General features: G+C 59.7%; 160 protein-coding genes, 2 tRNA genes and 2 pseudogenes. 71 read left to right on the forward strand and 93 right to left on the reverse strand.

Translation table 11 applies throughout. From position 1 onward, the window contains the following. Positions 1-92: 92 nt before the first annotated feature. The gene (locus AB7M22_RS29745) at positions 93-2,027 is read left to right on the forward strand and encodes a methyl-accepting chemotaxis protein (RefSeq protein WP_454188637.1); all 1,935 of its coding nucleotides are present in this window, start codon (positions 93-95) and stop codon (positions 2,025-2,027) included. A 120-nt stretch (positions 2,028-2,147) separates the two neighbouring features. Here the strand turns inward: AB7M22_RS29745 and AB7M22_RS29750 are convergent. The 4 genes and pseudogenes from AB7M22_RS29750 to AB7M22_RS29765 all read right to left on the reverse strand — a co-directional run bounded on the left by AB7M22_RS29750 (position 2,148) and on the right by AB7M22_RS29765 (position 5,366). After that, positions 2,148-3,714: pseudogene (locus AB7M22_RS29750) on the reverse strand (ABC transporter permease). After that, the gene (locus tag AB7M22_RS29755) at positions 3,714-4,724 is read right to left on the reverse strand and encodes an iron ABC transporter substrate-binding protein (protein WP_454188638.1); all 1,011 of its coding nucleotides are present in this window, start codon (positions 4,722-4,724) and stop codon (positions 3,714-3,716) included. Before AB7M22_RS29755 ends, AB7M22_RS29750 begins: the two are co-directional and overlap by 1 nt. A gap of 303 nt (positions 4,725-5,027) precedes the next feature. Continuing rightward, positions 5,028-5,114 (reverse strand) — tRNA-Leu (locus AB7M22_RS29760). 165 nt (positions 5,115-5,279) lie between these two features. Continuing rightward, positions 5,280-5,366 (reverse strand) — tRNA-Leu (locus tag AB7M22_RS29765). Positions 5,367-5,592: 226 nt separating this feature from the next. On the opposite strand from AB7M22_RS29765, the gene rnr reads away from it, so the two are divergent. From rnr to AB7M22_RS29835, 14 genes are all read left to right on the forward strand, one after another. After that, positions 5,593-8,223 (forward strand): ribonuclease R, encoded by a 2,631-nt coding sequence (gene rnr / locus AB7M22_RS29770; protein ID WP_008009816.1) that lies wholly within the window; start codon positions 5,593-5,595, stop codon positions 8,221-8,223. Continuing rightward, positions 8,220-8,987: a 23S rRNA (guanosine(2251)-2'-O)-methyltransferase RlmB gene (rlmB, locus tag AB7M22_RS29775; RefSeq protein ID WP_008009813.1), complete on the forward strand. Its 768-nt coding sequence runs from the start codon at positions 8,220-8,222 to the stop codon at positions 8,985-8,987. Before rnr ends, rlmB begins: the two co-directional genes overlap by 4 nt. A 317-nt stretch (positions 8,988-9,304) precedes the next feature. After that, positions 9,305-9,727 (forward strand): 30S ribosomal protein S6, encoded by a 423-nt coding sequence (gene rpsF / locus AB7M22_RS29780; protein ID WP_007902678.1) that lies wholly within the window; start codon positions 9,305-9,307, stop codon positions 9,725-9,727. Positions 9,728-9,755: 28 nt separating this feature from the next. Then, positions 9,756-9,986, forward strand: a complete 231-nt coding sequence (rpsR, locus tag AB7M22_RS29785; RefSeq protein ID WP_002551829.1) for a 30S ribosomal protein S18 — start codon at positions 9,756-9,758, stop codon at positions 9,984-9,986. A gap of 36 nt (positions 9,987-10,022) precedes the next feature. Next, complete coding sequence (locus AB7M22_RS29790) at positions 10,023-10,916, forward strand: YybS family protein (RefSeq protein ID WP_008009810.1); 894 nt, start codon at positions 10,023-10,025, stop codon at positions 10,914-10,916. 19 nt (positions 10,917-10,935) lie between these two features. Next, positions 10,936-11,382: a 50S ribosomal protein L9 gene (gene rplI, locus AB7M22_RS29795; RefSeq protein WP_003197251.1), complete on the forward strand. Its 447-nt coding sequence runs from the start codon at positions 10,936-10,938 to the stop codon at positions 11,380-11,382. Positions 11,383-11,505: 123 nt separating this feature from the next. After that, positions 11,506-12,900: a replicative DNA helicase gene (gene dnaB / locus AB7M22_RS29800; RefSeq protein ID WP_007902695.1), complete on the forward strand. Its 1,395-nt coding sequence runs from the start codon at positions 11,506-11,508 to the stop codon at positions 12,898-12,900. 218 nt (positions 12,901-13,118) lie between these two features. Continuing rightward, complete coding sequence (locus AB7M22_RS29805) at positions 13,119-15,422, forward strand: YgiQ family radical SAM protein (protein WP_008009808.1); 2,304 nt, start codon at positions 13,119-13,121, stop codon at positions 15,420-15,422. A gap of 215 nt (positions 15,423-15,637) precedes the next feature. After that, positions 15,638-16,555 (forward strand): NAD synthetase, encoded by a 918-nt coding sequence (locus AB7M22_RS29810; RefSeq protein WP_454188639.1) that lies wholly within the window; start codon positions 15,638-15,640, stop codon positions 16,553-16,555. Continuing rightward, positions 16,555-17,016: a hypothetical protein gene (locus tag AB7M22_RS29815; protein WP_454188640.1), complete on the forward strand. Its 462-nt coding sequence runs from the start codon at positions 16,555-16,557 to the stop codon at positions 17,014-17,016. Before AB7M22_RS29810 ends, AB7M22_RS29815 begins: the two co-directional genes overlap by 1 nt. Next, the gene (locus AB7M22_RS29820) at positions 17,017-17,475 is read left to right on the forward strand and encodes a hypothetical protein (RefSeq protein ID WP_454188641.1); all 459 of its coding nucleotides are present in this window, start codon (positions 17,017-17,019) and stop codon (positions 17,473-17,475) included. Positions 17,476-17,650: 175 nt separating this feature from the next. Next, positions 17,651-20,926, forward strand: a complete 3,276-nt coding sequence (locus AB7M22_RS29825; RefSeq protein WP_454188642.1) for a transglutaminase family protein — start codon at positions 17,651-17,653, stop codon at positions 20,924-20,926. Positions 20,927-21,014: 88 nt separating this feature from the next. Continuing rightward, a complete protein-coding gene (locus AB7M22_RS29830; RefSeq protein WP_454188643.1) occupies positions 21,015-23,501 on the forward strand; it encodes a circularly permuted type 2 ATP-grasp protein in 2,487 nt (828 codons plus the stop codon). Further along, complete coding sequence (locus AB7M22_RS29835; protein WP_454188644.1) at positions 23,501-24,391, forward strand: transglutaminase family protein; 891 nt, start codon at positions 23,501-23,503, stop codon at positions 24,389-24,391. Before AB7M22_RS29830 ends, AB7M22_RS29835 begins: the two co-directional genes overlap by 1 nt. Before the next feature lie 224 nt (positions 24,392-24,615). Here the strand turns inward: AB7M22_RS29835 and AB7M22_RS29840 are convergent, their stop codons facing one another. Further along, positions 24,616-24,804: a hypothetical protein gene (locus tag AB7M22_RS29840; protein WP_454188645.1), complete on the reverse strand. Its 189-nt coding sequence runs from the start codon at positions 24,802-24,804 to the stop codon at positions 24,616-24,618. 68 nt (positions 24,805-24,872) lie between these two features. Continuing rightward, positions 24,873-25,460 carry an LOG family protein gene (locus tag AB7M22_RS29845; protein WP_008009795.1) on the reverse strand — a complete coding sequence of 196 codons (588 nt, stop codon included), beginning with the start codon at positions 25,458-25,460 and terminating at the stop codon, positions 24,873-24,875. Positions 25,461-25,804: 344 nt separating this feature from the next. Between AB7M22_RS29845 and azu the strand changes: the two genes are divergently transcribed. Then, positions 25,805-26,251 carry an azurin gene (azu, locus tag AB7M22_RS29850; RefSeq protein WP_052965931.1) on the forward strand — a complete coding sequence of 149 codons (447 nt, stop codon included), beginning with the start codon at positions 25,805-25,807 and terminating at the stop codon, positions 26,249-26,251. Positions 26,252-26,443: 192 nt separating this feature from the next. On the opposite strand, the gene nadE is transcribed toward azu, so the two are convergent. From nadE to AB7M22_RS29875, 5 genes are all read right to left on the reverse strand, one after another. Next, positions 26,444-27,271 carry an ammonia-dependent NAD(+) synthetase gene (nadE, locus tag AB7M22_RS29855; RefSeq protein WP_454188646.1) on the reverse strand — a complete coding sequence of 276 codons (828 nt, stop codon included), beginning with the start codon at positions 27,269-27,271 and terminating at the stop codon, positions 26,444-26,446. Positions 27,272-27,275: 4 nt separating this feature from the next. After that, positions 27,276-28,502: a nicotinate phosphoribosyltransferase gene (pncB, locus tag AB7M22_RS29860; protein WP_008009787.1), complete on the reverse strand. Its 1,227-nt coding sequence runs from the start codon at positions 28,500-28,502 to the stop codon at positions 27,276-27,278. 185 nt (positions 28,503-28,687) lie between these two features. Beyond that, positions 28,688-28,831 (reverse strand): hypothetical protein, encoded by a 144-nt coding sequence (locus AB7M22_RS29865; protein WP_454188647.1) that lies wholly within the window; start codon positions 28,829-28,831, stop codon positions 28,688-28,690. Between the two features lie 3 nt (positions 28,832-28,834). Beyond that, the gene (locus tag AB7M22_RS29870; RefSeq protein WP_454188648.1) at positions 28,835-29,092 is read right to left on the reverse strand and encodes a hypothetical protein; all 258 of its coding nucleotides are present in this window, start codon (positions 29,090-29,092) and stop codon (positions 28,835-28,837) included. A 129-nt stretch (positions 29,093-29,221) separates the two neighbouring features. Continuing rightward, positions 29,222-30,679 (reverse strand): alanine/glycine:cation symporter family protein, encoded by a 1,458-nt coding sequence (locus AB7M22_RS29875; protein WP_454188649.1) that lies wholly within the window; start codon positions 30,677-30,679, stop codon positions 29,222-29,224. Positions 30,680-30,853: 174 nt separating this feature from the next. Here AB7M22_RS29875 and AB7M22_RS29880 point away from each other — a divergent pair, with 174 nt between their 5' ends. Further along, positions 30,854-31,663 carry a helix-turn-helix domain-containing protein gene (locus AB7M22_RS29880; protein ID WP_454188650.1) on the forward strand — a complete coding sequence of 270 codons (810 nt, stop codon included), beginning with the start codon at positions 30,854-30,856 and terminating at the stop codon, positions 31,661-31,663. Positions 31,664-31,773: 110 nt separating this feature from the next. On the opposite strand, the gene AB7M22_RS29885 is transcribed toward AB7M22_RS29880, so the two are convergent. Then, the gene (locus tag AB7M22_RS29885) at positions 31,774-32,685 is read right to left on the reverse strand and encodes a LysR family transcriptional regulator (RefSeq protein ID WP_454188651.1); all 912 of its coding nucleotides are present in this window, start codon (positions 32,683-32,685) and stop codon (positions 31,774-31,776) included. Between the two features lie 184 nt (positions 32,686-32,869). Here AB7M22_RS29885 and amaB point away from each other — a divergent pair, with 184 nt between their 5' ends. The 8 genes from amaB to AB7M22_RS29925 all read left to right on the forward strand — a co-directional run bounded on the left by amaB (position 32,870) and on the right by AB7M22_RS29925 (position 42,835). Then, positions 32,870-34,360, forward strand: a complete 1,491-nt coding sequence (gene amaB, locus AB7M22_RS29890; RefSeq protein ID WP_008009780.1) for an L-piperidine-6-carboxylate dehydrogenase — start codon at positions 32,870-32,872, stop codon at positions 34,358-34,360. A 140-nt stretch (positions 34,361-34,500) separates the two neighbouring features. Continuing rightward, positions 34,501-35,784, forward strand: a complete 1,284-nt coding sequence (gene amaA / locus AB7M22_RS29895; protein ID WP_454188652.1) for an L-pipecolate oxidase — start codon at positions 34,501-34,503, stop codon at positions 35,782-35,784. Between the two features lie 364 nt (positions 35,785-36,148). Continuing rightward, positions 36,149-37,282, forward strand: a complete 1,134-nt coding sequence (locus AB7M22_RS29900) for an ABC transporter substrate-binding protein (RefSeq protein WP_454188653.1) — start codon at positions 36,149-36,151, stop codon at positions 37,280-37,282. A 167-nt stretch (positions 37,283-37,449) separates the two neighbouring features. Continuing rightward, positions 37,450-38,364 carry an ABC transporter permease subunit gene (locus AB7M22_RS29905; protein WP_111449241.1) on the forward strand — a complete coding sequence of 305 codons (915 nt, stop codon included), beginning with the start codon at positions 37,450-37,452 and terminating at the stop codon, positions 38,362-38,364. A 3-nt stretch (positions 38,365-38,367) separates the two neighbouring features. Continuing rightward, a complete protein-coding gene (livM, locus tag AB7M22_RS29910) occupies positions 38,368-39,651 on the forward strand; it encodes a high-affinity branched-chain amino acid ABC transporter permease LivM (RefSeq protein ID WP_454188654.1) in 1,284 nt (427 codons plus the stop codon). Beyond that, positions 39,648-40,520, forward strand: coding sequence for an ABC transporter ATP-binding protein (locus tag AB7M22_RS29915; protein WP_454188655.1), 873 nt, complete (start codon positions 39,648-39,650; stop codon positions 40,518-40,520). The genes livM and AB7M22_RS29915 overlap by 4 nt, the downstream gene beginning before the upstream one ends. Continuing rightward, entirely contained in the window at positions 40,517-41,233 is a 717-nt protein-coding gene (locus AB7M22_RS29920) for an ABC transporter ATP-binding protein (RefSeq protein WP_429431935.1), read from the forward strand. Before AB7M22_RS29915 ends, AB7M22_RS29920 begins: the two co-directional genes overlap by 4 nt. Before the next feature lie 840 nt (positions 41,234-42,073). Beyond that, positions 42,074-42,835 carry an SDR family oxidoreductase gene (locus tag AB7M22_RS29925; protein WP_095634036.1) on the forward strand — a complete coding sequence of 254 codons (762 nt, stop codon included), beginning with the start codon at positions 42,074-42,076 and terminating at the stop codon, positions 42,833-42,835. A 120-nt stretch (positions 42,836-42,955) separates the two neighbouring features. Here the strand turns inward: AB7M22_RS29925 and AB7M22_RS29930 are convergent, their stop codons facing one another. From AB7M22_RS29930 to AB7M22_RS29960, 7 genes are all read right to left on the reverse strand, one after another. Beyond that, the gene (locus tag AB7M22_RS29930; protein ID WP_454188656.1) at positions 42,956-44,083 is read right to left on the reverse strand and encodes an AGE family epimerase/isomerase; all 1,128 of its coding nucleotides are present in this window, start codon (positions 44,081-44,083) and stop codon (positions 42,956-42,958) included. Between the two features lie 216 nt (positions 44,084-44,299). Continuing rightward, positions 44,300-44,872 carry a HupE/UreJ family protein gene (locus tag AB7M22_RS29935; RefSeq protein ID WP_454188657.1) on the reverse strand — a complete coding sequence of 191 codons (573 nt, stop codon included), beginning with the start codon at positions 44,870-44,872 and terminating at the stop codon, positions 44,300-44,302. 28 nt (positions 44,873-44,900) lie between these two features. Then, positions 44,901-45,515, reverse strand: coding sequence for an urease accessory protein UreG (gene ureG, locus AB7M22_RS29940; protein ID WP_038360437.1), 615 nt, complete (start codon positions 45,513-45,515; stop codon positions 44,901-44,903). A gap of 37 nt (positions 45,516-45,552) precedes the next feature. Next, positions 45,553-46,227: an urease accessory protein UreF gene (locus AB7M22_RS29945; RefSeq protein WP_454188658.1), complete on the reverse strand. Its 675-nt coding sequence runs from the start codon at positions 46,225-46,227 to the stop codon at positions 45,553-45,555. Continuing rightward, positions 46,224-46,724: an urease accessory protein UreE gene (gene ureE / locus AB7M22_RS29950; protein ID WP_007902732.1), complete on the reverse strand. Its 501-nt coding sequence runs from the start codon at positions 46,722-46,724 to the stop codon at positions 46,224-46,226. Before ureE ends, AB7M22_RS29945 begins: the two co-directional genes overlap by 4 nt. Positions 46,725-46,970: 246 nt before the next feature. Then, positions 46,971-47,603, reverse strand: a complete 633-nt coding sequence (locus AB7M22_RS29955) for a TetR family transcriptional regulator (RefSeq protein ID WP_008009759.1) — start codon at positions 47,601-47,603, stop codon at positions 46,971-46,973. Positions 47,604-47,759: 156 nt separating this feature from the next. After that, entirely contained in the window at positions 47,760-48,230 is a 471-nt protein-coding gene (locus tag AB7M22_RS29960) for a hypothetical protein (protein WP_454188659.1), read from the reverse strand. Between the two features lie 386 nt (positions 48,231-48,616). Between AB7M22_RS29960 and AB7M22_RS29965 the strand changes: the two genes are divergently transcribed. Continuing rightward, a complete protein-coding gene (locus AB7M22_RS29965) occupies positions 48,617-50,692 on the forward strand; it encodes an AsmA family protein (protein ID WP_454188660.1) in 2,076 nt (691 codons plus the stop codon). Positions 50,693-50,896: 204 nt separating this feature from the next. On the opposite strand, the gene AB7M22_RS29970 is transcribed toward AB7M22_RS29965, so the two are convergent. Then, on the reverse strand, positions 50,897-51,838 hold the full coding sequence (locus AB7M22_RS29970; protein ID WP_454188661.1) for a LysR substrate-binding domain-containing protein: 942 nt from the start codon (positions 51,836-51,838) through the stop codon (positions 50,897-50,899). 121 nt (positions 51,839-51,959) lie between these two features. Here AB7M22_RS29970 and AB7M22_RS29975 point away from each other — a divergent pair, with 121 nt between their 5' ends. From AB7M22_RS29975 to AB7M22_RS29985, 3 genes are all read left to right on the forward strand, one after another. After that, on the forward strand, positions 51,960-52,598 hold the full coding sequence (locus AB7M22_RS29975; protein WP_454188662.1) for an FMN-dependent NADH-azoreductase: 639 nt from the start codon (positions 51,960-51,962) through the stop codon (positions 52,596-52,598). Next, positions 52,599-52,904: a DMT family transporter gene (locus AB7M22_RS29980; protein WP_007903452.1), complete on the forward strand. Its 306-nt coding sequence runs from the start codon at positions 52,599-52,601 to the stop codon at positions 52,902-52,904. It abuts the gene before it with no gap. Positions 52,905-53,010: 106 nt separating this feature from the next. Next, entirely contained in the window at positions 53,011-53,901 is an 891-nt protein-coding gene (locus AB7M22_RS29985; RefSeq protein ID WP_454188663.1) for an esterase/lipase family protein, read from the forward strand. Positions 53,902-54,167: 266 nt separating this feature from the next. Here AB7M22_RS29985 and AB7M22_RS29990 read toward each other — a convergent pair whose 3' ends face one another. Next, complete coding sequence (locus AB7M22_RS29990; protein ID WP_454188664.1) at positions 54,168-55,055, reverse strand: DMT family transporter; 888 nt, start codon at positions 55,053-55,055, stop codon at positions 54,168-54,170. 97 nt (positions 55,056-55,152) lie between these two features. Here AB7M22_RS29990 and AB7M22_RS29995 point away from each other — a divergent pair, with 97 nt between their 5' ends. The 3 genes from AB7M22_RS29995 to AB7M22_RS30005 all read left to right on the forward strand — a co-directional run bounded on the left by AB7M22_RS29995 (position 55,153) and on the right by AB7M22_RS30005 (position 57,571). Continuing rightward, positions 55,153-55,941, forward strand: a complete 789-nt coding sequence (locus tag AB7M22_RS29995; RefSeq protein ID WP_454188665.1) for an AraC family transcriptional regulator — start codon at positions 55,153-55,155, stop codon at positions 55,939-55,941. A 72-nt stretch (positions 55,942-56,013) separates the two neighbouring features. Further along, complete coding sequence (locus AB7M22_RS30000) at positions 56,014-56,319, forward strand: PsiF family protein (protein ID WP_454188666.1); 306 nt, start codon at positions 56,014-56,016, stop codon at positions 56,317-56,319. A 238-nt stretch (positions 56,320-56,557) separates the two neighbouring features. Continuing rightward, positions 56,558-57,571 carry an AI-2E family transporter gene (locus tag AB7M22_RS30005; RefSeq protein ID WP_008011163.1) on the forward strand — a complete coding sequence of 338 codons (1,014 nt, stop codon included), beginning with the start codon at positions 56,558-56,560 and terminating at the stop codon, positions 57,569-57,571. A gap of 135 nt (positions 57,572-57,706) precedes the next feature. Here AB7M22_RS30005 and AB7M22_RS30010 read toward each other — a convergent pair whose 3' ends face one another. After that, positions 57,707-58,981, reverse strand: a complete 1,275-nt coding sequence (locus tag AB7M22_RS30010) for an Hsp70 family protein (RefSeq protein WP_223570430.1) — start codon at positions 58,979-58,981, stop codon at positions 57,707-57,709. A 296-nt stretch (positions 58,982-59,277) separates the two neighbouring features. Here AB7M22_RS30010 and AB7M22_RS30015 point away from each other — a divergent pair, with 296 nt between their 5' ends. Together AB7M22_RS30015 and AB7M22_RS30020 are read left to right on the forward strand one after the other, a co-directional pair. Then, positions 59,278-60,225, forward strand: a complete 948-nt coding sequence (locus tag AB7M22_RS30015) for a DnaJ C-terminal domain-containing protein (protein WP_007907355.1) — start codon at positions 59,278-59,280, stop codon at positions 60,223-60,225. 24 nt (positions 60,226-60,249) lie between these two features. Further along, positions 60,250-60,555 carry a chaperone modulator CbpM gene (locus AB7M22_RS30020; RefSeq protein ID WP_007907357.1) on the forward strand — a complete coding sequence of 102 codons (306 nt, stop codon included), beginning with the start codon at positions 60,250-60,252 and terminating at the stop codon, positions 60,553-60,555. A 166-nt stretch (positions 60,556-60,721) separates the two neighbouring features. Here the strand turns inward: AB7M22_RS30020 and ureC are convergent, their stop codons facing one another. From ureC to cbiE, 24 genes are all read right to left on the reverse strand, one after another. Continuing rightward, a complete protein-coding gene (gene ureC, locus AB7M22_RS30025; protein ID WP_007907359.1) occupies positions 60,722-62,422 on the reverse strand; it encodes an urease subunit alpha in 1,701 nt (566 codons plus the stop codon). Positions 62,423-62,554: 132 nt separating this feature from the next. Further along, complete coding sequence (locus AB7M22_RS30030) at positions 62,555-62,863, reverse strand: urease subunit beta (protein WP_008011171.1); 309 nt, start codon at positions 62,861-62,863, stop codon at positions 62,555-62,557. After that, positions 62,863-63,396, reverse strand: a complete 534-nt coding sequence (locus AB7M22_RS30035) for a GNAT family N-acetyltransferase (protein ID WP_454188667.1) — start codon at positions 63,394-63,396, stop codon at positions 62,863-62,865. Before AB7M22_RS30035 ends, AB7M22_RS30030 begins: the two co-directional genes overlap by 1 nt. Positions 63,397-63,401: 5 nt before the next feature. After that, positions 63,402-63,935: an N-acetyltransferase family protein gene (locus AB7M22_RS30040; RefSeq protein ID WP_454188668.1), complete on the reverse strand. Its 534-nt coding sequence runs from the start codon at positions 63,933-63,935 to the stop codon at positions 63,402-63,404. A gap of 9 nt (positions 63,936-63,944) precedes the next feature. After that, positions 63,945-64,247: an urease subunit gamma gene (ureA, locus tag AB7M22_RS30045; RefSeq protein ID WP_007907366.1), complete on the reverse strand. Its 303-nt coding sequence runs from the start codon at positions 64,245-64,247 to the stop codon at positions 63,945-63,947. 136 nt (positions 64,248-64,383) lie between these two features. Beyond that, positions 64,384-65,223, reverse strand: a complete 840-nt coding sequence (locus AB7M22_RS30050; RefSeq protein ID WP_454188669.1) for an urease accessory protein UreD — start codon at positions 65,221-65,223, stop codon at positions 64,384-64,386. Positions 65,224-65,253: 30 nt separating this feature from the next. Continuing rightward, positions 65,254-65,952: an urea ABC transporter ATP-binding subunit UrtE gene (gene urtE, locus AB7M22_RS30055; RefSeq protein WP_007907370.1), complete on the reverse strand. Its 699-nt coding sequence runs from the start codon at positions 65,950-65,952 to the stop codon at positions 65,254-65,256. 155 nt (positions 65,953-66,107) lie between these two features. Then, positions 66,108-66,977 carry an urea ABC transporter ATP-binding protein UrtD gene (gene urtD, locus AB7M22_RS30060; RefSeq protein WP_007907372.1) on the reverse strand — a complete coding sequence of 290 codons (870 nt, stop codon included), beginning with the start codon at positions 66,975-66,977 and terminating at the stop codon, positions 66,108-66,110. Beyond that, a complete protein-coding gene (gene urtC, locus AB7M22_RS30065; protein WP_454188670.1) occupies positions 66,974-68,053 on the reverse strand; it encodes an urea ABC transporter permease subunit UrtC in 1,080 nt (359 codons plus the stop codon). The genes urtD and urtC overlap by 4 nt, the downstream gene beginning before the upstream one ends. Beyond that, entirely contained in the window at positions 68,053-69,555 is a 1,503-nt protein-coding gene (urtB, locus tag AB7M22_RS30070) for an urea ABC transporter permease subunit UrtB (RefSeq protein WP_454188671.1), read from the reverse strand. The genes urtC and urtB overlap by 1 nt, the downstream gene beginning before the upstream one ends. Before the next feature lie 161 nt (positions 69,556-69,716). Continuing rightward, the gene (gene urtA / locus AB7M22_RS30075) at positions 69,717-70,982 is read right to left on the reverse strand and encodes an urea ABC transporter substrate-binding protein (protein ID WP_030128277.1); all 1,266 of its coding nucleotides are present in this window, start codon (positions 70,980-70,982) and stop codon (positions 69,717-69,719) included. Between the two features lie 343 nt (positions 70,983-71,325). Further along, positions 71,326-72,336 (reverse strand): FecCD family ABC transporter permease, encoded by a 1,011-nt coding sequence (locus tag AB7M22_RS30080; protein ID WP_454188672.1) that lies wholly within the window; start codon positions 72,334-72,336, stop codon positions 71,326-71,328. Next, positions 72,333-73,280, reverse strand: coding sequence for an ABC transporter substrate-binding protein (locus AB7M22_RS30085; protein ID WP_454188673.1), 948 nt, complete (start codon positions 73,278-73,280; stop codon positions 72,333-72,335). Before AB7M22_RS30085 ends, AB7M22_RS30080 begins: the two co-directional genes overlap by 4 nt. After that, the gene (locus AB7M22_RS30090) at positions 73,277-74,065 is read right to left on the reverse strand and encodes an ABC transporter ATP-binding protein (RefSeq protein WP_454188674.1); all 789 of its coding nucleotides are present in this window, start codon (positions 74,063-74,065) and stop codon (positions 73,277-73,279) included. The genes AB7M22_RS30085 and AB7M22_RS30090 overlap by 4 nt, the downstream gene beginning before the upstream one ends. Before the next feature lie 142 nt (positions 74,066-74,207). Then, positions 74,208-76,328 (reverse strand): TonB-dependent receptor, encoded by a 2,121-nt coding sequence (locus AB7M22_RS30095; RefSeq protein WP_454188675.1) that lies wholly within the window; start codon positions 76,326-76,328, stop codon positions 74,208-74,210. A gap of 150 nt (positions 76,329-76,478) precedes the next feature. Continuing rightward, a complete protein-coding gene (locus tag AB7M22_RS30100) occupies positions 76,479-77,858 on the reverse strand; it encodes a PepSY-associated TM helix domain-containing protein (RefSeq protein WP_454188676.1) in 1,380 nt (459 codons plus the stop codon). Positions 77,859-78,004: 146 nt separating this feature from the next. After that, positions 78,005-80,122 carry a TonB-dependent copper receptor gene (locus AB7M22_RS30105; RefSeq protein WP_454188677.1) on the reverse strand — a complete coding sequence of 706 codons (2,118 nt, stop codon included), beginning with the start codon at positions 80,120-80,122 and terminating at the stop codon, positions 78,005-78,007. Positions 80,123-80,386: 264 nt separating this feature from the next. Beyond that, a complete protein-coding gene (locus AB7M22_RS30110) occupies positions 80,387-80,836 on the reverse strand; it encodes a DUF2946 domain-containing protein (protein WP_454188678.1) in 450 nt (149 codons plus the stop codon). Between the two features lie 21 nt (positions 80,837-80,857). Further along, positions 80,858-81,337: a copper chaperone PCu(A)C gene (locus AB7M22_RS30115; protein WP_454188679.1), complete on the reverse strand. Its 480-nt coding sequence runs from the start codon at positions 81,335-81,337 to the stop codon at positions 80,858-80,860. A 48-nt stretch (positions 81,338-81,385) separates the two neighbouring features. After that, positions 81,386-81,784, reverse strand: a complete 399-nt coding sequence (locus AB7M22_RS30120; RefSeq protein WP_454188680.1) for a DUF2946 domain-containing protein — start codon at positions 81,782-81,784, stop codon at positions 81,386-81,388. A 49-nt stretch (positions 81,785-81,833) separates the two neighbouring features. After that, a complete protein-coding gene (locus AB7M22_RS30125) occupies positions 81,834-82,145 on the reverse strand; it encodes a hypothetical protein (protein ID WP_454188681.1) in 312 nt (103 codons plus the stop codon). Positions 82,146-82,396: 251 nt separating this feature from the next. Then, entirely contained in the window at positions 82,397-83,110 is a 714-nt protein-coding gene (locus tag AB7M22_RS30130; protein WP_454188682.1) for a cobalt-precorrin-6A reductase, read from the reverse strand. Next, positions 83,107-84,204 (reverse strand): cobalt-precorrin-5B (C(1))-methyltransferase, encoded by a 1,098-nt coding sequence (locus AB7M22_RS30135; protein WP_454188683.1) that lies wholly within the window; start codon positions 84,202-84,204, stop codon positions 83,107-83,109. The genes AB7M22_RS30130 and AB7M22_RS30135 overlap by 4 nt, the downstream gene beginning before the upstream one ends. Continuing rightward, the gene (cbiE, locus tag AB7M22_RS30140) at positions 84,197-85,408 is read right to left on the reverse strand and encodes a precorrin-6y C5,15-methyltransferase (decarboxylating) subunit CbiE (RefSeq protein ID WP_454188684.1); all 1,212 of its coding nucleotides are present in this window, start codon (positions 85,406-85,408) and stop codon (positions 84,197-84,199) included. The genes AB7M22_RS30135 and cbiE overlap by 8 nt, the downstream gene beginning before the upstream one ends. 144 nt (positions 85,409-85,552) lie before the next feature. On the opposite strand from cbiE, the gene cobG reads away from it, so the two are divergent. From cobG to AB7M22_RS30170, 6 genes are all read left to right on the forward strand, one after another. After that, entirely contained in the window at positions 85,553-86,875 is a 1,323-nt protein-coding gene (cobG, locus tag AB7M22_RS30145; protein WP_454188685.1) for a precorrin-3B synthase, read from the forward strand. Further along, a complete protein-coding gene (locus tag AB7M22_RS30150; RefSeq protein WP_454188686.1) occupies positions 86,868-87,494 on the forward strand; it encodes a precorrin-8X methylmutase in 627 nt (208 codons plus the stop codon). The genes cobG and AB7M22_RS30150 overlap by 8 nt, the downstream gene beginning before the upstream one ends. After that, positions 87,494-88,225 (forward strand): precorrin-2 C(20)-methyltransferase, encoded by a 732-nt coding sequence (locus AB7M22_RS30155; RefSeq protein ID WP_030128260.1) that lies wholly within the window; start codon positions 87,494-87,496, stop codon positions 88,223-88,225. The genes AB7M22_RS30150 and AB7M22_RS30155 overlap by 1 nt, the downstream gene beginning before the upstream one ends. Next, positions 88,225-89,928, forward strand: coding sequence for a precorrin-3B C(17)-methyltransferase (cobJ, locus tag AB7M22_RS30160; protein WP_454188687.1), 1,704 nt, complete (start codon positions 88,225-88,227; stop codon positions 89,926-89,928). Before AB7M22_RS30155 ends, cobJ begins: the two co-directional genes overlap by 1 nt. Positions 89,929-90,505: 577 nt before the next feature. Next, positions 90,506-97,591, forward strand: coding sequence for a TcdA/TcdB pore-forming domain-containing protein (locus tag AB7M22_RS30165; RefSeq protein WP_454188688.1), 7,086 nt, complete (start codon positions 90,506-90,508; stop codon positions 97,589-97,591). Positions 97,592-97,725: 134 nt separating this feature from the next. Beyond that, positions 97,726-104,742 (forward strand): TcdA/TcdB pore-forming domain-containing protein, encoded by a 7,017-nt coding sequence (locus AB7M22_RS30170; RefSeq protein WP_454188689.1) that lies wholly within the window; start codon positions 97,726-97,728, stop codon positions 104,740-104,742. Between the two features lie 69 nt (positions 104,743-104,811). On the opposite strand, the gene AB7M22_RS30175 is transcribed toward AB7M22_RS30170, so the two are convergent. Then, positions 104,812-105,423 (reverse strand): MarC family protein, encoded by a 612-nt coding sequence (locus tag AB7M22_RS30175; RefSeq protein ID WP_008011223.1) that lies wholly within the window; start codon positions 105,421-105,423, stop codon positions 104,812-104,814. 291 nt (positions 105,424-105,714) lie between these two features. On the opposite strand from AB7M22_RS30175, the gene AB7M22_RS30180 reads away from it, so the two are divergent. The 3 genes from AB7M22_RS30180 (at position 105,715) to AB7M22_RS30190 (ending at position 108,118) form a co-directional block, all read left to right on the forward strand. Then, positions 105,715-106,386 (forward strand): hypothetical protein, encoded by a 672-nt coding sequence (locus AB7M22_RS30180; RefSeq protein ID WP_454188690.1) that lies wholly within the window; start codon positions 105,715-105,717, stop codon positions 106,384-106,386. A 173-nt stretch (positions 106,387-106,559) separates the two neighbouring features. After that, positions 106,560-107,366 (forward strand): hypothetical protein, encoded by an 807-nt coding sequence (locus tag AB7M22_RS30185; protein WP_454188691.1) that lies wholly within the window; start codon positions 106,560-106,562, stop codon positions 107,364-107,366. 56 nt (positions 107,367-107,422) lie between these two features. Then, the gene (locus tag AB7M22_RS30190) at positions 107,423-108,118 is read left to right on the forward strand and encodes a hypothetical protein (RefSeq protein WP_454188692.1); all 696 of its coding nucleotides are present in this window, start codon (positions 107,423-107,425) and stop codon (positions 108,116-108,118) included. Between the two features lie 79 nt (positions 108,119-108,197). On the opposite strand, the gene AB7M22_RS30195 is transcribed toward AB7M22_RS30190, so the two are convergent. From AB7M22_RS30195 to gcbA, 15 genes are all read right to left on the reverse strand, one after another. Beyond that, entirely contained in the window at positions 108,198-110,975 is a 2,778-nt protein-coding gene (locus tag AB7M22_RS30195; protein ID WP_454188693.1) for a response regulator, read from the reverse strand. Between the two features lie 99 nt (positions 110,976-111,074). After that, positions 111,075-112,370 (reverse strand): phosphoribosylamine--glycine ligase, encoded by a 1,296-nt coding sequence (gene purD, locus AB7M22_RS30200; RefSeq protein WP_454188694.1) that lies wholly within the window; start codon positions 112,368-112,370, stop codon positions 111,075-111,077. A gap of 187 nt (positions 112,371-112,557) precedes the next feature. Next, positions 112,558-114,165 carry a bifunctional phosphoribosylaminoimidazolecarboxamide formyltransferase/IMP cyclohydrolase gene (gene purH / locus AB7M22_RS30205; RefSeq protein WP_454188695.1) on the reverse strand — a complete coding sequence of 536 codons (1,608 nt, stop codon included), beginning with the start codon at positions 114,163-114,165 and terminating at the stop codon, positions 112,558-112,560. 82 nt (positions 114,166-114,247) lie between these two features. Beyond that, positions 114,248-114,568 (reverse strand): DNA-binding transcriptional regulator Fis, encoded by a 321-nt coding sequence (gene fis / locus AB7M22_RS30210; RefSeq protein WP_007907419.1) that lies wholly within the window; start codon positions 114,566-114,568, stop codon positions 114,248-114,250. Then, positions 114,565-115,575: a tRNA dihydrouridine synthase DusB gene (gene dusB / locus AB7M22_RS30215; protein WP_007907421.1), complete on the reverse strand. Its 1,011-nt coding sequence runs from the start codon at positions 115,573-115,575 to the stop codon at positions 114,565-114,567. Before dusB ends, fis begins: the two co-directional genes overlap by 4 nt. 185 nt (positions 115,576-115,760) lie before the next feature. Further along, positions 115,761-116,981, reverse strand: coding sequence for a DUF3426 domain-containing protein (locus tag AB7M22_RS30220; RefSeq protein ID WP_454188696.1), 1,221 nt, complete (start codon positions 116,979-116,981; stop codon positions 115,761-115,763). 30 nt (positions 116,982-117,011) lie between these two features. Continuing rightward, positions 117,012-117,890 (reverse strand): 50S ribosomal protein L11 methyltransferase, encoded by an 879-nt coding sequence (gene prmA / locus AB7M22_RS30225; protein ID WP_007907426.1) that lies wholly within the window; start codon positions 117,888-117,890, stop codon positions 117,012-117,014. A 326-nt stretch (positions 117,891-118,216) separates the two neighbouring features. Further along, a complete protein-coding gene (gene accC / locus AB7M22_RS30230; protein WP_008011241.1) occupies positions 118,217-119,575 on the reverse strand; it encodes an acetyl-CoA carboxylase biotin carboxylase subunit in 1,359 nt (452 codons plus the stop codon). A 17-nt stretch (positions 119,576-119,592) separates the two neighbouring features. Continuing rightward, the gene (accB, locus tag AB7M22_RS30235) at positions 119,593-120,054 is read right to left on the reverse strand and encodes an acetyl-CoA carboxylase biotin carboxyl carrier protein (RefSeq protein ID WP_038978781.1); all 462 of its coding nucleotides are present in this window, start codon (positions 120,052-120,054) and stop codon (positions 119,593-119,595) included. Between the two features lie 49 nt (positions 120,055-120,103). Continuing rightward, positions 120,104-120,556 carry a type II 3-dehydroquinate dehydratase gene (gene aroQ / locus AB7M22_RS30240; protein WP_007907431.1) on the reverse strand — a complete coding sequence of 151 codons (453 nt, stop codon included), beginning with the start codon at positions 120,554-120,556 and terminating at the stop codon, positions 120,104-120,106. Between the two features lie 132 nt (positions 120,557-120,688). Then, complete coding sequence (locus AB7M22_RS30245) at positions 120,689-122,428, reverse strand: protein-disulfide reductase DsbD (protein ID WP_454188697.1); 1,740 nt, start codon at positions 122,426-122,428, stop codon at positions 120,689-120,691. Positions 122,429-122,584: 156 nt separating this feature from the next. Then, positions 122,585-122,947: a hypothetical protein gene (locus AB7M22_RS30250; protein ID WP_454188698.1), complete on the reverse strand. Its 363-nt coding sequence runs from the start codon at positions 122,945-122,947 to the stop codon at positions 122,585-122,587. Between the two features lie 73 nt (positions 122,948-123,020). Next, positions 123,021-123,359, reverse strand: a complete 339-nt coding sequence (locus AB7M22_RS30255) for a polymorphic toxin type 44 domain-containing protein (protein ID WP_454188699.1) — start codon at positions 123,357-123,359, stop codon at positions 123,021-123,023. Positions 123,360-123,557: 198 nt separating this feature from the next. Continuing rightward, a complete protein-coding gene (locus AB7M22_RS30260) occupies positions 123,558-125,504 on the reverse strand; it encodes a methyl-accepting chemotaxis protein (RefSeq protein WP_454188700.1) in 1,947 nt (648 codons plus the stop codon). A gap of 51 nt (positions 125,505-125,555) precedes the next feature. Continuing rightward, positions 125,556-127,226, reverse strand: coding sequence for a diguanylate cyclase GcbA (gene gcbA / locus AB7M22_RS30265; RefSeq protein ID WP_454188701.1), 1,671 nt, complete (start codon positions 127,224-127,226; stop codon positions 125,556-125,558). A gap of 289 nt (positions 127,227-127,515) precedes the next feature. Here gcbA and AB7M22_RS30270 point away from each other — a divergent pair, with 289 nt between their 5' ends. From AB7M22_RS30270 to AB7M22_RS30295, 6 genes are all read left to right on the forward strand, one after another. Further along, complete coding sequence (locus tag AB7M22_RS30270) at positions 127,516-128,583, forward strand: DUF2333 family protein (protein ID WP_008011254.1); 1,068 nt, start codon at positions 127,516-127,518, stop codon at positions 128,581-128,583. A gap of 3 nt (positions 128,584-128,586) precedes the next feature. Then, entirely contained in the window at positions 128,587-129,156 is a 570-nt protein-coding gene (locus tag AB7M22_RS30275; protein ID WP_007907443.1) for an NUDIX hydrolase, read from the forward strand. Between the two features lie 283 nt (positions 129,157-129,439). Then, entirely contained in the window at positions 129,440-129,811 is a 372-nt protein-coding gene (locus AB7M22_RS30280; protein ID WP_007907444.1) for a translation initiation factor Sui1, read from the forward strand. Between the two features lie 217 nt (positions 129,812-130,028). Then, positions 130,029-131,942: an arginine decarboxylase gene (speA, locus tag AB7M22_RS30285; protein ID WP_007907445.1), complete on the forward strand. Its 1,914-nt coding sequence runs from the start codon at positions 130,029-130,031 to the stop codon at positions 131,940-131,942. Positions 131,943-132,175: 233 nt separating this feature from the next. Further along, a complete protein-coding gene (locus AB7M22_RS30290; RefSeq protein ID WP_454188702.1) occupies positions 132,176-133,498 on the forward strand; it encodes a contractile injection system protein, VgrG/Pvc8 family in 1,323 nt (440 codons plus the stop codon). Further along, the gene (locus AB7M22_RS30295; RefSeq protein WP_454188703.1) at positions 133,495-134,292 is read left to right on the forward strand and encodes a DUF4123 domain-containing protein; all 798 of its coding nucleotides are present in this window, start codon (positions 133,495-133,497) and stop codon (positions 134,290-134,292) included. Before AB7M22_RS30290 ends, AB7M22_RS30295 begins: the two co-directional genes overlap by 4 nt. 24 nt (positions 134,293-134,316) lie before the next feature. Here AB7M22_RS30295 and AB7M22_RS30300 read toward each other — a convergent pair whose 3' ends face one another. Both AB7M22_RS30300 and AB7M22_RS30305 read right to left on the reverse strand, forming a co-directional pair. Next, positions 134,317-135,657, reverse strand: coding sequence for an MATE family efflux transporter (locus AB7M22_RS30300; protein WP_454188704.1), 1,341 nt, complete (start codon positions 135,655-135,657; stop codon positions 134,317-134,319). Between the two features lie 161 nt (positions 135,658-135,818). Further along, positions 135,819-136,112 carry a hypothetical protein gene (locus AB7M22_RS30305; RefSeq protein WP_007907451.1) on the reverse strand — a complete coding sequence of 98 codons (294 nt, stop codon included), beginning with the start codon at positions 136,110-136,112 and terminating at the stop codon, positions 135,819-135,821. Between the two features lie 193 nt (positions 136,113-136,305). Here AB7M22_RS30305 and AB7M22_RS30310 point away from each other — a divergent pair, with 193 nt between their 5' ends. From AB7M22_RS30310 to AB7M22_RS30330, 5 genes are all read left to right on the forward strand, one after another. Then, entirely contained in the window at positions 136,306-136,608 is a 303-nt protein-coding gene (locus tag AB7M22_RS30310) for a MazG-like family protein (protein WP_454188705.1), read from the forward strand. Then, the gene (locus AB7M22_RS30315) at positions 136,608-137,357 is read left to right on the forward strand and encodes a methyltransferase domain-containing protein (protein WP_008011271.1); all 750 of its coding nucleotides are present in this window, start codon (positions 136,608-136,610) and stop codon (positions 137,355-137,357) included. The genes AB7M22_RS30310 and AB7M22_RS30315 overlap by 1 nt, the downstream gene beginning before the upstream one ends. A gap of 12 nt (positions 137,358-137,369) precedes the next feature. Then, positions 137,370-137,987 (forward strand): DUF4136 domain-containing protein, encoded by a 618-nt coding sequence (locus AB7M22_RS30320; protein WP_454188706.1) that lies wholly within the window; start codon positions 137,370-137,372, stop codon positions 137,985-137,987. 53 nt (positions 137,988-138,040) lie between these two features. Then, positions 138,041-138,610 (forward strand): DUF4136 domain-containing protein, encoded by a 570-nt coding sequence (locus tag AB7M22_RS30325; RefSeq protein WP_454188707.1) that lies wholly within the window; start codon positions 138,041-138,043, stop codon positions 138,608-138,610. Between the two features lie 264 nt (positions 138,611-138,874). Then, on the forward strand, positions 138,875-140,857 hold the full coding sequence (locus AB7M22_RS30330) for a TadG family pilus assembly protein (RefSeq protein ID WP_454188708.1): 1,983 nt from the start codon (positions 138,875-138,877) through the stop codon (positions 140,855-140,857). Here AB7M22_RS30330 and AB7M22_RS30335 read toward each other — a convergent pair. Continuing rightward, positions 140,827-143,595, reverse strand: coding sequence for an ATP-binding protein (locus AB7M22_RS30335; protein WP_454188709.1), 2,769 nt, complete (start codon positions 143,593-143,595; stop codon positions 140,827-140,829). The two genes, AB7M22_RS30330 and AB7M22_RS30335, sit on opposite strands and share 31 nt — an antisense overlap. Then, positions 143,592-144,032 (reverse strand): TadE/TadG family type IV pilus assembly protein, encoded by a 441-nt coding sequence (locus tag AB7M22_RS30340; protein WP_454188710.1) that lies wholly within the window; start codon positions 144,030-144,032, stop codon positions 143,592-143,594. The genes AB7M22_RS30335 and AB7M22_RS30340 overlap by 4 nt, the downstream gene beginning before the upstream one ends. A 75-nt stretch (positions 144,033-144,107) precedes the next feature. Between AB7M22_RS30340 and AB7M22_RS30345 the strand changes: the two genes are divergently transcribed. From AB7M22_RS30345 to AB7M22_RS30355, 3 genes are all read left to right on the forward strand, one after another. Next, a complete protein-coding gene (locus tag AB7M22_RS30345; protein ID WP_454188711.1) occupies positions 144,108-144,578 on the forward strand; it encodes a prepilin peptidase in 471 nt (156 codons plus the stop codon). A gap of 124 nt (positions 144,579-144,702) precedes the next feature. Further along, positions 144,703-145,491 carry a response regulator gene (locus tag AB7M22_RS30350; protein ID WP_454188712.1) on the forward strand — a complete coding sequence of 263 codons (789 nt, stop codon included), beginning with the start codon at positions 144,703-144,705 and terminating at the stop codon, positions 145,489-145,491. Positions 145,492-146,315: 824 nt separating this feature from the next. Continuing rightward, entirely contained in the window at positions 146,316-146,693 is a 378-nt protein-coding gene (locus tag AB7M22_RS30355) for a DUF6124 family protein (protein ID WP_454188713.1), read from the forward strand. A gap of 169 nt (positions 146,694-146,862) precedes the next feature. Here the strand turns inward: AB7M22_RS30355 and AB7M22_RS30360 are convergent, their stop codons facing one another. The 5 genes from AB7M22_RS30360 to cpaB all read right to left on the reverse strand — a co-directional run bounded on the left by AB7M22_RS30360 (position 146,863) and on the right by cpaB (position 152,147). Continuing rightward, on the reverse strand, positions 146,863-147,753 hold the full coding sequence (locus AB7M22_RS30360) for a type II secretion system F family protein (RefSeq protein ID WP_454188714.1): 891 nt from the start codon (positions 147,751-147,753) through the stop codon (positions 146,863-146,865). Then, on the reverse strand, positions 147,750-148,634 hold the full coding sequence (locus AB7M22_RS30365) for a type II secretion system F family protein (RefSeq protein ID WP_454188715.1): 885 nt from the start codon (positions 148,632-148,634) through the stop codon (positions 147,750-147,752). Before AB7M22_RS30365 ends, AB7M22_RS30360 begins: the two co-directional genes overlap by 4 nt. 11 nt (positions 148,635-148,645) lie before the next feature. Continuing rightward, complete coding sequence (locus AB7M22_RS30370; protein WP_454188716.1) at positions 148,646-149,926, reverse strand: CpaF family protein; 1,281 nt, start codon at positions 149,924-149,926, stop codon at positions 148,646-148,648. Continuing rightward, positions 149,923-151,128 carry an AAA family ATPase gene (locus AB7M22_RS30375; protein WP_454188717.1) on the reverse strand — a complete coding sequence of 402 codons (1,206 nt, stop codon included), beginning with the start codon at positions 151,126-151,128 and terminating at the stop codon, positions 149,923-149,925. The genes AB7M22_RS30370 and AB7M22_RS30375 overlap by 4 nt, the downstream gene beginning before the upstream one ends. A gap of 89 nt (positions 151,129-151,217) precedes the next feature. Next, positions 151,218-152,147 (reverse strand): Flp pilus assembly protein CpaB, encoded by a 930-nt coding sequence (gene cpaB, locus AB7M22_RS30380; RefSeq protein WP_454188718.1) that lies wholly within the window; start codon positions 152,145-152,147, stop codon positions 151,218-151,220. A gap of 324 nt (positions 152,148-152,471) precedes the next feature. Between cpaB and AB7M22_RS30385 the strand changes: the two genes are divergently transcribed. Both AB7M22_RS30385 and AB7M22_RS30390 read left to right on the forward strand, forming a co-directional pair. After that, positions 152,472-152,669, forward strand: coding sequence for a Flp family type IVb pilin (locus AB7M22_RS30385; RefSeq protein WP_080370534.1), 198 nt, complete (start codon positions 152,472-152,474; stop codon positions 152,667-152,669). Positions 152,670-152,753: 84 nt separating this feature from the next. Continuing rightward, positions 152,754-153,155 carry a response regulator gene (locus tag AB7M22_RS30390; protein WP_007907484.1) on the forward strand — a complete coding sequence of 134 codons (402 nt, stop codon included), beginning with the start codon at positions 152,754-152,756 and terminating at the stop codon, positions 153,153-153,155. 569 nt (positions 153,156-153,724) lie between these two features. On the opposite strand, the gene AB7M22_RS30395 is transcribed toward AB7M22_RS30390, so the two are convergent. Next, complete coding sequence (locus AB7M22_RS30395) at positions 153,725-154,579, reverse strand: MaoC family dehydratase (protein ID WP_454188719.1); 855 nt, start codon at positions 154,577-154,579, stop codon at positions 153,725-153,727. Positions 154,580-154,581: 2 nt separating this feature from the next. After that, positions 154,582-155,934, reverse strand: a complete 1,353-nt coding sequence (locus tag AB7M22_RS30400) for a 3-oxoacyl-ACP reductase (protein WP_454188720.1) — start codon at positions 155,932-155,934, stop codon at positions 154,582-154,584. A gap of 177 nt (positions 155,935-156,111) precedes the next feature. On the opposite strand from AB7M22_RS30400, the gene AB7M22_RS30405 reads away from it, so the two are divergent. Continuing rightward, the gene (locus tag AB7M22_RS30405; RefSeq protein ID WP_454188721.1) at positions 156,112-157,389 is read left to right on the forward strand and encodes an acetyl-CoA C-acetyltransferase; all 1,278 of its coding nucleotides are present in this window, start codon (positions 156,112-156,114) and stop codon (positions 157,387-157,389) included. A 14-nt stretch (positions 157,390-157,403) separates the two neighbouring features. Here AB7M22_RS30405 and AB7M22_RS30410 read toward each other — a convergent pair whose 3' ends face one another. Next, entirely contained in the window at positions 157,404-158,432 is a 1,029-nt protein-coding gene (locus tag AB7M22_RS30410) for a bile acid:sodium symporter family protein (protein ID WP_454188722.1), read from the reverse strand. 83 nt (positions 158,433-158,515) lie between these two features. Here AB7M22_RS30410 and AB7M22_RS30415 point away from each other — a divergent pair, with 83 nt between their 5' ends. Then, positions 158,516-159,307: an AraC family transcriptional regulator gene (locus tag AB7M22_RS30415; RefSeq protein ID WP_454188723.1), complete on the forward strand. Its 792-nt coding sequence runs from the start codon at positions 158,516-158,518 to the stop codon at positions 159,305-159,307. Between the two features lie 203 nt (positions 159,308-159,510). Here the strand turns inward: AB7M22_RS30415 and AB7M22_RS30420 are convergent, their stop codons facing one another. After that, on the reverse strand, positions 159,511-160,278 hold the full coding sequence (locus AB7M22_RS30420) for a methyl-accepting chemotaxis protein (RefSeq protein WP_370694472.1): 768 nt from the start codon (positions 160,276-160,278) through the stop codon (positions 159,511-159,513). Positions 160,279-160,368: 90 nt separating this feature from the next. Continuing rightward, positions 160,369-161,457: pseudogene (locus AB7M22_RS30425) on the reverse strand (cache domain-containing protein); the annotation flags it as partial. Positions 161,458-161,901: 444 nt separating this feature from the next. Between AB7M22_RS30425 and AB7M22_RS30430 the strand changes: the two are divergent. Together AB7M22_RS30430 and AB7M22_RS30435 are read left to right on the forward strand one after the other, a co-directional pair. Next, a complete protein-coding gene (locus tag AB7M22_RS30430; protein WP_007907116.1) occupies positions 161,902-162,795 on the forward strand; it encodes a PA4780 family RIO1-like protein kinase in 894 nt (297 codons plus the stop codon). A gap of 215 nt (positions 162,796-163,010) precedes the next feature. Further along, positions 163,011-164,225: an MFS transporter gene (locus AB7M22_RS30435; RefSeq protein WP_454188724.1), complete on the forward strand. Its 1,215-nt coding sequence runs from the start codon at positions 163,011-163,013 to the stop codon at positions 164,223-164,225. Here the strand turns inward: AB7M22_RS30435 and cueR are convergent. The 3 genes from cueR to AB7M22_RS30450 form a co-directional block, all read right to left on the reverse strand. Then, positions 164,179-164,592 (reverse strand): Cu(I)-responsive transcriptional regulator, encoded by a 414-nt coding sequence (gene cueR, locus AB7M22_RS30440; protein WP_007907120.1) that lies wholly within the window; start codon positions 164,590-164,592, stop codon positions 164,179-164,181. The two genes, AB7M22_RS30435 and cueR, sit on opposite strands and share 47 nt — an antisense overlap. Further along, a complete protein-coding gene (locus AB7M22_RS30445; protein WP_454188725.1) occupies positions 164,589-166,982 on the reverse strand; it encodes a heavy metal translocating P-type ATPase in 2,394 nt (797 codons plus the stop codon). Before AB7M22_RS30445 ends, cueR begins: the two co-directional genes overlap by 4 nt. A gap of 200 nt (positions 166,983-167,182) precedes the next feature. After that, complete coding sequence (locus AB7M22_RS30450; protein ID WP_008006330.1) at positions 167,183-167,566, reverse strand: hypothetical protein; 384 nt, start codon at positions 167,564-167,566, stop codon at positions 167,183-167,185. Between the two features lie 159 nt (positions 167,567-167,725). Between AB7M22_RS30450 and AB7M22_RS30455 the strand changes: the two genes are divergently transcribed. After that, complete coding sequence (locus AB7M22_RS30455; protein WP_008006328.1) at positions 167,726-167,923, forward strand: heavy-metal-associated domain-containing protein; 198 nt, start codon at positions 167,726-167,728, stop codon at positions 167,921-167,923. 93 nt (positions 167,924-168,016) lie between these two features. Continuing rightward, positions 168,017-169,213, forward strand: coding sequence for a multidrug effflux MFS transporter (locus tag AB7M22_RS30460; protein ID WP_454188726.1), 1,197 nt, complete (start codon positions 168,017-168,019; stop codon positions 169,211-169,213). A 9-nt stretch (positions 169,214-169,222) separates the two neighbouring features. Here the strand turns inward: AB7M22_RS30460 and AB7M22_RS30465 are convergent, their stop codons facing one another. Both AB7M22_RS30465 and AB7M22_RS30470 read right to left on the reverse strand, forming a co-directional pair. Next, positions 169,223-169,393: a hypothetical protein gene (locus tag AB7M22_RS30465; RefSeq protein ID WP_007907130.1), complete on the reverse strand. Its 171-nt coding sequence runs from the start codon at positions 169,391-169,393 to the stop codon at positions 169,223-169,225. A 254-nt stretch (positions 169,394-169,647) separates the two neighbouring features. Further along, positions 169,648-170,661 carry a zinc-binding alcohol dehydrogenase family protein gene (locus AB7M22_RS30470; protein ID WP_454188727.1) on the reverse strand — a complete coding sequence of 338 codons (1,014 nt, stop codon included), beginning with the start codon at positions 170,659-170,661 and terminating at the stop codon, positions 169,648-169,650. 117 nt (positions 170,662-170,778) lie between these two features. Between AB7M22_RS30470 and AB7M22_RS30475 the strand changes: the two genes are divergently transcribed. From AB7M22_RS30475 to AB7M22_RS30485, 3 genes are all read left to right on the forward strand, one after another. Further along, positions 170,779-171,708, forward strand: coding sequence for a LysR family transcriptional regulator (locus AB7M22_RS30475; protein ID WP_454188728.1), 930 nt, complete (start codon positions 170,779-170,781; stop codon positions 171,706-171,708). Between the two features lie 315 nt (positions 171,709-172,023). Next, positions 172,024-172,758 carry an ArsR/SmtB family transcription factor gene (locus tag AB7M22_RS30480; RefSeq protein WP_048396202.1) on the forward strand — a complete coding sequence of 245 codons (735 nt, stop codon included), beginning with the start codon at positions 172,024-172,026 and terminating at the stop codon, positions 172,756-172,758. A 135-nt stretch (positions 172,759-172,893) separates the two neighbouring features. Continuing rightward, a complete protein-coding gene (locus tag AB7M22_RS30485) occupies positions 172,894-174,276 on the forward strand; it encodes an MFS transporter (RefSeq protein ID WP_454188729.1) in 1,383 nt (460 codons plus the stop codon). A gap of 116 nt (positions 174,277-174,392) precedes the next feature. Here the strand turns inward: AB7M22_RS30485 and AB7M22_RS30490 are convergent, their stop codons facing one another. The 6 genes from AB7M22_RS30490 to AB7M22_RS30515 all read right to left on the reverse strand — a co-directional run bounded on the left by AB7M22_RS30490 (position 174,393) and on the right by AB7M22_RS30515 (position 180,639). Continuing rightward, entirely contained in the window at positions 174,393-175,346 is a 954-nt protein-coding gene (locus AB7M22_RS30490; RefSeq protein WP_007907140.1) for an adenosine deaminase, read from the reverse strand. A gap of 81 nt (positions 175,347-175,427) precedes the next feature. After that, a complete protein-coding gene (locus AB7M22_RS30495) occupies positions 175,428-176,393 on the reverse strand; it encodes an isopenicillin N synthase family dioxygenase (RefSeq protein ID WP_454188730.1) in 966 nt (321 codons plus the stop codon). 142 nt (positions 176,394-176,535) lie between these two features. Beyond that, the gene (locus tag AB7M22_RS30500) at positions 176,536-177,618 is read right to left on the reverse strand and encodes a BMP family ABC transporter substrate-binding protein (RefSeq protein ID WP_454188731.1); all 1,083 of its coding nucleotides are present in this window, start codon (positions 177,616-177,618) and stop codon (positions 176,536-176,538) included. 348 nt (positions 177,619-177,966) lie between these two features. Then, positions 177,967-179,325 (reverse strand): 8-oxoguanine deaminase, encoded by a 1,359-nt coding sequence (locus AB7M22_RS30505; protein ID WP_454188732.1) that lies wholly within the window; start codon positions 179,323-179,325, stop codon positions 177,967-177,969. Positions 179,326-179,576: 251 nt separating this feature from the next. Beyond that, on the reverse strand, positions 179,577-180,263 hold the full coding sequence (locus AB7M22_RS30510) for an SDR family oxidoreductase (RefSeq protein ID WP_305448086.1): 687 nt from the start codon (positions 180,261-180,263) through the stop codon (positions 179,577-179,579). A gap of 25 nt (positions 180,264-180,288) precedes the next feature. Then, a complete protein-coding gene (locus AB7M22_RS30515) occupies positions 180,289-180,639 on the reverse strand; it encodes a MerR family transcriptional regulator (RefSeq protein ID WP_007906796.1) in 351 nt (116 codons plus the stop codon). A gap of 82 nt (positions 180,640-180,721) precedes the next feature. Between AB7M22_RS30515 and AB7M22_RS30520 the strand changes: the two genes are divergently transcribed. Further along, positions 180,722-181,153, forward strand: a complete 432-nt coding sequence (locus tag AB7M22_RS30520) for a hypothetical protein (RefSeq protein WP_454188733.1) — start codon at positions 180,722-180,724, stop codon at positions 181,151-181,153. Between the two features lie 73 nt (positions 181,154-181,226). On the opposite strand, the gene AB7M22_RS30525 is transcribed toward AB7M22_RS30520, so the two are convergent. From AB7M22_RS30525 to AB7M22_RS30550, 6 genes are all read right to left on the reverse strand, one after another. Further along, on the reverse strand, positions 181,227-182,153 hold the full coding sequence (locus AB7M22_RS30525) for an ABC transporter permease (RefSeq protein WP_038978830.1): 927 nt from the start codon (positions 182,151-182,153) through the stop codon (positions 181,227-181,229). Next, positions 182,153-183,259 carry an ABC transporter permease gene (locus AB7M22_RS30530; protein ID WP_454188734.1) on the reverse strand — a complete coding sequence of 369 codons (1,107 nt, stop codon included), beginning with the start codon at positions 183,257-183,259 and terminating at the stop codon, positions 182,153-182,155. The genes AB7M22_RS30525 and AB7M22_RS30530 overlap by 1 nt, the downstream gene beginning before the upstream one ends. Positions 183,260-183,270: 11 nt before the next feature. After that, positions 183,271-184,836: an ABC transporter ATP-binding protein gene (locus AB7M22_RS30535; RefSeq protein ID WP_454188735.1), complete on the reverse strand. Its 1,566-nt coding sequence runs from the start codon at positions 184,834-184,836 to the stop codon at positions 183,271-183,273. Positions 184,837-185,416: 580 nt separating this feature from the next. Further along, a complete protein-coding gene (locus AB7M22_RS30540; RefSeq protein ID WP_454188736.1) occupies positions 185,417-185,998 on the reverse strand; it encodes an IMPACT family protein in 582 nt (193 codons plus the stop codon). Between the two features lie 7 nt (positions 185,999-186,005). Beyond that, complete coding sequence (locus AB7M22_RS30545; protein ID WP_454188737.1) at positions 186,006-186,656, reverse strand: TetR/AcrR family transcriptional regulator; 651 nt, start codon at positions 186,654-186,656, stop codon at positions 186,006-186,008. 190 nt (positions 186,657-186,846) lie between these two features. After that, entirely contained in the window at positions 186,847-187,767 is a 921-nt protein-coding gene (locus AB7M22_RS30550) for a LysR family transcriptional regulator (protein WP_008006295.1), read from the reverse strand. Between the two features lie 139 nt (positions 187,768-187,906). Here AB7M22_RS30550 and AB7M22_RS30555 point away from each other — a divergent pair, with 139 nt between their 5' ends. Beyond that, entirely contained in the window at positions 187,907-189,256 is a 1,350-nt protein-coding gene (locus AB7M22_RS30555; protein WP_007906809.1) for an aspartate aminotransferase family protein, read from the forward strand. Between the two features lie 66 nt (positions 189,257-189,322). After that, complete coding sequence (locus tag AB7M22_RS30560; RefSeq protein ID WP_454188738.1) at positions 189,323-190,816, forward strand: CoA-acylating methylmalonate-semialdehyde dehydrogenase; 1,494 nt, start codon at positions 189,323-189,325, stop codon at positions 190,814-190,816. Positions 190,817-191,196: the final 380 nt, after the last annotated feature.

Raw genomic sequence — 191,196 nt, forward strand, 5'->3', positions numbered from 1 at the left:
CGTCGAACGGCATGACCTTTGCTGCGAACATCTAAAAAGCATCGTTTCTGACGTGCTATCAATTTGATGGCGTCAAAGCAGAGGGATTTTCAGTGTCGGCCGTTCTCTCACTGTTACAAAGCCGTCTCTTGCGGCCCGTGTTCGTTACCCTTGGTATCGCCCTTTTGGTGCAGGTGCTGGTGGCTGTCGCTCTGACCCGGAGCACAGTGACTGCGCTGGAAGCTGATTTGGGTGTGCGACTGGACGCCGACAGCCAAAAGCTCTCTGGTGAACTTGAGCAGGCAGGGCGTGAAGTCACGTCGAGCCTGGATAGCCTGTCCACCAGTACCCGTCAGCGCCTGACAGCCGGGCTGTCTTCGCGTCTGAAGGATGAGCAGGCACAACTGCGTACGACGCTGGAAAAGGACCTGAAGGATTCGGCCAACGACATGGCGCAGCTTCTGGCTTCGGTCGCACCCCGCGCCATGTGGGATAGCGACATCCCCACCCTGTCCGAATTCGCTCGCCGTGCCCAGCGCAATCCCAATGTGTTGTTCGTGGTCTACGACGACGCCACGGGTCAGCACCTGACGCGCTACCTCAACCGGGAGAACCCGATCAACAAGGCGCTTCTGGAAAAAGGCCAGGGCGAGCGGGCGCTGGACAAGGTACTGGATGCGGCGAAGAACGATCCGTCGGTCTACTACCTTGAAGCCTCGATCAACCCCAATGGGGTGGAGATCGGCAAGGTTTTGATGGGTGTCTCGACCGCCTCCGTAGAAACCGATCTGGCGGCGCTGGACAAGCGCTTCTCGGCGCTGATCGCCAGCAGCGATCAACTGGTGGGCGACAGCCTCAAAGGTGCGGCAGCTGACAGCGCAGCGGCGATGCGCGGGCGTCTGCAATCGGCGCAGTCCACCGCCACTGAAATGAAAGCCAATACCACCACTGCTGTGCAGGACGCTGCGGGGACTTTGCGCTGGCGCATTGGCATGGGCCTCTCGGTGGTGGGTTTCGGTGTTTTGCTGTTGCTGGCAGTGGTACTGGGCCGTCGAGTGGTCAACCGCTTGAAAATGCTGATCACCGCCATGGATGACCTGGCGGCAGGTGAGGGTGATCTGACCAAGCGTGTGCAGATCAACAGCCAGGACGAGATTGGCGACATGGCCTCGGCGGTCAATCGCTTTGTGGATAAGTTGCAGCCGATTGTGCGGGAGGCGGGCGATGTGGCCCAACGTACCGGCGTGGAAATCGGCGCCATGACCCTGCGCAATGCCGGCGCCGATGCGGCGGCGGGCATGCAGCGCGATGAAGTGGCCGAAAGCTTGCGCGCGTTGTCGCAAATGGCTGATGAGGCCCAGTCTGAAAGCCACGCCATGCAGGCCGCTTTGCGGCAGGTGGTGGATATTCGTCAGGCTACGGATGAGAACACCCGGACTTCGGCGAAAGTCGGCAGTCTCATTGAAGCGTTGGCCGGACAAGTCGATACGGGGGCGAAAGTCATTGAGCGCCTGGCGCAGCAGAGTGAGCAGATTGAAGTGGTGTTGACGGTGATTCACGGGATCGCTGAACAAACCAACTTGCTGGCGTTGAACGCGGCTATTGAAGCGGCGCGTGCCGGCGAGACCGGTCGCGGGTTTGCCGTGGTGGCGGATGAGGTGCGGGCACTGGCGAGCAAGACTCAGAGCTCAACCGGCGACATTCAGGCGCACATCGTTGCGTTGCAGCAGGGGGCGCGGGAGGCTGTTGCAGCGATTGGCCAGGCCGGACGTCAGGCCAGCGAAGGGTTGCTGGTGTTGCGCGACAGTGCGCGGTTGCAGCAGTCGGTGCAGGCGTCGGTCGAGCAGGTGCATGCCGCGATCGGTCTGGCGACCCAGGCCGCGGCGCATCAGGCGCAAGGTGCGCAGGCTGTGCGTGGACGGGTTGAGACCATTCATGCTCAGGCTGAGAAGGCTGCTCAGGCGGTGGTGGAAACCACTGCCAGCGGCAAGGTGCTGGATGGATTGGCGGCGCAATTGAAGGCGAGCCTGGGGCAGTTCAGGGCTTAAGTTTTTCGTCCGCAAGTCTGACGCCTTCGCGGGCAAGCCTCGCTCCTACAGGAATTGCGTCGTGCGCACATTTCGCGAACGACACGGCACCGTAGGAGCGAGGCTTGCCCGCGAAGCTGTTCAGCGGCTCAGATACATCCGCGTTGTCAGCAGATAAACCGGCAACCCCGACACCAGTATCAACAGCGCCGCATAAGGCGCCGCCGCCGCAAATTCCACATTCGCGGTATGCGCCCAGATTTCCGTCGCCAACGTATTCAGCCCGGTCGGACTCAGCAACAGCGTCGCCGTCAGCTCCTTCATCGCATCCAGAAACACCAGCGCAAACGCGGCCCCCAAGGCAGGGAAGATAATCGGCAGGGTTACCCGACAAAACGCGCTGAAGGACGACGCCCCCAGCGTGCGTGCGGCCTCTTCCAGTTGTGGCGCTGCCTTGTTCAGCGCGGTGCGAATCGGTGCCTGTGCCAGCGGCAGAAACAACAGCGCATAAGCAATCAGCAACAGCGCCGAGGTCTGGTACAGCACCGGCACATAATGCAGGGCGAAATACACCAGGGTCAGCGCAATCACCAATCCTGGCAGTGCATGCAGCAGATACGGCAGGCGCTCGGCCCAGATTGCCAGTCGGCCTTTATGGCGCACCACCAGCAACCCCACCGGCACCGCCAGCACCAGGCAAAGTGCTGCGCCACCGATGGACAGCGCCAGAGACGACAACAAGGCCTCGCTGATCGCCGCTACCGGGAACGCCGCCGACGAACCCACCATCAGCCAGTACGCCAACATCCCCAGCGGAATGCCGCTGCCGATGATCGCCAGTAGCAGGCAGTAGAGTTGTCCGACAGTCGCCCAAGGCCCCAGGTGAACCTGCTGCGCATGGCGCGCCGCGCCTTGACCGGTACGCACATGTCGGCCCTTGCCGCGCACTCGCAACTCCAGCCATAGAAGCGCCAGGCACAGCGCCAACAGCACCGCCGAAAGCATCGCTGCGTTAGCGTTGCTGAATTCCAGCTCGAACTGTTGGTAGATCGCTGTCGTGAAAGTTTGCAGGCCGATGATCGACAGCGCGCCGAACTCCACCAGCATGTGCAGCGCAATCAGCAGCGAGCCGGCCAGCAGCGACGGCCAGAGCAGGGGCAGGGTGATTTTGAAGAACACGCCCCAGCGATTCTGCCCCAGGGTCCGTGCGGACTCCTCCAGGGATGGATCGAGATTGCGCAGGGTTGCCGCCACCGGCAGAAAAATCAGCGGGTACTTGGACAGGGTCATCACCAGGATCGCGCCGCCTAGCCCTTCGAAGTGAGCGCTCAGGGAGACCCAGGTGAAGCTGCTGACAAACGCCGGCACCGCGAACGGCAGACACAGGATCACGCCCCATAGCCGTCGCCCCCGGCAGATTGCTGCGTTCCAGCAACCAGGCGAGCGACAGGCCAATCACGCCGCAGGCCAGGGTGACGCCCATCATCAGCGCCAGCGTATTACGCAGCAGGCCAAGCACATAAGGTCGCCACAGCAGATGCAGCGCCTCGGCCCAGCCGGCCTGCCAAGTCTTGAGGCCGACATAAGCCAGTGGCAACAGGCTGAGCACCACCAGTAGCAAAACCGGCAGCAATAACCAGATCGACGGCCGCTTGCGCCGTGGCACGTAGCTCCCACGCAAGGCGGGGGCAGATAACGATGCGCTCATCAGTTCAAGCCAACGTCACGTTCCAGATCCAGGGCTTCTTCGGCGTTGCCGAGATCGGCTGGCGTGACTTTTGGTGCTTGCAGTTCGCTGAACGGCTTGAGGCCACGATCCGATTCCATGCCTTTGTGCAGCGGGTATTCGGCGGTGGTCTGGGTGATCACGCGTTGGCCTTCTTCGCTGGCCATGTAGGCGAGGAATTGCTGGGCTTCTTTTGGATGTTTGCTGGATTTCAGCACCGCAGCGCTGGAAACGGTGATCAACCCGCCGACGTCGCCGCCGGTGAAGTAATGCAGTTTCGAATCGAGCTGGCCTTTTTCACGCTGCAACGCGAACCAGTAGTAATTGTTCACCAGTACGGTGGCGACTTCGCCGTTTTCCACAGCCTTCAGCGCGACCATGTTGTTGCTGTAGGTTTTGCCGAAAGCGCGCAGGCCGGTCAGCCATTCTTCGGCCGCATCCATGCCGTGTACTTTGATAATTGCTACAGCCTGTTCCTGGAATGCGCCGCTGGTGGGCACGAAGCCCACCTTGCCTTGCCATTTCGGATCGGAGAACTCCATTACCGACTTGGGCAGGTCCTTTTCATCGATCAACTTGGGATTGAACGCAACCACGCGGACTCGCGCAGTGATACCGATCCAGGTGCCGTTGCCGGCAACATAGTCTTTTGGCAGAACGGCGAGGGTAGCGGCGTCGGTTTTCGCCAGCAGGCCTTGTTCGCCAAGTTTGTTCAGCGGTGGGGATTCTTCGGTGTAGATCACGTCGGCGGGGGAGCGATCGCCTTCTTCGACGATCTGGCTGGCGAGCTGGTTGCTGCTGCCCTTGCGCACATTGACGTGAATCCCGGTCTTGGCCTCGAAGGCTTTGGCGACGGCGTCGCCGACTTCCTTGTGTTGGCCGTTATAGAGTGTCAGGGAAACCGGATCGGCGGCTTGGGTGAGGGGAGTGGCGAGTGTCAGGCCGAGCAGGGTGATGGTCAGGCTGCGGCGCAGGGTATTTCGAAACATCATTCGCAGGGTTCCTCACTGTCGCGTTGCAAAATCTTGCAACAATGATAAACGATATTGTTTCTCATGTGCGTCTTGCGGGGGAGGGTGAGGGGTTTGCTAAGGGGATAACGCTGGACTCTGTGGCGAGGGGGCTTGCCCCCGTTCGGCTGCGGAGCAGTCGCAAACCTGACAATAGGGTGTGGCTGGAAGAATGGAGAGGGCCGCTTCGCGACCCAACGGGGGCAAGCTCCCTCACCACAGAAACGCAAAAACCCGCTTTCGCGGGTTTCTGTGAAATTCAAGATCGTGACCTTGAATTTGAATTGGTGCCCAGAAGAAGACTCGAACTTCCACGACCTTGCGGTCACCAGCACCTGAAGCTGGCGTGTCTACCAATTTCACCATCTGGGCATAATCGCAAGCGTTGCCGCTGTTGATGTGGCGCACTATACGGAGAGCATTTTGATCTGTAAACCCCTGATTTAATTTTAATAAACCGGAAGCCTGAAATGCAAAAACCCGCTTTCGCGGGTTTTTGTGTGAGCCTTGAAATTGTTCTAATCTCAAGCTCGAAATTGGTGCCCAGAAGAAGACTCGAACTTCCACGACCTTGCGGTCACCAGCACCTGAAGCTGGCGTGTCTACCAATTTCACCATCTGGGCAGTATCGGCAGCGCGTGTGCGTCGTCGATGGCGCGCACTATACGGAGCGTCTTTTTAACTGTAAACCCCCGACATCGAAAAAACCTGGAAAATTTCTCCAGTGGTATTCAAATCAGCTTTGCGATGTCGATAAAGGGCTTTAGATGGGCTGTCATAGCCTGAAATTTCCCGTTTCATTACGCCTATGCCAAACTAACCCGCATATAGACAAGGTGAAAACTCTCTAATGGCCGATTGGCAGTCCCTCGATCCCGAGGCCGCTCGTGAAGCGGAAAAATATGAAAACCCTATTCCTAGCCGCGAACTGATCCTTCAGCACCTTGCTGATCGAGGTTCGCCTGCTAACCGCGAGCAGCTGGTCGAAGAGTTTGGTCTGACCACAGAAGACCAGATCGAAGCCCTGCGTCGCCGCCTGCGCGCCATGGAGCGCGACGCTCAACTCATCTATACCCGTCGCGGCACTTATGCGCCGGTGGACAAGCTCGACCTGATCCTGGGCCGCATCAGCGGTCACCGTGACGGCTTCGGCTTCCTGGTCCCGGATGACGGTAGTGACGACCTGTTCATGAGCCCGGGGCAAATGCGCCTGGTGTTCGATGGTGACCGTGCCCTGGCTCGTGTTTCCGGTCTCGACCGTCGCGGTCGCCGTGAGGGCATGATCGTCGAAGTGGTGTCCCGCGCTCACGAGACCATCGTCGGTCGTTACTTCGAAGAGGGCGGTATCGGTTTCGTCGTCGCGGACAATCCGAAGATCCAGCAAGAAGTGCTGGTGACTCCGGGCCGCAACGCCAATGCCCAGATCGGCCAGTTCGTCGAAGTGAAGATCACCCACTGGCCGACGCCACGCTTCCAGCCGCAAGGCGACGTGGTCGAAGTTGTGGGTAACTACATGGCGCCGGGCATGGAAATCGATGTCGCCCTGCGCACCTACGATATTCCTCACGTCTGGCCTGAAGCGGTGCTCAAAGAAGCCGCCAAGCTCAAGCCGGAAGTCGAAGAGAAAGACAAAGAGAAGCGCATCGACCTGCGCCATCTGCCGTTCGTGACCATCGACGGTGAAGATGCGCGCGACTTCGATGACGCGGTCTACTGCGAAGCCAAACCGGGCAAGCTGCGCCTGTTCTCCGGTGGCTGGAAGTTGTACGTGGCGATTGCCGACGTTTCCAGCTACGTGAAAATCGGTTCGGCGCTGGATAACGAATCCCAGGTTCGTGGCAACTCGGTGTACTTCCCCGAGCGTGTCGTGCCGATGTTGCCTGAGCAATTGTCCAACGGCCTGTGCTCGCTGAACCCGCACGTCGATCGCCTGGCCATGGTCTGCGAGATGACCATCTCCAAATCCGGCGAAATGACCGACTACTGCTTCTACGAAGCGGTGATTCACTCCCACGCTCGCCTGACCTACAACAAGGTCAGCGCCATGCTGGAAACGCCGAAAGCTACCGAAGCGCGTCAGCTTCGTGGTGAGTACACCGACGTCCTGCCGCACCTCAAGCAGTTGTACGCGCTGTACAAGGTTCTGCTGGCGGCCCGTCACGTGCGCGGCGCGATCGATTTCGAAACGCAGGAAACCCGGATCATCTTCGGTTCCGAGCGCAAGATTGCCGAAATCCGTCCGACCGTTCGCAACGACGCCCACAAGCTGATCGAGGAATGCATGCTGGCGGCCAACGTGGCCACTGCCGAATTCCTGAAAAAGCACGAAATTCCTGCGCTGTATCGCGTCCACGACGGCCCGCCACCGGAGCGTCTGGAAAAACTGCGCGCCTTCCTTGGCGAGCTCGGCCTGTCCCTGCACAAAGGCAAGGATGGTCCGTCGCCGAAGGATTACCAGGCTTTGCTGGCAGGCATCAAGGACCGTCCGGATTTCCACCTGATCCAGACCGTCATGCTGCGTTCGTTGAGCCAAGCGGTGTACAGCGCCGATAACCAAGGCCACTTCGGCCTGAATTACGAAGCCTATACCCACTTCACTTCGCCGATTCGCCGCTACCCGGACTTGCTCACGCACCGGGCGATCCGCAGCGTCATCCATTCGAAAATGGACACCCCGCACGTTCGCCGTGCCGGCGCGATGACCATTCCGAAAGCACGCATCTACCCGTACGACGAAGCGATCCTGGAGCAGCTCGGCGAGCAATGCTCGATGAGCGAACGCCGTGCCGACGAAGCGACCCGCGACGTAGTGAACTGGCTCAAGTGCGAGTTCATGAAAGACCGTGTGGGCGAATCGTTCCCGGGTGTGATCACCGCCGTGACCGGTTTCGGCCTGTTCGTCGAACTGACCGATATTTACGTCGAAGGCCTGGTGCACGTCACCGCGCTGCCGGGTGATTACTACCACTTCGATCCTGTACACCACCGCCTCGCCGGTGAGCGTACCGGTCGCAGCTTCCGCCTTGGCGACACCGTTGAAGTTCGCGTTATGCGTGTCGACCTCGACGAGCGCAAGATCGACTTCGAGATGGCTGAAAAAACCATCAGCGCGCCAATCGGCCGCAAAAAGCGCGGCACTGAAACTGCAGCACCTGCTGCCAAGACAGCTGCCGAGCCGGCACCGGCAAAAACCGGCCGTCGTCCTGCCAAGGAAAAGGCTGTCGAAGCCTATCGCCCGAGCGATGCCGCGGCAAAAAATGCCGAGTTGCGCAAAAGTCGTGAACTGAAACAGGCGTTGTTGTCTGAAGCGAAAAGCGGCGGTAAAGCGGCGTCTGGGGGAAAGACCGGGCGGTCGGCGCCTGACAAGGCCTCCGGCGGCAAGCCAGCAAAACCGAGCAAACACCGTAAAGGCCCGCCAAAAGCGGGTTCCGCTCCAGCCGCCAGAAGCGGCGGGGCGCGTAAACCTAAGGCCAAGTCATGAGTCAGTTGGAAAAGATCTATGGCGTGCACGCGGTAGAAGCGTTGCTGCGTCACCACCCAAAACGCGTCAAGCAGATCTGGCTGGCTGAAGGCCGCAGTGATCCGCGGGTTCAGGCGCTGATCGAGTTGGCGAACGAAAATCGCGTGGCCGTCGGCAACGCCGAGCGTCGTGAGCTGGATGCCTGGGTTGAAGGCGTGCACCAGGGCGTGGTGGCGGAGGTGAGTCCGAGCCAGGTCTGGGGCGAGGCGATGCTCGACGAACTGCTCGATCGCACCGAAGGCGCGCCGCTGTTGCTGGTGCTCGACGGCGTGACCGATCCGCACAACCTCGGCGCTTGCCTGCGTTCGGCCGATGCGGCCGGTGCGCTGGCGGTGATCGTTCCAAAGGACAAGTCGGCGACGTTGACCCCAACGGTGCGTAAAGTGGCCTGCGGCGCGGCGGAAGTGATTCCGCTGGTTGCGGTGACCAATCTGGCGCGCACCCTGGAAAAGCTCAAGCAGCGTGGCTTGTGGGTTGTCGGTACGGCTGGCGAGGCTGAACAGAGTCTGTATCAGCAAGACATGACCGGCCCGACCATCCTGATCATGGGCGCGGAAGGCAGTGGCATGCGTCGCCTGACCCGCGATCTTTGCGACTACCTGGTGCACCTGCCGATGGCTGGTAGCGTCAGCAGTCTCAACGTTTCCGTGGCGACCGGCGTCTGCCTGTTTGAAGCCCGGCGCCAGCGCAGTGTCAAGGCTGCCGGAACCGCCAAGAAGTCCTGATCTGCTGCAAAACCCCATGTGGGAGCGAGCCTGCTCGCGATGGCGGTGTGACATTCAACATAAGTGTTGAATTGTTGCGCCCTCATCGCGAGCAGGCTCGCTCCCACAGTGGTTTGTGGTGCAGCAAGAATTGGTGTGCGAACGAACTGTTCAAATAATCACCAATTGCCTTGCACCTCTTCTGTCCCTTCTCTACAATTGCGCCCCTTGCTGTGACGGCAGGCACGCATGTGTCTATCGCAAGCAAGTCCATAAGTGTCATTCACTCCTTGTCTGACCGCTTTTGAGCGGCAGGCTACAACCCGTAAGGAGCATTCATGCGTCATTACGAAATCATCTTTTTGGTCCACCCGGATCAAAGCGAGCAAGTCGGCGGCATGGTTGAGCGTTACACCAAGCTGATCGAAGAAGACGGCGGCAAAATCCACCGTCTGGAAGATTGGGGCCGTCGTCAACTGGCCTACGCAATCAACAATGTTCACAAGGCTCACTACGTGATGCTGAACGTTGAGTGCACTGGCAAGGCCCTGGCCGAGCTGGAAGACAACTTCCGCTACAACGATGCAGTGATCCGTAACCTGGTCATCCGTCGCGAAGAAGCCGTTACCGGCCAATCCGAGATGCTCAAGGCTGAAGAAAACCGCAGTGAGCGCCGTGAGCGTCGCGACCGTCCTGAGCACTCCGACGCCGAAGGCGTTGATGGTGATGACAGCGACGCCAGCGATAACGCTGACGAGTAATCCACGGACCTTTTGAGGAGCCTATTACATGGCACGTTTCTTCCGTCGTCGTAAATTCTGCCGCTTCACCGCTGAAGACGTGAAAGAGATCGATTACAAAGATCTCAACACTCTGAAAGCTTACGTATCCGAGACCGGCAAAATCGTTCCAAGCCGCATCACCGGTACCAAAGCTCGTTATCAGCGTCAGCTGGCCACCGCTATCAAGCGCGCCCGCTTCCTGGCCCTGCTGGCCTACACCGACAGCCACGGCCGCTGAGACCGGGCAGTCGACACGTAGCAAAGGATTGAATGCATGCGCGCCTTAGCTGAGTTCATCATGCGCGGCCGTATGCAGGCCACTCTGGTAGTGGCCGGATGCGCAACATTGCCGTTGTTGTATTGGTTGGGTGCTGCCGCCGGATGCCTTGTGCTCCTGCGGCGCGGATTGAAGGACGCCTTGGGCGTTCTTGCTCTGGGACTGCTGCCGGCGTTGATCTGGTGGCTCTACTCCGACGACCCACGGGCACTTCTGGTGCTGCTGGGGTCTTCGAGCCTTGCGTTGGTTTTGCGCGCAAGCGAGTCCTGGAACCGCGTGCTGCTGGTCAGCATAGCGATGGGGTTGGTGTTTTCGGTGGTGCTGGGGGTGGCTTTTGCGCCCCAGATCGAGATGCTGGCGCAGGCTTTGATAAAAGTCATGCCGTCGCTACTCGGTGATGTCTACCAGCAATTGTCGGTAGACGAGCAAGCGCGTTTCGCGTCCCTGATTGCACCGGTCCTGACCGGCCTGATTGCGGCTTTGTTGCAAATCGTCAGTGTGCTGAGCCTGATTGTCGGGCGCTACTGGCAGGCGTTGTTGTACAACCCGGGTGGTTTTGGTCGCGAGTTTCGCGCCATCCGAATCCCGCTTTTACCGGCGATGTTGCTGCTGGTGTTGATGCTTCTGGGGCCTAACTTAGGCTCGCAGATGGCCATGTTGACACCGTTGTGCAGCGTACCGCTGGTGTTCGCCGGGCTGGCCCTGATTCACGGGCTGGTGGCGCAAAAGCGACTGGCCAAATTCTGGCTGGTGGGGTTGTACGTCACGCTGTTGCTGTTCATGCAGCTGATCTATCCGTTGCTGGTGGTCTTGGCCATCGTCGACAGCCTGATTGATTTTCGCGGTCGTTCGGCACCGAAAGATGCCGATAACGCGAACGGTGAAGGTTAAAAGTTAAGAGGATTTTCACATGCAACTGATCCTTCTGGAAAAAGTCACCAACCTGGGCAACCTGGGTGACAAAGTGAACGTTAAGGCTGGTTACGGTCGTAACTACCTGCTGCCTTACGGCAAAGCTACCGCTGCGACCGCTGCCAACCTGGCTGCGTTCGAAGAGCGTCGCGCTGAGCTGGAAAAAGCCGCAGCAGACCGTAAAACTTCGGCTGAAAGCCGTGCCGCCCAACTGGCTGAGCTGGAAGTGACTATCACTGCCACCGCTGGTGACGAAGGCAAGCTGTTCGGTTCGATCGGCACCCACGACATCGCTGATGCACTGACCGCCTCTGGCGTTGAAGTTGCAAAAAGCGAAGTTCGTCTGCCGAACGGCACCATCCGCAACGTAGGCGAATTCGACGTAGCCGTGCACCTGCACGCCGAAGTTGAAGCCACCGTACGCGTTGTCGTGGTAGCAGCTTAAGCAGCACTTGTCGGCTGGCACCCTCGGGTGCTTGCCGGTAACATCGGGCACGATCCTGTTTACAGGTCGTGCCCTTTGTCTTTCTGCGGTTCCTGATTTTCTACAAACTAATTCCAAGTGGCCATGAACGATATTTCCGCTCCCGAGCAATACGATCTGCAAACCGCTGCCCTGAAGGTGCCGCCGCATTCCATCGAGGCCGAACAGGCCGTGCTCGGTGGTCTGATGCTGGACAACAACGCCTGGGAACGTGTGCTGGATCAGGTTTCGGACGGCGATTTCTATCGGCATGACCACCGCCTGATCTTCCGTGCGATCGCCAAACTGGCCGATCAGAACTCCCCGATCGACGTCGTGACCCTTGCCGAGCAATTGGACAAGGAAGGTCAGACGTCCCAGGTCGGTGGTCTCGGCTACCTGGGTGAGCTGGCGAAAAACACGCCGTCCGTCGCCAACATCAAGGCCTATGCGCAAATCGTTCGTGCGCGGGCGACGTTGCGGCAGTTGATTGGCATCGCCACCGAGATTGCCGACAGCGCTTTCAACCCGGAAGGCCGCACGGCTGAAGAGATTCTCGACGAAGCTGAGCGGCAGATCTTCCAGATCGCCGAGGCCCGGCCCAAAACCGGCGGCCCGGTGAGCGTGAATGACCTGCTGACCAAGGCTATCGACCGCATCGACACGTTGTTCAACACCGACAACGCCATCACCGGCCTGTCCACCGGTTACACCGACCTCGACGAGAAGACCAGCGGCTTGCAGCCTTCCGACCTGATCATCGTCGCCGGCCGTCCGTCCATGGGTAAAACCACCTTCGCGATGAACCTGGTGGAAAACGCCGTGTTGCGCAGCGACAAGTGCGTACTGGTTTACTCGCTGGAGATGCCAGGCGAATCGCTGATCATGCGTATGCTGTCGTCCCTTGGGCGTATTGACCAGACCAAGGTCCGGGCCGGTCGCCTGGATGACGACGATTGGCCGCGCCTGACCTCGGCGGTCAACCTGCTGAACGATCGCAAGCTGTTCATTGACGACACGGCCGGTATCAGCCCCTCGGAGATGCGCGCGCGGACCCGGCGTCTGGTGCGTGAACACGGCGACATCGCCCTGATCATGATCGACTACCTGCAGTTGATGCAGATTCCAGGTTCCGGCGGCGACAACCGGACCAACGAGATTTCCGAGATCTCCCGTTCCTTGAAAGCCCTCGCCAAGGAATTCAACTGCCCGGTCGTGGCGCTGTCCCAGCTCAACCGCTCCCTGGAGCAACGACCGAACAAACGCCCGATCAACTCCGACCTCCGGGAATCCGGAGCGATCGAGCAGGATGCTGACGTGATCATGTTCGTGTACCGGGATGAGGTCTATCACCCGGAAACCGAGCATAAAGGCATCGCCGAGATCATCATCGGCAAGCAGCGGAACGGCCCGATCGGCACGTCACGACTGGCGTTCATCGGCAAGTACACCCGCTTCGAAAACCTGGCGCCGGGCAGCTACAATTTCGACGACGAGTAAGTTGTGTAGTGCCTGACAGGGCCTCTTCGCGGGCAAGCCTCGCTCCTACAGGTTTTGTGTTGGATCACGATTGCGCGAACGACACATGACCTGTAGGAGCGAGGCTTGCCCGCGAAGGGGGCGACACTAATTTCCGACCATAGTCGTCGGAATTGGTCAAATTTTGTGCTATATTCCGCGCCCGCGAAATTCAATGAAAGCCAACACCGGTTATCGACATGCAAGCAGCCAAGCCGTTATTTGACTATCCCAAGTACTGGGCCGAATGTTTCGGGCCAGCGCCATTCCTGCCGATGAGCAGGGAGGAGATGGATCAGCTCGGCTGGGATTCCTGCGACATCATCATCGTCACCGGTGATGCCTACGTCGACCACCCGTCTTTCGGCATGGCAATCATTGGCCGGCTGCTGGAGTCCCAGGGCTTCCGCGTCGGGATCATTGCCCAGCCTAACTGGCAGTCCAAAGACGACTTCATGAAGCTCGGCGAGCCGAACCTGTTCTTCGGTGTCGCGGCCGGCAACATGGACTCGATGATCAACCGCTACACCGCCGACAAAAAAATCCGTTCCGACGACGCCTACACCCCCGGTGGCCTGGCGGGCAAACGTCCGGATCGCGCGAGCCTGGTTTACAGCCAGCGCTGCAAGGAAGCCTACAAGCACGTGCCGATCGTTCTCGGTGGCATCGAAGCCTCCCTGCGCCGCATCGCCCACTACGATTACTGGCAGGACCGGGTGCGCAACTCGATCCTGATCGACGCCTGCGCCGACATCCTGCTCTACGGCAACGCCGAGCGTGCGATCGTCGAAGTCGCCCAGCGTCTGTCGTTCGGTCACAAGATCGAAGACATCACCGATGTGCGCGGCACCGCGTTCATTCGTCGTGACACGCCAAAAGACTGGTTCGAGATCGACTCCACGCGTATCGATCGTCCGGGCAAGGTCGACAAGATCATCAACCCGTACGTGAACACCCAAGACACCCAGGCTTGCGCCATCGAGCAGGAAAAGGGGCCAGCTGAGGATCCGAACGAAGCGAAGGTCGTGCAATTGCTGCCGAACCCGCGCCTCACCCGTGAGAAAACGGTCATCCGCCTGCCGTCGATGGAAAAAGTCCGTGGCGACTCGGTGCTCTACGCCCACGCCAACCGCGTGCTTCACCTGGAAACCAACCCGGGCAACGCCCGTGCGCTGGTGCAGAAGCATGGCGAAGTGGACGTCTGGTTCAACCCGCCTCCGATTCCGATGACCACCGAAGAAATGGACTACGTGTTCGGCATGCCTTACGCACGGGTTCCGCACCCGGCGTACGGCAAGGAAAAGATTCCTGCCTACGACATGATCCGCTTCTCGGTAAACATCATGCGCGGCTGCTTCGGTGGCTGTACGTTCTGCTCGATCACCGAGCACGAAGGCCGGATCATCCAGAACCGTTCCGAAGAATCGATCATTCGCGAAATCGAAGAGATCCGCGACAAGGTGCCAGGCTTCACCGGGGTGATCTCCGACCTCGGTGGCCCGACCGCGAACATGTATCGCATTGCCTGCAAGAGCCCCGTCATCGAGTCCGCGTGCCGCAAGCCGTCCTGCGTGTTCCCGGGCATCTGTGAAAACCTCAACACCGATCACTCGTCGCTGATCCAGCTCTATCGCAGCGCCCGTGCCTTGCCGGGTGTGAAGAAGATCCTGATCGCGTCTGGCCTGCGTTACGACCTCGCGGTCGAGTCGCCGGAATACGTCAAGGAGCTGGTGACTCACCACGTCGGTGGTTACCTGAAGATCGCCCCGGAACACACCGAGGAAGGTCCGCTCAACCAGATGATGAAACCGGGCATCGGCAGCTATGACAAGTTCAAGCGCATGTTCGAGAAGTACACCAAGGAAGCCGGGAAAGAGCAGTACCTGATTCCGTACTTCATCGCCGCTCACCCAGGCACCACCGACGAAGACATGATGAACTTGGCCCTGTGGCTCAAGGGCAATGGTTTTCGTGCCGACCAGGTGCAGGCGTTCTACCCGTCGCCGATGGCCACCGCCACCGCGATGTACCACTCGGGCAAGAACCCGCTGCGCAAGGTCACTTACAAGAGTGACGGCGTGACCATCGTCAAGAGCGAAGAGCAGCGTCGTCTGCACAAGGCGTTCTTGCGTTATCACGACCCCAAAGGCTGGCCGATGCTGCGTGAAGCGCTGACCCGCATGGGCCGCGCCGACCTGATCGGGCCGGGCAAGAACCAGTTGATCCCGCTGCATCAGCCGGCGACCGACAGCTACCAGAGCGCCCGTCGCAAGAACTCGACACCGGCCGGCAGCCACAAAGTGGCAGGGGAAAAGACCACCAAGATCCTGACCCAGCACACCGGCCTGCCACCGCGTGCCAGCGATGGCGGTAACCCGTGGGACAAGCGTGAACAGGCCAAGGCGGCGGCATTTGCCCGCAACCAGCAGGCGGCCAAGGAACGCAAGGACGCGGCCAAAGGCAAGGGACCCAAACCGGCCCGCAAGCCAGTCGTGCCGCGTTAATCTGCGCGCCAAATCGCAAAACGCCAGCCTCAGTGCTGGCGTTTTGTTTTCTAGCGAGTGTGCGGCCTGTTTGCTAAGGTGACGCGCACTTCAATGGCTGCTTGGGAAACTGATTTCCCTATACGACGCCAAACCCTGTGGGAACCGGGCTCGCTCGCGATGATGGCGGCACAGGCAATAAAGATCTCTCCCCACGATCTTCAAGGACGATTCACATGAGCAACCCCTTACCGGGCATCGGCATGGATTACAGCCCTTCCCAGTTCATGGCTCGCCAACGCATCGAAAGCCAGATCAACCTGCCACGCCTGTTTGCCGCCATCGACGCCGACCCCGGAATCGTCGGCGCGGGCGTGGTGTACATCGACGCCGAGTTCAACGTAGTGACCCTGCGCGAGTTCAAGCCGATTTGCAGCATCAAGCCCAAGCGAATCATTTTGCGCGAGGCGCAGAAGTACATTGCGCCGGCTCAATTCGCTGATCAGGTAAAGAACAACCCGCGTGAGTCTCGTTTAGTAGGGGAGGCGGTCAATACGACGTTATCTTGTGCCGGTGCCATTCTGGGCTGGATCGTGGTTTTCAGTGGCACGATTGCAGTTCCATTTACAGCAGGTGCCAGTTTGGTTGTAACAGCAATTGGAGCAACAGCTGCTGCCGCGAGTACTGCGCAGTGTGTGGTGGGAGGCATGAGGGCGTACAACGAACTCAACGACCCATCAGCCAATGATGATATGGACAGCGAGGACTGGTATCGCTATGCAATGCCGGTACTGGATGCCGCATCATTGCTGGGAGCCGGTGCGTCTACTCTAACCACCCTGAGGCTCTTGCAGGCCAGGAAGGTCTCGACCGGCAGGAGTTGGTACGAGCTTTCTAAAGGTCTGACACGCCAGCAAAGAAAGGCGTTGACTAAAGAATTGTTAACATTAAAAGACCCGAGCCTGACAAATAAATTATTGAAATTTCGCCAGCGTTCGGGGACGCTTGCAAAGCGTTATACGGCCACTCAAATCAATCACGCGACTGTCACTCAGATTCGCGACTCTCTGGGGGCGGCCATAGGTTTAACAGGAAGTAGCTTGGCTGGGAACCTCCGAACAATTGCTGTTGGTCTGTATGAGGAGATTGAGTAATGGATCGCAAGTATTCACTGAACGCTTTCCTTGCTCACTATTTTCCAATCTTTATCTGCGCCTTTTTTCTAGCTTGTTTTGCTCTTTCTGCTTCGATTTCATTAGTCTCAAGTACTTACTTTCGAGGCGATCCTGAGCGGGGCAAGTATTCTTTTCTTCTGGCGCTGGTGTTGTCTTTGCTCTTGGCATTGAGCCACTTTGTCATGATCAGGGGACGGTCCTGGGGGGGGCGGGCCATCGTCGTGTTCTATTTGGTGTGTTTCTTCACAGTCCTTCCCACCTATGGTTACAAGCCGCATCCCATCGCCTATGTGACTGGGTTGTTATTTCCGATGCTGGGTTTGCTACTGCTTAATAGCAAACGCCATCGAGAAATGCGCCAGAAGTTGCTTGAGTTACGACATGAGCGTATCGCAGCAAAATCTGCCGTCGGGCTTCAGAAAAACAAGAAGGGGCGTTAGATGGAAAACTATCCGTTTTTTCTCAATTTTATGAAGCGCTATTTCCCAACCTTTATCGCCGCGATCTTCGTGGCGAAAATATCGTGTTTGCTTGCTCTCTTTGCTCTTGTTGATAGCTTCTTTGTGAACGCTCCGCTGGCGGACGAAGCGAAATTTTTCGCCTTATGCACTGTGATTTGCACTGCGGTTCTGGTCCATAGCAACTTTATGGTCGTGCGCGGCAGACCTGGTTGGGTCTGGGTGTTCGCCGGGCTTTTTGTGGTCTGTCTGTTGTCTGTATTACCGACGATTGCCTATCGCCCAAATCGATTCGTTTACGCGGCAGGCCTCCTCTTTCCATTGCTAGGCCTGTTGCTACTCAACAGCAAACGCCACCGCGAAATGCGCACCCAACTGGTTGAAATCCGCCGCCAGCGAGAGTTGATCAGGCAAGCCTTCAAGGCATCGCGCCGCCGTTAAGTCGACTCGCCCATCGATCCGCCACATTTATGTGCGCCCCTGTGCACACGAAAGCGAGCAATGCGCGCTTTTAGTGCTCTACTGCCTTGAGTAACCGAAGAAAGGGTCCGACCTGCCGGTATGGCATAAGTCTTGCGCCGCTTTCGATAACGTCCAGGCTCGCAGGAGGCACGCCGTGTCGATCCATGTCGCATTGCACCACGTCACGCATTACCGCTACGACCGCGCTGTCGAGCTCGGTCCGCAGATCGTTCGCCTGCGCCCGGCTGCCCACAGCCGCACGCGGATACTGTCCTATGCGCTGAAAGTCTCCCCCGAGCAGCATTTCATCAACTGGCAGCAGGACCCCCAAGGCAACTACCTGGCGCGGTTGGTGTTCCCGGAGAAAACCGACGAGCTGCGGATCGAGGTCGACTTGCTGGCGGAGATGGCGGTCTTCAATCCGTTCGACTTCTTCCTCGAGCCTTACGCCGAAAAGATCCCTTTCGCCTACGCCGCGGATGAGCGCAAAGAGCTGGCGCCGTACCTGGAAACATTGCCCCTGACGCCGAAATTCAAGGCCTATCTGGATGGCATCGATCGCACGCCGCTACCGAGTGTGGATTTCCTGGTTGCGCTCAACCAGCGCCTCAGCGAAGACATCGGCTACCTGATTCGCATGGAGCCAGGCGTACAGACCCCGGAATACACTATCGAGCATGCCTCCGGCTCCTGTCGCGACTCCGCGTGGTTGCTGGTGCAATTGCTGCGCAACCTCGGCCTGGCGGCGCGTTTCGTGTCCGGTTATCTGATTCAGTTGACCGCTGATGTCAAAAGCCTCGACGGCCCCTCGGGCACCGAAGTGGACTTCACTGACCTGCACGCCTGGTGCGAGGTCTATTTGCCCGGTGCTGGCTGGATCGGCCTGGACGCGACCTCTGGGCTGTTTGCCGGTGAAGGGCACATTCCGTTGGCGTGTAGTCCTGATCCGTCCTCTGCGGCACCAATAAGTGGCTTGGTGGAACCGTGCGAGTGCGAATTTACCCACGAGATGTCCGTGGAACGGATTTGGGAAGCACCGCGGGTAACAAAACCCTACACCGAAGATCAATGGCTGGCGATTCAGGCATTGGGCCGGCAGATCGATGCCGACCTGCTCGAGGGCGATGTGCGCCTGACCATGGGCGGCGAGCCGACGTTCGTTTCCATCGATGATCCGGACGGTGCCGAATGGAATACCGCCGCGCTCGGCCCGAATAAACGTCGCCTGTCCGCCGAACTGTTCCAGCGCATGCGCAAGCATTACGCGCCCAAGGGGCTGGTGCATTTCGGTCAGGGCAAGTGGTACCCGGGCGAGCAACTGCCACGCTGGTCGCTGAACTGCTACTGGCGCCGCGACGGCGTGCCGATCTGGCACAACAGCGCGCTGATCGCCGATGAGCAGGAAGGCTACGGCGCCGATGGTGAACTGGCCGGGCGTTTTCTGGCGAGTGTCGCCGAACGCTTGAAAATTCCGACACGCTTTGTGTTCCCGGCCTACGAAGACAATTTCTATTACCTCTGGCGCGAAGGCGCTTTGCCGCAGAACGTCAGCGCCGAAGACTCACGGCTGGAAGAACCTTTGGAGCGGGCGCGCCTGCGCAAAGTCTTCAGTCAGGGCCTGGACAAGGTTATCGGCCAGGTCCTGCCGCTGGCGCGCACCGCCAAGGGCGATCAATGGCAGAGCGGTCGCTGGTATCTGCGGGAAGAACATTGCCGATTAGTGCCGGGGGATTCGCCACTGGGGTATCGCTTGCCACTCGGTTCGCAGCCCTGGGTGAAGGCAGCGGAGTATCCGTTCATTCATCCCGTCGACCCGAATCAGGATTTTCCTGAGCTGCCGGACACCGCCCAACTGCAGAGTCATGGCGAACCTGCTGTCACTGAAGAGCGTGCGCCAAGGATCGACGAGTCCGCCGACTGGCTGACCCGCACCGCATTCTGCGCCGAAGCGCGCGAAGGCCGGTTGTACCTGTTCATGCCGCCACTGGAGCGGGTCGAGGACTATCTGGAGCTGGTCGCGGCCATCGAAGCCACCGCCGAGGAGCTGCATTGCCCAGTGTTGCTGGAAGGCTATGAACCGCCGAGTGACCCGCGTCTGAGCAACTTTCGGATTACTCCGGATCCGGGCGTGATCGAGGTTAACGTCCAGCCGTCCGCCACCTGGGATGAGTTGGTGGAGCGCACCGAATTTCTTTACGAAGAGGCGCGCCAGACTCGACTGACCACCGAGAAGTTCATGATCGACGGCCGGCACACCGGCACTGGTGGCGGCAACCATTTCGTCTTGGGCGGCGCGACCCCGGCTGACTCACCGTTTCTGCGCCGTCCGGATTTGCTGCGCAGCCTGATCAGTTACTGGCACAATCATCCGTCCTTGTCCTACCTGTTTTCCGGATTGTTCATCGGCCCGACGTCCCAGGCGCCGCGCGTCGATGAGGCACGCAACGATTCGCTGTATGAGCTGGAAATCGCCTTCGCACAAATGCCGAAGCCGGGCGAGGAATGTCCACCCTGGCTGGTGGATCGCTTGCTGCGCAATTTGCTGATCGACGTGACCGGCAACACCCACCGCGCTGAGTTCTGTATCGACAAACTCTATTCGCCGGACGGCGCCACCGGGCGCCTCGGATTACTGGAACTGCGAGCCTTTGAAATGCCGCCCCATGCGCGCATGAGCCTGGCTCAGCAATTGTTGCTGCGGGCGCTGGTGGCACGGTTCTGGCGCGAGCCTTATGCACCGCCGAAACTGGCGCGCTGGGGTACAGAGCTGCATGACCGATTCCTGTTGCCGCACTTTATCGAGCAGGATTTCGCTGATGTGATCGTCGACCTCAATACCGCCGGTTATCCCGTACGGGCCGAGTGGTTCGCGGCGCATCTGGAATTCCGTTTCCCCAAGGTCGGCGACTACGCCGTCAGCGGCATCCAGCTGGAATTGCGTCAGGCGCTGGAGCCTTGGCATGTACTGGGCGAGGAAGGCGCGGCGGGTGGCACGGTGCGTTACGTGGATTCGTCGCTGGAGCGTTTGCAGGTCAAACTCAGCGGCCTGCCGCCTCAGCGATATCTGCTGACCTGCAACGGCATTCCGGTGCCGTTGCAACCCACGGGGCGGGTCGGTGAGTTCGTCGCCGGCGTACGCTTTCGCGCCTGGCAACCGGCCAACTGCCTGCAACCGACCATCCCGGTCCACGCGCCGCTGGTGTTCGACGTGCTCGACACCTGGATGGGGCGGTCGCTGGGCGGTTGTCAGTACCACGTCGCCCATCCGGGCGGGCGTAACTACGACAGCCTGCCGGTGAACGCCAATGAGGCCGAGAGCCGGCGGATGGCGCGATTCTTCCGTCTCGGACACACGCCGGGGAAACTTCCTATACCGAATCTGGAAATTAACGACGAGCTGCCGATGACTCTCGATTTGCGACGTTTCTAAACCGTACGCGACGCTCGGATTTTTCGTATATCCGGGCGTCATGAGCCTGCGTTAGTCTGACCGTTCTTTGCTGTCTGCCGAGCTTTCCATGCCTGACCTGCTTGACCGTTACCCGCTGACCGCGGGCACTTATCACGAACTGCTCGACGACAGCGGCGTCGTGCGCCCGCACTGGCGGCGGCTGTTCGATCAATTGCAACGCAGCACGCCAATGCAACTGGCGCAGCGTCAGGCGCTGCTGACCCGGCAGATCCAGGAAAACGGCGTGACCTATAACGTCTACGCCGACCCCAAGGGCGCCGACCGGCCTTGGGAGCTGGACCTGCTGCCTCATGTGATTGCCGCTGATGAGTGGGAACAGTTATCGGCCGGGATCGCTCAACGGGCGCGGTTGCTCAATGCTGTGCTGGCGGACCTGTACGGCCCTCAGCGCTTGATCGCCGAAGGTCTGCTGCCGCCTGAGCTGGTGTTCGGCCACAACAACTTTCTCTGGCCCTGTCAGGGCATTTCGCCGCCCGACGGGGCCTTCCTGCATCTGTACGCCGTGGATCTGGCGCGCACGCCTGACGGTCGCTGGTGGGTGACGGCGGACCGGACTCAAGCGCCATCCGGTGCCGGTTACGCGCTGGAAAACCGCACCATCGTGTCCCGAGCCTTTCCCGAGTTGTACCGCGATTTGAAGGTGCAGCACCTGGCCGGATTCTTCCGCACACTTCAGGAAACCCTCGCTCGTCAGGCGCCGAGCGATGACGAAGCGCCACTGGTGGTGGTGCTGACGCCGGGGCGTTTCAACGAAAGCTATTTCGAACACTTATACCTGGCTCGCCAGCTCGGTTATCCGTTGGTGGAGGGCGGCGACCTGACCGTCCGGGATGCCACGGTCTACCTGAAAACCTTGAGCGGCCTGCGTCGGGTCCACGCGATCATGCGCAGGCTCGATGATGATTTCTGCGACCCGCTGGAGCTGCGCACCGACTCGGCCCTCGGCGTGCCGGGGCTACTCGAAGCCGTTCGCCAGGGCCGGGTGCTGGTGGCCAACGCACTCGGCAGCGGCGTGCTGGAGTCGCCGGGTTTACTGGGCTTCCTGCCGAAGATTAATCAGTATCTGTTCGGTGAAGAGCTGATCCTGCCGTCCATCGCGACCTGGTGGTGCGGTGAAGCGCCGGTGTTGGCCCAGGCCTTGGAGAAGCTGCCGGAGCTGCTGATCAAACCAGCGTTTCCATCCCAGAGCTTCGCCCCGGTGTTTGGTCGTGATTTGAGTGAAAAGCAGCGTCAAACCTTGGCTGAGCGCATGCGGGCTCGGCCTTACGCCTATGTTGCGCAAGAATTGGCGCAGCTGTCCCAAGCGCCGATCTGGCAGGCCGAAGGTGGCCAGTTGCAGCCGCGAGCCATCGGCATGCGCGTGTATGCAGTCGCCAGTCGGGACGGCTATCGAGTGCTGCCCGGCGGGCTGACCCGGGTTGCCGGCGAGGCCGATGCCGAGGTGGTGTCGATGCAGCGCGGCGGCGCAAGCAAGGACACTTGGGTATTGGGCGATCGCCCACCCAGCGGTGAACAATGGAAAGCCCAGCGCAACATTGGCGTTCACGATCTGGTGCGACGCGATCCGTATCTGCCGTCGCGGGTGGTCGAGAACCTGTTCTGGTTCGGCCGTTACTGCGAGCGCTGCGATGACAGTGCACGACTACTGCGGATCATGCTGGCGCGCTATGTCGATGGCGATGACCCGCAAGCCCTGGAGGCGGCGGTTGATCTCGGTGAACGCTTGAATCTGTTGCCGGAGGAGGGCGAATTGCCAGAGCGATTGTTGGCGGCGCTGCTCGGCGATGACTGGCCGTTCAGCCTGCGCTCCAACCTGCAACGCTTGCAGTGGGCGGCTTCGCAAGTACGCGGCAAGCTTTCGCGGGAAAACTGGCAGGCGTTGGTGGAATTGCAGCGTGAAGCCATGGCGCTGGAAACCGAAGAGCCGGATTTCGGCGAGTTACTGGATTTCCTCAACCGGTTAGTGATGTCGCTGGCGGCGCTGTCCGGCTTTGCCCTCGACGACATGACCCGGGACGAAGGCTGGCGTTTCCTGATGATCGGTCGACGGATCGAGCGGCTGCAATTTCTCAGTGGCAGTCTGGCGGCGTTTCTGCGTGGAGCCGGGACTTTCGATCAAGCCGGGCTGGAATGGCTGCTGGAACTGGGCAACAGCAGCATCACTTACCGCTCGCGGTATTTGGCGGTGGCGCAATTGATCCCGGTGCTGGACCTGTTGCTGCTCGACGAGCAGAACCCTCACGCGGTGCTGTTTCAGTTGAAATTGGTGACCCGCACGTTGAAGCGCTTGAACGACGACTTTGGCGCGCCGCGCGAAACAGGTCTGCCGCAGTTGGTGGAGCGGTTGGCGCGCTTCGATCTGGGTTGCCTGGAAAACTCACTGTTTGGCGAGGCCAGTGTTCGCGCCGCCATAGAGGGGTTGGCCGATCTGTTGCAGGAGATCGCCGATTCCAGCGGACAAGTATCGGATCGCCTGGCCCTGCGCCATTTCGCCCATGTCGATGATGTCAGCCAACGCACGGTGTCCGTCTGATGAATGCCCGTTACCAGATTTTCCACGACACCCATTATCACTATGACAGCCCGGTGTCCCTGGCCCAGCAACTGGCGCACCTGTGGCCGCGGGCTTGCGTTTGGCAGCGCTGCACCGATCAGCAATTGCAGATCAGTCCAGATCCGACCTCGCGCCGGGATGAGCTGGATGTGTTTGGTAATCCGCTGACCCGGTTGGCATTCGAGCGGCCGCACGATGAGTTGCTGGTCAATGCCAGCCTGACGGTCGAAGTGCTGGCCCGACCATCGTTGGACTTCAATCAATCGCCAGCCTGGGAAGCGACCTGCAACGCACTGACCTACAGCAGTCAGCCGCTCTCTCCTGAACTGCTGGAAGCCTGCCGTTACCGGTTCGAATCGCCTTATGTGCATTTGAAGCGCAGCTTCGTCGAATTCTCCGAAAGTTGTTTTCCTCCTGGCCAGCCATTGTTGCTGGGGGTTCAGGTGTTGATGGAGAAGATTTTCAGCGAATTCACCTTCGACGCCGAAGCGACCCAAGTGGCGACGCCGTTGGTGGAAGTGCTGGAGAGGCGGCGCGGGGTTTGTCAGGACTTTGCGCATCTGATGCTCGCTTGTGTGCGCTCCCGGGGATTGGCGGCGCGGTACATCAGCGGTTACCTGCTGACCCAGCCACCCCCAGGTCAGCCACGGCTGATCGGCGCCGATGCGTCTCATGCCTGGGTGTCGGTGTTTTGCCCGGTGCTGGGGTGGGTGGATTTCGACCCGACCAACAATGTGCAGCCGGCGCTGGAGCACATCACCCTGGCCTGGGGCCGGGATTTTTCCGATGTGTCGCCGTTGCGTGGGGTGATCCTGGGCGGTGGTAGCCACGACCCGGAGGTTCGGGTGACGGTAATGCCATTGGAATAGTGGAGATCCAGTGTGGGAGCGAGCCTGCTCGCGATAGCGGTGTATCAGTCAAATAATTGCTAAGTGTGCCGCCGTCATCGCGAGCAGGCTCGCTCCCACATGGGGATGTGCAAGTCAGTTCTGGACGGGGAATTTTCAGACTGGACTGTGAGGGTCAGCAACATCGTTGCTGACCCTGGACACAGATCCGGTGGGCCTGATCAGATCATCGGGCCCTGAGGGTCTCAGGCGTCGGGCGCCTGATCTTTCGGTGTTTCAGTTTCGTCTGTAGCCACTTCGCCTTCGGTATCCGGGTTCAGTGCTGCTGCTTCTTCTTCAGCTGTAGCTTTCTTGCGCTGAAGCTTTTCCTCTTTCTTCTGCTCCTTGGCCAAGTCTCTCTGACGTTTGGCGAAGGAATAATTAGGTTTAGCCATGGGCGATCCTCTGGGGTCGAAGGTGAGGTTGAGCGGCGCATATTCTGCCCTGTATCGGCACCGAGCCGTTAGCTGGGTTTTTGCTCGGTCCATTTTGGCGGTACCGAGGGTTGCCAGGCGTCCAGTGCATCGAGCAGGGTTTGCGGCGATTCGCTCATTTGCAGCATGTCACGGTGCGCTTCGCGAACGAAGCCTTCGCCGACGATATGATCAAGAAAAGACGTCAACTTGCTGTAGAAACCGTTCACTTCCAGCAAACCCAGCGGTTTTCCGTGATAGCCGAGCTGGCCCCAGGTCCAGACTTCGAACAGCTCTTCCAGCGTGCCCAGGCCGCCGGGCAGAGCGATGAAGGCATCGCTGAGCTCGGCCATCCGCGCCTTGCGCGCATGCATGCCGTCCACCACTTCCAGGCGGGTCAGGCCGCTGTGGCCGATTTCCTTGTCTTTTAGGCTCTGCGGAATGATCCCGATCACTTCACCGCCGGCCGCCAGCGCGGCGTCGGCCACAATCCCCATCAGCCCGACGGCGCCGCCGCCATAGACCAGGGTCAGCTTGCGTTCGGCCAATGCTCGCCCCAGGGCGACAGCCGCTTCACGATAAGCCGGGTTAGTGCCAGTGCTGGCACCGCAAAATACACAAACGGACGATAAAGACATGCCTTACTCCATGGTCATCAGGGCCACAGAGTAAAGGCAGGCTTGCCCCGTTCCAAGGGTTAAACCTCGCGTTTTGGCGTTTCACAGGTGCCACTGGCGCCGCAGGCGTAGGCGGCGAGCAAACTGCACAACAAGCTGTTGAAAGACATGACAGACGCTCCAGATGAGAGATGACGACCCTGATGATAGGGCCGTGCCAGACGTCCGGCTGGTAGATTGTTTCGATGAGTGTCATAGCCCGAAAGTTGTATACAATTTTTGATTCAGGTCATAGGAACTTGCGAAGATTTCAGGCAGTCTTCTGTCCATTAGCACTTTTGTTAACCCTGCCTTGGAGATTCACCATGTTTGCCAAACTTGTTGCGGTATCCCTGCTGACACTGGCCAGCAGCCAATTGATGGCCGCGGAATGCAAGGTCACTGTCGACTCCACTGACCAGATGTCCTTCGATACCAAGGACATCACCATCGACAAGAGCTGCAAGACGTTCACCGTGGAATTGAAACATTCTGGCAGCCTGCCGAAAAACGTCATGGGCCATAACTGGGTGCTGAGCAAAGAAGCCGACATGCAGCCGATCGCCACTGACGGCCTGTCGGCTGGCATCGACAAGAACTATCTGAAAGAAGGTGATGCTCGCGTCATTGCTCACACCAAAGTCATCGGCGCGAAGGAAACCGACTCGGTGACATTCGACGTGTCGAAGCTCAATGCTGCTGAAAAGTACGGTTTCTTCTGCTCGTTCCCAGGCCACATCTCGATGATGAAAGGCACTGTTACCCTGAAGTGATTAAATTGCGTTCATAAAAAAAGCGTCCTGCGAGGGACGCTTTTTTTGTGCCTGACGATAGACCGAGTCATCGTTTTTCGCGGGCAAGCCTCGCTCCTACAGGATTTGTGTCGTGCCCATTACCGGCGTCCGACACAAAATCCGTGGGAGCGTGGTTTGCCCGCGAAGGCGTCTGTACAGACGCCGACGTCCTTAAGGCGCGAACGGCATCACGCGCTTGTGGTGAGTCTTCTTGTACGTGTCGCAGATGATCTTGAACGCTTCCTCACGCACCGACTCACCATGCAGGAAGGCGTCGATCTCGGCATAAGTCACGCCGTGGGAGGCTTCGTCCGGTTTGCCCGGCGACAGGTCTTCGAGGTCGGCGGTCGGGATTTTTTCCACCAGCGACTCCGGCGCGCCGAAGCTGCGGGCAATCGCCCGGACCTGATTTTTCACCAGGCCGCTCAGCGGTGCGAGGTCGCAGGCGCCGTCACCGAATTTGGTGAAGAAGCCCATCACCGCTTCTGCCGCGTGATCGGTGCCGATCACCAGGCCATGAGCCGCGCCAGCGATGGTGTATTGCGCGACCATGCGCATCCGCGCCTTAGTGTTGCCCAACACGAAATCCACCGAAACCGCGTGCTTGCCTTCAAAAGCCGCCACTTCGCCGGCCAGGGATTTGACTGCAGGGCCGATGTTCACGGTATGGCGCTCATCCGGTGCGATGAAGTCCACTGAAGCCTGGGCGTCGTGCTCATCGAACTGCGTTTGGTATGGCAGGCGCACGGCGATGAATTTGTAGCTGCTGTCCCCGGTGCGCTCGCGCAGTTCACGCATGGCACGCTGGGCCAGCAGGCCGGCGGTCAGGGAATCGACGCCACCGCTGATGCCGAGCACCAGGGTCTTGAGCCCGGAATCGACCAGGCAATCCTGGATGAAGGTGATCCGCCGGGCGACTTCGGCCTCGAGGGCGGCCTGGTCGGCGAACGGCGGCTGGACCTTGAGCTGTTCAGCAATCTCACGCTGTACGGCTTGCATGAATTCACTCCTTGCTTGATGTACTGGAAAGGGCGGCAGGTACTTGGAAAACATGTCGCAAGTAGGCGACGAAATTCGGGTCTTTGCAGTGAGTCTTGCCAGGCTCATCAGAAATCTTGGCCACTGGCTGGCCGTTGCAGGCCGTCATTTTAAGCACGATGCTCATGGGTTCGACACCCGGAATATCGCAGGTCAGGTTAGTGCCGATACCGAAGCTGACATTGATCCGACCGCGCAATGCCCGAAAAATCTCCAGGGACTTGGGCAGCGTCAGGCTGTCGGAAAACACCAGGGTCTTGCTCATTGGGTCGATGCCAAGCTTGTGGTAGTGAGCGATAGCTTTTTCCGCCCACTGCACCGGGTCACCGGAATCGTGGCGCAAGCCGTCGAAGAGCTTGGCGAAGAACAAGTCGAAATCGTTGAGGAAGGCATCGGAGGTGATGCAATCTGTCAAGGCGATTCCCAGCAAACCCCGATACTCGCGGACCCAGCAGTCGAGGGCGGCAATCTGGCTGTCGATCAGCCGCGGGCCGAGTTGTTGGTGGGCCATGATCCATTCGTGGGCCATGGTACCCAGCGGCTTCATGTCCAGTTCCCGAGACAGGTGCACGTTGCTGGTACCGACGAAACGACCGGGGAAATCATGCTTGAGCACGTTCACCACTTCTTCCTGTACACGGTACGAGAAGCGACGGCGGGTGCCGAAATCGGCTACCTGCAACTCGGACAATTCGTCCGCGCTGGCGTTGGCGGTCAGCCAGTCGAACTTGCGATAGAGCTGTTCGCGGGCCTGTTCCAGAACGATTTCCCGGTAGCGATAGCGGTTGCGTACTTCGCTGACCATGGCCAGCAGCGGTACTTCGAACAGAATCACGTGCAGCCACGGCCCGCGCAGACGGATGAACAACTCGCCGTTTTCAATGCCGGTGTGGATATAGCGCAGGTTAAAGCGGAACAATCCGAGAAAGCGCAGGAAATCCGGTTTCAGAAAGCTGATGCGCTCCAGGAAACTCAACTGATCGGCACTCAGGCTCAACTCGGCCAGGCGCTCGATCTGGAAACGGATCTCCGCCAGGTACGGGCGCAGATCCTCACTGTTACGGCAACGAAACTCCCATTCGACTTCCACGTTCGGGTAGTTGTGCAGCACCGCCTGCATCATCGTCAGTTTGTAGAAGTCGGTGTCGAGCAGGTTCTGCACGATGCGATCGGCAAACACACTCTCGCTCATAACGGGGTTCTCCAGGCTGGCCGCGGCCCGTGGCAGCGACGTTGCAGCTGTTTCAATGAATGGGGCTAGTGGCGCATATCAGCGGTGAGGATTGCCAGCTTTTTTTGTGTTCATGATGGAATAATCACATGTTGCTGGCACCTTCAAATGCAAACACCTGTGGTTCCTCAATTATCTGCTGTTGCCTAAAGCGCTGCCTGAATGACGAGCGCCAGGCTTTCCCAACTTCTTAAATAGCCATCAAGGTGTGAGTGACGAGGAACAAGCCCTGTTTCAACTGCCTTGATCATTGCTGCTTTTATCATTTCATGGGTCACTGATTTGGCCATGATTTACAATCCTTTAAATGTTATTTGGTCCAGCGCGTCGACGCCGTCCTGTAGCAATAAATAGGCTGGAAGTATCAGGCGGAAAAAATCAGCATCATTAGTATGCTTGACGGTTACAGAGGTCGGCGCCTCTAAAAGGCTCGTGGCAGCGCGTATTCTGAAGCAGGCATCTTCAAATAACAGATGGGGTGCGACGTGCGAGTCTATATAGAAAGTTGGAATGTTAGATGCGTTGGATTTAAGAGGTTGATAGCGATTCACAGACGAACTCCTTGAGCGCTCTTGGGGTGTGAGGGCGCGAGTGATTGTTTTTTAATGAGTATTGTTGCCTGGGCATTGCTTATTTGCTGAACCATCGCATAAGTGCAATGGCTCAGCGTTCATTGGGATTTATGTGATCTGAGCTTTAGCTGCGGGCCGATTCGCACAAACAGTGCTCTTCGACGAGAGAGGATTTGTTACCGCCGGCCAAGCTATCAAATCGAGATCCAGATCGCTAAATTTGCTTGAGTCAAAAACCGGGTTTTTTGTTCCTGCACGACGTTGTTCATCATAGTCGCCCAGGATTCGCATGCAGACTTTGAATAGCAGTGTCATCGCAATAAGGTTGACCAAGGCCAAAAATGTCATGGTGATGTCGGCAAACGCGAGCACCGTGGTAAGGTCTTCAACCGAGCCCCAAAAAACCAGCAACAATACGGCTATGCGGTACGCAATTAATGATTTATGGGGCGTTGTGAAGATGAATCGTAAACTGTTTTCTCCTAGATAGTAGTTGTAGAGCATTGCCGTGAACACAAACAGGGCAAGCACTACGCTGATAAATATACGGCCCCAATCGCCTACTACCTCAGCCAGCGAGTTTTGTGCCAACGCAATGCCGTCGCCTTCGAAACCGGGAGCATAAAAACCGGAAAGTAAAATGATCAACGCGGTACACGTGCAAATAACGATGGTATCGATGAAGACACTGAACGCTTGCACCACGCCTTGAGCTATCGGATGGGCGATTTTTGCCGCAGAGGCGACGTTGGGTGCACTGCCCAGTCCTGCTTCATTGGAGAACACTCCGCGCCTCACCCCCATAATGATTGCACTGCCCACCAGCCCGCCAAAAGCCTGATCCAGTCCGAACGCACTTTTGACAATGCTGAGCAGCACTCCTGGGACCTGGTCGATTTGCAACACGATCACATAGAGCGTTACACCGATATAGGCAACGACTTTAAGGGGAACCAATAAATCGGCGACCGCCGCGATGCGCTTTATACCGCCCACGAACACTATGCCCAGCAACAAAGACAGTGTGAGTCCGGACCATGTCGTCGATAAACCAAAGGCATTGTTGAGAGAATGCGATACGGCATGAGACTCCAGGCCGTTAATAGCAAAGCCGAAGGTGACCAGAAGCAGGAGCGCGGCAATCGTTCCGAGCCAGCGTTTGCCCAGGCCATGCTGGATGTACCAGGACGGGCCCCCACGATATTGACCGTTTGCATCGCAGCGCTTGTAGAGTTGACCCAGTGTGCATTCGAAAAAGCTACTCGACATCCCCAATAGAGCGGTCATCCACATCCAGAACACTGCACCGGGGCCGCCCATGCTCACGGCAATGCCGACGCCAACGATATTGCCGGTTCCGACCCGTCCGGCCAGGCTGAGCGTCAATGCCTGCAATGAGCTCAAATGGTTGTTGCCGGTATGCGAGCTGCCTCGTAATACAGAAAACATGTGTACGAAGTAGCGAAGCTGCACAAATCGCGACCGGATGGTGAAGTAGGTTCCAAGTCCAAGAACTAAAGGTATCAAAACCTTTCCAGAGAGAAAGTCATTGATGACGTCAAGCATTCAAAGCTCCTTGCTGTTTAGAGTGCTGGCGGATTGATGGTGTGGCGAGTCCTGAAAGCTTTCAGGTCCCGTAATATCCAGTCATCTATCGTTCTGCGCAATTTCGCAAGTTGGTTAAAAGTGATGCGAATTGCTGCTATGTTTGAGTCTTCTGGCACTATTGTGAAGGCTTGTATGCGTGATTTTCTTCCGGCTAACTTAAGACTGCTATGTAGTCACTACCGATCCGTCGCGGAAGTCTGTAGGAAGCTTCGAATTAATCGTGGGCAATTTAATAAATATCTGTGCGGAAATAGCCTTCCGACACCTTTTAACCTTAAACGGATCTGTGATTTTTTCGGAGTCGAAGAATACGAAATAGGTCTGCCGACAGAGCAGTTCATCATTCTTATTGGTGTTAAAGCGAGACGAATTAGTCCTTCCAGCGAGGTAACGGCGCCGCAGCGGATGCTTGATCACCTTCGTCAACAGTCTTCGTCACAGCTAAAAGCTCATACGGGTTATTACTACGAGTACTACCACGCAATGACAGAGCCGGGTTCCATTCTGTGTTCCTTGGTGCACATATACGAAGAGGGGCAGCATTTTGTATACGAGCGAAATGAACGCTTACAGATAGCTGGGCCGGATGGGGAGTTTGAGCAATATCGATACGTGGGAGTTGCCTACTACCTACAGGATCGCTTGTTCCTCATTGATTATGAATCGCTGACGTCCAACGAGATTAGCCAAACCATTCTTATCCCGAGCTTCAAAAGCTGTATTACTCGACTCAATGGCTTGAAGATGGGCGTTTCCGCAGCTGACCATCGTGCTCCTGCGTGTTCGAGGGTTGTTTGGGAGTATCTCGGACAGGAGATCAATCGAACAAATGCCAATCGCAGGGTACGGCTGTACAGCATGGATGATCCCGCCATCGATGATGACCTGCGCGGACGTCTCGCTCAAACCAAAGTCGTAGATGGCCTCTTTGTTATTGCGTGACGACATGATGAGTCTGATAACCGTGTTGCCGGTTTTAGGGCCGCTACGCGACCCAACGGGGCGATGCGGCGTTCCGACAAGCCCCCTCGCCACAGAAGTCATGTGATATCTCAATTGTGCGGCGCATCCGGATTATCGATCTGCTCCAGCATCCATTTCACAAAATCCCGCACCTTGGGCACTTCCGCCGAATGCTCCGGATACGCCAGGTAATAGGCGTCGGTGCTGGGCATCGCATGCTTCCAGGGAATGACCAGTTTGCCGTCGGCCAATTCTTCTTCCACCAGAAACCGTGGCAACAGCGCCACGCCGCAGCCGACCTGGGCGGCGCGGATGCACATGTAGAAGGTTTCGAAACGCGGGCCGTGGTAGCTGTGTTCGGTGTGGTAGCCCTGGCTGTCGAACCAGTCGTGCCAGGCCTGAGGCCGGGAAGCATTTTGCAGCAGGACCAGGTCGGTGAGTTGCGTAGGGTCGGTGAACGGTGTGTCCGGCAGACTGCCCGGCGCGCAGACCGGTACCAGTTCCTCGCCAAACAATTTCAGGCATTCGGTGCCGGGCCGTGAGCCCTGGCCAAAGTAGAACGCCAGGTCACTGCGACCTTGCAGCAGATCATCCGCTTCCTGCTCGCTGCACAGATCCAGATGGATCGAGGGGTGGCGCAGACGCCAGCCTTTCAAGCGCGGCACCAGCCAGCGCGCACCGAAGGTCGGAGGCGTCGAGACGCGCAAGACTTCGGTATCGCCACCGTAGGAGCGCAGGTAATGGGTGGACATTTCGACTTGGGTGAGGATTTTTCGCACTTCCACCAAGTACAAATCGCCGGCGGGGGTCATTTGCAGACGTCGGCGCACCCGGCGGAACAGCAGGTGCTGCAACAGTTCTTCGAGTTGCGCGACCTGTTTGCTCACAGCGCTTTGCGTCAGGTTCAGCTCTTCGGCGGCACGGGTGAAGCTCAAGTGCCGGGTCACGGCCTCGAAGCACTGCAATGCGGTGATCGACGGCAAGTAGCGTTTATTCAGCATGGGTGGTCCTTTTTCTTGTTTCTCTATGCTCTTTTTTACCGGCAGATTCGCAGCATGAATAAACGGAATGATATCTCTCTTAAAGGTCGTTTGTTGGGTAACCTCCGGGGAGCTAAAACTACAGGTCTGATCAGCCGAGTTAATCCGGCTGCACGTTTTCTGTTTTTTGCTTGAGGAGTGACCCATGGTTGCCGCATTGCTTGATCGTCTTGGTGTGAACCCGGCCCTGTACCAGAACGGCAAAGTGCCGGTGCATTCGCCTGTCGATGGCAGCCGTATCGCTGCCGTGAACTGGGAAGGCGCCGCTGAAGTCGAGCAGCACATCAGTCGCGCAGATCATGCGTTCGAACTGTGGCGCAAGGTTCCGGCGCCGCGCCGTGGCGAATTGGTGCGCCAATTGGGCGACATCTTGCGCGAGTACAAGGCCGACCTCGGTGAGCTGGTTTCCTGGGAAGCCGGCAAGATCACTCAGGAAGGTTTGGGTGAAGTTCAGGAAATGATCGACATCTGCGACTTCGCGGTCGGTCTGTCCCGTCAGCTGTACGGTTTGACCATCGCCTCCGAGCGTCCAGGCCACCACATGCGCGAAACCTGGCATCCGCTGGGCATCGTTGGCGTGATCAGTGCGTTCAACTTCCCGGTCGCCGTTTGGGCCTGGAATGCCACGCTGGCGCTGGTCTGCGGTAACCCGGTGATCTGGAAACCGTCGGAGAAAACCCCGCTCACCGCGTTGGCTTGCCAAGCGCTGTTCGACCGCGTCCTGAAGAATTTCAGCGATGCCCCGCCGCACCTGAGCCAAGTGATCATCGGTGGTCGCGATGCTGGCGAAGCCTTGGTCGATGACCCGCGTGTCGCGCTGGTCAGTGCCACCGGCAGCACCCGCATGGGCCGTGAAGTGGCGCCGAAAATCGCTGCGCGTTTCGCCCGCAGTATTCTGGAGCTGGGCGGTAACAACGCGATGATCCTCGGCCCGAGCGCCGATCTGGATATGGCCGTACGGGCGATTCTATTCAGCGCCGTCGGCACCGCCGGTCAGCGTTGCACCACGTTGCGTCGCCTGATCGCCCATGAGTCGGTGAAGGAAGAAATCATCACCCGCCTCAAAGCCGCTTACTCCAAGGTGCGCATCGGCCATCCGCTGGAAGGAAATCTGGTCGGTCCGCTGATCGACAAACACAGCTTCGAAAACATGCAGGACGCGCTGGAGCAGGCCTTGAGCGAAGGCGGCCGGGTGTTCGGCGGCGAGCGTCAGCTCGAAGACAAATTCCCCAACGCTTACTACGTTTCGCCGGCCATCGTCGAAATGCCGGAGCAGAGCGATGTGGTGTGCAGCGAAACCTTCGCGCCAATTCTGTACGTGATCGGTTACAACGATTTCGAAGAGGCATTGCGCCTGAACAACGCCGTGCCACAAGGCCTGTCGTCGTGCATCTTCACCACCGACGTGCGTGAAGCCGAGCGGTTCATGTCGGCGGTGGGCAGTGATTGCGGCATCGCCAACGTCAACATCGGCCCGAGCGGCGCGGAGATTGGCGGTGCGTTTGGCGGCGAGAAGGAGACGGGCGGTGGTCGTGAGTCCGGTTCGGATGCATGGCGCGGGTACATGCGTCGTCAGACCAATACCGTGAACTATTCGCTGGAGTTGCCGTTGGCTCAGGGGATTACGTTCGACTGACGGCCCCTTCGCGGGCAAGCCTCGCTCCTACAGGTTTTGTGTTGTCTCGCAAATCGCGGACAACACAAAACCTGTAGGAGCGAGGCTTGCCCGCGAAGCTTTTGCTTGTTGTTTGTTAGGTTTCGGATTGGAGTCTGGCAATGCCGTTACGCGAAGAGTGTCTGTGGGAAAAACTGACGCCGCAAAGGCCCGACAACGCGGCCCTCAAGGGCGAGGTGACGGTGGATGTCTGCGTCATCGGTGCCGGTTTCACCGGCCTGTCGGCGGCGGTGCATCTGCTGGAACAAGGTAAAAGTGTCTGTGTGCTGGAAGCCCATCGCGCCGGTCATGGCGGTTCGGGGCGTAACGTCGGGCTGGTCAACGCCGGGATGTGGATTCCACCGGACGAGATCGAAGCCGGTTTTGGCGAGGCGGTCGGCAGTCAGCTCAATCGCATGCTCGGTGCGGCACCGTCCCTGGTGTTCAGCCTTGTGGATAAGTACAACATCGACTGCCAGTTACGCCGCGAAGGCACGCTGCACATGGCGCACAACGCACGTGGCGAGGCGGATCTGCGCAGTCGCGAAGAACAATGGAAACGTCGCGGCGCACCGGTGGAACTGTTGACCGGTCAAGCCTGCGAACAAGCCACGGGCACAAAAAAGATCGCCGCCGCTTTGCTCGATCGGCGTGCCGGTACGATCAACCCGATGGCCTACACCACGGGGCTGGCCAACGCGGCAATCAGCCTCGGCGGTCAGCTGTTCGATCATTCCCCGGTCACCCGACTCGAACGTCAGGGTCAGCGCTGGTCGGTGCAAACCGCTCAGGGTTCGGTGCTGGCCGAGCAGGTGGTCATCGCCTCCAACGCCTATACCGAAGGCGACTGGACGGAACTGCGGCGCAACTTTTTCCCCGGTTATTACTATCAAGTGGCCTCGGTGCCGCTGACCGAAGACGCCGCGCAACGGATTCTGCCCGGAGGGCAGGGTTCCTGGGACACCCGGCAGGTGCTCAGCAGTATCCGTCGCGATGCCGAAGGGCGTTTGTTACTCGGCAGTCTCGGTAATGGCAACCAGAAACCGACCTGGTTCCTTAAAGCCTGGGCCGACCGGGTTCAGCAGCATTACTTCCCGTACCTCAAACCGGTGGAGTGGGAGTGCACCTGGACCGGTTGCATCGCTTTCACCCCCGATCATTTGATGCGCCTGTTCGAGCCGGCGCCGGGTCTGGTGGCCGTCACCGGTTACAACGGTCGAGGGGTGACCACCGGCACAGTCGTCGGCAAAGCCTTTGCCGACTATTTGTGTAACGGAAATCCTCAGGCCTTGCCGATTCCCTTCGCGCCCATGCAGCCATTGGCGGGTGTCGGGCTGAGAAGCTGCTTGTATGAGGCCGGATTTTCGCTGTATCACGCGGGCCAGTGCCTGCGGATCGTGATCTGATTGTTGAAATATGTTGCTGGAAGCGGCGCTTTTCAGCGAAGCGGCTAGCCTGTAATGGTGCGGGTTGTAGCAGTTTGCGCACCAGCAGTGTGCAGTTCGGTGACGCGGGCTGTTACAGGCTGGTTGCACATCGTTTGGCGCTGCGGTTGCAATGATGGCGCGTGCGGGTTGCGCCTTTAAAGATAAATGGTTTCACCTACCGCGGTTTAGACGGTTGCACGCCCAATGAAAATGGGCCCGAAACAGTCGAAATACCAACAAGGCAGCGACTTTTTCAAGAATAAAAAACCAATGGCACGGCCCTTGCTCTGAGCATTCAGTGAAGTCGCAGTGCCAACTAAAAAAAACCTTGGAGCACCACCTCATGTCCCAGACGTTTTACAAGAAAGGCTTTCTGGCCCTCGCAGTGGCAACTGCGTTGGGTGTTTCTGCGTTTGCTCAGGCTGACATCAAGATCGGCGTAGCGGGTCCAATGACGGGCGCCAACGCGGCATTTGGCGAGCAGTACATGAAGGGTGCACAGGCAGCCGCTGATGCGGTCAACGCCGCTGGCGGTGTAAACGGGGAAAAAATCGTACTGGTCAAAGGCGATGACGCCTGCGAACCGAAACAGGCTGTGACGGTCGCCAAGGACCTGACCAACCAGAAAGTCGCTGGCGTAGTTGGTCACTTCTGCTCCTCGTCGACCATTCCGGCCTCCGAGATCTACGACGAAGCGGGCATCATCGCGATCACCCCGGGTTCCACTAACCCGGCTGTTACCGAGCGCGGCCTGAGTGCCATGTTCCGTATGTGCGGGCGTGACGACCAGCAAGGCATCGTGGCCGGCGACTACATCGTCGACGTGCTCAAGGGCAAGAAAGTGGTGGTCCTGCACGACAAGGACACCTACGGTCAAGGTCTGGCGGATGCTACCAAGGCTCAACTGGTCAAGCGCGGCGTGACGCCAGTGCTGTATGAAGGCCTGACCCGTGGCGAGAAAGACTTCAGCGCCGTGGTAACCAAGATCCGTGCGGCCGGTGCCGATGTGGTCTATTTCGGCGGCCTGCACCCGGAAGCCGGTCCACTGGTTCGTCAACTGCGTGAGCAGGGCCTCAAAGACGTCAAGTTCATGTCCGATGACGGCATCGTGACCGACGAACTGGTGACCACCGCCGGTGGCCCGCAGAACGTTGATGGCGTGTACATGACCTTCGGCGCCGACCCACGCCTGCTGCCAGACAGCAAGACGGTAGTGGACGAGTTCCGCAAAAAAGGCACCGAGCCTGAAGGCTACACCTTGTATGCCTACGCTTCGGTTCAGACCCTGGCTGCAGCTTTCAACGGCGCCAAGTCCAACAAGGGCGAAGACGCAGCTGCCTGGTTGAAGAAAAACCCGGTCAAGACCGTCATGGGCGAGAAGACCTGGGACGCCAAGGGCGACCTGAAAGTCTCCGACTACGTGGTTTACCAATGGGACAAGGACGGCAAGTACCACCAACTGGAAAAACAGAAGTGATATGACCTGATCAGCCCGACGCCTTGTGTGTCGGGCAATCAAGAACATGTCCGTGCAGTACCTGTCTTTTCTCGTAGAGCTGCACACAACCGTGTTGCGTCGGCGGCTGAACCCCGGTCCGTCGCACCCGGCTTCTGTGCAGTCTCTCAAATGCGTGAGATTGCGTTATGGATGGTATTTTCCTGCAGCAACTGGTCAACGGCCTGACCCTCGGGTCGGTCTACGGCCTGATCGCCATCGGCTACACAATGGTCTATGGCATCATCGGCATGATCAACTTCGCCCATGGCGAGGTTTACATGATCTCTGCTTACCTCGCGGCGATCAGTCTGGCTCTGCTGGCATACTTCGGTATTGAATCCTTCCCCCTGCTGATGCTTGGCACACTGGTCTTCACCATCATCGTCACGGCGGTGTATGGCTGGGTCATCGAGCGCGTCGCCTACAAACCGCTGCGCAACTCCACCCGACTGGCACCGCTGATCAGCGCCATCGGTATTTCTCTGATCCTGCAAAACTATGCACAGATTGCCCAAGGCGCCCGTCAACAGGGCGTGCCGACACTGCTGACTGGTGCATGGCGAGTTGAAGTCGGGAGCGGCTTCGTCCAGCTCACCTACACCAAGATCTTCATTCTGGTTGCCGCGTTCGTCGGGATGGGCCTGCTGACCTATGTCATCAAGTACACCAAGCTCGGCCGCATGTGCCGCGCCACCCAGCAAGACCGCAAGATGGCCTCGATCCTCGGGATCAACACCGACCGGGTGATTTCCTACGTGTTCATCATCGGTGCAGCGATGGCGGCCCTGGCCGGCGTGCTGATCACCATGAACTACGGCACATTCGACTTCTACGCCGGCTTCGTCATCGGGATCAAAGCGTTCACCGCAGCGGTACTCGGCGGCATCGGCTCGCTGCCTGGCGCCATGCTCGGCGGGATCATTCTCGGGATCTCCGAGTCACTGTTCTCGGGTCTGGTGAACTCGGATTACAAAGACGTTTTCAGCTTCTCGCTGCTCGTTCTCGTTCTGGTCTTTCGGCCCCAAGGCCTGCTCGGCCGTCCTCTTGTGTCGAAGGTGTAAGCGATGTCTTCAACCACTAAAAAAACCATTGATATCAAAAGAAGCCTGGTTGACGCGATTCTTGCCGGCCTTGTCGCCCTGATTGTGTTCGGCCCGATTGTTGGCATAGTCCTCGATGGCTACGGCTTTGACTTGCAACCGACCCGTGTGGCGTGGATTGTCGCCATCGTAATGGCGGGCCGTTTTGCCCTGAGCCTGTTCCTGCAAACCTCCAAGGGCCTGAGAATTCTCGAAGGCTTTGAAAGCACCGGCTCCGGGGTTCATGTACTGCCGCCTGATTACAAGTCCCGGTTGCGCTGGATCGTGCCGCTGGTGATTGTCATCGCCGTGGTGTTCCCGTTTTTCTCCAACTCTTATCTGTTGGGCGTGGTCATTCTCGGGCTGATCTATGTGTTGCTGGGTCTGGGCCTGAACATCGTGGTCGGTCTGGCCGGGCTGCTCGACCTGGGTTACGTGGCGTTCTACGCCATCGGTGCCTACGGCCTGGCGCTCGGTTATCAATACCTCGGTCTGGGTTTCTGGACGGTGTTGCCACTGGCGGCGATCACCGCTGGCCTCGCCGGTTGCATCCTCGGTTTCCCGGTACTGCGCCTGCACGGTGACTACCTGGCGATCGTGACCCTGGGTTTTGGTGAAATCATCCGGTTGATCCTCAATAACTGGCTGTCCCTGACCGGCGGCCCGAATGGTATGGCGGCTCCGTTGCCAACCTTCTTCGGCCTTGAGTTCGGCAAACGGGCGAAAGAGGGCGGGGTGCCGTTCCATGAGTTTTTCGGCATCGCCTATAACCCGGACGTGAAGTATTACTTCATCTACGCGGTGTTGTTCCTGGTGGTACTGGCCGTGCTGCATATCAAGCACCGCTTGACCCGCATGCCGGTCGGTCGCGCCTGGGAAGCCTTGCGTGAAGACGAAATCGCCTGTCGTTCCATGGGCCTGAACCACGTACTGGTCAAGCTCTCGGCGTTCACCATCGGTGCGTCGACGGCCGGGCTGGCCGGTGTGTTTTTCGCCACCTATCAAGGCTTCGTCAACCCGACCTCGTTCACTTTCTTCGAATCGGCCCTGATCCTCGCCATCGTCGTCCTTGGCGGCATGGGCTCGACCATCGGCGTAGTGATTGCGGCCTTCGTGCTGACCGTCGCCCCGGAACTGCTGCGCGGCTTCGCTGAATACCGCGTGCTGTTGTTCGGCGTACTGATGGTGTTGATGATGATTTGGCGACCGCGCGGCCTGATTCGGATCAGCCGTACCGGTGTGACCCCGCGTAAAGGAGTAGCGCCATGAGCGAAGTCGTACTCTCGGTAGACAAACTGATGATGCACTTTGGCGGCATCAAGGCGCTGAACGATGTCAGCCTGAAGGTCAAGCGCAACTCGATCTTCGCCCTGATCGGCCCCAACGGCGCCGGCAAGACCACCGTGTTCAACTGCTTGACCGGGTTCTACAAGGCGTCCGGCGGGCATATCGAACTCAACACCCGCGGTGTGAAAACCGACGTCATCAAAATGCTCGGGGAACCGTTCAAGGCTGTCGATTTCGTTTCGCCCAAAAGCTTTATCAGCCGACTCCGCTACAAGATGTTCGGCGGCACGCACCTGATCAACCGTGCCGGTCTGGCGCGGACTTTCCAGAACATTCGCCTGTTCAGGGAAATGTCGGTGCTGGAAAACCTGCTGGTGGCCCAGCATATGTGGGTCAACCGCGGCATGCTGGCCGGCATCCTCAACACCAAGGGTTACCGCAAGGCCGAAAGCGATGCGCTGGACCATGCGTTCTACTGGCTGGAAGTGGTGGATCTGGTGGACTGCGCCAACCGCCTGGCCGGTGAGCTGTCCTACGGTCAGCAACGCCGTCTGGAGATCGCCCGGGCCATGTGTACCCGGCCGCAGATCATCTGCCTCGACGAACCGGCCGCCGGCCTCAACCCTCAGGAAACCGAAGCGCTGAGCGCGATGATCCGGCTGCTGCGCGACGAGCATGATCTGACCGTGGTGCTGATCGAACACGACATGGGCATGGTAATGAGCATTTCCGACCACATCGTGGTGCTGGACCACGGCGTTGTCATCGCCGAGGGTGGGCCTGAAGCGATTCGACACGATCCGAAAGTGATTGCTGCCTACCTGGGCGCCGAAGAAGAGGAAGTGGTATGAGTAAACCCATCCTCGAGCTCAAGGATCTGGACGTGTTCTACGGGCCGATCCAGGCCCTGAAGAAAGTCTCGTTGCACATCAATGAAGGTGAAACCGTCAGCCTGATCGGCTCCAACGGCGCCGGCAAATCGACCCTGCTGATGTCGATCTTCGGCCAGCCGCGGGCAGCTGACGGGCAAATCATCTATCAGGGTGTGGATATCACCCACAAGTCGTCCCACTACATCGCGTCCAACGGTATTGCTCAATCGCCGGAAGGCCGGCGGGTGTTCCCTGACATGACCGTCGAGGAAAACCTGTTGATGGGTACGATTCCAATCGGTGACAAGTACGCCAAGGAAGACATGCAGCGTATGTTCGAGTTGTTTCCACGGCTCGAAGAGCGGCGTACCCAACGCGCCATGACCATGTCCGGCGGCGAGCAACAAATGCTCGCCATCGCCCGGGCGCTCATGAGTCGGCCGAAGCTGTTGCTGCTCGATGAACCGAGCCTGGGTCTGGCGCCGATTGTGGTGAAACAGATCTTCGCGACCCTGCGGGAACTGGCCAGCACCGGTATGACCATCTTCCTGGTGGAGCAGAACGCTAACCACGCCCTCAAGCTGTCGGACCGGGCCTACGTGATGGTCAACGGCGAGATCCGCCTCAGCGGCACCGGCAAGGAGCTGCTGGTGAACGATGAGGTGCGTAACGCCTACCTCGGCGGCCACTGAGTTCTGCGTTGCAACAACGAGCCCCGACGAGCAATCGCCGGGGCTTTTTTACATATCTAAAGTGCCAACAATCCCTTGTGGGAGCGAGCCTGCTCGCGATAGCGGAGTGTCAGTCGATATGCTTTTCATTGACCCACCGCTATCGCGAGCAGGCTCGCTCCCACATGGGCGGTGTGTGCTTTTGGGAAATTGTGGAAAACAATATTCACGACCTCTCAAAGCGCGACATAAAGCCGCTGCAAACTACTGTTTTGTCACGGTTTTGACTTGTCCCCGTTTGCTGTGGAGCTGGCTGTGAATAACGTGGGAGTAGCTGGCTGCAAGCCTTTGAATTCGTGGCTTGCAGCGATGTGGTTGTTTTTTGATCAGGAGTTTTTGCTGGACCTCGAGCCGTCTTTGTCAACCTTTTTGTTAGGGGCAACCCAGGTATGAATCGAGGTGGACAAGCCTGTGGATAAGTCTGTGGTTAAACTCTGGAAAGAGTCGGCTGAGGGCCGTAGTTACTGGCTTGGAGCCATCGTCGGTTTGACAGCCCGGTCGTGCAAATTGCCCGGGGGTACACAGCAGGCACCTGAGGGTCAAGCAAAAAACTTTCTAATCTGCCCGCAAAGCCTTGTGGGCAGCGGCTTGCAGCTTTTGCACTTGCCCCCGGAAACTGTGGACCGGCCTGTGGATAAGGTGCGCGTACATGGCTGCAAGCCACAGCGCATATGGCGTTGCCGGTGTTGATCGTTTTTTGTACGGTTTCTGCGATGGTTGCCGCTGTGGACAAGGCCGGGCATGCTGGCAACTGATTTTCTATTCCAAGGGCTGTCGATCAGCCGAAGCAAGGAGAACACGATGTCCAACACCCTGTTTATTACCGGCGCGACCTCCGGTTTTGGTGAAGCCTGTGCCCGTCGTTTTGCGGAAGCCGGCTGGAAACTGGTGCTGACAGGTCGTCGTGAAGAGCGCCTCAATGCCCTGTGCGCCGAGTTGTCGAAGCAGACCGAGGTCCATGGCCTGGTGCTCGACGTACGGGATCGCAAGGCCATGGAGGAGGCGATTGCCAACCTGCCGCCGTCCTTCGCCAAACTGCGCGGGCTGATCAACAACGCCGGCCTGGCCTTGGGCGTGGACCCGGCTCCCAAGTGCGATCTTGATGATTGGGACACCATGGTCGACACCAACATCAAAGGCCTGATGTACAGCACTCGCCTGTTGTTGCCGCGTTTGATCGCTCACGGTCGTGGCGCCAGCATCGTCAACCTCGGTTCCATCGCCGGCAACTACCCGTACCCGGGCAGCCACGTGTATGGCGCGAGCAAGGCGTTCGTCAAACAGTTCTCCCTGAACCTGCGCTGTGACCTGCAAGGGACTGGCGTGCGGGTCAGCAATATCGAGCCGGGCCTGTGCGAGAGCGAGTTCTCGCTGGTGCGTTTCGCTGGTGACCAAGAGCGTTACAACGCCACTTACGCCGGCGCTGAGCCGATCCAGCCACAAGACATCGCCGAGACCATTTTCTGGGTGCTCAACGCACCGGCCCACATCAACATCAACAGCCTTGAGCTGATGCCGGTGAGCCAGACCTGGAGCGGGTTTGCGATTGAGCGTAAGGCGTAAGGCCAAGTAACGGCTGTTCGCGGGCAAGCCTCGCTCCTACAGGTTTTGTGTTGAATCACGATTCTACGAACGACACATAACCTGTAGGAGCGAGGCTTGCCCGCGATGGCTATCTCTCAGTCAGCGAAGATACTCGGCCAACCCGCGATAGCAGGTCGCCAAGTGATAAGGCGTAGTCGAAGGCATGTCCTTGCGGCTCACTTCGCCCTGCTCATCGCGACACTCATACCAGCCGCCCGCATGCAAAAAGCGCTGTTGCAGCGCCTGCAACTGGCGCTGCACAGAGGCTTCGCTGCCCGGGCGCAAAGTCAGGGCGCGCAGGTATTCAGCCTGGGCCCAGATGCGTTGGGTTGCATCACGAGGATGGTCGTCCAGTTCCAGCATCGCGCGCACAGCACCTGTGTGCTGATCCACACCCATTTGCTCAGTCAGCGTAAAGGCGTGGTCCAGCGACGCATGCAGTCTGGAGCCGCGCAGCAACGGTGAGGACTCCAGCAGGAAATACCATTCGAACTGATGGCCTGGCTCGAACCAGTTATCCACAGCCCCAAGCGGCTTTTCCATCAGCACCGCGTGTTGCGGGTCGATGAAGCGCTTTTGCATGGCTGTGCATAACTCGACAAGCGCACTCTGCACAGCAACGTCCTCGCGCACCGAAAGGATGGCGAGGAAGGCTTCGGCCAAATGCATCAATGGATTTTGCAGCGGCCCGGAGTTGAGCGAGGACCAATCACGGTCCAGGCTCGCTTCGTACAGGCCGTCGCCTGTGGCGAAGCGCTGCGCCAACACTTCCAGCGTGGCGTTGAGCACCGACTCCACCAGCGGTTCGCGAACCTTGTCCCAGTAATGGGCGCAGGCGAACAGGATGAAGGCGTGGGTGTAGAGGTCTTTGCGCTGATCCAGCGGCGCACCTTGCGGGTCGATGCTGTAGAACCAGCCGCCATGCTCGGCATCGTGGAAATGCTGTTGCAAGGAGCGGAACAGCGCCGCCGCCCGTTCTTCGGCCTGAGGCACTTGGCCGATCAGGCTGGAAAACAGGTACAGCTGCCGCGCGCAAGCCATGGCCCGATAGCGCTGCGGTGGCAGCGGCTGATGCTCGGCGTCCAGCGCTTCATACGGCAATGCCATGTCGGCATTCCAGCCGGGGCCTTGCCAGAGCGGCACGATCACGTCCTGGAAGTGCTGTTGCACCGAGGCGAACAGAGCGGTCAATTCAGGCTGGGAAGCAGAGCGGGAAACATGCGGCATTGGCTGGCGTCGTCACGGCAGGGGCGATTGCGCGACATGGTAGCAGAGAGGCAGGCTTGAGAGAGGCGGTGTCTGATCGGACGCTATCGCGGGCAAGCCCGCTCCCACAGGGATCATCGGTATTCACACGATCTGTGCTGGCGGCGAACATCCTGTGGGAGCGGCGGTGCGGCGATCCGACTTGCCCGCGATGAGGCCGGTTCAGGCGCTAGAGAATCAACCCGCCAGCAACCACACCCCAGTCGCCGCCGAAGCCGCACCCGCCAATCGAACCAATGGTGCGGCGGCCTGAGGCAAGATGCGAACCACCGCATAACCCACTGCATGCAAAGCTGCCGTCGCCACCACAAACCCAGCCGCATACGCCCAAGGGCTCGACATCTCCGGCAATTCCAGCCCATGCGCCACGCCATGAAACAGCGCGAACAACGCAGTCGCAACCACCGCCAGGCTCAACGGCGGACGCACCGCCAAAGCCACCGCCAGGCCCAACGCCAATACCGATGCGGCAATCCCGCTTTCCAGCGCAGGCAGGTTCAGCCCTTCAAAACCCAGCAGGCCGCCGATCAGCATAGTGCCCACGAACGTACACGGCAGCGCCCAGCGTGCAGGACCTTTCTGCTGCGCAGCCCACAACCCCACGGCAACCATTGCCAGCAAGTGATCGAGGCCACCGATCGGGTGGCTGATGCCGGCCATCAAGCCATTATCGCCGTGGCCCGGATGTGCAAAGGCGATGGCCGGGGTCAGCAGCAGGGCCATGGCGCCCAGAATGCGTTTCAGTGTCATGGATAAGCTTCCTTGTTGATAAGTGTGATCAGGCCGCAGTCAGCAAGCCCTGGCGTTCGATGAAGGCAATGATTGCTTCCAGACCCTGGCCGGTTTTCTGGTTGCTGAAGACGAACGGTTTGCCGTTGCGCATGCGTTGGGTGTCGCTGTCCATCATCTCTAGCGAGGCGCCTACCAGCGGCGCGAGGTCGATCTTGTTGATCACCAGCAAATCGGATTTGCAGATCCCCGGCCCGCCCTTGCGCGGCAGCTTGTCGCCGGCCGAGACGTCGATCACGTAAATGGTCAGGTCGGACAGTTCCGGGCTGAAGGTTGCCGAAAGGTTGTCACCGCCGGACTCCACCAGGATCAGGTCCAGCCCCGGGAAGCGCCGGTTCAACTGATCCACGGCTTCGAGGTTGATCGAGGCGTCTTCGCGGATCGCGGTGTGCGGGCAGCCGCCGGTTTCCACGCCGATGATCCGTTCGGGCGCCAGGGCTTCGTTGCGCACCAGGAAGTCGGCGTCTTCGCGGGTGTAGATGTCGTTGGTCACGACAGCCAGGTTGTAGCGGTCACGCAGGGCCAGGCACAGGGCCAGGGTCAGGGCGGTTTTGCCGGAACCGACCGGGCCGCCAATGCCGACGCGCAGAGGTTGTGTGTTCATGTGGTTCTCCAAAATAAAAGGCCCAAAATAACAGGCCCTAGGAACGGAACAGACGGCTGTACTGGCGCTCATGGGCCATGCACGCCAGGGACAGGCCGAAAGCGGCGCTGCCAGAGTGCTCGGGGTTGATTCGGGTGGCGTCTTGCTGCGCCTGTTGCAGCAGCGGCAGCAGTTCACTGGTCAGGCGCTGTGCGGTTTGCTGGCCCAGAGGCAGGGTTTTCATCAGTACTGCCAATTGGTTTTCGAGCCAGCTCCAGAGCCAGGCGGCCAGCGCATCTTGCGGGCTGATTTGCCACGCGCGGGCCGCCAGCGCCCAGCCAAGGGCCAGGTGTGGTTCAGGGCATTGGTCGAGAAAGGCCCGGGCCGGCGCATCCAGTTCCGGTAAACCGTTGAGCAGTTGCTTCAACGAATAGCCCATCTGCCGGCTTTCCTGATGCAGCTCACGGGTTTCCCGGCTGGCGCGATGTTCTTCGCAGCGTTGCAGCAGTTCGGCCCAGTTTTCTTCGGCCGCAGCCGTGCAATGGGCGAGCAGTAGCGGCGCTTCGAAACGCGCCAGGTTCAGCAGCAACTGATCGCTGATCCAGTGCCGCGCGCTGTCGGGATCGTCCACGCGGCCGTTATCCACAGCCATCTCCAAACCCTGGGAATAGCTGTAGCCGCCAATCGGCAGCTGTGGGCTGGCCAGACGCAGCAGCGCCCAGGCCGGGTTCATAAGCGCACGCCGAACTGGTGCAGTTTCGGCGGGTAGTTGAAATCCTCGTCCCCATGCCGCGAATGGTGATGGCCGCCGCCGTAGGCACCATGTTCCGGCTGGAACGGCGCTTCGATGTTCTCGGCGTTGGCGCCCAGTTGCTCGAGCATGGCCTTGAGCACGTAATCGTCGAGCAGGCGCAACCAGCCATCGCCGACCTGCAGGGCCACATGGCGGTTGCCCAGGTGATAGGCGGCGCGGGTCAGTTCGAAAGCGTTGGCGCAGGTGACGTGTAGCAGTTGTTCGGGGCGAGCACAGACGCGAACCACGCGCCCGTCTTCGGCTTGCAGGCATTCGCCGTCATACAGGGGCGGCTGGCCGCGCTCCAAAAACAACCCGACGTCTTCGCCCTCGGCACTGAAACAGCGCAAGCGGCTTTTGCTCCGGGCTTCGAAGGTCAGGTGCAACTCGGCGGCCCAGACGGGTTGAGGGTCGATTCTGCGATGAATCACCAGCATCGGAAGGCTTCCAGCAATGGACAATGCTCAGGGATAGAGCAAGGGGCTTGCCAATCGGGTGATGCGTAGGAAATGCCTGTCGGAGCGGAGTGGATGTTTCAGAATTTTGGATCATGTTGGTGCATGTGGAGTTTTCGCGCACCAATGTGGGAGCGAGCCTGCTCGCGATGGCGGAGTATCAGTCACATCAAGTGTTGACTGTGGCGAAGCTATCGCGAGCAGGCTCGCTCCCACAGGGGTGTGTATTTACTCGGTGCTGCCGAGGCCTTGCCAGTGTTTCAGGCCGATGAAGATGAAGCGCAACTGCTGCGTGATTTTCGCCTGCGGTGTCAAATGCTCGGGTAGCGCCTCGGCCGGAGGATCAATAATGTCGGGCAGTGTCGCGAACACGCTTTTGACGATCAGATCAGCCATGACGCTCAACCCAGCAATGTCCAGATGCTGCAGTTTCGGCATCAGCGACAAGTCCGCCGCCAGGTCCGAGCTGATGTCTTCGCGCAAGCGGCCAATGGCCTGGCGCACTGGTAGTGAGCCGCCGTACTGCTCGCGGGCAAGAAACAGGAACTGCGAGCGATTGGCGGTAACCACGTCGAGAAAGATCCGCACCGAGGCGTCGATGATGCCACCCATGACGAACTCGTTATGGCGCACCAGGCGGATGGTTTCACGGAAGGTCTGACCGACTTCGCTCACCAGCACCAGGCCCAGCTCATCCATGTCGGCGAAATGCCGGTAGAAACCGGTGGGTACGATCCCGGCGGTTCTGGTCACTTCGCGCAGGCTCAGGCTGCCGAATCCTCGGCCGCTTTCCATCAAGTGGCGGGCAGCGTCCATCAGGGCGTTGCGGGTCTGTTGTTTCTGTTCGGCGCGGGGCAGCATCGCAAGGGTGTTTTCTGGACAGGACAGCGGCGCACTCTAGCAAATCGGCTTCGCTGGCGTCGAACGACTATCGGGAGATCACGCGGGGAAATGCAGCTTCTATAAAGTCAAAAGCCCAATCCGGGGATTGGGCTTTTTTTCGGGGCCGCCATGGGCTTAGCTCACAGCGCTGTTGCGTTCGATCACACGGTCACCACCACCTTCAGCCAGGGTTTGACCTTGTGGAGTGCGATCGGAACCGTCAGCAGCCAGGGTTTGGCCTTGTGGAGTGCGGTCGGAACCGTCAGCAGCCAGGGTTTGGCCTTGTGGAGTGCGGCTGGAACCGTCAGCGGCCAGGGTTTGACCTTGTGGAGTGCGGTCGGAACCGTCAGCAGCCAGGGTTTGACCTTGTGGAGTGCGATCCGAGCCATCTTGAGTGATCAGGCCTTTTTCTTTCAGGCGATCATTACCACCTTCGGCCAGGGTCTGACCTTGTGGAGTGCGGTCGGAACCATCAGCGGCAACGGTCTGGCTGAACACCGAGTGGCTGTCTTTGACTTGTGGAGTGGCCTGATCAGCAGCCGGCAAAGCAAAAGCGGTGCTGGCTAACATCGAGAGGGTCAGGCTAAGCAGTAATTCGCGTTTCATGATGGGTTGCTCCTTGGGAGGGCGATAAAGTGGGTACGAGGGCAATGCTACTCTCGATAAGTCGATACAAAAGTTCATAAACGCAATGGTAATAATCAACAGAATTGATTGTTCGGCCGCGGCGCTCTAGAACGGGCGTTTCCGGCGATCGTTTTTGCACTGAGGTGGGTATTTTCAACCCACTCTCGCCTCGCAAAAGTGCGGGTGCGGTAACGCCGGATGAGCAGCAGGGTGTCCCCGGCCGATTATTTGAGTGTTAAGTGCCTATTGGGTTAAACCTGCGCGCCATTTTCCAGTCCTAGATGTCATGGCAGGCCGGTTCTGGCCTAACGTTTCATCAGTGCGTCGCAGTCAGGGCGCTCAGTCGTATTCAGGAGCCCTGTGCAATGACGCGCACTCGTAAAATTCTTGCCTGGACCTTCGCCAGCCTCGTTGTCCTGCTGGCCGTCCTGGTGCTGATCATCGCGTTCTTCGATTGGAACCGGATCAAACCGCCCCTGAACGCCAAAGTGTCCGAAGAGCTGCATCGTCCGTTCGCCATCAATGGCAACCTTGCGGTGGTCTGGCAGCGCGAGTCTGATGAGGGCGGTTGGCGGGCCTGGGTGCCGTGGCCACATGTGGTGGCTGAGGACCTGAGCCTGGGCAACCCGGACTGGTCGAAGCAACCGCAGATGGCCACCCTCAAACGCGTTGAACTGCGCATTTCGCCGCTGGCCTTGCTGGCGCAGCGGGTGGTGATCCCGCGTATCGACTTGAGCGAACCCAATGCCGACCTGCAGCGTCTGGCCGACGGTCGCGCCAACTGGACGTTCAAGTTCGACCCCAAAGACCCGAGCGCCGAGCCTTCGAACTGGGTGCTGGACATCGGTGCCATCGGCTTCGACAAGGGCCACGTCACGCTCGACGACCAGAAGCTGAAGACTCAGCTTGATCTGCTCATCGATCCGTTGGGAAAACCGATTCCGTTCAGCGACATTGTCGGAGACAAAGCGGCCAAAAAAGCGGTTGAAAAGGGCGGTTCGCCCCAGGATTACGCATTCGCACTGAAGGTCAAAGGCCAATACCACGGCCAGAATCTCGCGGGTCAAGGCAAGACCGGCGGCTTGCTGGCATTGCAGGACGCCACCAGGCCGTTCCCGCTTCAGGCCCAGGTGAAGATCGCCGACACCAGCGTCGAGCTGGCCGGCACGCTCACTGATCCATTGAACCTCGGCGCCCTGGATTTGCGCCTGAAACTGGCCGGTGCCAGCCTGGGCAATCTGTATCCACTGATCGGCGTAACGCTCCCGGATACCCCGCCGTACGCCACCGACGGGCATTTGATCGCCAAGCTGCATGAGTCGGGCGGGGCGGTGTACCGCTATGAGGCGTTCAACGGCAAGATCGGCGAGAGCGACATCCATGGCAACCTGACCTACGTGGCGAGCCAGCCGAGGCCCAAACTCAGCGGAGCGCTGGAGTCCAATCAATTGCTGTTTACCGACCTGGCCCCATTGATCGGTGCCGATTCCAACGCCAAGCAAGAGGCCCGCGGCGGTGAAAGCAAACAGCCGGCAGACAAGCTGCTACCGGTCGAGGAGTTCAGGACTGAACGTTGGCGCGACATGGACGCTGATGTGGAATTCACCGGCAAACGCATTGTCCACAGCGCAAAACTGCCATTCAACGATCTCTACACCCATGTGGTACTGACTGATGGCGTGCTCAGCCTCGAGCCCCTGCGTTTCGGCGTGGCTGGCGGAAATCTGGATGCGCAGATTCGTCTGAACGGGCGCGCCGAGCCTTTGGAAGGCCGGGCCAAACTGACCGCGCGCAAGTTCAAGCTCAAACAGCTGTTCCCCACCCTGGAGCGGATGAAAACCAGTTTCGGTGAGCTCAATGGCGACGCCGACCTTACTGGGCGGGGCAACTCGGTGGCCAAACTGCTGGGCACTGCCGACGGCAATTTGAAGCTGCTGATCAATGACGGCGCTATTAGTCGTGAGTTGATGGAGTTGGCGGGGCTCAACGTCGGCAACTATGTGGTGGGCAAGATCTTTGGCGACAAGGAAGTGAAGATCAATTGCGCGGCGGCCGATTTCGATATCAAGAGCGGTTTGGCGACCACGCGGCTGTTCGTCTTCGATACCGAAAATGCGATCGTCTACGTCGACGGCACGGCGAACATGGCGACTGAGCAACTGGACCTGACCATCTCCCCGGAATCCAAGGGCTGGCGCTTGATTTCGTTGCGTTCGCCGCTGTATGTGCGGGGCAAGTTCATCAAGCCGGATGCCGGCGTGAAGCCGGTGCCGTTAATGCTGCGCGGGGCCGGGATGGTTGCGCTGGGTGTGATTGCCGCACCGGCGGCGGGCTTGCTGGCGCTGATAGCGCCCAGCGCTGGCGAGCCGAATCAGTGTGCGCCGTTGCTGGAGCAGATGAAGGCGGGCAAGGCGCCGGTGACGGTCAAGCCCACCCGGTAATCCGTTGGCGTCTGTTATGACGCCTTCGCGGGCAAGCCTCGCTCCTACGGGTTTTGCGTCGTGCCCATTGTCGGCATGCGACACAAAACCTGTAGGAGCGAGGCTTGCCCGCGAAGGCGGTTCAATAGTCGCTACAGATCTTTCAGAATATCGGCCATGTCATCGGCATGCTCTACGTCCCAGGCCAGGATGTCTTCGATGCGCCTACATTGGAATGCGTTCTGCCGGAGCCGCCGCAGGCTGCGATCTTGGCAATAGACCAGACAACCGGGCTTCCTCCTGCAACCACGCAAAAAACGCCCGCACCGGCGGATGCCGTTCACGGCCCGGTACGCACAGCGCGCTGTATCCGGCCCCGTCGACCTGAATGTCCCCCCGATAAGGCAGCAGCAAGCCGCTGGCCACACTCTCCGACACCAGGATATTGCTCGCCAGCACCAGGCCTTGCCCGGCAATGGCAGCTTGCAGGGCGTAATGCTCTTCGTCGTATTCGCGCACCGCAGGTTGTTCGGTCAGCCAGGTTTCGCCGGACTGCGCACACCAGGCCTCCCAGCCATGGGCGTACAGCTTGGAGTTGTGCCAGTGCACGCTGATCAGGGTCGGTACCCGACTGGCCGCCAGGGCCACTTGTTCAGGCGAGCCATAGACCCCGAAGGATTCGTCGAACAGGCACAAACCATAAAGGTTCGGGTAATCGTCGAGGCTGTAACGCACCGCCAGATCGACGCTGGCGTCCTGATGTAAATCGATGACTTCGCAGTGAGTGTCCAGGCGCAGGCTGATGTTCGGATGTCGGGCGTAAAAGCGTCCCAGCCGAGGTACCAGCCAGAGGGCCGCGAAGGCGGCGGTGGTGGAAATCGTCAGGTTCGTGCCGCTGCGTTGCGGGCGCAAGGTATCGACGCTTTGCGCCACTTCGAGCAGGGCGCCGTGCAGGCTGCGGAACAGTCGTTCGCCACACTCGGTAAGGCGCACCTGCCGTGGCAGTCGTTCGAACAACGGCACGCCGAGCCAGTTTTCCAGGGAGCGGATCTGATGGGAAACCGCCGTCGGCGTCACGGAGAGTTCTTCGGCGGCGGCCTTGAAACTCAACAGGCGCGAGGCGGATTCGAAGGCACGCAGGGCGGTCAGCGGCAACGAGGCAAACATTTACAACTCCATGGATGAAATGGATTCATCCAAACTGATTTTTGTTCATTTGAAGAGGCACGGCGGCCAGCTTCAAGCTGCAAGCCACAAGCAGTTTGAGTTTAGCCTTCAGGAGATTCAGATGAACAGAATTCTTGCCATTCACGCCAGCCCCCGTGGCGACCGTTCTCATTCGCGGCGTTTGGCCGAGGTGTTTCTTTCCGCCTGGCAGGGTCGCAACCCGCAGTCGCAGCTGACTCGCCGTGAAGTCGGTCGGACGTTGATTCCTCCCGTCAACGAAGCCTTTGTGGCGGCCGCTTTTCATCCCGAACCTGACGCGCGACCGCTGTCGATGCAGGCCGACCTGGCACTCAGCGATGAATTGGTGGGGGAGTTGCTCGGCCATGAGCTGTTGGTGATTTCCACCCCGATGTACAACTTCAGCGTGCCCAGCGGACTCAAGGCCTGGATCGACCAGATTGTGCGGCTCGGGCTGACGTTCAATCACACCCTGGACAACGGCGTCGCTCAGTACGAACCGCTGGTGCGGGGCAAGAAGGCGTTGATCGTCACCAGTCGCGGCGGGTTTGGCTTCGGCCCCGGTGGTGAACTTGAGGCGATGAACCATGCAGACCCGTTTTTGCGCACGGCACTGGGGTTCATTGGCATCACCGACGTCACGGTCGTTGCCGCCGAGGGCGAAGAGTCTGCCGAACGCACTTTCCAGGTGTCCGTGGCCGAGGCCGAGCAGCGTTTGCTGACGCTGGCCAGGGAGTTCTAGATGGCCTGGCTGTTCTTGCTGATCGCCGCCGGGTTCGAGGTCACCTTCGCCATGGGCATGAAGTACGCCGAAGGCTTCACCCGGCTCTGGCCCTCGGTGATTACGGTGGTGGCCGCGGTGGGCGGGATTTACTTCCTGACCCTGGCCATGCGCGAATTGCCGGTGAGCATCGCCTACCCGATCTGGACCGCCATCGGTTCACTGGGCACGGTGTTTCTCGGCTTTGCGCTGCTGGGCGAAAGCCTGACCGCGCTCAAGCTGGTGTCGGTCGGGCTGATTGTGGCCGGCGTGGTGGGGTTGAAGTAAGCGATGTCATAGACTGGTCGTTGAGTTGTCATCTTGGGTGGCGATGCTTGGCTGATGCCTTGCATCCGGCCTTGCTTCATCTCACCGATCACAAGGATGTTCATCCATGTCGCAAGGTTCCGCCACGCGTTACCCCTTGGTGCTGGTCCCGGGAATGCTCGGTTTTATCCGTCTGCTGCTCTATCCCTATTGGTACGGAATCATTTCGGCGTTGCGCCGTGATGGGGCGACCGTGATCGCGGTGCAGGTCTCGCCGCTCGATTCCACCGAGGTGCGCGGTGAGCAATTGCTGGCGCGGATCGACGAGATTCTGCGCGACACCGGGGCCGAGAAGGTCAACCTGATCGGTCACAGCCAGGGCTCGTTGACCGCCCGTTACGCCGCGGCAAAACGCCCGGACCAGGTGGCTTCAGTCACTTCAGTGGCCGGGCCGAATCACGGTTCGGAGCTGGCGGACTATCTGCATACTCATTATCCGGCAGACAGCGCCAAGGGCCGGCTGCTGAGCTTTTTACTGTGGCTGATCAGCGCGGTGATGTGCCTGCTGGAAACCGGCTATCGCGGGCCGAAACTGCCGGTGGATATCCCGGCTTCGCATCATTCGCTGACCACGGCGGGCGTGGCGCTGTTCAATCAGCGTTATCCACAGGGCCTGCCTGACACCTGGGGTGGGCATGGCCCGGAAGTGGTCAATGGCGTGCGTTATTACTCCTGGTCCGGAACATTGCAGCCGGGCAAGACCGATCGCGGCTGCAACCTGTTCGACGGGACCAATCGCAGTTGCCGGTTGTTTGCCAGGACCTTCGTGCGCGAGGCGGGGCATTGCGACGGGATGGTCGGGCGTTACAGCTCGCATCTGGGGACGGTGATTGGCGATGAGTACCCGATGGATCACTTCGATATCGTCAACCAATCGCTGGGGTTGGTGGGCAAGGGCGCAGAGCCAGTTCGGTTGTTTGTCGAGCATGCGGCGCGGTTGAAGGCAGCCGGGGTTTAGCAGTCAAACCGCGTTATCGTTCATCGCGGGCAAGCCACGCTCCCACAGGTTTTGTGTCGGACGCCAGCAATGAGCACGACGCCAAACCTGTGGAAGGTTTTGTGTCGGACGCCAGCAATGAGCACGACGCCAAACCTGTGGAAGGTTTTGTGTCGGACGCCAGCAATGAGCACGACGCCAAACCTGTGGAAGGTTTTGTGTCGGACGCCGGCAATGAGCATGACGCCAAACCTGTGGGAGCGTGGCTTGCCCGCGAAGGCGTCCGGTCAGGCAACACTGACCTTTCGGCCCAGCACCGTGGTCCAACGCTCCGACAAAATCACCCCACCCAACGTCAACACCCCACCCACCAGGTGATACAGCGCCAACTGCTCATGCAGCACCACCGCCGCAATCAGCGCGGTGATCAACGGCAGCAGATTGAAAAACAGCGTGGTCCGGCTCGGCCCCAGGCGCACCACGGCCTGCATCCATGCCAGCGGCGCAAGCATCGAGGCCAGCAGGCAGGCGTAGAGCACCAGCGGAATGTTGTGCAGGGTCGGGCCGATTTTCGGTGAGGCGAGGAACAGCGGAAACAGCACCACCACCGCGACCAACACCTGCAAATACAACAACACCAGCGGCGGCAAACGCAGCTGCCATTTTTTCAGCAAGGTGCTGTAAATCGCATACGCCAGCGTGGCGATCAGCATCATCGCGTCACCCAGGTTCACCCCATGTTCCAGCAACGCGCCAAGGCTGCCGGACGACACCACCACCAAAACACCCGCGAACGACAACACCGCGCCGGCCAGTGCTCCGGCGGTCAGGCGTTGGCCGAGGCTGACAATCGCCATGGCCAGCGACATCAACGGCATCAGCGACAGAATGATCCCCATGTTGGTGGCTGAGGTCAGCGTCGCGGCGAAGTAGGCCAGGCTTTGATAAACCGCCATGCCGAGTACGCCGAGGATGAAAATCCTGCCCAGATTCGGGCGGATCAACGGCCAGTGAGCGATCACCGGTTTAAGCATGAAAGGCGTGAACAGCATTGCGGCCAGCAACCAGCGGTAGAAGCCGATTTCGGCGGGAAAGATCGCGCCGACCGCGAGTTTATTGATCACGGTGTTGCCGGCCCAAATGAAAATGGCCAGCAGGGGATAAGCGTATTGCATCGGGAAAAACCAGAACGTTAATGAAGGGTGATTATCCGCTCGTCTGAATCAATGCCTATACTTCGATCCAGACAACCTGCCTCTGATTCCGGACAGCATGAACAGCAAACACATCGACCTGCTGGATTTCAGCGAATTGCCGGCCCCGGTCTATTTCCGTTATGCCGACTTCAACACCCATGAATACGCTTCGGCCCACCATCACCCTTGGGGCACTCTCGAGTACTCGGCCAATGGGGTCTTGCACATGGAAATCGGCAGCCGCCGCTTCATGTCGCCACCGCAATACGCGGTGTGGGTGCCGCCCGGGGCCGAGCACAGTTTCTATAGCAATCAGCCGATCAACTATCGCGCGGTCTGCCTTGCGCCGGCGCTGTGCCGTGATCTGCCACAGCAGGCTTGCACCCTGGCGATCAGCGACATCCTCAAGGCGATCCTGAAAGACTTCGCCGCCCGCGATGTGAAAATCCCCGAGCACGACGCTGACAAGCGTCTGGCTCAAGTGTTGGTGGACCAACTGCAACAGGCGCCGATGCATGAGTGTTACTTGCCCTACGCCAGCAGTCCCGGGTTGCTTGGAATTCTTGAGGCCTTGCAGGCCGAGCCTGGGGATAACCGGCCATTGGCGGATTGGGCTGCGAGCATTCATGTCAGTGAGCGCACGTTGGCCCGGCAGTTTGTCCGCGAGTTGGGCATGAGTTTCGGGGAGTGGCGGCAACGGTTGCGGTTTCTGGCGGCGATCGAAGCGCTCGATAGCCAGCGCAGCATTCAGGAAATCGCCTTCGACATGGGCTACAGCACCGGCTCGGCATTCATCGCGATGTTTCAGCGTCAGGCCGGGTGCACGCCTGAGCAATATCGACGCAGCCACCTCGATAGCAGGTGAACGTGTAACAGGCTTTGTCTACACTCCGAAACAAGGCCGCATCCATCGGTGCGGTAACAAGGAGAACACTCCATGAAGATGTTGCGTGCCCCGTTGTTGATGATCGGTTTGCTGCTCTGCTCGCAGGGTTTCGCCGCCACCGCCCAGCAGAACAAAATGACCACCTGCAATGCCGACGCTACCGCAAAAAGCCTCAAGGGCGACGAGCGCAAAGCCTTCATGAGCACCTGCCTCAAAGCCGCGCCGGCTGCCGATGCCGCCAAGCCCATGACCCCTCAGCAAGAGAAGATGAAAACCTGCAACGCCGACGCCGCGACCCAGGCGCTCAAGGGCGATGCGCGCAAAGCCTTCATGAGCGATTGCCTGAAGAAAAAATAAGTCATCCGTAGGGGCGTAATCTTGCGGTGATCGTTCTGACCTCATCGCGGGCAAGCCCGCTCCCACAGGGATCTCGGATGCCTGCACATTTTTTGTTCAGCGCACATACCGTGTGGGAGCGGGCTTGCCCGCGATGAGGCCTGAAAGTCCCACTAAGGTCGACCTACACAATCCCTAGTGCTCGCCCCGGAACGCTGGCAGACTGCCAATCCTTTTACGTCGTTCGTTTTGAGGCTGTATGTCAGCGTTTTCTCAGCGTCAGGTCTTGTTGTTCATCAGCTGGGTCATCATTTTTGGTGGTTTGCTGCTGGTGCTCCCTCTGCGATTGCTGCCCAGCCTGCTGGCCGGGTTGTTGGTGTTCGAACTGGTCAACATGCTCACGCCGCAATTGCAGCGGCTGATCGAAGGCCGCCGTGCGCGCTGGCTGGCGGTGGCGTTGCTGGGGACATTGGTGGTCAGTGTGCTGGCGCTGATCTTTGCCGGTGCGATCAGTTTTCTGCTTCACGAGGCGGAAAATCCTGGCGCTTCTCTCGACAAATTCATGGTCGTGGTCGACCGCGCGCGGGGGCAGTTGCCGCCGTTCATCGACGCTTATCTACCGGCCAGTGCCGCCGAGTTCCGCGTGGCGATCGGCGAGTGGATGAGCAAGCACCTCAGCGACTTGCAACTGGTGGGCAAGGACGCGGCGCACATGTTCGTGACGCTGCTGATCGGCATGGTACTGGGGGCGATCATCGCCTTGCAGCGAGCGCCGGACGTGACCAAGCGCAAACCCTTGGCCGCGGCGCTGTTTGACCGCTTGCACCTGTTGGTCCAAGCGTTTCGCAACATCGTTTTCGCCCAGATCAAGATTTCCTTGCTCAACACCTTCTTCACCGGGATTTTCCTCGCGGTGGTCCTGCCGATGTTCGGGATCAAGCTGCCGCTGACCAAAACCCTGATCGTGCTGACCTTCCTGCTCGGTCTGCTGCCGGTGATCGGCAACCTGATGTCGAACACCTTGATCACCATCGTTGGCTTGTCGCTGTCGATCTGGGTGGCGGTGGCGGCGCTGGGTTACCTGATCGTTATCCACAAGCTCGAATACTTCCTCAACGCGCGAATCGTCGGCGGGCAGATCAGTGCCAAGTCGTGGGAGTTGCTGCTGGCAATGCTGGTGTTCGAAGCCGCGTTCGGCCTGCCGGGGGTGGTGGCGGGGCCGATTTATTACGCGTATCTGAAGAGTGAGTTGAAGCAGGTGGGGATGGTTTGATCCCGCAGATGTACTGCCTGGTCTGATGCCTTCGCGGGCAAGCCTCGCTCCTACAGGTTGGGTGTGTGCCGCGAAAACGCCGCATGACTTGTAGGAGCGAGGCTTGCCCGCGAAGGATGCACCACAAAAATCAGGTCAGGCGAGGGTGCCGTAGCGTTTCATCGCCTCAATCGCCAACCCACTGCCGATGCTGCCGAAGATGTTGCCTTCCACATGCCGCGCATTCGGCAACATCGCCGAGACGCTGTTGCGCAGCGCCGGAATCCCGCTCGAACCGCCGGTGAAGAACACCGTATCCACCTGATCGACCCGCACGTTGGCGTCGTTCAGCAACTGGGTCACGCTGTTGCGAACCCGCTCCAGCAGGTTGTCGATGGCTGATTCGAACAGTGCCCGGCTCAGTTCGACGCTCAAACCCGGTTCGATACGATCCAGTGGCACATGGCGGCTGTCGGCGTGGGTCAGCTGGATCTTGGTTTCTTCCACTTCCATGGCCAGCCAATGCCCGGCGCGCTGGTCGATCAGCTTGAACAGGCGATCGATGCCGCCGGTGTCTTCGATGTCATAACGCATGCTGCCCAGGGCCAGGGTCGACTTCTGCGAGTACACCGAGTTGATGGTGTGCCAGGTCGCCAGGTTCATGTGGTGGCTGGTCGGCATATAGGCGCCGCTCTTCATCCGGCTGCCGTAGCCAAACAGCGGCATCAGGCCTTGCAGGCTCAGCTGCTTGTCGAAATCGGTCCCGCCGATATGCACGCCACCGGTGGCGAGGATGTCGTCGTGACGGTTGTCGTGATTACGGCGCTCAGGGGACAGGCGCACCAGCGAGAAGTCCGACGTACCACCGCCGATGTCGACGATCAGTACCAGCTCTTCCTTTTCGATGGTCGACTCATAGTCGAATGCCGCCGCAATCGGCTCGTACTGGAACGAGACGTCCTTGAAACCAATGGCGCGGGCCACATCCACGAGGGTGTTTTCCGCTTCCTGGTCGGCCATTTCATCGTCATCGACGAAAAACACCGGGCGACCCAGCACCACTTCCTCGAACTCTCGACCGGCGGCGGTTTCGGCGCGCTTCTTCAATTGGCCGATGAACAGCCCGAGCAGGTCCTTGAATGGCATAGCGGTGCCGAGGACGCTGGTGTCGTGCTTGATCAGTTTGGAACCCAGCAGGCTCTTGAGCGAGCGCATCAGCCGGCCTTCGTAGCCTTCCAGGTACTCGTGCAGCGCCAGTCGGCCGTACACCGGGCGGCGTTCTTCCATGTTGAAGAAGACCACCGAGGGCAAAGTGATCTTGTCGTCCTCCAGCGCGATCAGCGTTTCCATGCCGGGGCGCAGCCAGCCGACGGTGGAGTTGGACGTGCCGAAGTCGATACCACAGGCACGGGCTGGAGATGCGTTTTTCATGTCTTTCAAGTTCCGGTTAAAAAACGGCCGCGCAGTGTATGTCAGAGCGGCGAAGATTCGAAGGCCGACTATCCGTTAAATCGCAGCGATCAGCGCTTGAAAGATGGTCCAACACCCCCAAACTCCACTACATAGGCTTGGTAGCCCTCAGGGCGACTGCAAGAACCGCGCCCGCTGCCGATAAACTTCTGATGCGCTGCCCGGTCACAATGTTGAGATCGGTCAATCCAGATGCTGCAAACAAGAGCATGCTGTGTCGTGCTGCGCGATTTCGATAATGGATGGTGATTCCCTCGATGGACTTCAAAGACTATTACAAGATTCTCGGTGTGGAGCCGACCGCGGACGATAAGGCGATCAAGGCCGCCTATCGAAAGCTGGCGCGCAAATACCACCCCGATGTCAGCAAGGAAAAGGACGCCGAGGCTAAATTCAAGGACGCTTCGGAAGCCTATGAAGCGCTGAAAAGCGCCGACAAGCGCGCCGAATACGACGACTTGCGCAAATACGGCCACCACGGTCAGCCCTTTCAGGGCCCACCGGGTTGGCAGAGCCGCGGTGGTTTCGGGGGTGGTGGTCAAGACACGGGCGATTTTTCGGACTTTTTCAGTTCGATCTTCGGCAACCGTGGTCCGGGTTTCGGTGGTGGTGGACGGTCGGGCCATAGCGCCGGGCGTCGAGGACAAGACGTGGAAATGGAATTACCGGTTTTTCTGGAAGAAACCCTCTCGACCGAATCGAAAAAGGTCAGCTTCCAGGTGCCGCATTACAACGCTGCCGGCCAGCATGTCAGCAACACCAGCAAAAGCCTGAACGTGAAGATCCCCGCTGGCGTGACCGATGGCGAGCGCATCCGCCTCAAGGGCCAAGGGGCGCCGGGCGTCGGTGGTGGAGCCAATGGCGACTTGTACCTGACCATCCGTTTTGCGCCGCACCCCAAATTCGACGTCGAAGGCGAGAACCTGATCATCACCTTGCCGCTGGCACCGTGGGAGTTGGCGCTGGGGACCGAAGTCGCGGTGCCGACCCTGACCGGCAAGATCAACCTCAAGGTTCCGGCCGGTAGCCAGAATGGCCAGCGCATGCGCGCCAAGGGCCACGGCCTGCTGCACAAGGCCGGTCACCGTGGCTACCTGTTCGTGCAGCTCAAGGCAGTAATGCCGAAAAAACTGGACCATGACGTCAAAGAATTGTGGGAGGAGCTGGCAAAAAAAGCCGCTTTTGATCCGCGAGAGAACTTTTGATTTCGAGATAAGGAGTAGCCAATCATGAGCGACCCCGTGATCGTTCTATTGGACCTGGCGGAATTCTGCGAGGCGACCGAACTGTCGGACGTGCATGTGATCGAGATCGTCGAACACGGCATCCTCGAACCTCAGGGAGCACAGCCCAAGGATTGGCGTTTCACCGATTATGAACTGGCACTGGCCAAGCGCGCCGCCAAGCTGCGGCGCGATCTGGAGCTGGAATGGGAAGGCGTCGCCCTGGCGCTGGACCTGCTGGAAGAGGTCCGGCAACTGCGGGCCGAGAACCGCATGCTCAGGCAGCGGTTGGGGCGGTTGCTGGTCGAGTAATCGTTCTGGTGTTTTTGTGTTGCCCTTGAGGACGCTATCGCGGGCAAGCCCGCTCCCACAGTGGATCGTTGGTATTCACAAATATTGTGTTCACAACAGATCACCTGTGGGAGCGGGCTTGCTCGTGAAGAACGATAACGCGGTCTCCTCGCCTCTGGAGAAAAAATCAGAACAGGAAGTAGCGCTGCGCCATCGGCAACACATCCGCCGGTTCACACCACAGCAACACGCCGTCGGCCTTGACCTGATAGGTTTGAGGATCGACGTCGATCTTCGGCAGATAATCGTTGTGGATCAGGTCGGTTTTCTGCACGTCGCGACAGCCTTTGACCACGGCGATTTTCTTCTTCAGACCCAGAGCTTCGGGCAAGCCTGCTTCCTGCGCTGCCTGGCTGATAAACGTCAGGCTGGTGGCATGCAGCGAGCCACCGTAACTGGCAAACATCGGTCGGTAATGCACCGGTTGCGGCGTTGGGATCGAAGCGTTGGCGTCGCCCATCAGGCTGGCCGCAATGGCACCGCCTTTTAGAATCAACGTCGGTTTGACTCCGAAAAACGCCGGACGCCAGAGCACCAGGTCCGCCCATTTACCCACTTCCACCGAGCCCACTTCATGGCTGATGCCGTGGGTGATCGCCGGGTTGATGGTGTACTTGGCGATGTAGCGTTTGGCGCGGAAGTTGTCGTTGCCTTCGCCATCACCGGGCAGCGGGCCGCGCTGTTTTTTCATCTTGTCGGCGGTCTGCCAGGTGCGCGTGATGACTTCACCGACGCGGCCCATAGCCTGGCTGTCGGAGCTGATCATCGAGAAGGCGCCGAGGTCGTGAAGGATGTCTTCGGCGGCAATGGTTTCGCGGCGGATGCGGCTTTCGGCGAAGGCCACGTCTTCGGCAATGCTCGGGTCCAGGTGATGGCAGACCATCAGCATGTCGAGGTGTTCATCGATGGTGTTGCGGGTGAACGGCCGGGTCGGGTTAGTCGAACTTGGCAGCACGTTGGCGAAACCGCAGGCCTTGATGATGTCCGGGGCGTGGCCGCCGCCGGCGCCTTCGGTGTGGTAGGTGTGGATGGTGCGGCCCTTGAAGGCGGCGAGGGTGGTTTCGACGAAGCCCGACTCGTTGAGGGTGTCGGTATGGATCGCCACCTGCACGTCGTACTGATCGGCCACGTTCAGGCAGTTGTCGATGCTCGCCGGGGTGGTGCCCCAGTCTTCGTGCAGTTTGAGGCCGATGGCACCGGCCTTGACCTGTTCGATCAACGGCTCCGGCAGGCTGGCGTTGCCCTTGCCGGTGAAGCCGATGTTCATAGGGAATGCATCGGCGGCCTGAAGCATGCGCGCCAGGTGCCACGGCCCGGAGGTGCAAGTGGTGGCATTGGTGCCGGTGGCCGGCCCGGTGCCGCCACCGATCATGGTGGTGACGCCGCTCATCAGCGCTTCTTCGATCTGCTGCGGGCAGATGAAGTGGATGTGGGTGTCGATGCCGCCGGCGGTGAGGATCATGCCTTCACCGGCGATGACTTCGGTGCTGGCGCCGACCGCGATGGTGACGTTCGGCTGGATGTCCGGGTTGCCGGCCTTGCCGATGGCGGCGATGCGCCCGTCCTTGAGGCCGACGTCCGCCTTGACGATGCCCCAGTGGTCGATGATCAGCGCGTTGGTGATCAGGGTGTCGACGACCTCTGCGGCCAATAACTGGCTCTGGCCCTGGCCGTCGCGAATGACTTTGCCGCCGCCGAATTTCACTTCTTCGCCGTAGGTGGTGAAGTCCTGTTCCACTTCGATCCACAGCTCGGTGTCGGCCAGACGGACCTTGTCACCGACGGTGGGGCCGAACATGTCGGCGTAGGCTTGTCTTGAGATTTTCATGCGCTTGCCTTGGGATTCAATGATCGTTCCCACGCTCTGCGTGGGAATGCCGCCATGGACGCTCTGCGTCCGCCGTTATGTGACGCGGAGCGTCACGGGATGCATTCCCACGGGGACCGTGGGAACGATCAGTTAGTCGAGGTCGCCCATGATCCTGCCGGCAAACCCGAACACCCGGCGATGCCCGGCCAGGTCTACCAACTCGACCTCGCGGCTCTGCCCCGGTTCGAAGCGCACGGCGGTGCCGGCGGGGATGTTCAGGCGCATGCCGCGGCTGGCGGCGCGGTCAAAGGTCAGGGCGTCGTTGGTTTCGAAAAAATGATAGTGCGAGCCGACCTGGATCGGCCGATCGCCGCTGTTGGCCACCTTCAGGCTGAGGGTGCGACGGCCAACGTTGAGTTCGATGTCGCCGGGCTGGATCTGGTATTCACCGGGAATCATCAATGGGCTCCTTGGAGAATCTTGTAGTAAAGGGCGGTCGGTTTGTACTGGCCGTTCGGGTCGCAGGCATAGTCGGGAATTTCGCCGGCGCGGGTGTAACCCAGGGCCTTGTAGAAGTCTTCGGCGGGGGAGCCGGCTTCGGTGTCGAGGTAGAGCATGCCGCGCTTGTGTTGGCGGGCCGCGAGCTCAACGGCATGCATCATCTGTTGCCCCAGGCCGCGACGACGGGCGTGTTCACGCACCAGCAGTTTCTGCACTTCGGCACGATTCAGCCCATTGGCTTTCTGGCACAACGTCAGTTGCACGCTGGCCTGCACCTGTTCGTCCTTGACCACCACCCAGAGCAGCACGTTGCCTTTGTTCAGGTTCTCCTGGACTTCATCGAAATAGGCTCGGGCCTGGGTCGCATCCAGATCCGCCATGAACCCGACGCTGGCGCCATAGCCGACGGCGTCGAGCAGCAAATCAATCAAACCCTGACGATAGTGCGCAAAGCTTTCAACGTTGACGCGGCGCAGTTGGGCGGCGTTCATGGGTATCACTCCTTGTGGGGACCGGGTGGCATTGCGCCCGGGTCGAGAATCAGTTGCATGAAGGTCAGGTCCAGCCAGCGGCCGAACTTGGTACCCACCTGCGGCATTTGGCCGGTGACGACAAAACCGGCTCGGTCGTGCAGCCGGATCGAGGCGCTGTTACCGCTTTCGATGGCGGCGACCATCACGTGTTTGTTGCAGCCTTTGGCGCGTTCGATCAGTGCTTCCATCAGTCGCGGCCCGAGGCCATTGCCCCGCTGGTCGTTGCGCACGTACACCGAGTGCTCGACCGTGTGGCGGAACCCGTCGAACGGGCGCCAGTCACCGAATGAAGCGTAGCCGAGTACGCTGTTGTCGCCGTCGACGATCACCAGGATCGGATAGCCCTGATCTTGCCGGGCGCTGAACCAGGCCTGGCGGTTGCCCAGGTCCACGGCCTGTTCGTTCCAGATCGCCGTGGTGCTCCGCACGGCGTCGTTGTAGATGTCGCGGATCGCTGGCAGATCGGCGTGCAGCGCATCGCGGATGTGGTAAGTCATGGCGCGGCCTCAGGCGATAGGTTGGTGAACGGTGACCAGTTTGGTGCCGTCGGGAAACGTTGCTTCGACCTGGATCTCCGGGATCATTTCCGGGATGCCTTCCATCACTTGTTCGCGGCTCAGCAGGGTGGTGCCGAAATGCATCAGCTCGGCCACGGTCTGGCCGTCACGCGCGCCTTCGAGCAGCGCTGCGGAAATATAGGCCATGGCCTCCGGGTAATTGAGCTTCACGCCGCGAGCCAAACGTCGTTCGGCCACGAGGCCGGCGGTGAAGATCAGCAGCTTGTCTTTTTCGCGTGGGGTCAGGTCCATCGTAGAAATCCATAATCGGCAGTTAAAAAGTCTTCTGTAGGAGCGAGGCTTGCCCGCGAAGGGGACGCCTCGGTTTAACTGGAAGACCGCGTTATCGTTCTTCGCGGGCAAGCCTCGCTCCTACAGGGGATCGTGTTCAGGTGCTCCATATTCGTGGCGGGACGGCTTCCCGGCCGAGCAATGCAGGCCTGAGCAATCGCCACACATCAATCAGCCAGCTACGTGCCAACAGCGCTTCACTGGCCAGGCATCGAGCCACCAAAAGCCCCGGCAATTGCGTCAGATCCCCGCGTACGTCATTGGGCAGCGAGCGGCACTTCTCCAGCAATTCGTTATCAATTTCACCCGTCACCAGCAACGTCGCAAACACCGGTTGGCCATCCAGCCCTATCGGCGAATCCAGCAAGCCATCATTCCCGACAATGCGCTGGCGTTCGTGCCAGAGCAACTGGCCGTCGCGACGGATATCCAGATGCGCCTGAAAGTGCCCGAGATCGAAACGCTCACCGCTGGCCGGGCGTCCCAGCGCCACCACATCCCAGTAGAACAACCGCGCATCGCCCTCAAGGTCGATGCGGGTGCTGAGTTCCGCCTGAGCATCGCTGAAGATAATCGTCTCTTGCGGCAGCCACTCCAACGTAGCACCGGCGGCCACGCGCAGGTCGAGTTTCTGATAAGCCGGCCCGGCCGCGCGATACCACTTGGCGGCGCCGGGGCTGGTGATTTGCGCCCAGGCGTTTGTGCCGACGCTGGCCGAGATGTCCAGCCGGTCACCACCGGCAATCCCGCCCGGCGGGTGGACGATGATGTGCTGGCACACCTCGGGGCCTTCGGCGTACAGATGCTTCTGCACCCGCAGCGGGCCTTTGTGGCGACGCTGCACCGGGCGTGTGCTCTCGCCGAAGCGGGCGTAGCCGAGTTCCAGCTCGGCATGCCAGCTGGGGGTGAACAGCGTGATGGGGGCAGGTAAATTCATGATTTCTAATTATCGTCAGGAGGCTGCAGGTTAGATCGTAACCAGTCCACGGACACCTTCGGCTTCCATATTCTCGCCGCGCCCTTGTTGCACGATCTCGCCTCGTGACATGACCAGGTACTGATCGGCCAGTTCGGCGGCGAAATCATAGAACTGCTCCACCAGCAGAATCGCCATGTCACCGCGAGCCGCGAGCTGCTTGATCACCGCGCCGATTTCCTTGATCACCGACGGCTGGATGCCTTCGGTGGGTTCGTCGAGGATCAGCAAGCGTGGACGACTGGCCAGTGCTCTGCCGATCGCCAGTTGCTGTTGTTGACCACCGGACAAGTCACCGCCACGCCGTTGTTTCATTTGCAGCAGTACCGGGAACAGCTCGTAGATGAACGCCGGGACTTCCTTCGCTTCAGAGCCGGGAAAACGTGAGAGGCCCATCAGCAGGTTTTCTTCCACGGTCAACCGGCCAAAGATTTCCCGGCCCTGAGGCACGTAGGCGATGCCGGCATGTACCCGTTGGTGCGGCTTGAACGTGGTGATCGGTTTGCCTTCCCAGTTCACTGCGCCTTCTTTGGCTGGCAGCAAACCCATCAGGCATTTGAGCAGGGTGGTCTTGCCCACACCGTTGCGCCCGAGCAGGCAGGTGACTTCGCCGACCTTCACCTCAAACGTCAGGCCCCGCAGGATGTGGCTACCGCCGTAGTACTGGTGCAGCTTGTCGACTTGCAGCATTCTCAAATTCCTTCTGTGTGACACGGGCTCCACTTGAGACACACCTCTGCCCTTGTAGGAGCGAGGCTTGCCCGCGAAGAACGATGACGCGGTCTCGCAGGTGAACCGAGGCGTCCCTTTCGCGGGCAAGCCTCGCTCCTACAGAAGCGCGAGAATCATCGGCCGAGGTACACCTCGATCACCCGCTCATTGTCCTGCACCTGCTCCAGCGACCCTTCGGCCAGCACGCTGCCTTGGTGCAACACGGTGACGTGGTCGGCGATCGAGCCGACGAAGCCCATGTCGTGTTCCACCACCATCAGTGAATGCTTGCCCGCCAGGCTTTTGAACAGCTCGGCAGTGAATTCGGTTTCGGCGTCGGTCATGCCCGCCACCGGTTCGTCGAGCAACAGCAGTTGCGGGTCTTGCATCAACAGCATGCCGATTTCCAGAAACTGCTTCTGACCGTGGGATAACAAGCCCGCCGGGCGATTGACCGAGGCAGTCAGGCGGATGGTTTCCAGCACTTCGCTGATGCGATCTTTCTGCTCGCCACTGAGACGAGCCCGCAGGCTGGCCCACACCGACTTGTCGGTTTTCTGCGCCAGTTCCAGGTTTTCGAACACGCTCAAGGCCTCGAACACCGTCGGCTTCTGGAACTTGCGACCGATGCCGGCCTGGGCAATCTGCACTTCACTCATCTGCGTCAGGTCCAGGGTTTCACCGAACCAGGCTTTGCCATGACTTGGGCGAGTCTTGCCGGTGATCACGTCCATCAGCGTGGTTTTGCCCGCGCCGTTGGGGCCGATGATGCAGCGCAATTCGCCGACACCGATGTACAGGTTCAGATCGTTCAGCGCCTTGAAACCATCGAAGCTGACGCTGATGTCTTCCAGGGTCAGGATGGTGCCGTGACGGGTATTCAGGCCGGGACCGACGCGTTGGCCGAGGCCGATGGCGTCGCGGCTGCTGCCCGCATCCTTGTTGGGCTCTACGGGGAAAAACGCCGGTTCGAGCATGAATTCAGCCGTTGCAGTCACTCTCATTGCTCACCCCTTTTCTTCAGCAGACCGATCACACCCTTAGGCAGATACAACGTCACGACGATGAACAGCGCGCCGAGGAAGAACAGCCAATACTCCGGAAATGCCACGGTGAACCAGCTCTTCATCCCGTTGACCACACCAGCGCCGAGCAGCGGGCCGATCAGCGTGCCGCGACCACCCAGCGCCACCCACACGGCGGCCTCGATGGAGTTGGTCGGCGACATTTCACTCGGGTTGATGATCCCGACTTGCGGCACATACAGCGCACCGGCCAAGCCACACAACACCGCGCTCAACACCCAGACAAACAGCTTGAAACCGCGTGGATCGTAGCCGCAGAACATCAAGCGGTTTTCCGCATCGCGCAACGCGGTCAGCACCCGGCCAAACTTGCTTTGCGCCAGCCGCCAACCGATGAACAGGCTCGCCACCAGCAGCAACACCGTGGCGAAAAACAACACTGCACGCGTTCCCGGTTCAGTGATGCCAAACCCGAGAATGGTGCGGAAGTTGGTGAAGCCGTTGTTGCCGCCAAACCCGGTTTCGTTGCGGAAAAACAGCAACATCCCGGCGAAGGTCAGGGCCTGGGTCATGATCGAGAAATACACGCCTTTGATCCGCGAACGGAAGGCGAAGAAACCGAACACCAGCGCCAGCAGTCCAGGCGCTAATACAACAAGACACATGGCCCAGAGGAAGCTGCTGGTGCCGGTCCAGTACCACGGCAATTCGGTCCACGACAGGAACGTCATGAACGCCGGTAAGCCATCGCCCGAGGCCTGGCGCATCAGGTACATGCCCATCGCGTAACCACCGAGGGCGAAGAACAGACCGTGACCCAGCGACAAGAGGCCGGCGTAACCCCAGACCAGATCGAGGGCCAGGGCTACGATGGCGTAGCAGAGAATCTTGCCCACCAACGTCAGGGTGTAGGCCGAGACGTGAAAAACACTGATGGGCGATAACAGCGACAGCAGCGGCAACGCCAGCAGCAAAACAAGGATCACCGCGCCAACAGCGAGGGTGACTTTGGGGCCGGCCTTTTGTGTGGCCGTGAGCATCAGAGGCTGGTTCATCAGTCGATCACCCGTCCTTTCAGTGCGAAGAGGCCTTGCGGACGTTTCTGGATGAACAGAATGATCAGCGCGAGGATCAGGATCTTGCCGAGCACCGCACCGATCTGCGGTTCGAGAATCTTGTTGGCTATCCCTAAGCCGAAGGCGGCCAAAACACTACCGGCCAATTGACCGACACCGCCGAGTACCACCACCAGGAACGAGTCGATGATGTAGCTCTGACCGAGATCCGGACCGACGTTGCCGATCTGGCTCAGCGCCACGCCACCGAGGCCGGCGATGCCTGAGCCGAGGCCGAAGGCGAGCATGTCCACACGCCCGGTCGGTACGCCGCAGCAGGCGGCCATGTTGCGGTTCTGGGTGACGGCGCGCACGTTCAAGCCGAGGCGAGTTTTGTTCAACAGCAGCCAGGTCAGCACCACCACAAACAAGGCGAACGCGATGATCACGATGCGGTTGTACGGCAGCACCAGATTCGGCAACACCTGAATCCCGCCCGACAACCACGCCGGGTTGGCCACTTCGACGTTCTGCGCGCCGAACGCCAGGCGCACCAACTGAATCAGCATCAGGCTGATGCCCCACGTCGCCAGCAGGGTTTCCAATGGGCGGCCGTAGAGGTGACGAATCACCGTGCGCTCCAGCGCCATGCCGATCCCGGCGGTGACAAAAAATGCTACCGGCAAAGCAATCAGCGGGTAGAACTCGATGGCTTGCGGGGCGAAGCGCTGGAACATCAGCTGCACCACGTAAGTCGAGTAGGCGCCGAGCATCAGCATCTCGCCGTGGGCCATGTTGATCACGCCGAGCAGGCCGAAGGTGATCGCCAGTCCCAACGCCGCCAGCAACAGAATAGAACCGAGGGACATGCCGCTGAACGCCTGCCCGAGCATCTCGCCGATCAGCAGTTTGCGCTTGACCTGGGCCAGGCTGGTTTCGGCGGCGGTGCGCACATTGGCATCGGCTTCGACGCCAGGTTCGAGCAATCCTTCGAGGCGGGTGCGGGCCAGCGGGTCGCCGGTTTCGCCGAGCAAGCGCACAGCGGCGAGGCGCACGGCCGGGGCGGTGTCAACCAATTGCAGGTTGGCCAGTGCCAGGCTCAGGGCAGCGTGAACGGTTTCGTCTTTTTCGCCAGCCAGTTGCTGGTCGAGGAATTTCAGCTGCGCGGGTTTGGCGCTTTTCTGTAATTGCTGCGCGGCGGCCAGACGGATTTTGGCGTCGGCGGCGAGCAATTGGTGGCTGGCCAGCGCGGTATCGATCAGACCGCGCAGGCGATTGTTCAGGCGCAGGGTTTTTGGTTGGCCATCGATGGTCAACTCGCCTTGTTGCAAGGCGTTGATCAATTCGATACGGGCCGGATCGGGCTGCGCGGCCCAGGCTTCCAAGAGTTTGGCTTGCTGCACGGGATTGGCCGCGACGAAGTCTTCGGCGTCGCCGGCGTGGGCGGCCATCGGCAATAACAGCGCGAGGGCGAGGATCAAGCGGTAAAGGGCAGTGGGCATAGAAAGTCGCCTTGCGCGGACATTGTGGGAGCTGGCTTGCCTGCGATGCAGACGGCTCGGTGTGTCTGATGCACCGAGGTGATGTCATCGCAGGCAAGCCAGCTCCCACAGGATTTGTGTCAACCCTGAGCTGTATGTTCAGGGCTTGGCATCCAGTGGCTTTAGTTGCTCTTCACCGCATAGTCCGGCTTCTTGTCGTTACCCGAGATGAACGGGCTCCACGGCTGGGCGCGGATCGGCCCTTCGGTCTGCCACACAACGTTGAACTGACCGTCGGCCTGAATCTCGCCGATCATCACCGGCTTGTGCAGGTGGTGATTGGTCTTGTCCATGGTCAGGGTGTAGCCGGACGGCGCGGCGAAGGTCTGGCCGGCCAGGGCTTCGCGGACTTTGTTGACGTCGGTGGACTTGGCTTTCTCCGCCGCTTGCGCCCACATATGGATACCGACATAGGTGGCTTCCATCGGGTCGTTGGTCACCGCTTTGTCAGCGCCCGGCAGGTTGTGTTTCTTGGCGTAGGCTTTCCAGTCGGCGACGAATTTCTTGTTCTGCGGGTTCTCGACCGACTCGAAGTAGTTCCACGCCGCGAGGTTGCCCACCAGCGGTTTGGTGTCGATGCCACGCAGTTCTTCTTCGCCTACGGAGAACGCCACGACCGGCACGTCGGTGGCTTTCAGGCCCTGGTTGGCCAGCTCTTTATAGAACGGCACGTTGGAGTCGCCATTGACCGTGGAGATGACCGCCGTCTTGCCACCGGCGGAGAATTTTTTGATGTTGGCCACGATGGTTTGATAGTCGCTGTGGCCGAACGGGGTGTAGACCTCTTCGATGTCCTTGTCCGCCACACCTTTGGAGTGCAGGAACGAGCGCAGAATCTTGTTGGTGGTGCGCGGGTAGACGTAGTCGGTGCCGAGCAGGAAGTAACGCTTGGCGCTGCCGCCTTCTTCACTCATCAGGTATTCCACCGCTGGAATCGCCTGCTGGTTGGGCGCCGCGCCGGTGTAGAACACGTTTGGCGACATCTCTTCGCCTTCGTATTGCACCGGGTAGAACAGCAAACCATTGAGTTCTTCGAACACCGGCAGCACTGATTTACGCGACACCGACGTCCAGCAACCGAACACCACGGCGACTTTGTCCTGAGTCAGCAACTGCCGGCCCTTTTCGGCGAACAGCGGCCAGTTCGATGCAGGGTCAACCACCACCGGTTCAAGCATCTTGCCGTTGACGCCGCCCTTGGCGTTGATTTCGTCGATGGTCATCAACGCCATGTCTTTGAGCGAGGTTTCGGAGATCGCCATGGTGCCGGACAACGAATGCAGAATACCGACCTTGATGGTCTCGGCGGCCTGGACAGTCCAGGCCATGCCCATCGCGGCAATGCTTGCCGATAGTGTGAAAGCCTTGATCAAACTGCGACGCTTCATTGTGCGATCTCCATGAACGTTAAAGTTTTTTATGGTTGGCAGATGCGGACGACTGAAGGGTCTTTAGCAAGGGCTGTGCCCGGTCGGGGATGGGCAAGGAAATGTCGTGTTAGAGCGGTTGCGGGGTTTGGGTGACGCACCATGAAGGATCGCGTCTGGCGCGTTGGTGCGAGAAGATGCGCCACATTGGGGCGCAGGTGTCGTGCGCGGAATCTGTGAACGACACAAAACCTGTGGGAGCGGGCTTGCCCGCGATAGCGGTGGGTCAGTCACGGGGATGTTGAATGTGCCGCCGTCATCGCAGGCAAGCCAGCTCCCACAGGTGCAGTGGTTTTTTTGGAAATTAGCGGCGGCGCATCAGGCCGATGAAGAACAACCCGCCAATGGCCGCGGTGGCAACGCCGATGGGCAGGTCTTCGGGGGCGATCAGGGTGCGGGCGGCGACATCGACCCAGACGAGGAAGAGACTGCCAAGCAACACGCACACCGGCAGCAACCGCCGATGCTCCGCCCCGACCAACCGCCGCGCAATGTGCGGCACCATCAGCCCGACGAAGCCGATGGAACCGCTGATCGACACCAACACCCCAGTCATCAACGAGGCAATCAAAAACACCCGCAAGCGCACGGTGCGAGCATTCAAGCCAAGCGTCACAGCAGTCTGTTCACCGGCCATTAACGCATTCAACGGCCGCGCCATCCCCAGCAACAACACCAACCCCAGCAACACGCTGGCCGCCGGCACCGCGAGCATTTCCCAACGCGCCAGGCCAAGGCCGCCGAGCATCCAGAACATCACTGCAGAACTCGCGCGATGGTCGCCAAGAAACAGCAGCAAATTGGCAATCGCCATCATCACGAACGACACCGCCACGCCGCACAACAGCAGCCGATCACTGTCCAGCCGCCCATGACGGTTGGCGATCATCAGCACGATCAACATGCTCAACAACGCACCGATAAACGCCGCAATCGGCAAGGTCAGCAGCCCGACAATCTCACCGACATGCAGCACCACAATCACCGCACCGAGGGTGGCGCCAGAGGTGACCCCGAGCAGGTGCGGATCAGCCAGCGGATTGCGCGTCACCGCTTGCAGCACCGCGCCAATCAACGCCAGGCCGGCGCCCACCAGTGCACCGAGCAACATGCGCGGCTCGCGGATCAGCCAGACGATGTGTTCCTGGCCGGCGGTCCAGTCCGGAACACCGAAACCAAAAATCTTGTGCAGCAATATTCGCCACACCACATCCACCGGCACCCGCGCCGGGCCGAAACCAAGCGACACCACGCACGACACCAGCAACAGCGCGCCGAGGGCAATCAGCAACAAGGCGTAGCGACGATCGATCATTCGCCGTGGAAACCCTTGGCCAGGGTTTCAACCGCCAACACATTGTCGATCCCGGGCGTGGCCTGCACGTAGGGAATGACGATGAAGCGCTGGTTCTTGATCGCGTCCACCGATTGCAGGGCTTTGTTGTTCAGCAGGAACTGTTCCTTCTGCTCGGCGGTGACTTCGCCGTAGTCGACGATCACGATCACCTGCGGATTGCGCTCGACCACGTTCTCCCAATTGACCCGCGTCCAACTCGCCTCGACGTCATCGAGAATATTGCGCCCGCCGGCCGCATCGATCAGCGCCTGCGGCATGCCGAGTCGCCCGGAAGTCATGGCCCGGTCCTCACCGCTGTCGTAGAGAAACACCCGAGGCTTGTCCGTCGGCAGATCCTTGCGCACCTCGGCGACTTGCGCCTGCATCTCGGCGATCACGGTGTTGGCGCGGTCCTGCACGTCGAAGATTTTCCCGAGGTTGCGCAGGTCGTTGTAAGTGTCTTCCAGGCTGGCCGGTGGACGCTTCATCACAAACGCGCAGGACTCGGTCAACTCGTAGACGTTGATGCCCAGCGGTTGCAGGGTTTGCGGCGTGAGATCGCCGCCGACGCGCATACCGTAATCCCAACCGGCGAAGAAGAAATCGACGTTGGCGTTGAGCAGGGTTTCCACCGACGGGTACTTGGCCGCCAGTTCCGGCAAGCCATCAAGGATGGTCTGCATCTCGGGCGTCACCGACTTCCAGCCGGTCACGCCGCTGTAGCCGGCCATCTGCGGTTTGAGGCCGAGGGCGAGCATCATCTGGGTCATGTTGATGTCATGGCTGACCGCGTGTTTCGGCGCTTGCTTGAAGGTCACTTCACGGTTGCAGCTCTGGACGGTCAGCGGGTATTTCGTGGCCTCGGCGAAGGCTTGGGCACTGCCCAGCAACAGAGTGAGACACAGCAGGGAACGCAAAGTCATGGTTGGGTTATCCAGGTGATTCGTGGGTAGCCGTGCAAGGGGTGGTCATCGATCAGGGCATCGACGCCGAACACGTTGTGCAGCAGTTGTGTGGTCAGGACTTCTTTGGGTGTGCCGCTGGCAACGATGCGACCGTGATTGATCACGTACAGACGATCACAGAAAGCCGCCGCGAGATTGAGGTCATGGATGCTCGCCAGCGTGCCGATCTGCAGGCGCTTGACCAGTTGCAACAGCTCCAGCTGATAGCGCGGGTCGAGGTGATTGGTCGGCTCGTCGAGGATCAGCAATTGCGGCTGCTGGGCCAGGGCGCGGGCGAGGATTACCCGCTGTTTTTCACCACCGGAAAGGGTGGCGAAGGCGTGGTCTTCGAAGCCTTTGAGGCCGACCGATTCGAGGGCGTGGGTCGCGAGTTTTCGGTCTTCAAGGGTGTCGCCATCAAACAGGCCTTTGTGCGGCGTGCGGCCCATGGCGACCACTTCATCCACGGTCAGGCCGAAGGCGTCGGGGAACTCCTGCAACACCACCGCGATGCGTTGCGCGCACCAGCGTGAGGATTGCTTCCAGACGTTGCTGTGGTCGAGTTTGACCTCACCGCTTTCCGGTTTGCTGAAACGATAGGCGCAACGCAGCAGGCTGGTTTTGCCGCTGCCGTTGGGGCCGATCAACCCGACGAACTCATCAGCAGCCACGTGCAACGATGCGTCACGCAGCTGGAACTGGTGATGACAATGGCCGTGACCCAGGGGTGTCCAGGCGAGGTTGGAGAGGTTCAGCGAGGTCATGCAGTTCTCTTGAGATTTTTGGTGTGGCTGATGACGCCTTCGCGGGCAAGCCTCGCTCCTACGGGGTTTGTGTCGTACGCAATATTTGTGATCGACACAAACCTTGTAGGAGCGAGGCTTGCCCGCGAAGAGGCCCGATGCTTCAAAACTGATAGTCAGCCGTGACAAAAAACGATCGCGGTTCGCCGAGGATCCATTGCTGCCCCTCATTGTATTGGCTTTGCGCGTACTGGCGGTCAAACAGATTACTCACCTGCAACCCCAGCGTCGTATTTCGCAGCGCCTTCCATGACAACGTGGCATCGACCACGGTGTAGCTCGGCAGCTCATTCTGGTTGGCCATGTCTGCGTAACGCGCATCGACATAGCGCACACCGGCCCCGGCTTTCAGGTCATCGTTGATCGCTTTGCTCAGCCACAGATTCGCCGTGCGCCGTGGCACGTCCACCGGGCGATTGCCGTTGCGCGACACTGGTACACCACTGACCACCTCTTCGAAGTCATCGTATTTGGCTTTGACGATGGCGGCGTTGGCCTGTAACTGCCAGGCATGCGGCAGTTGCAGATCGAGGCTGGCTTCCAGCCCGTTGGACGATTGCTGGCCGACCTGTTGCTTGAGCGTCGGATTGCCTGGGTCATCGGTCAGCAGTTTCTTTTTGACGATGCGATAGGCCGCCAGGGTCCATTCGCCGCGTTGGTCCCAGAACATCTGCTTCACACCGATTTCGGTCTGCCTGGCGGTGGCCAGGTCATATTGCTGCTGGCTCGGGCTCAGGGAAATCAAACCGCCGACACCATCGGTGCTGGTGGCGTACTGGCCGTAGAACGAGGTGTCCGGGGTCACGGCAAACACCAGGCCGGCCTTCCAGTTGTTGCCGGTCAGGGTCTTGTCGCTCTGGCTGCCATCGACCAGGTTGTCGCGGTCCACGTGCACATAATCGCGGCGCACACCGGTCACCAGGGACCAGCGTTCGCTCAGCTGTGTGCGGTTCTCGGCGAAGGCCGACATTTGCCTGGTGGTGGACTGGAACTGATCGCGGTACGGGTCGGCACTTTCAAAGTTGCCGCGTTGCGGGTGATACAGGTCGACCGGTTGGCCATCGGGCAAGACGTCAGTGAATGGCGAGTTACTGTCGAGCTGGAAGCGGATGCGGTTGTAATCGACGCCGGTCACGGTCTGGCTGTCGAGGCCGAACAGCGAGTGTTTGAAGGTGAAGGTTTGACGGTCGCCGACCTGTTCCTGCTTGTGGCCGATGCCGAAATACCCGCTACGGCTGAGTTGTTGGGTGTCGCGGTCGAAGTTGTAGTTCTCGGCGTTCTGCCAGCGACGTTGGGCCTTGAGGTAATAGAGTTCGTTGCTCGAACTGATGTTCTCGCAAATCTGCCAGTCGCTGGTCAGGCGCGTCCATTGATCGTTGTAGTGCTGCTTGTCGTTGCTGACGTTGTAGTTCTTGTCTCGCAGGCTCTCTTTGAAGCGCCCGTTGATCAGCGGCGTGCCGAAATAATTCATCGGCTTCTGATCGCCGTAATCATGGGCAAGGGTGAACGCCAAATCGTCCGTCGCCTGCCAGCGCAGGGCGGCACTGATGAAGTCGCTGGATGAATCTCCACGGTCGACCCAACCGTTGCTGCGCAGGCGATTGAGGTTCAAGCGGTAGCTCAACGTATCGCTCAACGAACCGCCACTGTCGAAGGCCTGCTGCTGGCTGTCGTAGGAACCGTAACCGAGGCGAACGTGGTTTTCGATCTCGCCTTCAAAGGGCTTTTTCGGGATCACATTGACCACTGCGCCAGTCGCGCCTTCGCCATACAGCACCGACGCCGGGCCGCGCAGCACATCGACCCGCTCCACCGACCAGGTGTCGACCGGGAAGGTCACGGTGCCCATGCCGGTGTACATCCGGTTGCGGTCGAACAACTGCATCACCGAACCCTGCCCGGTAAAACCCCGCGCCGACAACGACGTGCCGCCATCGCCGGGCGTACCGGTGCGGCTGATCCCGGTGCTGCGCGACACCGCGTCCTGGACGCTGCGATCACCACGCGAGCGGACCTGCTCGCCGGTCAGGCTTTCGACACTGGCCGGGGTTTCCAGCGACGTCAGATCAAGGCGCGAACCGGCGGTGGTCGGGGTGTTCAGGCTGACGGTGTCGTCGTCAAAGGCCGGTGCGGTGATGGTGCCGGTCGGCAGAGTCAGCGGCTGCGCTTGGGCGCTGTTATTCATCGCGAGCAGGCAGAGGCCGGACAAGAGGTACTTGTTCATCGAGGCGGTGAGTCACTTCTTCAAAAGAAAACCCGCAGCATCCGGCTGCGGGCAAGGCGGTACATTTGCGTTATACAGTAACACTAAAAATGACCGGGAGATAAGCGCCGGAAGTCTACAGATCCCTCTATCCTGCGCATCTCGCCTGCTTCATGATGAAGCTGAAGTGGATTCAGTTTGCCGGCTCAAACGCGACAGCAGCACACGATCCAACACCCACACCACAATCAACGAAGCTCCCACCAACGGAAACATCACCGCCAGCCCGAACATGATGACCATCGCGGTTTTCCATTTCGGCAGGTCGTGACGCAACGGCGGTACACCGACCTTGCCCTGTGGCCGGCGTTTCCACCAGATCACTACGCCGCTGACGGCGCTGAGCAAAATCATCAGGCAGATCAGCAGCACGACGATCTGATTGAACGGGCCGAACATCTTGCCTTCGTGCAGCATCACGCCGACTTCCGTGGCCCTGGCGACGTTGCTGTAATGCTGCCAGCGTACGTCGGCGAGGACGTCGCCGGTGTACTGATCGATATGCAGGGTGGCGTCGTTGCGCGGGTCGTCGGCGAACAAGGCGATGGTGAACACGCCGGTGGCCGTGGTGGGGAAGGTGATGCTGTAGCCGGGTTCGACCTTGCGCTGCACGGCGATGTTTTGCACATCTTGCAGGCTGATGGTCGGCGCGGCCGGGCCGGCTTTAGTGCCGGTGTGAGCCATGTGTTCAGCGTGGTCGCCGGACATCGGCATCGGCGTGTTTTCCATGGCCCACGGCACGGTCTGGCGTGTGGCGCTGTTGAGGCTGCGGGCCTCGACGTCGGACTTCGGCACGTCATTCCACATGGCTACCGGGAAGCGGTTCCAGAGATCGGCGTATTGCTTGCCCCAGAACCCGGTCCAGGTCATGCCGCTGAGCAGCATCACCAGCAGCAATGCCGCGCCCCAGAACCCGGTCACCGCGTGCAGGTCACGCCAGAGCACCCGACCACGACTGTTCAAGCGTGGCCAGAGAATCCCGGCGAACTGGCCGCGCGGCCACCACAAAAATACCCCGGAGACCACCAGCACCACGCCCCAGCCGGCGGCCAGTTCCACCAATCGATCACCGACGGTGCCGATCATCAACTCGCCGTGAATCGAGCGCGCGACTGCTTGCAGATTCTTCTTCGCGTCTTGCTCGCCAAGGATGTCGCCGTGGTACGGATCGATGAACACGTTCAGTTCATGACCTTCGTTGATCACCACAAATTGCGCACTGCGTTCAGCGTTGACCGGCGGCAGGTACTGTTTGATCTGACCTTGTGGGTACGCCTCTTTCACCCGTTTGAGCAGGTCATCGGCGGAGACTGTGTGATGAGCGGCCGGGACGTTCAGCAGGCTGCCGTACATCAACGGATCGAGTTGCGGTTTGAACAGGTAGATGATGCCGGTCAGGGCCAGCATCACCATGAATGGCGCGACGAACAGGCCGGCATAGAAATGCCAGCGCCAGGCCAGGTTGTAGAAATTCGGTTTGGGGTGTTTCATTTGTGTGCTCCGCTAGGCTTGGGTCTTTTGTTGTTGTCTGGTGACTGCTGCGCAGTCGTTCGCGGGCAAGCCTCGCTCCTACAGGTTTTGTGTCGATCAATTAAACGACGCGATCCCTGTAGGAGCGAGGCTTGCCCGCGAAGCTCTTAAAAGCTCATATCCACCTTGGTCCAGAGCGTGCGCCCCGGTTCGTTGATGGCTTGAGGATCATTGGCCGGGAAGCCAAAACCGGCGTTGCCGGCCAGGTTCAAGTGTTCGGCGTAAGCCTTGTTAAAGAGGTTGTCGACGCCACTGCTGACCTTCCAGTTCTTGTTGATCCGGTACGCGCCGTTGAGCGAGAACACGCCGAACCCCGAGCTCGTGTCGAAGTCTTTGCCAACCACGTTGCCCTTGTTCTGGTCGATACGGTTTTGCGCCGCAACCACCCTCCACAGTGCACCGGCACTCCAATTGTCTTCGCTGTAGGTCAGGCCGAAACGGGCATCCAGCGGTGGCATCTGCGGCAGGGCGCTGCCGTCGCTGCTGTTCTTGCCCCAGGCGTAGGCCAGGGTCGCGTCGGCCTTCCAGTTGGCCGTCAGCTTGTAGGCCGCACCGAGTTCGCCGCCCATGATGCGCGCGTCGATGTTCTCCGCTTGCGAGGTCATGCCCATCATCCCCGGCGTGTAGTTGAACAGGATGTAGTCACGCACTTGCCCGACGTAACCCGAGGCCCAGGCTTCGAGGTCTTCGGTCTTGTATTGCAGGCCGAAGTCGAGCTGGGTGGTTTTCTCCGGTTTGATCGAGTCGAACGCATTCACCGAACCGGCGGGGCCGGACTTGGGCGAAAACAGCTCCCAGTAATCCGGGAAACGCTGGGCGTGACCGAGGCCCGCATACAACGTGGTCGGGCTGTCGGCCAGGTCATGTTCGTAACGGACGAAACCGCTGGGCAAGGTGTCGGCGCGGGTGTCGTCGGCGGTCGGGTTCGGGCGGGCCATCATCCCGGAGCCAATGGTCTGCCGATAATCCTTGGCCGACGCGCGATCCAGGCGTGCACCGGTGATCAACCGATCACGGTCGGCGGCGTACCAGGTCAGTTCGCTGAACACGCCGTAGTTGTGGAAGTCAGCGTCCTTGTTGCGCGGCACATCCTTGTAGGCGTCGACGCCCATCGCGCTGCGTTGGCGGTGTTCGTTGGTCTGCGCATCCAGGCCGCTGATCAGTTGCACATCGGCCCAGCGCCAAGTGGCTTTGATCCGCGCGCCGAGGGTTCGACGGTCGACGTTGGAGGCCATGGGGCCGGCCATCATCCCAGTGCCGGACGGCGTGCGCAGGGTGTAGTTGTCCATCACGTGGTCGGCGTAGTTGTAGTAGACCTGCGCCTCGACCTTATCCAGTACCTCACCGATGTTTGACTGCTCGAAGCGCAGGCCCAGGCTTTCGCGCAAGAACTGCGAACCGTCCATGCCGCGGCCGGCGTAACGGGCTTCGCCATCGCCCTTGCCGGCGGTCAGTTCCAGCAGCGTGTCGGCGCTCGGAGTCCAGCCGACAGCGACGTCGCCGTTCCACTTGTCATAGCGCGAGGGTACGGTGTCGTTGTTGCCGTCCTTGTAATCGTCGGAATGCGCGGTGTTGCCGATCACTCGCACGTAACCCAGCGGCCCACCGGCAGCGGCGTCCACCACTTTGTCGAAGCGGCCGTTGGAACCGGCCAGAACGCTGGCGTTCACCCGGGTGCCGAGTTCGCCGAAGCTTTCCGGCTCACGGTCGAACAGGATGGTGCCGGCCGATGCGCCGGGGCCCCAGAGCACAGTTTGCGGGCCTTTGATCACGGTGAGTTTGTCGTAGGTTTCCGGTGAGATATACGAAGTCGGCGCGTCCATCCGGCCGGGGCAGGCGCCGAGCATCATGCTGCCGTTGGTGAGGATATTCAGTCGTGAGCCAAACATGCCGCGCAGCACCGGATCGCCGTTGGTGCCACCGTTGCGCACCAACGCGAAGCCGGGGATGGTTTTCAGATAGTCGCCACCGTCGCTGGCCGGCACGGGTTGTCGCGGGTCCTTGGGGTTGGTGACGATGGTCAGCGGCGAACTCGGCGCAATGGCGGTGATCACCGTCGGGCTCAGTTCTTCGGTGTGGTCGGCGTGTTCATCGGCCAGCACCATCGGTGCCAGCAACAAGCCGCAAAGAACGGCCGTGGCGTGCCTGAAACGAACGCGGGATTCGTTCAGGGCAAAAGAAGCCTGGGCAGCGCCCAAACGTGTGTCAGCAGAAAACCTGGACATGACAATTTCCATCGAACAGTCGTAAACGACACGGCCGGCAGCCTGCGCAATCTCTGTGGGAGCGAGTTCCTGTGGCGAGGGGGCTCGCCCCCGTTCGGCTGCGTAGCAGTCGCAAAACGTTGCACGCGGTGTACCTGATACACGGCGATTGCAGGTTTTGGGGCCGCTTCGCGACCCAACGGGGGTAAGCCCTCTCACCACACAACTCGCTCCCACAGGTTGCTATGGCCATCTTGCGGACCGTGTGAGATCGGAGGTGGGTGTTTACGCGACGATGGGTGGAGCTCGGGTGCGGGCGCCGGGGAAGAAGGTTTGCCGGGCGTGGCCCAGGCGGGTGGAGGGGGTGGTGAAGGTGGTGGCTTTGGGTGTGTCGAATGCAACGAAGGACTGACCGCCAGTGAGCGCCGGGCAATTGAACAGCAGGCTGCAATAGCCGCATTTTTCCCAGAGTGCGTGATGGTCGGCTTTGGGTGGGCAGTGCTCGGCGGCGGGTTGCGCGCCATGCTCCATGGCCGACATGTCCATGGGCATGTCCATCGACATGCTCATGGATACTTTCATCAACGCCGAGGCGCGTTGATCCATCGGCATCGACTGAGAAATCAGCGGGCCGATAAAGATCATCAGCATGGCGAACAGGCTGATCCAGCTGCCACGCGTCAGGCTCATTGGCTGACGGCGGTGCATGGATGACTTGGTGCCAAGCGGGCGCATGGGCGTTTTCAACGTCGGCGATTACTGGGCGTGCATATGCTCTTGCATGCCGTCCGGCGCCTTTTTCTGCACCGTGACATCGACTGTCACATCGCCGGATTTTTCGAAGTGCATCGTCAGCGGGAAGCGCTTGCCGTCGCTCAACAGGCTGCGGTCTTTCAGCTCCAGCAGCATCACGTGATACGCCATCGGGGCGAAAGTGGCTTCGCCGCCAGCCGGAACCTCGACGCTGGGCACCTGCTGCATTTTCATCAGGTCGTTTTGCATCACGTGCTCGTGCAACTCGGCAACGCCTGCGATCGGCGAGTCGACGCTCAACAGTCGGTCGGCGGTTTTGCCGTTGTTGTGAATCACGAAATACGCCGCGACGGTGGGCGCGTTGGGCGGCAACTCTTGCGACCATGGATGGGCGATCTCAAGCTCGCCAGCCTTGTATTCGTGAGCATTGGCAAAACAGGCAGGCAGCAGCAATACAGCCAGAACGATGAGTTTGTTCAACATGGCAGTTCTCCAGAACGATTCAAAACGCAGGTCAATTGCGAGAAGGAATCACACCAGAGGGGACGCACGGGGGTTGAGACTCGGCCATTGCTGGCGCGGTGTAGGGGTGTCGAGCGTGGCAGGCGGCAGGCTTCGATTGGCCTCGAAACGCGCAAAATACAACTGCGGCGCATGCCCCGGCAACGCCACCAATGGCGCAGAGCCCGAGCAGCACCAGCAATGCTGCATGTTGGAATGATCGTCGCTCTGCGGAGCTTTCTGCTCGATGTCGCCCAGGGAAATCGCCACCAGCCTGGTGCCGTTGGAAGAGCAGAAACTGCCCCACAGCAATTGCTCTGCAGGCGATTTCGCCGTCTGCGCCATCGCTCCGGACATCGGCATGGCGAGCATGTTGAACAGCACTGCAAAGCAGGCGATCCAGGCAAATGCGAGCCGTTGTCGGGACATGAGGACAGATCCGGTTGAGTGGGCGATCAGGCGCGGCTATTTAGCCTGATCAGGGGCGATAAGTAAAAAGGCCGCGTGCGGTGTGGTGTCGCAGTGCTTCAGTCAGCATGTCGAGCAGCCGACGTGCGAGCTCAGCCTCGCCGTTTTGAAAGAGTGTAGCGACTTCGATTCTTAATGCCTGAGCGAATTGAGCGTCGCTTTGAATCCTTGCCCGGATTGTGTGTTTGACATCTCTGAACGCCACACGATTGAGGCTCCCATCGCCTGGGTCTTCCTCTTCGCAGGCCTTGATGTAGTTCCACAAGTCGGCAGGTGTCAGGAGAAACTCAGCGATATCGAAGCGTGTGAATTTTTCAGACATCGGGGCCTCTGAGCTAAGCGTTAGCGGATGCTCAGGAATATAGGCTTGGAATTCGGGCTCAACCAGTCAGCCACTTTTGAGGGGGACGTGAGTTCGGTCTGCTCAACTTGTAGGAATTAGTTCGTCACCGAGATCCTTCCAGTGTGTTCGCTATCGCCAAGATCGCAGCCTTCGGCAGCTCCTACAGTTGGAATGCGTATTCCTGTAGGAGCTGCCGAAGGCTGCGATCTTTTGGGGCCAGTAAAAGTTAATTACTTCAGCGCTTCCAATACCTGTACGACCGAACAAAACTCCCGCTCAACCCTCGGCAACACCGGCCGCTTCAACACCAGCACCGGTACTCCACGTTCCCGCGCCACTTCCAATTTCGGCTCGGTGGCGGTGCTGCCGCTGTTCTTGCTGATCAGCACATCAATCTGCCGACGCTCGAACAGCTCGCGTTCATCCTCGATCAGGAACGGCCCGCGCGCGCCAATCACTTCGCAGCGTTCGTTGCCGGGATAAACGTCCAGTGCACGCAACGTCCAGAATTGCTCCAGCGGGATTTCGTGCAGGTGCTGCAATGGCTCGCGACCAAGGGTAAACAGCGGGCGGCGGAAGGGTTTCAGCGCTTCGATCAACTCGGCCCAGTCGCTGACTTCGCGCCAGTCATCCCCGGCTTGTGGTTGCCAGGCCGGGCGTCGCAGGGCCCAGCATGGGATATCGCACAATTGCGCAGCGGTGGCGGCGTTCTGACTGATTTGCGCTGCGTAGGGATGGGTCGCATCCAGCAGCAGGTCAATGCCTTCATCCCGAATGAACTGCGCCAGACCTTCAGCGCCGCCATAGCCGCCAACCCGAACCTGGCAGTTCAGATCCGTCGGCACGCGACCGATACCGGCCAGGCTATAGATGTGTTCCGGCCCCAGGGTTCGGGCGATGGCCAGGGCCTCCGTGACGCCGCCGAGCAACAACACACGCTTCATTGAAAAACTCCCGCATGGCCGACAATCCCGCCCTGGCGATCGATGGCGAATACTTCGACCTGAACCTGCGCTGGCACCACGCTGCGGGCAAAGTCCAGAGCGTGCTGACACACCGCGTCACCGAGGGCGATCCCGGCAGCGCTGGCCATCGCTAACGCCTGCTGACTGGTATTGGCTTCGCGGATCGCCTGTTGCAATGCCTCATCGGCGCCGACCGCCGCGGCCCATTCGGCCAGTTGCGGCAGGTCGATGCTTGAATGCCGACTGTGCAGATCCATGTGCCCGGCCGCCAGTTTGCTGATTTTGCCGAAGCCGCCGCAGAGGCTGAGTTTATCCACAGGCACTTTGCGCAAGTGCTTGAGTACCGCGCCGACGAAGTCGCCCATTTCGATCAGGGCGATTTCCGGCAAGTCGTAGACCCGACGCATGGTGTCTTCGCTGGCGTTGCCGGTGCACGCGGCGATATGCGGGTAGCCATTGGTTTTGGCGACGTCGATGCCCTGGTGGATTGAGGCGATGTAGGCCGCGCAGGAGAAGGGCCGGACGATGCCGCTGGTGCCGAGAATCGACAAGCCGCCGAGAATCCCCAATCGCGGGTTCATGGTTTTTAGCGCCAGCGCTTCACCGTCCTCGACGTTTACCGTGACCTCGAAGCCACCCGGATAATCCAGTTCCTCGGCCAGCAACGTCAGGTGGTCGGTGATCATCTTGCGCGGCACCGGGTTGATCGCCGGTTCGCCGACGTTCAGCACCAGCCCGGGCCGGGTGACGGTGCCAACGCCACGGCCGGCACTGAAGCGAATGCCCGGCTCACTGTGCAGGCGCACCTGGGAAAAGAGCAGGGCGCCGTGGGTCACGTCCGGGTCGTCGCCGGCGTCTTTGATCGTTCCGGCTTCGGCGCCGTCGTTCATCAACCGGCAGAATTCCAGGCGCATCTGCACCCGTTTGCCTTTGGGCAGAATGATCTCGACAGCGTCTGCTTCCACGCCACTGAGCAGCAGGCGTGCCGCGGCGAGACTGGTGGCGGTGGCGCAGCTGCCAGTGGTCAGGCCGCTGCGCAGTGGTGCGGGTTGTTCGGCGGTTTCGTCACGCATCGAGGGGTTTCGTCACGTCTAGCAAGGTAATCGGTAGCGCCTGACGCCAGGTGTCGAACTCGCCCAGCGGTTGCGCCTGAGCGACGTGGATGCGGGTCAGTTCACCGCCATGCCGTTCGCGCCAGGCCATCAGGGTCACTTCGCTTTGCAGGGTGACGGCGTTGGCCACCAGTCGACCGCCGGGTTTGAGTTGCGCCCAGCAAGTATCGAGCACGCCTTCGCGGGTGACACCGCCACCGATGAAAATCGCGTCCGGGCGTTCGAGTCCGGTCAGGGCTTGGGGCGCGCTGCCGCGAATCAATTGCAGACCGGGGACGCCCAAGGCATCGCGGTTGTGTTCGATCAGCAACTGCCGCCCTTCATCTGCTTCAATGGCCAGCGCCCGGCAGCTCGGATGAGCGCGCATCCACTCGATGCCGATCGAACCGCTGCCAGCGCCGACGTCCCACAGCAGTTCGCCGGGGATCGGGGCGAGGCGCGCGAGGGTAATGGCGCGCACATCTCGCTTGGTCAGTTGGCCGTCGTGCTGGAAGGCGGAGTCCTGCAGGCCGGCCAGTCGCGACAGGCGTGGCGTATTAGGTTCGGCGATGCATTCGATGGCGATCAGGTTCAGATCGGCGGTTGCCGGCTCGCTCCAGTCGTTGGCAGCACCCTCGATGCGTCGTTCGGCGTCGCCGCCCAGATGTTCCAGCACGGTGAGGCGACTCGGGCCGAAACCGCGATCACGCAGCAGCGCCGCGATCGCCGCCGGACTCTGGCCGTCGTTGCTCAACACCAGCAAGCGCACACCACTGAACAGATGGGCGTTGAGCGCGGCGATGGGGCGGGCGACTACCGAAAGCGTCACCACATCCTGCAACGGCCAGCCCAGGCGAGCGGCCGCCAGTGACACGGAGGACGGGGCAGGCAGGACCAGCATCTCTGCGCCGGGCAGTTGCCGCGCCAGGCTGGCGCCGACGCCAAAGAACATCGGGTCGCCGCTGGCCAGCACACAGATCGGCTCGCCCCGCAGTGCCAGCAATGGTTCAAGGGAAAACGGGCTGGGCCAGAGCTGGCGTTCGCCGCGAATGCACACGGGCAACAAATCCAGTTGCCGCTGGCCGCCGAAGATCCGCGAGGCGCCCAGCAGGGCGCGCCGGGCGTTTTTGCCCAGGCCCTTGAAGCCGTCTTCACCGATACCTACTACTGTCAGCCAGGGTGACATCTGCCGTCCTCAAAAAAAGTCCACAAACGGACTGTTCCGACGGGCAGGCTTTTCATGCCGTCGGACAAAGCAGGCATAATACCGCGCCTTCGCCCACGAAGCGCCTTTCCCACACAGCCGGTCGCCCCCTTGAACGAACGCCCGATGTCTACCGCCTTACGCCCCTCGGCCTGCCCGGGGTTGCTGCGTATCGTCCCGGCGCTGGATGGCGGAATCTGTCGGATCAAATTGAACGGCGGCTCGATCAGCGCTGCCCAGGCTGAAGCGGTGGCCAGCGCGGCCGAACGGTTTGCCGGGGGCGTGATCGAGGCGACCAATCGGGCCAACCTGCAGATTCGCGGGATCGGCAGCGAACAGACGGCACTGATCGACAGCCTGCTCGCCGTTGGATTGGGCCCGCGTACCGCGGCGGGCGACGATGTGCGTAATCTGATGCTCAGCCCGAGCGCCGGGATTGATCGGCACATGCTCTTTGACACGCGTGCGCTGGCGGAACAGATCCTCACCAGCCTGCAAAGCCACGAACGTTTCCACGAGCTCAGCGCCAAGTTTGCCGTGCAACTCGACGGCGGCGAAGGCTTGGCAATGCTCGAGCATCCTCACGACCTTTGGTTGAGCGCCGTTGAGCAAGAGGGCGAGTGTGTGCTGGCCTTCGGTCTGGCGGGTTGCCCGACCCAGACTCCGTCGGGCGCGGTGCGACTGGAGGACGGCCATGCGCTGGTGATCGCGGTGCTGGAGCTATTCCTCGATCTGGCGCGTCCGGACCAGACGCGCATGCGCCACCTGCTGACCGAATACCCGGTTGCCGGGTTTGTCGCTCAAGTGGCTGAACGTGTGCCGCTACTGCCCGTCGTGAGCGGGTCGCGGGTTACGAACTCGAACGTTCTGCACCCGAGTGTTCTACACATTGGCGCTCATCCTCAGCGTGAAACCGGCCGTGTCTATGTCGGCGCGACACCGCCTCTGGGCCGACTCGCTCCCGCCATGCTCCGGGGCGCCGCACAACTGGCCCGCGAACGAGGTGACGGCAGCCTGCGTTTCACACCTTGGCAAAGCCTGTTGCTGCCAGATATCCACGAAGACGACGCCGCTCAAGTTATCCACGGCCTGGAAAATTTGGGCCTGTGCTGTTCAGCAGACGATGCCTTGGCGCATCTGATTGCCTGCACCGGTTCGGCAGGGTGCGGCAAAGGCCTGTCCGACACCAAAGGTGATGCGCTGCAACTGGCGACGTTGTTGCAACGCAACGGCCAAGTCTTTGATGTGCATCTGTCTGGCTGCGCGCGTTCCTGCGCGGCGGCACACATCACGCCAGCGACGTTGCTGGCAGTCTCACCTGGTCACTACGATCTCTATTTTCGCGATGCGGCGCAGCCGGGCTTCGGCGCGCTGCACGCACGCAATCTTACTATTGAAGCGGTCGCGGCCTTGCTCGACGCCCGCTCACGGAGCCCCCTTGATGCTTGATTACATCCGCGACGGTCAGGAGATCTATCGCAACTCCTTCGCGATCATTCGCAGCGAGGCCAACCTTTCGCGCATCCCGGCTGATCTGGAAAAACTCGCGGTGCGGGTGATCCACGCCTGCGGCATGGTCGAGGCCATCGACGGGCTGCAATTTTCCGAAGGCGCCGGCAAAGCCGGGCGTGATGCGCTGGCGGCTGGCGCGCCGATCCTGTGCGACGCGCGGATGGTCAGCGAAGGCGTGACCCGCACGCGTTTGCCTGCGAACAACGAAGTCATCTGCACCCTGCGCGATGACAGCGTTCCTGAGTTGGCCCGTGAATTGAGCAACACCCGTTCCGCCGCCGCGCTGGAACTGTGGCGCCCGCATCTGGAAGGCAGCGTGGTGGTGATCGGTAATGCGCCGACCGCACTGTTTTATCTGCTGGAAATGCTCGATGCCGGCGCCCCGAAACCGGCGCTGATCCTTGGCTTCCCGGTGGGCTTCGTCGGCGCCGCCGAATCCAAGGCGATGCTCGCGGCGGACAGCCGTGGCGTGCCTTTCGTCATCATGCAAGGCCGGCTGGGCGGTAGCGCCATGGCCGCCGCCGCCGTCAACGCCCTCGCCACGGAGATCGAATGATGCAGCAACCTGGACGTTTGATTGGCCTGGGCGTCGGCCCCGGTGATCCGGAACTGATTACCGTCAAAGCCTTGCGCCTGCTGCGCGAATCGCCAGTGGTGGCGTACTTCGTCGCCAAGGGCAAGAAGGGCAACGCCTTCGGCATCATCGAAGCGCACCTGCAGGACGCACAAACCTTGTTGCCGCTGGTTTACCCGGTGACCACCGAAGCGCTGCCGGCACCGTTGTCGTACGAACAAGTGATCAGCGATTTCTACGATGCGGCTGGCGAACAACTCGCCGCGCATCTGGACGCCGGCCGTGACGTGGCGGTGATCTGCGAAGGCGATCCGTTCTTCTACGGCTCTTACATGTACCTGCACGATCGTCTGGCCGAACGCTATGAAGCCGAAGTCGTGCCGGGCGTCTGCTCGATGCTCGGCGGTGCGTCGGTACTCGGTGCACCGCTGGTGTATCGCAATCAGAGCCTGTCGGTGTTGTCGGGCGTGTTGCCCCACGAAGACCTCAAGCGGCGACTGGCCGATGCCGATGCGGCGGTGATCATGAAACTGGGGCGCAATTTTCCGAAGGTCCGTCAGGTCTTGGAAGAACTCGGTCTGGCGGAGCGTGCGCTGTACGTCGAGCGCGCGACCATGGCCAATCAGAAAATCGTGCCGCTGGACCAAGTCGAGCCGATGTCCTCGCCGTACTTCTCGCTGATCATCGTTCCCGGTGAAAGGTGGCAAGGCTGATGGCCCACTCCGCTCCGGCGATTGTCATTCTCGGCAATGGTAGCCTCGCCACCGCGCGCAAGATTGCGCAGCTGTACCCCGGCGCATTGATCCATGGGTTGGCCGAACGGGTCGACGGCGCGGACCGTGTTTATCATGAGTTCGGCGCAACCCTGCGCGAACTTTATCAAAAGGACACGCCAATCATCGCGCTGTGCGCCGCCGGGATTGTGATCCGCACCCTGGCGCCGTTGCTGCTGGAAAAAGGTGCCGAGCCACCGGTGCTGGCCGTGGCCGAAGACGGCAGCGCCGTGGTGCCGCTGCTCGGCGGCCTCGGTGGGGTGAATGTCATGGCGCGCGAGATTGCCGCCGGCCTCGACGTCGCGGCGGCGATTACCACCAGCGGTGAGCTGCGTTTCGGCACGTGCCTGCTCAATCCCCCCAGCGGCTATGCCTTGGGCGATCTGGAGCTGGGCAAGCGCTTTGTCTCGGACTTGCTGGCCGGCGAACACGTGCGCATCGAAGGCGCTGCGCCCTGGTTGGCGCAAGCACAGTTACCGCAGGATCCCGAGGCTCATTTGTCGATCCATGTCGGCAGCGCGGAACGAACGCCGGTAGCCAATGAACTGTTGATCTACCCGCGCAGCGTGTTGTTGGCGGTCAGCGCCAGTGTGGCGGATTTGCCCCAGGCGATTCGCGCGGCGCTACGTCAGGCGCGAGTCGCCGTTCAATCGCTGGCGTGCTTGCTGGCGCCGGTCACGGAGATGGCCAACTCGACGTTGCGCGAAGCGGCGCTTGAGTTGGGTGTGCCGCTACGCTTTGCGTCACCCACCAGCGATGCCAGCGAGCTGGCCCGTGGGGCCGTTCCCGCTGCGACGATTGTTCCGGTCGATGCGAATCTGGCGCTGGCAATCGCCGAACAGCCTCTGGACGTCGCGCAGATCGGCCAGCCACGCGGTCGACTGGCGGTGATCGGCCTGGGCCCGGGCGCTGCCGAACTGATGGTGCCCGCGGTGAAGGCCGAACTGGCCAGAGCCACTGACGTGCTCGGTTATGAAACCTATGTGCGCATGGCCGGCCCGTTTCGCCCGGATCAAGTGCTGCACTGCACCGACAACCGCGAAGAAATGCAGCGGGCCCGTCACGCCTTCGAACTGGCAGCCCACGGGCGGTCGGTGATTGTGGTCTCGTCCGGTGATCCCGGCGTATTCGCCATGGCGGCCGCGGTGTTGGAAGCCTTGCATGAGTCGAGTGACCCGGCCTGGCACAGCGTCGATCTGGAGATTCTGCCGGGGGTTTCCGCTTCGCTGGCGACGGCTGCTCAGGCCGGTGCGCCGTTGGGGCATGACTTCTGCGTGATGTCGCTGTCGGACAACCTCAAGCCGTGGTCGATCATCGAGAAGCGTCTGGACCTGGCTGCCGAAGCTGATCTGGCGCTGGCTTTCTATAACCCGATATCCCGTTCTCGGCCGTGGCAGTTGGGCCGTGCTCTGGAAATCGTCGCACAGCACCGTACGCCGCAAACCCCGGTGGTTCTGGGCCGTGATATCGGCCGGCCCGGCCAGACGCTGCGGGTCACTACCCTCGGAGCGCTCACGCCGAAGCAAGTGGACATGCGCACCATGGTGCTGATCGGCTCGTCCACCACGTGTGTGTTCCCCCGCGCCGAAGGCGGCGACTGGGTGTACACACCGCGCTGGTATGGTAACAAACCCCTCTGCTGAACCCTGGCGGCCCGCTCGGGCCGCCTCCATCACCTCAGTCCGTTTATTCCCCTCGATTGTTTCGGCATTTGTGCCTGTAAACCTATTCGGTTGTTTGAGTGGGATTTTGTCGTCTGCCACGAAGAATTTTTATTCTGCCTTGTAGGAAGTTCTACTTTGATGCCGGGATTCTTCAGTGTGTGACGAATCATGATTTCAGGCGTTTGTTATAAGGTCGGGGCTATAAAGGGTTTTTCGGAGTTCTGACTTGTACGTCATGGGTAAACGAATAAAAGTGCATAAGTCTGTAACACGGAGTGTAGTGTTTGTTTGGTAATTAATTGAATTCCTTGTTGCTTGAATGGTGCTCGGGCGGCAGGTTATTTTTATGTTGTGCATTGTTGGTGTTAGTTAGTTTTGGCGTGTGTGTACAACGTTGCAGAGAGAAAGAGGTTTTGGTGCTCATCCCGGAGGCGCAGGGCTTTCTTTGTCTTATTGGAAGCAGGTCAAGTGTCCGGGTGCCTGAGTGTGCTTGTGAAATTATCCTTGTCTAGAGTCGGCCTCGGCTATTTGTACACAATAAATGGAAGTGTTGTTTATGAGTGAATCTAAGTTTTCGTTTGCGGGTGGCTACGTCAATTTTGTGGATTTGTTCAAACGGGTGGATTTTGAACAGGCATTAATATCGCACAAAGGCTCTGATCAATATGATGCGGTGTTTCGCTATTACTTGGGTTGTGTCGATTCGCTGGATTCTCCACAACTGTTAGAGCCGTTAGGGCTGCTAAAGCAAGCATTGGGGGCTTTGGAGGGAGGTAGCCGCCGGCGCCGTGCGGCAGAGTCGCAGCCATCTTTGAATGGTGGTGCCGAGGCTGATGATTTGGCGCAAATCTACAACAAAGTAGAGGGGTTCGAAGCGCGTCTGCACAACAGCCTTGAGCAACTGAAGACACCTGCCACCGAAGTGCCGAAAAATCTGCATTTTGTCTGGCTTGGCGGCGGCGTCGGGGCGATTCAGCGTGACTACATCAATATATGGAAGCAGGTGATGGCCGCAGAGGGCTATCACCTCAGTCTCTGGTACGACAGCGACGCGCTGCTGGCCTATGAAACCAACCGGGTCATTGTCGAAGCCGCCAAGGCCGACGCCATGCTCAATGGCGGGCAAACCAGTGCTGACGCGATTGAACTGGGCGACCGCTATGAAGAACGTGCCATCGTTCTGAAGCAGCAAATGCATGCACACATTACGCAGGCGGTGGAAAACGGCGGCAGCGCCGATGACGCCAGAATCGATTTACTGGTTCGAGCCTACGGCCAGGATGAGGTGCGACTGAGCGTCCTGAGGAGCGATAACCGGCTCAGCCTCTCGGCATTGGCCGGGGGGGGGCTGGTGCTACGCGATCTTGCCATTGGTGAGGCACCGCTGCATTTGCAGGATATCTACGAGCGCGAGATCAGCCTGCGTGGCAATTTTGCGGCGGCCTCTGACATTGTGCGCGCCGAGGCTTTGGTCGCCGAGGGCGGCAGTTACACCGATGTCGATAACCTGCCACCGCTGTTGGAAAAACTGGGTGAGGTAGATATCCGTGCGTTCAAGACAGACGCGCGCCTGGGTGTGCTGCAGTTGATGCTTGATCGCAATCCTGAATGGATGCCTGGCCGTCAGGCATTGCGCAGTCGATACACCAACTACTTCGAACAGATCCCATTGGAGCATCGCGAGGCACTCGAGCGTTTCGCCAGCAGCCAACCCGAGCTGAGTCGTGTTTTTTGCCCCCCGGTGGAGCGTTTGGTTCAACCGGACGGGCTGCGAGCAGTCGCCGAACAAAGCACCTTGAGCAACGCTTTTCTGATGGCCCACCCTGGGTCAGCGATGCTCAAAGCCGTGCTTGAGCGTTTCAGGCTCAATTATGCAATCGTCGATGCCACCGCTCGCCTGGCCGATGAGCAAAACATTGTCCTCACCGATGCCGAGGCCATGAGCGGTCTTGCGCTGCAGGCCGCGACGCAGGTTTTCGGTGCTCTGCATGAGCTGTCGCCGGAAGAAGAACTGGCAGCGTCTTTTCTGGTCCAGGCTGCCGCCACCTACTACAGCGACGGCATCCGCCCCCAGAGCGAGGTGACGATCTATCTGACGGGGCCTGCGGCCGTGCGTGCGGGAATGGCGGACTATGAAAAGACGCATTTTACGCCTCGAACCGCCGAAGAGTGGCGAGCGGAGGTTGCCATCCCGGTCATCGCCACGGTCAACAGGGCTACCGAGGAGGAGCTGGATCACTCCTGGAAAGAGAATGAAAGTGACACCAGGCAATGGCTGGACAACGAGAAAAAACGTTGGCAAGAGGGCCGGTTCAAAGCCCGTTATGCGGGTGATCTGGCGCAGTTGCTCAAATACCGGACCCTCGACTTCGAGGAAGGCTGGCCGGTGATCGAGGGGCGCCATGTGCTGTCCACCGACCTGTTGCAACATCTGGCCGATGAGCTGGGTGAGCCGTTCATGCGGATGATGAATCGTGGCCATAACGGTGCGGTGACCTTCGACAAGGCCATACCACTAAGCTTCGATGAGCGTCAGTCGATCCTGGCTCAAAGCGACGCTGCGTTGCCGCCTGCATCGTTGAGCGATCCGCAGACGCAACAGCTGTCGCTCGATACACTCCTGAGTGGACTCGCCAAGGGCACTGTCGAAGTCGCTCGGTTGAGCCCCATGCAGCGTCTGCTGCTCGGTGCCTTGACCGGTGCGCAAGCATTGGATAATCGCAGCTTCGACGCGGTTCGCCCGCAGCTGGATAACCTGGCCAACAGCTTCGGCGAACCAGGGACGGCGGGCCGCTACGCGACGATCGAACACGCACTGTATCAACGTCAGGTCCCGGCGTTTCTGGCCGGGCTTGCCAGCCCTCTCGATCATCCGCCAGCGCTTTCCGAAACCGCCCTGGGGCTGAAGAAAAATGCGCTGGAGCAACCTCTGACGTTGCGCCAGTGGGGCAAGCAGGTCGCCCGAATCCAGCAGGTCGCGAAACTTGAATACCGTGACCAGATTGTCGAGCACCTCGGTGCTGTTCTGGACGGTTTTGATGCGGGCACCGTCAAGCTGGTACCGCAGGATTTACTGCTACAGGGCGCTGGTGACAGGGTGGGTGGACGTTGTTATCCACTGGCGCTGGTAATGGCGGCAGCCTTGTCGGAGGGGAAGGCCGCGGCCTACATTCTGCGTGAGCGATTCTATCTGGGGGTTATCGAGCCTGAGGGGAACGATTCGGCGATTTTTCTGCACAGCCTGGAGGCGTTGCGCGGTGTGCAGATCAGCGAGGTGGGCAACGCGCTGGCGCGTTCGGATCTGAATCAGGTCGTGAACATTCTGCAAGCCAGAACTGCGACCAGTACGCTGATGCTCAACTCCGATAATCACGCCATGCTGGTGGCCAAAACCATCGAGGGCGAACGCAGCACTTATCACTTCTACGATCCGAATTTTGGCGTATTCGAGTTCGAGCATCCGACCCTGTTCAGACAGGCGTTGGAACAGTTCTTCCTCCGGCAGGGGATGGCCAGGCATTACGCGGCCTATGGCGATGCGGCGCGTCCGACCTTCGATCTGATCGAACTGGAAGGCGCGCGGGTGTCGGGAGTGGCATTGCCTGGGGCAACTCCGGTCTCGAAACTGCTGCAACCCGGCACGTTGGCGGGACAGTCGCAACGCCCGGTCAGGCAGCGTCTGGCCAGTGCCCGCGGACAATCATTGATGAGTAACCCTCGTCTGGGCAGTTGTCTGCTGGCGCTGGACAGTCATTGGTGGGCGCAACAGATCGCGCAAGTGACGACCCGCCTCCGGCAGCAGAATCAGCTGGCACCACAGCTTGTGCCGCTGTTCGAAACCCTGGAGGTCATGCCGGACGGGGCGTACCGGATGAACCTGATCGACCCTGCAAACCCTGAGCATGCGGTACGAGTCATCACCGAGGACCATCGACTCTTACGCATTAAAAATTACCTCTCGGAACGTTTTTCAGCCTTGGCCAACAAATCGTCCGCCCCGGGCGATCCTGTCGATCCCACCGATGTTGGTAGTGTCCACACCCTGAACGCCGGCTTCGCCATACAAGCGCTGATGAACGCATTGAGAGGGCAGGAAGGGCCTGACCGGCCGCTGACCCTGGCGGTCCGGTTACACGCCTATGTCAATTACGCGCAATTGGTGCATGGCAACGTGGTCGATGTAGCGGGTCTGGTAAGCCTGGTTCGGCAGGCACTGGTTGAAGAGAAACTGATCGCCCATACCGTCGCGCCAGTGGTCAGAGCGGCTGTGGGGCCGAGCGTGGGCGAAGCGACAGGGGGACTGTTGCAGTTGGCGAATGTCGGGTTCGACATCTACCAGTTGGCGACTGCGCAAAGCGATGTCGAACGTGCCCGGTTCGGGACGCAACTGACTTTCGACTCGGCCAGTCTGGTGTTGTCGGTGGGGGCTTATGCTGTCGGCGTCACAACCGCTGGGGCGTTTCTGGGCGGGGCTGCGGTGATTCTGGCAGGGTTGGCGGTGGGGGTGGCGGCACTGGCTCAGGGTTTTGCTGTCATTGCCGAAGAAGCCAAACAGGTCGGGCTGTTTTTCGATGAAATCGAGAAGGCCCATCGCCAAGCCTGTCGATTCGACAGCGCTTTGGACGCGTGGATAACGCGCTCGTCGTTGATCGTTCAGACGCTGGATCTGGTCGCCGGCAAACTGCTGCTCGACAGCCCCAAGCTGTACCCGCTGCGTGATCATTTCGGGGTGCCGACCTTTGATGGCGATTACGAGCGGGCGATCAATATTCGTCGAGAACTGGGTCTGCCCGGTCACATAACATTCACTCCATCCGCCGGGCAGGTCATTGTGCTGCCCTGCACACCGCAAACCTGTTATGGCTATGAGTACAAGGCGCTGCCCTTCGCTACGCTGCGCCATGACACCGGGTTCGACACGGCCCGACGCCTGGAGAAAAGGAAAGCGGATGGCAGCCGTCTGTTTCTGTTTTCCTTCTATTCATTTCCCAGCGAGTACATCCTTTATCGCCTGTTCCCGGTCTATCGACCAACAGTGATCAATGTGCTGCTCGATGCCGTCGAGCGCTCACTGGTGGTGCCTGTTCTGCCGCCGATCTGGCACGGAAAAGTCACCTATCAGATCCGGGGAGCCGGCAAGCAATGCGCATTGGTGCTCAATCCTGGGGTGAGTCTGACACTCGACTCAGCCAGCGGTACCTCGCGATGGGTGCTGGAGGCGTCCTGGGCCAGCGAGCAAGACGTTGTTCTGGGGGGGCCGGCGGGCCTGCAGATCGGCACCGTCAAGGTGGAGTTCACAGGCAGAGGTCTTCACGACGTCCTGATCCGGATCGCCAACAATCAGCTGTTCCAGCTTGCACGCGCAAAACAGCAGATGAGCCTCGTCGAGCAGGATGTGCCATCGGGTATGGATCGGCAGACGTTGCAGGAGCATTTCAAGGTTCTGGCTCGAGAACATCGTTTGGTGATGCCGTATACGCCGGTTCACCACTATCTGATTCCGTTCGAGAAACCGGACGAGCCCCGGTACACGACGGCCTGGTACGACGCGAAGGAGGATCGTTTCCTGTACATCCGTAGCGAGGAGGTAGGGGCCGCCGATGAAGCACTGCTGGGGACGGTGGCAAGCGGCTACGCCTATTTCTACGAACCGCAGAATTACGAAATATGGCAAGTCGACGCGGTAACCGGGCTGCTCAGTCACCGTTATCGGTTGCTGCTCAAAAACCCGGCAGCCACCATCACGAGCGTCGAGGCAGATGCGCAGGGGGTGATTCACGTCGTACAGGAAATCGCTCGCGAGAATCAGGGCTGCGATGTACTGGTCTACGTGATCCATGACGGGCAACTGCTGCTGAGTTCGGTCACCCGCGACATGGATCCGGCGCTGGAGTCGGTCTTCAGTGCCAGCGACACACTGGTCGACTGGTCGCAGGTACTGGGCCGCTATTACCCCTTTACGCCTGTCACTGCCGATCACGCCTTTGTCACTGTCGACTGGCAGCCGGCGCCCTTTGTTTCGGTCTGCTGGACGTTCGAAGCGAACACACGGGACATGGCTTGGGTTCGTCACAGTGACCACCTGATCATCCGTCCCTCTCCATGGCTTCATCGTGGGCGCGGCTGGGCCGATTCGATCAAGAACATGACTGATCTGACACTGCTCACACCGGCGGACGGCAGCGATGTGTTTGTCATCTACGACAGGCTCAAGCAGCAGCTGTGCCGCAAGCAGCGCACCCTGGTGGCGGGCAAAGGGCATTGGTCCCATACGTGGGAACAGCCCGGGGAGCTGGAGAATGTTGTGGCTGTCGAAGGTGGGTACCTGGCGCTGACGTCGCAGGGGCTGTTTTTCAACCTGACGCCCCAGGGATATCTGGAGCTGGGCGGCCTTGGCGAGTCGTGGTTCAAGGATCGGATGCACTGGTGGTCCGCATTGGAACCGCTTGCCCGGCAACACGCAGCCGAGCGTTTTGCCCTGGTCGGCCTGAGCAACTTCAGCGGTGATGCGAGGTTGTGCGCCTGGTACGTCGGCAATCGATTGTTGCTGGCTGATCTGGGCCATGGAAAAGAAGTGCGCCTGCTCGGCGTTACCCCTGATAGCGAGGCGGCCTGGTTATTCGATGTTTCGAACGGCGAAGTCTATCGTCAGGCGTTCTTCGCTCCGCAGAGGCTGGAGCCTGCGTTCGGCCAAGGCTCGCGATTGCTGGTGGCCGACGCGCTACCCGCCGCCGAGCGTGAATGGGCGCCCTGGCAGTTTGCCGAGGTGACGGTTGAGGGCGCCGGGCTGCGAGGTACCACACTTGAAGGCGTGGTGTTCGAGCTACGTTATCGAGAACCGGCATTGATCACCGGCGTCACCCATGAATGGGTCATGACTCAGGGGGAGCGACCGTACCAAGGCCTCAAACAATTGACGGACAGCCAACCTCATGCCGCGCTGCTGTCGGTAGAGGACGTCGGCAGTCTGATGTGGTTTGTAGTCGATACCGCACGTGTGATTCGGGTGCCAAAGGTCGCGATTCCGGAGTCCTTCGAGCTGTTGGGAACGCAACAGCAGACCAACGTGTTGCTTCATGAAGACAAGGATGGAATGTTGCTGACCTACCCGGACATGGGGCATGCGGGACCACTCAGTTATGTCCGGCGTAATGCCGAAGTCATGGTTATTGAAGGTCAGATGAAAGTCGACGATGTTCTGCCGTTGATGCCGGACGATGTCACGACCCTGATCCTGCGCATGGGGCAAGGTGCGGTAAGTTACCGGCTGTCGAAGGCTGCCTGGCTGAGGCTTGAGTCGGTCATTCTCGATTGCCGGCATTCGCTGGGCAATGCGCAAACGATTCCCGGCAAGTTGATCTGGGAGCTGGAAAATCCTGAAAAGCTGATGCTGAGCATCGTTCAGGAACACCTGGTGATCATTGACCCGGACAGCGGGCACAGTGTGATCTTTCGTGAAGTGTATGCGACGGATTTCAACTTGCGCGGCGAAGTCTTGCTCGGGTTCGAAGGGCATCGACCTTATAGCGTTTCGACACTGGTGCAGAGGCTGGTCACTCGGCAGAGCCTGCATGACAGTGCAACGCTGGGTGAACTTCTAACGGTATCGACTGTTGAGTTGGAAAGCAGCCTGGTGGGTTGATTACCGGCTGTTGTCTGCGATTTGAAAAGCGATTGGGCGATGTGCCCCTCAAGGAACTGAAGTTACTTGAGGGGGTTCGCTTGTGCCTGAGTTTCAAGAGTTAATCCAATAGGGACATTATGAACAGGGACGTTATGAGTGAATTGATGCAGTTGCCCGATACCGGGCAAGGTTTTGTCACGGCTATAGGTTTATCCGGATTCTCCGGTGACCTCGGTGAGTTTGCAGGCAGTGAAGAACACGCCGCACTCAACCGGTATTATACGGCGGCGAGTGAAAGTGATCGGCTGTCTGATCAATTGGCGCCGGCAAAGTTGTTCCTGGAAACGCTTGCCTCGCTGATCCGGCAAAAAACCGGGCCGATGACCGACACGCTTCGCAAAGCCAATGCCGACACCAAAGCTTATGTGGCCAGGATCGAAAAGACGGTAGCAATACTTGCCAAAGTCCATCCACCGGTGCCGAAAAACATGCATTTCGTATGGGTGGGTGGCGCTCTGTTCGGGGATAACCAGCGCGACTACTTCAATATCTGGAAGCAAGTGCTGAGCAAAGACGGACATACCTTGAATCTTTGGTATGACCCTGATGCGCTGATGGCTTTTGATACCAACCGGATCATTACTCAGGCCGCCAAGGCGCATGCCATGGAGTCGGGCGGGACAGAGCTGAGCAGTGCCGCCAAACTGGTCGATTTGATCGAGAAGCGTGTAGTGGTGCTGCGCCAACAGATGTTCGAGCACATCAAGGCAGCGCAAAAACAAGGCATCAAGGCTGATGATGCCCGTATCGATTTGCTGGTGAAAGCTTATGGGCAAGATCGGACGGCGCTTGAAGCGGCGAAAGCCCGATACCTTGAGAGCCACATGGCGATGGCGGGCGAACAGGTTCGAGTGCGCGATGCACGTGCGGCATTTGGTTCGCATTTTCTATGGGACGTATACGAGCGTGAAGTGTCTTTTCGCGGGAACCTGGCCGCGGCTTCCGATGTGGTGCGACTTCAGGCGACAAGTCTGGAGGGCGGGAATTACAGCGATCTTGATTATCTGCCGTTACTCGTCGAGCAGATGGGTGAAGTAAACATCAAGGCATTCAGCTTCGAACAAAAATTGGCTGTGTTGCAGTTATTGCTGGATAAAAATCCGACGTTGATGCCAGGTCGTGACAAAAGCAGGTACAAGAGTTACGCACATCATTTACCTCCTGAACATCTAGAGGCTCTGACCCGATTTGCCGAAAGCAATCCTGAGGTCGCTGACATTTTCGCCGTGACGAAAGGGCTCACCGTTCCAGAAAGTGCTGTCCGCCTGGGGGCACCGGTAGGCACGGAAATGAACGCATTTATCATGGCCCATCCTGAGTCAGGAATGGTTGATTCGATCATGAGGCGAATTCGGAGTAATTACGACACTCTGACCAAGGTTGAGCAGGAACTAATAGCCTCTGGAAAACAATGGGATCGTAATGCGGTAATTGATATCGGAGGCAAAATTGTTGGCGCGAATAATGACCGGGTTACCAATTCGGCATCGGGTCGCTTGGCTTATGTCTCCGCTCTAGCGGACTACCATCGCGACGGTATAGACCCACTGGCGCGAAGCACCATCTCAATGACCGGTCCCGGCGCCGCTATTTGGGGGGTTGAGGACTTTATGGATGCCCACTGCATTGCGCAAAAGGGCGCCGAGGTAAGGGAAAGGCTTCGACTTGTAGAAATCGGGTACAACCGGGCGACTGAAGAAGAGTTGATCAGTGGCTGGGTGGAAAATGTTAAAGAGCCTGAACAGTGGCTGGAGAAAGAACGGCAAAACTGGCGCGACGGTAAATACAAGGCTCGATACACCGGCAATCTTGCGGAGTTGCTGAAGGCGCAGACCCTGACCTTCAAACAAGGCTGGCCGGTGATCGAAGGCAAACCCGTGTTGCTGACATCGGTGCTGCAACAGCTGCTTGATGATCTGGGCGAACCCTTCATGCGCGCGATGAATGAAAAGTTGAGCGGCGACATCACGTTCAACGATCGCATCGCCCTCGACTTTGAGACACGACAGCAAATCCTGGCGCAACCTACCAGCAAACTTCCGGAATCTATAGGCGCCGAGTCGCTTGGCAATATGAACGAGGCATTGGCGCGTATCGCCGGCGGCAAGTTGCCTGCTGAGCAGTTGAGCCCGCTGCACCGTGTCGTGTTTGGCGGCCTGTTCGGTGCACCTACTCTGGATCAGGAGGGGTTCGCACCTGCCTGGAAGGAAACGATCGCCCTCGCCGAAAGCACTCAGGATCGCGGGCTTTTCGCACGTTACGAATTGATCGAGCAGACCCTGTTCAATCGGCGACCGGCGATGTTCGAAGCCGGGCGCAATGCTTCATCCCAGTCCGGGCAGGTGCCAGAAAACTCGCGGGTACTGAAGGCCCAGGCCCTTGCCGCACCGTTGAGCGTGCGGCAGTGGGGGGAGCACGTCCACAGGATCGAAACGGCGACCAGGAACGAATACCGGGCGTCGATTCTGCAGAGAGGGCATTCAGTCCGTGAACGGTTTTTCCAGGCCGGGGCCGCCGCTGTCAAACAGTTGCCGCAGGAGCTGCTGGTCCGCGGGAGTGGTGATCCGGGCCGGCGTTGTTATCCCCTGGCGCTGGTCATGGCCGCAGCGCTTGAAAGTGGCAACACGGCAGAACGGGCCTTGATCGGTAAACTGGCGATTGCCAACCTCGCGCCTGACGCCGCTCAAACCCATGCGTTGCTTCATGTTCTGGATGAGTTGCGCGGCATTCCCATGTCGCAGTTCGGCGAAAAAACGGCGGCCGTGAATCTGAGCGCGACCATGCAGGCGCTGGAAGCGAAAACCTCCACTGGTAGCTTGATGCTCAACACTGACAATCACTCGATGCTGGTGAGCAAGGTCGTGGAGCAGGGTGAAACATCCTATCGATTTTATGACCCCAACTTCGGCCTGTATGCTTTCAGGCGAGCAGAGGATTTGCAGCAAGGCATCAACAACTTTTTGCAGGATGAAGTGATTGCCAGGCTCTATGGCCTCGGCGAGATGTCGAACCTGGCTTTCGATGTGATCGATCTCAATGGTTCGAGCATTGCCGAGAAGTCTTTGCCTTCGCGGGTGACTGTCGGCGATTTACTGAGGCGCGAGCAGATGGCCGGCGGACGGTCAATCGAGCCTTGGCAGCATCACGCGGCATTACGTGCCCGTTCATTGTCGGAAAATGCCCGGCTGGGTGATGGCCTGGCTCGGCTGGACGCCCAGGGTTGGGCGCAACAGATCGAAAGCGCCACCATTCGCTTGCAGGCAGAGCATCAGTTGAGTCGTGACTTTGTGCCGGTCTTTGAGTCATTGAAGACCGGTGCGACAGGCCTGCGTGAAATTACCCTGGTCAATGCCAGGGATGCCGGTCAGACCCGCAGGGTCGTGACCAATGACCTGCTTCTGGACACCATCAAGTCTCACCTGACAGACATTTACCAGACGCTGTCGGTTAAAGCGCCCCGCCCTGGTGTGGTTGATCCGACCGATGCGGGGGCCGTTCATACGCTCAACGCCGGATTCGCCATTCAAGCCCTGTTGTTCGCTCTGAAGGATCGGGAGTCCTCCGAAGGTGGGACAACGGCATTGACGTCTGCGGTGCGCCTGCATGGCTATCTGTCCTATGCACAACTGACCCATGGCCTCGTGGTGGATGTTGTGGAACTGATCAATCTGGTACGTATCGCGTTCACCGACAGTCTATTGGTCGCCAGAACCACCTCCTCGGTGGTGATCAATGCCCTGGGGCATGTGGCCAATGAGGGGGTGGGCAATATTCTTCAACTGGCTGCGGTCGGCTTTGATATTTATCTGCTGGCCAATGCCGAGAGCGAAGCTCAGATTGCCCAGTTCGCAACCCAACTGGCGTTCGATTCCGCAGGCCTGGTGGCGGGGCTTGGCGGGCTTGGCGCATCCCTGCTCGGTGCCGGCACCGCGGCTGCGTTTCTGGGAGGGGCGAGTGTCATCCTGGGGGGGCTGGCGGTCGGCATCGGCGCGTTGGTCGAAGGTTTCAGCGGAATACTGGAGCGGGCCCATCAGGTCGGCAAATATTTGAACCTGATTGAGCAGGGTTATCGCAGCGGCGGGTATTCGCGGATTGACGATGCGCTGTGTATCAGCCCCTATGTCGTCGTCACACATCTGGACCTCGACGCACGGCTACTGCGTTACGGCGGCATACTGAATATTTACGCGGCCATTCCCGATGCAATGCATCCGCCGCAGGGCAATCCGGACCGGTCATTGTCGATCAGCATCCGTGAGTCACTCGGCTATGCATACGAAAGCGCGATTCCCGATGCCGCAGACTTTGATGTCGTCGTGCTCCCGTGCATGCCGCATTGCTACTTCGGATTCGACTATAAGGCATTGCCGTTTTCGACCACCCGCAGGGAGCATTTTGAAACGGCGCTGAAACTCGAGAACGACAGTGAAGGGGAGCGCCAGTTCTGGTTTAGTTTTTACAGGTTCCCGAGCGAATATGTGCTGCATCAACTGGTACCCAATTACTCGCAGACGTTGATCAACGTGGTACTGGATCGCAGAAACCGCTTTCTCCACGTGCCGAAATTGCCAAGAGAGCTGCACAATTTTCTGTCCTACGAAATTCTGGGACGGGGAGGGCAATGTACGGTGATGCTGGCCGAAGGTGTGCGGGCGATCACGCTGACAAAGTACGATGATGCGCCGTCGATGTCCTGGGCATTGAGTGCAGCCTGGCTGGCTGAGAGCGACGTGAAAATTGAAGGCGCTCATGTGCAGTTGGGCGCGATCCAGGTCCATGTCCCTGACAAGTCGCCTTTGCTTGTGCAACTGGACAAGCAGTCGTATCAAGTGGACTGGGAGCAAGGGGGGCTGCTCATCTCCGAGATCTCGATCGGCTCGGGCGATAATGCTTCCGCTGCACAGGCGTCCCTGCGCGAGCACGCGCGTTCCCTGCGTCTGGCCGGTCGCTACACGGCTGTCCGGGATTTTCCTGTCCCCTACAGCGATCCCCTCGAACCGGTTTACACCACGGCCCAATACGACCGCAACGAAGACCGTTTCCTGTTTGTCCGTGGCCTGGATCCGGCCTATCAGAAAGCCGCTTGCCTGGGCGCCATTGTCGACAAGTACGCATACTACTATGTCCCCGACGAAGTTCTGATCTGGCGCACGGATGTGGCCACCGGGCAGGTCAACCGGATTTACCGGTTGATGGATCCAGTGCCGGGCTCAAGGATTTCGGCCTTCCAGGAACTGGAGGGAGGGTTGATACGGATCGTTCAGAAAGTCGTGCTGCGTAACGGTCGTGACATGAAGATGACTTACCTGCTCGGCGCAAATGACCTCTCGCTGTTTTCTGTCATTGGCCCACTGACCGAGGGTCAGAAGGCATTGCTGCAACGCAAGAGCACAGTCTCCCTTTCGTATTTCTTCTGGGATTACGAATTGATGGTACGCGACGAGAAACTCGCGCCTTTCGATGCAGTGAGTGTCGTGGATTATCAATGCGCCCCGCTGACTTCGATCACCTATTGGCATGACGATTCTCGCAATCCCATCAATCTCTGGTTGCGACGCGATGACGGGCTCGTGATCCGGCCGAACGTGGAAGCGGGCTCAGGCAATCTGATTTTACTTAACACCCAGGACGCCGACGGCGATACGTTCCTGTTCTTTGATCAGCTTCATCGCAGTCTCTACCGACAGCGGGTGACGGTGCAGAACGAGGAGCCATCCGTGCCTGCTGCAAAGATTCTGCCTCACGAGGTGGTCGAGGTGTTTTTCCAGGAGCAGCGCCACATTGCGCTCACCCGGAACGGGATGCTGTATCAACTGAGCAGGACTGATGAGTCGCGGCTGGTTGCGCTGAACAAGGATTGGCTGGCACAGGCCGCATCGGCCGCCGGTGACGGTTTTGAATGGCACACGAGCGTTGTGGCACTTGCCGAAGAGACGGCTACCGACGGTTTTGAAGTGTCCGGTGTGCAGAATGTCCCCGGCAATGCGTTCCTGCGTGTCTGGTGCCTGGAACGACGCATGTTGGTTGCCGATATGAGGGCGGGTCAATCCGTACAGCTATTGGCGCAGACCCCAGACAAAGAGGCTGCATGGTTATGGGATCCGGCCTCGGGGCAGGTCTATCGTCAGCCCTTCATGGAGCCCGAAGCGTTTGCGGCGGCCTTTGCCAATGGCACGCGCCTGTTGCATCGAGATCGGTTGCCGGCAATGCAGCGGGTGGCTGCGCAATGGTCTTTCACCCGGATCGCACCCGAAGGCGCGGGATTGCGTGGCTTGACCCGAGAGCATGTGTGGATCGAGCTGTTTGAAGGTGACGCACCTCGTATCGTCGGTGTGGAAAGCGATTTCTTCTTTGGTCTTGGCACCCGGCAGGCGCGGGAAAACAAGCTGCTCCAGTTGATTGCCGGCCGCTTCTGCGCGCCCGTTTTGACCGCAGGCAGATTCGATGATCTCTTTGCCTGGTATGACACAGGTGCCAAGCGCCTGTACTACTCGACCGTACAAACCAATGGGCATTGGCCTGCTTATCTGGGCGCGCGCGATGGCGAAATTGCGCTACTGCACAATACCGTCACCCGCGAGGTGTTCAGTAACAGAAACGGTGCGTGGCTGGTGCCGGACCATGATGTCTGGATGCATGCAGACATGGTGAGTCGGACGGCCCAGGTGATGACGATCCAGACCCGGGACAACATCGAGGACTTGCTGATGCTCATTCCGGACGGTGTCACCATTCTGGTGCTGGGACTCGAAGGCCAGATGACATGCCAGATATCAGAAGCCGCCTGGTTACGGCTCGACTCCCTGATTATCGACTTCCATCAGCCAGCGCCCCGACAGCGTCAATTGCTCGTGCAACTGCCGCCTATGGATCACTGGCGGATCACGTTGGCCGAGGGGCATCTGTTGCTGACCGATCCAGATGATGGGCGCAGCCTGATTTTTCGAAATGTCGACTCCGCCGGAACGGTATCGCGGAACACGTTTAATCTGCTGATCAATGTTTCCGGCGATCAGCTGTTCGTCACCCTTGAGGAGCTGATGCTGGACCTGGAGGAGGGTGTCAGTCTTGATCTGGTGAAACTGCTGGAGAAGGCACTCGAGACGTAGTCCCGTAAGCGGACAATCAGTCTCCAAGGGTCTACGGCAGGCTGCGGGGTTGATCCCCCGCAGCCTTTTTCATGAGGCACTGGCGCCAGGTACGAGATAGCCCTTCACCCCGGTAAAAATAATCTGTGCCGCCAGTGCGCAGACAAACAATCCCATCAAGCGGCTGACGATCTGCAGGCCTTGATCGCCCAGAATCCGTTCTATCCGGTTGGACAGATAAAGCACCACGCCGACCGTGAAACTGGCCAGCGCAATACTGAGAATCGCCGTCAGCTTGTCATCCCAGTGGGGCTGGCTCACGCCCATCACCAGCAGAGCACCGATGGTACCGGGGCCGACGGTCAGCGGAATGGTCAGCGGGACGATGGTCACGTCCTGCTGCACATTGTCGGTCTGTACCGCTGACTTGCCCTGGGCCATGCCCAGCGCCGAGATGAACAGCACACTGCCGGCGCCGATGCGGAACGCGTCCACGGTGATGCCGAAAACACTGAAAATGACCCGTCCGAACAGGTACAGCAAGACGCTGGAGACCAGCGTGGCGGTTGCCACTTTCCAAGCCAGGCGTCGCTGCTCTTTACGCGAATAGCCGCGGGTCAGGCTGATGAAGCAGGACAACACGAAGAATGGGCTGTAGAGCACCAGCATCTTCAGGTAAACGCTGAATAACACGTGGAGCATGGCAAGCTCACTGGCGAGGGAAGTCGTGGGGAGTCTATCAGGCGCTACAAGGTCTGTCGGCTCGCTCAATTCGCGCCCGTCCACGCCGTGCTGCCGGGCGCCTTTCAATTAATGCACGCCGGCATGACCGCGCGGCCACTCTTGCATCAATGCGGGCGGACATCAAATGTTGTTCTTCATCAATTGAGTGGCCTGATTTTTTCTTGTTAGTGTGTTGGATCAAGAAGTCTTCTGTGGACAAGATTGAACATATCAAAAAATCAAAAAAAGCCAGGTAGGCAGGGGTTTTAAATGGAATATGAGTTGAAAGAAAATACCAAAACGATTGCGCCGAAAAACAGTGCTTCGGTTTTACATAACAGTTTGTTGGGTTTTAGTGGCGAGCTTTCAAAGCAGGATAAACAGTTTATAAAAAACAGTGTTAGATATGCAAAGGCCCGCGCGAGCAAAAAATACAATAGCGTCGAACAGGCTGCTGAGTGGTTCGAATATTACTCAGGAGTACTCTGGTCTATCGGTTGGGGGCTTGATCAGCCACTGGTGGAAGTAATCGACAAGAAATTTTCCGGAAGTGTCACGGAGGCGTATCTGGATGTCATGTCCAGGAAGGTCGGGCGTCGTAAGGCTGCGACCCTGGTAAACGCTTTAGATCTGCTGGGGCGCGACGATGTGTTGAAAGGTTCCTTCGCCGCAAGAGTGAGAGAGTCTGCTGAGCTTGAGATTTTGCCCGTCGAGCTTAACCCGGATGGCTCGTTGGGAATATTCGTGAGTCATGTACGTCTTCTTAAACTTGACTGGTCTACTGGCTTTTGGAGCGTCGGACTCTCGATGGCACAACTGGATATCAGGGTGCGTGAGTTCACTATTCGGAAACTAGAGATCGAAAAAAACCGCCAGGTACTGCAGGACGCACTGGATGAGTTGGAAGATCAGGATTTTATCGATCTGATATCGGGCAACTGATCAAACTGAGCCTGTCCGGTGCCATCCACTAGGCGACTTGTGGTAGGGATATTTGATTATTTATGCGTTGTAATTATTTGTATGTGTTCATTGTTTGTGGTTTTTAAGTTGGCTTTGATAGTATTGTTTCTGAGCCGGGTTGGCTCATATTAATAACAAAGGAATGTTGAAGAATGAATCAAGTTACTGTTTTAAATGATGCGGAGCAGGCGGAATTAATTACTGGCCTGATCAAGCAATATCCCGCCTCTCAGGCAAAATTGCGTATGGCGGGTTTTTCGGCAAAGTCGGGGTCGAACCTGATCGACCTTGACAATATTCAAGCGGTGGTCGATGGGCCTAATATTGTCAGTTTGTTGGAAGGCATGACTCGCCGCAACAAAAAAGTTACGCTCAATACTTATCGGTTTGCCGAGATCATGGCCACCAACAAGTACCCCGAAAAAAACCAGATGGAGGAGCGATTTCAGTTTTTGGTACAAGTTCTTACATCGTTGAAATGGACCAAAATTGTCCAGGTTTCCAAGGAGTATGAAAAGAAAACACAAAGTCTGACCATGGCGAATGTAGTGGTCGATATTGTTGGCAGTATCGTCAAGGGCGTCGCCGGAGGAGTCGGTATCCCCTCTCTGGTTTCCGATACCCTTGGCACTCTCAACCAGGACGAAAAAGCGCTCACCCTTTTCAATCGTTCTGTAGAGAAAGACAAGGGGCGTCGTTTTGGAATAGCCTCCGGCGTACAAGACAAGGAAGGTTACGTAAACATGGCTGTGGCGGCTGTCAATTATTCCTCGGAGCCTGGCAACGACGGTGGCGTGCTGTTCTTTGAATGGAAAAGTTCTGAAGTCAACGTCTACCAGGACACTGCGTACATGGTCATCCATGAGGAAGATTATCCCGCGAAAAGGGAGGAGGCGGTAAACGCCTACCTGGATGAGCTGGATGAGCGAGCATTCCAGGCCATTTTAGCCGGTAAGTAACAATGGAACCGGAGGTATTTGCCTCCGGTTTTTTTTGAGTCCAAGAAGTAACGCTTATGTTGAATTTAAACTACGACATGTTTGCTGTTGGTGGAAGCATTTTGTTGCTGTCACATGAACTGAATCAAAGCGTACGGGATGATGTGCTCGATTCGACTTTATATATGCAACTTGCTTCGGCGGCCAAGCTGCCTTCATTGACCGAGTATGAGCAGTGGTGGGAACTGTATCGCTCGCAACTTAATCAGTTTGGCTGGTCGCGTCTTCAGGATTTCGGCGGTTCGTTCAAACCTGATTCGAAGCAGCCGTGCCAGACGATAAGTCAAATAGTGGCATCCAAAGTCAGTCTTTATCTTTCCAGCCCATATGTCGAAGCCATTGACCGTGCGCGGGTCGAATTGTCCAGACTACCGCCACAGAGTGCAGTACGCACTCAACTGCGCCAGTATTCGGTCGCTGAGGATCAGGCCTCGAAGTTGACCAGCGTCCGATTGCAGGTCGGTATTGTCTTGGCGGGTACGCGCTTAATCTGTTTGACCTTCAGTTTCGAAACCCGTGAAACGCTCCCGAACTCAATCATTGAACACATCTTTCGAACAAACGATCTCGTCGGGGAGATCGAGTTCAACGGGTGTATTTCGGTGCTGGATTCGACGGCCTTTGAGCCGTGGCGCAAGAGAGTTGCTATGGCAGTTGCACCTGCTCGTGAGGAGCTTATAAAGGCCGTGCACTCGCTAAAAACCAATGAGTAGGCAGTTGTTTGGGGTGTTCAATCCCTGATACCTGAAAAAATGACCTGCACTGTCCAAGTGCAAACAAATATCTGTCGATTCACGACGGTTGAGTCGTGGCGCGATTCTGCTGATCACGCTGGGCAACCCAATGCTCGATCAGGTCGCGCAGCTGCGACAACTCGACCGGTTTTGCCATGTGCCCGTCCATGCCGGCCTGGCGCGCGCGCTCTTTGTGCTCGGCAAGGATGTGTGCGGTCAACGCCACCACGGGGGTGCGTATTCGCTGGTTGCCGACTTCCCAGGCACGCAGTTGCTGGGTAGCGGAGAAACCGTCGAGGATCGGCATTTCACAGTCCATCAGCACCAGGTCGTAGCGTTGGGCCTTCATCGCCATCAGCGCTTCTTCGCCATTGCTGGCGGTGTCCGGTTGCAGGTTGAGCTTGCCCAGCATGCCGCGTATGACCTTGGTCGAGATGTTGTTGTCTTCGGCTACCAGGATGCGGAAATCGCTGGGTACCTTGACCGGAAGGGTCGGGCCGGAGGGCAGGTGCTGCGAGACGGGCAGGCCTTTGTTGCGCTGGTTCAGCTCGTCCGCCAGCGTGGTCTTGAGGGTATAGCCGGCCACCGGTTTGGCGAGAATGCGTTTGATCCCGCAATTACGCGCGATGATCTTGCTCGGGGCATTGCTGATACCGGTGAGCATGATCAACAGAATGTCATGGTTCAGGCTCGGGTCTTCCTTGATCTTGGCGGCCAGTTGCATGCCGGTCATGCCGGGCATGTTCTGGTCCAGCAGGACCACGTCGAAGTAATCGCGCAAGTGGGCCTTGGTGCGCAGCAGCGCCAGGGCCTCCTTGCCGGATGGTACGGCACTGACGCTCATGCCCCAGGCGCTGCACTGCTGCACCAGCACCTTGCGACAGGTGTCGTTGTCGTCCACGACCAATACGCGTGCGCCTTGCAGCGGGCCGTCCAGGTCCGAGGTCGGGTGTTCGAGACGGTCCGGGTCCAGTGGCAGGGTCAGCCATAATGTGCTGCCCTGGCTGGCGCCGCTTTTGATGCCGAATTCACCCTGCATCAAACGGATCAGCTGACGGGCGATGACCAGCCCAAGATTACCCCCCAGGCTGGTGGCCGAGAGAAAGTGCTTGCTGTGCAGTTCGGCATGCATCAACGCGTCGCGTTCTTCCGCCTCCATGGGCTGGCCGCTGTCTTGCACAGCGATGCGCAGCCGCGGTTTGGCGCTGCGTTCATCCAGGGCGACAACGATCAGGATCTCGCCTTCGTCGGTTTTCTTCAGAGCGTTTTCCAGCAGGCTCAGCAGGGTCTGGCGCAGGCGCGTTGGATCTCCGCTGATGACGCGTGGTACCTGTGGCTGGATAAAGCTGATCAGCTCGACGTTCTGCTGCTCGGCCTTGGCGCGGAAGATGCTCAGGCAGTCTTCGATCAGGGCGTTGAGGTCGAACTGCACGTCGTCCAGTTCGATCTGCCCGGACTCGAGTTTGGAGATGTCGAGAATTTCGTTGATCAGTGTCAGCAGCTCGTTGCCGGCGCTGTGGATGGTCTGCACATAGTCGCGTTGCTTGACCGACAGCGGTGTGCCCAGCAGCAGTTCGGTCATGCCCAGCACGCCATTCATCGGGGTGCGGATTTCGTGGCTGATTTTTGCCAGAAATTCGGCTTTGGCGTTGATCTCGGCGTTGCTGGCGGCCAGGTCGCGACTGACGCTGAAACGGTCTTCGGTGATGCTGCGCTGTCGCTCGCCCAAGGCAACACTCATCAACAGGCCGCTGATACAGATAAACACCAGCAGAATAATGATCAGGCCTTGCGGCGCGACAAGGGTCAGCCCCTGCAGCGCCGGCAGGATAATCAGTGTGCCGAGGTTGAATACCACCATGGCCGCCACGAACAGGCGCGCCGGGCGATAACCTTTTTGCCAGTGATGGACACTGACGAACAACATACTCAGGCCGGCCAGGGCAACCAGCACGTACGTGATGAGGTTCAGCGGCAGCGTGTTGACGAATAACAACAGCAGACCGCAGACCACGATGAACAAGATGTCGCCCAGCAGCAGCTTGTTCAGTGGGTGTGGGCCGAGCGGGGCGAAGAAACGGTAGGCGAACATCAGGCCGCAAGGTGCGGTCAGCAACAAGGCGAGGTAGGCTCCGGGTGTCTGCACGGCGTGCCAGTTCGGTAACCATGGGCCGGCCAGATTCAGCAGCAACACCAGGCTGAGCAGCAACAATACTTCGCACGCCGCCAGCCAGAGGCAGCTGCGTGAGCGGGTATAGGCATAACGGGTCAGGTTATGCAGGATCAGCATTGCGATGCAGCCAAAGAGCAGCCCGTAGATCAGCGTCAGGTTCTGAGTGGCCGCGGTCATGACCGCCGATTGCAGGGTGATGTAAGGCCGCAACTGGTGTTCGGAGACCAGCCGCAAGTAGACGTCGAGGGTTTTGTCGCTTTGTGGCAACGGCAACATGAAGTCGCTGCTGGGGAGTGGGCGCCTGGTCTGGAGCTGCCCGGTACCGGTATTCAATTGATCAATCAGTTCGTCGCCGTCGAGCACATACAGATTGAGGTGCGACAGGTCCGGTGCGAACACTCGCAGCAACTGTTCGTGTTTGCCGGGCGCGAGCCTGAAACGCAGCCATAGTGCACCCTCGGGCGCGGCCGCGGTGAGGCGGTCGAGTTCGATGGGGCTGAATTGATTGGTGTAGCGGCTGGAGCGGATGTCGCTCAGCTGCAGGTCGCCCTGTTCGTCGAGCAATACTGCCCAGCCACTGCCTTGCGCGGCTTGGGCCGGGAGCATGCAGAGCAAGGTCAGCAGAGTGACGGTGAAGCCTATGGCAATCCTGAGCCAGCGCACGGCGAAATCCCTTCGTAGGTTGATGCCAGAGTATAACTATGCGCGGCGCCGGAATAGTCAGGCAAGGGCAGCAAGCCCTTGCCTGGCCGAATGGATGGCTTATTCCTGATTTTCGCCACGCTCGCGGGCAATGGCGCGGTAGCCAATGTCCTTGCGGTAGAAGCAGCCTTCCCAGTCGATTTTAGCCGCCAGTTTGTAAGCCTGCTGCTGGGCTGCGTCGACGCTGGTGCCCATGGCGGTTGCGCACAGCACCCGACCACCGGCAGTCACCACCTGACCGTCCTTTAGCGCAGTGCCGGCATGGAAGACTTTGCCTTCCAGTGCCGCGGCTGCATCCAGGCCGTTGATGGCAACGCCTTTGACGTAGTCACCCGGGTAACCGCCAGCGGCCAGTACGATGCCGACGCTCGGACGTGGATCCCATTGCGCTTCGACCTTGTCCAGCGCTTGCGCCAGCGCCGCTTCGACCAGCAACACCAGGCTCGACTGCAAACGCAGCATCACCGGTTGGGTCTCAGGATCGCCGAAACGGCAATTGAACTCGATGACTTTTGGGTTACCAGCCTTGTCGATCATCAGGCCGGCATAGAGGAAACCGGTGTAAATGTTCCCTTCCTCGGCCATGCCGCGCACGGTCGGCCAGATCACCAGGTCCATGACCCGCTGATGGACTTCGGCCGTGACGACCGGGGCCGGGGAGTAAGCGCCCATCCCGCCGGTGTTCGGGCCGGTATCGCCGTCGCCGACGCGTTTGTGGTCTTGGCTGGTGGCCATCGGCAATACGTTCTTGCCGTCGACCATGACGATGAAGCTGGCTTCCTCGCCGTCCAGGAATTCTTCGATCACCACGCGAGAGCCGGCGTCGCCAAACGCGTTGCCTGCGAGCATGTCGCGCACCGCGTCTTCGGCTTCGCCCAGGGTCATGGCGACGATCACGCCTTTACCGGCGGCCAGGCCATCGGCCTTGATCACGATCGGTGCGCCTTTTTCACGCAGATAAGCCAGTGCTGGCTCGATCTCGGTAAAGTTCTGGTAGTCGGCGGTCGGGATCTTGTGGCGCGCCAGGAAGTCCTTGGTGAAGGCTTTCGAACCTTCCAGCTGAGCAGCGCCCGCGGTCGGGCCGAAGCAATCCAGGCCACGGGAGCGGAACAGATCGACGACACCGGCGACCAGCGGCACTTCCGGGCCGACGATGGTCAGGGAAACGTTCTTCTCGGCAAAGTCAGCCAGTTGTTCAAGCGCCAACACGTCGATAGCGACGTTCTCGCACTTGGCTTCAATGGCGGTGCCGGCGTTGCCCGGGGCAACAAAAACTTTCTGCACGCGCGGATCCTGAGCCACTTTCCAGGCCAGGGCGTGTTCACGGCCACCGCTGCCAATGATCAAAACATTCATTTCAAAAACCTCGGATGACGCTAATTCTGTGGGGGCAGCCTGAGCTGCCTGGCTAACGGTACGCGGCATCCGCCGCAGCACCAAACCTGTAGGAGCGAGGCTTGCCCGCGAAGGGATCGCCGCGGTGCATCAGCCAGACCGAGGTGAGGCCTTCGCGGGCAAGCCTCGCTCCTACAAGAGCAAAAAATCAGTGACGGAAGTGGCGCATGCCGGTGAATACCATGGCGATGCCAGCTTCATCAGCAGCAGCAATCACTTCGTTATCACGCATCGAGCCGCCTGGCTGGATCACCGCAGTGATGCCGACCTTGGCCGCGTTGTCCAAGCCGTCGCGGAATGGGAAGAACGCGTCGGAGGCCATCACCGAGCCTGCCACTTGCAAACCAGCATGTTCAGCCTTGATCGCAGCAATGCGCGCGGAGTTCACGCGGCTCATCTGGCCGGCGCCGACACCGATGGTCTGACGGTTCTTGGCGTAGACGATGGCGTTGGACTTCACGTACTTGGCGACTTTCCAGGCGAAGATCAGGTCATTGATTTCCTGTTCGGTCGGCGCGCGCTTGGTCACCACTTTCAGGTCTTCGCTGCCAATCATGCCGATGTCGCGGCTCTGCACCAGCAAACCGCCATTGACGCGTTTGTAGTCCCAGGCCGGAGCTCGGTCAGCCGACCACTCGCCGCAGGCCAGCAGGCGTACGTTGGCTTTCGCAGCAACGATGGCGCGAGCCTCTTCACTGACGGACGGGGCGATAATCACTTCGACGAACTGACGCTCGACGATGGCCTTGGCGGTTTCAGCATCCAGCTCGCGGTTGAACGCGATGATGCCGCCGAACGCCGACTCGGTGTCGGTGGCGTAGGCCAGTTCGTAGGCCTGGCGGATGCCGCCTTCGGCGTCCGGGCTCACGGCCACGCCGCACGGGTTGGCGTGCTTGACGATCACGCAGGCCGGTTTGACGAAGCTCTTCACGCATTCCAGCGCGGCGTCGGTGTCGGCCACGTTGTTGAACGACAGCTCTTTGCCTTGCAGTTGGGTCGCGGTGGCGATGCCCACTTCCGCAGGTTTGGCTTCAACGTAGAACGCCGCGCTCTGGTGCGGGTTCTCGCCGTAGCGCATTTCCTGAGCCTTGACGAACTGGCTGTTGAAGGTGCGCGGGAATTCGCTGCGACCTTCGGTGCTGAGGGTTTCAGCCGCCTGGTTCACGGTGCCCATGTAGTTGGCGATCATGCCGTCATAGGCGGCGGTGTGTTCGAAGGCCTTGAGCATCAGGTCGAAACGCTGAGCGTAGGTCAGGCCGCCGGCCTTGAGGCTTTTCAGGACGTTGGCGTAATCGCTGGCATTCACCACGATGGCCACGTCTTTGTGGTTCTTGGCTGCCGAACGGACCATGGTCGGGCCGCCGATGTCGATGTTCTCGATGGCGGTCGGCAGGTCGCAGCCTGGCTTGTTGATGGTAGCTTCGAACGGGTACAGGTTGACCGCAACCAGATCGATCGGCTTGATGCCGTGCTCGTTCATGATGGCGTCGTCGATACCGCGACGACCGAGGATCCCGCCGTGGATTTTCGGGTGCAGGGTTTTCACCCGACCGTCCATCATTTCTGCGAAACCGGTGTAATCCGCGACTTCCACTGCGGCAACGCCGTTGTCGCGCAGCAGCTTGAACGTTCCGCCGGTGGAGAGGATCTCGACGCCCAGGGCTTCGAGTTCCTTGGCGAATTCAAGGATCCCGGTCTTGTCGGAAACGCTGATCAAAGCGCGGCGGATCGGCAGGCGGGTAGTCTGGTCGGTCATTTCAATTTCCATCAAAAGCAAGGGAAGTCAGCAAAAAAGGCGACCGGTTTTACGCGGGCGCCTTTCTGGTTTGATTGAATGCTTACAGCAAATCGTACTGCTTGAGTTTCTTGCGCAGGGTGCCCCGGTTCAGCCCGAGCAGCTCACTGGCCTTGGTCTGGTTGCCCTTGACGTAGTTCATCACGCATTCGAGCAGGGGAGCCTCGACTTCGGAGAGCACCAGGTTGTACACATCCGTGACGGCAGCGCCCTCAAGGTGGGCGAAATAATTGTGCAGCGCCTTCTCGACACTCCCGCGAAGGGTCTGACCTTCTTCGCTCGGCGTATTGAGGTGCTGTTTCAAATTCACGTTGTCGCTCACGGGTGTTGTTCCACTCACTAAAGTCTCGGTCATCATCGTCATGCAGCCACCCCTTCTCCGTCCCCTGTCAGGCTCTTGTAGCGTTCGGCGAAGAAGGCCCGAACGTAGGCGCATTGTGCTTCCGTATCTTCCAAACGATTGAAGTGGGCGCGGAACTCCCTGGCGCCCGGCAAGGTTGCGAGATACCAGCCCACATGCTTGCGAGCTATGCGCACGCCCATGACGTCGCCGTAGAAGGCATGCAGCGCAGCCAGATGCTCAAGCAGAATACGTTCCACCTCGATCAGTTCCGGTGCCGGGAGCTTTTCGCCGGTACGCAGATAATGGTCGATTTCACGAAAAATCCATGGCTGCCCCTGGGCAGCCCGACCCACTAACAGGCCATCGGCACCGGTCGCGTCGAGCACGTACCGGGCCTTCTCGGGCGAATCGATATCGCCGTTGGCGAAGACCGGAATCGACACCGCCTGCTTGATCGCGGCAATGGTGTCGTACTCGGCTTCACCGGTGTACAGATCGGCACGGGTGCGGCCATGCACCGCCAACGCCGTAATGCCTGCCTGTTCGGCGATCTTCGCCACGGTCAGGCCGTTCTTGTTCGCCCGGTCCCAGCCGGTGCGGATCTTCAGGGTGACCGGCACATCGACTGCGGCCACCACGGCCTGCAGGATCTCGGTCACCAATGCTTCATCTTTCAACAGGGCGGAGCCGGCGGCCTTGTTGCAGACCTTCTTCGCCGGACAGCCCATGTTGATATCAATAATCTGTGCGCCCAGTTCGACGTTGGCCCGGGCTGCATCCGCCAGCATCTGCGCATCTCCACCGGCGATCTGTACCGAGCGGGGCTCGGGATCGCCTTCGTGGATCATGCGCATCCGCGATTTGCGGGTGTTCCACAAGCTCATGTCGCTGGTGACCATTTCCGAGACTACAAGGCCCGCGCCCAGTCGCTTGCACAGCTGACGAAAGGGCTGGTCGGTGACACCCGCCATGGGGGCGAGAATCAAGCCGTTGTGCAATGTATATGGACCGATGCGTACCGCCGACATAGGACTTCCCTGTTGTGGGGCCGGATCATGAGAGTTCGAAAAAGGGTTGGCATGATACCCGCTCTCGATGACTGGATAAAGGCTGAATTGAACAAAATCTGAACAGTAATTTTGTTATCGCCAGCGGTTTGGTACGAGCGGTCAAAGTCAGAAATATGCCGTCAAGCCTGCAACACTTGAGTGTTTCACTCCGGGGAATGAAAGCTCAGGCTGTAGTTAACCGCTTTGGGGCCGGGGTCGAGGATGTCCAGCGCGATGTGGATCGGCGTTTGTGGTGGCATTTCCGCCAGGCCCTCGAGGTCGCCGTTGAGGTACTCGCCGGGCTTGAAGCGACGGCTGGCGATCAGGTGGCCGTTGAGGTCGGCAAAGCGCAGCTCAAGCAGCGGGAAGGGCTGGGAGAAGGGCGCACGGTTGTAGATGATGGCATCGACCACCAGGGCGCCGTTGAAGTCCGGGTGGCTGCGGACCACCAGATTGCTGCTTTTGACTTTCGCGATGTCGACTTTGGACGGCACGGTGCAGCCGATGTGCGGGCACAGTTGCTGGAACCACGGACGGTACTGGTCCTGGCGTGCCAGTTCGTCGAAGTGGTAGGCGATGTATTGGCCGGCGAGGCCGGCGGTGCCGAGCAGGATCAGCAGTAGCCAGAAAAAGCGCCGACCCCAGGGGGAGCGACGTTTTTGCCAGTCCAGTTGCAACGGGTCGTCGGTCAGGTCCTCCAGCTCTTCCGCGCGCAGGGCCGGTCCGCTGCGTTCGCGTCGTTTGCGCAGGGGCTCGACCGAGGGCAGATCGTCGTCGATCTCATCGGTGGTCGCCGACAGCCCCCCAAAGGGGATCGGGGCGTCGAGCGGGTCGTGCAGGCGCAGTTGTTGGATCTCGGGTTCGTCGTCCAGATCCGCGGGCGCAAGCGACAGCGAAGGCTCGGTGCGCGAGGGTTTGCTTGGCTCGATCGTCGGTTCTGGTGCGGGTGCGTCGAGAGTTTGTGCGCGATCGGCGGCCGATTCACTGAAGAGGCTGTCGGACCATGGCTCCTGATCCTGCTCGGTGGTATCGCGGCGAGCGCTGAGGCTGTCTTCGCGGGGGCGAGTGAATTCCGTTGTTGGTTGGATTTCCCGTTGTTCAAGCCGGGCGAGCTCTTCGTCCAGATCCAGGCTGTCCAGATCCATTTCTGCTGCGGTCCATTGCTTTTGGCTGATGGCTCGTTGCACGGGCGGTTCGACGGACGCCGGTGCAACCGGTTTGACCGTTTCTTTGCCGGCCCGCTGTTCGAGTAACTGCTTGGCGGCGTTGAACACCTGCAAGCACGAGCCGCAACGAACCACTCCACGGGCCACGCTCAACTGAGCATGGCTGACGCGGAAGCTGGTTTGGCAATGCGGGCACTGGGTGACGAAGCTGTCGGTCATGCGGCAATCCGGTTTATGCAGGCGCTCATTCTAGCGCCGACGGCCAGTGATGCGTACCCAGCCATCGCGATTGGCAATCGGGTCCAGATCGAAGTCCTGAGCGTAGGCGGCGGCGACTTCTTCACCTTGTTCGGCGAGGATGCCCGACAGCGCCAAACGACCGCCCGGCTTGACCAGGCTGGACAGTTGTGGCGCCAGCGAAACCAGCGGGCCGGCAAGAATATTGGCGACCAGCACGTCGGCCTGAACCTGTGGCAGGTCTTGCGGCAGATACAGCGGGAAGAGCTCGTCAGCAATGTTGTTGCGACCGGCGTTGTCGCGGGAGGCTTCCAGCGCCTGCACGTCGATGTCGGTACCGACGGCTTGCTTGGCGCCCAGTAACAGGGCGGCAATCGCCAGAATCCCCGAACCGCAACCGAAGTCGAGCACGTTGCAACCTTTCAGGTCCTGACCGTCGAGCCATTCCAGGCACAGCGCGGTGGTCGGGTGAGTACCGGTGCCGAACGCCAGGCCCGGGTCCAGCAGCAGGTTCACGGCGTCTGGCTCAGGGGCTGCGTGCCAGCTCGGGACGATCCACAGGCGCTGACCGAAACGCATTGGCTGGAAACCGTCCATCCAGCTGCGTTCCCAATCCTGGTCTTCGATGACTTCGCTGTGATGCTCGGGCAGCGGGCTGCCAGTCAGCAACTCAAGGTGGGCCAGCACGCTGGCAGCCTCGGTGCCACCTTCGAACAAGGCCAGCAAGTGAGTGTGCGACCACAGCGGGGTGGTGTTGAGTTCCGGCTCGAAAATCGGCTGATCTTCGGCGTCCATGAAGGTCACCGACACGGCGCCCACTTCAAGGAAAGCGTCTTCGTAGGTTTCGGCTTGTTCTGGGCTGATGGCGAGACGGACTTGCAGCCAAGGCATGGCGGGCACCTTTGAAAAATATTGATTGCAGCCTAGCGGGCTGCGAGAAGCGCGCAAGTTTACGCGAGCGCGAGGCAGAAGACGACCGGGTAGCCAAGGATCAGGTGTGAACAAATCACCTGTGGCGAGGGGGCTTGCCCCCGTTGGACTGCGAAGCGGTCCAAAAACCGTCGATCCGGATTTTCCTGATGCTGCGCGGTGAATGGTTTTGCGTCTGCTGCGCAGCCGAACGGGGGCGAGCCCCCTCGCCACAGGGGTTTTATGTTTAGCAATCTCCAGAAACAACAAAGCCGCTCGAAAGCGGCCTTGTTGGTATGGATCACAGCTTAATGCTTTTCGCCAGCCAGCTTGTGTTCCAGGTAGTGGATGTTGATTCCACCTTTGCAGAAGCCTTCATCGCGGACCAGGTCGCGGTGCAGCGGGATGTTGGTCTTGATCCCGTCGACAACGATTTCGTCCAGCGCATTGCGCATGCGCGCCATGGCTTCGTCACGGGTTGCGCCGTAGGTGATCAGCTTGCCGATCAACGAATCGTAGTTCGGCGGAACAGCATAGCCACTGTACAGGTGCGAATCGACGCGAACGCCGTTGCCGCCTGGTGCGTGGAAATGCTTGACCGTGCCTGGGCTAGGCATGAAGGTTTTCGGGTCTTCGGCGTTGATCCGGCATTCCAGCGCGTGACCGCGAATGACTACGTCATCCTGGGTGAACGACAGCTTGTTGCCGGCGGCGATGCTGAGCATCTCCTTGACGATGTCGATGCCGGTGACCATTTCCGATACCGGGTGTTCTACCTGGACACGAGTGTTCATCTCGATGAAGTAGAAGTGACCGTTCTCGTACAGGAACTCGAAAGTGCCCGCGCCACGGTAGCCGATGTCGATGCAAGCCTTGACGCAGCGGGCGAGGACTTCCTCGCGCGCGTTCTCGTCGATGCCCGGTGCCGGCGCTTCTTCAAGAACCTTCTGGTGGCGACGTTGCAGCGAGCAATCGCGGTCACCCAGATGGATGGCGTGGCCCTGGCCGTCGGAAAGTACCTGAACTTCCACGTGACGTGGGTTGGTCAGGAATTTTTCCAGATAGACCATCGGGTTGCCGAACGCTGCGCCCGCTTCGGAGCGGGTCAGTTTCGCCGAAGAGATCAGGTCTTCTTCTTTGTGCACTACCCGCATGCCGCGACCACCGCCGCCGCCAGCGGCTTTGATGATCACCGGATAACCGACTTCGCGACCAATGCGCAGAGCGGTTTCTTCGTCTTCAGGCAGTGGGCCGTCGGAACCCGGAACGGTTGGAACGCCGGCGGCGATCATGGCGTGCTTGGCCGATACCTTGTCGCCCATCAGGCGGATGGTCTCGGCTTTCGGGCCAATGAACGCGAAGCCGGAGTTCTCGACCTGTTCGGCGAAGTCGGCGTTTTCCGCAAGGAAGCCGTAGCCTGGGTGGATAGCGGTAGCGCCAGTCACTTCAGCGGCGGCGATGATGGCCGGAATGTGCAGGTAAGAGTGCGCGGCCGAGGCCGGGCCGATACAGACGGATTCGTCTGCCAGACCCAGGTGCATCAGCTCTTTGTCGGCCTTGGAGTAAACGGCGACAGTCTTGATGCCCATCTCTTTGCAGGCACGCAGAATCCGCAGGGCAATCTCACCGCGGTTGGCGATCAGAACTTTTTCCAACTTCGCAGTCATCAAAGTTTCTCCGCGGTTCAAACGATGGTGAACAGCGGTTGGTCGTACTCAACCGGCTGGCCGTCTTCGACGAGGATGGATTCGATCACACCGCTGGCTTCAGCTTCGATGTGGTTCATCATCTTCATGGCTTCGACGATGCACAGAGTGTCGCCTTTCTTCACGGTCTGGCCGACTTCAACGAAGGACGGCGAGGACGGCGAGGATTTGCGATAGAAAGTGCCGACCATCGGCGAACGGGCAACGTTGCCGTTCAGCACAGGCGCAGCCGGAGCTGCAGGAGCAGCGGCGGCAACCGGAGCAGCAGCAACAGGCGCAGGCGCCGGCGCATGCATCGGAGCGGGAGCGTAGTACTGCTGAGCCGGCGTCTTGCTGTGACGGCTGATGCGTACGGACTCTTCGCCTTCCTTGATCTCGAGCTCGTCGATACCGGACTCTTCCAGCAATTCGATCAGTTTCTTAACTTTACGGATATCCATGAATCATCAACTCCCAAAGGTCGGTCAGGGGGCGTTTAACGCTTGTTGTTCAAGCTGTTGCCTGTTTTTCAAGCTGCTCTAGGGCGGCCTCCAGGGCCAGTCGATAACCGCTGGCGCCAAGGCCGCAGATCACTCCCACCGCAACGTCGGAGAAGTAAGAGTGATGGCGGAAAGGTTCGCGTTTGTGCACGTTAGACAAATGCACTTCGATGAATGGGATGCTCACTGCCAGCAGCGCGTCACGTAATGCGACACTTGTATGTGTAAAAGCTGCTGGATTGATCAGAATGAAGTCCACGCCTTCGCCGCGAGCAGCGTGGATACGATCGATCAATTCGTACTCGGCGTTGCTTTGCAGATAGAGCAAATGGTGGCCGGCATTGCGCGCCCGCTGTTCCAGATCCTGGTTGATTTGCGCCAGGGTGGTGGCACCGTAGACGCCCGGTTCCCGGGTGCCGAGCAAGTTCAGGTTGGGGCCGTGTAAAACCAATAAGGTCGCCATCTGCTGCTCCTTTGTCATCTGTGTGCAATTGTCAGAACCCGGCGACTATGCCGCAAAGCCTTTGTGACTGTCCAGTTCTATGCAATAGCCAGCACGATGGCCGATGTTTACGCGAAATATGTGACCGGCTAATTAAATCCGGTCATTTGCTTTCGCAACACGTTCGGCGAAGTTTTTCGCGTTGATCTCGCCGATCACCCGCACATCGGCACGTTCGACACCATCTTTGCCAAAAAACATCAGCGCCGGAGGACCAAATAGCTTGTAGCGGTCGAGCAGGGCGCGTTGTTCGGCGTTGCTGGCGGAGATGTCGAAACGGATCAATCGATAGCCTTTGAGGCGTTCGATGACCTTGGCATCGTTGAGAACTTCGTGTTCGATGACTTTGCAACTGATGCACCAGTCGGCGTACCAGTCGAGCAGCAGCGGCGTGCCGGAGGATTTTGCTTCGGCGAGGACGCGGTCCAGTTCGGCTGGAGTGGTAATGGTTTGCCAGTCGCCGACTATTTGCGGTTGACCGTTGCCCGCGATAATACGCGGTTGGCCAATAGGGTTGAGCGGATCGGTCTGGCCGCTGAATGCGCCGTACCAACAGGCCAGTGCGTAAAACAGCAGGAGCATCCCGAGCAATTGCCCCAAGCGTTTTCTGGGTGGTTTATAGACAAATTCCAGCGCGCCCATAAACAACCCGACGCCACCGGCGAGCAGGCCAATCAGCAGCAAAGTGATCTGGCCCGGCAATACCCGGCTGAGCAAAGCGATCGCCAGCCCCAGTAGCAGCACCCCAATCGCATTTTTCACGTAGATCAGCCACGGACCGCTTTTCGGCAGCCAGGCTGCGCCGCCGGTTGCCACCAGCAACAGCGGCGCGCCCATGCCCAGGCCGAGCATGAACAATTTCAATCCTCCGCCCAGGGCATCGCCGCTGGCGCTGATGTACAGCAGCGCGCCGGCCAGTGGTGCCGATACGCACGGCGAAACCAGCAGACTCGACACCACGCCCAGCACCGCCGCGCCCCACAATGAGCCACCTTCGGTGCGCCCGGCGATCCGGTCCAGGCGGCTGCTGATGGCGTAGGGCAGTTTCAGTTCGAATACGCCAAACATGGCCAGGGCAAATACGGCGAAAAACAGCGCGAATGGCACCAGCACCCAGGCCGATTGCAGGCGCGCCTGAAGATTGAGCTGCGCACCGAACATTCCCATCAAGGCCCCCAGCAGGGCGTAACAGGCGGCCATTGGGAGCACGTAAGCAAGCGACAGTTTGAACCCACGTAAACCACCGACCTGCCCGCGCAGGACCACGCCGGAGAGGATCGGCAGCATTGGTAGTACGCAGGGGGTGAGGGTCAGGCCAACGCCTGCGAGGAAAAACAGCGCCAGTTCGCGCCAGCTCCAGGCTGTGGTTGCGCCGCCGCTGCCATCAATACTCAGGCGCTCGGTCTCGGGCGGGTAGCACAGGCCTTTGTCGGCGCAGCCCTGATAGGTCACGGCCAGCGTAAAGGCGCGGGAATCGGTGCGCGGCAGTTCTACATCGAGAATGCCGTGGTAAACCTCGACATCGCCGAAGTACTCATCGTGCTTTTGTTCGCCCTTGGGCAATTGCGCCGCGACGAGGCCTACATCGGCTGGATCGGCGCGAAACTGAAAGCGATGGCGGTAGAGGTAATAACCCTCGGTGGCGACGAAACGCAGCTTGATCGATTGCGGCGTGCTTTCTACCAGGCTCAACTGAAAGGCTTCGCGCACCGGCAGGAAATCGGCGCTGTTGTTGATCGAGCCCAGGGTGGAACTGGGCCGACTCTCCAGCAACCCGGCGGCGGAGGCCGGCAGGGCGAGCACTAATAACAGCAGGCAAAGCAAACGGCGCATGACAATCTCGCGTATCGAAAGTGTGGGCATGATAGCGGACGCAAGCGTATGTTGCCTCGTAACCCAGATCTGTAGGAGCGAGGCTTGCCCGCGAAGAACGATAATGCGGTTTAACAGGGGGACCGTGTAATCGTTCTTCGCGGGCAAGCCGCGCTCCTACGGCAATCCGCTGGAGTGGTTGCACAGGTTGATTGTTACAGGCGTGTAGTGGGTGTTGTCGGTATGTCGAAACAGCGTGCTGCTGTGATACTCATAGACTTCCTGGTTGGTCGACACATTGATGACCGAGCCTTGGATATCGACCTTTATGGCTGGATCTCGGGTGACCAGAAACGGACCGGCAGTCTTGAGTTCAGACGCTATTTGTTCGTCGGATGGCAGCTCGCGATAGACATAGTATCGATAGCTGAACGGCACTGTCGCTCCGCCTCGATCATCCTTGATTCCGTAGATGAAGCCATGTTCGCCAAGGGGCAGCTTGAGTACCACATCGGTCAACACCGGGGTGCTGGAAGACATAAGCCATGTCCCTCCTATGTAAGCCAGGCATACCGCCAGCAGGCAGGTGGTGACGATTGTGTATGCGGTTTTTTTAGTAGTTCCTGAACCGGGCATACCTGACTCCTTTCTTGATCCATTCCTGATCCGCTGGATCATCGCCAAAAGGAGCCTCACTCCACCAGCTTCCAAATTCTACTTTTGTCGTTTTTGCCTGTGTCTGGGCAACACCGGCGGCACGTAACAGGACACTTTCGGAAAATCCCGCAGCAATCCCGGCCGCGCCGTAATTGAAATTACCGAAAGCTTCATAGGCCGGAGACAGTTTTTTGTAATCCCAAGGGCCGCGATTTCTGACCTGGGTATAGAACCAGGAATAAATGAATGCGGATCCCTCTTTCAAAACTTTTTTCTTATGGAAGGCAACTGCCATGTTTTCCTCCACAGATACGCCTGGGGGCGAAGGTGGGACTATCACGGGGCACTCCTGTTGCGCGCACGATTAATTGAAGCGCTAAACCCTAGCATCAAAACGACGACTAAAAACCACTGCATGGATAAATAAGAGTTTTCATACAAGAGCTTAGGTGGTGACAGTCCAGATCGTTAGTTGGGTTCAGGCCTGCAGCCTTTAGACCCGGAAGGCCTGAACGGCTGTATGCAACCGCCCGCCCAGCACCAACAAATTCTCCCCTTGCTCACGCCCCTCACCAATCCTCAGCAAGTTATCCCCACCCAATAGGTGAATCCGCTCACTGTGATCGCGGATTTCGCTGACAGCGCCGCTCTGTTGGGCGGTGACATCGGCGATGCGCACGGCGGTGTCGGAAATGGTCTGGATCGCCCCGACGATTTTATCCAGCGCCCCATCGGCCGCCTGAGCCTGATTGGCCGTGGCTTCGGCATGTTCGACCTGAGCGCGCATGCCTTCGACCGATTGCCGCGCGGCGGTTTGCAGGCCGGCGATCAGCGTCTGGATCTCGGCCGTGGCCCCGGCGGTGCGTTGCGCCAGTGAACGAACCTCTTCGGCCACCACCGCAAATCCTCGGCCCATTTCTCCGGCGCGGGCCGCTTCGATGGCGGCGTTCAGGGCCAGCAGGTTGGTCTGGTCGGCAATCGAGCGGATGACCGTCAGCACACCGCCGATGGTCGCCGACTCCTCGGCCAGATGCTCGATCATCTGCGCGTTGCCTTGCACTTCGCCCACCAGCGCATGCAGCCCGGTGAGGCTCAGGCCGATCACTTTCTGACCGTGTTCCACCGCAAGCCCTGCATGACGACTGGCATCGGCAGCCTGGCTGGCGTCACCGGCGACTTGTTGAATCGTCGCCTCGAGTTCACCGAGAGAATCGCGGATCAGCGCGGTGTCGCCGGCCTGATGCTCGGCGCCACTGTGCAGGTCATTGCTCAATTCGGCCAACGTTCGGCTGCTGCCGGCGACTTGCTCGGCGTTGAGGCGAATGGTGCCTACCAGGTCGACCAGATAGGCGCGCAAGCGATTGAGCGAGGCTTGAATGTCATGCAGTTCGCGGTTGGTCGCGCCCAGTTGAATGTCGCGGCTGAAGTCACCTTCGGCCCAGGTCGAGAGCGCTGGGGCGAGGTTGGTCAGCGTTCGGGCCAGGCGTCGCTGCAAGGTGTCGATGAGCAGTGCGATCAGCAGGATCAGCCCGATCATCACCCCTTGCATCAACCGTACTTCGCTCTGGATCTGCCCGTGCTGGGCGCGAACCACCGGTTCCAGCCCGGCGATGGACTGTTGCACGGCGGCGATTTTCAAGTGCGTCGCGGTGCTGAGGTCGGCGCGTTTCTGGATCTGTTCGCGAGTGCGCGCCAGTTCCGAGGGGTAGCGGGTGAGCAGGCTGTTGAGTTCGCGTTTGAGGCCGACGCCGGCATCTTCGGCGACGGTTTTCTCGGTGTTCTCCAAACCCATCATCGCGGCGAAATCATCGGTGTTCGATTCGGTACTGGCGGTCACGCCAAGTAGCGGTAAGGCGTCCAGTTGCTCGGCTTGAGCACGGATGTTGGCGACCTCGCGTTCGACATCGGCGGCCAGTTCACTGCGACCACTGCTGACCAGTTTGTCCCGAGCCAGGGACAGTTTGCCCACGTGCTGGGAGGCGACCAGCAACGGCGTCAAGTACGCCGCATTACCGCTGGCGTATTGGCTGAGCTGATCCAGGCTGGCGCCGAGTTCGCGTTCGGCTTGCAGCAGCAGTGCTTGCGGGTCGCCCGCGAGTTTGCCAGCGGCCAGCAGGTCGGTTTTGCTGAATTCAGTCAGGTTCGACAGGCTCGGACGCAAGGTGTCAGCCAATGCCGGTGGCAACTCACCGAGTTCTTTTTGCAAGGCGTCGATGGCCTGGCTGGCGCTGCTCAGGCGCAGGGCATCGCCGCTGGCCAGGTAATCCTCGACGTTGCGCGCCACTTCATTTTGAAACTGCTGAGACAGGCCCAGATAACGCTCCATCAATAGGTAGGGACGTTCCAGAGCTTTTTGCGACCACCAGAGCGTGGCGCCAAGGGCCACGCACACGGCGACCAAAAGGAGGGTATTGAGATTGGTCAACAGCTTCAGGCGCATCGTGGTCTACCAACGGCAGAATGGTAAGTGCCTGAAGTTATTGCGTTTCTGTTACAGAGTTATGACCGAATGGGTCGATTCCAATGAAAAAGTGGCACTTTGCTTTGATTCCCGCGCGGCTTGTACGCGGTTACGCCCGGCGTTCTTCGCACGGTACAGCGCTTCGTCAGCCTGGCTGGCCATCAGCAGGCTGTCAGAGTCTTCGCGCAATTCGACGACGCCGGCGCTGAAGGTGCACCAGAGGTCCTGAGGTTGAGCTGGGTAGTGAATTTCGGCAAAGCGCTGACGGATTTCATCGAGCACCTTGTAGGCCGATTCGATATCAGTGTCCGGCATGACGATGGCGAACTCTTCACCGCCGTAACGACCGATGAAATCGGTCTTGCGCAACCGTTGCTTGAGAAACAGCGCCAGGCTCTTGATCACCCGGTCGCCCATGGGATGGCCGTGACTGTCGTTGACCCGTTTGAAGTGGTCGATGTCGAGCATCGCAAAGCTCAGCGGTTTGCTTTCGCGACGGGCGCGAAATGAACAGTCTTCGAGCAATTGCAGAATGTGGGTGTGGTTGTACAAGCCGGTCAGGCTGTCGCGCACCATTCGCGCCTTCAGATTGCGCGCCCGCGCCGCGCGGTTGCGCACGGTGGTGATCAGGTGCCGTGGCTTGATCGGCTTGGTCAGGAAGTCGTCGCCGCCCTCGCTCATGGCGTCGAGCTGCTTGTCCAGGTCATCTTCGGCCGACAGATAAATGATCGGCACGCTGACATAGCGGTCGTTATGCCGGATCACCTTGGCCAGTTCAGTACCGGTGCAGGCCGGCATGTACATGTCGAGGATGATCAGGTCCGGCTGGAAATCCGCCAGTTCGGCCATGGCCTGGATCGGCTCAATCAGAGTCCGCGTGACGATCCCGGCGCTATTGAGCAATCGTTCGGTGTGCAAGGCCTGAGCGCGGGAATCGTCGATGATCAGCACTTTATAAGGTTCGTACTGGGCGACGCAGGTCAGGACTTCGATCTTTTCCAGCAGGCTCGAGGCTTCGAGGGTGCCGGTGAGGAACTCCTGGCCACCGGCGCGCACGGCGGCGAGGCGGGTCGGGGTATCGGTTTCGTGCAGGCTGAAAAACAACAACGGCAAGGGTTGGTCGAGGCCTTCCTGGGCTTCGGCCGCCAGTTTCAGGCCGATGCCGGCGCCACTGAAATCGACGTCCATGACAATCGCCGCCGGCAAACGCTCGACCATTGAGGAGCGAAACGCGGCGACACTGTCGAGGGATTGAGCGCTGAGCCCGAAGAATTCAAGTTGCTTGGCCAGCCGCTCGGCCCGGTCGTGATCCTGCAGCATCACGTAGATCGGTTTGCGCAGCGGCGGCAGAAAGGTGTGTTCGAACTGATCACCATGGCGCAGGCCGGTGCGGGACAGGCGCTGCATCAGGCGATTGAGGTCGGTGATCAGTCCGCTGCTCAGGCGTCCGCGGTTGGCGTCCACCGCTTCCAGCGACTGGCCGATGTGGCGCGCCAGTTGGGTGTGTTCCGGTTGTTCGAAACGTTCGGCAAAGCGCAGCAAGCGCAGATTGGCCTCACTCAACTCCGACAAGTCGGTGGTGGACCATTCGTTGCGCTGCAGACGTTGCCATATCTCAAGAATCTGACGTGCCTGATGAATTACCCGCTGGGCAAAGTGGTGCTTGAGGCGCTCACGGCTGGGGTCTTCTGGCTCGGTCATATCCTGACTACTAGTTAGGGTGCATGCTGAGATCGACTGGTGGCTCTATGCTAGCACCTCTTTTCAATTGCATGAGTGTCGTACGTCAATAATCTGCAAAGCGACCTCATTCAGTTTCTGACCGACTGGTCGCATAGGCTCAGAGCTGTGCTTCATTTATAGTGGCAGCTCGATTGCAGTCATTGTGTGGCTCGCTGTGACGCGCAGGATTTAATGCGCGGCAAATGACGCACGATGGCGTAGGGTTGTGGTCGAACCGATGAACTCAAGTGATTGAAAGGATATCGCCATGCTGGACTGGAAGAACCGCACAGGCAGCGCGCCTGAGCGTGCCGCTGAACCGAAATCGGCCACCCGCAGTTATTTTGGCGGCCTGTTGTTCAGCCGGGCGCTGGCTACTCTGATTGTTCTTTACCTGTTGGTGGCGATCGCGCTGGGCTGGTACTGGAGCCAGGAGCCGGCGCTGTTCCCGGTTCAGCAGAATGCCCAAGTGGCGGCCGAGAAAGAAGGCAAGCAGATGGTGGTCGGGTACACCACGGTGGAAACCCTCAAGACCGTTGCCGGTACTTTGCTGACCAAACCGGGTGGTTATATTTCCAACGACCGTTTTCCGCCGGGCCTGTGGATGGACAACATGCCGAGTTGGGAATATGGCGTGCTGGTCCAGGTCCGCGACCTGAGCCGTGCGCTGCGTAAAGACTTCGCCCGTTCCCAGTCACAGTCAGCCGAAGACGCCGACCTGGCCAAGGCCGAGCCACGTTTCAACTTCGACAACAAAAGCTGGGTGCTGCCATCCAGTGAGTCCGAGTACCAGGAGGGCATCAACTCCCTGAGCCGCTATCAGGCACGCCTGTCGGGTCCTGATCAGAAAAGTGCGCTGTTCTATGCCCGCGCCGACAACCTGAACAACTGGCTGGGTGATGTGGGAACCCGTCTGGGTTCGCTGTCGCAACGGCTGTCGGCCAGTGTTGGCCGGGTCAAGCTCAACACCGCACTGAAGACTGAAGTCCCGGCGCTCGGTCAGGTGCCACAGGTTGACGAAGAAGTCGTCGAAACCCCGTGGCTGCAGATCGACAATGTGTTCTACGAAGCCCGCGGTCAGGCCTGGGCGTTGTCCCATCTGCTGCGCGCCATCGAAGTCGATTTCGCCGATGTGCTGGCGAAGAAGAACGCCACGGTCAGCGTGCGCCAGATCATTCGTGAGCTGGAGGCCTCGCAAGAACCGGTCTGGAGCCCGATGATCCTCAACGGTAGCGGCTTCGGTGTGCTGGCCAACCACTCGCTGGTCATGGCCAACTACATCTCCCGGGCCAACGCCGCGGTGATCGATTTGCGTCAATTGCTCAATCAGGGCTGAGTCATGGTCGATAGCTCCGTCGATGACATGCGTGAGGCCGCCCATCGCGCGGCTTCCGATGCCGAACAGATCGCCTGGGTCGACGAGCAGGACAACCTGCTCGGCGCTCTGGTCCGCTCCGAGCTGCGCGAACGCGAGCTGATCGGGCGCGGCACCTACATCATGCTGTTCAATTCTGCCGGTGAACTGTGCGTGCACCGGCGCACCCTGAGCAAAGCGATATACCCCGGTTACTGGGACGTGGCGGCCGGCGGCATGGTGCTGGCCACTGAGACTTACGCCGAATCGGCGGCCCGTGAGCTGGAAGAAGAGCTGGGCGTGAGCGGTGTGGAACTGACCGCCCATGATCACTTTTTCTTCGAGGACACCGGTAACCGACTCTGGTGCTCGGCGTTTTCGGCGGTGTGGGACGGCCCGTTGATCCTGCAACCGGAAGAAGTGCTTGAAGCGCGCTTCATCCCGATCGATCAGGTCCTGCTGGAAATCACGCAGAAGCCATATTGCCCGGACTCTCTGGCGGCCTTGCAACGCTATCTTCGCGCCCAAGGGAATAACGTCGCAAAAGAGCTATAAATTGGCGCCGATTGGCTCTTAGCAATCGGCGTTTTTGCCGTTACACTGCGCGACCTTTTCAAACTGAAACGGCATAGCTCTATGTAGGAGCGAAGCTTGCTCGCGAATATCGCAAGGACAACGCGTACATTCAGAACGCACGCGTTATCGTTGACGTCCATCGCGAGCAAGCTTCGCTCCTACAAGGTTGTACCGTTTCAGTAGCGCTGCCCCTGCCTGAGTGGGGCTTCGCGGTCGATGGCATCTGCCACGACCAGTCTTTGTCCTCCCAAGAGGATTGCCGGTGGCCAAAAAAGCCGCATCCTTCGCCGCCCTTGGTGGCCTGGTATTTTCCACCGACGCAGGTCGTCATTGCCCGGATTGCAGTCAACCGGTGGATGCCTGCATCTGCAAACAAACCGTTATCCCGGCCGGCGACGGCATCGCTCGCGTGCGTCGCGAAAGCAAGGGCCGTGGCGGCAAGACGGTGACCACCATCACCGGTGTGCCGTTGGCCGAAGACGCGCTCAAGGATCTGGCCACTACGTTGAAGAAACGTTGCGGGACCGGTGGGGCGTTGAAAGACGGGATCATCGAAATCCAGGGCGATCATGTCGAGCTACTCTTGGCCGAGCTGATCAAACACGGTTTCAAGGCGAAGAAGTCCGGCGGCTAGCAGCCTCTGTGAAAACCACCCGCGGCTTGATCCAGCCCTGTTCATCCTGGTCTGGCGTCGTCTCCATGGTTTTCACAGAGCCTGTTCATGACCGGTTTCTAAACTCACTGCAGTCAGCGAGGTCTACCCCCTCGTTGACGAACCGTCATTTTCATTCTTTAGACTGCGCCGGCCTGAACCCAGGCGACGCTCTATGACTTCTTTATAGGGGACTTCGATGTCCGTACGACGCACACGCAAAGACGATGGCAGCCAATGGACAGTTGCGGACAGCCGCAGTGTTTACGGGATTCGCCATTGGGGGGCCGGGTATTTCGCGATCAATGACGCCGGTCGCGTCGAAGTTCGTCCGAACGGTCCGACCAGTTCGCCTATCGACCTCTTCGAGCAAGTCGACCAACTGCGCAAAAGCGGTTTGTCCTTGCCGTTGCTGGTGCGTTTCCCTGACATCCTGCAAGACCGCGTGCGTCAGCTGACCGGTGCGTTCGACGCCAACATCGAGCGTCTGGAATACCAGAGCAAGTACACGGCGTTGTATCCGATCAAGGTCAACCAGCAGGAAGCGGTGATCGAAAACATCATCGCTACCCAGGACGTATCGATCGGTCTGGAAGCCGGCTCCAAGCCTGAGTTGCTCGCCGTTCTGGCGTTGGCACCGAAGGGTGGCACCATCGTCTGCAACGGTTACAAGGACCGCGAGTTCATCCGTCTGGCGCTGATGGGCCAGAAGCTCGGTCACAACGTGTTCATCGTGATCGAGAAAGAATCCGAAGTCGGTCTGGTGATCGAAGAAGCAGCGTCGCTCAAGGTCAAGCCGCAGGTCGGCTTGCGCGTGCGTCTGTCGTCCCTGGCGTCGAGCAAGTGGGCAGACACCGGTGGCGAAAAATCCAAGTTCGGCCTGTCGGCGGCGCAACTGCTGTCGGTGGTCGAGCGTTTCCGTGCCGCTGGCCTGGATCAAGGCATTCGCCTGCTGCACTTCCACATGGGTTCGCAGATCGCCAACCTGGCGGACTACCAGCACGGCTTCAAGGAAGCGATCCGTTACTACGGCGAGCTGCGCAACCTTGGCCTGCCGGTGGATCACATCGACGTCGGCGGCGGTTTGGGCGTGGACTACGACGGTACGCATTCGCGTAACGCCAGTTCGATCAACTACGACATGGACGATTACGCCGGTGTCGTGGTCGGGATGCTCAAGGAGTTCTGCGACGCGCAGAGCCTGCCGCACCCGAACATTTTCTCTGAAAGCGGCCGCTCCCTGACCGCTCACCACGCCATGCTGGTGGTGCAGGTGACCGACGTCGAGAAACACAACGACGACGTGCCAAAGATCGATAACAAGGAAGAGCTGCCGGAAACCGTGCAGTGGCTGGTTGATCTGCTCGGCCCGACCGACATCGAGATGGTCACCGAAACGTACTGGCGCGCGACGCACTACATGAGCGACGTGGCCACTCAATACGCCGATGGCAAGCTGACCCTGGCGCAAAAAGCCCTGGCCGAGCAATGCTACTTCGCCGTTTGCCGCCGCCTGCACAACTCGTTGAAGGCCCGTCAGCGTTCCCACCGTCAGGTGCTCGACGAACTCAACGACAAGCTGGCCGACAAGTACATTTGCAACTTCTCGGTATTCCAGAGCCTGCCGGACACTTGGGCCATCGGCCAGGTACTGCCGATCCTGCCGCTGCACCGTCTCGACGAAGAGCCGCTGCGCCGTGCGGTGCTGCAAGACCTGACCTGCGACTCCGACGGCAAGATCAAGCAGTACGTCGATGAGCAGAGCATCGAAACCAGTTTGCCAGTGCACGGTTTGAACGAGGGTGAAGACTATCTGCTGGGGATCTTCCTGGTGGGTGCTTACCAGGAAATTCTCGGCGACATGCACAACCTGTTCGGTGACACCGACTCGGTGAACATCTACCAGAACGCCGACGGCAGCGTGTACCACGCCGGTATCGAAACCCATGACACCATCGAAGACATGCTGCGCTACGTGCACTTGTCGCCGGAAGAGCTGATGACCCACTACCGCGACAAGTGCGCCAGTGCCCGCATCAGCGCCGCCGAGCGTACCCAGTTCCTCGATGCCTTGCGTCTGGGCCTGACCCGTTCGTCTTACCTGTCTTCTTGAGGTAAGGCTCCGTTCTCATCGGGCTGTCTGAAAATTCTCCATACGTTGGGGAAATTTCAGATGGCCTGGTGCGACACTTCTCTCTTTTCAAGAGAAATAACCCACAGACCGGGCTATCCAAGCGATTTGGTCTTCTTTTTACGTAGGTCATTTCCTAAGTTGTACTTCGGCACTCTACTCGGCCATGTCTCTCAGCGAGAATCCCCGGCCGCCCCTCCTGTAGAGAATCGCCGATGTTCGATCCAGTCAACGAGCTGTCATTTCGTCTGGATATAGCGGGTCTTCCTGACCCCTTTGAGGTCTTGGCCTTTACCGGTAGTGAAGCCATCAGCGAGCCTTTTGTGTTCGACGTGGATCTGCTGAACAGTGACCCAACGCTGGACCTCGCAAGCCTGCTGTATCGCTCGGCCTTTTTGCATTTCGGGCCCTTGGGGCAGGGTATTCACGGACAGTTGCTTGGCCTCGTTCAGCTCGGCCATGGCGGTGAGCCCAGGCTATGTCGTGTCCTTCTGGGGCCCAGGCTGGCGTGTCTGGCCCAGCGCTTCAATCAGCGAATCTTCAGCCAGTGCTCGGTGCCGGATATTCTCGCTCAAGTACTCAAGGAGCACGGCATTGCCGGCAAGGATCGGCGTTTCGACCTGAGCGGCGATTACCCGCCCCGTGATTTCTGCACGCAGTACCGGGAATCAGACCTGCAATTTCTCCAGCGTCTGTGCGCCCAGGAACGGCTTCATTACTACTTCGAACACCGCTCACGCGGACACTGTCTGGTTTTCGGTGATGGCCTGGGGCAGTTCAGCCGTGGCGAAGAGAGCGTCTTCAAGGGTGAGAACGAACGGCCAGGTGTGCATCAGTTCAAGCTTCACGGCGGCGGGCAGATCGCCGAAGGCCAGACGAATCTGGCGACCCTGCGCAGCGGCCAACTGATGCCGCTGTCCGGCCATCCGTGTGTGGACTGGAATCGTCTCTGGCTACTGACCCATGTCGAGCATCAGGGGGGGCAGGAACCGGGGCTTCCTTATAGCAACCAACTGCGCGCCGTTGGGCAGGAAATGCCTTTCGTGGCGGCCCATTCGGGTGTGAAGCCGAGGATGCACAGCCTGCAGCGGGCGTGGGTGGTCGAGGTCGATGAGTCTCAACCGGATCTGTCCAGACCGGTTGCCGTGCAGTTTGACTGGCTTTACCAGGGGGAGGGCGCAGCGCCCAGCCACTGCTGGTTGCCGTTGGCTCCCGAGCTGGAAGGTGCTGGCACCCTACCGTTGAGTAAAGGGGCGCAGGTGCTGGTGAGCTTTATCGATGGCGATCCGGATCAACCCTTGATCAGCGGATTTCTTCCCGGCGCAGCGTCGAGCGCTGAGCCAGTCATACCCGACCTGCAACCCTCCTTGACGAGCGATTCCGGCCCGGCGCTCGACGGCTTGTCGGGCATGCTGCAATCCAGCGAACCCTTGGTGCTCCTGTGCCTGCTGCCCGGCGGTGGCAGTTTCAGTCATTGCGCGCAGGCCTTTTGCACCTGCCGGGCGGCGATGCAGCCCGGCCAGAGCGGTGCGGCATGAGCGCCGCTCAAGCGGTCGACCCGACCCCGCAATGGCTGTTGCTCGATGTGCCGGGTGTGCCTCAGGCCGGCGCGAGTTTGCGGCAACAGTTTGCTCATGCCCGGTGGTTCCGCCTGTTCGAAGGCACCGAATTTCACCCCTTGCGTGAGCACGGGCCGGTGTTGGTCGACCTTCGCGAATGCCCGGCACTGGCCGAGTTGTGCCAAAGTGCGCCACATACCTGGAGCGGGTTGCTGCTGGTCAGTGAAGCATCGTCATCGCAGTTGCTGGAGCATTTGCGACGCATGCTCGCAGTCACCTTGGGTCTGCATCACCGGGCCTTGTTGAGTTACTACAACCCACACACGGCGAGCTATTTTTTCGATGCCTGCGATGCGCAGGAGCTGAGTCGCTGGTTAGGTCCGATCGATCAGTTGCGCTGGTTCGGCGGCACCTGGGCCGACCGGGCCATAGGCTGTCAGGGCTGGCAGCAGTTGTTCAATCCGCGGCTTGCCGTCAGGCCGCTGGCCATTGAAGAAAACCTCAGCCTGCGTCAGCGAGACACCTTGCAAACCTGCCTGCTGGAACAACACGCCTGGCGCTGGAGCCGATCCACCGACACCGGCTACAACAGCTTGTGGGCTTACTTGCAGGAAGGGCTGGCGCTGGGTTTCAGCGAACGTGCGGTGCTCGATGACTGGTTATGGCTGCGCTTGCAGCATCCCGACGCAGTGCCTGGGCAGTCGTTGCCGGGAGTCACCCAGCAGGAGCGTCTCGATAGCCTGCGCAACCTGTGGCAGAACGATCAACCCTGAACGTGCGGACAATCCTGACCCTCGTCATCCGCCGAGCCAGCTGTCGTGCTTGCGCAAGTACCAGGCGAACGCGCCAAGGGTCAGGCTGCGCAACAACATGAACAACAGGAAGGTTATCCACAGTCCATGGTTGCCCAAGCCTTGCAGCGCCCAGGCGAAGGGCAGCAGCAGGATCACCGTCAGCAGCATGCCATTACGCATTTCCCGGGCGCGGGTGGCGCCGATGAACAGGCCGTCGAGCAGGTAACTCCAGACGGCAATCAGCGGCAGTACCGCGAGGTAAGGCAGGTAAAGGAAGGCGGTGTCGCGCACGCTTTGAATGTTGGTCTGCATCTCGATGAACAGGTGCCCGGCGAACAGAAAAAGCAAGGCAAACCCCAAGCTCGCCAGCAACGACCAACCGCACGCCACCACCAGTGAGCGGCGCAGGGCTTCTCGATCGCGAGCCCCGATGGCGTGTCCGCACAGGGCTTCGACTGCGTGGGCCAAACCGTCCAGGGCATGGGCTGTCAGCAGCAGTCCGTTGAGCAGCAACGCATTGGCGGCGACCGTGGCATCGCCCAGCCGTGCCCCCTGCACGGTGATCAGGAAAAACACCGACTGCAACGCCAGGCTGCGGATGAAGATGTCGCGATTGACCGCCAGTAACGGGCGCCAGCTCTGCCACAACGCCAGCGCGGCCCAGGCGATATGGCCGGGGTAGGCGCGCAGGGCTTTGCGGGTCATGAACAAGCCGATCAGCGCGCCGGTCCACTCGGCGATCACCGAGGCCCGTGCCGCACCGACCACGCCCCACTCCATGCCGAGCACGAACCACAGGTTCAGCGCGATGTTGACCAGGTTGGTGCTCAGCAGAATCGCCAGTGGAGCCCGAGCGTTCTGGGTGCCGAGGAACCAGCCCACCAGCGCGTAGCTGGCCAGCGCCGCCGGCAAGCCGAACAGCCGCGTGTGGAAGAATTCGCGGGTGAGCTGATCGAGCTCGGCCGACGGTTGCATGAAGTGCAACGCGACCCCGCTCAACGGCACGCCCACTGCGCCCAACACGATGGCCAGGCCCATGGCCAACAACAGACCCTGGAGCAAAATCTGCCGCAACGCTGCGCCATCCCCGCGCCCGGCAGCTTGGGCTGCGAACCCGGTGGAACCCATGCGCAGAAAGCCCATGGCCCAGGCAAGAAAGGTATACAGACTGGCGCCCACCGCGACGGCGCCGAGTTGATGAGCATGGGGCAAATGGCCGATGACGGTACTGTCGACCAGCGTTACCAAGGGTACGGAAATGTTCGAGAGAATCATCGGGGCGGCGAGCGCCCAGACTCGACGATGGGTCGGACGGTCACGCCAGTCGGCAATCAGGTTGGGCATGCAGGCTCCTTGGGGGCGCCTGCATTGTAGCGACACATTTGCAATCTACCTCGATCCATTGTGGGAGCGAGCCTGCTCGCGATAGCGGACTGACAGTCAACTTGGATGTTGAATGTGCCGCCGTCATCGCGAGCAGGCTCGCTCCCACAGGGGGCATGGTGTTAGTGAACAATCCAGCTCAGCAACCACAACCCCAGTAACAACCAGATAATCCCCATGATAATCGACGCGTTCATGAAGGCGCGGATCGCCGCCCACAGCAGCATCAGCCCGATGATCAGCGTGATGATGCTGACGATCGAAGTCTCCATGCCCAGCGCCTGGGCCAACCCTTCGACAAAATTGCTGCCGGCGTTGCTCAACAGGTTGAACAGGCCACTGAGGGCGTCGATGATGAACCGGATGGCCGAACCGATTATCTGGCCGAGCCATTCGAAAAAGCTTTCTACCTGCATGTGTGCGTCCTGATGGAATGATGGCGTGGTTGCCGGATCCGACCGTTGGGCTATTGATCGTGCTACCGAGTTCCCGTAGTAGCTGCCGAAGGCTGCGATCTTTTTGGAGTATGGCGCAAAGTGCGCGGGCATAACGTTGTCACTTGCCTTCACCCGCCATCCCCCTGAAGCTATACGCCTTCAGGAGAGCCCGATGAACCTTGTTGAACTGACCGAACGCCTGCACGCCATTCGCGACCGCAATGACTGGCGGCAATTTCACAGCCCGAAAAACCTGGCCATGGCCGCGAGCGTGGAAATGTCCGAGCTGGTGGAGATTTTCCAGTGGCTGACCGAAGAGCAGTCGCACCAGTTGCCGGCGGACAAGCTCGCCCATGCCGGGCAGGAAATCGGCGACATCGTGCTGTATCTACTGCTGCTGTGCAGCGAGTTGGGGTTGGACATGAATGAAGTGGTGCGCAGCAAACTCGCGGACAGCGAACGGCGGTTCAGCTGATGAGCGACCGTCATTTCGATCAGTTGGCGACCCGTTTCGCTGAAAAAATCTACGGGGGCGCCAAAGGTGCGATCCGTCTCGCGGTGCTGCAGGCCGACCTGGCCGAAACCCTGCCCGATCGACCGTTGCGCGTACTGGACATCGGCGCTGGGCTGGGCCACATGTCGTTGTGGCTGGCCGAGCGCGGTCATCAGGTGACCCTCGCCGAACCCGCCGAACCGATGCTTGAAGGCGCCCGTCAGCGCTTCGCCGAAGCGGGGCAGACGGCGACGTTCATTCAGGCGCCGTGGCAGGATCTGCTCGGTCAGCTCACTGAACCTTACGACCTGGTGCTGTGCCACGCCGTGCTGGAATGGCTGGCGGAACCCCATGCGATTTTGCCGGTGCTGCATCAATTGACGAAGCCGGACGGCTGGTTGTCCCTGGCGTTCTACAACCGCGATGCGTTGATCTATCGCAACCTGCTCAAGGGTCATTTCCGCAAGATGCGCAAGAACAACATGGCCGGCGAGAAGCAGAGCCTGACTCCGCAGCAGCCACTGGATCCACGGGAACTGGCGGCGCAACTTGAGAGCATGTGGCAGGTCGAAACCCAGAGTGGGGTGCGGGTTTTTTACGACTACATGCCGGTGGAATTCCAGGGCCGTGTCGAGCTGCCGGACTTGCTGGAAATGGAACTGGCTCACCGCCGTCACCCAAGCTTCGCCGGGCTTGGGCGCTATTTGCACTGGATCTGTCGGCCGATCTGAGCGGAGCGCGAAATGAAAAGTCGTTCAGGGTTACTGGTGATCTGTATCGGGTTGGCGGCCTGTCAGGGCAGCAACCCTTATGTCGCGACCTCCAATCCCCTGCCACCGGCACCGCCCCAGGCTGCCACCACCTTCGACCGTAGCGCCTACCCGGCGCCGCCACGCGATTACGGCCGCTATCGCAGCTGGGCCTGGCTCAACGGGCACCTGCCACCGGGCACGGCCTGGGCCGACTCGGCGCAGGTGGCCGAAGCGGTCAGCAATGCCCTTGATCAACGCGGCTTGCGCCCACTGCACGACAATCGCCCGGCGGACCTGTTGGTCAGCGCCGACTTGCATCTGGAAACCCGCTTGCGTCAGGTGCAGGACGACTATGGTTATGGCGGGGGTTATTACGGCGGCGGTTACAACCGCTACGGCAGCGGTTACGGCATGTACAACACGGTGCCGGTCATCCGTACTTATCAGGTACAAGTCGTGGTGGTGCGAGTCGATCTGTTCGACGCGAGCACCGGCCAGCCGGTATGGAGTGCCAGTGCCGAAACCAGCAATCAGGGCAGTCAGAGCGAGCGGGTCGATGCCATTCGCGAAGCTGTCGAAAAGGCCATGTCGGCGTATCCTCCTAGTTAGCTTCTTTTACCGGAAGCCTCCCGCAGGTGCATGTCTTCTACCGGAGAAAAATCATGTTCCGCCGTCTCGCTTTACTGGCCATGGCCGCGCTGCTCACTGCCTGCGCCGCCAACCAGGTCAATCATGACTTTGATGCCAGCCGCGACTTTGCCGCCTATCGTAGCTGGAGCTGGAAAGAGCCCGCCGTGCAATACCGTCCCGATGATCCACGGATCAAGAGTGACCTGACCGAACAACGCATCCGCCAGTCCGTTGCCGATCAGCTGGATCAGCGCGGCTTGCGTCCGGCTGCCGCCGGTGCCAGCCCGGATCTGAAGGTGCAGACCTACCTGATCGTCGAAGATCGTCAGCAACAGGTGACCACTAACTATGGCGGCGGTTGGGGTAGCCCATGGAATGGTTATTGGGGCGGGCCGATGTACAACGAAACCCGCAACATCAGCTACAAGGTGGCGACCATCCAGGTCGACTTGCTCGATGGCAAGGACGGCAAACTGGTGTGGCGCGGCAGCGACGAGCAGACGCTCAGCCGTACACCGAACCCGCAGGATCGCAGCACTACGATCCGCGAGACGGTCGGGCGGATATTGGCGAACTATCCACCGCGCTACCCCCTGAACTAACCAACACCACAGCCCCTGTAGGAGCGAGGCTTGCCCGCGAAGAACGAAAACGCGTAATGACTGAAAAACCGCGGTGTTTTCTTCGCGGGCAAGCCTCGCTCCTACAGGATCTTCGTCGTCACACAAGCCCACAATAAGCCCATTCCCACATGGGCTTTTTGTTGTCTTGGATGGCGAGTTGCCAGCAATCTGGCCAACCCTTGTCTACACTGCTTCTCACCAATGGAGGTAGCCCTCGGCGGTGTGCCGGCAAAGGAGTGCGCCATGTCTCCCTGCTTGCAGTTTCGTAGCCCGGTCCGGCAACGGGGAGCGATCGGTTTGATGGCGGTGCTGACCTTGGGCATGGCCTTGGTGTTTCTGCTGATCATGGTCGACAGCGGCCGCCTGTACCTGGAAAAGCGCAGCTTGCAGAGGGTGGCGGATATGGCCGCGCTGGAGGCTGCCACACGCAACGGTGATTGCTCCGCGGGTGCCACCGCTACCGCCTACGCCACCGCCAGCGCAAACCGCAACAATTTCACCCTGCCTGACCCCTCGCGCAGCCTGACGGTGGCCTGTGGCGCCTTGACTCTGGACGCCAATAATCTTCGGGTTTTTACGGCCAATCCGAGCAGCAGCGAAGCCATTCGGGTGACCGTCAGCCATTCGATCCTGCAGAGTTTCGCCGGTGGCATTGGTGCCGTGTTCGGCGGTCCGCCAGCCGGTGCGACCCTCAACCTGACCGCGACCGCCGTCGCAGCGTTGCCACCTCCGCTGGCATCGCTGACCATTCGCAGTACGGTGCTGACTATCGATACCAGCAAGTCGGCCACCCTCAATGGACTGTTCGGTGGTTTGCTGGGCGGCAATCTGAACCTCTCCGTGGCGGGCTGGAACGGTTTGGTGAGCACCAACATCAGCCTGCTCGGTTACCTCGATCGATTGAAGGTCGACCTCGGCCTCAGCGCCGCCGGGTATAGCCAGGTGTTGGGCACTTCGGTGGCCGTCAGTCAGCTGATCCAGACTGCCGTCAATGTGCTGGACCCCGGCGGCACGCTCGGCGCGACGGCGACCATCGTCGGTCTGCAAGCACTCAAGGTTGCCGCAGGCTCCACGACCGTGGTGCTGGGCAATATGTTGCACGTCGAGAATGGCAGCAACATGTCGGCGTTCGCGACTAACGTGAGCGTGTTCAACCTGATCGAAGGCATCGTGCAACTGGCCAACAAGAAGAACGGTCTGGTGGCGACGCTGCCGATCAATCTGGCGGGGCTGGCGCAAATCACGGCTCGAGTGCAGGTCCTGGAGCCGCCGCAACTGTCGGCAATCGGTAACCCGAAAAACGCGGCGCTCAATCCACTGGGCCCCAATCGGATCTACGTGAGAACCGCGCAGGTTCGCACATTGCTGTCGATCGACTTGCCGGCACTCGACGCCATCGTGGCGCTGGTCAATGCGGTAACCGATCTGGCCGGACCGCTGACCAACACCCTCAACGCGTTGCTCAATCTCAATCTGGTGGCGGTGCTCAACTCACTGACCTGTGCCTTGGGCGTGCCTTGCCAGACACCCGACATCAAGGTGTTGCCGGGGCCGATACGGCTCGACGTGGCGCTGGAGGTCGCCAGCGCCAGCAGTTACGTCACGGCCTACAGCTGCGTCAGTAACACCAACAAAACCCTGACCACCAACACCAGTACATCGCTGGTGAACCTGAAAATCGGCCGGATCGATTCGGCCAGCATGTTCGGCAGCAACACCACGCCGCCGGCGGTCACGGTGCAGCCGTTGAAGGTGATCGATATCGGGATCAAAACCTGTCGCAGGCTGCTGTTCTTGCCCATCACCTGCGATCCGCGTGTGCCTGGCGTCGGTGGCGGCATCGATATCGTTGCCGACACCAGCGTGGCGGCGAACGCCAACATTTCCCACGTCTACTCCGCACCACCCGCCACCAGCCTGCCGGAAATCAATCAGCCGCCGTTCTACTACTCGTTTACCACCAGCAGCATCGTCAGCAGTCTGCTCAATACCCCGCTTAATATTCACGTGGACATGTATGGCCCGTCGGGCAGTCTCGTCAGCGGTCTGGGGACGATCCTGAGCAATGTGACCACTTTGCTGGTCAGCGCGATCAACAGCGTGCTCAGCCCGTTGCTCGACAGCTTGATCAACACCGTGCTGGTAAGCCTTGGGATCGATTTGAACAAGGTCGACGTCGGCGCCAACCTCAGCTGTCACTCGGGGCGCGCGACGCTGGTGATCTGATCACCTGTGACAATCGGCAACTCGATACAAAACCGCGCGCCCTCGGTCGAGTTTCTTACACTCAACTTACCGCCCATGTTTTCGACGATGCCGTAACTCACCGACAACCCGAGCCCGGTGCCGATGCCCACCGGCTTGGTGGTGAAGAACGGTTCGAAAATCCGCTCCAGCAGCCGTGGATCGATGCCGCCGCCGTTGTCCTCGACCCACAGTCGCACCGAGTGTTCATCACGTTCGGCGTACACCGAAATCCACGGTTTGAACTCCCGGTCGGCCTCGCGCTTGCTCAACAATGCATCCCGCGCATTGACCATCAGATTGATCAGCACCTGTTCCAGCTGATCGACGTAACCGCGTACCTGCACCTCGAATCCGGTCTCGCTGACCCGCAGCTCGACCCCTTTGCCGCGCATGCCTTCGGACAGCAGTGACAGCGTGCCCTCGATGGCTTGAGCCGGATTGAACGGGTGCTGCTCGATCTCCGAGCGCCGACCGAATACCCGCATGTGATCCACCACCCGCGCGGCGCGCTGGACTTGCGCGTCGATGCGGTTGAGCTTGTCTGTCAGGTAATCGATTTGCGCATCACCATTGCTCAGACGCTTGAGCACATTGACGATGGCCATGCGCATCACGTTCAGCGGTTGGTTGATTTCATGGGCCAGCCCGGTGGCCATTTCGCCGAGGGTGGCCATTTTCGCGCTCTGGGTAAGCTGTTGCTGGGCACGCCGGACTTCGGTGTTGTCGCGGCCCACAGCCTGAATCTCAAGCAAGCGACCCTGCTCGTCGAACACCCCGCGATCCGACCAGACCCACCAGGCGTGTTCCCGTCCCGGCAGTTGCAGGTTGATTTCCGCGGTGCTGACCGGGAACTCCGGGCTCAGGTGACTGAGCCGCTGGAGGAATGCTTCGCGCTGTTCCGGCGACATCCAGCTGCCCAGGTTCACTCCCGGCAGCTTCTCGGGCTGGCATTCCAGATAGGTCGCCAGCGGGCGGTTGCCGAAGGTCAACGTCAGGTCTGGAAGGTAGCGGCAGATCATCGCCGGGGAATCTTCCACCAGGATCCGATAACGCTCTTCACTCTGTTTTACTTGCTCGGCGGCCAGGGTCGCTTCGGTGACATCCAGCCACAGCCCCACGGCTTCCACTGGCAGCCCGAGGTCGTCGCGCAGCAGTTTGGCTTCGTCGAGCAGCCAGTGGTAATCGCCGCGACTGTCGCGCAGCCGATAACGGGCACGCACCGAACCTTCGCGCAGCAATTGCCGGGTGCGCTCGAAATAGCCGTCGCGGTCCTCGGGGTGGACCCGTTCCACCAGCGCGCCGGCGGCGCAATCGGCGAGCGACCAACCGAGCAGCGGCAACAGGCTGTCGCTGAAAAATGTCGGTTGCAGCGCACCTTCGACATAGCGCTGCACGTAGATCACCGCCGGTGAACTGGCGATCAGGTTGTCCAGCCGGGCATGGGCGGCAGCGGCGTTCTGCTCCTGATTCTTGATGTCACTGATGTCGAGCATGAAACCCACTAGCCGCCGGTTTCTGCCGATGCCCAGGGCCTGACCTTGCAGCCGATACCAGATCGGCGTCTGTGCCGCGTCGGGGCGATGCAGGCGTACGCACAGCAGCAACGGCGCGCCTTCGTCCTGCAAGGTTTGCAGGCGAATCGTCAGCTCTTCACGGTCGGCGGGGTGGATCTGTTCGAGCCAGTCGTGCAGCGGCAAGCGAGTGCTCGCAAGGTTCAGCATGCTTGCCAGCGACGGCGCCAATTGCACCTCGGCATCGTCGCTGAAAACCTCCCACCAGCCGGTGCCGAGCAAGGCTTGCAGAGACTCCAGCCGCTCCAGTTGCAGATGGTGCTGATGCTCGCGCAAGCGCTCAAGCAGCGGGCCGGCCAGGGCGGCAGTGAGTTGCAACCAGTCGCGCTCGCTCAGGTCGGGAGCACGCTGTTGCACCGGGTAGAAACCACAGAGCAACCAGGCCACCACGCCCAGGGCATTGTGATAAGGCACCGCGAACCCCTCGGCATTGCCGAAGATGCCTTGCAGGCGCGGGTGTTCGCTGGGAGTCAATTGCTGGGGGGCGGAACCATTCAAACTGTCGAGACCGGTGCCCAGGCGTTGATCGATTTCCCACAACAGTGGCGCATCGAAGGCCGCGTAATGCTGGTGAATCAGCCACCCCTCGGCCTGTTCATCGAGCAACGCCATGGCGATGCAGGGGATCTGAAAGCGCTGGGCCAGACCTTGCAGTTGCTCCGCCAACACCTCGGGCAAGCGCGTCAGGCTGCACAGGCGCAACTGTTCGCTGACCTGCGCCGCGAGCAACTGGCATTGTTCACGGCTGCGCGCTTGTCGACGTTCGAGCAGCAGGTCGCCGATGTCGATCAACTGCAACAGCCAGTTTTCGCCCAACGGCTGCACCCAGCCACGCAGATGCAGCGGTTGTTCGCCGAGGCTGAAAAAATCCAGGTCCAGACTCTGTCCCTGCCACTCGGCAGGCGCGCCTTCGACCGACAGGCCGCTATGGGGCATGAGGTAATCGAGCAGATGCGGTGCCTGCGCGCCGGGCATATGTTGCGCCAGCAGATGCCGCAGCGGGCCGGTCAGCTGAATCACTCGGCCCTCGTCATTCAGGTGCAGCTGCAAACCGACACGTTGCACGCTCGGCGTGTCCGCACTGGTCGAGGGCTGTGGCGGATGGCGATTGAGCAGGCGCCCGAAGAGCTTGTCCCCGGAACTCAAAATTGCAGGCTCGATCGGGCGGTAAGGGTCGCCGGCAGATTGGGCACCGAGCCGATCCCCGGCAGCACCAGGAACGGCAGCACCTGATTCAGTTTACTGGTGGGGTAGTTGATGGTGACCGTCAGCACGCCACCGATGTAGGTGGCACTGGCGTCGGTGGCCACATTGAAGTTCAGCGCGGCAGGAATCCAGGACAGCTGCCGGGTCAATTCGGTGGTCGCTATGTTTCTGACGGCGGTGTCGTAATTGGCGGTGCTTGGGTCCAGCGCCACACTGCGGCGCACCGCTTCGGCCGTCGATTGATTGAATGATTGCATCAGCAGCAGTGGCAGGCTGTAACTGACCAGCCCATAAAACACGGCGAAAAAGATGATGAACACCAAGGCGAATTCAATCGCCACGGCACCTTTTTGTTTGCGGGGGAGGCCTGTTTTCATGAGTGCGTCTACCCTGACCATCACGACGTAGTATCAGCATAGAATCATTCAGCCAAAACGGACGTTTTTTACCGGATGCAGAACTTTGTCCTACTTATCTGGCTGACGCTTTGCGCAGCACAGGATGTCCGAGAGCGGCACATCGCCAATGGCCTGACCCTTGGCGTGGGTGTGTTGGCGCTGACGTATCTGTTGTGGACGGGCACCACATGGTTGGGGGCCGAGGCGGTGCAGGGCGGCTGGGCTTTGTTGTTGGCACTGGCCTTCACTTTGCCTGGTTATGCGTTGAGACGTCTGGGGGCGGGCGACGTGAAACTGATGGCGACGCTGGGCCTTGCGACGGACGGTATGCACCTGCTCGGCGGCTTCATCGGCGCCGGATTGGCCAGTGCGTTCTGGCTGCTGTTGGCGCCAAGACTCTGGCTGTATATGGGGCAGGGGCTTAGGGAGCGTCTTCGTTACCTGGGGCCGGGAACGTCAAAAAAGCAGCCCTTTGCGCCATTCGTATTGGTGGGCATGTTGCTCACTCTGGTCTGGATGCATTAGTCGCCGGGCAATACTCGTTCTATGTACATAGTTGGAAAGTGCGTCTACTTTCAAAACAGTTGTTGTACAGCCTGTGGGTAGTGGGTACAGGAACGGTCAAGCCATACTTGGCATGGAGTGACACGTGAACAAGCTTATCTCGGCAATAAAAGTCCTTGTGGTCGATGACGAACCATTGATTGTCGAAGAACTTTGCGAGTTCATCGAGCGCAATGGTTATCGCTGTGTTCCTTGCCAGTCTGGCAAGCAGGCGATCGAGCGTTTCAATGAATATGAGGATATCGGCCTGGTGCTCTGTGATTTGCGGATGCCTGACATGGATGGCATTCAGCTCGTCCAGGCGTTGCAACGGTTGTCCGGCAAGCATCGGGCGTTCGAGGCGATCATGCTCACCGGCCGCGCAGACAAGCAGGACGTGATCAAGGCCTTGCGCGCCGGGTTCGCCGACTACTATCAGAAACCGATTGATCTGGATGAGTTGCTCGAAGGTTTGCGGCGCCAGGAAGTGGTCTTGCAGGAGCGGCAGAAAAACCTGCAGTTGGGGCATTTGAGTCAGAAGCTGCAGTACCTTTGTGAGTCGATCGACGAGCTGTATCAGGATCTGGACAAGGTTCGTCGGGGGCCGTCCTCTGTGCCTTTGCCGGATTCGGCTGGCGGTGCATTCAGTGAGGTGGAGCGGGTGGAGATGCCGGCGGTTTTCAATCAGCTGTCGCCGCGGCAGTTGGAGGTGGCGCGGTTGGTGGGCAAGGGGCAGACCAATTATCAGATTGCCTGTGAGTTGGGGATTACCGAGAACACGGTGAAGCTTTATGTGTCGCAGGTGTTGCGGTTGACGCATATGCATAATCGCACGCAAGTGGCGTTGGCGTTGTCGCCTGGTAATGCTGGTGGGCGGCGGCTTACTGCGCACTGAGTTTTTTCGGGTGTACGCTGTTTCATTGGTGTACATATCCGTTGCTGCGGTAACGGCGACTTATGGTTTCGCCCTTACGGCGAGTCCCTTTTGGCAAACGCCCCAAAAGGAACCAAAAGGTCTCGCCCCAAGCGTCCGGCCCCTCGCTGAGGCTCGGCGTTCCTTCGCTCCGGTATCCATCTGGGGGCATCGCCCTACGGTTGGCTTCGCTTCAACCTACATGCGATGAGTTCGACTGCGTCGAACGGCGCTGCGCGCCAATCCCCAGATGAACACCTGCACTCAGCCTCCCGAAGGGGCGGGTGGATCAAGATCAAAAGCCGGATCAAAAGCTGCAGGCGAGCTAACGCTCGGCCTGTTGAGCGGTGAAAGGCGGGTGTACGCCGCTCCACTGTGTGTGGGCTTGCCCGTGATGGCGGCCTGACAGTCGACCAATCTCTCTCAGACATACGCCAACCCACTGTGGGAGCGAGCCTGCTCGCGATGGCGGCCTTACAGACAATGATGTTTATCGATCAGTAAAAACATCAGAACCTTCCCACATGTTTTTCAGGTTGCCCGTCGGACGCTGCGTCTCTAGCCTTTGTCCGTCGCTGACAATTCAGCGACCGGGCGTCGCGGCTCGTTTCTTGAGGCATAATCGCTCCACCAAACCACAACACTTTTGGGTGTCTGTCGTTTCGTGTCATGGCGACTGTGCGCGGGATACCTTCGGGTATGCCGAGCTGCCTCGGGGATCGGTCCGCGAACCCGCGTACAGCTGCCACCCCAACTTGCGTCGCGGCAATTTGGAAGTGGCTCCATTTCATCCCAGAGGTGTAATCATGTTCAAAGCAACCCCGAATCCCCCAGAAACTGACAACGTTTCCCCTTACGAATCTGCTGATTCGAAAAAACTCCACGACGCCGCTAACCGCGCGCTCGATCACTACCTCAACCCCTCCGCCCTCAAATCCCCCGCGGCCCGCAAACCGAGCACGATGTACATGGTTGCGCCGGATATCAAAGACGAAGACCTGTTGGCCCACACCTGTGAATCGTTGGCCCAGGCCAGTGTGATGGCGAGTGATTTTGCGGGGTATCTGGAAGGGCCGAACCGGCACATGGCGATGGCGATTCAACAGATCGTCATGCTGGCAGAACTGGCGGTGAATCGAATGCTGGATAACGTTTCCGTACCGAAACCCGCGCCACAGAGTTAATCCCCCTGTAGGAGCGAGGCTTGCCCGCGAAGACGGTCCGACATTCAACATGGATGTCGCCTGACACGCCGCGATCGCGAGCAGGCTCGCTCCCACAATTGAACCGTGTGCATCTGCGAGAGATTGGTTGGCTGTCAGGCCGCCTTCGCGGGCAAGCCTTGCTCCTTGGTCAATGATGAAAGGCCCGGGCCAAAGCGCTGAAGCTGGGGCCGGCCAGTACGATCAGCAACGCCGGGAAGAGAAACAACATCATCACCACGGACATTTTCGCGGACATCTTGGAGATGTATTCCTGCAAGCGTGTCAGGCGCCGGTCATCGAGCAGTAATTTGAGTCCCAGCAGTGATTTCATGGCGCCGCCGCCCTGGTGGATCAATTGCTGAAGAATCACGCAGGTGTCGGTGAATTCGTCCACCGCCAGCAACTGGGTGGCCTTGTTCAGTTCTTCGCCCAGTTCCAGACCGGAGTCGACCCGGGTCAGAATCAGGCGCAGTTCATGGGTCAGGACCGGCAGTAATTGTTTGCCTTCGATGCTCAACACTCGCAGCGACTGTTCCACCGCCATGCCGGATTCGAACAGGATGCGCAGCAGTGGAATGAAGGTCGAAATCTCGATCGCCAGTTGTCTTTGCCGACGGTACGCGGCGGCGGCCAACAAGCGTTTGGGCAGCAAATAACCGAGGGCGGTGGCGAAGGCCGGGGTGATCCAGTGGTTGTTCACCTGCGGGAAGAACACGCTCTGGATCAACAGGCTCAGGACCAACGCAAGCACCGGCATGCCGATCTGGCAGGCGGCGAACAGCGAGCGTTGCCGGGCGCTGCGCCAGCCGAGGCGGTTGAGCAGCATTTGGGTTTCGTTGTCCAGTTTGACCGAGCGCTGGCCGATGCGGCTGTCGCCCAGCACTTGCAGCCAGTGACTGACGCGATGGTCGCTCAGCGGTTTGCCGTCCAGTCGTTGAGCCACCTGGCGAGCACGCCGATGTTGGTCCAGCAGCCCACTGAGCAGCAACAGCGTGGCCGCCAGAAACAACAGTGCACTGATCAGCAGGGCTATTTTCATACGCTACGCAACATGCGCCACAGCGCCAGGCAACCCACGACCTGCAGGCCGAACGCGGTCGCGAGCATCATTTGCCCCGAGCTGCTGTTCCACATGGCGAGCAGGTATTTCGGATTGGACAGCAAGAAGTAGGCGGCAAGCCCCACGGGCATCAGGGCCAGCACTATCGCCGTGATGCGGGTTTCGCCCGTCATGGCGCGCAATTGGCGCGCAGCCTGGTCGCGTTCGCGGATCATTTTGATCAGGTTCTCAAACAGCTCACTGGCATTGCCGCCGTAGCGGTGATTGACCTTCAGGCCCAGCGCGAACAAGCGAAACTCGTCTTTCTCGTACAGTTCGGCGAAGTCCGTGACAGCGTCAGGCAGGCTTACGCCCAGGTGTACGTTGCGCTGAACCCGGCCCATGGCGTTTTTAAGTGGGTCTTCGGCGGCGTCGATGGCGACCAGCACCGCATCGGCCAGGGTGCGTCCGGACTTCAGGCTGCGCACCGTGTGATCGAGCAATGGCGGCAGTTGTTCGATCATGCGCTTGAGCCGGCGCTGATAGCACCAACTGATATACAGCCGCAGAGCCAGAGGTGGCATCAGCAACAACGCCAGCAAACCGATCCAGCTTGCGAGGGCAAACCCCAGCAAAATGCCCACGGCCCAGAGCAACAGCCACAACCCCAGGCGCTCGGTGGGACGACCGAGGCCGGCGCGTAGAAAGGCCCGTTCCAGGCCTGCCCAGGATGACTTCGCCACCGCGAGTTGCGGTTGTCCCTGCGTCAAGCGACCGAGGGTTCGATCGATGCCGGTCTGGCGCAAACCGTTGTAGAACAAACGGATCGACAAGCCCAGCAACGTCAGGCAAATCAGGATGAGCAGCGCCGGTTTGAGCATGCCGTGACCCTTCAGTGCGATAAGGGAGAGAGCGCCGCCTCGCGGCGTAGTTTATCGCCGGCGGGGTTGACCGCCTCGCGCAGAAAACCGAAACCGGTGCGTCGATCAAACTTGAATAGCGTATTGGTCACATAGATGTCATCACGAATACCCACGACCTCCACCACTTCGCTGACGCAGCGGCGGCCATCGGGCAGGCGCGTCAGTTGAATCACCACGTCCAGAGCCGCACAGATCATTTGCCGCAGAGTGCGTTCGGCGATGGTGCGTCCGGTCAGGCCTACCAAAGTCTCCAGGCGCAGCAGCGCGTCCTGGGCATTGTTGGCGTGCACGGTGCTCATGGAGCCGTCGTGCCCGGTGTTCATCGCGGTGAGCACGTCGACCACTTCGACGCCGCGAATTTCGCCGAGGATGATCCGGTCCGGGCGCATCCGCAGCGCGTTGCGAATCAGATCGCTGGCCTTCACTTCGCCGTGGCCTTCGGCATTCGGCGGTCGGGTTTCCAGACGCACCACGTGAGGATGGCCGAGCTGCAGTTCGGCGACGTCTTCGATGGTGACCAGGCGTTCGTGAGGGGCGATCAACTGGCTGAGAATGTTCAGCAGCGTGGTCTTGCCGGTGCCGGTACCGCCGCTGACAAGGATGTTGCAACGTTTGCCCACGGCCTCCTGAATAAATTCAAAGATCGCCTGGTCGATGGTTTGCATCGCCATCAGATCGGAGCTTTTGAGCATGTCCTTGCGGAATTTTCGAATCGACAGGCACGGGCCATCGAGGGCAATGGGCGGTATGATCGCATTGACCCGGCTGCCATCGGGCAGGCGCGCATCGACCATCGGCGACGACTCGTCGAGCCGTCGGCCCAGGGGCGCGAGAATTCGTTGCATCACCCGCTCGACGTGGTGGTCATCGATGAATCGCAGGTCACTCAGGTGCAACACACCCTCGCGTTCGACGAACACCCGGTGCGGGCCGTTGACCAGAATCTCGGTCACCGTCGAGTCACGCAGCAACACCTCCAGCGGGCCGAAACCGGTGAGCTCGTCGACGATTTCCTCAGCCAGTCGCTCCATCTCATAACGGGAAATCGCCAGGTGCAGACGGGCGATGTACTCGGCAACTTTGTCGATGACGAACTGCGACAGCATTTGCCGCGAACCTTCCAGGAGGTTTTTCCCGGACTCTTCGATGGCGTCGATGATGTAGCGGTGCAGCACCAGTTTCAGGCCTTCGTGGTCGGTATTGCCGGCCGGCCCGTGGGAGGGCGCGCCGAAGAGTTTTTCCCCGTTCATGGCGCGCCCCTCAATCGGTCGAACCAGCCAGCCTTGGGTTTGTCCAGGTCTTCGGAGCGTTTGGCCAGGCGTTCGCCGAGGGCGCGCAGGCTTTGGGTCAGGTTTTCGCGCGGGGCCAGCTCGAACAGGCTCACCCCCTGATTCTTGGCGTTGAGCCGTACTTCCGGGCTATAGGCAAGGACCGCCATAACCTCCATGCCGAAGCTTTTGCTCAACGTGTCGGAGTCTGGCGCGACGTTGCGCAGATAGCGGTCCACCAGCAACCTGGCGTGGTCGAGCTTGAGGCCTTTTTCGCGCCAGCGGCCGAGCACCTCAAGGTTGCGTCGGCAGTCGAGTACATTCTGATCGGTGTACCACAGCAACTTATCGCAATGGCTGACGAAGGTGCGCAACGCTTCGCTGTCCGACTGGCCCGTGAGGTTCACCACGATGTGCTGGAAATGTTGACGCAAGGCGCTGAGCAGCATGTACAGCTCGGCGGCACTGGTCTGCTCCAGCGGTTCGTCGTTGCTGGCGTAGGCGAGAATCCGCAGCCCGGCGTCACAGGTGGTGAAGGCGCTGTCGATCAGCGTCGCGTCGAGGCGCCGCAGATGTCGCAACGCATCGCCAAAATGAAACGAGCTCTCCAGCCCCAGCAACGCAAGGCTGTCGCCACGCGGCAGGCCCAGGTCCAGCAACAGTGTCTGCTGACCGCTCTTTTGCACCACGTGCGCCAGGTGGTTAGCGAGCAACGCCCCGTCGGCATTGCTCTGCGCACCGTAAAGCACGGTCAGGCCACCCTGTTGATTCTGTTGCATATTCGGCGTCACGGTCGGCAGGCGTTTGCTCAGGCGTCGCACCAGCCCGGCAACTTCACTGGAACGCGAACCGTAAGAGACGAAATCCCGCGCGCCAGCACGCATGGCGTTGAGCACGAGTTGGTTGTCCATGCCGTCGCCCAAGGCAACGATCGCCAGCATCGGTTTGGCTTCCAGGGCACCCTCGATCAACGCGCTCTGGGCCACCACATGTTCACGGTCCAGACCCACGAACACCAGGCTGGCGAAGGTCACGTCCACCAGCGTCAAGAGCTCGTCGAGGTTGCCGCCACCGGCACTGATCACTCGGCCCAAAGGGGCAAGCGCACCTTGCAGCCACTCGAAGTCGGTGCTGTTACGCGTGATCGCGAGGAACGTCTGACTCAGGTTCTGGGGCTGGCTCATTGCGATAATCCACCGCATGTATCGAAGCAGCCGTTGTCGAGCAAGTACTGCGTGAAACGTCTGCGCATGGAGAAGCGTCCTCGCTCGATTCAGGGCGTTTGTTGGGTGACTTCATTGCCGCGGATGACTTCCACACTCGTCTTGCGCGGTGCTGCGCCGCCGCTTACGGGTTTGGGTGTGCCGGCCAGGGCTAGTTGACTGAACTGCACCAGTTCGCGATTGGCGCTGGCCAGGCTCGCCTTTGAATCGCGGTTGCCGGCCCAGTATTGGTTCAGGCGTTTTTCCTCGGCGCTGCGCACGGCCAGGCGCAAAACCCCGACCTGAGCCGCGAGCATCAGGCGACTCAAGAGGGGTTCGGGGACGGCGAGCAAAACGGTGCGGGCGCTGGCGCGCTGCTGTTCCTGCTTGAGTCTTTCTTCGTTGCTGCGCGCCGGGTTGGCAGGCTGGCCATCGTTCATCAGCCCCAACTGGTCGCCGACACCGAGCACCCGCAACGCCGGGACCACGACCTGGGCCGATTGCTGGAGGTTGTTGGTGTCCATGCGCAGAAACAGCAGGACGTCGACATAGTCGCCGGGGCTCAGTTGACCGCCGACATTGATCACGTCATCCGCTGCCACGGCGAGGGCGCGCTCATCGGGGCGGATCATTCGCGCCAGCGCACCGCCGGTTTCGAAACTTTCATCATTGAGCCAACTGCCGGCAGTCAGCGTGCGCCAAGGCATACGGCCAATGGCTTGGTCGAGCCGGGACAGGCTGCCGGCCGGGGCGGTACGGAGTTTTTCCAGGGTCACGTCGGCGGCGGTGATTTGTTCGTACGGTGCTATGTCACGCAGCAACACAACCACCGGCTGGCGGGTCGGGTCGTCCGCCGGCGCCAGTATCGGGGCCGATGATGTGCCGGGTTGCGCGACGGATTCGGGTGCCGGTTGGCGACTCAACACCAGCCCCCAATAACCGGCAATGATGGCGCCTACCAGAAACAGCCCGGCCAGGCCCATGGTGACGCGACTGTTCATGAAGGCTCTCCCTTTCCTGCTGCGTAACGCCCCCCAAGAGTTCTAACGAGATGACTTCGCAATCAGGCAGCTATGAACATGGAACTATTTCGCTATTTGACGGTAGCGCAGGTAGAGCAAAAAGCCATTACAGGTCGGTAAATATCTGACAAAAGTAACGGTTTGAAGCCAAAAGCGCTGTTTCATGACGTCAGTGAACGGGTTACTACTTAAGTATTAATAGGTTCTTACAGTTGTTGGTCTTGGGTTTGCCGACAATGCTGATGCTGGCATAGGGGAATCATGTTGCGGCCGTGCAACATCCGCTGTCATAGGAGACACATCATGTCCTTTATTAAAGTTGTTCAGAAGATCAAATCCGAATTCGTTTTTTACAAAGGTCTGGCCAAAGACACTGAAGGTGCTTCGGGTATCGAGTACGCGATTATTGCGGGTATGGTGGCCGTTGCGCTGGCAGCATTTGCGACACCCATCGCGACGAGTGTCACCGCAATGTTCACCACCATTTCAGCCGCGCTTTGATTTTAAGGCTGGCAATAGGCAGTCATTTGCCAATCCCGCAAAGGGCTTCTAACGTCAAGGCTTAGTCCATTGCAGGTGTTACCCATGAACGCTCCAGCGCTCCTTCGCCAACAGCTTCTTCTGGTCGACGATGAGGAGGATGCGTTACTGGAACTGGCCGAGTTGCTGGAGGGCGAGGGCTTTACTTGTTTTACGGCAACGTCGGTCAAGCTCGCCCTTCATCATTTGACTTGTCATCCTGATATTGCGCTGGTGATTACTGATTTGCGGATGCCGGAGGAGAGTGGCATGTCGTTGATCAAGCGGTTGCGTGAGCATACGGCTCGTCAGCATTTACCGGTGATTGTGACGTCGGGGCATGCGGATATGGATGATGTGAGTGATATGTTGCGGTTGCAGGTGCTGGATTTGTTTCGCAAGCCGATTTATCACGTGCGGTTGTTGGAGACGTTGAATAATTTGTTTCCTGGGGTGGTTAGTTCCTGAGTGTACATATCCGTTGCTGCGGTAACGGCGGCTTAGGGTTTCGCCCTTACGGCGAGGCACTTTTGGCAAACGCCCCAAAAGTACCCAAAAGGTCTTGCCCCAAGCGTCCGGCCCCTCGCTAAGGCTCGGCGTTCCTTCGCTCCGGTATCCATCTGGGGGCATCGCCCTACGGTTGGCTTCGCTTCAACCTACATGCGATGGGTTCGACTGCGTCGAACGGCGCTGCGCGCCAATCCCCAGATGAACACCGGAACGAGGCCTCCCGAAGGGGCGGGTGGATCAAGATCAAAAGCCAGATCAAAAGCTGCAGGCGAGCTAACGCTCGGCCTATTGAGTGGTGAGGGGCGGGCGCACGCCGCTCCACTGTGGGAGCGGGCTTGCCCGCGAAGGCGGCCTGACAGCCGGCCAATCCCTCGCAGATGCACACGATTCAATTGTGGGAGCGAGCCTGCTCGCGAAGACGGCCTCACACCCGACCAATCTCTCTCAGACATACGCGGACCACTGTAGGAGCGAGGCTTGCCCGCGAAGGCAATCTCGCAGACGCTGTCAATTACAGCGCCGAACAATCAGGCAACAGGCCGCCACTGCCCAACCATGTGTTCCAAATCCCCCGCACCCATCAACTGAAAATCCCCGCTGGCCCCCGCCGCACTGGACATCAGCGTCACTTCACTGGGAAGGCGCACCGGTTTCCTGAACTGCACCGCAATCTCGACGTTGGCCGTCGGCAAATGATCGGTCAGGGCTGCCAGCGTACGTGCCTTGTTCCACAAGCCATGGGCGATGGCGCTAGGGAAACCGAAGAGCTTAGCGCTGATCGCACTGAGGTGGATCGGGTTGTAGTCGCTGGACACCTTGGCGTATCGGCGGCCAATGTCCGCAGGCGCTTTCCAGTGGGCCACTTCGGCCAGCAACAATGTCGATGCAAACGCTTCCTCCACAGGCTCGCCTTCCAGTTTGACGCCGCGACAGAGCATTTGGCTTTCAGCCTCCCACAGCGGCCCCAACTGATCGTCGAGCGTCGTCACCAAATCGAACGTCGCCCCCTTGGCATGGGGTTGCAGGTTCTGCACTTTCACGCCGACCCGCACCCGGTGCACACCACCCATGGGGCGCAAGACGCGGATGCGATTGCTCAAGTGAATCAGCCCCAGCAGCGGGAACGGAAACGCTTTGGCGGTAAGCAATTGCATCTGCAAGGCAAACGCCAGGATGTGTGGATACGTCGGTGGTAGCAGCCCGTTGTCGGCGAAACCACAGACTTTTCGATAAGCCTCCAGGCGTTTCGGATCGACATTGACCCAGCAGTGATAACCCAGGTCGGGCAATGTGGTACCGGTGATTTTGCGGCGCGTTGCCGCCTTCACATACAGCGTTTGCAGGCCAGGTTCGCTATTGAGAGTGTGCCAGTCGGTGGTCATGGTCAGGCTCCCAAAACGCTTTGCCCGCAGACGCGCAACGCTTGCCCGGTAAACGCTCCGGTGCCGGGTTGTGCCAGCCAGGCCACGGCTTCGGCGACGTCTTGTGGCAGGCCGCCTTGGCCCAACGAACTCATGCGCCGCCCGGCTTCGCGCACGCCGAAGGGCAGGTGCGCAGTCATCTGGGTTTCGATGAATCCTGGCGCTACGGCATTGATGCTGATGCCGCGCTCACTCAGCAGCGGTGCCCAGGCTTGGGCCAGGCCGATCAACCCGGCCTTGCTCGCGGCGTAATTGGTTTGCCCGCGATTGCCGGCGATGCCACTGATGGACGCCAGCAGGATTACCCGGCCGTTGTCGCGCAAGGTGCCGCTGTCGAGCAAAGCCTTGGTCAGTACTTGCGGCGCGTTGAGGTTGACCGCCAGCACCGCGTCCCAGAATTCCGGGGTCATGTTGGCCAAGGTTTTGTCCCGGGTGATGCCCGCGTTGTGGACCACGATGTCGATGCCGTCGGGCAAGTGCTCGATCAGTTGTGTGGCGGCGTCTTCGGCGCAGATGTCCAGCGTGATGCCGCGCCCGCCGAGGCGTGCGGCCAAGGCGTCGAGATCGGCTTTGGCCGGTGGCACGTCGAGCAGGATCACCTCGGCGCCGTCGCGGGCCAGGGTTTCGGCGATTGAGGCGCCGATGCCGCGAGCCGCGCCCGTCACCAGTGCCTTGCGTCCCGACAAGGGACGACTCCAGTCCATCACCTGCGCCTCGCACGCCTTCAGGCGAATGACTTGCCCGGAAATGAACGCGCTTTTGGGCGAGAGGAAAAACCGCAATGGGCCTTCCAGTTGATCTTCGGCACCTTCACCGACATAGATCAGCTGCAAAGTGCCGCCGCTGCGCAGTTCCTTGGCCAGTGAGCGGCTGAAACCTTCCAACGCCCGCTGTGCGCTGGCGGCGAATGGGTCGCTCAAGGTCTCCGGCGCCCGGCCAAGAATCACCACATGCGCATGGTGATCGAGGTTTTTCATCAGCGGCTGGAAGAACTCGCGCAGCTGTTTCAACTGATCGACCTGCACCAGGTCACTGGCGTCGAATGCCACTGCTTTGAGTTTCTGGCCGTGGCCGGGAATCCACGCGGTGGCCAGGGTCGGATCGGTGCCGTAGCTGTAAATCGTATCGGTCAGGCGGTTGGCGAGCGTGCTGACTTTTTCTGCCAACGGGCCACCGCCAATCAACAGCGCCCCCTCGATAGGCCGCAGCCGGCCTGCTTGCCAGCGTTCCAGTCGTACCGGCGACGGCAGACCCAAGGCACCGACCACACGATGGCCGATGGGCGAATTGGCGAAGTCGATATAGCGGTCAGACATGGATCATGCTCCAGCAACTGGGATTAAAAGTGTGGACCATGAACGGCAATTAGTCGTTCGATCCGCGAGATACGGCCTACGCTTCAACATTGCAGGTTAGTTTGTAACGGGACTTTCGGGGAGCGCTCCCACAGGGGTATGTGTTCACAATTGAATATCAGGAAGGAGAGCTTTTTCATGACTCAGCTGCGTCGCGTCGCGATTATCGGTGGTAACCGTATTCCCTTTGCCCGGTCCAACGGGCCGTACGCCACTGCCAGTAACCAGGCGATGTTCACCGCAGCGCTGGAAGGCCTGATCGAGCGCTATAACCTGCACGGTTTGCGCATGGGCGAAGTGGCGGCAGGCGCGTTGCTCAAGTATTTGCAGGATTACGGCCTGACCCGAGAGTGTGTACTGGGCTCGCGGTTGTCGCCGACGACACCGGCCTACGACATCCAGCAAGGCTGCGGTACGGGGCTGGAGGCGACGTTGCTGGTGGCAAACAAAATTGCTCTGGGTCAGATCGAATGTGGCATTGCCGGTGGCGTTGATACCGCTTCGGACGTGCCGATCGGCGTCAACGAAAGCCTGCGCAAGCTCCTCTTGCAAGCCAACCGCGCCAAAAGTACCGCCGACAAACTGAAAACCTTCCTGCAATTGCGCCCTCGACACTTGATGCCCGACTTTCCAAGCATTGGCGAGCCGCGTACCGGCCTGTCGATGGGCGGCCACTGTGAATTGATGGCCCAGACCTGGAACATCCCGCGTGCCGAGCAGGATCAACTGACCCAGGAAAGCCATCAGAAAATGGCCGCGTCCTACGCCGAAGGCTGGCACAACGATTTGATGACGCCGTTCCTCGGCCTGACCCGGGACAACAACCTGCGCCCGGACCTGACCCTGGAAAAACTCGCCTCACTGAAGCCGGCCTTCGAGAAAAGCGCCAAGGGCACCCTGACCGCGGGCAATTCCACGCCACTCACCGATGGCGCATCGGTGGTGCTGCTGGGCAGTGAGGAGTGGGCGAAACAGCGCGGTTTGCCGATCCTCGCTTATTGGCGCGACGGCGAAGTGGCGGCGGTGGATTTCGTTAATGGCGCCGAAGGGCTGCTGATGGCGCCAGTCTATGCGGTGCCGCGTTTACTGGCGCGCAATGGCCTGACCTTGCAGGACTTCGATTACTACGAAATCCATGAAGCGTTCGCCGCGCAAGTGCTGTGTACATTGAAGGCCTGGGAAGATCCAGAGTATTGCAAAACCCGACTCGGCCTTGACGCACCGTTGGGCTCCATCGACCGCACTCGCCTCAACGTCAAGGGCAGCTCACTGGCCGCCGGGCATCCATTTGCCGCCACCGGTGCACGCATCGTCGCCAACCTGGCGAAGTTGCTGGACGCGGCGGGCAAGGGCCGAGGGTTGATCTCGATCTGCGCCGCCGGCGGTCAGGGCGTGACGGCGATTATCGAGCGCTGATTGTTGATTGCGGATTACTGGGGGTTGAGCACTGCCGCGCGTTGCTGCGCGGCCAGTTCCCGGTTGCGGTTGGCGTAACCCTCGGCCATCACCGAGCAGACGATCAGCTGCAACGGGTGATAGATCATGATCGGCAGCAGGATCAAGCCAAGGCCGGGGTTGGCACCGAAGATCAGCGCTGCCATCGGCGCACCTGCTGCCAGGGATTTCTTGCTGGCGCAGAACACCGCGGCAATCTCATCGGCGGGGCTGAACTTCAGCGCGCGAGCGGTGCGGGTGGTCATCCACAGGATGATCGCCAGCAAAATCGCACTGCCCAACAGCGCAGTCAGAATCACGCTGTTGCCCTGTTGCTGCCACATCCCCGACACCATCGAGTTGCAGAACGCCGCGTACACCAGCAGCAGGATCACCAGTTTGTCGGCGATGTTGGTGTAGCGCTTGTGCCGAGCGAAAAACTTACCCAGGAACGGCCGCAGCAATTGCCCGAGCACCAGCGGCAATAGCAGCATGGCGCATAAATCGAGCAGGGTTGAGCCCAGATCAATGCCACCCGCGCCGCTGCCGACCACGAAACTCACCAGCAACGGTGTCAGAAAAATCCCCAGTACGCTGGACAGGCTCGCGTTGAGAATTGCTGCCGGTACGTTGCCGCCCGCGCTGCCGGTGAGCGCCACGGACGAGGAAATGGTCGAGGGCAGGGCGCAGAGGTAGAGGAAGCCGAGCATAAGCAGCGATGGAAGGTGCGAGCCCAGCAATTTGTCGCTCAGCAGCCAGATCAACGGAAACACCGCAAAGGTGAAGGCCTGAACCATCACGTGCAGCTTCCAGTTTTTCAGCCCGTGGCGGATCTGTTCGCTGGAGAGGTTGACTCCATGGAGGAAGAACACCAGAAACACGCCGACGTTGATCACGTACTCCGCGTGCATCCCGCCGCCAGTAGCACCGAAAGTCGGGAAGAAATACGCCAGCAGCGTGGCGATCAGCATGCCGCACAAGAACCAGTCGGTGACCACGCGTTTGAGGTGTTTGAAGGCATGCATACCGGCACCGAATACGTTTGTAAGAATTGATGACTTAGCCTAACGTCGGCTCTATCAGCCGTCTTGCGACATAAGGCCAATCAATGCCGACTAACGGACAACTTTCCCTCGAACGCACCATCCCGGCACTTACGGCGTTGCCGCGTCCGCTGTATGCACGAGCGGAAAGTCTGAACGCCGGTTCGTGGACACCGCCTCATCGTCACGACTGGGTGCAGTTTTCCTACGCCATCAGCGGTGTTCTTGGCGTGCATACCGCCGAAGGCAGCTTCTTTGCACCTCCGCAGTGGGGCATCTGGATTCCGGCGGATCTCGAGCATCAGGTCGTGACCTCGATGCGAGCCGAGATGCGCAGCCTGTACGTGCGCCGCGAGGACTGCCAATGGGCGGATGGGCGTTGCCGAGTGCTGGAAGTCACGCCGTTGGCACGGGAGCTGATCAAGCGTTTTTGCCTGCTTCCCGTGGAATATCCACAGGGCGACAGCCAGGAGGCGCGGTTGGTGGGCGTGTTGCTGGATCAGTTAGCGAGTCTGCCCGAGGTGGGGTTTTCCCTGCCGCTGCCCCGGCATGAACGTTTGTTGGGCTTGTGCAACGAGCTGATCGACAGCCCTGAGCGCAATGCGACCTTGCAGGAATGGGCCGAGCGTTTGGGCACGTCGGAGAAAACCCTGATGCGCTTGTTCCAGCGTGAAACCGGGTTGAGTTTCCGCGGCTGGCGGCAGCGCATGCGGCTGCTGTCGTCGCTGAGTTTGCTGGAGGAGGGGAACAGCGTGACCAATGCCGCGCTGTCTTGCGGGTATGACTCGACGTCGGCGTTTATTGCGGCGTTCAAGGGGTTGTTCGGGTTTACCCCGGGGGAATTGTTTAGGCAGTGATGACGCCTTCGCGGGCAAGCCTCGCTCCTACAGGGATCGCATCCGACACAAAACCTGTAGGAGCGAGGCTTGCCCGCGAAGAGGCCATCACATTCAACATCTCTGTTGGCTGACTGTCCGTCTTCGCGAGCAGGGTTTTGCGCTGTCCTTGTGGGAGCGAGCCTGCTCGCGATTGGCCGCGAAGCGGCCACCGGGATTTTGGATCAGGTCCTGAACCGTCGAACCAACCCGTCCAGCTCATTCGACAACCCGGCCAGGCTCTGCGAATCCAGGCGCGCCGAGTTCGCCAGTTCTGCCACCAACTGCGCATCGCCATGAATCTGGCTGATGTGGCGATTGATGTCTTCCGCCACTTGATGCTGTTCCTCAGCCGCCGTGGCGATTTGAGTGTTCATGTCGCGAATCACATCCACCGATTCACGAATCTGCCCGAAGCTGCTGCGCGCTTCGCCGATGCGGGTCACCGATTGCTGCGACACTTCCAGGCTCGCATGCATCTGCTGCGTCACCTGGCTGGTGCGCTTGGCCAGATTACCCAGCAGCCCGTCGATTTCCGCCGTGGAATCGGCAGTCCGTTTGGCCAAGGCGCGAACTTCATCCGCCACCACCGCAAAACCACGACCCTGTTCACCGGCCCGGGCCGCTTCGATGGCGGCGTTCAGTGCCAGCAGGTTGGTCTGTTCCGCGATGGAGCGAATGGTCCCGAGGATCGACTGAATGTCGTTGCTATCGCGCTCAAGCTGTTGCATCGATTGCGCCGACTGTTCGATTTCCTGGCTCAAGCGATCAACACTGCTCACTGCGGCATCGATCTGCTGCTGGCCTTCGCGCGCCTGGCGCTGGCCGCTGTCGGCCGACTCGGCGGCCTGGCTGCAGGAGCGTGCGACTTCGTTGGCGGTGGCGACCATTTCGTGGAACGCCGTGGACACCATGTCCACCGCTTCACGCTGACGCCCGGCGGCTTCGGCCATGTCGCTGGACACCTGGGTCGAACTCTGGGAGGTGGCGAGGATCTTGGTCGCGGCGCCGCCGATGCTCTGGATCAGGTTGCGAATTGCCGCCAGAAACTGGTTGAACCAGTTGGCCAGTTGAGCCGTTTCGTCGCTGCCACGGATTTGCAGGTTCTTGGTCAGGTCGCCTTCACCCTGGGCGATGCCTTCCAGACCGCTGGCCACGCTGCGGATCGGCCGCACGATCAGGCTGGCGAAGCTGGCGCCGACGATGGCGAAGAACACCGCCAGTACCGCCGCGATGATCGCGATCAGCCAGGTCAGTTGAGTGGCCGAGCTCATCACGTCGGTCTGCTTGATCAGGCCGATGAAGGTCCAGCCCAGTTGTTCCGACGGCCAGACGTTGGCCATGTAGCGCTCACCATTGAGCTCGACTTCTACCAGGCCTTTGCCGGCCTTGGCCAGCTGCGCGTATCCGTCGCCGAGACTGGTCAGGGCTTTGAAGTTGTTTGCTGGTTGCTTCGGATCGACCAGCACCGTGCCGGTGTTTTCCACCAGCATCAGGTAGCCGGTTTCGCCGAGTTTGATCTGTTTGACGATTTCAGTGAGCTGCTTGAGCGTCACATCAATGCTGACCACGCCGCCGTTGGTGCCCAGCTTGTTGTCGATGGTGCGCACGGTGCTGACGTATGTCGCGTCATCCTGAGCCCAGTAATAGGCCTCGGTGCGAAACGGTTTACCGGGTTTGGCCTGCGCGGCCTTGTACCACGGGCGCTGGCGCGGGTCGTAATTGCTCAGCTTCGCGTCGTCCGGCCATGACACGTAACCGCCCGCCGCCGTACCGAGGATGGCGTAGGCGTAGGCCGGGTGGCTGTTGCCCAGGTCCTGGAGGAGGGCGAAAACCTTTTTATCCGACTCGCCTTGGGGAATGCTCTCGGCGTTGGCGCTCATGTAGGTCTTGAGGCTGTCGTCGGAGTTCTTGATCAGCGGTTGGGTGGCCAGGTAATCGACGTTCTGGCTGATGCCGTCAAAGAACAGTTGCATGGCATTGCTGACCTGACGAATCTCGCGGCCGCTGCCATCGACAAAATTATCCTTGGCATCGCTGCGCAAGTTCAGCACCACGAGGGTGGCGACCAGCACCACGGGCAAGCAGGCGATGATTGCAAACGCCCAGGTCAGCTTCTGTTTGATGTTCATCCGCGCTCCAGTTTTTTCTTGTAGGCCCACGCAGTGCAGATGACTCGCGGATTATTGGCAGCCGAAAACGTTCGATACCCCGATCCTTGAGTGCGCCCTCGTTATCGTTGTCGGGGCGATTGTCGGACAATTCCTTTTCTCTCTAATGACTTCGGCTGAGGAACGTGGAAATTGAGGCCTGTTGAGAAAAATCCGGCGAAGGGTAGGGACTACGTGTCAGATTCTGTCGCAAATGCCCTTGTAGCCCTTCATCAACAAGTGGCGCAGGCTCAGCTATGATCTTGAGCGGTCGATGAGTTGTGTCTGATTAATCCGGCACATTGTGTGCTTCTTGATGTTCATGGGAACGTTCATAGGTCGGCAACCCCTCCCGCGAATGAGTGGATTGCCGTATAACGAATGACTTTCGCGTGTTTGGTAATAAAGGACCCACAATAAAAGCTGATGAAGACTCCAAAACGCATTGAACCCCTGATCGAGGACGGTCTGGTCGACGAGGTGCTGCGCCCACTCATGAGTGGTAAAGAAGCAGCTGTTTATGTGGTGCGCTGCGGCAACGAGCTGCGTTGTGCCAAGGTCTACAAGGAGGCGAATAAACGCAGTTTTCGTCAGGCGGCCGAGTATCAGGAAGGCCGTAAGGTGCGCAACAGCCGGCAGGCTCGAGCGATGGCCAAGGGCTCCAAGTTCGGCAAGAAAGAAACCGAAGACGCCTGGCAGAATGCCGAAGTGGCGGCGTTGTTCCGCCTGGCCGGTGCCGGTGTGCGCGTCCCCAAGCCGTATGACTTCCTCGAAGGCGTGCTGCTGATGGAACTGGTGGCCGACGAGTACGGCGATGCCGCGCCGCGTCTGAACGACGTGGTGCTGGAACCGGACCAGGCGCGCGAATATCACGCGTTTCTGATTTCGCAGATCGTGCTGATGCTGTGTACCGGTCTGGTGCACGGTGACCTGTCCGAGTTCAACGTACTGCTGACGCCGACCGGTCCGGTCATCATCGACTTGCCGCAAGCGGTCGACGCGGCGGGCAACAACCACGCGTTCAACATGCTGGAACGGGACGTGGGCAACATGGCGTCGTACTTCGGTCGCTTTGCACCGGAGTTGAAACGCACCAAGTACGCCAAGGAAATGTGGGCGTTGTATGAAGCCGGCACCTTGCACCCGGCCAGTGTGTTGACCGGCGAGTTCGACGAGCCGGAAGAGCTGGCGGACGTCGGCGGGATCATGCGCGAAATCGAGGCGGCCCGTCTCGATGAAGAGCGTAAGCAAGCGATCCGCGCTGCGGACGACGCGCCACCGAGCAAAGCCGAAGAACCGCCTCCGCCCTGGATGCAGTGATCGGTTGACCCAAAACCCGGCTTCGGCCGGGTTTTTTTTGCAGGTGCTTTTTTGGGACCGCGTCGTCTGCATCGCGGGCAAGCCCGCTCCCACAGGTTTTGTGTCGCCCCCGGATTCTATGATCGACACCTGACCTGTGGGAGCGTGGCTTGCCCGCGATGGCGTCAGACCAGACAATCCACAACGGCGATACTCACCACACTCAAGGACTGAATGTGAACTCCACCCGCAACGCCCAACTGATCATCGCCGCCCGGCTGATTTCGGACTTCGGCGCTTTCCTCAACATGGTTGCCCTGGCCACCTACGTCTACCTGCTCAGCAACAGCGCCATGAGTGTCGGGATCTTCCTCGCCAGCCGTGTAGCCGGGGGGATCTTTGCCAGTTTGATCGGCACCCGGTTCTATCGCCGCTGGGCCGGGCGTCTGCCGCTGATTGCCTTCGATCTGCTGCGCGCCGGTTTGCTGGGCCTGCTGCTGGTGTTGCCGGTCAGCCAACAAACGCTGCTGCTACCGCTGATCGCGTTCGGTCTGGGGTTCGGCAATTCGATGTTCGCCATTGGCCTCAACAGCCAATTGCCGCACATGATCGATAAGGCGCAGCTGCTCAAGACCAACGCCTGGATGACCTCGGCGTCGTCTGCGGCGATGGTCGGCGGGAGTCTGGTGGCGGGGTTGTTGGTGGCGGGGTTTGGCTTTGAAACGGTGTTTGCCCTGAACGTGGCCACTTATCTGCTGGCGGCGTTGTTGATTGTGCCGCTGCGGTTTTCCAGACCTGCATCCAGTGATGAACCCCTTCAGCAACAAGGCGAATGGTCGGTCCTGCGTCAGGGTTTGCGCACCGCGCCGGTGCTGGCGGCGATGCTTGCCGTCGCGATGGCCGATACGCTGGGCAGCGCCGCACACAACGTCGGTTTCCCGATCATCTCAAAACTGCTGACACCCGAGTCGGCCAGCACCACCCTGGGCATGATGCTGGCGGTCTGGGCCAGCGGAAAATTCATCGGTGCGCGAATTGCCAGTCGCCTGAAAGGTACGGACAACGTTCATCTGGAACGGCGATTTTTCTTCGGCGTTTTGCTGATGTCCTGCGGCTTCATCCTGATGTTCCAACAGCAAACCCTTTACGGCTTACTGCTGTTTTCATTGCCCGCAGGCTTGGGCGACGGGTTCTCGGAAGTCGGTCTGATGTCGCGTCTGCAACGTGAACCGGACAACCTGCGTCTGCCGATTTTCAGTTTTCTGACGCTGCTGCAAATGACCGGCTTCGGCGTCGGTATGTTGATCGCCGCGCCGTTCTATAAGTGGTGGACGCCCGGCGCGGTGGTGCTGTTGTTCCATGGTATTCCCCTCACCACGTTGCTGGTGGCGAAGGGCTTGGCGCTCAGGAATGGGCGGGTTCGGCGCAGCAGCCCGACGCCAGCTCCTTGAGGATCGGGCAGTCCGGGCGGTGGTCGCCGTGGCAATGTTCTACCAGGTCTTGCAGGGTGTCGCGCAGTTGGCCGAGTTCGCGAATCTTCTGGTTCAGCTCGTCGATGTGCTGACGGGCCAGCGCCTTCACATCGGCGCTGGCGCGCTGACGGTCTTGCCAGAGGGTCAGCAGTTTGCCGACTTCCTCCAGCGAAAAACCCAAATCCCGAGAGCGCTTGATGAACGCCAGAGTATGCAGATCGTCGTCGCCATAGACCCGATAGCCGCTGTCGGTGCGATGGGCCGCCTTGAGCAGGCCGATGGATTCGTAGTAACGAATCATCTTCGCGCTCAGACCGCTCTGGCGGGCCGCTTGGCCAATATTCATCGGTCGTCCTCCAAGTCTTTGGGTTTCCAGGTTTTCAACAGTAACGCATTGCTGACCACGCTGACGCTCGACAGCGCCATGGCCGCGCCGGCCAGCACCGGGTTGAGGAAGCCGAACGCCGCCAGCGGCAGGCCGATCAGGTTATAGACGAAGGCCCAGAACAGGTTCTGGCGAATTTTCGCGTAGGTCTTGCGGCTGATCTCCAGCGCCGCCGGCACCAGCCGTGGATCGCCGCGCATCAGGGTGATCCCGGCAGCGTGCATGGCGACGTCAGTGCCGCCGCCCATGGCGATGCCGATGTCTGCCGCGGCTAGTGCTGGCGCGTCGTTGATGCCGTCGCCGACCATCGCCACCACACCGGTTTTTTTCAGGGCGGCGACGGTGGCGGCTTTGTCCGCCGGCAAAACTTCGGCGTGGACATCGCTGATGCCCAGCGCCTCGGCGACCACCTTGGCGCTGCCGCGGTTATCGCCGGTCAGCAGATGGCTGCTGATGTTCCGTGCATTCAGCTGTTGCACCGCTTGCAAGGCACCGGGTTTGAGCGTGTCACCGAAGGCGAACAGGCCGAGCACTCGTGGTTCAGGGCTTTGTTCGATGAGCCAGGACAGGGTCCGGCCTTCGGTTTCCCAAGCGGTTGCAGAGTCGGCCAATGGCCCGGCGCTCAGTCCGCTTTCCTCCAGCAGACGCCGATTGCCCAAAGCCAATCGCCGACCGTCGAGACTGCCGGCAATGCCGCGCCCGGTCAGCGATTGACTGTCGCTGACATCGGCCACGGTCAACCCGCGTTCGGTGCAGGCATCCAGCACCGCCTTGGCCAGCGGGTGTTCACTGCCGCGTTGCAGCGCCCCGGCCATTTGCAACAAGGCCGCTTCGTCACCTTCGATGGCCCTCAGATGAGCGATGCGCGGCGCACCCGAAGTCAGTGTGCCAGTCTTGTCGAACACCACGGCGCTGACTTCATGAGCACGCTCCAGCGCTTCGGCGTCCTTGATCAAAATCCCGTAGCGCGCCGCCACACCGGTACCGGCCATGATGGCCGTCGGCGTGGCTAGCCCGAGTGCGCAAGGGCAGGCGATCACCAGCACCGCGACCGCGTTGATCAATGCGGTTTCCAGTGGCGCGCCGTACAGCCACCAACCGAGCAGGGTCGCCAGCGCAATCAGCAGAACCACAGGCACGAACACCTGGCTGACTTTATCCACCAGTTTCTGGATCGGCGCTTTGGCCGCCTGCGCGTCTTCGACTAGGCGGATGATCCGCGCCAGCACGGTTTCTGCGCCGAGCGCCAAGGTCTGAACCAGCAGCCGACCTTCGCCATTGATGGCGCCGCCGGTGACCTTGTCACCCGGTTGTTTGGGTACCGGCAGGCTTTCGCCGCTGATCAGTGCTTCATCGGCGTGGCTCTGGCCTTCCACAACAATGCCATCCACCGGGAAGCGTTCGCCGGGTTTGACCATGACCAGATCGTTGAGGCGCAAAGCGCTGATCGCAACCTCCTGCTCGCGGCCATCGATTACCTGAATGGCTCGCTCCGGACGCAAGGCTTCAAGGGCGCGGATGGCGCTGGCGGTCTGGCGCTTGGCGCGGCTTTCCAGGTATTTGCCCAGCAATACCAAGGCGATCACCACCGCCGAGGCTTCGAAATACAGGTGCGGCAGGCGACCGGCAGCAGTGGCCCACTCGTAAACGCTCAAGCCGTACCCAGCGCTGGTGCCCAGAGCTACCAGCAAATCCATATTGCCGGCGCCGGCGCGCACGGCTTTCCACGCAGCGACATAGAAGCGCGCGCCGAAGATGAACTGCACCGGCGTCGCCAACGCGAACTGCACCCACGCCGGGAGCATCCAGTGCACGCCGAAAGGTTGCAGCACCATTGGCAGCACCAGCGGCAAAGCGAGGGCGATGGCCGCCAGCAAAGCCCAGCGTTCACGGTGCAGTCGTTGTTGTTGATTGTCGATTTGCGGGTGTTCGACTTCCCAGACGCTGGCGGAGTAACCGGCCTTGGTCACGGCGCCGATCAGGGGTTGCGGATCGACTTGGCCGAGCAATTCGAGGTGGGCACGCTCGTTGGCCAAGTTGACGCTGACACTTTTGACCCCCGGCACCTTGGCCAGTGCCCGTTCGACGCGGCCGACACAGGAGGCGCAGGTCATGCCGTCGATGCTCAATTCCAGAGTCTGCTGTGGCACGCTGTAGCCGGCCTGCTGCACCGCGTCCATTAAGGCCGGCAGGCTGTCGCTGGGCGCTTGAACCCGGGCCTGTTCGGTGGCCAGGTTGACGCTGACGGCCGTGGCGCCGAGAACTTTGCTCAAGGCACGCTCGACACGCCCGGCGCAACTGGCGCAGGTCATGCCGGCGATCGGCAGATCGAAAGTAGTGGATTCGGACATCGGTCACGCTCCCTGTAGAAATTACCTACAGGATCAACCTTGCCATGCGGGCAAGGTCAAGCGCCACTCTGTAAATCATCTCGCGACTCTGCACCTCGTAGGAGCGAGGCTTGCCCGCGAAGGGTCCATCACATTCACCATCGATGCTGACTGTTATGGCCTCTTCGCGGGCAAGCCTCGCTCCTACAGGTAGGTGGTGATCAATACTCGAGGGCGGCAGGCTTGAGGTACATCCCTTCCTGCGTCATCGCAATCCGGAACTTCAACACATCCCCGGCCTTGAGCGTGATGTTCTGCGACCCCGGCGCGAGCATGCCCGGGTTGCAACCCGGCGCCTGGCCCGGCAGCAGCTTGAGACGCAGGGACACATTGCCCGGCGGCAGGTTGAACGAGGTGCTCTGTTCCTGGAACAGTCGCGCCGATAGCTGATCCTGGATGTACACGCCGATCTCGCAGGAAGTCGAAACCTCCAGGCGCTCGCGGGAAATGATCAGCACGCCGTAATCCTCCCCGGCGGCTTGAACCGAAGGTATCGCGGCAAATAGGCTGAGGAAGCCAAACAGGCTGAGAGCTGACCAGCGCATGGCTGAATCTCCTGATGTCGAGTCATAGATGGACGCAGCTTGGCCGAGCACGACGCCGATTGCCAGCCCGGCAGCTTGCTTCAGAACTTGACCTTGCCATGGTGGCAAGCTCGAGACTGCCCTCAACCCTATTAAAGGGCCCCATTAAGGAGACGTCCCATGCAAGTGTTCAACGTTGAAGGCATGTCCTGCGGTCATTGCGTCAAGGCCATCACTCAGGCGCTGCAAGCCAAGGATCCCGCGGCCAGCGTGCGCATTGATCTGGCGGCAAAAGAAGTCGGCGTTGAAAGTGCGCTGACGGCCGATCAGGTGATCGCCGCGATCAGCGAAGAGGGTTACGGGGTAAAACAAATCTAACTTTTTAATAGTTAGCGACCTAACGGAATGTTCAAGGCGTCCATGCAAGGCTAGACTGTCGGCCTGCCGATTCCTGTCTAACCTGGACGCCTGATGAACCTCCGTACAATCCTGATTCTCGGCGCCTTGAGCGCTTTCGGTCCGCTGGCGATCGATTTCTATCTGCCGGCATTCCCGGCGATGGCGCTCGCTTTCGGCACCGACGAAAAACACGTTCAACTGACCCTCGCGGCCTATTTCCTCGGCCTGTCCATTGGCCAACTGGCGTACGGCCCGGTGGCGGATCGCTTTGGGCGACGGATTCCCTTGCTGACAGGTGTCGGTTTGTTCACCGCCGCTTCATTGGCCTGTGCCTATGCGCCGACCCTGGAGTGGCTGATCGGCGCACGTTTCGTCCAGGCGCTGGGCGGTTGCGCGGGCATGGTGATTGCCCGGGCGGTGGTCAGCGATAAATGCGATGCGGTGGGGTCGGCGAAGGTCTTTTCGCAGTTGATGCTGGTGATGGGCCTGGCGCCGATTCTTGCGCCGATGCTGGGCGGGTTGCTGGTCAACACGACTGGCTGGCAGTCGATCTTTCTCGTGCTGACCGGTTTCAGTGCACTGGCAGGGTTGGCAGTGGCTCTCGGGCTGCCGGAAAGTTTGCCGGCCCATGTGCCGCGCCAACCGTTGTCGGGCGCGCTACGCCAGTATGGTCGGTTGTTGGCGGACCCGGTCTTCCTCGGCCATGCCCTGACCGGTGGTGTCGCCATCGCCGGGATGTTTGCCTACATCGCCGGTTCACCATTCGTCTTCATCAAACTCTATGGCGTGCCGGCCGAGCATTTCGGCTGGCTGTTCGGCATTAACGCGGCGGGTTTCATTCTGGTAGCCCAGGTGAATGCGCGATTGCTGGCAAAGCGCGGTCCGGCCTTTTTACTGGCGCGTACTGTCTGGCTCTATCTGGCGGGCGGTTTGGCCCTGTTGGCGGTCAGCGCGTTGCACACCGAGCAGTTGTGGCCGTTACTGATTCCGCTTTTCCTCTGCATCGCCAGCCTGGGTTGCATAGTGCCTAACGCGTCGGCCTGCGCCATGAACGGGCAGGGCGCGCGGGCGGGCAGTGCCTCGGCGATGCTCGGTTGCCTGCAGTTCAGCGTCGCCGCCGGGGCCGCAGCATTGGTGGGTGTTTTGCACGATGGCAGCGCCATGCCGATGGCCATGGTCATCAGCCTGTGCGGGATTCTGGTGGTGAGCGCGGCGACGCTCACCCGACGTTTACAAAATGCCCGGGCGCTGACGCAAGCCCAGGTCTGAGGACGGGACTCAGCCAGCAGCGCGATGCTGACGGTCGGGAATCTGATGGGGCGCGTGCAAGCGCGCTTCAAGCGTTTTAGTGAAGGCCAGGGCTTCGGCCTCACTGCGGAACGTCACAGCGTGTTGATCCAGGCGGACCTGCCAGCGGGATGTTGCCACTTCTTTTATCAGGATCTTCATTGCTGAGCTCCTTTCGTAAAAGACGTCTCGTAAAAGACATCACGTGAATGATTGTTCGCAGAGTTTTCGATTGTAGACCCGAATACGATCGCAATTGTGACAACGGTCAATTCTCTGACTGACGGCAACAGAGATCGACGTACATCCCGGATATTTCGGTCGTACCCTGTAGGAGCTGCCGGAGGCTGCGATCTTTTGATCTTGCTTTTAAAACACAAGATCAAAAGATCGCAGCCTCCGGCAGCTCCTACTCTTCAGAACCCTTCAAGCACAATCTTGCCCTTGGACTTGCCGCTCTCCAACAGTTCATGGGCACGACGCAGGTTGGCCGCGTTGATGGTTCCGAAGTGCTCGCCGACCGTGGTTTTCAATGTGCCCGCATCGATTAGCCCGGCAACGCGGTTGAGCAGTTTGTGCTGCTCGATCATGTCTGCGGTTTCAAACAGCGAGCGGGTGTACATGAATTCCCAGTGCAGCGACAGGCTCTTGCGCTTGAGCTTGGTCACGTCCAGCGACTTCGGATCGTCGATCAGCGCCAGTTTGCCTTGCGGCGCCAACGCTTCCACCAATTGATCCAGGTGTTGATCGGTCTGGGTAAGGCTGGCGACGTGGGTCACCTGCTCGAACCCGGCACGTTTGAGTTCCTCACTCAGCGGCTGGCTATGATCGATCACTTGATCGGCGCCCAAGTCACGCACCCAGCTCTGGGTTTGTGCACGGGAAGCGGTGCCGATGACCTTCAGCCCCGTGAGCTGGCTGGCCAATTGCGTGAGGATGGAACCCACACCCCCAGCGGCACCGACGATCAGCAGGCTCTGGCCCTCATCGGTTTTGCCTTCGCGCACTTGCAAGCGTTCGAACAACAGTTCCCACGCGGTGATGGCGGTCAGCGGCAGGGCGGCGGCTTCGGCGAAACCGAGGCTCTTCGGCATATGGCCGACGATTCGCTCGTCCACCACATGCAACTCGCTATTGCCGCCGGCACGGGCGATGGAGCCGGCGTAGAACACTTTGTCGCCGGCCTTGAACAAGGTCACTTCGCTGCCGACAGCCTTGACCACACCGGCCACGTCCCAGCCCAGCACCTTTGCCGCGCCGCCTTCAGGCTCAACGTTCTGGCGGACCTTGGTGTCCACCGGGTTGACTGAGATGGCTTTGACCTCCACCAACAGGTCACGCGGGCCGGCGACCGGTTCTGGCAGTTCGATGTCTTGCAGGGATTTTTCGTCGCTGATGGGCAGGGAGGTGTAGTAGGCAATGGCTTTCATGTGGGCTCCTGGGAGGGAATGATTTCGATGGGACAGATGATTGGTTATTTCCCGGCAAGATAAAACCCGCTAAAAGAGCAGTCTCTTTCAATATTTTTTTGATAATCGGGGCTGAAGATGTTGCGTTTCGATGACTTGCAGTTGTTCGTTCGGGCCGCGGACCTGGGCAGTCTGTCGGCGGCGGCACGGGTGATGGATATGTCGGCGGCGGTGGCCAGTGCGGCGTTGAAGCGCATCGAACAGCAACTCGGCGCGCGCTTGCTCGCCCGTTCTACCCGTAGCCTGCGCCTGACCGCTGAAGGCGAGGGCTTTCTGGAATACGCCCGGGCAGCCTTGAGCAATCTTGATGAGGGCCGCCGCCTGCTGGCCAGCGGGCAGGATCAGGTCAGCGGGATTTTGCAGCTGTCGGCGCCTTCGGATTTCGGTCGCAACCTGCTGTTGCCATGGCTCGATGAGTTTCAGCACGAGCATCCGAAACTCACCGTACGGTTGCTGCTGGGCGACCGCATTGCCGACCTGTTCCGCCAACCGGTGGACATTGCCCTGCGTTATGGCGAGCCAGAAGACTCGAGCCTGGTGGCGTTGCCCATCGCCCCGCAAAACCGTCGTGTGCTCTGTGCGGCGCCGAGTTACCTGGCCCGGCATGGCGAACCTCGGCATCTGGAGCAATTGGCTCAGCACAACTGCCTGTTGTTCATGCTCGGCAGTCGGGTTCACGATCACTGGAGTTTCCACGATGGCAAACGCGAGGTGAGCCTGACGGTCAGTGGCGATCGCTTCAGTGACGACGCCGATGTTGTGCGTCTGTGGGCCATAGCCGGGGCGGGGATTGCGTATAAATCCTGGCTCGACGTAGCGGCCGATGTGCTGGCCGGCCGGTTGAAAGTGCTGATGCCGGAGCTGCTCTGTGAGCGCGCACCGCTGAATTTGCTGTGCGCCCATCGCGCACAATTGAGTAAGCCGGTGAACCTTTTGCGGGAAATGCTTGCCAGCCGATGCGCTCGAATAAGCAGTCAATTTCCAACGAAATCGGATGTCGATCATTAGTCGCAGGCAAATAGCGAAATTTCTGTCAGGAACTATCACCACCAATGGATCCCCGAGGGCAGGAACCGGCGGTTAACCCGCTTATACTAGCGCTCGCCTCATGTACGCACCGTCGACCTCGCAATGGCGAGTTCAGGTTCGATTCGGTCAGACCCGATGGTCATCACCGGACCTTCGTAGCACCCACGAAGCAATGGCTGGGTGAGTGGGTGGCTTTGCCCGGTTTATGGCGGTTTTCGCGCCTTGGCCGACGACACATTACTGGTCAAGATGTCTCTGAGCAGTAGACGAAACGATTCAACAGGGAGTGAATACATGGAACATGCACCTTGCATCAGCCAGATCGCCACATTGCTGGCTGACCCGAAGCGCAGCGCAATGATGTGGGCCTTGATGGACGGCTCGGCGCGACAAACCGAAGAGCTGGCGTTGCTGGCCGGCCTGTCGCCGTCTTCGGCCAGTGCGCATTTAGGGCGTTTGTCCGCCGGAGGTCTGTTGAAAGTCGAAACCCGTGGACGCAAACGGTTTTTCCGGCTTGCCGCGCCCGAAGTCGGCGCCGCGATAGAAGCGCTGGCCAGCGCGACCCTGGCCAGCGCGCCTCGGGACATTCCAGAGGTTTTCAAACGCACGAGCCCTATCGCCAAACCTCAGGCGGCGCCTTCCTCATTGCTGCGGGCCAGACTCTGCGACGACCATCTGGGCGGCACCCTGGCCGCCGACCTCTACCAGCGTCTGCTGGATGCGGGGTGGATCGAGCAGCTCGATCAACGGGTCATGATCACTCACAAGGGCGCCACACAATTGGCCACGCGCGGGGTATTCATCCAGGCGTTGGCTCATCGCAACAGCAGAGTCGCCTGCGCTTGCCCGGACTGGAGCGAAAGACGCCCGCACATGGGTGGTTCATTGGGCGCGGCGTTGTTGCAGCTGTTCATGCAATCGGGCTGGTTGAGCCTGCCCAACGATTCGCGAGCGTTGCAGATCACCGCTGCGGGGCAACGGGAAATCCATCGCTTCGCCAAGGAAACCGAACTGGAAATGGCGCTTTAGAGCCATCGAGGCGCGACGTCCGGGATCTTTGTTTCAGACGTCGTTCAGAGCTGTGGACAGGTCGCATCCAGCAATAACCCCCAGCCACTATCGCGCACACTCGATCCGGGGACTTTCGGATTGGGGGAATGTGGCATGGACACACGAAGCTTCAGCGCGGCAGAACGATTGGAACGGCTGCCCATCAGCGGTTATCACCGCATCATTTTCATCATCATTGCCCTGGCGTTTTTCTTCGACTCCATGGACCTGGCGATGATGACCTTCCTCCTTGGCTCGATCAAAACCGAGTTCGGCCTTAGTACAGCGCAGGCGGGCCTGCTGGCCAGTTCGAGTTTCTTCGGCATGGTCATGGGCGCATCGCTGTCCGGTATGTTGGCCGACCGCTTCGGGCGCAAACCGGTGTTTCAGTGGAGCATTGTGCTGTGGGGCATCGCCAGCTACCTGTGCTCCACGGCGCAGAACGTTGAAACGCTGACGCTGTTCCGGATCCTGCTGGGGATCGGCATGGGCATGGAGTTTCCGATTGCGCAGTCAATGCTGTCCGAGCTGATTCCGGCAAAGCGACGTGGGCGTTACATCGCGTTGATGGATGGTTTTTGGCCGCTCGGTTTCGTCGCGGCCGGAGTGCTGTCGTACTTCCTGTTGCCGGTGATTGGCTGGCGCGACATCTTTCTGGTGTTGGCGGTGCCGGCAGTGTTCGTCCTGGCGATTCGTTTTTTCATTCCCGAGTCTCCGCGCTGGCTGGAGCAGGCCGGGCATCATGATGCGGCGGATAAGGTCTTGCGCGGCATCGAAGACCGGGTTCGGACTTCACTGGGCCGTGCGGATTTGCCTGACCCGATTCGTCTGCCCCGGGTGGCGAGTCAACCGGGCACTTTCTTCTCTGCGCTACGAGAGATCTGGTCGCCGCAGTATCGCCAGCGCACGATGATGATCTGGAGTGTGTGGTTCTTCGCCTTGCTGGGTTTCTATGGCCTGACGTCCTGGCTCAGTGCGCTGTTGCAGCAATCGGGTTTCGCCGTGACCCAGTCGGTGTATTACACGGTGCTGATTTCCCTCGGCGGGATTCCCGGTTTCCTTATGGCTGCCTGGCTGGTGGAGCGTTGGGGGCGTAAACCGGTGTGCGTCGTGACATTGCTCGGCGGCGGCATCATGGCGTTTCTTTATGGCCAGAGTGCGGTGTTCGGCGGCAACGTCAGTCTGTTGATTACCTCGGGGCTGCTGATGCAGTTCTTTCTGTTCGGCATGTGGGCGGTGCTCTACACCTACACCCCTGAGTTGTACCCGACGTCGGCACGCGCCACGGGCTCGGGGTTCGCGTCAGCCATCGGCCGAGTGGGTTCGTTGCTCGGGCCATTAGTGACCGGGCTGGTGTTCCCGATGACCGGGCAGGGCGGGGTGTTTGCGCTGGGTGCGATGTGCTTTGCGATTGCGGCGGGGGTGGTGTGGATGTTCGGGATGGAGACCCGGGGCAAGACGTTGGAAGAGTTGAGCGAGCCGGTGATCGTCCGTTAATCACCGAACCTGTGGGAGCGGGCTTGCCCGCGATAGCGGATTGTCAGTCAACGTGATGTTGAAGCTGATGGCCTCATCGCGGGCAAGCCCGCTCCCACAGGTTTATTTGGTGAACCTTAAGGTTTCACCAACCGCGCATCCAGGCTGTTCTGCGCCAGGCGCTTGGCCTGATCCTGGGTCATGCCCAGATCGGTGTACAGCGCGTGGAAGTTCTCGGTGACATACCCGCCGAAGTAGGCCGGGTCATCGGAGTTCACCGTGACTTTCACACCGCGCTCGAGCATGTCGAGGATGTTGTGCTGGGACATGTGATCGAACACGCAGAGCTTGGTGTTCGACAACGGGCACACGGTCAGCGGGATCTGCTCGTCGATGATCCGCTGCATCAAGCGCTCGTCTTCGATGGCGCGCACGCCATGGTCGATGCGCTGGATTTTCAGCAGGTCGAGGGCTTCCCAGATGTACTCGGGCGGGCCTTCTTCACCGGCGTGGGCCACGGTCAGGAAACCTTCGCTGCGTGCACGATCGAACACCCGCTGGAACTTGCTCGGCGGGTGGCCCATCTCCGAACTGTCCAGGCCCACGGCGACAAACGCATCGCGGAACGGCAGCGCCTGGTCGAGGGTTTTCTGCGCTTCGTCTTCGCTCAAGTGACGCAGGAAACTGAGGATCAAACCACTGGTGATGCCCAGTTGCTGCTCGCCATCCTTCAGTGCGGCGGCGATGCCGTTGAGCACTACTTCGAACGGGATGCCACGGTCGGTGTGGGTTTGCGGGTCAAAGAACGGTTCGGTGTGAATCACGTTCTGCGCCTTGCAGCGCAACAGGTAGGCCCAGGTCAGGTCATAGAAATCCTGAGAGGTGCGCAACACATCGGCGCCCTGGTAATACAGGTCGAGAAATTCTTGCAGGTTATTGAACGCGTAAGCCTTGCGCAGCGTTTCAACGTCGCTCCACGGCAGGGCGATCTTGTTGCGTTCGGCCAGGGCGAACAGCAGCTCAGGCTCCAGCGAACCTTCCAGGTGCAAGTGCAATTCTGCCTTGGGCAGAGCGTTCAGCCAGTCGTACATTTTTGAAATCTCATCAGGTGCAATGAGGGCATTCTACAGATGCCCGCAGAAACAATGAGCAAAACCTGACCAGCCGGTTCATTACACGGCTTCCTGTTGCCGTCGATAGGCGTAGGTATCGGCAAAGCGCGACAGCAGGAACTCGGCGCAGGTGGTGGCCGGATACTTTGCCGGATGCTGTTCGTCCTGGCAGCCGGGCAGGCATTCGATGGGCGTGTCGGGGTGCGGTTCGGCAAAGAACGGCATCGAGTAACGATCCGCTCCCAACGGGCTGATTACCCGGTGCGGCGTCGACAGGTAACGGTCGTTGCTCCAGCGCGCCATCATGTCGCCGAGGTTGACCACGAACGTGCCTTCGATCGGCGGCGCATCGATCCATTCGCCCCGTACGTTACGCACTTGCAGGCCACCGGCCGTGTCTTGGTAGAGCAGGGTGATGCAACCGTAATCGGTGTGAGCGCCGGCACCTTGCTGATCTTCGGTGCTGGCGGTGTGGCGCGGCGGGTAATGAATCATCCGCAGCACGCTGACCGGTTCTGTGAAACGGCTGTCGAAGAAATCGCGCTCGATGCCCAATGCCAGGGTCATGGCTCGCAATAGGGTTTGAGCGAGCGCCTGCATGTCGACGTAGTGTTGCTCCATCAGCGATTCCCAACCGGGCATCGACGGATAACGGTTAGGCCCGCGCAAAGGTTTTTCCGCAATAACCTCAGGATGATCGGCCGGCAGGTGCAGGCCCATGTCGAAGGTTTCCTTCAGGTCGCTGGGTTTGCTCGGGTCGAGTTGCTCGGTGGCGATAGCGCCATAGCCGCGGTGGTGGCGGGTCTGGGTGATGTCGATCTTGAGTTTTTCGGCGGTGGGCAGGGCGAAGAAGCGTTGGGCGTGGTCGAGCACGGCGTCGATACGCGACGGGGCGATCGGGTGGCCCTTGATATAGAAAAAGCCCCATTCACGGCAGGCGCGGTCGATTTGTGTTGCGATCGATTGCCAGGCGTTTTGATCAGCGCTGTAGAGCGGACTGATGTCGATGATTGGGAGTTGGTTCATGCGCAGTCCTTGAAAACGCTGAAAATCCAATGTGGGAGCGAGCCTGCTCGCGATAAGGCCATTACATTCAGCATCAATGTTGACTGTCAGTCCGCTATCGCGAGCAGGCTCGCTCCCACAAGGGTTTTGTGTTCGGCCGGAATTACTTCGGTATCTCGGCCTTCATGCCTTCGACGTAGTAGTTCATCGACGCCAGCTGCGCATTGGTTGCCGTCGCGCCCGCCGGGATTTTCTCCACGCCGGCCTGGTCCTTGATCGGCCCGGTGAACGGATGCAGGGCACCGCTCTTGATGTCGGCAATGATCTGCTCGGCTTCGGTATTTACCGCAGGCGGCACCAGGTCGCTGATCGGCAACTCAACCGTACCTTCCTTCAGACCGCCCCAGTAATCCTGGGATTTCCATGTGTGGTCGAGCACGCTTTGAGTCGCCTGAATGTAATGCGGCCCCCAGTCATTGACGATAGACGTCAGCACCGCTTTCGGCCCGAAGTGCGCCATGTCCGATGCATAACCGACGGCATATACACCACGCCGTTCAGCCGCCTGGATCGGTGCCGGGCTGTCGGTGTGCTGGAACACCACGTCCACGCCCTGGTCGATCAGCGCATTGGCCGCGTCGGCTTCCTTGCCCGGGTCGAACCAGGAATTGACCCACACCACTTTGATCTCGGTGCCCGGGTTGTACTTGTTCAGGGCCAGTTGAATGGCGTTGATGTCGCGGATCACTTCCGGAATCGGGAACGAAGCGACGTAGCCGACTTTCTTGGTCTTGGTCATCTTCGCCGCGAGGAAACCACCGACGTAGCGGCCTTCATAAGTGCGCGCCAGGTAGGTGCCGAGGTTCTTGTCCTGCTTGTAGCCAGTGGCGTGTTCGAAGGTCACCTTGGGAAATTGCTTGGCGACTTTCAGGGTCGGGTTCATGTAGCCGAAAGACGTGGTGAAGATCAGGTCATATTTGTCCTTGGCCATGTTGCGGATCACCCGCTCGGCATCGGCGCCCTCGGCGACGTTTTCCACGTAGTTGGTGGTGATCTGCTCGCCGAATTTTTCTGCCAGCGCCTTGCGTCCCTGTTCATGCTGATACGTCCAGCCGTGGTCACCGATCGGGCCGATATAGACGAAGCCGACTTTCAGCGGGTCGGCGGCACTGGCGGTCAGGCTGGCGCTCAGACCGATGGCTGCGGCGACAGCGCAGAGCAGCTTCTTCAACGGACGTTTATGCATGAACGGGAACTCCATTTTGTTGTGAGGTAGGTCAGGGCAATGCAAATTGCTGACCAACAGGACAACAAATTGATCGAAATCGCGTAACGGCCATCGCGGGCAAGCCCGCTCCCACATGACCTGCGCAAATTCTGTAGGAGCGAGGCTTGCCCGCGAAGAGTCCCTGACGACCACCACAGAACCATCCCGGTGCGCCCTCACCAATCCACGCCATCCACTGGTGCGGGCGCCTCACACAAAACTGTGGGAGCGGGCCTGCTCGCGATAGCGGACTAAGATTCAACATCAATGTTGAATGACATGCCCTCATCGCGAGCAGGCTCGCTCCCACAATAGGTCTACGTCGACTTAGACGCCGGCGATCAACTGCCGAGCCGCCTGGCTGTGATCGGCAATCAACCCTTTCAGATCCAGCCCCTCAACCTGCCCATCGATCACCCGCCATCTCCCGCCGACCATCACCCGGTCCGCCCGATCCGCGCCGCACAGCAGCAGCGCCGACACCGGATCATGGCTGCCGGAGAAGCGCAGTTCATCCAGTTTGAACAGCGCCAGATCCGCCTGCTTGCCCACCGCCAGTTCACCGATATCGGTGCGCCCGAGCAAACTCGCCGAGCCCTTGGTCGCCCAGCCCAGTACCAATTCTGGGGTAATCTTTTCCGCGCCATAACGCAGCCGCTGGATGTACAGCGCCTGACGGGTTTCGAGGATCATGTTCGACGCGTCGTTGGACGCCGAACCGTCCACGCCCAGACCCAGCAACGCACCCGCAGCGGTCAGGTCCAGCGTCGGGCAAATGCCGGAAGCCAGGCGCATGTTCGAACTCGGGCAATGGCAAATGCCGGTGCCGGCCGCGCCGAGACGGGCGATTTCATCGGGGTTGAAATGAATGCCGTGGGCCAGCCACGTGCGCGGGCCGAGCCAGCCGACGCTGTCCAGATAATCAACGGTGCGCAGGCCGAAACGTTGCAGGCAGAAGTCTTCTTCGTCGAGGGTTTCCGCCAGGTGCGTGTGCAGGCGCACGTCGAGGGTGTTCGCCAGTTCGGCGCTGGCGGACATGATTTCCGGGGTCACCGAAAATGGTGAGCAGGGCGCCAGGGCGATTTGAATCTGCGCACCATCGCCGCGCTCGTGGTAGGCGGCAATTAAACGTTGGCTGTCATCGAGGATCACTTCGCCTTCCTGGACGGTTTGCTGCGGTGGCAGGCCGCCGTCTTTTTCACCAAGGCTCATGGAACCGCGAGTGAGCATGGCGCGCATGCCCAGTTCGCGAACACTCTCGACCTGTACGTCGATCGCATTTTCCAGGCCTTCCGGAAACAGGTAATGGTGATCGGCCGCGGTGGTGCAACCGGACAGCAGCAACTCGGCCAACGCGACTTTGGTGGCGAGGGCAAGTTTTTCAGGGGTGAGACGAGCCCAGACCGGATAGAGGGTTTTCAACCACGGGAACAACGGCTGATTAACCACCGGCGCCCAGGCACGGGTCAGGGTTTGATAGAAGTGGTGATGGGTGTTGATCAGCCCGGGCAGGATCACGTGTTCGCGTGCATCGAAAACGTGGTCACAGGGCGCGCACGGTTGCTGGCCGGCGCTGAGCACTTCGACGATCAAACCGTCTTGCAGCACCAGACCGCCACGGGCATCGAGCGCGTTGGCCGTGAAAATGGCGAGGGGATTTTTTAACCAGGTACGGGTCGCAGGCATGTTGGCCGGCTCCTCTGAAAGTTGGGTTCAGGGTTGCCAGCTCAGTGTTGCCCTGTCTGCTGATCCAGGGTCGCCGCGGGGGCGAGGTGCGGAGTTTCGAACAAAAAAGCTTCGCGGGCAAGCCATGCCCGACCAGACGATGCAAAACCCCAGTGGGAGCGAGCCTGCTCGCGATGGGGCCATTGCATTCAGCATTAATTTTGAATGTCAGACCGCTATCGCGAGCAGGCTCCCACAGGGAACAGTAGTGTTTACCAGGGAATAGTCTCGCCCCTGTAATTCACAAAATGATGCCCGCCCTTGCCGGCATACGCATTCACCTGATCGATTAACCCGCGCGTGCTGGTTTCAACATCGATATCTGCCCCTTCACCGCCCATATCAGTCTTCACCCAACCCGGATGCAGCGACAGCACCGTGAGTTTCTGTTCGCCCAGTTGCGTGACGAAGCTGTTGGTCATGGAGTTCAGTGCTGCTTTGCTGGCCTTGTACAGCGCCAGCTCCGGCGCGTCGGGCATGGTCACGCTGCCCAGCACCGAACTCATGAACGCCAGCACGCCGCTGTCTTCACGAATCTGCCCGACAAATCGCTGGGCCAGATTGATCGGCGCCACGGCGTTGGTGAAGAACAGCTGACCCACCTCGGCCAACGTCGCGCCGCCCGGCGTCTGGACCTCCGGGCCCTTGACTCCGGCATTCACGAACAACAGGTCAAACACTTCACCCTTGAGTTGTTGGCTAAGGGCGATGACCGCTTGCTGATCGTCCATGTCGAGTTTTTCGATCCGCACCTTGCCCAGCGCTTGCAAGGCTTCGGCGCCCTGCGGGTTGCGCACGGTGGCGGTGACTTGCCAGCCGTCGGCCAGCAGAGTTTTCACCAGACCGAGGCCCAAGCCTCGGGAGGCACCGATGATGAGTGCGGTTTTTGCCTTGGACATGAATGGCTTCCTTGATGGATGAGAATCACGGATTTAATGGACAACGCTGGCCGAGCCGATGTTGCAGTTCCTGACGCAAGACATCGAGTTCGGCGATGCGGGTTTCGATCAGGTTCAGTTTGTCTTGCAGCAGTTGGGTAACGGCATTGGCCGGGTCGGGCGCCTGCCACAACGCGGCGACGCTGCTGCCGATCTCGCCGAGGGTAAAGCCCAGTCGCTGAGCGGTCTTGATGTACAGCACCAGTTGCACCATCTCCGCCGGATAGTCGCGATAACCATTGGCGCTGCGCTGCGCGGCGATCAACCCGCGCTGCTCGTAAAAGCGCAATGTGTCGCGGCTGACGGCGCTGGCCTGAGCTAATTCACCGATGCGCATCTTGATGTCTCGAGAGGGCTTGACCCTGGAGCATACTCCAGGCTTTAGCCTTGTTGCTCCCTGAATTTATGGAGCAAGACGGATGTGGACTTCAACGCAATATCGTCAAGTGGTGCGTGGCAGTGCGTGGTACGACCTGATCGTGACCGCTGCTTTTGTGACGCCGTGGAGTTTTGCGGCGTTGCATGGCGTGTTGTCGAGCCTGAGCCAGACTTTCAATCTGCCCGGCGAGCTACCGCCGTTCGAGCCGATGCACATGCTGATGGCGAATTTGTTGGGTTCGATTGTGTGCGTGTGGGCGGTGCTGCGGATTCGTGATCCGCAGCAGGTGTTTGGGCGGTATGACGCGGTGGGGCGGTTTCTGTTTTCGGCTTGGCAGCTGTATGCCTTGCTCCACGGCGCCAGCTCATTGCTGGTTGTTTTCCTGGTCTTTGAATTGGCGTGGGGCGTTGTTCAAATGTTGCCTGTTCGGGCGCCTTCGCGGGCAAGCCTCGCTCCTACAGGTTTTGTGTAGTTCACCGATGACGTGAACGACTCAAATCCGTAGGAGCGAGGCTTGCCCGCGAAGAGGCCCTAACGGCCAACACCTAATGCCCAGCCTGCCACGGCTGCCCCAACGACACCGGCGCATACAACCGTGTGCGTACGGCATCCCGGGACAACAGCACCAACACCACAATGGTCGCGACATACGGCAGCATCGCCAGCAGGCTCGACGGAATCGCCAGCCCCAATCCCTGCGCCACCAAATGCAGGATGCTGGCGAGACCGAACAGATACGCCCCGAGCAGCAATCGCCATACCCGCCAACTGGCAAACACCACCAGCGCCAAGGCAATCCAGCCGCGACCGGCGCTCATGTTTTCCGCCCACATCGGCGTGTACGCCAGTGACAGATAAGCGCCGGCCAACCCCGCCATTGCGCCGCCAAACAGCACCGCCAGCGTACGCACGCGCAACACCGGCAAGCCCATGGCGCTGGCCGCATCCGGGTTTTCGCCGACGGCCTGAATGATCAACCCGACGCGACTTTTCAGAATCACCCAGGCCACTAACGTGAACAGCGCAAACGACAGGTACACCAGCAAGTCCTGGGCAAACAGCATCCGCCCGATCAGCGGGATTTCACTCAACAACGGAATCGCCACCGGCTCAAAACCCGCCAATGGTTTGCCAACCCACGCTGCGCCGACAAAGGTCGACAGGCCCACGCCGAAGATCGTCAACGCCAACCCGGTCGCCACCTGATTGGCGTTGAACACCAGTGCCACCAAGGCAAACAGCGACGACAACAGCATCCCGGCGAGCATCGCCAGCAACACGCCAAGCCAGAGGTTGCCGCTGTTCAGCGCGACGATGAAACCGATCACCGCGCCAAACAGCATCATGCCTTCCTGCCCCAGATTGAGGACGCCACTCTTCTCGCAAATCAGCTCGCCCAGCGCCACCAGCAACAACGGCGTACCGCAACGGACCATGGCGTAGAAAATATTGCTCAGCAGATCGATATCCATCACAAGGCTCCTGCGTGTACGGCGGTGGCTGGAGCACGGCGAGCCCAGCGCAGGTTCAAACGTGGTCGGTAGAGAATCAGCACATCACTGGCCAGCAGGAAAAACAGCATCATCCCCTGGAACAATTGAGTGATGGCTTGCGGCAGGTTCATGCTCATCTGCGCACTTTCGCCGCCGATGTACAGCAGCGCCATCAACAGGCTGGAAAACAAAATGCCGATGGGGTTCAGCCGCCCGAGAAACGCCACGGTGATCGCCGCATAGCCGTAACCCGGTGAGATTTGCGGCACTAGTTGGCCGATTGGCCCGGTGACTTCGCAGACCCCGGCCAACCCCGCCAAACCACCGCTGATCAACAGCGCCAGCCAGATCAGTCGCTTCTCGCGAAAGCCGACGAAACCGGCGGCGCGCTTGTCCAGTCCGAGCACTTTGATCTGGAAGCCGACAAAGCTTTTCTGCAGCAATACCCACACCGCCACCAGCGCGAGCAAGGCGAAATACACACCGGCATGAACCCGGCCGTCCTCCATCAACAGTGGCAGTCGACTGGTATCGCCGAACATTGCCGACTCTGGAAAGTTGAACCCCGCCGGGTCCTTCAGCGGCCCGTGGACGCAGAACAGCAGCAGGTTCAGGGCGATGTAATTGAGCATGATGCTGGTGAGGATTTCGTTGGCGTTGAAGCGCGTGCGCAACCATGCCGTCAGCCCGGCCCATGCGGCGCCGGCCAGGGTGCCGACCACCAGGGTCAGCACCAGCGCCCAGCGACTTTGCATATCGATGATGTTCACTGCCAACGCGCTGCCGGCGAGGGCCCCGAGCAGCAGCTGACCTTCGGCGCCGATGTTCCAGATCCGTGCCTGATACGCCACCGCCAGGCCCAATGCGCAGAGCAGAATCGGCAACGCTTTGACCAACAATTCAGAGACGCCGTACAAGTCGCTGATCGGTGCAATCAGCAGTGTGTGCAAGGTCAGCAACGGATCGTGACCCAGCGCGATAAACAGCAATGAGCCACAGCCCAGCGTCAACACGGCCGCCAGCAAGGGCGAGCACCACAACATCAGGCGTGATTGCTGGCCACGGGGTTCGAGAGAAAGCAGCATGTGAAACTCCGTTAAAGCGCTACGGGGGCAGGTGATTGAGGGGCATCGAACTGGCCGGCCATCCAGCCGCCGACGTCGATCAGGCGGGTGTCGACGGTCTCCTTCAGGGGCGACAATCGACCTGCGCACAACGCAGCGAGGCGATCGCTGACCTGGAACAGTTCGTCGAGGTCTTCGGAGATCACCAGGATCGCCGCGCCAGCATCGCGCAAGGCAATCAACGCCCGGTGAATGGTCGCGGCCGCGCCGACGTCCACGCCCCAGGTCGGGTGCGCGGCCACCAGTAATTTAGGCTGTTGAAGGATCTCCCGGCCGAGGATGAATTTTTGCAAGTTGCCGCCAGACAGGCTGCGAGCCGGGGCCTGGGCATCCGGTGTCTTGACCCCGAAGCGGCGAATGATGTCTTCGGCCAGCGCCTGGACCTTGCCGCGCTGGATCAGCCCGTTGCTGATCAGCCCCTGTTGAAAGGCGGTCAGCAGGGCGTTATCTGCCAGGCTAAGTTCCGGCACCGCGCCATGGCCCAGACGCTCGGCGGGAACGAATGCCAAGCCAAGTTTTCGTCGTGCATCCGGCCGCAAATGGGCCACCGGTTGCCCGCCGAAACTGATCGTCGCGCTGTCATCGCGGGGCAACCGTTCTTCGCCACTGAGCAAGGCCAGCAACTCATCCTGACCATTGCCGGCCACTCCGGCGACCCCCACGATTTCGCCGCTGCGCACGTTGAAATCAATATTCTTCAGAGAGCAGCCGAACGGGTCCGGGTTGTGCCAGGACAATCCCATCACACTCAAAAACGCATCAGCGCCAATGACTTTTGGATAGTCGGTGATCAGCTCGGCGGCTTCACCGACCATCAACTGCGCCAGTTGCCGATCCGAGCACTGCGCCGGCACGCAATGCCCGGCCACCCGACCGCCGCGCAACACCGTGGCGCTGTGGCACAACGCGCGCACTTCGCCGAGCTTGTGGCTGATAAACAGAATGCTGCAGCCCTCGGCGGCCAGTCGGCGCAAAGTGATGAACAACTCATCGGCCTCTTGCGGAGTCAGTACAGATGTCGGCTCATCGAGAATCAGCAGGCGGATGTCCTGCATCAGGCAACGAATGATTTCCACCCGCTGACGCTCGCCGATGGACAGGCTGTGGACAAGTCGCTCCGGTTCCAGAGCCATGCCGTAGCGTTGGGACACTTCACGAATTTTTGGTTCAAGCTGCTTCGGTGTTCCGGCCGCTGCGCCCATTGCCAGCGCGATGTTCTGCGCCACGCTCAGGGTTTCGAATAGCGAGAAATGCTGGAACACCATGCCAATCCCGAGGCCGCGCGCCTGGGCCGGATTGCGCATGCTCACGCGCTGGCCCTGCCAGATCATTTCCCCTGAGTCGGCGTGAGTGACGCCGTAGATGATCTTCATCAGAGTACTTTTGCCCGCACCGTTTTCGCCGAGCAGGGCGTGAATTTCACCGGGCGCAATGCTCAAGTCGATGGCATCGTTAGCCAGGCACCCGGGGTAACGTTTGCTGATTCTGCGCAATTGCAGGCGGGGTATTTGATCGGGGATCGGCACGGCGTTGGACATGACAGGCTCAGGTCGACAGAAGTTATGCCTGGGGATAAAGCAATTTCCTGGCCATTGAGTCAGGAAACAGGCAAAGCCTCGCTGGCATGGGCGTTGTGGACGGTGCTTCGTCATATTCCAATTCCGAATCAGGCACCACTTGAGGGCACGTTCTTTGATCAGGCTCTGGTTTTGCGCGCGGTGAATTGATCAAAAAACGAGCAGTAGCCTGCAAGCTATGTCGGACATGGGGCTGCGCCAGTCATGAACGGGTTATCCACAGGTTGTTCCACAGTATTTGTGCGCAAGCCGAGCGCATGGGCATAAGCACTGAGGGGCTTTCTTCTAATGGCGATAAACCGCTCTAACTGTTTGTTTTTACGTGGAATAAATGTTGCTGCTGGGAATTTGGATGAAAAATGAGCAAAGCCCGCAAAGCCGCATGACAGAAGGGTTACAGCGTAATGTGCTCAGGTTATCCACAGCCGGGTACACAGCAGATGTGGGCAAGTATCGAATGCAGGGCAAATCGGGGCGCCCCAAAAGATCGCAGTGCCCACAGGCGCGTAGGAGCTGCCGAAGGCTGAGATCTTTTGATCTTTTATCGCTGCAACAAAATGCGCCCGCGACTCAAATCCGCCAGCTGCATCTGCAAGGTATCTATTTGCCCCTCGCCGATCGCCAATTGCAGTTCCACGCCATTGGCCGTGAAGGTTTCTTCCACGACCAAACCACCCAGTTCCGCTACCCGAAGCTTCACCAGCGCCAGCTCGCCAAATGCACAGGCACAACTGACCGGCACCCGGTTGATCAGCTCGACCTTCGGCGCCCCTTGCAGGCATTTGTTGGCACCGCCGCCATAGGCCCGGACGAGGCCACCGGTGCCCAGTTGAATGCCGCCATACCAACGGATCACCAACACCGCGACCTGATCGCAATCTTGCGCTTCGATCGCTGCCAGAATCGGCCGGCCAGCGGTGCCGCCGGGTTCGCCATCATCGTTGCTGCGATATTGATCGCCGAGTTTCCAGGCCCAGCAATTGTGCGAGGCGTTCAAATCACTGTGCTGCTCGATGAACGCTTGAGCATCAGTTGCACTAGTGATTGGCCCGGCGAGGGTGATGAAGCGGCTTTTGCGAATCTCTTCGCGGTATTCGCAAAAGCCGCTGAGGGTAAAAGGCATAGGTGTCTTAGATAGCAGGCGTCAGGCCGCAGCCTTTGAGAATGATGCGGATCAGGTTGTTGCCAGCGTCTTCCATGTCTTGCTTGGTCAACTTGGTGCGCCCGGTGACACGGCAGATCTGCGTGGCAAAGTCGGCGTAATGCTGGGTGCTGCCCCATAGCAGGAAGATCAGGTGCACCGGGTCGATCGGGTCCATTTTGCCAGCGTCGATCCACGCCTGAAACACTGCGGCCCGGCCCTGAAACCAGATGCGATAGTCCAGGTTGAAATGCTCGCTCAGGCATTCGCCGCCGCTGATGACCTCCATGGCGAAGACCCGCGAAGCTTGTGGCTGGCGCCGGGAGAATTCCATTTTTGCGCGGATATATCGCGTCAATGCTTCTACCGGATCATCCTCGACAGTCAGGGTATTGAAGGTACTGTCCCACAACTCAAGGATGTTACTCAGCACCGCCACGTACAAACCGAGTTTGTTGGTGAAGTAGTAATGCAGGTTCGCTTTGGGTAACCCGGCCTTCTGCGCGATGGTGTTCATGCTGGTGCCTTTGAACCCGTGACGGGCGAACTCGTCTTCGGCGGCTTTGATGATGGTCTCTTCGTTCTTCTGACGAATGCGGCTGGCGGGTTTGCCGCCGTGGGCTGGGACTTCAAAGGTCATAGGCACTTCCGAACAGGTAAATGGGTGCAACCAGATGCGTTGATAGCGCACCCGCAGGCCGCAGACAAGTCCTGTCGCGATAAAACCCTGCCCTTGTAGGAGCGAAGCTTGCTCGCGAAGGCGGGGTGTCAGTCAGCATTAATGTTGAATGTTAAGCCGTCTTCGCGAGCAAGCTCGGCTCCTACAGTTTTCAGCGCGTTGCAGCCAGACTCTCCAAAAAGCTCTCCAGCACCAAATGGGGACGACGCCCCTTGCGGGTGACCGATGCCAGGCTCAGGTCATAAAAACGGGCCTTGGGTTTCAGCGCACGCAATCGGCCTTGCTGCACCCAGAGGCTGGCGTAGTGATCCGGCAGGTAACCGATGTAGCGTCCGGTCAGAATCAGAAATGCCATGCCTTCGCGATCCGATGCACTGGCGGTGCAGTTGAGCGCCTGATAGTGGGCCTGAATCTCGGCGGGCAAACGGAAGGTCGGGGCAATGGCGTCCTGGCTGTTGAGACGCTCATCGTCCAGTTGTTTGTCGTCGACATAAAATAACGGATGCCCGACAGCGCAATACAGCAGCGAACGTTCGCTGTAGAGCGGCTGATATTCCAGCCCCGACAGCGCACTGGCCTGCGGCACCACGCCGACATGCAAGCGCCCGTCGAGCACACCTTGTTCGACTTCATTGGGCGCGATCATGCGGATCTGGATCTGTACGTCCGGGCCACGCTCCTTCAATTGCGCCAGGGCATGGGTGATACGCATGTGGGGCAGGGTGACCAGGTTGTCGGTCAGGCCAATGGTCAACTCACCGCGCAAGTGTTGGTGGAGGCCGTTGACCTCGGTGCGGAAACTTTCCAGCGCACTTAATAGCTGCAGCGCGGATTGGTAGACCTCGCGGCCTTCTTCGGTCAGGGAAAAACCGGCGCGACCTCGCTGGCACAGACGCAGGCCGAGGCGTTGCTCCAGATCGCTCATCTGCTGGCTGATGGCCGAGCGACCGATCCCCAGCACCGATTCTGCCGCGGAGAAGCCACCGCATTCCACGACGCTGCGAAAAATCCGCAACAGGCGGATATCAAAGTCACTGACTTGCGCCAGCGGATCGGGACGACGGCTGCTCATGCTTTGTGTACTCAAAGTTTAGTAGCTGGCTGACTGAAGGTTAGAAAAGTTGGATTTCACCGACTTTATCTCCGTGGCAATTTAGCTGCAAGAACGCTTTTCATCTCCACGCCGCTTATTGCCCTGCGAGGTTTTGCCCATGAACGTGCCTGAAAACGCCCCGACTTCCCTGGCCAGCCAGCTCAAGCTCGATGCTCACTGGATGCCCTACACCGCGAACCGCAATTTCCAGCGCGACCCGCGACTGATCGTGGCTGCCGAGGGCAGTTGGCTGACAGACGACAAGGGCCGCAAGGTCTACGATTCGCTCTCGGGTCTGTGGACCTGCGGCGCCGGACACACCCGCAAGGAAATTCAGGAAGCGGTGGCCAAGCAATTGGGCACCCTCGATTACTCGCCGGGCTTCCAGTACGGTCACCCACTGTCGTTCCAGTTGGCCGAGAAAATCACAGATCTGACGCCGGGCAATCTGAATCACGTGTTCTTCACCGACTCGGGTTCCGAGTGTGCAGACACGGCGGTGAAAATGGTGCGTGCTTACTGGCGCCTGAAAGGCCAGGCCACCAAAACCAAAATGATCGGTCGTGCTCGTGGTTATCACGGCGTGAACATCGCCGGCACCAGCCTCGGTGGCGTGAACGGCAACCGCAAACTGTTCGGTCAGGCGATGATGGATGTCGATCACCTGCCGCACACTTTGCTGGCGAGCAATGCTTTCACTCGTGGCATGCCGGAGCAGGGTGGTATCGCGCTGGCGGATGAATTGCTCAAGTTGATCGAGCTGCACGATGCCTCGAACATCGCAGCGGTATTCGTCGAGCCATTGGCCGGTTCCGCTGGCGTGCTGGTTCCGCCGCAGGGTTATCTCAAGCGTCTGCGCGAGATCTGCGATCAGCACAACATCCTGCTGGTGTTCGACGAGGTGATCACCGGTTTCGGCCGTACCGGTTCGATGTTCGGTGCCGACAGCTTCGGCGTGACGCCGGACCTGATGTGCATTGCCAAGCAAGTCACCAACGGCGCGATCCCGATGGGCGCAGTGATTGCCAGCTCCGAGATCTACCAAACCTTCATGAATCAGGCGACGCCTGAGTATGCGGTGGAATTCCCGCACGGCTACACCTATTCCGCCCACCCGGTGGCTTGTGCTGCGGGCCTGGCGGCACTCGATCTGTTGCAAAAGGAAAACCTGGTGCAGAGCGTGGCGGAAGTGGCGCCGCATTTCGAAAATGCACTGCATGGTTTGAAGGGCTCGAAAAACGTCATCGACATTCGTAACTACGGGTTGGCCGGTGCCATCCAGATTGCGCCTCGCGACGGCGATGCCATCGTGCGTCCGTTCGAAGCCGGCATGGCCCTATGGAAAGCCGGGTTCTACGTGCGCTTCGGCGGCGACACCCTGCAGTTCGGCCCAACCTTCAACAGCAAGCCGCAAGACCTCGATCGCTTGTTCGACGCGGTCGGCGAAGTGCTGAACAAGATCGACTGATTTTTCCCCTCTATATAGAGGCGCCCGGTGATGGGCGCCTGCGGACAACTTTTTCAGGAGCCCTGCATGAGCCTTATCCCGCATTTGATCAATGGCGAACTGGTGACCGAAGACGGTCGTACGGCCGACGTGTTCAACCCGTCCACCGGTCAGGCGATCCACAAACTGGCATTGGCCAGCCGTGAAACCATTCAAAAAGCCATCGACTCGGCCAAGGCTGCGTTCCCGGCCTGGCGTAACACTCCGCCGGCCAAGCGTGCGCAGGTGATGTTCCGCTTCAAGCAACTGCTGGAACAGAACGAAGCCCGCATCGCCCAACTGATCAGTGAAGAGCATGGCAAGACCCTGGAAGATGCGGCCGGTGAATTGAAGCGCGGGATCGAGAACGTCGAGTTCGCCTGTGCTGCACCGGAAATTCTCAAGGGCGAGTACAGCCGTAATGTCGGGCCGAACATCGATGCCTGGTCGGATTTCCAGCCATTGGGCGTGGTGGCCGGTATTACCCCGTTCAACTTCCCGGCCATGGTGCCGCTGTGGATGTATCCGCTGGCGATCGTCTGCGGCAACTGCTTTATCCTGAAACCGTCCGAGCGCGATCCTAGCTCGACGCTGCTGATTGCTCAGCTGCTGTTGGAAGCTGGCCTGCCGAAAGGTGTGCTGAGTGTGGTGCATGGCGACAAGGCTGCGGTGGATGCCTTGATTGAAGCGCCGGAAGTCAAAGCGCTGAGCTTCGTCGGCTCGACACCGATTGCCGAATACATTTACGCCGAAGGCACCAAGCGCGGCAAACGCGTCCAGGCGCTGGGCGGGGCGAAGAACCACGCGGTATTGATGCCGGATGCGGATCTGGATAACGCGGTCAGCGCACTCATGGGCGCGGCGTACGGGTCGTGCGGTGAGCGCTGCATGGCAATCTCGGTAGCCGTGTGTGTTGGTGATCAGGTGGCGGATGCGCTGGTGGCCAAACTTGTACCGCAGGTCAAAGCGCTGAAAATCGGTGCCGGTACGACCTGTGGCCTGGATATGGGGCCGCTGGTTTCCGGTCAGGCTCGCGATAAAGTCAGTGGTTATATAGAAGACGGCGTTTCAGCAGGGGCGACCTTGGTGGTGGATGGTCGCGGTCTGAGCGTAGCCGGTCATGAGGAAGGTTTCTTCCTGGGCGGTTGCCTGTTCGATAACGTCACGCCAGAGATGCGCATCTATAAAGAAGAGATCTTCGGCCCGGTACTGTGCGTCGTTCGGGTCAACAGCCTGGAAGAGGCGATGCAACTGATCAACGATCACGAGTATGGCAACGGCACCTGTATCTTCACGCGTGATGGGGAAGCGGCGCGGTTGTTCTGCGATGAGATCGAAGTGGGCATGGTCGGCGTCAACGTGCCTTTGCCGGTGCCGGTGGCTTATCACAGCTTTGGCGGCTGGAAGCGTTCGCTGTTCGGCGATCTGCATGCTTATGGTCCGGATGGCGTACGTTTCTATACTCGTCGCAAAGCTATTACCCAGCGCTGGCCGCAACGGGCGAGCCATGAGGCTTCGCAATTCGCATTCCCTAGTTTGTAAGTAGAAGGGAAGAAGGCCGGCCCCTTGGGGCCGGCCTTCGTGTTTTCGGGGGCTTCTTGCCTTATATGACAGAATTGTGAAATCAGGGGTTGACGGCAGATTCTGGAAGTCTATAATTCGCCCCACTTCCGGCGCAGTCGAAACGGAAAACTCCTTGGTAAACAAAGAGTTACGCAGTTTTCGGCAGCGGTTACGCTTCAGTTCATCGAAGCCAGAAGGAGTTGGTAGGGCAGTGTGTTTTCGCCTTATTGACGGTTCGATCATCTCGGTCGAAAGCGGAGAAAAAGAGGTGTTGACAGCAGCGAGTAACGCTGTAGAATTCGCCTCCCGCTAACGAGAGATCGGAAGCGCAAGTGGTTGAAGTTGTTAAAGATTTCCAA

The sequence above is a fragment of the Pseudomonas sp. ADAK2 TE3594 genome (assembly GCF_053628675.1).

Coding starts and splice junctions, on each gene's coding strand:
- AB7M22_RS29755 (WP_454188638.1), bottom strand. CDS start 4,724: ATGATGTTTCGAAATACCCTGCGCCGCAGCCTGACCATCACCCTGCTC.
- rnr (WP_008009816.1), top strand. CDS start 5,593: ATGGCCGATTGGCAGTCCCTCGATCCCGAGGCCGCTCGTGAAGCGGAA.
- rlmB (WP_008009813.1), top strand. CDS start 8,220: ATGAGTCAGTTGGAAAAGATCTATGGCGTGCACGCGGTAGAAGCGTTG.
- rpsF (WP_007902678.1), top strand. CDS start 9,305: ATGCGTCATTACGAAATCATCTTTTTGGTCCACCCGGATCAAAGCGAG.
- rpsR (WP_002551829.1), top strand. CDS start 9,756: ATGGCACGTTTCTTCCGTCGTCGTAAATTCTGCCGCTTCACCGCTGAA.
- AB7M22_RS29790 (WP_008009810.1), top strand. CDS start 10,023: ATGCGCGCCTTAGCTGAGTTCATCATGCGCGGCCGTATGCAGGCCACT.
- rplI (WP_003197251.1), top strand. CDS start 10,936: ATGCAACTGATCCTTCTGGAAAAAGTCACCAACCTGGGCAACCTGGGT.
- dnaB (WP_007902695.1), top strand. CDS start 11,506: ATGAACGATATTTCCGCTCCCGAGCAATACGATCTGCAAACCGCTGCC.
- AB7M22_RS29805 (WP_008009808.1), top strand. CDS start 13,119: ATGCAAGCAGCCAAGCCGTTATTTGACTATCCCAAGTACTGGGCCGAA.
- AB7M22_RS29810 (WP_454188639.1), top strand. CDS start 15,638: ATGAGCAACCCCTTACCGGGCATCGGCATGGATTACAGCCCTTCCCAG.
- AB7M22_RS29815 (WP_454188640.1), top strand. CDS start 16,555: ATGGATCGCAAGTATTCACTGAACGCTTTCCTTGCTCACTATTTTCCA.
- AB7M22_RS29820 (WP_454188641.1), top strand. CDS start 17,017: ATGGAAAACTATCCGTTTTTTCTCAATTTTATGAAGCGCTATTTCCCA.
- AB7M22_RS29830 (WP_454188643.1), top strand. CDS start 21,015: ATGCCTGACCTGCTTGACCGTTACCCGCTGACCGCGGGCACTTATCAC.
- AB7M22_RS29835 (WP_454188644.1), top strand. CDS start 23,501: ATGAATGCCCGTTACCAGATTTTCCACGACACCCATTATCACTATGAC.
- AB7M22_RS29840 (WP_454188645.1), bottom strand. CDS start 24,804: ATGGCTAAACCTAATTATTCCTTCGCCAAACGTCAGAGAGACTTGGCC.
- AB7M22_RS29845 (WP_008009795.1), bottom strand. CDS start 25,460: ATGTCTTTATCGTCCGTTTGTGTATTTTGCGGTGCCAGCACTGGCACT.
- azu (WP_052965931.1), top strand. CDS start 25,805: ATGTTTGCCAAACTTGTTGCGGTATCCCTGCTGACACTGGCCAGCAGC.
- nadE (WP_454188646.1), bottom strand. CDS start 27,271: ATGCAAGCCGTACAGCGTGAGATTGCTGAACAGCTCAAGGTCCAGCCG.
- pncB (WP_008009787.1), bottom strand. CDS start 28,502: ATGAGCGAGAGTGTGTTTGCCGATCGCATCGTGCAGAACCTGCTCGAC.
- AB7M22_RS29865 (WP_454188647.1), bottom strand. CDS start 28,831: ATGGCCAAATCAGTGACCCATGAAATGATAAAAGCAGCAATGATCAAG.
- AB7M22_RS29875 (WP_454188649.1), bottom strand. CDS start 30,679: ATGCTTGACGTCATCAATGACTTTCTCTCTGGAAAGGTTTTGATACCT.
- AB7M22_RS29880 (WP_454188650.1), top strand. CDS start 30,854: ATGCGTGATTTTCTTCCGGCTAACTTAAGACTGCTATGTAGTCACTAC.
- AB7M22_RS29885 (WP_454188651.1), bottom strand. CDS start 32,685: ATGCTGAATAAACGCTACTTGCCGTCGATCACCGCATTGCAGTGCTTC.
- amaB (WP_008009780.1), top strand. CDS start 32,870: ATGGTTGCCGCATTGCTTGATCGTCTTGGTGTGAACCCGGCCCTGTAC.
- amaA (WP_454188652.1), top strand. CDS start 34,501: ATGCCGTTACGCGAAGAGTGTCTGTGGGAAAAACTGACGCCGCAAAGG.
- AB7M22_RS29900 (WP_454188653.1), top strand. CDS start 36,149: ATGTCCCAGACGTTTTACAAGAAAGGCTTTCTGGCCCTCGCAGTGGCA.
- AB7M22_RS29905 (WP_111449241.1), top strand. CDS start 37,450: ATGGATGGTATTTTCCTGCAGCAACTGGTCAACGGCCTGACCCTCGGG.
- livM (WP_454188654.1), top strand. CDS start 38,368: ATGTCTTCAACCACTAAAAAAACCATTGATATCAAAAGAAGCCTGGTT.
- AB7M22_RS29915 (WP_454188655.1), top strand. CDS start 39,648: ATGAGCGAAGTCGTACTCTCGGTAGACAAACTGATGATGCACTTTGGC.
- AB7M22_RS29920 (WP_429431935.1), top strand. CDS start 40,517: ATGAGTAAACCCATCCTCGAGCTCAAGGATCTGGACGTGTTCTACGGG.
- AB7M22_RS29925 (WP_095634036.1), top strand. CDS start 42,074: ATGTCCAACACCCTGTTTATTACCGGCGCGACCTCCGGTTTTGGTGAA.
- AB7M22_RS29930 (WP_454188656.1), bottom strand. CDS start 44,083: ATGCCGCATGTTTCCCGCTCTGCTTCCCAGCCTGAATTGACCGCTCTG.
- AB7M22_RS29935 (WP_454188657.1), bottom strand. CDS start 44,872: ATGACACTGAAACGCATTCTGGGCGCCATGGCCCTGCTGCTGACCCCG.
- ureG (WP_038360437.1), bottom strand. CDS start 45,515: ATGAACACACAACCTCTGCGCGTCGGCATTGGCGGCCCGGTCGGTTCC.
- AB7M22_RS29945 (WP_454188658.1), bottom strand. CDS start 46,227: ATGAACCCGGCCTGGGCGCTGCTGCGTCTGGCCAGCCCACAGCTGCCG.
- ureE (WP_007902732.1), bottom strand. CDS start 46,724: ATGCTGGTGATTCATCGCAGAATCGACCCTCAACCCGTCTGGGCCGCC.
- AB7M22_RS29955 (WP_008009759.1), bottom strand. CDS start 47,603: ATGCTGCCCCGCGCCGAACAGAAACAACAGACCCGCAACGCCCTGATG.
- AB7M22_RS29960 (WP_454188659.1), bottom strand. CDS start 48,230: ATGAAACGCGAATTACTGCTTAGCCTGACCCTCTCGATGTTAGCCAGC.
- AB7M22_RS29965 (WP_454188660.1), top strand. CDS start 48,617: ATGACGCGCACTCGTAAAATTCTTGCCTGGACCTTCGCCAGCCTCGTT.
- AB7M22_RS29970 (WP_454188661.1), bottom strand. CDS start 51,838: ATGTTTGCCTCGTTGCCGCTGACCGCCCTGCGTGCCTTCGAATCCGCC.
- AB7M22_RS29975 (WP_454188662.1), top strand. CDS start 51,960: ATGAACAGAATTCTTGCCATTCACGCCAGCCCCCGTGGCGACCGTTCT.
- AB7M22_RS29980 (WP_007903452.1), top strand. CDS start 52,599: ATGGCCTGGCTGTTCTTGCTGATCGCCGCCGGGTTCGAGGTCACCTTC.
- AB7M22_RS29985 (WP_454188663.1), top strand. CDS start 53,011: ATGTCGCAAGGTTCCGCCACGCGTTACCCCTTGGTGCTGGTCCCGGGA.
- AB7M22_RS29990 (WP_454188664.1), bottom strand. CDS start 55,055: ATGCAATACGCTTATCCCCTGCTGGCCATTTTCATTTGGGCCGGCAAC.
- AB7M22_RS29995 (WP_454188665.1), top strand. CDS start 55,153: ATGAACAGCAAACACATCGACCTGCTGGATTTCAGCGAATTGCCGGCC.
- AB7M22_RS30000 (WP_454188666.1), top strand. CDS start 56,014: ATGAAGATGTTGCGTGCCCCGTTGTTGATGATCGGTTTGCTGCTCTGC.
- AB7M22_RS30005 (WP_008011163.1), top strand. CDS start 56,558: ATGTCAGCGTTTTCTCAGCGTCAGGTCTTGTTGTTCATCAGCTGGGTC.
- AB7M22_RS30010 (WP_223570430.1), bottom strand. CDS start 58,981: ATGAAAAACGCATCTCCAGCCCGTGCCTGTGGTATCGACTTCGGCACG.
- AB7M22_RS30015 (WP_007907355.1), top strand. CDS start 59,278: ATGGACTTCAAAGACTATTACAAGATTCTCGGTGTGGAGCCGACCGCG.
- AB7M22_RS30020 (WP_007907357.1), top strand. CDS start 60,250: ATGAGCGACCCCGTGATCGTTCTATTGGACCTGGCGGAATTCTGCGAG.
- ureC (WP_007907359.1), bottom strand. CDS start 62,422: ATGAAAATCTCAAGACAAGCCTACGCCGACATGTTCGGCCCCACCGTC.
- AB7M22_RS30030 (WP_008011171.1), bottom strand. CDS start 62,863: ATGATTCCCGGTGAATACCAGATCCAGCCCGGCGACATCGAACTCAAC.
- AB7M22_RS30035 (WP_454188667.1), bottom strand. CDS start 63,396: ATGAACGCCGCCCAACTGCGCCGCGTCAACGTTGAAAGCTTTGCGCAC.
- AB7M22_RS30040 (WP_454188668.1), bottom strand. CDS start 63,935: ATGACTTACCACATCCGCGATGCGCTGCACGCCGATCTGCCAGCGATC.
- ureA (WP_007907366.1), bottom strand. CDS start 64,247: ATGGACCTGACCCCACGCGAAAAAGACAAGCTGCTGATCTTCACCGCC.
- AB7M22_RS30050 (WP_454188669.1), bottom strand. CDS start 65,223: ATGAATTTACCTGCCCCCATCACGCTGTTCACCCCCAGCTGGCATGCC.
- urtE (WP_007907370.1), bottom strand. CDS start 65,952: ATGCTGCAAGTCGACAAGCTGCACCAGTACTACGGCGGTAGCCACATC.
- urtD (WP_007907372.1), bottom strand. CDS start 66,977: ATGAGAGTGACTGCAACGGCTGAATTCATGCTCGAACCGGCGTTTTTC.
- urtC (WP_454188670.1), bottom strand. CDS start 68,053: ATGAACCAGCCTCTGATGCTCACGGCCACACAAAAGGCCGGCCCCAAA.
- urtB (WP_454188671.1), bottom strand. CDS start 69,555: ATGCCCACTGCCCTTTACCGCTTGATCCTCGCCCTCGCGCTGTTATTG.
- urtA (WP_030128277.1), bottom strand. CDS start 70,982: ATGAAGCGTCGCAGTTTGATCAAGGCTTTCACACTATCGGCAAGCATT.
- AB7M22_RS30080 (WP_454188672.1), bottom strand. CDS start 72,336: ATGATCGATCGTCGCTACGCCTTGTTGCTGATTGCCCTCGGCGCGCTG.
- AB7M22_RS30085 (WP_454188673.1), bottom strand. CDS start 73,280: ATGACTTTGCGTTCCCTGCTGTGTCTCACTCTGTTGCTGGGCAGTGCC.
- AB7M22_RS30090 (WP_454188674.1), bottom strand. CDS start 74,065: ATGACCTCGCTGAACCTCTCCAACCTCGCCTGGACACCCCTGGGTCAC.
- AB7M22_RS30095 (WP_454188675.1), bottom strand. CDS start 76,328: ATGAACAAGTACCTCTTGTCCGGCCTCTGCCTGCTCGCGATGAATAAC.
- AB7M22_RS30100 (WP_454188676.1), bottom strand. CDS start 77,858: ATGAAACACCCCAAACCGAATTTCTACAACCTGGCCTGGCGCTGGCAT.
- AB7M22_RS30105 (WP_454188677.1), bottom strand. CDS start 80,122: ATGTCCAGGTTTTCTGCTGACACACGTTTGGGCGCTGCCCAGGCTTCT.
- AB7M22_RS30110 (WP_454188678.1), bottom strand. CDS start 80,836: ATGCGCCCGCTTGGCACCAAGTCATCCATGCACCGCCGTCAGCCAATG.
- AB7M22_RS30115 (WP_454188679.1), bottom strand. CDS start 81,337: ATGTTGAACAAACTCATCGTTCTGGCTGTATTGCTGCTGCCTGCCTGT.
- AB7M22_RS30120 (WP_454188680.1), bottom strand. CDS start 81,784: ATGTCCCGACAACGGCTCGCATTTGCCTGGATCGCCTGCTTTGCAGTG.
- AB7M22_RS30125 (WP_454188681.1), bottom strand. CDS start 82,145: ATGTCTGAAAAATTCACACGCTTCGATATCGCTGAGTTTCTCCTGACA.
- AB7M22_RS30130 (WP_454188682.1), bottom strand. CDS start 83,110: ATGAAGCGTGTGTTGTTGCTCGGCGGCGTCACGGAGGCCCTGGCCATC.
- AB7M22_RS30135 (WP_454188683.1), bottom strand. CDS start 84,204: ATGCGTGACGAAACCGCCGAACAACCCGCACCACTGCGCAGCGGCCTG.
- cbiE (WP_454188684.1), bottom strand. CDS start 85,408: ATGTCACCCTGGCTGACAGTAGTAGGTATCGGTGAAGACGGCTTCAAG.
- cobG (WP_454188685.1), top strand. CDS start 85,553: ATGTCTACCGCCTTACGCCCCTCGGCCTGCCCGGGGTTGCTGCGTATC.
- AB7M22_RS30150 (WP_454188686.1), top strand. CDS start 86,868: ATGCTTGATTACATCCGCGACGGTCAGGAGATCTATCGCAACTCCTTC.
- AB7M22_RS30155 (WP_030128260.1), top strand. CDS start 87,494: ATGCAGCAACCTGGACGTTTGATTGGCCTGGGCGTCGGCCCCGGTGAT.
- cobJ (WP_454188687.1), top strand. CDS start 88,225: ATGGCCCACTCCGCTCCGGCGATTGTCATTCTCGGCAATGGTAGCCTC.
- AB7M22_RS30165 (WP_454188688.1), top strand. CDS start 90,506: ATGAGTGAATCTAAGTTTTCGTTTGCGGGTGGCTACGTCAATTTTGTG.
- AB7M22_RS30170 (WP_454188689.1), top strand. CDS start 97,726: ATGAGTGAATTGATGCAGTTGCCCGATACCGGGCAAGGTTTTGTCACG.
- AB7M22_RS30175 (WP_008011223.1), bottom strand. CDS start 105,423: ATGCTCCACGTGTTATTCAGCGTTTACCTGAAGATGCTGGTGCTCTAC.
- AB7M22_RS30180 (WP_454188690.1), top strand. CDS start 105,715: ATGGAATATGAGTTGAAAGAAAATACCAAAACGATTGCGCCGAAAAAC.
- AB7M22_RS30185 (WP_454188691.1), top strand. CDS start 106,560: ATGAATCAAGTTACTGTTTTAAATGATGCGGAGCAGGCGGAATTAATT.
- AB7M22_RS30190 (WP_454188692.1), top strand. CDS start 107,423: ATGTTGAATTTAAACTACGACATGTTTGCTGTTGGTGGAAGCATTTTG.
- purD (WP_454188694.1), bottom strand. CDS start 112,370: ATGAATGTTTTGATCATTGGCAGCGGTGGCCGTGAACACGCCCTGGCC.
- purH (WP_454188695.1), bottom strand. CDS start 114,165: ATGACCGACCAGACTACCCGCCTGCCGATCCGCCGCGCTTTGATCAGC.
- fis (WP_007907419.1), bottom strand. CDS start 114,568: ATGACGATGATGACCGAGACTTTAGTGAGTGGAACAACACCCGTGAGC.
- dusB (WP_007907421.1), bottom strand. CDS start 115,575: ATGTCGGCGGTACGCATCGGTCCATATACATTGCACAACGGCTTGATT.
- AB7M22_RS30220 (WP_454188696.1), bottom strand. CDS start 116,981: ATGACCGACAGCTTCGTCACCCAGTGCCCGCATTGCCAAACCAGCTTC.
- prmA (WP_007907426.1), bottom strand. CDS start 117,890: ATGCCTTGGCTGCAAGTCCGTCTCGCCATCAGCCCAGAACAAGCCGAA.
- accC (WP_008011241.1), bottom strand. CDS start 119,575: ATGACTGCGAAGTTGGAAAAAGTTCTGATCGCCAACCGCGGTGAGATT.
- accB (WP_038978781.1), bottom strand. CDS start 120,054: ATGGATATCCGTAAAGTTAAGAAACTGATCGAATTGCTGGAAGAGTCC.
- aroQ (WP_007907431.1), bottom strand. CDS start 120,556: ATGGCGACCTTATTGGTTTTACACGGCCCCAACCTGAACTTGCTCGGC.
- AB7M22_RS30245 (WP_454188697.1), bottom strand. CDS start 122,428: ATGCGCCGTTTGCTTTGCCTGCTGTTATTAGTGCTCGCCCTGCCGGCC.
- AB7M22_RS30250 (WP_454188698.1), bottom strand. CDS start 122,947: ATGTCTTCCAGCACCCCGGTGTTGACCGATGTGGTACTCAAGCTGCCC.
- AB7M22_RS30255 (WP_454188699.1), bottom strand. CDS start 123,359: ATGGCAGTTGCCTTCCATAAGAAAAAAGTTTTGAAAGAGGGATCCGCA.
- AB7M22_RS30260 (WP_454188700.1), bottom strand. CDS start 125,504: ATGCGCCTGAAGCTGTTGACCAATCTCAATACCCTCCTTTTGGTCGCC.
- gcbA (WP_454188701.1), bottom strand. CDS start 127,226: ATGACCGAGCCAGAAGACCCCAGCCGTGAGCGCCTCAAGCACCACTTT.
- AB7M22_RS30270 (WP_008011254.1), top strand. CDS start 127,516: ATGCTGGACTGGAAGAACCGCACAGGCAGCGCGCCTGAGCGTGCCGCT.
- AB7M22_RS30275 (WP_007907443.1), top strand. CDS start 128,587: ATGGTCGATAGCTCCGTCGATGACATGCGTGAGGCCGCCCATCGCGCG.
- speA (WP_007907445.1), top strand. CDS start 130,029: ATGTCCGTACGACGCACACGCAAAGACGATGGCAGCCAATGGACAGTT.
- AB7M22_RS30290 (WP_454188702.1), top strand. CDS start 132,176: ATGTTCGATCCAGTCAACGAGCTGTCATTTCGTCTGGATATAGCGGGT.
- AB7M22_RS30295 (WP_454188703.1), top strand. CDS start 133,495: ATGAGCGCCGCTCAAGCGGTCGACCCGACCCCGCAATGGCTGTTGCTC.
- AB7M22_RS30300 (WP_454188704.1), bottom strand. CDS start 135,657: ATGCCCAACCTGATTGCCGACTGGCGTGACCGTCCGACCCATCGTCGA.
- AB7M22_RS30305 (WP_007907451.1), bottom strand. CDS start 136,112: ATGCAGGTAGAAAGCTTTTTCGAATGGCTCGGCCAGATAATCGGTTCG.
- AB7M22_RS30310 (WP_454188705.1), top strand. CDS start 136,306: ATGAACCTTGTTGAACTGACCGAACGCCTGCACGCCATTCGCGACCGC.
- AB7M22_RS30315 (WP_008011271.1), top strand. CDS start 136,608: ATGAGCGACCGTCATTTCGATCAGTTGGCGACCCGTTTCGCTGAAAAA.
- AB7M22_RS30320 (WP_454188706.1), top strand. CDS start 137,370: ATGAAAAGTCGTTCAGGGTTACTGGTGATCTGTATCGGGTTGGCGGCC.
- AB7M22_RS30325 (WP_454188707.1), top strand. CDS start 138,041: ATGTTCCGCCGTCTCGCTTTACTGGCCATGGCCGCGCTGCTCACTGCC.
- AB7M22_RS30330 (WP_454188708.1), top strand. CDS start 138,875: ATGTCTCCCTGCTTGCAGTTTCGTAGCCCGGTCCGGCAACGGGGAGCG.
- AB7M22_RS30340 (WP_454188710.1), bottom strand. CDS start 144,032: ATGAAAACAGGCCTCCCCCGCAAACAAAAAGGTGCCGTGGCGATTGAA.
- AB7M22_RS30345 (WP_454188711.1), top strand. CDS start 144,108: ATGCAGAACTTTGTCCTACTTATCTGGCTGACGCTTTGCGCAGCACAG.
- AB7M22_RS30355 (WP_454188713.1), top strand. CDS start 146,316: ATGTTCAAAGCAACCCCGAATCCCCCAGAAACTGACAACGTTTCCCCT.
- AB7M22_RS30360 (WP_454188714.1), bottom strand. CDS start 147,753: ATGAAAATAGCCCTGCTGATCAGTGCACTGTTGTTTCTGGCGGCCACG.
- AB7M22_RS30365 (WP_454188715.1), bottom strand. CDS start 148,634: ATGCTCAAACCGGCGCTGCTCATCCTGATTTGCCTGACGTTGCTGGGC.
- AB7M22_RS30370 (WP_454188716.1), bottom strand. CDS start 149,926: ATGAACGGGGAAAAACTCTTCGGCGCGCCCTCCCACGGGCCGGCCGGC.
- AB7M22_RS30375 (WP_454188717.1), bottom strand. CDS start 151,128: ATGAGCCAGCCCCAGAACCTGAGTCAGACGTTCCTCGCGATCACGCGT.
- cpaB (WP_454188718.1), bottom strand. CDS start 152,147: ATGAACAGTCGCGTCACCATGGGCCTGGCCGGGCTGTTTCTGGTAGGC.
- AB7M22_RS30385 (WP_080370534.1), top strand. CDS start 152,472: ATGTCCTTTATTAAAGTTGTTCAGAAGATCAAATCCGAATTCGTTTTT.
- AB7M22_RS30390 (WP_007907484.1), top strand. CDS start 152,754: ATGAACGCTCCAGCGCTCCTTCGCCAACAGCTTCTTCTGGTCGACGAT.
- AB7M22_RS30395 (WP_454188719.1), bottom strand. CDS start 154,579: ATGACCACCGACTGGCACACTCTCAATAGCGAACCTGGCCTGCAAACG.
- AB7M22_RS30400 (WP_454188720.1), bottom strand. CDS start 155,934: ATGTCTGACCGCTATATCGACTTCGCCAATTCGCCCATCGGCCATCGT.
- AB7M22_RS30405 (WP_454188721.1), top strand. CDS start 156,112: ATGACTCAGCTGCGTCGCGTCGCGATTATCGGTGGTAACCGTATTCCC.
- AB7M22_RS30410 (WP_454188722.1), bottom strand. CDS start 158,432: ATGCATGCCTTCAAACACCTCAAACGCGTGGTCACCGACTGGTTCTTG.
- AB7M22_RS30415 (WP_454188723.1), top strand. CDS start 158,516: ATGCCGACTAACGGACAACTTTCCCTCGAACGCACCATCCCGGCACTT.
- AB7M22_RS30420 (WP_370694472.1), bottom strand. CDS start 160,278: ATGGCCGAAGCCGCCGGGCGTCAGCGTGAAGCGGTGGACATGGTGTCC.
- AB7M22_RS30430 (WP_007907116.1), top strand. CDS start 161,902: ATGAAGACTCCAAAACGCATTGAACCCCTGATCGAGGACGGTCTGGTC.
- cueR (WP_007907120.1), bottom strand. CDS start 164,592: ATGAATATTGGCCAAGCGGCCCGCCAGAGCGGTCTGAGCGCGAAGATG.
- AB7M22_RS30445 (WP_454188725.1), bottom strand. CDS start 166,982: ATGTCCGAATCCACTACTTTCGATCTGCCGATCGCCGGCATGACCTGC.
- AB7M22_RS30450 (WP_008006330.1), bottom strand. CDS start 167,566: ATGCGCTGGTCAGCTCTCAGCCTGTTTGGCTTCCTCAGCCTATTTGCC.
- AB7M22_RS30455 (WP_008006328.1), top strand. CDS start 167,726: ATGCAAGTGTTCAACGTTGAAGGCATGTCCTGCGGTCATTGCGTCAAG.
- AB7M22_RS30460 (WP_454188726.1), top strand. CDS start 168,017: ATGAACCTCCGTACAATCCTGATTCTCGGCGCCTTGAGCGCTTTCGGT.
- AB7M22_RS30465 (WP_007907130.1), bottom strand. CDS start 169,393: ATGAAGATCCTGATAAAAGAAGTGGCAACATCCCGCTGGCAGGTCCGC.
- AB7M22_RS30470 (WP_454188727.1), bottom strand. CDS start 170,661: ATGAAAGCCATTGCCTACTACACCTCCCTGCCCATCAGCGACGAAAAA.
- AB7M22_RS30475 (WP_454188728.1), top strand. CDS start 170,779: ATGTTGCGTTTCGATGACTTGCAGTTGTTCGTTCGGGCCGCGGACCTG.
- AB7M22_RS30480 (WP_048396202.1), top strand. CDS start 172,024: ATGGAACATGCACCTTGCATCAGCCAGATCGCCACATTGCTGGCTGAC.
- AB7M22_RS30485 (WP_454188729.1), top strand. CDS start 172,894: ATGGACACACGAAGCTTCAGCGCGGCAGAACGATTGGAACGGCTGCCC.
- AB7M22_RS30490 (WP_007907140.1), bottom strand. CDS start 175,346: ATGTACGACTGGCTGAACGCTCTGCCCAAGGCAGAATTGCACTTGCAC.
- AB7M22_RS30495 (WP_454188730.1), bottom strand. CDS start 176,393: ATGAACCAACTCCCAATCATCGACATCAGTCCGCTCTACAGCGCTGAT.
- AB7M22_RS30500 (WP_454188731.1), bottom strand. CDS start 177,618: ATGCATAAACGTCCGTTGAAGAAGCTGCTCTGCGCTGTCGCCGCAGCC.
- AB7M22_RS30505 (WP_454188732.1), bottom strand. CDS start 179,325: ATGCCTGCGACCCGTACCTGGTTAAAAAATCCCCTCGCCATTTTCACG.
- AB7M22_RS30510 (WP_305448086.1), bottom strand. CDS start 180,263: ATGTCCAAGGCAAAAACCGCACTCATCATCGGTGCCTCCCGAGGCTTG.
- AB7M22_RS30515 (WP_007906796.1), bottom strand. CDS start 180,639: ATGCGCATCGGTGAATTAGCTCAGGCCAGCGCCGTCAGCCGCGACACA.
- AB7M22_RS30520 (WP_454188733.1), top strand. CDS start 180,722: ATGTGGACTTCAACGCAATATCGTCAAGTGGTGCGTGGCAGTGCGTGG.
- AB7M22_RS30525 (WP_038978830.1), bottom strand. CDS start 182,153: ATGGATATCGATCTGCTGAGCAATATTTTCTACGCCATGGTCCGTTGC.
- AB7M22_RS30530 (WP_454188734.1), bottom strand. CDS start 183,259: ATGCTGCTTTCTCTCGAACCCCGTGGCCAGCAATCACGCCTGATGTTG.
- AB7M22_RS30535 (WP_454188735.1), bottom strand. CDS start 184,836: ATGTCCAACGCCGTGCCGATCCCCGATCAAATACCCCGCCTGCAATTG.
- AB7M22_RS30540 (WP_454188736.1), bottom strand. CDS start 185,998: ATGCCTTTTACCCTCAGCGGCTTTTGCGAATACCGCGAAGAGATTCGC.
- AB7M22_RS30545 (WP_454188737.1), bottom strand. CDS start 186,656: ATGACCTTTGAAGTCCCAGCCCACGGCGGCAAACCCGCCAGCCGCATT.
- AB7M22_RS30550 (WP_008006295.1), bottom strand. CDS start 187,767: ATGAGCAGCCGTCGTCCCGATCCGCTGGCGCAAGTCAGTGACTTTGAT.
- AB7M22_RS30555 (WP_007906809.1), top strand. CDS start 187,907: ATGAACGTGCCTGAAAACGCCCCGACTTCCCTGGCCAGCCAGCTCAAG.
- AB7M22_RS30560 (WP_454188738.1), top strand. CDS start 189,323: ATGAGCCTTATCCCGCATTTGATCAATGGCGAACTGGTGACCGAAGAC.